Origin of the sequence: Kitasatospora aureofaciens, from assembly GCF_019192735.1 — a bacterium.
GTDB classification, from domain to species: Bacteria; Actinomycetota; Actinomycetes; order Streptomycetales; family Streptomycetaceae; genus Kitasatospora; species Kitasatospora aureofaciens_A.
In genome coordinates, this window is record NZ_JAHTKP010000015.1 from 1 (window position 1) to 167,538 (window position 167,538).

Genomic DNA, 167,538 nt, shown 5'->3' on the forward strand with positions numbered 1-167,538 from the left:
TCCTCGGCATGCCCACCGACGAGGCGTCCGTCAACATCACCCGCAGCCGCCTCGGACGCCTCACTCGCCAAGGCTTCCTCACCCAACCCGGACGAGGCCGCTACCAGAAACGGACTTAACGTCCACTCACGGGGCCTCGTACCCGGTCTGGGCCATCCAGGACCACAAGACCGGCGAACTGGTGAAGGCACTGCCGCCCCGCCCCGAACCGCTGCGGTTCTACTCCTACGACCGGGCAGAGCGATGGGTGAGCGCCAACGAGCCCCGTCCGGGCCCCGAGGATGCCTGATGACCGTCGGACTGTCCCGCGACCCGGCCGAAACGACGCCCCTACTCGGACCCCAGCCTGGCACTGCCAGGGATAGGCAGGCCGGGGGTAGGCACAGCCGGGTTCTGGCTGATCAACATCGGCCGCACCAGGCTGGGACCATGACAACCGATACGGCCGTCGCCCCGGCCCAGTCCTCCCCCGTTCGTATGACCGGCCGCCAGCTGACCGTCCTGGTGGTCCTGCTCGCCTCCCAATTCATGATGGCGGCCGACTTCTCGATCCTGAACGTCACCCTGCCCAAGGTCGGTGTGGACCTCGGGTTCACGGCCGGCAACCTGCAGTGGATCACCACGATGTTCGCGCTCTGCGCGGCCGGCTGCACCCTGGTCTTCGGCCGGGTCGGCGACTACCTCGGCCGGCGGCGGATCTTCGTCGCCGGCATGCTGGTGCTCTCGGTCGCCTCGGTGATCGGCGGCATCGCGACCTCCCCGACGCTGCTGCTGGTGGCCCGCACCCTGCAGGGGCTGGCCACCGCGGCCATCACCCCGGCCGCGATGGCGCTGCTGACCACCGCGTTCACCGAGCCCGCGCTGCGCACCAAGGCGCTCGGGCTCAACGGGGTCATGATGAGCTCCGGCTTCACCGTCGGCTCGATCCTCGGCGGGGTGCTCACCGAGCTGCTCTCATGGCGCTGGGCGTTCTTCATCAACATCCCGGTCGCCGTGGCCGCCGTGATCGTGGTGCCGATCGTGGTCGAGGAGAGCCGCGCCGAGAGCCGCAACCGGCTCGACCTGCCGGGCGCCCTGCTGATCACCGCCGGCCTGTTCTCCGGGATCTACGGCATCACCCGGGCCGCCGAGTCCGGCCTGGACGCCCCGGCCGTCGGCACGCTGCTGGCCGCCGTCGTGCTGCTCGCCGTGTTCTGGGTGGTGGAGAGCCGCACCGAGGACGCGCTGGTGCCGGTGCGGATCCTGCGCCTGCCCGACATCGCGCTCAGCAACCTCGGCGCGCTGTTCATCTTCGGCGGCGAGACCGCGATGATCTTCTTCACCGGCCTGTACGTCCAGAACGTGCTGGACTACTCCTCGCTGGCCGCCGGCCTGGCCCTGCTCGGGGTCGGCGCCGGCCAGATCCTCGGCGGCACCATCGGCCCGAAGATCGTCGGCAAGGTCTCGCCGCGCGTGCTGCTGGGCGCCGCGCTGGCCGGGCAGGGGCTGTTCATGCTGCCCATGGTGTGGATGACGGACGCTCCGGTCTGGCTCGTGCCCGTGGTCGCTGCGCAGTTCGTCAACGGCGTCTTCTCGATGCTGGCGATGCTCTCCTTCATGGTGATCGCCACCTCGGCCGTGGACACCTCGATGCAGGGCATGGCCACCGGCATGGCCACCCAGGCGCAGCAGGTCGGCATCGCGATCGGTATCCCGCTGCTGAGCGCGGTGTTCGCCGCGAGCATCGGCGACGGGGGCGGGGCCGCCGACGAGTTGTCCGGCATTCACCTCGCGCTGACCGTCGACGCCGGGCTGCTCGTCGTGGCCGGGGCGCTCCTCTGGGCGGCGCTGCGCCGTCGTGGCGCGACCACCGACTGAGGTGGCGCGACGCCCGTCCGACGTCATGCAACGGCCGTCCGACCTGCCACGACGGCCTTCTGATCCCCGTTCGGCCCCGTGTGACACTAGGAGTGTGGACAAACCAGTGAACACCGATCTGGGTAGCTACCTCAAGCGGATGCGTGAGCGGATCCAGCCGGAGGAAATCGGGCTGGCGGTGCGCGGTGCCCGTCGGGTGCCCGGCCTGCGGCGCGAGGAGGTGGCGGCGCTCGCCGGGGTGAGCCCCACGTACTACACCCGGCTGGAACAGTCGCAGACCGCGCACGCCTCGCCGGCCATCCTGATGGCCATCGCCCGCGCCCTGGACCTCAGCCCGGACGAGGAGGAGTACCTGCTGAAGGTGGGTACCCCGGTGACCGAGCGGGAGACGCCGGCCCGGCGGCCGGAGCAGATCAGCCCGTACACGCGGATGCTGGTCAACTCCCTCGGCAATGCGGCCGTGGCGGTGCTCAACTACCGCTGCGACATCCTTGGTTGGAACTCGCTCTACCACCGGCTGTTCGCCCCGCACCTGGACTTCGACGCGCCGCAGAGCGCGACGGTGCGGCCGAACGTCATCCGGCTGAACTTCCTGGACGACAACGTCCGCGGGCTGTACGTGGACTGGCCGCTGGAGGCCCGGTCGAACGTGTCCTACCTGCGGTACATCGCCGGAGACCACCGACACGACCCGCAGTTGGCCGAGCTGATCGGCGAACTGAGCATCCGGAGCGAGGAGTTCGCCCAACTCTGGATCAGCCACCGGGTGGCAAACTGCACGGTGGGGACGAAGACCTTCGACCACCCGAGCGTCGGGGAGTTCGCGCTGATGTACCAGTCGGCCGATCTGGGCGACGGAAACATCCTGAAGTTCTACCACGCCGAGCCGGACACCCCGAACGACGCGGCCCTGCGGCTGCTCGCAGTGGACCTGAATCCCGCGCACCGGTTCTGACGGAAGGTCAAGAAGCATCAAGAAGCCGCCCGGCAGCCACAGTTGGCTGCCGGGCGGCTTCGGTACGAGGGGCTCAGACCACCTGGATGGCGGTGACGCCCCAGGTGAAGCCGGAGCCGGCGGTGGCGAGCAGCACGAGGTCGCCCGGCTTCAGGCGCTCCGCCCGCTCCAGGTCCTCCAGGGCGAGCAGCGGGTCGGCCCCGCCGAGGTGGCCCTCGACCTCGTAGTTGAAGACGCTGCGCTCGTGCGGCAGGCCGAGGGTGTCCAGGAGCTGTCGCTGGGTGTTCTGGTTGCCGTGGGTGACCAGCAAGTACGCCACGTCGTCCAGGCTCCGGCCGACGGCGGCAAGAACCTGGTGCGTGAGCACGGTGAAGTTCGTGATGAATGCCTCGCCGAGGCCTTCGCCGCCGTCCCGGCGGAAGACCTTCACCTCGTTGTCCCGGATCTCCCCGTAGTACAGGTCGACGAAGGCCGGGTCGGTCCGGTTGGCCGAACCGAGCAGCTCGTAGCGGGGGTTCTCGGCCGAGACCAGGACGGCGGCGGCGCCGTCGGCGAAGTTGAAGAGCTCGACCAGGCCGCCCGGCCGGTCGACGAGCTGGCTGAGCCGGTCGGCGACGATGACGAGGGCATAGCGGCAGGCGCCGGTCCTGACCTGCTCGTCGGCGATCCGGAAGGCGGTGGGGGCGGCGTTGCAGAAGTTGGACACCTCGTAGCAGTGCGCGTGGTGCACACCGAGCTCCAGGGCGATCTTCGCAGCCGGCGACCAGAACGGGGTGCCCCATTCGCTGGAGCCCGCGTAGATGACCAGGCCGACGTCGTCGGGCGACACGCCGTTGCGGGCGAGGACCTTGGCGGCGGCGTCCCGGCCGAGACTCCACGAGCTCTCCCCCGGACCGAGCGCCGAGAGCCGGCCCGCGGGCAGGATCTCGGTCAACTTGCCGAGGTCGCAGCCGGATTCACGGGCGAGGTCGTCGACGGTGACCTTGGCGCTGCCGGTGGTGAGGGCGAAGTCGGTGATGCCCATGGTTGTCTCCGATTCGGTGTGGTGCCGTGCGCGGTGCGGGCAGGGAGGTGCCCCGGAGGCCCGGCCGACGGGGGTGCGGCCGAGCCTCCGGAGGTCAGGGGGAGCGGTCAGACGTATTCGACGACCGCGTGCGGGACGTACGGCGCTTCCAACCGGGCGAGTTCGGCCTCATCGAGTTCGACGTCCAACGCGGCCACCGCGTCCCGCAGATGGTGCGGCGCGGTCGCGCCGATCACCGGCGCGGTGACGGCCGGCTGCCGGAGCAGCCAGGCCAGCGCGATCTGGGCACGCGGGAGCCCGCGTTCGGCGGCGATCTCCGCAACGGCCTGGGCGACGCGGCGGTCAGCAGCCTCGGTCGGGCCGTAGAACCGCTCCTGGATGGGGTCGCCCGCGGTCCGGGCGGACAGCGCGTCCCAGTCCCTGGTCAGCCGGCCGCGGGCCAGCGGGGACCACGGGGTGACGCCGACCCCCTCCGCGAGGCAGTACGGGATCATCTCCCGCTCCTCCTCGCGGTTGATCAGGTTGTAGTGGTTCTGCATGCTGACGAACCTCGTCCAGCCGTGGAGGTCCGCCGTGTACTGGGCCTTGACGAACTGCCAGGTGTGCATGGACGACGCGCTTAGGTAGCGGACCTTGCCCGCGGTGACGGCGTCATGCAGGGCCGCCATGGTCTCCTCGACGGGCGTGTCGTAGTCCCAGCGGTGGATGATGTACAGGTCGATGTAGTCGGTGCCGAGCCGGCGCAGGCTGGCGTCCAGTTCGCGCATGATGGCGCCGCGGGACAGGCCCCCGGACAGCGGCCCCGGGCCCATGGCCTCGTAGACCTTGGTGGCGATGACGACGTCCTCGCGCCGCGCCAGCTTCTTCAGCGCCCGGCCCAGGTACTCCTCGCTGGTGCCCAGCGAGTAGATGTTGGCCGTGTCGAAGAAGTTGACGCCGAGATCGAGGGCCTGGGCGACGAACGGCAGGCTCTCCTCCTCGGGCAGCGACCAGGGATGGGTGCCCTGGCCGGGCTCGCCGTAGCTCATGCACCCGAGCGCCAGCCGGGACACCTTGAGGCCGGACGAGCCCAGCCGTGCGTACTTCACCGTGCTTCCCTTCGCTGGTGGCGGCCGGTCACTTGACCTCGGTCAGCCGGCCCCAGGAGGCGATGTCCTGGTCGAGCGGGATGTCCAGGCTGGCCAGGAACATCGCGGTCATCGCGCTGTGGCCGGCCAGGTGGGTCACCTCGGCGACCTCGTTCTGCGAGTAGTGCTCCCGCAGGCCCCAGAAGGCGTCGTGGCCGGCCTTGTGGTGCAGGATGCAGTCGTCGACGTAGCGGACCAGGGCGGCCCGGGAGGCCGGCATCCCGTCGAACCGGCCCTCCTCGATGGCCTCGATCTCGGCGTCGGTGAGCCCGGCCTTGACGGCCAGCGGGTAGTGCAGCAGGCGCTCGAACTCGCTGTCCCGCAGCTTGGCCACGCGCAGCACGATGACCTCGCGGTCCAGCAGGCTCAGCAGGCCGACGGTGAAGGAACCGCCCAGGGCGAGATGCGGCGCGGCGGAGCCCTTGGTGAGCAGCAGGGCTCGGGTCAGGTTGGACTGGAACTTCCCGTAGACCTCGCGCTGCTCGGGGGTCATGTCGGCGACCTCAGTCAGGGTCACGCGCTGGGTCTTCTCGGTGTTCTCGGTCATCTCGGTTCTCTCCTCGGTGAGTTGGTTCTGACAGTGGTGTGGTTCAGGCTGCTGACGGTTGCTCAGGTGGTGGCAGTGGGTTCAGGTGGTGACGAGGGTGTCGGCGGTCCGGACCGGTCCGGCCAGGTGGCTGCCCAGGGCCCGCTCGACCGCGTGGACGGCCGCCTCGGGCCGGCGGTCGTCGAGGTCCACGACGGTGTCCAGGTGGCCGTCCGGGCGGACCAGCAGGGCGGCGGGTGCCGGGCCGAGCTTGGCCAGCAGCGGGCCGGGCGGGCGGCCACCGAGGTCGGTGACGGCGGCGCGGTCGATCTCCGTGCGCAGCCGCTCGACCAAGCGGACCCAGCGGTCGTACTGGTATTCCAGGCCGGGCCAGAGCAGCACGGTGAAGCGGTCGACGGCGAGGACCGGCGCGGCGGCGGACGCGCGCCAGCCGAGCGGCAACCGTTCCCCGGGGACCACGCCGCGGCGCTTCGGCCGGGGGCCGTAGTGGGTGTCTATCTGGGCGAGCCTCGGTGCCAGGACGCGTTCGAGGACCTGCGTGGCCGAGCCGAGCCGGTAGAGGACGTCCCGCCCGAGGATCTGGTGCGGCTTGGTGTACAGGCCGATCCGGGCGAGGCGGGTGGAGAGCCCGGCGACGGTCTCGACGGCGGGGCGGCGCTCGCGGTCGTAACTGGCCAGCACACCGGGCCGGTAGTCGCCGCGGAGCACGCCGGCGAGCTTCCAGCCGAGATTGACGGCGTCCTGGATGCCGGTGTTGACGCCCTGGGCACCGGAGGGGCTCATGGCGTGGGCGGCGTCCCCGACCAGGAAGACCCGGCCGTGCCGGTAGCTGCTCGCCGAGCGGACGTGTGCGGTGAAGATGCCGCTGAACTTCATCTCGCCGAGCCGCCGTTCGCCGGGGACCCGCTCGCGCAGCAGCTGCTCGAAGAACTCCCGGTCCGGTTCTCCCCGGTAGCGGTCCGGCACGCTGGCTCCCACCCGGAAGATGCCGCCGCCGAGCGGGGCGAGCACCATGTTGCCGGTGCGGGTCAGGTAGTAGGCGGCTTCGCTGCTGGTGGTCTCGCCGACCAGCTCGGCGTCGGTGATGGCGAGCCGGGTGCGCATGGTGCGGCCGGCGAACTCGAAGCCGAAGGCGGGGCGGACGGTGCTGTTGTAGCCGTCGGCGCCGACCACGTAGTCGTACGAGCGGACGGTCGGCTCACCGTCGGGACCGTGCAGGCGGCACTGGACGGCGTCGGCGGTCTGGGTGCCGTCGACGAACGTGTGGTCGTAGCGGATCGTGCCGCCGAGGGTCGCGAGGTGCTCCTCCAGGATCGCCTCGGTGCGCCACTGCGGGATGGTGATGGCGAAGGGGTAGCCGACGCCGCGCAGCCGGTCGAGACGGACCAGGCCGACCATCTTCTTGTTGGAGTAGTAGTTCATCTGGTCGAAGTAGTGGCCTGCCGCGACCAGCTTCTCCCCCACGCCCACCCGGTCGAGCAGCTCCAGGATCCGCGGCCACAGGATGGTGGCGCGCGAATGCGGGCTTTCCCGGCGGGCGTTGGAGATCACCTCGACCTGGACGCCGTGCCGCAGCAGCTCGCAGGCGAGCACCATGCCGACCGGCCCGGCGCCCACCACGAGCACGCGCGGCTGTCCGTACTCCTCGGCCATGCCTCAGCCGCCGATCTCGACCAGTCGGTGCACCCGGGCCGCGGCACGGAAGGCGCCGTCAACCTTGGCGAGGAACGCCGCGGTGTACTCCTCCTTCATGTGGAGGTCGATGGCGTGCTGGTCGGCCCAGTCCTCGACCAGGACGACGGTGTGCTCCTCGGCCTGCGAGCGGAAGACGTCGAAGCGCAGGGCGCCCTCTTCCCGGCGGGTGTGCGCGGCCAGCTCCTGAAAGGCGGCCAGGGTGGGCTCCAGGCGCTCGGGGAGGACATCGAAGGTGACGACGATCTGGATGGTCATGGCGGGGGCCTTTCGTTGGGGGGCAGCAGGGGCTGCGGTGGTCAGCAGGGGCTGCAACGGTCAACAGGGAACGGGCGGTCAACAAGGGTGGGGCGGCAGCCCGTCCTGGCATGCGTGCGGGGCGACGTCCCAGCGCCACTGCTCGACGCGCAGGTCGCCGTCGGGCGCACGGACGGCGTCCACCACGACCGCACGGCAGTTGCCCACCATCGGGCCGTCCGGGCAGCCGGGCAGGTACGGACGCAGCAGGTTCAGCACGCCGCCGTGCGTCATCACCAGGATCGGCCCACCGCGATCGGCCCCCGCAAGCTGGGCCAGCGCGGCGACGAAGCGGCGGCGGGCGTCCGTCCCGGTCTCGCCGCCGGGCGGGGCGTAGCCGGGGTCGGTGAGCAGCCGGCGCAGCTCGTCCGGGTGTTCGGCGGCGTAGCGGGCCCGGTCGAGGCCGTCGACCTCGCCCAGGTGCCGTTCGCGCAGCCCGTCGAGGGTCTGCTGCGGCAGGCGCAGCCGGTCGGCGGCGGGCCGGGCGGTGTCGACGGCCCGGGCCAGCGGGGAGGAGTGAACGGCGGCCCACCGGCCCGGTGTCAGCCGCTCGGCCATCTCCTGCGCCTGCCGCCGTCCTTCGGCGTTGAGCGGGATGTCGGCCTGGGCCTGGAAGCGGTTCCGGGCGTTGAGATCGGTCTGGCCGTGACGCAGCAGGACGAGGCGCACGGTGGGCGGCCTCAGGCGGCGGCGCCGAGCGAGCTGATCGTCTCGGCGGCCTCTCCGACGGTCTGGCCGGCGTCGAGGACGCCTTCCTGGATGGAGACGCCGAGGCGCTTCTCCAGGATCAGCGACATCTCCAGCAGGGTGAGCGAGTCCACGGAGAGCTCCTCGAAGACGACCTCGGAGGAGAGCTCCTCGGCGGGTACCTCGTACTTGGTGGTCAGGATCTCGATGATCATCTCGGTGACGGTCTGGGTCATCTCTGGTCTCCTCGTGCGAAAGGGTGTGGCCGGCTCGCGTGAAGGGTGTCGGTCGGCTCGTGCGAAAGATGCGAAAGATGCGAAAGGGTGTCGGCCGGCTCAGCCGACCATGACGTCGGGCCAGGTGAGGGTCGCCGCGCCCCAGGTGGCGCCGCCGCCGAAGGCGGTCAGGAGCACCCGGTCGCCCGGGGTGAGCCGCCCGTCGGCGGCGCCGTCGGCGAGGGCGAGCGGGATGGAGGCGGCGGAGGTGTTGCCGACCCGGTCGATGTTGATGACGGCCCGGTCGGCGGGGATGCCGAGCTGTTCGGCGACGGCGTGGATGATCCGGACGTTGGCCTGGTGGGCGACCACCCGGTCGACGTCGGTCACCTGCCAGCCGGTCCGTTCCAGGACGGTCCGGGACGACTCGGCCATGCGCCGCACCGCGGTGAAGAACACCGACTTGCCGGCCATCCGGAAGTAAGCGTCCTCCGGAAGCGGCGGCCGGCCGCCGGAGCGCTCCTCGGCGCCTCCGCCGCGGACGGTGATCAGGTCGGCCATGCTGCCGTCACTGCCGAGCTGGACGTGCCGGACAGCTCCCGGTTCGTCCGGCTGCCCGGCCCGCAGGACGACCGCGCCGGCGCCGTCGCCGAAGATGGCCGCGGTGGAGCGGTCCGCCGGATCGAGGATGGTGCTGAAGGTCTCGGCGCCGATGACCAGCACGCGCTCGGCGTGGCCGGCGGCGATGGCGTCCGCGCCGACCTGCAGGGCGTAGAGGAAGCCGGAGCAGACAGCGGCGACGTCGAAGGCCGGGACGCCGACCAGGCCGATCCGGGTGGCGACGGAGGGTGCGGTGGCCGGGCAGGGCCGGTCGGGGGTGGTGGTGGCGAGCACGACCAGGTCGACGGTGGTCGTCCCGGCGCTCTTGAGGGCGCGCTGCCCGGCCTCGACGGCGAGGTCGCCGGTGGTCATGCCGGGGTCGATGACGTGGCGCTGCACGATGCCGGTGCGGGTGCGGATCCACTCGTCGGAGGTGTCCAGGCGCCGGGCCAGTTCGTCGTTGGTGACGACGCGCGGGGGCACGGTGGCTCCGACGCCAGCGAGGACGGCCGCGCGGGTCATCGCGTCACCGCCCCGGGCTCGGCCGTCAGCGAGTGGTCCGCGGGCAGCCGGTGGGTGACGGCGGAGCGCAGCTCGATGCCGGCCATCTCGGCGGCCACGGTCATGGTGCGCCAGGTGTCGCCGTTCAGCCGGAGCAGGTCGGGCTCGGCGAGGGCGGTCGTCACCGGGACTCCCCCGTCGAAGGGGCGGTGCGCGGTGGCCGCGGACAGCACGGTCTGGCGCATCCAGAGGGTGTCGCTGTCCTGGCGGCGGACCCCGTCCATCTCGTAGAGCATCACCTGGGCGAGCTGGAGGGCGGTCACGAAGGTGTCGACCATGGTGACGGACGGACCGTAGGCGGTCTCCAGGCCGCGCGGGGTCGGGCTGGCCGGTTCCTCCTGCTCGATGCCGAGCCGGGCGGTGGCGGTGAGCGCGGCCTGATCCACCGTGACGTCGCGGACGAGCTGGCGGCGCGTGGTGAACCCGTGGTCGTAGTAGCGGTCGGCGGCGGGCCCGAGGACCTCGGCCGGATTCGCGTACTGCCACCGGCCCTGGCGGGGGCTGCCGCTCGGGTGGACCAGCTCGCAGCGCACCCGCATGGTGCCGATGCTGCAGTCGATCACCGAGACCGACCAGCCGGGGGCACCGTCGAGCGGCTCCTGCCGGCGGCAGGTGGCGATCGCCTCCAGCCGGTCGAGGTCCTCCTGCGGACGGTTGCCGGCGGTGATCCGCACCTTGCGCAGCCATGCCTCGCGCAGGTCGTCGCCGCGCCGGTCGGTGAGGCAGAGTTCGGCGAGCTGGGCGGCGAGCACGAGCCCGTCGACGGTGCTGAAGTGCGGGCGGAGGTCGCCGACGGCCTTGCGGGACCAGTCGGACGGGTAGCGGACCCGGACCACAGCCCGGGCGCCGGCCACGCCGTCCGGGGTGCGGGCGACCCGGATGTGGCTCAGGTCGTACTGGACCCGCCGGAAGCCCCGGCCGAAGAAGCGCCGGTCGCCGGGGCCGAGGTAGTCGTCGACCGAGGCCAGTACGGTGTGCGCGACCTGGGTGGTCATCAGTGCTCCGTCCGTCGGGAGTCGTCCTGGGGGTGGCCGGCCCGGCGCCGGGTGGCGCCGCGCCGGATGACGCAGGTGAGCAACGCGGTACAGGTCCGCTGCCCGGACCCGTCGGTGATGGCGATCTGATACGAGGCCACCGACTCCCGCTCGTACAGCGGTCGGCACTCGCCGGTCAGCGTGCCGGAGGAGACCCAGCGGTGGTGGGTGCAGGAGAGGTCGAGGCCGACCGCGTTGCCGTCCGGTCCGGCGTACATCAGCGCGGCCAGCGAGCCGAGGGTCTCGGCGAACACCGCGTTGGCACCGCCGTGCAGGATGCCGGTGGGCTGGCGGTTGCCGGTGACCGGCATCGTGCCGGTCACCAGGCCGGGTTCGCAGCGGCGGATTTCGATTCCCATGCGGTGTGTGAGCTGTTCGAGTTCGTAATCGGCATTGACGGGAATGGGCCCGAGCGTCATACGGGTCATCACGGCCTCCATCCGCCCGCGGACGCGGGCACAGGAATGGCTGGAATAGGTGGCTGGGCTGAATTTGACAGGTCTGGGGAATTCCGCGGCGCTACGCGGTCGGCGCGGTTCGGCGAGGGCGACGCTGCCCGCGAACCCGTTGTCCGGACCGGCGGTGCGGAATTGAACGAGTCCGAGTCAAACATGATCACCGGGCCGGGACAAGCACGTGGCCCATAGCGGCCACGATCCGCTCCAGGCCTTGTCGAGGAGTCCCAAGCCGCCGGTCGACCTCGGGGTTTCGGGTAGGTGACGGAGCGTCAGTGCTGGTTTGGTGAACAGCCTTCGACTGTGGTTGTCTGCTGGCGTCGGGAATCCGCGGGGCTGCCGACACGCCCCCGCCGCACTGTCGTCATCCGTTGACGAAAGGTTGGTTCTCTTTCCATGCAACGCATTTCCCTGGGCACGCTCGAAGTTTCGTGCATCGGCCTCGGCGCGATGTCGATGTCGGACTACTACACGGGCGCCGGAAGCGACGACCATGAATCCGTCAGGGCCATCCGGTGCGCCCTCGACCTCGGGGTGAATTTCCTGGACACCGCCGAGATCTACGGTCCGTTCACGAATGAGGAACTGGTCGGCCGGGCGATCGCGGGGCGGCGCGACGAGGTGGTGCTGGCCACCAAGTTCGGCCTCGTCGCACACGGCGGCGCCGGCCCGAACACGCTCGACAGCTCGCCCGCCAACATCCGCACCGCGGTCGAGGGTTCGCTCAAGCGGCTGGGCACCGACCGGATCGACCTGTACTACCAGCACCGGGTCGACCCGGGCACGCCGATCGAGGAGACGGTGGGCACGCTGGCCGAGCTGGTCCGGGAGGGCAAGGTGCGGCACATCGGCCTGTCCGAGGCCGGCCCGGAGACCATCCGGCGCGCCCACGCAGTCCACCCGGTGACGGCGGTGCAGACCGAGTACTCGCTGTGGACGAGGGACCCGGAGCAGGCCCTGCTGCCACTGCTGCGCGAGCTCGGCATCGGGCTGGTCGCGTACTCGCCGCTCGGGCGCGGCTTCCTCACCGGGTCGATTCGCTCTACGGACCAACTCGACGCCGGCGACTTCCGGTTGACGACCCCGCGGTTCGCCGGGGCGAACTTCGGGGCCAATCTGCGGATCGTCGAGGAGGTGCAGCAGGTGGCCGCCGAGGCCGGGGCGACCGCGGCCCAGATCGCGCTCGCCTGGCTGCTCTCCCGGGGCACGGACATCGCACCGATCCCCGGGACCAGGCGCAGCACCCGCGTCGAGGAGAACGCGGCGGCCGCCTCCGTGGCGCTGACCCCGGCCCAGCTGGCGCGGCTCGACGCGATCGCGCCGGCCGTGGGGGCGCGCTACGCCGAGCAGGACCTCGCGCGCACCGGGCTCTGAGCGGTCGCGGCCGGGGCGCGCGGGCTGCCCGTTCCGCCCCGGCCGCGACCCCGTGTGCGGCTCCCGCACCTGGAAGATTCGTCAGATCCACCGTCGCCGGGCTGCCTCGGCGCCGGCCTGAAAGCGGCTGCGGGCGCCGAGTTTGGCCATCAGGTCAGCGATGGTCCGGCGGTTGGTGCGCACCGAGAGCCCTGTCCGCGCGGCGATGCCACTGTCGGTGAGCCCATCGGCCAGCAGCCGCAGGATCTCGCTCTCCCGACGGTCCGGCGAGTGGGCGGAAACCGGCTCGCTTGGTTCGCCCAACTCGGCTCCCTGCAACCAGAGTTGTTCGAAGAGCAGGCGGCAGGCCGCCACCGGGGCCACCCCGCGCAGGAAGACCCAGCCGGCCTGTTCGACGGCCGGGTCCGCCGGAACGATCGCGGCGTCCCCGTCCGCGACCGCCATCCACAGCGGCAGTCGCGGGAGGGTCAGGATCTCCACGCCCAGGCCCGCCATCCGGCCGGTGCTCTCCAGGTACGCGGGGTCGTCCAGGCTCTCCGGGCCGAGCGCGCGGATCCGCACCCCGCGGCCGATCAGCTCCGCGCCCAGCAGTTCGAAGCGGGCCCGCAGGCGCGGGTCGAGCGGCACTCTCGGCAGGACCACCAGAACCTCGCGCGCAGCCCGCCCAGCCAGCACACCGAGGCCGTCGAGCAGCCCGGCCGCGCCGGTGAGCCACTGCGAAGGCCCGCCCGGAGCAGCGGGCCGGAACGGGACAGTCGGGCGACTCTGGTTCGGCCCCATCTGGGCACCCGCCGCCGGTCCGCCCGGGCGGCCGGTCCGCTCACGCGGACCGGCCCCGCGAAGCGCGTCGATCGACTCAGCCAGTGCCTGAGCCTTGGGCGTACTCATTGCTCCCCCTGTCACCATCCGAGTGGCCGATTGGAGAAGACATGGCACCCCGGTTTCCCGGTAGTGACGCTCCCCCACCCGCCGTCCGGTCCGACTCCGCGAGCGACAATACAGAACGTTCTCTTTGTTTTTGTGTGATGGCGCTCACACCTTGTCAAGGTGAAAAAGCCCAGATCAGGACCGTCCCAACGCCTCCCGGTACCAGGCGGCCGCGGACGCGAGGCGAGCCAGCGGGCCCGGGCCGGGCGGGCAGGCGGCGAGCTGCCAGATCTCCTCGCTCCGGTACCAGTGGTCCCGTGCGACCAGCGCGAACTGGCGCTCCGAGACCCGGCCGGGGTTCGCCGCCAGCAGGCGCAGGCATTCGGGCCACGGCAGGCCCGGCTCCTCCGGCGCGGGCAGGACGCCGTGCCGCGCCAGGGCGGCCAGCAGGTCTCCGGCCCGCACCGGCTCGGGGTGGCTGGCGTGGTACACGCCCGACGGGACCGCGCGCTCCCCGGTCGCCAGGGCGGCCACCAGCCGGGCGAGGTCGTCCCGGTCCACCATGGACAGCCGCGCCGACCCGCCGTCCCAGAGCACCGGGACTCGGCGGAGCAGTTCGTCCAGCGCGGGCACCACCCAGCGGTCGCCGGCCCCGGTCACCAGGCCGGGCCGCAGCACGACGGCGCCCGCGTCCAGCGCGAAGCGCTCCCCGAGGAGCCTGGTCCGGCTGGCCTCCGACACCGGTACGGCGGGCACGCCGCCCACCTCGATGCCCGAGTGCGGCCCCTCGCCATACACGGCGGCGGTGGACAGGTGGACGATCCGGCCGACGCCGGCCCGCGCGGCCGCGGCCATCAGCGCCTCGGTGCCGCGGACGTTGACCGCCTCGCACTCCTCGGTGCTGCCGCTCACCCGGGACGCGAGGTGGACCAGTACCTCGGCGCCGTCGCAGAGCGCGGCCGACGCCGCCGGGTCGGTGAGGTCGCCGGCCACCCACTCGGCCGGTCCGGCGTCCTCCGGCACCCGGCGGGCCAGGGCGCGCACCCGCGCACCGCCGTCGACCAGGGCCCGGAGCGCGGCGGAGCCGATGAACCCCGTCGCCCCGGTGAGCGCGACCCGGGTCAGCACGCCCACTCCCGGCCGCGCTGCGGGTCCAGCACCAGCCGCTCGCCCATGTCGGCGGCGGCGATGCCGGGCATCAGGCACCGCCAGAGCCGGGTGATCCGGTCCGGCAGGTCCGCCCGGCCGCTGGCGATCTGCGACATCACCTGGGAGCCGGTGAACCCGGCCACCAGGACGGCGGCGAAGGCGTCCTCGTCCGCCTCGGGCCGCAGTTCGCCCTGCGCCCGGGCGACGGACAGCTCGGCCCGGAAGCACTCGATCCACTCCTGGTAGATCGAGTACTCGGCGAGCCCGGACTCGCTCTGCTCGACCGCCAGCCGCACACCGGCCCGGAGCACCACGTTCCGCTGGAGCTCGTGGGCCAGGTAGAAGGTGAGGTCGATCAGCTGCTGCAGACCGCGGGCCTCCTGCGGCATCCCGTACAGGCGGGCCGCCTGGTACATGATCACCGCCCGCGCCAGGTCCTCCTTGGACTTGAAGTGGAAGTAGATCGCGCCCTGCGTCGTCTCGGCGCGTTCCATGATCCTCATGATCGACGCCCCGGCATAGCCGGATTCGTCGAAGACCTCCGCCGCCGCCTCCAGGATCATCTCCCGGGTACGAACCGCCCGCTCCTGCCTGACCGCCACTGCCACCTCACCCGTCCCCTGCCAAAAAGAAACCGGCCCGGACACCGGTCCGAAACCGCCTTCGCTATATGCTGCACCGTCCGCCGTTCCGGACGCATGGCCGAGACCAGCACCGAAAGAAGGAAAGCACACCGTTATGTCCGGTATTGAGATCATCACCGAACCGGCTACCGGCTCCGCCATTGCGCAAAAGCTCGTCCACAAGTCGGACGCGGACGAGGTCTTCCTCACATTCTGGCGCCGGACCGGGCCCGACTCGTTCTCGGTGACCGCACACTGGCCTTCAGACCGGCCATTCTACCGAGCGGCGGACGGCGGCTTCGAGCCGCTGCTGGTGACCGAGACAGTTCGTCAACTCTTCCCGCTGATCTGCCATGTTGGGTACGACACGCCCTTCGACCACCATCTGGTGTGGGAGAGCTACCGGTACGAGCTGGATCCGGCGGTGCTGCGGTGCGACGGCGGACCGATCGAACTCGAACTGCGGGTGGTCTGTTCCGAGCTGGTCCACCGGAGATCCCAGCTGGCCGGCATGACGATGGACGTGGACCTCCTGCGGGACGGGAATCGACTCGCCTCGGCCTGTTCCCGGTTCACCGTCCAGGCCCACGGGATCTATGTGCGGCTGCGCGGGGGGAATTCGGACAGCATACAGGCGATGGCGGCCGCACCGGCGGCCCCCGAGGGAATTTCCGCCGAATACGCCGGGCGGCCGGACCGGGCCGACGTGGTGCTTTCCGATATCCCACCCGGCGGGAGGCCGGAGGCAATATCGGGGGCAATACCGGAGCCAATACCGGAGGCAATGGCCGACGGAATGCCCGAGGCCGCGGCGGGAAATCTGCGCGCCTGGTGGCTGCGGGTGGACACCGCGCACCGGAAGTTCTTCGACCACCCCGTCGACCACGCCCCCGGCATGCTGCTGCTGGAGGCCGCCCGCCAGGCCGCGCGGGCCGCGCTGCACCCGCTCCCGGCCCTCCCGGTGGCCATGTCCGCCGCCTTCCACCGGTACGTGGACCTGGATGCCCCCTGTCGGATCACGGCCCGGGTCGAGTCGCCCGCGCTGGTCCGGGTCACCGCCGAACAGCACGGCCGGCTCTGCTTCACCGCGGACGTCGGCGCAGCGTGAGTCGGTGGGCCGGCCCGCCTGCGCCGGTGGACCTGCCCGAGGGCCGCACCTCCACCCGTACGGAGGGGGTGGGGGCAAGGCACCGGGTAAGGCCCGCCTAGGCTGTATGCCAAGCAAACCGGGCGAACCGGACCCACTCCAGGGGCCACAAAGACGGAAAGCAGGACCCGCCGATGGGCGACGGAATGTCAGGAATGCACCACCACGGCGGGATGACCCACCTAGGCCCGTTCACCCTCTCCAACGTCTGGACCTGGTCCCCCGACTGGGTGTTCCTGATCGGCAGCCTGATCGCCCTGGCGCTCTACGCGGCCGGCGTGGTCCGGCTCCACCGGCGCGGCGACCGCTGGCCGATCGGCCGGACGGTCGGCTGGGCGGCCGGCGTCGGCACGGTGATCCTGGTCACCTGCACCGGGCTGAACGACTACGGCATGGCGCTGTTCAGCGCGCACATGATCCAGCACATGGTGCTCTCCATGCTGTCGCCGATCCTGCTGCTGCTCGGCGCCCCGATCACGCTGGCGCTGCGCGCACTGCGTCCGGCCGGCAAGGGGCGTCCGCGCGGGCCGCGCGAGCTGCTGGTGGCGCTGCTGCACAGCCGCTATGTCAAGGTGATCTCGCACCCGGCGTTCACCATCCCGCTGTTCATCGCGAGCCTGTACGGGGTCTACTTCACCCCGCTGTTCGACTTCCTGATGCAGTACCGCGCCGGGCACATCTTCATGATGGTGCACTTCCTGGCCACCGGTCTGGCGTTCTTCTGGCCGATCATGGGCGTGGACCCGGGCCCGAACCGCCCCGGCCACGTGATGCGGATCATCGAGCTGTTCATGGGCATGCCGTTCCACGCCTTCTTCGGCGTGGCGGTGATGATGGCCAACCACCAGCTGGTCAGCACGTTCACGGCGGCGGGCGCACCGCCCGGCACCGACCTGCTGGCGGACCAGAAGCTGGCCGGCGGCATCACGTGGGCGTTCGGCGAGATCCCGACCGCGATCGTGCTGATCGCGCTGGTGTACCAGTGGATGCGCTCCGAGCAGCGCCAGGCCCGCCGCGCCGACCGTGCCGAGGAGCGCAGCGGCGACGCCGAGCTGGAGGCGTACAACGCCTACCTGGCGTCGCTCGACAAGCGCGGCCGGCGCCCGGCGGCCGACGCGAGCTGAGCATCCGTCCTTCCAGCCCTGGAACCCCCGTCCCGGAACGCCCCGGAACGGGGGTTCCGCCGTAGGCGTTCGGAAGGTATGCACGTCCTCCTGATCGTCGCCGTCCTGCTCGGCGGGTACGCCCTGCTGTGGCTGCTCGGCTTCCTCGGCCGGGCGCTGCACCACCACCGGCGGCCCGTCCCGGCCGGTGCCGACTACCTGGTCGTGCTGGGCGCCGGGCTGGACGGCTGCGAGCCCGCGGCGCCGCTGGCGGCCCGGCTGGACGCGGCGCTGGAACGTTTCGCCGCCGAGGAGGCCGCGGGGTACGAGCCGCTGCTCCTCGTCACGGGCGGGAAGGGCGCGCACGAGGAGTGCACCGAGGCCGCCGCGATGGCCCGCTACCTGGCCGCCCGGGGCGTCCCCGCAGGGCGGATCCGGCGCGAGGAGCGGGCGGTGAACACGGCCGAGAACTTGCGGTTCAGCGCGGCGCTGATGGCCGCCGAGCGGCCCGGCTACCGGTGCACCGTCGTCACCAGCGGCTTCCACGTCGTCCGCTCCGCGCTCGCCGCCCGCCGGGCGGGCGTCCCCGGCCGGGTGGCCGGCGCGGACGGTCTGCTCGCGCACGGGCCGTACGCGCTGCTGCGGGAGGCGGTCGGGACGGCGCTGGCGTACCCGAGGGCCAATGCCGCCGCCGTCGTGCTGTTGGCCGCGGCCGGGGTGACCGTCGGCCTCTCCCGATAGCCCACGACAGCCGACGGCACAAACGCGGGGCGGCCCCCGGGTCCGCGAGGGACCCGGGGACCGCCCGGTGCGTCAACTCCGCCGAGGTCAGCCGAGGTTGGCCAGCGCCTCGTTGAAGGTCTTGGACGGACGCATGACGGCCGCGGCCTTGGCCGGGTCCGGCTGGTAGTAGCCACCGAGGTCGACCGGCGAGCCCTGCACCGCGATGAGCTCCTCGACGATGGTCTGCTCCTGCTCGGTCAGCGCCTTGGCGAGACCCTCGAACGCCTGGGCCAGCTCGGCGTCGGCGGTCTGCTTGGCCAGCTCCTGGGCCCAGTACATGGCCAGGTAGAAGTGGCTGCCGCGGTTGTCGATGCCACCGAGGCGGCGGCTCGGCGACTTGTCCTCGTTGAGGAAGGTGCCGGTGGCGCGGTCCAGGGTGTCGGCCAGCACCTGGGCGCGGGCGTTGCCGGCGCTGGTGGCCAGGTGCTCGAAGCTGGCGGCCAGCGCGAAGAACTCGCCCAGGCTGTCCCAGCGCAGGTAGTTCTCCTTGACCAGCTGCTGGACGTGCTTCGGGGCGGAGCCGCCGGCGCCGGTCTCGAACAGGCCGCCGCCCGCCATCAGCGGGACGACCGACAGCATCTTGGCGCTGGTGCCCAGCTCCAGGATCGGGAACAGGTCGGTCAGGTAGTCGCGCAGCACGTTGCCGGTCACCGAGATGGTGTTCTCGCCGCGGCGGATGCGCTCCAGCGAGAACTTGGTGGCCTCGACCGGGGACTTGATCTCGATCTGCAGGCCGGTGGTGTCGTGCTCCGGCAGGTACTTGTTGACCTTCTCGATCAGGACGGCGTCGTGGGCGCGCTCGGCGTCCAGCCAGAACACGGCCGGGTCGCCGGTGGCGCGGGCGCGGGAGACGGCCAGCTTGACCCAGTCCTGGATCGGCAGGTCCTTGGTCTGGCAGGCGCGGAAGATGTCGCCCGGCTGGACGGCCTGCTCCAGCACGGTGTTGCCCTCGGCGTCGACCAGGCGGACGGTGCCGGCCGCGGCGATCTCGAAGGTCTTGTCGTGGCTGCCGTACTCCTCGGCCGCCTGGGCCATCAGGCCGACGTTCGGCACCGAGCCGATGGTGGCCGGGTCCAGGGCGCCGTTGGCGCGGCAGTCCTCGATGACGGCCTGGTACACGCCGGCGTAGCTGTGGTCCGGCAGTACGGCGAGGGTGTCGGCCTCCTGGCCGTCCGGGCCCCACATGTGGCCGGAGGTGCGGATCATGGCCGGCATCGAGGCGTCGACGATGACGTCGCTCGGGACGTGCAGGTTGGTGATGCCCTTGTCCGAGTCGACCATGGCGAGGGCCGGGCCCTCGGCCAGCTCGGCCTCGAACGAGGCCTTGATCTCGGCGCCGTTCGCCAGCGCGTCGAGGCCGGCGAGGATGCCGCCGAGGCCGTTGTTCGGGTTCAGACCGGCGGAGACCAGCACCTCGCCGTACTTGGCGAAGGTGTTCGGGAAGAAGGCGCGCACGACGTGGCCGAAGATGATCGGGTCGGAGACCTTCATCATGGTGGCCTTGAGGTGCACCGAGAACAGGACGCCCTCGGCCTTGGCGCGGGCCACTTGGGCGGCCAGGAACTCGTTCAGGGCGGCGGCGCGCATCACCGAGGCGTCGACGACCTCGCCGGCCAGCACCGGGACCTTCTCGCGCAGCACGGTGGCGGTGCCGTCCTCGGCGACCAGCTCGATGCGCAGGGCACCGTCGGCGGCGATCACGGCCGACTTCTCGGTGCTCGCGAAGTCGTTCTCGCCCATGGTGGCGACGTTGGTCTTGGAGTCGGCCGTCCAGGCGCCCATCCGGTGCGGGTGGGTCTTGGCGTAGTTCTTGACCGACAGCGGGGCGCGGCGGTCCGAGTTGCCCTCGCGCAGGACCGGGTTGACCGCGCTGCCCTTGACCTTGTCGTAGCGGGCGCGGACGTCCTTGTCCTCGTCGGTCTGCGGGTCGTCCGGGTAGTCCGGCAGGGCGTAGCCCTGGGCCTGCAGCTCGGCGATGGCGGCCTTCAGCTGCGGCATGGAGGCCGAGACGTTCGGCAGCTTGATGATGTTGGCGGCCGGGGTCTTGGCCAGCTCACCCAGCTCGGCGAGGGCGTTCTCGATCCGCTGGCCCTCGGCGAGACGCTCCGGGAAGCTCGCGATGATCCGCCCGGCCAGGGAGATGTCGCGGGTCTCCACGCGCACACCCGCCGTCGAGGCGTAGGCCTGGACCACCGGCAGGAACGAGTAGGTCGCCAGGGCCGGAGCCTCGTCGGTGTGCGTATAGATGATGGTCGAGTCAGTCATCGGTACTCCGCTTCACGTCTCCAACGTCTTGACGTCAAGATATCTCGTCATGGGCCCCTCGCTCCACCTCCCCCCGCCCCGGAGCGTGCGCCGGGCACCCCGGGGGCGCGGCGGCGGTCGGTTCCACGGTGGTCCCGGGGCGGGCCGGAGGCAAGCGGAGGGGCGTCACCGGCCGGTCAGCGGAGGGGCGTCAGCGGCCGGTCAGCCGGGCCTCCAGCTCGGCCTCGTCGGCGAGGAACCAGAGCTGCGTGCCGCGGTTGCTCTCCCGGACGAAGTCGCGCAGGGCGTCGCTCGCGGCCACGTGGTCGGCGATGTCCCCGAGGACGACGAGGCCCGTGCGGTAGTTGACGAACTTCTGGACGATGCCGCCGGCGACGCGCGTCCGGAGGACGAAGAAGTCCGGGTGCAGCCGGGCGGTGGGGACGACCACCCAGGACGCGCCGTGGCCGAAGGCGTCGCCGATCACGTCCATCGCGTCCTGCTCGGTGCGGATCGGGGCGCCGTCGGCGGGCAGCCGCAGGATCGCCTCGGCGGGCAGCCGCGGAATCGTCGGGTCCGGCATGTCACATCTCCCTGGTCAGCGTGTTGACGATGGCGAGCAACGCGGCGGTGTCGCCCGGGTCGCCGAGGATGATCAACCGCAGGGTCTCGCGCTCCTCGTCGTGGACGGTCTCGACGTGCAGCGGCCGGCCGCCCTCGCGCGGGCCGGCGATCGCGGCGAGGACGGTGGTGGTCAGCCGGTCCGCCGTCGCCCGGTCGATCTCCTCGATCCGTACGACGGACGACACCTCGGCACGCTGCCGGCCGGTGGGCGGCGCGGCGACCGGGCCGCCCGTGAGGGCCTCCAGGTCCGCGCGGGCGATCCGGTACTGCTTGCCGATCCTGGTCGCGGCGAGACGCCCGTCGCGGATGTAGCCGCGGACGGTGCGCACGTGCAGGCCGAGCAGTTCGGCCACCTGTTCCACCGAGTAGTACTGCACCACCTGCGCCCGTCCTCTCCGACTTCCCTATCGTTACGCAAACTATCATCAGAAAGGGATATTTAAGGAAGGATGCGGAGTGGTGTAGTCCAATCGAGTGAGTCGCCCGTCAGGAGTGCGTCAACGCACCACCTCATTCGGTCAACGCTGCGTCAGGACCGGCGACGGTTGGCCGATCCCGGCCTAGCTTCGAAGAAGCAGTTCCGGCAGGCACCACCACCCATTGGGGAGCACCCGCATGGCCCGCGTCGTCTGGCACGTTCCGGTCACCGTCAACTCGTCCGTTCACGGCACCGGAAGCACCAACGCACTCCGTCTCTTCCGCCTGCGCGACGGCCGCCGCTGCGCCGTCGGATTCTCCACCCCCGAGTCCCTCGCCGCCCTCCTCGGGCCGGACCAGGCCTACACCGAACTCGGCGAGCCCGCCCTGCGCGAGCTGACCGCGCCGCTCGGCGTCGACACCCTCGTCCTGGACCCGCGCCTGGTCGCCCCGCCCGTCACCGCCCCCACCGCCCCGCCCACCCAGGCCCCGACCCCGACCCCGACCGCACAACTCCAGCACCGGTGACCGCCCTCCAACTGGTCCCGGGCGACGAGGAGCCCGAAGCAGGACGGCCCGAACCGGCCCGGGCGCTGCACGCGCTCGCCCGGGTCAGCTTCGGGCCCGTCCCCCTCGACTTCGACCGCCTCGCGGCCGAGTACCCGGCCGTCCAGAGCGGCCTCGCCCTCGCCGGCGACGCCGACCTGGAACTCCGCCTCGCCTGCACCGGCCCGGACGAGCTCCGCGCCGTCGCCGCCGCCCTCCAACGGGCCGGCGCCGCCCGCGTCCGGATCGACCTTGTCTTGCGCGCCCTCACCCCGGGGCCGCCGGCCCTGCGGTCGGTGCCGTGAGCGTGGAACGGTCAATTCCGTTGCCTGGATTGATAGTTGGGTGAATATCCAGTAGCGGTCAGGACCGGGCGGCACGTAGCGTGCGCGTGGAACCGGCCGACCGGGCCGGATCCACGGCACGCTCCGGCGCGACCGGTTGCTCCGAAGCCCGCCGTCGGTCCGGAGCCGGTCGCTCGTCCTAGGAACAGGTGATCGGACTTGTCTCGCTCCGCGCTGCGCCCGGCCCTGGGCACGGCGGCCGCCCTGGCCGCCCTGATCCTGGCGGCGCCCTCGGCGCTCGCCGCCTCCGCACCGGCCCCGGACCCGGGCGGCGACGACGCCGCGGTCTCGGTCGCGGTCTTCGGTGACGAGAGCCTGGTCGACGGGCAGGAACTCACCGTCGCCGACCTGGCCCGCGACCACGGCGTCGACGCCGGTCTCCTCCAGGCGTACGGCCAGGGCACCGTGCCGGACGACTCCGCCCCGCAGGGCGACCCCGAGGCCCCGGACGTCGAGGCCCCGGACGTCCAGGCCCCGGACGCTGCCGCGCCGTCCGTCCAGGCCGCCGGCGACCCGGCGTACGCCCTGGTGACCAGCTGGACCTCCAGCGACCACCGCACGGTCAACCTCCGGCGGGGCAACGCCTCCTGGGGCCTGACCAAGATCGAGCAGAAGCACAACCTCAACGTGGCCGCCGTCCGGACCACCACCCGCTACCCCGCGCCCGGCTGGCCGAAGAAGCAGGCCAACCCGGACAGTTGGAACTACGTCACCAGGGTCGATCACGTGCGCTGCTCGGGGTGGCTCTGGTGGCGGACCTGCAAGGTCGTCGAGTTCACCAACGTGACGGTGACGGTGAACTACGGCAACGCCAAGGGCGTCATCACCGCGTACTGCCTGGGCGTCGCCGGCCGCTGCCCGGACTGGGTGAAGAACGCCGCCAACGCCGCCTGACCCGCGGTCACGCGATACGCGCCTCCCCCGGCTCCGGATGATCCCGGGCACGGGCGATCCCGGGCACGGGCGATCCCGGGCACGGGCGATCCCGGGCACGGGCGATCCCGGGCACGGGCGATCCCGGGCACGGGCGGTCCCGGGCCGGGGGAGGCACAATCGGTCCCTGACCACCTGGAAGCCCCGGGAAAGGCGAGCCGGACCATGGCGTCGGACCAACAGCAGCTGCAGCGCGGGTACTTCCTGCGCGAGGCCGCCGCACTTCAGCGGACCAACACGGACGGCTCCCGCCGCCTGAGCCGGATCGCCTTCCCCACCGCCGAGGGCCCGGCGGACGCTCCCCTCGCTCTCGTCACGACGGCCGGCCCGGGTACCTCCGGGCCGGCGCTACGCCTGGCGACCACCGCGACCCGGGACGACCTGTACGCCGCCCTCGCCGGCGAGGGCGGCTGGGCCCCGCCGGACCCGGCCCCGCTGACCCGGCTCCCGCTCACCGCCCCGGCACCGCCGCTGCTGGTCTACGCCGACCTGCTCGACGACCTCGGCGACCTCCTCTTCACCCTCACCGGCTACCCCGCCGACGTCGGCCACCCGGAGATCGCCGCCCGCCTCGACGCCGTCGGCCTCACCGGCGCGACGACCGCCGTGGTCGAGCTGACCGCCCTCGGCGCCACCCGCCGGGTCCGCATCCCGCTGGACTCCGGTGTCCCGCTGGTGGCCGTCCCGCTCGAAATCGCCGAGCATCTGCTGAGCGTCCGACGCTCCGCCGCCGACGAGGAACCCGAGACCGAGTGGGACTACCCCGTCGGCGGATAGGGCCCGTCGTCAAACTCCCGCCTGCGCGCCGAGGTCCGGGCGGACGACGGGAGTTCGACGCCGGGAAGCCCTCTTACTCCCGGGCGAGGGCCGCGATCGCGGCGAGCAGCAGCGCCGAGCCGGCGGCCAGGCCCGCGGTGAGCGGCTCGCCGAGGAAGGCCACGCCGATCACGGCCGCCGTCGCCGGTTCGAGCAGGACCAGGACGGCGGCCGTGGTGCCCGGGACGGCCGTCAGGCCGCTGAAGTACCAGCGGTAGGCGAACAGGGTCGGCACCGTCCCGAGGAACAGCAGCGCTCCGCCGGTCAGCGCCGGGTCGCCCTCCGTCGGCAGGACGCCCTGGGCCGCCGCGAGCGGCAGCAGGCAGAGCAGGCCGGTCGCGAACGCGCCCCAGGCGACGGCGGCGGCCGAGATGGACAGCATTCCGTGCCGGAACGGCACGGCGGCATGCGAAGTCATGCGTCGTTTCTCCACGATGAGGTGCCGGTCGATGTCCGCTGGTCGAGCGGGCGGCAGCCATCGCCCCGGCGGCATCAGCGCCACCGGGCCGGATTCTGTGGAGTACGCCGCCCGCTAGCGGACGGGCGGCGGGAGGATCACGAAACGCACCGGGGCCACCCTACGCCTCGGGGAAGTCGCCCAGGTCGGCCCGCAGTTGGGCGGTCCGCCCCTGGTCGACTCTTCCGGGTCGTGCCTGGTCTCTGCCATGATCGTTTGAGGCCGGCCCACGGGCGCCGGCCGACACTTCTCGGGGGGAGAACCGGCATGGCCGAGGCCATCAGCGACAGCGTCGCCAGACCGGCACGGGCGAAGCCCGACGTCGACAAGGACACCAGGATGGTCGTCTCCGGCGGGGTACTGGGCGCCCTGTTCGCGACGCTCGGGCTGGGCGCGCTCCTCGGGGGGCGGTACGGCTACGGCGGGGACAGCGTCGGGACGATGGGCCTGATCGCCATCCTCGGCCTGATGGTCTGCGGCGCCGGCCTGCTCTACGCCCTGTTCCACCCGCGCCTCGGCCTGCCCTCGGCCGCCGTCGGCGCGCTGCTCGGCCTGGGCGTCTTCGTGCTCTTCGCCGGCCAGGGCCTCAACGACGCCTGGACCGCCCCGCTCGACCGGCCCTCGGACGTCCGCGCCGTCGGCAGCTGGACCAGCGGCGACCTGGTGGTCCGGGCCCGCCCCGACCAGGTGGTGGCCTACCGCGCCGCCACCGGCGAGGTGGCCTGGCGCTGGACCCCGCCCGCCGAGGACTCCGTCTGCGCCATGAGCCGCGAGACCGGTCATGGCATCGGCCTGCTCGGCCACGGCGGCCACGACCGCCCGTGCGCCGGCGTGGTCGCGCTCGACCTGCCGAGCGGCGCCGCCCGCTGGACGGCCCAACTGGACGCGCCCGTCCGGATCGGGGACGCGGCCGCGCCCGGGCCACTCGCGATCGCCGGCGATCGCGCCGTCCTCCAGGACAACGGCGGCTGGCGCGCGCTCAACCTCGCCGACGGCAGCACGGTCTGGCGCAGCGTCCCGGACACCGGCTGCTCGCCGCTGAGCGTCGCAGGCGGGCCGGACTCCGTCGTGACGGTCGCGCAGTGCACCTCGGCCGCCCCGGCGCTGCGGACCCTGGCGCCGCAGGACGGCAGGGAGCAGCTGCGCGACGTCCTGCCGCTCGCCAACGGGCTGAAGGACGTGGCCGTGCTCTCCACCAACCCGCTCACCGTCTGGGCCGACGAGCAGGGCGACCGCGGCACGCACGCCGTGCTGAGCTTCGACCGGAGCGGCCACGTCCGCTCCACGATCCCGGTCTCCGGCGACGAGTACGACCTGGACGTCCTGCTGGGCGGCGCCACTCCCTGGCACTCGTTCACCGCCCGCCCGCTGTACGGCGCGGTGGTTGTGGGCGATCTGCTGGTCGTACCGGCCGAGAAGCCGGGTGACGTCACGATCGGCGCCGGCAAGAACCGCACCCGCAGCGCCACCGGCCGTCTGGTCGCCTACTCGCTCGCCGACGGCAGCAAGCGGTGGACGTCTGGGCTGGACGACCAGGTGACCAGCCTGGTGGTGGACGGCGCCTACGTCTGGACGATGACCCGGAACACCCTGACCCGGATAGACGCCGCCACCGGCCACCAAGGCACCAGCTTCGCCATCAACGGCACGGAGTCGGACTACCCGGTGGACCTGTCGGTCTCGGGCACCGACCGGTTCACCGTCGTCGCCGAGGACGGCACCAGCGGCGAACCTCCGGTCCGCGGCCTGCACTGAGGGCGCCCGGCACGCGTGGGCGCGAGCGCGAGGTAGGTCAGCACCGCGCCGAGCGCGGACAGCACGGCGAGCAGCAGGCCCAGCGTGTGGAAGGCGCCGGTGAAGCCCTCCGCCACGGCGGCGTGCTGCGCCGCGGACACCTGGCCCTGGACGGCCTCGCCCGCGAGGCGCGCCGCTTCGTCCGACGGGACGCCGCTCAGCCGGGTGGCGGTCAGCGTGGTCAGGAGGGCGGCGGCTCCGGAGACGGCCACGGACTCCCCGGTGATGCGCATCGTGTTGAAGATGCCCGCCGCCGCCCCGGCGTTCTCGACGGGGACGGTGCTGACGGCCGCGTTGTCCATCACCCCGAACGCCAGGCCGACGCCGGCCCCGAACGGCACCAGCGGCAGCGCCAGCCACGATCCGTCGCTGCGCACGGTCACCAGCAGCAGGGCGCCGACCACGATCAGCGCGGAGGCCCCGGTCAGCACCGCCCGGACGGACGTCGCGGCAGCGAGGCGGCCCGCCGCGAGCGGCAGGAGCAGGACGGGCGCCGTCATCGGCAGCAGGAGCAGCCCACTCTCCAGCACGCTCCTGCCGCCCACGCCCTGGAGGTACGCCGGGAGGTACACCAGCAGCACGACGAAGCCGAGCGTGACCGTGAACGGCTGGCACACCACCGCCAGGAACTCGGGCCTGCGGAACAGCCGGACGTCGAACATCGCGCGCTCGGCCCGGCGCACCTCCACCACGGCGAACAGGACGACCAGCAGCACCGCCCCGCCGAACGGCAGCAGCGTGCCCGGCGCCGTCCAGCCGGCCGTCGTGGCCCGGACGAGCGCGAACGACAGCGCGGCGAGTCCGGCCGTGAAGCAGACCAGCCCGGCCAGGTCGAAGCGGTGACGCTCGGGGCCCGTCTTCAAACTCCCGCCTGCGCGCCGACGTCTGGGCACGCACCTCGCCGCGTTGTCGTCGGTCGCCGATGTCCCCCAGCCTGGCGGCCGGGAGGTGCCCCCACCGCATGGACTCCCTCCTCCGCCTTGCGATGCACGCACCCAGACGCCGCCCCGCCCGCCCTCCGGTCGGACGACGGGAGTTTGAAGACGGGCCCCAGGGCTGCGGGATTCCGGAGCCCGCGTCGCGCACAGCCACGCCGGGACGGACATGGCCGCGACGAGGACGAAGACCGCCCGCCAGCCGGCCGCCTCCACCAACGCGCCCGCGGCCAACGGCCCGATCGCCAGCCCCGTACCGAACGACGTCCCCAGGATGCCGAACGCCAGCTGCCGTCGCCGCCCGGAGGTGGAGTGCGCCAGCACCGCCGCGCCCGAGGCCAGAACGGCCGCAGCCCCGCCGCCCTGGACCGCCCGGGCGGCGTCGGCCACGGCCATCGAGGGCGCGAGCGCGACCAGCAGCGAGAGGGCGCCGACCAGCGCGATCCCGGTCAGCAGCACGCGACGCCGGCCGAGCCGGTCGGCGAGGCTGCCGGCCGCGAGCGGCAGGGCGGCGAAGGTGATGTTGAAGGCGTTCAGCATCCACTGGGCGGCGCCGACCGACGCGCCCAGATGCACCGTCATGCTGGGCAGGGCGACGGCGGCTCCGGTCACCGAGAACGGCAGCATCATGCTGGCGCAGCCGACCGCGCCGACCGTGGCCCAGTAGCCGTCCGCACGGCGGGGTGCGGTGAGGTCGAGGGGAGGGGAGGTGGTCATGCCCCGATCGTTCGCGGGTGCCGGCGGCGGATGAAGAGAAGCCCGTTCCCTGGGTATGACAGGTCCTCGGTATGACAGGTCCTTGGTATGACAGACCCTGGATATGCCAGACCCTGGGTCCGGCAGGGCCACCCTCCCGGCCCCTCACCCACCCCCGCGGCACCCATACTGGACCGCATGGCCGACCCGACCACGATCGCCGGCAGCCTCGGCGACTACCTCCGCACCCGCCGGGCCCTGGTGTCCCCCGCCGACGCGGGACTGCCGCCGACCAGCCGCCGCCGGGTGCCGGGCCTGCGCCGAGAGGAGGTCGCGGAACTGGTCGGCCTCAGCACCGACTACTACGTACGCCTGGAGCAGGGGCGCGCCGACCGCCCGTCCGACGAGGTCCTCGACGCGCTCGCCCGCGCGCTGCGGCTCGGTCCCGCCGAACGCGCCCACCTGTACGACCTGGCCCGCCCGCCCCGCCGTACCGCCACCCCGCGGAACGACGGGCTGCGCCCCGCGCTGCGACAGGTCGTGGAGGCCATGCCGGCCACCCCCGCCGTGATCATGAACGACCGCAACGACGTCCTGGCCTGGAACCGCCTGGCGGCCGCCCTGATCGCGGACTTCCCCAACCTCGCGCCGCCCGAGCGGAACATGGCCCGCCAGATCTTCCTGGACCCGGACGCGCGCGAGGTCCACCTCGACTGGGAGGACGCCGCGCGCACCACCGTCGGCATCCTGCGCATGGCCGCCGGGCGACGGCCGCACGACCCGGAACTCGTCCGCCTCGTCGGCGAACTCTCGCTCGGCAGCGCCACGTTCCGCACATTGTGGGCCGGCCACCACGTGCACGAGAAGACGCACGGGCCGAAACGCTTCCGGCATCCGGTCGTCGGCGACGTGACCCTCGGCTACGAGACCTTCCAGGTGCCCGGCGCCGCACACCACCTCCTGGTCGTCTACACGGCCGCGCCGGGGAGCCCGGCCGAGGAGGCGCTGCACTTCCTCAGCAGCTTCACGACCGCCGACACTTAGCGAGCGCCGGCGGTCAGCGAGTGCTGGGGACGGCAACGGTCTGCGGCAGGGCCGGTTCCGGCAGTCCGCGGACCAGCAGCCACGCTACGGCGGGCAGCACGATCAGCGGAGTCAGCGCCGTCCGGAGCGAGGTGGCGTCCGCGAGCGCGCCCAGCACGGGGCTGACGAGGCCGCCGACGCTCACGGTCAGGCCGAGCGTGACGCCGCTGGCGGTGCCGACCCGGCTGGGCAAGTAGTCCTGGCCGAGCGTCACTTGGAGCGAGAACGGGACGTAGAGGCCGGCCGATGCCAGGGCCACGAACAGGTAGAAGGCCGGGCCTGGCACGTACACGATGCCCGCGACGGCGACGACGCTCAGCAGGTACGAGCGGCGCACGACGGTGACGCGGTCCCACCGGCCGGCCAGGTTGCCGCCGAGCACCGTGCCCACCGCACCGCCGACGTAGAGCACGAACAGGGCCGCGGTGCCGGCCGCCGTGCCGCCGCCCGTCCGCTCGCGGGCGTAGAACGTGATGAAGGTGCTCAGGCCGATGAAGACGACGGACCGGCAGATCACCGCCAGCGACAGGTTCACGAAGGACGCCACGTCGTCCGTCCGCCCGGTGTCGCGCGCGGCGCCGCCACCCGCCGGTGCCACCGCGGCCACCGCGCGCAGCGCGGGGACGCACAGCACGCTGCCCACCAGGGCCGGCACGACGAGGAACGGCGTGGCCCGCAGGCCCCCGGTGGCGATCACGGCGGAGACCAGCACGGGCGCCAGGGCGAACCCGATGTTCCCGCCGACGGAGAACCAGCTCATCGCCGTGTGGCTCCCCCGCCCGGCCCGCCGCGCGACGCGCGCCGACTCGGGGTGGTAGGCGGCGACACCGAGCCCGGAGACGGCGACGAACGCCAGCGTGAGCGCGTAGTTGCCGCCGAGCCCGCTCAACGCGATCCCCAGCCCGGCGAGGAACGTACTCACCGGGAGCAACCAGGGCATCGGACGGCGGTCGGTGAGCGCGCCGAACAGCGGCTGCGCCACGGAGGACAGGAGGGACGCGGCGAGCACGATGCCGGAGCCGGCGGCGTAGCTGTACTCACGCTCGGCGACGAAGAACGGGACGAGCGCGGTCACGGCCCCCTGATAGACGTCGACGCAGGCATGCCCGACGGAGAGGAGTGGAATGATCTTTTTCGCTGGCACGCCTTTCGCTGGCACGCCTTTCGCTGGCACGCCTTTCGCTGGCAGGCATTTCACTGGCAGGCATTTCACTGGCACGGCTTTCGCTGACACGTCCCTCATGCTCACGCCGCGACCGGGTGTCGGACTTCCGATAATCTGCCAATCAATGATGGAAATCCGCCACACACCGGTCGCCCCGACCAGCACCCGCTGGCTGGCCCCCGGGACCGGCATCGACGACCACCGCCACGACGACCACCAGATCGCCTACGCGGGCCGCGGCGCACTGGCCGTCACCACCCACGCGGGCACCTGGGTGGCGCCCGCCAACAGCGCCGTCTGGGTCCCGGCAGGCACGGTCCACGCCCACCAGGCCCACGGCGCACTCGAACTGCACCTGGTCGGCCTGCCCGCCGACACCAACCCGCTCGGCCTGGACGAACCGACGGTCCTCACCGTCAACTCCCTGCTGCGGGAGCTGATCCTCGCCCACACACGGTCACCGGAGGACGCGGAGGACACCGACAGCGCCCGGCGGGCACGCCTACGGGCCGTCCTGCTCGACGAGTTGAGCGTCTCCCCGCAGCAACCCCTGCACCTGCCGGCCCCCACGACCCCCACCCTCAAAGCGCTGTGCGCCATCCTGCAGGCCGACCCCACCGACAACCGCACCCTGGCCGCCCTCGGCAGGGAGGTCGGGGCGAGCGACCGCACCCTCTCCCGACTCTTCCGGGCCGACCTCGGCATGACCTTCCCCCAGTGGCGCACCCACCTGCGCCTCTGCCACGCCCTCGCCCTCCTCGCCGACCACACCCCGGTCACCACCGTGGCCCACCTGTGCGGCTGGTCCTCCGCCAGCGCGTTCATCGACACCTTCCGCCGCGCCTTCGGCCACACCCCGGGCACCCACCGCCCGAGTTGAGCCCGCGTCCCCGATCCCCACCGCCCCTCTACAAGATCCGCCCCCTTACCCCCCTTACCCCTGGGGGCCACAACGGCGGCTCCACCGGAGGCCACGACGGCGGCTCGACGGGCGGGCACGAGAATCCGGTCAACGAACATCCCCTGGGTACTCCCGAGAACCCGCACTCGGTCACCGAAGCCCAGCAGGCCGCCTTCATGAAGACCCGGAGCGAACTGGAGGGGCTCAGTAGGAAGAAGCAAATCGACCTGGTCGGCCGTGGCATTGAGGTCAACGGTATGAAATACAAGCCGGAAGCACCCCTGCTCAAGGGGGCCAAACACGGAATCGACTGGACCGAAGGGCCGTCGCGCGCGAGTAAGGAAGCCAAACCGCAAGGGCGGTTCGGGACGCCGGCAGACGTCCAGTACGCTACGGAACGCGCTGCCGATCTGAGGCCCGGAAAGAGTGGATTCTTCAAGCTTCCTGAGGGGGCACAGCTGCATCGAGTACCTGCCTGACGGTACGACGCGAACGCCCAATGCCCTCTTCGTCGAGGTGTACCCCAACGGCAAGGTGCACGCTTACCCGACCACGCGATAGGAACGACGATGAGCTTCTCGATCCAGGCAGGCTGTCCGGCCGTCCGGAAGTGCGAATCCGCCGCCGACATGGCCGACGCGGTCGGTGAGATGTACTCCTCCGAGGCCGAGGATGCCTTCCTCGTCTGGAACCTGGTGCCGGTCCGGCTGGCATACGGCTATGACCTCGCCGCCCTTCTCGACGACCTGGTGCCCCTTCTCGAGGAAATTCAACGGCCGGAATTCTCGGAGACCGAGGTCTTCTGGGGATCCGACACGTTCTCGGCCGAATGGCGAGTGGTCCGCGAGGGCGATTCGCTGAGGATTCAGGCACGCTGGCACAGCACGCTCGGGAACTACGAGTCGCTGCTGACCGAGCGGGGTGATTCGGTGGTCCGTACACAAGAATTCGTCAGCGAGTGGGCGAAGCTCCTGCAGCGGATCGTGACCGATATCGAGGCGGAGTCCGTGGAGTTGGACGACGACGACATCTTCCTCCGCGTCAAGGCCCTGCTCGCGGCCTGAGTCGACGAAGCAGGTGTTCGCCGTCCTCCCGGAGCCGGGTGTGCAGAGCATCCGGCCCCGGGGAGCGGGGACGGCAGGACGCGCGGCCTGAGGCCCGCCTCATCCGGTTCGACTGGGCCGCCAGCCACTCATACGCCCTCGGTGCGTACCGGGCCTCCTCACACGAGTCGGAGGACGCCGTCGGGAGAGGCGAGCGCTGCCTCGGCGAAGTCCTCGAAGTCCAGGTTCGCGATCGACAGGTTCGCGTGCACGTCGTGCACAGCGGCCGGAGTGGCGCGGAACTCGCGGGCCTGCGGAGAGTCGATCAGTTCCTGGTCGTACATCGGGTCGAGGTCTTCGTCCTCTGCTGCGATGTCCAGGGCGAGAAGGGCGTGGTGGGCGGACTGCATCGTGGCACCATCGGCGACGAAGACCACGCAGAGTTCCTCGTCCCGTCTCACCGTGGCGAGGACCGCCTCGGGCGTCGCCCCGGCCCAGACCGGATCATCGACCACGTGAACGTAGGTCTCGAACTCGCCGTCGGGCCCCCATGGTTGAGCAACCTCCGCCACCACCGCCCGCCATGCCGCCTCGTCGTCGTAGTCGGTCCTGATGATCAGAGCAGCGAAGTCATCACGTCCGACGATCTCCGGCAGCACGTTCATGGTGCTCCCTTCCTCGTCCCCTGGGCTTGGACCTGACTGTTTCACGGGGCGCTGACACCGGGCCACGTCACGCCCGCCGCGATCACAGCTCGGCGAGTGCGCCCAGCCCCAGCGTGCTCAGCGTGTGGTTGGCCATGTGCAGGTGGCCGACCGCGTTGGGGTGTGCGGGGTCGTCGAGCCACGCGATCGGGGCCGTGTCCGGGAACTCGGCGCGCCAGTACGCCTCGTGGTCGACGAGCAGGGCGCTGGTGTCCGCGGCGATCTCGCGGACGGCCTGGCAGTAGGCGGGCAGTTCGGCGCGCGCGGGGCGGCCGTCGTGGCTGACCAGGAGCGGCGTGTGCAGCACGATCTGCGCGCCGGAGCTGCGGGCGATGATCTCGCGCATGGCGTCGTGGAACTCCGGGAGCCCGTCCAGTCCGGCGCGGGCGTCGTTGGTGCCCAGCGAGATCGACAGCACGTCCGGCTCGAACCGCCCGATGACGTAGTCGTACGCGCCGAGCACGTCCGTCGCACGCCAGGCGGACACGCCGGTGTTGACCACGATGTCCGTCAGCCGGTCGAGCTGCCAGCAGACGCGTTCCTGCACGTGCTCCACCCACCCGCGGGCCCCGTGGGTGTGCAGGACCGCCTGGGTGATGCTGTCCCCGGCCATCACCCAGGTCATCGGGCTGTCGGAGAGTTCGACCATGTGATCATCCCCCTGGATTGTTCGCGGTTGCGCTTCGCACGCCCTGCGGGAAGTTGATCATATGTGTGCGGCGGCCGTCAGCGCGGTGGCCCTTCCACCGGGAAGTGGATCGGGCTCAGCAGGTGCTGTGTGCGCTCGGGGGTGGGCCGGTTGGCGAGCCTGGGGACGATGGCCGCGCGGAGGTCGGCGATCAGGTCGTCCAGCTCCGCAGGGCTGAGCCAGAGGGCGTGCTGGCGGTAGCCCACCTGATCGGCCACGGGGTCGGGGTCGCGGTCGAGGTAGGCGTTGAACTCGGCCAGCAGGGCGGTCATCGCGGTGGCGAAGGTCTGCCGGTGGTCCTCGGGGGTGAGCGAGCGGACCACGTCGGGGCCGATCACGGCCCGGTCCTGGCGCAGCCGGTAGTGCCGCTGCACCGCGCCGCGCACCTTCCGTTCCTCGGCCACCTCCAGGATCCCGCCGCCCACGAGCAGGTCGATGTGCCGGTAGACGGTGGCCTTGGAGGCCTCGGGGATGCGTGCGCTGAGCTGAGCGGTGGTCATCTGCCGTCCACCGCCCATCGCATGAACGATCCGCAGCCGGATGGGGTGGGCAAGCAGTTCCAGGGAGTCCATGTCCAAACCTTCTCATGACTGCTACCGTTCTCAAGTATGCGAATGGATGAGGCAAGGACGCGGGAGGTCGCGCGAGGCTTCGCCGCGCTGCTGCGGGCGGAGGCTTTCGCCGAGATCGTCGAGTTGTTCGCGCCGCCGCTGCGCGCCGTCGTCAACACCGAGGCGCTGCGGCTCGCGTGGACGGCCGAGGCCGCGGGACGGGGCGGGGTCACGGAGGTCGGGGAGCCGGTGAGCGAGCCCGGCGAGGCCGGCCTCGTCCGCATCCGCATCCCGGTGAGCTGCGCGAACGGCGGCTTCACCGTGGTCAGTTCGGTGGGCGGCGACGGCCTGCTGCACGGCCTGCGGCTCGCCGGCCCGGACGACGGCACCGCGTGGCAGCCGCCGCACTACGCTGCCCCGGCCCGGTTCACCGAGCGCGAAGTCCGGCTCGGCACCGGGGAGTTCACCGTGCCCGGCACGCTGAGCCTGCCCGTCGGCCCCGGGCCCTGGCCGGCCGTGGTGCTGCTCAGCGGCGGCGGCGCGTTCGACCGGGACGAGACCAGCGGCCCGAACAAGCCCCTCAAGGACCTCGCTTGGGGGCTCGCCTCCCGGCAGGTGGCCGTGCTGCGCTTCGACAAGCGGAGTTTCACGCGTCCGGACGGTCCGGCCCTCACGATGACCGACGAGTACCTGCCGCACACCCTCGCCGCCGTCGAACTCCTCCGGCAGCAGCCCGAGGTGGACGCAACCCGGATCCATCTCGTCGGCCACAGCATGGGCGGCAAGGTGGCACCCCGGATCGCCGTCGCCTCGCCCGAGATCGCGGGGCTGGTCCTGCTCGCGGCGGACGCGCAGCCGATGCACGAGGCCGCGGTCCGGGTGGCCCGCTATCTCGCGGCGCTCACCCCCGGGCCTGGCGCCGACGAGGCGGTGGCGGCGCTGGTCCGGCAGGCCGCGCTGGTGGCGGGCCCCGACCTCACGCCCGACACGCCGTCGGAGCTGCTTCCGTTCGGCTTCTCCGCCGCCTTCTGGCTCGACCAGCGCGGCTACGACCCCGTGGCCACGGCGGCCGAACTGGCCCTCCCGATCCTGATCCTGCAGGGCGGACGGGACTACCAGGTGACCGTCGCCGACGACCTGACCCGCTGGCGGGACGCCCTCGCGAACCGGCCCGACGTGACGATCCGGATCCACGACGACGCCAACCACCTCTTCATCCCCGGCACCGGCCCCGCCACCCCGGCCGAGTACGCGAGGCCGGGGCATGTCGAGCCGGCGGTGGTGGACGGGATCGCGGCCTTCCTGGCGCAGCGGTAGCACCGGATCCCCGGTGGGCCGGGGGAACCGGATCCGCCCAAGTACCGTCCCCCAGGCGATGGTTGATACGTTCGACGGGCAGATCCGCGGGGGGGTGGGCATGCCGGAGGACGGCAATGTCGTCGGGTACTTCTTCGGCGTCATCGGGCTGCTGGTCATGGCTGTGGGGCCGGCATTCCCGATCGCCGCGGTGCACAAGGCCCGGCTGCGGGCGCGGACCCTGGCCCACGGGCTGACGGCGGAGGCCCGCTGCCTGGAGACGTACGTGGCAGAAGGGCGGGTGGGGACGGACCCGTCCGACCGGCGCACCCGCAGTGTGCGGCACGTGATCCTCGGGTTCCGCATCCCGGACGGCCGGGACATCCGGTTCCGGGACACCTCGGGTGTGCCGCGCGTCATGGGCGACCACGTGCCGGTGCGGCACCTGCCCGATCAGCCGCACCGGGCGGTGGCCGCCGACCGGGCCCCATCGGGGACCGCGGCCGGAATCGCCGCGTCGGTGTTCGTCGGCCTGTTCGTCGCCGGCATCGGGCCGGTCTTCGCCGTCATGGGCTTCGGGACCGCGTCCGGCGGCATGGGCGGCGACACCAGTCCCAGCGCGAAGGCCCTGACGTCCGCGTCCGGCAGCTCCTCGACCACGGCGTGCACACGCAGCCACCACGCGCCGCATCGGTATGCAGCGATCACCATTTCCATGACGCAAGGTGCCGTCTATATTGCACAACAACCAGCCGATGCTCAATTCCGGCTCAAATAGTGAACCTACTCGCCGGTCACGTAATACACCGGAAAGCACACCACCCCCTACCAGCGAGAATGTCGGGAGAAGTAAGTAAACATTCAGTAACGAGCTCTGTGCATAGGCCTATGAATAGCCCTACTGTGTGGCAACTCTCCGCGCTCCGACTGCCGGGGCCCCCACACACAGAGAGATTGCCAATGGTTTCCCTTAACCAGGTCTCGCCTCCGGGTCAGAGCACCGGTTCCGACTCCGGAACCACCCACCGGTCGCTCCGCCGCCACGTCGGCCTCATCGGGCTCATGTGGGCCTCGGTCGGCTCGATCATCGGCTCCGGCTGGCTGTTCGGCGCCAAGAACGCCGTAGTCGCCGCCGGCCCAGCCGCGGTCATCTCCTGGGGCATCGGCGCCGTCGCGATCGTGCTCCTCGCCCTCGTGCACGCCGAACTCGGCGGGCTCTTCCCGGTCTCGGGCGGCACCGCACGGTACCCGCACTACGCCTTCGGCGGCCTGGCGGGCATGTCCTTCGGCTGGTTCTCCTGGCTCCAGGCCGCGACCGTCGCACCGATCGAGGTCGAGGCGATGATCGGCTACGCCAAGCACTGGCCGTTTGCCGAAGGACTGCTCAACGCCAGCAACAACACCCTCACCACCAGCGGTTTCGTCGTCGCCACCCTGCTCATGGCGGTGTTCGTCGCGGTCAACTTCCTCGGCGTACGGATCCTTGCGCGTACGAACAGCATCGCCACCTGGCTGAAGATCTTCGTCCCGCTGTTCACGATCTTCGTCCTGGCCGTGTCCAACTTCCACGGCTCCAACTTCACCTCGCACGGCTTCGCCCCGTTCGGCAGCAAGGGCGTGCTCGCCGCGATCAGCACCAGCGGCATCATCTTCGCTCTGCTCGGCTTCGAGCAGGCCATCCAGATCGCCGGTGAGAGCCGCAACCCCAAGCGCGACATCCCGCGCGCCGTCCTCGGCTCGGTCGCCATCGGCACCCTGATCTACACCCTGCTGCAGGTCGTCTTCATCGGCGCGCTGCCGGTGAGCTCCTTCGCCAACGGCTGGGACAAGCTCGACTTCCCCGGCATCGACGGCCCGTTCGCGGGCCTGGCCACCGTGGTCGGCCTCGGCTGGCTGGCCTGGGTGCTGTACGCCGACGCGGTCATCTCCCCCGGCGGCACCGGCCTGATCTACACCACCTCCACCTCGCGCATCTCCTACGGCCTGAGCCGCAACGGCTACGCGCCGCAGATGTTCGAGCGCCTCGACAAGCGCGGCGTGCCGTGGTTCGGCCTGATCATCTCCTTCGTCACCGGCGTGATCTGCTTCCTGCCCTTCCCGAGCTGGCAGGAGCTGGTCGGCTTCATCACCTCCGCGAGCGTGCTGATGTACGCGGGCGCCCCGCTGGCCTTCGGCGCGCTGCGCCGCCGGCTGCCCCAGCGCGAGCGCTCCTACCGCCTGCCGCTCGGCGGCGTGATCTCGCCGGCCGCGTTCGCGGTCTCCAGCCTGATCATCTACTGGTCCGGCTGGCACATCCTCTCCCGCCTGGGCATCGCGATCGTGCTCGGCTACGTCCTGCTCGGCAGCTACGCGGCGTACGCGATCCGCAAGGGCCTGCCGAACGCGCCGCGGCTGAACTGGAAGGCCGCGCAGTGGCTGCCGGTCTACCTGCTCGGCCTCGGCCTGATCTCCTGGCAGGGCGGCTTCGGCGACGGCACCGGCCGGATCCCGATGTGGTACGACATGGGCATCGTGGCGCTCTTCTCGCTCGGCATCTACTACTGGGCGATCCACGTGGCGCTGCCGGCCGAGGCGATCGAGCAGGAGGTCGCGGACGTCGAGGTGGTCGACGCGGGCGGCCACTGATCGCAGTCAGCAGTCACAGGACGGGCCCGCCGGTCGAGCAGCGACCGGCGGGCCCTCCGCATGTCCGCACCCACCCGCGCCCGACACGCCCAACACACGCCTACAGGCTCAGCACCGCCCGCAGCGCCTCCGCCATCGCGCCCTCCGGGTCCTCCGCCGCGCCGGCCGAGCGCCAGGCGACGAAGCCGTCGGGCCGGACCAGCACCGCGCCGTCCGGGCCGATGCCGTGCAGGGCGGCGAAGTCCGCACCCGGCTCCGGCGCCAGGTCGTCCTCCGCGCCGTCGCCGATCCGGTACGCGTCCAGCGGGACGGCCAGCCGGTCCGCGGCGCGGCGCGCGCCCGTGTGCCAGGCGTCGCCGTCGGGGCCGGGGCCGGTGAGCAGCACCATCGCCTGCTCGTACAGGTCCAGCGTGGAGAGCTTCACCCCCGCCCGCAGCAGCCACTGGTGCGGCGCCCGGCTGCCCGGCTCGCCGGCCGACTCGAACGTCTCGGGCACCACGGCGCCCGCCGGGTCCGCTCCGGCGACCGCGCCCTCGGGGTAGCGGTAGCCGAGCGCCACCGCCAGCACCCCGGCCTGCCGGCCGGCGCCCGGCACCACCAGGTACCCGGGGTGGCTGTGCTCGGCCGAGCGGGCCGAGGCGCGCTCGCCGGTCACCTGCGCGACCGGGCGGCGCTCGCGCCCGTACGTCTCCAGCAGGCCCGGGCCCGCCCAGCCGCACAGCACGGCGGCCAGCTTCCACGCGAGGTTGTGCGCGTCCTGGATGCCGGTGTTGGAGCCGAACGCGCCGGTCGGCGACATCTCGTGCGCGGAGTCGCCGGCGAGGAAGACCCGCCCGGCGCCGTACCGCTCGGCCACCCGTTCGGCGGCGTGCCAGGGCGCCTTGCCGGTCACCTCGACGTCGAGGTTCGGCATGCCGACGGCGGTGCGGATGTGCCGTTCGCAGCGCTCGTCGGTGAACGAGTCCAGCGGCTCGCCGTGCTCGGGGTGCCAGGGCGCGTGGAAGACCCACTCCTCCTGGTTGTCCACCGGCAGGAGCGCGCCGTCCGCCTCCGGGTTGGTGAGGTAGCAGGCGATGAAGTGCCGGTCGCCGACCACGTCCGCCAGCCGCTTGGCCCGGAAGGTGATGCTGACGTTGTGGAACAGCTCGCCCTTGCCGCTCTGGCCGATGCCGAGGCGCTCGCGGACCGGGCTGCGCGGGCCGTCCGCCGCCACCAGGTACTGCGAGCGCACCCACCGCTCCTCGCCGGTCTCCCGGCTGCGCAGGAGTGAGGTGACGCCCTCGGCGTCCTGCTCGAAGGTGACCAGCTCGGTGCTGAACCGGATGTCCCCGCCGAGCTCACGGGCCGAGCGCAGCAGCACCGGCTCCAGGTCGTTCTGGCTGCACAGGCACCAGGAGCTGGGGCTGAACCGGGCCAGCCGCCCGCCCGGGTCGATCTCCCGGAACAGCCACTCCTGCTCGGCCCCGGTCAGCGAGGGGGCCTGCAGGATGCCGTGGTTCTGGGCGAGCACCGAGGCCGCCTCGCGGATCGCCGGCTCGATCCCGGCCACCCGGTACAGCTCCATCGTGCGGATGTTGTTGCCTCGGCCACGCGGGTGATGCGAGGTGTCGGCGTGCTTCTCGACCAGCAGGTGTCTGACACCCAGACGGCCGAGGAAGAGCGAGGCCGACAGCCCGACCAGGGAGCCGCCCACGATCAGGACCGGCACCCGGTCGTCAACCTTCGGATTCATCAGTTGCTCCGCCCTGTACGGGGATTCCGCGGCCCGGCGAATCGGCTCGGCGCCGCCCTCGACGGGGCCCGCAGTGGCGGCGGCCCCGCTCTTCCATCCCCCACCCAGGCCCCCTTGTGCCGGATCTTCGCCCGGATGGCCCGCAAATCTCGCGCACCCCCGTACGCGCCGCGCACGATCGACCTCAGGCCTGGCGCCGACTGCCCGGGCCGACCGCCGTCGCACCGCCCGCCCCCAGGGAGCCCCCCGCCGGACGCGGCCGGAAACGGCCCGCAGCGTGCGGCCCAGAGCAGAAAGTGGATCATGACGACTCTGTCCGAACCGCAGGCGAAGCAGCACGCCGAGTCCGACACCCGCCTCCGGGTGGTACTGATGCTGGAGATCCAGGACGGCGCGCAGCAGCGCTTCCTGGACGTCTACGAGCAGCTGCGCCACGCGGTGGCCGCGGTCCCCGGCCATGTCAGCGACCAGCTCTGCCAGTCGATCAACGACCCGCGGCAGTGGCTGATCACCAGCGAGTGGGAGGACCAGGAGACCTTCCTGGAGTGGGTGGACAGCGATGCCCACCGCGAGATGGTCAAGCCCATGCACGGCTGCGTCAGCGACAACTTCCGCTCGATGCGCTACGCCGTCCTGCGCCAGACCTCCGCGGCCGGCGCCACCGGCACCCGGGCGCCGAGAGAGGTCCCGCCCGGCCTGCCGCGCACCGAGTCGGCCGGGCACGTCGGCCCGCCGAAGGCCGAGCCCGGCCCGGACGGCGTGGTCCGGCACGCCCTCACCTTCACCGTCAAGCCCGGCAGCGAGCCCGAGGTGGCCCGGATCCTGGCCGGCTACACCTCCCCGAAGGCCGAGGTGGACGAGTTCACCCGGCTGCACCGCACCTCGCTGTTCATGCACGGCAACCGGGTGGTCCGGGCCGTCGAGGTGACCGGCAGCCTGGGCGACGCGCTGCGCCACGTGGCGATGCAGCCCGAGGTGCGGGCCGTCGAGGAGGCGATCAACCCGTACCTGGAGGAGGCCCGCCGGCTCGGCGACCCGCAGTCCGCGCGTGTGTTCTTCGCGAAGGCGGCGCTGCCCGCCAAGCACCAGGCGATCGCCAGCTCTCCCGCCTCCGGCCGTCTGCACCGGCACGCCGTGCTCTACCCGGTCCGCCCGGGCGACGGACGCGCCGTCGCCGAGCTGCTGGCCGACCACGACAACCTCGCCACCGCCGACCCGACCGGACCGGTCGCCGCGAGCACCGTGTTCCGGCGGGAGGACGTGGTCGTCCGCCTGGTGGACCTGCGGGTGCCGGCCGAGGCCGACCCGGCGGCGGCCCTCGGCGTGGCCGGCGACGCGGAGGCCGCGGAGCTCGCCCGGCTGCTCGATCTCGGCCCGCAGTGCGACCTGCGGACGGCGGCCGGGCTCGGCGCGTTCCTCGCCGCGCGCGCCATGAACCCGGTCACCGACCGCAGTTCGCAGGTCAACTGACATCCCGTCACATTCCCCGGAGGAAACCCCCATGTCCACGCAGTACCCACGGATCATGAACGTCGACGAGGCACCCGAGAACCGCCGGCGCGGCGGCGACCTGCGCGCCATGCTCACCCCCACCACCTGCGGGGCCACCAGCGGCTTCATGGGCCTGGCGATCGTGCAGCCCGGCGAGCGGATCGGCGAGCACTACCACCCGTACTCCGAGGAGTTCGTGTTCGTGGTGAGCGGCGACCTGGAGGTGGACCTGGACGGGGAGACCCGCCCGATCAAACCCAACCAGGGCCTGATGATCCCGATCAACATGCGCCACCGCTTCCGCAACGTCGGCGACACCGAGGCCCGGATGGTCTTCCACCTCGGCCCGCTCGCCCCACGCCCCGAACTCGGCCACGTCGACACCGAGGAGACCGCCGCCTCCGGCCCGCCGGAACACGCCAAGGTGGCCTCGTGACCCGGCGCGTCGCCGTCACCGGGATCGGCGTGGTCGCGCCCGGAGGGGTCGGGGTCCCGGCGTTCTGGGACCTCCTCACCTCCGGCCGCACCGCCACCCGGGGCATCACGCTCTTCGACCCCACCGGGTTCCGCTCCCGGATAGCCGCCGAGTGCGACTTCGACCCGGCGGCCCACGGGCTGGGACCGGAGGAAGTCCAACGGGCCGACCGCTACGTGCAGTTCGCGATGGTCGCGGCCGACGAGGCGATTGCCGACGCCGGCCTGGACCTGGCCGCCGAGGACCCGTGGCGGATAGCCGTCTCGCTCGGCACCGCCGTCGGCGGCACCACCCGGCTGGAACACGACTACGCCCTGGTCAGCGCCGCCGGCGCGCGCTGGGACGTCGACCACCGCCGGGCCGAACCGCAGCTGCACCGGGCCTTCGCGCCCAGCACGCTGGCCTCCGCCGTCGCCGAACGCACCGGCGCGCACGGCCCGGTGCAGACCGTCTCCACCGGCTGCACCTCCGGCCTCGACGCGATCGGCTACGGCTTCCAGGCCGTCGAGGAGGGACGCGCCGACATCTGCATCGCCGGCGCCTCCGACTCCCCGATCTCGCCGATCACCGTCGCCTGCTTCGACGCCATCAAGGCCACCAGCGAGCGCAACGACGACCCGCAGCACGCCTCCCGCCCCTTCGACGCCCACCGGGACGGCTTCGTCCTCGGCGAGGGCGGCGCCGTCCTGGTGCTGGAGGAACTGGAGCACGCCCGCCGCCGCGGCGCCCGGATCTACGGCGAGCTCGGCGGCTTCGCCACCTTCGGCAACGCCTACCACATGACCGGCCTCACCCAGGAGGGGCTGGAGATGTCCCGGGCGATCGACGACGCGCTCGCCCACGCCCGGGTGGACCGCACCGACGTCGACTACGTCAACGCGCACGGCTCGGGCACCAAGCAGAACGACCGGCACGAGACCGCCGCCGTCAAGCGCTCGCTCGGCGGGCACGCCTACCGGACGCCGATGAGCTCGATCAAGTCGATGGTCGGTCACTCGCTCGGCGCGATCGGCGCCATCGAGGTCGTCGCCTGCACCCTGGCGCTCGCCCACGGCGTCGTGCCGCCGACCGCCAACTACGAGACTCCCGACCCGGAGTGCGACCTCGACTACGTGCCGCGCACCGCGCGCGAGCTGCCGCTGAGCCACATCCTCTCGGTCGGCAGCGGATTCGGTGGATTCCAGTCCGCCGTCGTGCTCAACAGAACGGGGTGAGATCCATGACGTCACGTCAGCAGGGCCGCCGGGCGGTGGTCACCGGCCTCGGCGTGGTGGCGCCGAACGGCGTCGGGGCCGACGCCTTCTGGAAGGCCACCAGGCAGGGCGTGAGCGTCCTCGACCGGATATCCCGCGACGGCTGCACCGAGCTGCCGCTGCGCATAGCCGGCCAGGTACGGGACTTCGACCCGCAGGCCGTGATCGACAGCCGCTACCTGGTGCAGACCGACCGCTTCACGCACTACGCGATGGCCGCCGCCGACCTCGCCGTCGCGGACGCCGGCTTCCATCCGGACGCCGAACAGCCCTACGCCGTCGGCGTGGTGACCGCGGCCGGCTCCGGCGGCGGCGAGTTCGGCCAGCGCGAGCTCCAGCAACTCTGGGGCCAGGGACCGCAGTTCGTCGGCCCCTACCAGTCCATCGCATGGTTCTACGCGGCCAGCACCGGCCAGATCTCGATCCGCGGCGGCTACAAGGGCCCCTGCGGCGTCGTCGCCAGCGACGAGGCCGGCGGCCTGGACGCGCTCGCCCACGCCGCCCGCGCGATCCAGCGCGGCACCGACGCGGTTGTGGCCGGCGCCGCCGAGGCCCCGCTCGCGCCGTACTCGATGGTCTGCCAGCTCGGCTACCCCGAGCTCAGCCTCGCCGACCGGCCCGACCGGGCCTACCTGCCGTTCACCGCGCAGGCCTGCGGCTTCGCCCCCGCCGAGGGCGGCGCCATGCTGCTGCTGGAGGACGAACAGGCGGCCCGGCGGCGCGGCGCCCCCGTCCGCGCCCACCTGGCCGGGCACGGCGCCACCTTCACCGGGGCCTCCCGGTGGGAGGAGTCCCGCGAGGGCCTGGCCGCCGCCATCCGGATTGCGCTGGCCGACGCCCGGACCGCGGCCGAGGACATCGACGTGGTCTTCGCGGACGCGCTCGGTGTGCCGGCCGCCGACCGGGCCGAGGCGTTCGCCCTCGCCGACGCCCTCGGCCCGTACGCCGAACGCGTCCCGGTCACCGCGCCCAAGACCGGCATCGGCCGGGCCTACTGCGGCGCCCCGCTGCTGGACGTCGCCGCCGCCGTACTGGCCATGGAGGACGGCGTGCTGCCGCCCACCCCCAACGTCACCGAGGCCTGCCACGACATCGCCCTGGTGACCGGCCGCGCCCGACCGGCCGAGCTGCGCACCGCCCTGGTGCTCAGCCGCGGGCTGATGGGCTCCAACGCCGCGCTGGTGCTCCGGCGCGGGGAGGGGTCCTGATCCACCCCGTCATTCCTTTGAAGGGACATCCTGTGAGAAACACCCTCAGTTACCCCGAACTGGCCGCCCTGATCCAGGCCCGGGCGGGCGTCACCGTCGACCCGGTCGACCTGGAGCGCCCGGGCTCGGACTTCGACGAGTTCGGGGTCGACTCGCTCGGCCTGCTCGGCGTGGTCGGCGAGCTGGAGAACCGGCACGGCTTCAAGGTCACCGCGGGCGCCGAGTCCGCCAAGACCCCGGCCGAGTTCCTGGAGCTGGTCAACACCTCCCTCACGAAGGCCGGTGCCTGACATGCCCGGACACACGGACAACGAGATCGTCATCGCCGCGCCGCTCGACCTGGTCTGGGAGATCACCAACGACCTGGAGAACTGGCCGGACCTGTTCAGCGAATACGCCTCCGTCGAGGTGCTGGAGCGCGACGGCGACAGCGTCCGCTTCCGGCTCACCATGCACCCGGACGAGAACGGCAAGGTCTGGAGCTGGGTCTCCGAGCGCACCACCGACAAGGCCTCGCTCGCGGTCCGCGCCCGCCGGGTCGAGCCCGGCCCGTTCGAGTTCATGGACATCCGCTGGGAGTACGCCGAGGTCCCGGCCGGCACCAGGATGCGCTGGATCCAGGACTTCGCGATGAAGCCCACCGCGCCGGTCGACGACGAGGGCATGGTCAACCACATCAACAAGAACTCCCGGATCCAGATGCAGCTGATCCGCGAGAAGGTCGAGAAGCGGGCGGACGAAAAGTGACCGGCATGCACCGCGCCCTCATCGTCGCCCGGATGAAGCCGGAGGCCGCCCCGGACATCGCCGAGGTGTTCGCCGACTCCGACCGGGGCGAACTGCCGCACCTGATCGGCGTCACCGGCCGCAGCCTGTTCCAGTTCGGCGACGTCTACCTGCACCTGATCGAGGCCGACCGACCGCCGGGCCCGGCCGTCGCCAAGGTCGTCGGCCACCCCGAGTTCCGGGCCGTCAGCGACCGCCTGACGGCCTACGTCCAGGCCTACGACCCCGCCACCTGGCGCGAACCCAAGGACGCGATGGCCCGCGAGTTCTACCGCTGGGACCGCTAGACCGTCCTCACTTCTGGGCCCGCCCCCGGCCACCCGCCGGGGGCGGGCCCACGCGCGTCCGGATCCCCTTCGCGGGCGCATTGATCGTGGGCACATCAACCCCGATTCACCCGGATCCTCCGGGCACTCGGGTGAACACACCCGCGAGTCCACCCGAAGGGCGGACGGGCCGCGCGGGCGCTCCACTCCTCCGGTGGCAGGCGGCGGCACGGTGGTTGACGGTGGATCAGGCGCACTAATTCCGCGAGTCCCCTTGACCGGCACGGTGCCGGCGGTCGCGGTCCACGCGCCGGAAGGATCATCCTCATGCGTTCTGCACGCACGCTGCTCGCCGGGGCGGCCGTCGCCGCCGTCCTGACCGTCGGCTCCCCCATGGCCTTCGCCGACGGGTCCTCGGACCAGGCCAAGAACCTCACCTGGCAGGAGAAGCACGACAATAACCACGACGAAGGCCGTGGCAACGAAGGCCGGGGTAACGAAGGCCGGGGCAACGAAGGCCGGGGCAACGAAGGCCGGGGCAACGAAGGCCGGGGCAACGAAGGCCGGGGCAACGAAGGCCGGGGCAACGAAGGCCGGGGCAACGAAGGCCGGGGCAACGAAGGCCGTGGCAACGAAGGCCGTGGCAACGAAGGCCGTGGCAACGAAGGCCGTGGCAACGAAGGCCGTGGCGAGGAGCACAAGTCCCCGCACGGCGGCGTGCACACCGGCGGCGGCGGCTCGGCGCTGTCCGGCGGCGGCCTGGCCTCGGGTGCGGTGCTGCTGCTCGGCGGGCTCGGGGCCGGCGCGTTCGCGCTGCGCCGCGGCCGGCGGACGACCGGCGCCGCTGTCTGACCCCCGCCGCCGCCCCTGGGCGCCTCCCGTCACGGCGGGGGGCGTGCAGGGGTGGCGCACCGTTGTACACGTCGTCTTGGAAAGGTGAGCCATGGTCGGTCCCGTCCCCGGTACGGCCCGGCTGCTGCGCGCGGGCATGGGCGCGGCGGCGGTGGGTCTGCTGCTGATCTACAACTCCCCGGACACCACGCCGACGGCGGGGGCACCGGCCGGTCCGGCCGCTCCCCCGGCGGCGATCGCGCCGGTCGCGCCGGTCGCACCGGTCGTCCCCGGGGCGGCCAAGCCCGGCCCGGCCCCCGCCGCCGCGGCGGGGGCACCGACGTTGAAACAGTCCACGCCGACGCGGCTGCGGATCCCGCAGATCGCCGTCGACGCCCCGTTCACCGAGCTGACGCTCAACGCGACGGGCCAGCTCAACGCCCCTCCGCCGAACGACACGAACCTGGTCGGCTGGTACAAGGACGGCGTGACCCCCGGCGAGCGCGGCAACGCCGTGGTGGTCGGGCACGTCGACACCACCACGGGCCCCGCGGTGTTCCTGCTGCTGAGCATGCTGCGGCCGGGCAACAAGGTCGAGGTGGCGCGCGCGGACGGTACGGTCGCGGTGTTCTCGGTGGACTCCGTCGAGACCTTCGCCAAGAACGCCATCCCCGACCAGAAGGTGTACGGGGAGACCCCGGACGCCCAGCTGCGGCTGATCACCTGCGGCGGCATGTACGACAAGCAGAAGCGGGACTACCTGGACAACGTGGTGGTGTTCGCGCACCTGGAGTCGTCGAAGAAGGCGTGACGGCCCGAATGTGACGTCCCGAACGTGACATCTCGAACATGACGCCTTGAACATGACGCCTTGAACATGAACGAAAGAACGACCGCCGTTCCCCTGGGAGTTGGGGAACGGCGGTCGTTCGCGCGGGAGAGGCTCAGCCGCGGACGGTGGCCTCGAAGGCGTGCAGGTAGGGGTTGACCGGGCGGACCTCGGCGACGTCCAGGCCGGCGTCCTCCATCAGCCGGACCAGGCTGTCCTTGGAGTGCTTCGCGCCGCCGACGTTGAGCAGCAGCATCAGGTCCATCGCGGTGGTGAAGCGCATCGACGGGCTGTCGTCGACCAGGTTCTCGACGACCACGACGCGCGCGCCGGGACGGGCCGCGGCGACCACGTTGGCGAGGGTGCGGCGGGTGCTCTCGTCGTCCCACTCCAGGATGTTCTTGATGATGTACAGGTCGGCGCGGACCGGGATGTCCGCCCGGCAGTCGCCGGGCACCAGCCGGGCGCGGGCGGAGAACGCGCCGCCGTCCTGCAGCCGCGGGTCGGCGCCGGCGACGACCTTGGGCAGGTCGAGCAGGGTGCCGTGCAGCGCCGGGTGCTTCTCCAGCAGGCTGGCCAGCACGTGGCCCTGGCCACCGCCGATGTCCACCACCGAGTCGACGCCGGTGAGGTCCAGGTACTCGGCGAAGTCCCAGGCGGACTGGCGGCTGGAGGCGGTCATCGCCTTGTCGAAGACCTTCGCCGAGTCGCCCGCGTCACTGTGCAGGTACTCGAAGAAGTCCTTGCCGAACAGCTCGGGGAAGACGTTGCGGCCGGAGCGCACCGCCTCGTCCAGCTTCGGCCAGGCCTCCCAGGTCCACGGCTCGGTGCACCACAGGGAGATGTAGCGCAGCGAGTTGGGGGCGTCCTCGCGCAGCAGGCGGGACATTTCGGTGTGCTCGAAGCGGTCGTCGGTGGTCTCGGCGAAGATGCCGTAGCAGGTGAGCGCACGCATCAGGCGGCGCAGCGGGCGGGGCTCGGTGTCGAGGGCGTCGGCGAGCTCGGTGACGCTGGTCGGGGTGTCGCCGAGCGCGTCGGCCACGCCGAGCCGGGCGGCCGCCCGGACGGCGGCGGCGCAGGCGGCGCCGAAGACGAGCTCGCGCAGGCGCATCGCGGCCTGGGTGCTGGAGGCGGGTGCGGTGGTCATGGGCGGTTCCTCACGGAAGGGGGTTCGGCGGTGGCTCGGCACGGAAGGTGAACGCCGGTGGCTCGGGTTCGGCGGTGGCTCGGCAGTGGCCAGTGGTGGTTCAGCAGTGGCCGGACGGCTGGGAGACCGAGCACTCGTTCCGGGCGAAGGCGTTGCCGGTGCCCGTGTCGCGGTCGGCGATGTCGGCCGGGCTGTTGCCGCTCAGGCGGTTGCCGGTGATGGTGTTCCGGGCGTTGGGGACGCCGACGACGCTCTTGAAGAGGACGATGCCGCCGGAGAAGTCCGAGGTGCCGGCGTGCTCCAGGATGTCGTTGTCCGTCACCCGGGCCGCCTCGACGCCGGTGAGGACGATGCCCGCACCCTGGATCGCGCCGAGCCGCGGGGTGGGCGCGCAGTGCTTGTTGTTGGCGGCGACCGTGTTGTGGGCGACGTCGAGGTCGCCGGCCCGGGGGACGGTCTCGTCGCCGACGATGAACACGCCACCGCAGTTGCCGCGGATGTCGTTCTCGTTGACGCTCAGGCCGCGCAGCCGGCGGACGGTGACGCCGATCCGGTTGTCGGTGAGCCGGTTGCCGGTCACCACGGTGCCGATGGCGGGGGCTCCCGCCTTGCGGTCCACGTAGTTGGCGAGGAAGACGCCGGACTGGCCGTTGCCGTGGACGTCGTTGCCGACGATCGCGGCGCGGGTGGAGACCTCCTGGCTGATGCCCTGCTCGCCGTTGTCGTGGACGAAGTTGGCGCGCACGGTCATGCCGGTGGTGCCGGTGATGTCAATGCCGTTCTTGCGGAATCCGCTGACGGAGATCGCCTCGATGGTGAGGCCCGGCAGCGGGGCGGTCTCGGGGCCGACGACGCAGACGCCGTGCCCGGCGGCGGCGCAGGCGTTCTCGGCGCCGGTCCCAGGGGTGATCACGCTGTTCGGGCCGGTGCCGCGCAGGGTGAGGCCGGGGGTGGTGATGCGGACGCTGCCGGGGTAGGTGCCGGGGAGCACCTGGACGGTGTCGCCGGGGCGGGCCGCGTCGACGGCCCGCTGAATCGATTCGCCCGGGTGGACGAGGTGCAGCGAGCCGGCGGCCGCGTGGACCGGGGCGGTGGCGGCCAGAGTGGCGAGGGCGGTGGTCAGGGCAGTGGCGGCGGCGGTGGCCGCGGCGAGGTGGTGGATCCGTCGCGTGGGCATGAGTGGTGACCTGTCTTTCGGACGCGCAAGAGTTCGGCAGGCTTCTCAAGGTTCACGGCATGAACTCATACGCAGTGTGTGCGGGCGATGACGGCTGGTGGGTACGGCCGACTCGACGCTATGGGCGCCCGGGTGGGCCCGCCACCAGGGCTGGGCTGCGGGACTGAGGAGCGTCGGCCGGGCGCGGTACGGCTCGGCGCGGCGTGCGGGGCGTGCGGTGGCTTGCGGGGCCCGTCGAGCACGCGCCGAGGCCGGCCGAGGCCGTTTCGGGACACGCCCGGGCGCGTGGCATGCTCGGGGCCGTGAACAGCGCACTCGTACCGCCCGTCAGCACCGCCCGCAACCCGATCGGCGCCCACGTGCCGGTCGCTGCCCGGGGGCTGGCAGGGACGGGCCTGGCGTACGCCCGGCGGGTCGGCGCCGAGACGGTGCAGGTGTTCGTGGCCAACCCGCGCGGCTGGGCCACTCCCCCGGGCAACCCCGCGCAGGACGAGGAGTTCCGGGCAGCCTGCGCGGAGCAGGGCATCCCGGCGTGGGTGCACGCCCCGTACCTGATCAACTTCGGCTCCGACAACCCGGCGACCCGGGAGCGCTCCGCCGTCTCGCTGCGCCACTCCCTGCTGCGCGGCCACGCCATCGGCGCGCTCGGCGTGGTGCTGCACACCGGCTCCGCCGTCGGCACCGCACCCGGCGGCGGCTCCCGCCGCGCCGAGGCGATGGCGCAGGTGCGGGCGGACGTCCGCCCGCTGCTGGACGAGCTGGACGCGCTCGGCGACGGCGCCCCCTGGCTGCTGCTGGAGCCGACGGCCGGCCAGGGCAGCTCGCTCTGCTCCCGGATGGAGGAGCTCGCCGAGTACGTGGAGGCGCTGGAGGGGCACCCGAAGGTCGGCGTCTGCCTGGACACCTGCCACGCCTTCGCGGCCGGGCACGACCTCGCCGCGCCCGGCGGCGTCACCGCGGCGCTGGACACCCTGGTGGCCGCGGCCGGTCCCGGCCGGCTCCGGCTGATCCACGCCAACGACTCCGAGGACGTCGTCGGCGCGCGCAAGGACCGGCACGCCAACATCGGCGCCGGGATGATCGGCGCGGAGCCGTTCCGCGAGCTGTTCGAACACCCGGCGACGGCCGGCGTCCCGCTGGTCGTCGAGACCCCCGACCGCAAGCACGGCGGGGACGGCACCGGGCACGCGATGGACATCACCGCGCTGAAGGAGCTGCGCGAGCGGGCGGCCGTACCTGCGTAAGGCCGGGCGGCCGGCTCGGGGTCCCCGCAGGGCCGGGCCACCTCTCCCGCCGAACCGCCCTGCTGCAGCCCGAGTTGAGCAGACAGCCGTGAGCCCGGGGATCGCGGTCGCGATCCCCGGGCTCGGGCCCTAGGCCTGGGCCGATCAGCCCTCGCTGTGATCGTGGATGTTGAGCCAGCTGGCGTGCGGGCCGAACATGCCGACGCCGGCCGAACCCGACTCCAGGGACTGGCTGGACGACGGCACCGGCGCGTGACCCCACGCCATCGCCGAGGTCGGCGCCGCGACAGCGGCGGCCCCCGTCAGGGCCACGATCACGGCGAGCTTGCGGATCTTTCCACGAAGCGACATCAGGTGTCCTTTTAGGTCGTCTCTGATCATGAACGAGCACCCGGAGCCGGCCACAACCACACCCGGCCGCCCCGCAGGCACCAGCACACGTTTGCACACGACCCGCACGAACCCGCCCGCGCCGCAACCCGGCTGAGACAACCGGGTGACCGATCTCCCTCGTTCGGGCGAAGCCGCGCGCTCCCGCCCGCCGTCTGCCCGGCGATTCCGGGTCAGCCCCGGCCGGTCAGGACATGACCTGTTACACCGTCACCTCCCATAGCCGCGGAACCGGCTGCTCCGGGCCGCCGCGCCGCTCGCACGAACGGGTCTTCTGACGGGCAGGAGAAGGACGTTGCGGTTACGGTGCGGTGCGAGGGGGTTACCCGAAGCGAGAGGTGTCGACAGGCATGGCTGGCAAGTTCGAGCTGTACACCGACGAGACCGGGATGCACCGGTTCCGGCTCAAGGCGAGCAATGGGACGATCGTCGTGACGGGCGATCCGCAGGAGAGCCGGGACGACTGCATCAGGAGCATCGAATCGATCCGCAAGCTCGCGCCGTACGCGGAGCTGAAGGAGGCGACCGCCGGGTCGATGTGATCACAGCCGGGTCGGTGTGATCACGGCCGGAATGCGGGAGCGCGGGTCGGCGGTGCAAATCGCCGACCCGCGTTCGTTTGTATGACAGATCCCTTTGGCCGAATACACGCCGCGCGCGGTCACAACGATGACATGCGCGTCGTCATCGTCACCGAGTCGTTCCCGCCCGAGGTCAATGGAGTCGCCCACAGCGTGCTGCGGACGGCCGAGCATCTGGTCCGCCGGGGCCACCAACCCCTTGTCGTCACTCCCGCCCCCGCACGCGGTGCCCAGTGCCCGCCGCACACGTTCGGCGCCGGCGCGGATGCGGCGGAGCTGCCGGTGGTGCGGATTCCGTCCGTGCCGCTGCCGGGGTATCCGCAGGTGCGGATCGCGCTGCCGAGTCGGCAGCTGACGGCCGCCATGGCCGCCCACCGGCCCGACATCGTGCATCTGGCCAGCCCGTTCGTGCTGGGCGCGCGCGGGATGCAGATCGCGGCTCGGCTCGGCGTGCCGGCCGTCGCCGTCTACCAGACCGACCTGGCCGGGTACGCGCACGCCTACCGGGCGGGGCGGGGGCTCGGGGAGGCCGCCGCCTGGCACCGGATCCGCGCGGTGCACCGGGCCGCCGCCCGGACGCTGGCGCCGTCGACGCCCGCCGCGCAGGACCTGACCGCGCACGGGGTTCCCCGGGTTCAGCTGTGGCCGCGCGGCGTGGACTCGGTGCGGTTCCATCCGCGGCACCGGGACGAGGCGCTGCACCGGGCGCTGGCGCCGGGCGGGGAGGTGCTGGTCGGGTACGTCGGACGGCTGGCGCCGGAGAAGCGGGTGGACCTGCTGGCCGCCACGTCGGCCCTGCCCGGGGTGCGGGTCGTCGTCATCGGGGACGGACCGTCGGCGCCCGGGCTGAAGGCCTCGATGCCCGGCGCGGTGTTCCTCGGCCGCCGCACGGGTGAGGAGCTGGCGCGCTGTTTCGCGACGCTGGACGTGTTCGTGCACACCGGCCCGCTGGAGACCTTCTGCCAGACCATCCAGGAGGCGATGGCGAGCGGCGTGCCGGTGATCGGCCCGGCCGCCGGGGGCCCGCTGGACCTGATCGCGCACCACCGGACCGGCCTGCTGGTGCCACCCCGGGACGGCGCGGCGGTGGCCCGGGCAGTGGAGTCGCTGGCCGCCGACGCCGAGCTGCGGGCCGCGTACGGGCGGGCCGGACGGGCCGAGGTGACCGCCCGGACCTGGGAGGCGGTCGGGGACCTGTTGCTCCGGCACTACGCGGAGGTGCTCGCGGAGCACCACGGGGTCGCGGTGCCGCCGGCCGCCACTCCCCCGGCGCCGGTCGGGCCGGTCGGGCCGGTCGCCGTCGCGGAGGAGCTGCCGGCATGAACGGGCGCACTCGCGAGTCGCTGCGGATCGTGCGGCTCGCGAACTTCGTCACCCCGGTGTCGGGCGGCCTGCGGACCGCGTTGCGGCACCTCGGCGCCGGGTACCTGGCGGCCGGGCACCGCCCGGTGCTGGTCGTGCCCGGCGAGCGCCGCTCCGAGCAGGAGACCGAACAGGGCCTGGTCGTCACCCTGCCCGGGCCGGTGCTGCCCGGCAGCGGCGGCTACCGGCTGCTCACCGACCGGCGGGCGGTGGTGGCCGAGCTGACCCGGCTGTCGCCGGACCGGCTGGAGGTGTCCGACCGCACCACCCTGCGCTGGACCGGCGGCTGGGCGCGGCGGCACGGCGTCCGGTCGGTGATGGTGTCGCACGAGAGCGCCGCCGGGGTGCTCGGCACCTGGGGCCTGCCCGGCCCGCCGGCCACGTTCGCCGCCGACCGGCTCAACAGGGCGACGGCCCGGGCGTACGACACCGTGGTCTGCACGACCGACTGGGCCGCGGCCGAGTTCCGGCGCCTCGGCGTGCCCAACCTGGCGCGGGCGCCGCTCGGCGTGGACCTCGACGCCCTGCGCCCCCTGCCGGCGCCCGCGCGGGCGTACGAGCGGGCGCGGTACGCCGAACCGGGGCAGGTGCTGCTCGTCCTCTGCTCCCGGCTCTCGGCGGAGAAGCGGCCCGAGCGGGCGATCGACGCGCTGGCCGACCTGCGGGCGCGGCGGCTGCCGGCGGTGCTGGTGGTCGCCGGCACCGGGCCGCTGCGGGACCGGCTCGCGGCCCGGGCCGAACGGCTGCGGCTGCCGGTGCGCTTCCTCGGGCACGTGAGCCGGCGGGAGGCGCTGGCCCGGCTGCTGGGCTGCGCGGACGTGGTCCTTGCACCCGGACCGGTGGAGACCTTCGGGCTGGCGGCCATGGAGGCGCTCGCCTGCGGGACGCCGGTGGCGGTGAGCCGGTCCTCGGCGCTGCCGGGGCTGATCGGCCTCGCCGGGGTGGCCGCCGCCGACACCCGTGGCGGATTCGCCGCGGCGGTACGGGAGTTGCTGGCGCGGCCGGAGGAGGCACGGCGGGCCGCCGCCCGGGCGCAGGCCGAACGATACGGGTGGCCGGCGGCGGTGGCGGCGTTCCTGGCGGCGCACGGAGCTTCGAACTCTTCGCGGATGGAGGAGGGTTGCGATGAGCATGCTCGACACCGGGCGTGAGCGGGGCCCGGACGACCGGGAGGCGGGTGATCGGGCTGCGGATGATCCGGCCGGGGGCGTTCGGGAGGCGGACGGCCGGGACTCGGACGGCCGGGCTGCGGACGGCCTGGACGCGGTGGGCGAGCCGGTGCGGTTCGTGGCGCTCGGCGACTCGCTCACGGAGGGGGTCGGCGATCCGGTCGCGGACGGCTGGCGCGGCTGGGCCGCCGTCCTGGCCCGGTCGCTGGCGCCCGAGGGGACGGGCGTCGAGTTCACCAATCTGGCGCGAAGCGGCGCCCTGACGGTTGATCTGACGACAAGTCAGCTTCCGGCCGCGCTGGCGCAGCGGCCGCAGCTGGCGGCGGTGGTGGTCGGCGGCAACGACACGCTGCGGGCCGGGTTCGACATCCGCCGCACCACCCTGGAGTTGGACGCCACGCTCGGCGAACTGTCCGCCCACGGCTCCCAGTTGCTGACCGCCTGCCTGCCCGATCCCGGCACCCTGCTGCGGCTGCCGGCACCGCTCGCCCGCCCGCTGGCGCGGCGGATGCGGGCGGTGAACACCGTCGTGCACGCGCTCACCGCGCGCCACCGGGCGGTGCACCTGCACGTCGCCGAGCTGCCGTGGTGCGAGGAGCGGCGGCTGCTCAGCGTCGACCGGCTGCACCCCAGCGCCGAGGGCCACCGCCTGATCGCCCGCCACTTCCACGAGCTGCTGGCCGCCGGCGGCCGCCCACTCGGCCCCGCCCCCGGCGCCGAACCGGCCGAGCGCCCCCCGGGCCGCGCCACCGACCTGTGGTGGATGGCCACCCAGGGCACCCGCTGGGTGGCCGCCCGCAGCACGGACCTCCTGCCGGGCCTGCTGGCACTCGCGGCAGCGGAGGGCGTCGCCCGCCTGCGCGGCGCGAGCGGGCGCCACGACGAGCACATGGCCCGGGCGGCGGCGCAGGCGCTGGCGTCGCTGGCGTAGCCGTCGGGGGCCTCCCCGGCGTGGGACTGGATGCTGTCCTGCGGATCCGTCCCCGATGAATGTGGCGTGCGGACGGAACCTCGGGGGTATCCCTCGGTGTCGTCCGAGGGGACGTGATCACGGGGGCCGGACTGGAGGGAGTACCGAGTGGAGGCGACACCGACGAGCGGGCGGGAGCTGCTGGCGGCGGCCGGGGTGCTGTTCCCGGACGAGCAGGGGCGGGTGCTGGTGGTGCGGCTGCCGTACGACCGGAAGCATCCGGTGGCGATCCCGGGCGGCGGCTGGGAGCCGGCGGACCTCTCGCCGCGGGAGACCGCGTTGCGGGAGATCGCGGAGGAGCTGGGGTTCACTCCGACACTCGGGCCTCTGGCCTGCGTCGACTGGTCGCTGGCCTACTCCCGCCCGCCGATCGCCGCGCACCTGTACTGGGCGGAGCCGATCGGCGCGGAGCAGGCGGCGGCGATCCGGGCGGACGCGGAGGAGGTCGGCGGCTGGGCATGGCTGACGCCGGAGGAGGCGGGCCACGCGCTGCCGCCGCGGCTGTCCCGGCGGGTCACCGCGTGCCTGCGGGCGCCGCGGGCGGCCGGTCCGCTGGAGCTGGAGGACAGTTGGCCGGTCGGGCACACGCTCGACCACCTGGCCGTCGAGCCGACGCCCGAGTACACCGGGCTGGCCGGGGTGTCGTCGCTGGGAAGCAGCCGTACGGCTGCACCGGAGCCGCCACTGGACCGGGCCACCTACCTCGCCACCCGGCCGCGGATCCGGGCCAAGGCGCGGACGGTGTTCACCGACGCCGCCGGGCGGGTGCTGCTCGTCCGGCTGCGGCCGTGGGACGGGCCGCGCGGCCTGGTGCCGTACTGGACCCTGCCGGGCGGCAGCATCGAGGCGGACCGCGAGCAGCCCCGGGCGGCGGCCCGGCGCGAGGTCCGCGAGGAGCTGGGGTGGGAGGTCGAGCCGGGCCGGCTGCTCGCCCTGGACTGGCTGCCGTCGGCCGCGGCCGACCCGGCGCGCGAGCGGGACACCGCCGTGCTGGTCTACGTCTTCGACGGCGGGACGGTGACGGACGGGATGCTCGCCACGATCGCGCTGGCCGAGGACGAGTTGGTGGACTGGCGCCTCTGCGACCCGGCCGAGGCGCGGGCGCTGCTGTCCGCGCGGTCCTGGGGCCGGACGGCCTGCGCGCTCGCCGCCCGGGAGCGCGCAGGCGGTCCGGTCGAACTCGTGGACGGGGAGCCGGTGGGACAACAGCCGGTGGGATGGAAGCCGGTGGGGTAACAGCCGGCGGGATAGCAGCCGGACGGCGGTGTGATCCAGACTGGGGGCATGCAGAACGGGATCACCCATGGGATCACGGAGGTACTGGCCGGCCGCCGGGTGGAGTCGGTCAGCGGCGGCGGCCGGCTCGACCTCACGCTCGACGGGCCGGTGACCGTCCGGGTGGCGCACGAGTTCCGGTTCGCGGCGCCGTCCTTCGCCGCGCCGGCCGAGGTCGAGCACTTCTTCCCCGCGCTGACCTTCCGCCCGACGGCCACCCTCCTCGCGCTCGTCGGACGGACCGTCGACTCGGCCCGCGTCACCCTGGCCGGCGGGCTGGAGCTGGGTTTCGCCGGGGGCGGCGCGCTGTCCGTCCCGCCGCACGCGCAGCTCGCGCCGTGGAGCGTGGTCACAGCCGACGGCGCGGTGTGCGCGGGGCTGCCGGGCGGCGAGGTCAGCTGGAGGGGGCCCGGGGGCGACTGAGCCCGCCGGGCCCGGGGCTGGTCGAGGGGCCTGGGGGTGTGAGCCCCCGGGGGCCGGGGATTGACGAGGGGCCTCAGACCTCCAGGTCGGCCTCGATCCGGGTGAGCTGGTGGCGGGCCATCGCCAGGTTGGCCCGGCCCTTGTCCAGCGCGAGGTAGAGGAAGAGGCCCTTGCCGGTGCGCCCGGTGAGCGGGCGGATCAGGTGGTACTGGCTGCTGAGGGTGATCAGGATGTCCTCGATGCCGTCCTGCAGGCCCAGCATGTCCATGGTGCGCATCTTGGCGCGGACCACGTCGGTGTTCCCGGCGGCGGCCACGTTGAGGTCCAGCCCGCCGGGGCCGTCCAGGGTGGCGAGCGCCATGCCGCTGTTGTAGTCCACGAGCGCGGCGCCGATGGCGCCCTCAATGGTGGTCATGGTCTGCTTGAGGGCGCCGGCTGCGTCGGTCATGTCGGTAACTCCAGTTCCGTGGATGATGGTTGGTCGAACAGTGGGTCAAGGGGCTTTGGGGTCAGCCGGCGTCCCTCGGGTCCTTGGGCACGAGGGTGTCGGTGAGCAGCGCGGCGATCCGCTGGGCGGAGCGGCGGGCCTCCAGGTGCAGCCGGCCGACGTTGACGTCCGGGTGCGCCAGCAGCGTGAGCACGCAGCTGGCGCCGGCCGCGTAGGTGGCGATGTAGCCGTGTTCGCCGCGCACCAGGGACTCCCGGAAGTCGCCCTGGCCGGTGGTGTCGGCGAGCCGCTGGGCCAGGGAGAGCGAGGCCGCCGTCATCGCGGCCAGACCCGAGGGCTCGGCCCCGTGGGTGTCGTGCGCGATCAGCAGGCCGTCGACGCTGGCCACCAGGCCGCCCGCGAGGTGCGGGATGCGGTGCTTGACGGCGCGGAGCTCGGCGAGCAGCTCGGTCTCCAAGGCGATCAGTTGTCTCCTTCCGACACGCTGCTTGAGCGCCCGCCTCATCGCCGGGACAGCGGGGTCGCGGGTGGAGAGTGGTTCAAAGTCGGGCCTCCAGGAGGGTTCGGACCCGGGTCAGCAGTGCGATGTCCGGGTCGGGGACGGTCAGCGGGTGGGCCGCTGCCGGGGTCGGCGGGTGGGCGGAGCGGGTGGGGCCGGGTGCCGCGGCGCCGGTGAGGGTGGCGCCGGGAACCCGGCGGTGCAGGCCGCCGGTGCGCCGGGCGGGCGTGGGGGCAGGTTCGGGGTCGCGGGCTTGGCCGGGGGCGGGCGTCGGGGCCGGTGTGGGCGCGGCCGCCGCCGGGGCGTCGAGCAGCCCGGCGGCGGCGAGCCGGCGGACGTCCGCCGTGACGCCGAACCCCGACCGGCCGAGCAGGCGGGCCAGTTCGGCCGGCGTTCTTCGCCCGTCCGCATGGTCGAGCAGCTCTCGCCGGCGGCGACCGGGCGGCCTGCGCGACGGTCGTCGGGCCGCCTCTGACGGGCGTACGGGCGCGGTGTCGAGCTGCGGCCACGGCCAGATGCCGTCCAGCAGCCGCTGCCGGCGTCCGGTCTCCCGGCAGAGCCGTTCGGCGTCGACCGCCGTCACCGGGCCGAGCCAGTGCCGGGCCCCGGTCTCGAACCGCCAGAGGCCGCCGCCGACGTCGGCGAGGACGAAGAACGCGGCGTCGAACAGCGTGCCCAGATGGCCGAGTTCGAGCTCGCCGCGACTGAGCCCGCCCTGTGCGAGGAGCGCCGCCCCGACCCGGGCGTGCGGGCCGTGGACGCGGACGAGGTCCCGCCACTCCTCGGGCGCGATCCGGCCGCAGCCGGTGAGCAGGTCGGCCAGGTCGGGCGCGCGGTCGGACTCGGCGTGGGTCACCAGGCCGTCGGCGAGGTAGAGGCTGCCGAGCGGGCCGCGCAGCGCGCCGGTGGCCCCGCGGGCGGCGAGCAGACCGACGGCCTCGCCCGGGGTGCGCGGAACCGCCGGCGGCAGGACGGCCGTCGGTGCGGCGTGCACGCTCACCCGAGCACCAGTTCCTCGGCCAGCGCCTGGAGCCGGTAGCGGGCGGCGGCGAGGTTGCCCTCCGCCCGGTCCAGCCAGAGGTGCAGGACGAGCCGGCTGTCGAAGACGGTGTCGATGAAGCAGATCAGGTGGTAACTGCGGCCCGCGGTGACGATGATGTCCTGCAGCGGCGAGCGCCGGTCCTCCGCCCCGGTGAAGGTCTGGCTCTCAACGGCCACCCGTACCAGGTCGGTTGTCTCGGCCGCCGCGGTCTCGTGCTCGTCGGCCGGGCTCTCCCCGAGGCTGCCGAGCGCGAGTCCGCTGCTCCAGTCGACCAGGCTCGCGGAGCGGGCGCCGGCGATCGCCATCACTCCGGAGAGGCATTCGTCGATACCCGGCACACCGGCTCCTTTGCGGGGGGGGAGTCTGGGCAGCCGGGCACAGCGCGGCACCGGCCGGACCGCCACCACGAGTGGTGGGTTCGACACGGAAGGCTACTGCCGGATTCCGTATGACGAACATTCCAATGGCATATTCACACCGGTGACGGCCAGTTTCGGCCAAGGTATGACGATGCGTCACATCCAGTGACCCCATGAACCCGCTGGCCCGGACGCCGCTCCCGACGGCCTTCCGCCGGTCACCTGGAACGGGACCTTGGCCGAGAGTCGGCTGAGACGGAGAGTTTCGGCCACCGCGTGCGATAAAGACATGAAGTGGAGGCCATCGGCTCCGGAAACGACGAAGGGGCCCGTTCCGCTGGACGGAACGAGCCCCTTCGGGTGGAGCGCCAGGCCCGGGTTGCACGGACTCTCCCCACTGAAAGTGGGACGTGCTCTGGTAGCACCGCTGACGCCTGAACGAGAGATCATCTTCTCTCGACAGGAAGAACACTAGCAGGTCATCGCACCTGCTCAGAAACCGAGCGGTCAGCGACCGAGCGGAAGGGACGGGGACATGGACCTGGCGGAGCTTCAACGGCTCGCGATGCGGGTGCACGACCGATACGACGAGCTGAATCTGCGGGAGCGGGGGCGGGCGTGGACCCGGGAGGAGTTCATGCTCGGCTTCACGGGCGACGTCGGCGACCTCGCCAAGCTCGTCATGGCACAGGAGGGCGCCCGGGACATGCCCGGCGGGCGCGCCGCCCTGGAGCACGAACTGGCCGACTGCCTCTGGTCGGTGCTGGTACTGGCGGCCCGCTACGAGGTGGACCTCGGGGCGGCGTTCGTCCGGACGATGGCGGAGCTGGAGGCAGGGATCTCCAGCCGGCTGGGCAACGACACCGCGCCGAGTTGCAAGGGCCGGGCCGACAGCGCCCGCAGCAAGGGCAGTAACGCCATGTAGCCCGCGACAGGTTCCCCCTTCAGGACAGGCCGACCGCCTCGGCGAGCAGCCGGTAGGACTCCGTCATCGCCGTCCGGTCGTAGGTGCTCGTGGTGACCAGGTACTCGTCGGCCCCGCTGCGCGCCATCAGCGCGGCGAGGTCGGCGGCGGCCTGCTCCGGGATCCCGGCGATGTGGCCCGCCAGCGACTGCTCGTACGCGGCACGCTCGCGCGCGGTCATCGGCCGGGCGAGGACCTCGGCGGCCGGGGCCAGTGGCGGGAACTCCCCATGCGTCCGCGCGTACGCGCCCGCCCAGGCCTCGGGGACGAGCAGCTCCCGCGCCCGCTCGGCGGTCTCGGCCACCGCGACCGTGCCCGAGAGGACCACGTACGGTTCGGCGGCCTGCGCGGAGGGGCGGAACCGGGTCCGGTAGCGGTCTATGGCCGCGAGCATCCGGTCCTCCCCGCGCGCGGCGGCGATCACCAGTGGCAGCCCGGCGTCGGCCGCCAGGTCGGCGCCCGCGCCGGTGGCCAGCACGAACGCCGGCACGCGCAGGCCCTCGGCCGGGCGGGCGTGGACTCCGCGGTGGGTCTGCTGGGAGCCGTCGAACCAGCCGAGCAACTCGGCCAGCTGGGCGCCGAAGTCGTCCGCTGCGTCCTTCTCCCGGCCCAGCGCCCGCCGCACGCCGTCGGTGAATCCCACCGACCGCCCGAGGCCCATGTCGATCCGCCCCGGGAAGAGGGAGGCCAGCACCCCGAACTGCTCGGCCACCACCATCGGCTGGTGGTTGGGCAGCATGACCCCACCCGTCCCGACCCGGATCCGCGTCGTGGCCGCCGCCACCGCCGCCGCGAGCACCGTCGGCGCCGACCCGGCCACCCCCGGCACCCCATGGTGCTCCGAGACCCAGAACCGGTGGTACCCGAACCGCTCCGCGTCCCGCGCGAACGCCACCGTGTCCCGCAGCGCCTGCGCCGGCTCCTCCCCCTGCCTGGTCCGGGAACGATCCAGCACGGAGAGTCTGAGCGCGGGCTGTGCGGTGGTCACGTCCAGGGACAACACCCGCCCCCGACGCGGGCATTCCCGTCACGCCCGCGCCCCGCGTATTCGCTGTCGCTCCGACCGGCGCCCCCAGGGCAACGCCGGCCAGCTCACCGACGCGACCACGTGCACGACAACCAGCCGCTTGCGCGCCGCCGGCGACAACCGCCGCCCGGCCGGGGACTCGACGGACGAGCGCATCCCCTACCTCCTTCGGTGGATGACCACGAGAGCGCGACCAGACTCCCCTGGTCGCGCCTGCTCGGGCATCTGCCGACGGAAGTAACTACGCCTACGCCCGGGCGAGTACGAACAGCCCCGCCGAAGCAGCCCGGGCACTCCCCTGGCAGTACGTCAGATGCCTTCCCACGTGGGACGACAGAGGTGGTCCGCTCCGGAGAGAGTGATGGCCACCGGGAACGGGGCCGCTGGACCCCGTCCCCAGTCGTCCGACGAAGGGGGCACCACCATGACGACAACCACAGCCACCGCGGTGGCGAACCGCTCAGCCCGTGACGGTGAAGTCGTGGGCCGCGCCGAGGCGCTGGAGGGAGTCGTGGCCGGGGATGCCGTCGGCGTCGGCGGCGGAGTAGCCGCAGCGGCGCTGCCAGGCGGCGTAGGCGGTCACGGTGCTGCTGCCGAACGAGCCGTCCACCCAGCGCTGTTCGAGCAGGCCCTCGTCGGCCAGGGCCTGCTCGACGAGCACGACCTCTGCGCCGTACGTGCGATGGCCCTGCGCGGCGCCGGGGTCGGTCCGGGCGGCCTCGACGACGTGGGCCAGCGCGACCGTGCGCGGGCCGGGGAGGTAGCCGAGCAGCCGGCGGAGCGAGGTCTCCCCCGGGACACCGTCCGCCGCCGGACCGGAGTAGCCCAGACTCCGCTGGTAGTCCGCGTAGTTCTCGGTGTCCGCGTCGGTCCAGTCCGGGCCCGGGCCCGACTGGTAGTGACCGCCGAAGCCGTGCGCCACCAGCGCCTGCCCGACGACGGTGACCTGGTAGCCGTGGGCGCCGTAGCCGTAGTGGAGACCGTTGATGGTCACCTGGTAGCGGGCCGGGGTCGACTCCGGCGGGGACGACGGGGTGCCCGCGAAGTCCGGCCAGGAGCCCGGGTCGGTGTGGTCGTTGTCGGGGACGTGCGCGTGCGCGTACCAGCCGCCACGGGTCTCCCACACCTGTTCGTCGCGGTGGCTGCCGAAGTCGGTGGGCCGGCCCATCGGCCAGACGTCGGGCACGCCCCAGGAGGCGATCCAGGCGTGCAGCCGGTCCCAGCCGACGCACGGGGTGTCGACGAGCCGGGGGTAGACGGTCCCCCAGTGGCGGCAGTACGGGAAGAAGACCGCCTCGATCTGGATGACCACCCGCCCGGCCCGGTTGGTGTGGGTCGGACTCTCGGGCGGGCTCAGCAGGCTCTTGGAGCGCGAGTCGGCCGGGAACAGCTGCGCTATGCGTCCGCTGAACGGGTCCCAGATGAGGTGCGGTGCGTCGCCGGCGCCGCTGGTGGTGAAGTAGTTCACCAGGTCGTCGAACGTGCACCAGTCCTGCGGGGCGGCGGCGGTGGCGTTGCGGTCCCAGGTGATGTGCGCGATCGCCTTCGGCGGGTACTGCTGGTCGGTGGGGGCGTGGTCGCCGAGGTCGTGGATCTCGGCGCCGGGCAGCCACAGCTCTGGCATGCGGTCTCCTCCGAACGGAGTACGGACGTCGCTGCCCTTATCGGCAGGTCCACGCCCAAAGATGACCCCTACGGGGGCATGCGAAACGTCGAACCGCCCACGCCCGCCTACCCGTTCGATCCGGAGACGGGTATTCGTCCGTCCGTACGGCCCACACGCCCCTCTGGGCGCACGCCAGGCCGCACTGCGCCCTGCCCGCACACGGATCGACGACCCTCAGCAGGGCCGTGCGGACGGCGAACAGCCCCAGCCCCGCCCCCAGCCCCGGACCCGTCCGTCCGTCCGTCCGTGCGACAGTCAGCCGAGCCAGCGGCCGTCGCGCATGAGGTCGCGTCCCCGCAGCTCGTTCGCCTCCCGCCAGGCCTGGATGCGCTGCGGCCGGATCCGGAAGTACTGGTAGGGCTCGTCGAGTTCGCGCGGGTCGAACCCGGTCCTGGCCGCGAACGCGTCGCCCGTCTGCCGGCCGAGGTCGGCGGTGTCCACCGGCTCGGCGGTGCCGTCGACGATGACGACGTCGCGCGTCGGGCCGAGGCTGAGGCGCACCCGGCCGTCCGCCAGCAGGTTGCGGCCGGTGGCCGAGGCGCGCGGCGTCGAGACGAGGAAGGCGGTCCCGTCCCAGAGGTACGAGAGCGGGATGAGGTGGACGCCGCCCGGGGCGCCCGACGTCCCGACCCAGAGGTCGACGTCGCCCTCCAGTCTCGCGCGAGTGTCCCGCCGCCTCTCCTCAAGCCCACGCGGCGGCGCGCTCGTCATGCTTCCTCCAGCCGGTTCGTGCAGTCGGTCGGTCATCGGTCGGTGAGGCGGGCAGCGGTCGCGCATCAGGGCGTGGGCACCGGCGCCGCGGCCTCCCAGGCGAACCCGTCCGGGTCGGTGAACGGCCCGGCGGCGCCGGTGATCGCGAGCCGGTGCGAGCCGGTGCCGTCGGGAGCGACCCCGGCGTCCTTGGCCAGGGCACGGCGCCGGTACAGCGCCAGCTTGACGGGGCTCGACCCGGCCTCGAACTCGACGTACATGCGGCCGAAGCTCTTCGCCACGGTGAGGCCTCGGTCGAGGTAGAACCGCTTGCTCGCCGCCACGTCCTCGACTCCCAGCAGGAGCACGATGTCGTCGATCTGCCGGGTGGCCGGGCCGGTGTCCTTCTTCGCCGAGGTCGCGATCTTCCAGATCGCGCCGTCCGGGGCCTGGACGACGCCGCCGTAGCCCCAGAGCGACTTCGCGACGGGCTTCAGCGTCGTGGCGCCGGCTTCGAGGGCAGCGTCGATGAGGCCGTTGACGGTGGCCGGCTGGGACACCGTGAGCGACAGCGTGTACCCGCGGAAGCCGGTCGTCGGTTCCTGCGAGGCCCGCAGGCGCAGCTGCGTGTCCAGACCGAAGGCGGTGGTGTAGAAGCGGTCGGCGGCCGTGGGATCGGCCACGTCGAGGGTGATGGATTCGATGGAGTTCATGGCCATCACGCTATTTGCAGCTGGGTGACCGGTGCTTCTTGAATCCTGATCGGTCTGGCCGCCTGTTGCGCCGCAGCGCCCGAAGTGCAACCCCGGTAGGCGCCGGGCGGCATGCCGACCAGTTCGGTGAAGCGGGCACTGAAGATGCCCAGCGTTGGACAGCCGACCGCGAAGCAGACCTCGGCGACGCCGAGGTCGCCACGACGCAGGAATGCCGTCGCGCGCTCGATGCGACGCGCCATCAGGTACGCGTACGGCGACTGGCCGTAGGCGAGCCGGAACTCGCGACTGAGGTGCCCGGCCGCCATGTTCACACCGTGGGCGAGCGCCTCGATGTCCAGCGGCTGTGCGTACTCCCGGTCGATCCGGTCGCGCACGCGGCGCAGCCGCGCGAGGTCGTTCAGGCGCTGCGCCGCGGCACGTGCGCGCGCCCACGCGGGGTGACACATGAGAGAACTCCTGTCATCGATGTACGCGAGCACCTGGATCACACGCCGAGCGGGCGGCAAGACAGGCGGCAGGACAGGCGGCAGGACAGGCGGCAACGTGCTCGCCGGCGAGGGTGGACCAGACGGCTGGTCGAGCAAACGGCTGGTCGAGCAGACGGCTGCGGCCCGATCACGACCGGACGGTTCAGCGAACCTCCTGGATGCGGACCATGTTGCCCGCGGGATCGCGGAAGGCGCAGTCGCGGACACCGTACGGCTGCTGCATCGGCTCCTGGACGACCTCGGCGTTCTTGGCCTGCACCTTCTCGAAGGTGCCGTCGAGGTCCCGGGTGGCCAGCAGGATCCAGCCGTAGGTGCCCTTGGCCATCATCTCGGCGATGGTGCGGCGCTCGTCCTCGGTGATCACGGGGTCGGCGGCCGGCGGCGCCAGGAGGATGGACGTGCCGGGCTGGCCGGCGGGCCCGACCGTGATCCAGCGCATCTTGCCGTGCCCGACGTCGCTGCGGACCTCGAAGCCGAGGACGTCACGGTAGAAGGCCAGGGACGCGTCCGGGTCCTCATGCGGGAGGACGGTCGTGTGAATGGTGATATCCATGGCGGTCATGCTAGGTGCGGCGCCGTGACCGCGCTTCTCGATTCCTGACCCGGTTCATGCCGGTTCACGCCAGTTCATGCCGGTTCATGCCGGTTCACGCCGGTTCACGGAAGCGGACGCCCGCGAGCGCCACTCCCCGCCGTGATCAACATATAACGCACTGGGGGCCTTGCGGCAAGGCCCTGGTGGTGGCGCAGAATCGTCGGCCGAGGCCGGAACTCAGGCCGGAACTTACGGAAACGGGGATGCGCAAAGTGCGTGTGTTGTTGTCGACGTATGGCTCGCGCGGGGACGTCGAACCGCTGGTGGAACTCGCGGTGCAGTTGCAGGCACTCGGCGCGGAGGTGCGGGTGTGCGCGCCGCCGGACGAGGACTTCGTGGAGCTGCTTGCCCGTGTCGGCCTGCCGGTGGTGCCGATCGGCCGGCCGATGCGAACGATGGTGCGGCCGTCGTCGGCGGCCGAAGCGGGGCGGCGCGTGGCCGAGTTCGCCGCGCAGTTCGACGCGGTGGCCGCGGCGGCCGAGGGGTGCGACGCGCTCCTGGCGTCCGGCCTCGCGCACTTCGCCTCGCGGTCGGTGGCGGAGAAGCTGGGCATCCCCTACATGTACGTGACCTTCTGTCCGTTCATGCTGCCGTCGCCCCACCACGCGCCGCCGCCGGCGCTGTTGCCGGGCCAGTCGGTCCCGCCGGAGGGGACCGACAACCGGGTGCTGTGGGACCTGAACGCCCAGATGTTCAACACGCTGCACGGCGAGGCGCTCAACGCCCACCGGGCGTCGGTGGGCCTGCCACCGGTGGACAGCGTCCGCGACTTCATCTTCACCGACCGGCCGTGGCTGGCCACGGACCCGGTCCTGGGCCCGTGGCAGGAGACCCCGGACCTCGACGTCGTCCACACCGGCGCGTGGATCCTGCCGGACGAACGCCCGCTGCCGGCCGACCTGGTGGCGTTCCTGGACGCCGGCGCGCCACCGGTGTACGTCGGCCTCGGCAGCACGCGCCACGTCTCGGAGAACGCCGCCCGGGTGGCCATCGAGGCGGTCCGCGCGCAGGGCCACCGCGTCGTCGTCGGGCGCGGCTGGGCGGACCTGGCCCTGATCGACGACCGGGACGACTGCTTCGCCGTCGGCGAGGTCAACCAGCAGGCACTGTTCGCCCGGGTGGCCGCCGTCGTGCACCACGGCGGCGCGGGCACGACGACGACGGCCGCCCGGGCCGGCGCTCCCCAGGTGGTGGTGCCCCAGGGAGCCGACCAGCCGTACTGGGCCGACCGGGTGGCCGACCTGGGCATCGGCGCGGCCCACGACGGTTCGGCCGCGACCACCGAGTCCCTGTCGGCCGCGCTCAGGACGGCCCTGGCCCCCGAGACGCGCGCACGGGCAACCGCCGTGGCCGGCACGATCCGCACCGACGGCGCGGCCGTGGCCGCGAAGCTGCTGCTCGACTCGGTCAGCCGCGAAACGGCGGAGGCGGACCCGGACAACGCGGCCTGACCGGTGGGCGCGGTGACCGGAGCCCTGTCCGGTCACCGCGCGCTCGGCGCTCAGGCGCGCATCGCCGCGCGCTCGAACCACACGGTGAGCAGGGTCGGCACCAGCGCCACCCAGAACAGCACCTGGGGGACGCTCCGTTCGGACCACGGCACGGTCACGATGACGACGCCGGTGAAGGTGCACCACGCCGACTGCCCGACGACCAGCCGCGCCCAGCCGACCCGCCGCACCAGCGACCACAGGCCCTGCTTCACCCCGCTCCGCATCCGCCGGTAGCGGCGCCAGGCGCCGAAGCCCCAGACGGCGGCCATCAGGGCGAGCGCGTAGAGCCGGGTGCCGAGCGGGCCGGGCAGGGCGGTGGGGTCGTCGCCGGTCGGGAAGAGCCGAGCGGCGAGGGCCGCGATCACCAGGCAGACCAGCGCGAGCCAGCGGGTGCCGCGCAGCATCCGGAACACCGCCGCGTCCAGGCCCTTGCGCAGCCCGTCGGCCTGCGGGTCGGCGGCGAGCGCGGTGGCGTACGCCTCGGCGGCGGCCGGGAGCTTGGCGCCCGCGCCGGTCAGCGGCGGCGCGGCGGCGGCCCACGCGGCGTCGTCGGCCCGGTCCTTGAGGGCCCAGGCGTTCTGGGGGTCGATGCGGAGGGCCTCGCGTACCGCCTGCCGCCGCACGTCGACACGGCCGTTCAGCAACGCGGCCTTCCACAGCGCGTAGTGCGCACCGACCGAGTCCGGGCCGAGCCGGACGGCGGTCGCCGCCGCGTCGAACGCCTCGGGCCAGCGCGGCTGCCAGGCGCCCAGGGCCTCCGAGAGAGCCGCGTAGCCCTGCCAGCGCTGCGGCTCGATCCGGATCGCCTCGTGGGCCTCGGCCAGCGCCTCGTCCGGCCGGAGGAGGCGACGCATCCCGTACGCGCGCAGCCAGTGGGCATCGAAGTGCTCCGGGTCGAGGGCCAGCGCCTCGCCGGTGGCGGTGAGCAGGTCCTCGTGGTCCCCGAGCGACCAGTGGCAGCTGGCGAGGTGCACCCAGCCCTGGACATCGGTCGGGTCCTCGGCGAGCCGCCGGGCGAGCAGCGCGCGGGCGTCGTCGTAGCGGCCGAGGTCCATCAGGGCGGACGCCTGCACGACGAGCGGGTGCGGTGCGGTCACGGTTTCCGGGCCTTCTTCAGGTGGGCGGGCAACTCGTCGTACGTGCCGCCCTCGTTGGCGACCACCCTACGAATCGCCCGTGAGCCCCCGTCAACCAGGTCCCCGTCCGCGCTCGTCCCGTGGGCGTCCGAAAGGTGTCGCAGTTCCGTTCCCGTTTTCGTCGGTGGGGCTCCGAAATGGTGGAGATTCCGGGATGGTGGTGTCAACGACTCGTGCGGTGGGGGGAGTTGGCATGGGGGACGGTCAGGAACTGGTGACTGCCGTGGTCGAGGCTCTGGTCCGGGCGCCGGGAACGGTGGTGGCGGAGCTCGTGCGGACGCGGTTGCGGGCGGTGCCCGGGGGCGGGGAGGCGGTGGACGCGATCGAGGCGAGGCCGGCGGATCCGCAGACGCGGGCCGGGTTGGCCGCCGTCGTCGGGCAACTGCTCGCCGAGGACCCGGCGTTCGCCCGGTATCTGCTCACCGAGCTCGGCCGGCCCAAGGACCCTCCGACGGTCCACCTGCGCGTCACCCTGCCCGCCGCCACCCGCCGGAGCACCGGCGGCATCCTGGTGACGCTCGCCCTGGTGGTGGTCGCCGCGCTGGTCGCGCTCGGGATCAATCTCGGCAACCGGCCGCTCCTCCAGCCCGGTGTGCACGGCTTCGCCCACGCCGTGACGGCGTTGCGCGAACCCGCCCAGGCGCAGGGCGTCCTGCCCGATATCCAGGCGATGCCGGGCGGCTGGCAGATCGAGACCGGGCCGCACGCCGGGACCAGTACGTCGGACGACGTCCCGTGCTTCGTCCGGGACGCCTGCGACCAGCAACTCGCCTACGCCACCGTGAACTTCCGCGCGGGCTCGCGGCACAGCGTGGAGTTCACCGTGGTCACCTTCGCCTCCCCCGGGACCGCCGGGCGGGCCTTCGACACGATGCTCGGCAGCGTGGGCGGCGCCGACGCCACCGCCGCCGTCCCGCTGCCCCCGATCGGCGACCAGAGCGCCGCCCGCACCCACGGTTCGCAGGGCGCGGAGGCCCTGGTCCGGGTCGGCACCACGCTGCTCTACGTCCGGGACTCCGGCCCGGGCGCCTCCGCCGCCGCCGCCGATGTCCCCGTCCTGGCGGTGTTCGCCCAGCTCCTGGCCACCCGCTCCCAGCAGGCCCAGGACGGCCAGGTCCCCGACGCCGCAGCCCCGGGCACGATCACCTGATCAAAGCACGTCGGGTCACCGCTTCGGGAAGCTGAAGGCGTACCCGTTGTCCTTGAGCCAGGGAAGGAGCTGTTCGAGGGCGTCGAGGGTCTGGCTGCGGTTCCCGCCGCCATTGTGCAGGAGGACCGTCGGGCCGCGGCGCAACTGGGCCTTCGCGGTCTCGACGATCCGCTCGACCCCGGGGCGTTCGAAGTCGCGGGTGTCGACGTTCCAGCCGAGCAGCCGCATGCCGTGGGCGGCGGCGATCTGGCGGCTCTCGGGCGTGAACGCGCCGCCGGGGGCGCGGCAGTACGGCACCGGGGCGCCGCCGGTGGCGTCCTTCCAGTGACCCCGGGCTCGGGTCCACCACCGTCTGCCGTGCACGTGCGGGGCCTGTGAGCTGCGCATGAGCGTTTCGCAACGGTGTTTGAGCGTTTCGCAACGAACCCGCCGCCCACCCCGTGCCTGGCCGATCCCGGCTCCGGCGGCCCGGATACTGGCAGGCATGTCACGAGTACTACTGATCGAGGACGACGCCTCGGTGCGCGACGCACTCGCCCTGGGCCTGCGCCGCCAGGGCCACGAGGTGCGTACCGCCGCGTCGGGCGAGGCGGGGCTGGAGCAGGCCCGCCGCGAGCCGCCGGAGATCGTGGTGCTCGACCTGATGCTGCCGGGCATCGACGGCTTCGAGGTGTGCCGCCGCCTGCGCCGGGACCGGCCGACCCCGGTGATCATGCTGACCGCCCGCGGGGACGACGTCGACACCGTGCTCGGCCTGGAGGCCGGGGCCGACGACTACGTGATCAAGCCCGCGCAGTCCCGCGTGCTGGACGCCCGGATCCGGGCGGTGCTGCGCCGCACCGACGCCCCCGGCCCCGAGCCGGTCCGGGAGGTGCACGGCGACCTGGTTCTGGACCGGGCTGCGCTGACCGTCACCAAAAACGGCGCCCCGCTCCCCCTGGCACCGGGCGACCTGCGGCTGCTGCTTGAACTGGCCACCGCGCCCGGCCGCGTGTTCAGCCGCGAGCAGCTCCTGGAGTCGGTGTGGGGGCTCGGCCGCCGGGACGACATCCGCCTCGTGGACGCCGGGGTGAACCGGCTGCGCACCAATATCGAGGACAGCCCGGCCGCGCCACGCTACATCCAGGCGGTCCGCGGCTTCGGCTACCGCTTCGGACCGCTGTGAACACCCCACCGTCGGCCGCGGAGCAGCCCGCCGACCCGTCCGGACCGGCCAATCCGTCCACGCCGTCCGACCCCTCCAGACCCGACACTCCCGGCAAGCACCGGCTGCTCCGCCTGCGCCGCGCCGTCGCCGGGCTGCGGCCCCGCATGCTCGCCGCGTTCGTCGCCGTCGCCGCCATCAGCGCACTCGCCACCGCCACCCTCACCTACCGGGCCGCGACCAACTCCACCCTCGACCTCACCCAGGACACCACCCTGGACGAGCTGCGCCGGCGCATCGACGTCCTCGCCCCCGCCCTGCCCTTCCCGCCGACCCAGGCTGAACTCAACCGCCTCGCAGGACAGTTGTCCGGCACCGGCGGGTTCCGCGACTGGCGCGTCCTGGCCGCGTACGGGACGACCCACTCCGAGTGGACCCAGCCCGTCACCGTCCCACCCACCCTGCAGAGCACCGTCGGCGCCGGCCACGCCGCGTTCCAGCGCTTCACCGCCGACGGCCACCCCTGGCTCGCCGCCGGCGTCCCGGTCACCAACGCGACCACCGGACCGATCGGATCGGGCACCCCCTCCGGACTGACCGTCTACGCGATCCTCCCCCTCGACCGTGAACAGGGCGCCGCCAACGAGGTGCTCGCCGGAGCCGCCGGAGCCGGCGTGTTCGCCGCCGTCCTCGCCGCCGGTCTCGCCCTGCTCGCCGCCCGGCAGGTGCTGCGCCCGGTCCGCGCCCTCGGCGACGCCGCCCGCGCCCTCGCCCAGGGCCGGCTCGACACCCGCCTGACCGTCACCGGCCACGACGAACTCGCCCAGCTCTCCAAGACGTTCAACCACACCGCCCGCACCCTCCAGGGCACCATCGAGGAACTGCGCGCCGTCGAGAGCCAGGGCCGGCAGTTCGCCGCCGACGTCTCCCACGAGCTGCGCACCCCGCTCGCCGCGATGCTCGCCGTCACCGACATCCTCGACGAGGACGCCGAACACCTCCCCGCCGACACCGCCACCGCCCTGCGCATGATCAGCAACGAGACCATCCGCCTCACCCGGCTCGTCAACGACCTCATCGAGATCTCCCGCCTCGACGCCGGCGCCGCCCCGCTGCGCACCGAGGCCATCGACGCGGCGGCCGCCGTCCGCGAGACCCTCGACCTGCGTGGCTGGAGCGACCGGGTCGACGTCGACCTGCCCGCCACCCTGCCCACCCGGCTCGACCCACGGCGCTTCGACGTCATCGTCGCCAACCTCGTCGGCAACGCGCTGCGCCACGGCCGCCCGCCCGTCCGGCTGCACCTGACCACCCACGGGGACGACACCGACGGCGACCTCGTGCTCACCGTCACCGACCGCGGACCCGGCATCCCGCCCACCGAACTCCCGCACCTCTTCGACCGGTTCTACAAGGCCGACAAGGCCCGCACCCGCTCCGAGGGCAGCGGGCTCGGGCTCGCCATCGCCCAGGAGAACGCCCGCCTGCACGGCGGCATCATCGAAGCCGCCAACTCCCCTGCGGGCGGTGCGGTGTTCACCCTCGTCCTGCCCCGCGGAACCGCCTCGGAGGACCAGTGACCGTCCACCAACCAGTGACCGTCCGCCGCCTCGCCGCCTCGGCGGCCCTCCTCCTGCTGACCTGCGGCTGCTCGATCCCGAGCACAGGACCGGTCCGCAGCGGCCTGGCCGCCACCGGCATCCAGCCCGGCACCCGCCTCTACTTCCCCGGCCAGCAGGGCATCCGCCTGGCCATCCGCCCCGGCACCCGGCGCGAGGACCTCCAGCAGACCCTCGACACCCTGCTCGCCGGCCCCGACCGGGCCGAGCAACGCACCGGCCTCTACAGCGAGTTGCCCATCACCGGCCGCATCCAGGCCACCGCCGCCCCCGGCACCGTCACTCTCCGCCTGTCCTGGCCCGCCGCCTCCCTCAGCACCACCGCCATCCAGCAACTCGTCTGCACGACCGAGGACGCTCCCGCCGCCGGTCCACCGCCCCGCGTGGCCATCGTCAGCAGTGACGCCCCCGGCGCGATCCAGCAACAATGCGATCTTCACCGCGACGGCTGACCCCAAACCGCCGACCGGTCCGACTTCACTCCTTCCGGTGAAGGAAAGCCCGGCATCCCCCACAACTCGACTGTCGTCACGAATAGTTGGTGAACCCACTGGGCAGGGTGCCCAGTTGGGGCCCACACCTCCTGGGCACCGCACACGTATCGGGCTGTCGGACGTCATGGAAGGGAGCCAGGTGAAGCCGGTCATCGGACTCGCCGTCGGCCGAGGAACCGGGGCGGAACTCGCCACCGTCTTCCAGCAAGTCCTCGGCAGGATCGCGAAGTTACACCGCACCGACATCGAAATCGTACGGTCGCCGCGGACGTACCACTCGTACGTGTCCCTGAAGGCCGAGGAGGGGGACGTCGAGCGGATCGGCCGGCTCACGCACGAAGACGCCACCCACTACGAGGAGTTCTGCCGCGAGCAGGCGCGACTGGGCACCGCGGCCGTGTTCCGCACGGCGATCAACGCGCAGTCGCTCTACCTGGTGCGGCAGCGGCTCCAGGCGGTCAAGGTCGAGCCGATCGCCGCCGGGGACGCGTCGCTGCTGCTGGTCCGGGACGAGGCGCAGGGCTTCTACACCGGGGAGAACCGCCACTCCCCCGGACTGGTCACCCGCACCATGGAGTTCAGCCGGGAGATCACCGAGAAGATCCTGGACTTCGCCGTCCGCCGCGCCCGGCAGGAGTGGCCCGGCCACGGACCCGAGCGGGTCGTCATGGCCTACAAGTTCCACCTCCTCGACGGCGCCCTCGACGACTGGGTGGCCGAGAGCTCGGCCCGGCACGGCACGCCCGTCCGGCTCTTCCAGCCGGACACCGTGAACCGCAACCTGATCACGCACGGCCTGGCGGACCGCACCGTCATCGTCGCGAGCAACGAGTGGGCCGACATCATGCACGTGGTGCTGCTCGACCGGTTCGGCGAGGAGCGCCAGGAGAACCGCTGCACCCAGAACGTGTACCTCCACCCGGCGTTGAACGGGCTGGTCGAGTACCAGACCGTGCACGGCTCCGCCGACGACCTGGAGGGGACCGGCCGCGTCAACCCGACCGCGACCGTACGGGCCGCCGCGCAGATCGCCGAACTGCACGGAGGCTGTCCGGGCGCGGTCCGGGCCACCGAACGCGCGCTGGCCGCCGTCCTCGACCAGGGGATCAGCACCCCCGACCTCGGCGGGCGGCACTCCACGGGCGCGATGGTCGACGCCGTGCTCGACGCGCTCGACGCGGAGGAGCCGGACCCCACCGACGCGTTGGCCACCCGGTCATGACCGCCGGGACCGGGAACGGCACCGCGCTGGTCGTCGTCGACCTGCAACACGACTTCTGCACCGGACCGGTCGCCGCCGCCCGCTACCCCGGCGACCCCACCCGCCTGGAGACGGTGGCGGCCAACACCGCGCGTGCCGTCGACGCGGCACGGGCGCACGGCACCGAGGTCGTGTTCGTCCGCTTCCTCGGCGACGTCCATCACCAGCGGGCGGCCTGGCGGCTCCGGGACTCCGTCCAGGGCAAGCGACCCAAGTGCCTCGACGGTACGCGGGGCGCGGAGTTCCACCGGGTGGCGCCCGCGCCCGGGGAGGCGGTGTTCACCAAGCACGCCTGCTTCGACGCGTTCCTCGACGACGGGTTCGAGCGGCACCTCGTCGAGCGCGGCACCGAGCACCTCGCGTTCACCGGCCTCTTCACCGACGTCTGCGTCGACTCCACGGCCCGCACCGCCTTCCAGAAGGGCTTCCACATCACCGTCCTGCGGGACTGCACCGCGGCACTCCACCTGCCGGACGAAACGACTCTGCAGTTCATGAGCCGCTTCTACGGCGCCCGCGTCACCACCCACGACCAGGTCGCCACGTGGTCGCGGACCCCCGAGGAGAACGGCACACGGGAGAACAGCACACAGGAGGACGGCACAGGGGAGGACGGCTCGTGACCGGGCCGGCCACGAGCGGTGTCGAAGCGGGCGTGGGACTCACCGCGCTGATGGTCGCGGCGGCCCGGGCGATCGAGACCCACCGCCCCGACGCCCTGGCCACCGATGTCCACGCCGAGCACTTCGTGCGCGCCGCCCGCGCGTCCGCGCAGTGGCCCGTCCACCCCCGACAGGTCCCGAACGGCGACGCCGACCCCCTCTGGGGTCGGCTCGGCCGCTACTTCGGCCTGCGGACCCGGGTCCTGGACGACCACCTCCTCGCGTCCGCACGCACCGGCACCCGCCAGGTCGTCCTGCTCGGCGCCGGGCTGGACACCCGCGCGTTCCGGCTGGACTGGCCGCCGGGCCACACCGTCTTCGAGCTCGACCGGCCGGACGTCCTCGCCTTCAAACAGCAGGTCCTCGACCGGCTCGGCGCCACCCCGACCGCATCCCGCGCCCTCGTACCGGCCGACCTGCGCGACGACTGGGCCGAAGCCCTGATCACCGCGGGCTTCCGGCCCGAGGCCCCCACCGCCTGGCTGGCCGAGGGCCTGCTGCTCTACCTCCCACCTGCCGCCGAACGGGCCCTCGTCGACACCGTCGACCGGCTCAGCGCCGACGGCAGCACCCTGGCCTACGAGGCCAAGCTGGGCCTGGAGTCGTCCGCCGTCCGCTCGAACCCGGTCTACCTGGCGGCCCGCGACCGGATCGGCGTCGACCTCCTCGCCCTGTTCGACGCCGAACCCCGCCCCGACACCGCCGCCGACCTCGCCGAACGGGGCTGGTCCAGCACGATCCGCACCCCGTTCGACTTCAGCCACCACCACGGCCGCGGCCCCCTCCCCGAACCGAACGACACCCTCGCCGCCAACCGCTGGGTCTTCGCGGAGAAGGCCCGACGACCGTCCCGACTGTTCGAGCACATGTTCGAATGAGCGCGTACGCTGAAGCCATGCACAGCACCGTCCACCTCCAGCCCTCGCTGTTCGACGACCTCGGCGAGGACGGCGTCCGCCTCGGTCCGCTCGGCGGAATACGGCGGCTGGTGCTCGGCGACGGCGCGTGGCTGGACGTGCTGCCCGGGTGGCTGCGCGGGGCGGACCGGGTGTTCGAACAGCTGGCGGCCGACGTGCCGTGGCGGGCGGAGCGGCGGGAGATGTACGAGCGGACGGTCGACGTGCCGCGGCTGCTCGCCTCGTACGGGGAGGGCGCCGAGCCGCCGCATCCGGTGCTCGGGGAGGCGCGGGACGCGCTGAGTGCGCACTACGCGGAGGAACTGGGCGAGCCGTTCCGGACGCTGGGGCTCTGCTACTACCGGGACGGGCGGGACAGCGTCGCCTGGCACGGGGACCGGATCGGACGCGGGGCCCGGGAAGACACCATGGTGGCGATCCTGTCCGTCGGCGAGCCGCGCGCGCTGCTGCTGCGGCCCCGGCACGGGGGCGGGACGGTGGTGCGGCAGCCGGTCGGACACGGGGATCTGGTGGTGATGGGCGGCTCGTGCCAGCGGACCTGGGAGCACGCGATCCCGAAGACGGCACGGCCGGTGGGGCCGCGGATCAGCATCCAGTTCCGGCCGCGCGGCGTGACCTGAGGCGCCGGGCGCGGCCTGAGGCCGCCCGGCATGGCGTGAAGCCCCGGATTGCCGCCCCGGCACCAAGGGCGGACGCTGGCCTGTGGGGGCGAGCGCAGGAGGCGGCATGCCGAAGGCGGGCAGGTACCGCGAGGGCGTCCCGTGCTGGGTGGCGCTCGCGGTGCCGGACGTCGAGCAGGCCCGGCGCTTCTACGGCGGGCTGTTCGGCTGGGAGTTCGTCGCGACCGGCCCGGCCGAGCTGATCGCCACGCTCTACGGAGCTCAGGTCGCCGCCGTCGGACCGCCGGACACGCCGGCCGCGTGGCTCACCCGCCTCGCCACCCCGGACGTCCACCGCACCGCCGCCGCGATCCAGGCGGCGGGCGGGCGCCTCGTCCGCGAGCCGTACGAGGTGCCCGACCAGGGCCGGGCCGCGCTGGCCGCCGACCCGCTGGGCGCGGTGTTCGGGCTCTGGCAGGGCGGTCCCGTCCCGGGCGCGGGACTGGTCAACGAGCCCGGCACGTTCACCTGGAACGAGCACCTCTCCCCCGCCCCGGACGCCGCGCGCGACTTCTACCGGCAGGTGTTCGACTACACCTACGACCGGCCGCGGGACGGCTACACCGTCTTCCGCGCCGACGGCCTCCCTGCGGGCGGCATCGGCCCCGTCGACCCGCCCGGCCCGGCGGCCTGGCTGACCTCCTTCGCGACCGCCGACGCCGACCGCGCCACCGCACACCTGCGCGCGCTCGGCGGCACCGTGCTCGCCGGACCGGAGCCGACGCCCTTCGGCCGCTCGGCGCTCGTCCGCGACGACAGCGGGGCGGTGTTCACCCTGATCGCCGTCCCACCCGACGAATCGGCGGAGGCAGCCTGAGATGACCCGCAGAATCCCCGACCCCGAGGACCGATTCGCCTCCCTCGTCGAGGAGTTGGCCGCCCTGGACGGCGTCGCACTGCCAAGTGCGGGGCGCCGATTCGGGTCCGACGCACTCAAGGCGGACGGCCACATCTTCGCGATGCTCTCGGCCGGCCGCCTCGTCCTCAAGCTCCCCCGCACCCGCGTCGACGAACTGGTCGCCGCCGGCGAGGGCGCGCACTTCGACGCGGGCAAGGGCAAGCCGATGCGCGAATGGCTCGCCCTCGACCCCGCCTCCACCCTCCCCTGGCCCCAACTCGCCTGCGAGGCCTACGCATTCGTCCGCCACTGAACCCGATCGCAAGTGACCGGGGACGCGTCTCCGGCCTGACCTCCCGCATGACCGCCGCCCACGTCCGCGCCCTCGGCCCGGTCGTCGCCCAGGCCGGCCTGCGGATCTCCCGCGAACTCGGCTCCGACCGCCAGCCGTCCTGACCCCGTGCCGGTGTCCGCAGGGCAAACGCAGAAGAGGCCCGGCACCCAGGCGGGTACCGGACCTCGTCCGACGGTAGAGCGCCAGGCCCGGGTTGCACGGACTCTCCCTACTGAAAGTAGGACGTGCTCTGGTAGCACCGCTGACGCCTGACGAGAGATCATCTCCCTCGCAACGAGAAGAACATTAGCAGGTCAGCACCCCTGCGCCGAACCAGGCCGGCAGACCCCGAAACACAGAAAAGGCCCGGCACCCAGGCGGGTACCGGACCTCGTCCGACAGTGGAGCGCCAGGCCCGGGTTGCACGGACTCTCCCTACTGAAAGTAGGACGTGCTCTGGTAGCACCGCTGACGCCTGACGAGAGATCATCTCCCTCGCAACGAGAAGTACAGTACCAGGTCAGTGGCCGTACACCGAACGGGAGGGGAACCCCGCATGACAAGCGCTCGACCCGAGACCCCGGCGACCCCCGAGGCCCCCGAGGCCGCGGAGGTCGTCCACTACGCCGACGGGCGGCCGATGGACGTCCACCGCCCGCCGGCCGGGACCGCCGGGCCGGTACCCGTCGTGCTGCTGTGGCACGGGCGGGGGCCCGACGAGCGGGACGTGCTGCGCCCGCTGGCCCAGGAGGCGGCCGGGCGCGGGCTGCTGGTGCTCGTGCCGGACTGGCGCTCCGACCGGGCCGACGCCGGTCGCGCCGAGCTCCTCGCCTCCCTCGCCCACGCCCGCCGGGCCGCGCCCGCGCTCGGCGGCGACCCGGACCGGCTCGTCCTGGCCGGCTGGTCGCTGGGCGGCCGGGAGGCCGTCGCCGTGGCTGTCTCCCCCGCCACCCCCGCCGAGCTGCGGCCCGCAGCGGCGGTCGGCATCTCGTCCAGCTACTCCCGCCCGGCGGCCACCACCGGCGAGGTGCCGCTCGACGTCCTGGCCGAGCGCCCCTCCCCCGTCCCGCTCTGGCTGGTGCACGGCACGGCCGACGAGGTGGTCGGGCCCGAGCACACCCGGAAGCTGAGCGAGGTGGCCACCACGGCCCGACTCCACGAACTCCCCACCGACCACGCGGGCGTGGTGATGACCGAGTACGACCCCGCGGCCAACCGCTGCCTCCCGGCGACCACCGCCGGCACCCTGGACGCCGGCCGCCGGACCGCCGCCATCCTCGCCCAGGCGGCCGGCCTGTCGTAGGTTCATGACACGCTCGCCGCCATGGACGACGACGCGTTGATCGAGCGGGTGCGGCAGCGGGCGATCGCAGACGGCACGCCGCCGGCCGCGCCGGCGAGCGCGGAGGAGGTTGCGGCGGCCGAGGCGGCACTCGGCCTCGCCCTCCCCCCGCTGCTGATCCGGCTCTACCGCGAGGTGGGAGACGGCGGCTACGGCCCCGACCGTTTCCTGCTCTGGCCGTTGAGCCGGATCACGGCCTCCTACCCGCGCGGTGCGGGCTGGCCCGCCGGGGTGCTGCCGGTGCTGGACTGGGGCTGCGGGATGTCGGGCGCGGTGGACTGCCTGCGCCCGGGCGCGCCCGTCCTCCTCCACGAGCCGAACGCGGAGCGGGACGACCCGGCGCAGACCTGGTTCGAGGACTCCCCCTCACTCTCGCAGTGGCTGGCGGACTGGCTCGACGGCCGCGCCTGGTGGGAGGAGCACGTGATGGAGGAGCAGGACTACGAGATGCTCCCGGCCTGGCCGGACGCCGCCGCCCGGATCGCCTCCTCCGGCTGATCCACCCGCGTCCTCGGAAGGCCGTTGGCGAGCAAGCCGGCCCGCTACTGCCCCGCCGGCACGAAGCTCACGCCGTGGCTGCGCTCCAGCGCCTCCAGTTCGCGCTGGAGCGGCGGCTTGGGGACGGCCAGCACCGGGCAGGTTGCGTGCCGGACGCAGTAGGCGGTGACGGACGGGCGCAGCACGCGGGCGAGCCGTCCGCGGCTGCCGGCGCCGAGGACGAGCAGGTCGCCGGGGCGGTCGGCGCAGCGGACCAGGGTGTGGCCGGTGTCGCCGCGGACCGCCTGGCAGCGCAGCCGGACGCCGGCGAAGCCGCCGCCGAAGGCCTCGCCGAGGGCCTGGCGGAGGCGGGCGACGGCCGCGTCGCGGCTCGCGGTGATCAGCGGCGGGCAGGGGGTGCGGCGGTAGCCGGACTCGCCGCCGGTCGGGGTCCAGCAGAGGACGGCCAGGACTTCGGCGTCGGTGCGGCGGGCTTCGGCGACGGCGTGGTGGAGGGCTGCGAGGCTGCCGAGGGAGCCGCTGACGCCGACGACGATCCGGCCGCGGCCGTCGTCGGGTACGCCCGCCGCCTCGGGTGTGCCGCTGTCCGCCATGGTCCGTCCCGTCCTTCCGCTCGTGTCGTCCGAGCTCGTGTCGTCCCAGCAAAGCGGGAGGGCACGGGCGGAGGGCCCGCATTGACGGGGTTCTGACGCGCGGGCGGGTGATCCGTACGCACTCCTGATACGTGGAACGTCCCTCCCCCGTACCGGAGTTCGGCGGCTCATGTGCAGGGCGACTTGCGTGCCGGGCGGCTCATGCGCTGGGCGGCTCGGCCTCCCAGAGGTCGGCGAACATCCGGTCGAGGTGTTCCTCGCCGATCGGCGGGACGGGCAGCGGGTGGGCGGCGCGGGCGCGGAAGCCGTCGAGGAGGAGGGCGAGGTAGCGGCGCCAGAGGTCGGGGCGCAGTTCGGTGGTGGCGGGCAGGGCCCGGCAGAGCGGGCCGAGCATGAACAGCAGGTCCATGGTGACGACGTCGCGGCGCATGGTGCCCTGCTCCTGGGCGCGGGCGATGAGGGCGCCGACGGTGGCGGCGTGCTGCCGGCTGATCTCGATCATGCCGGGGATGGTGGGGATGGCCTGGGTGACGAGGTCGTTGATGCCGCGGTCGGCGGCGACGAGTTCGAAGATCCGCTCGAAGTAGCGCTCGATGGCGGTCCAGGCGTCGGCGGCGGCCAGGGCCTCCTCGCCCGCGCCGACGAGCGTGGCACCGGCGTCGGCGAAGACCTCGGCGATGAGCGCGTCCCGGGTCGGGAAGTGCCGGTAGAGGGTGGCGTTGCCGACGCCGGCCTCTTTGGCGATCTGGTCCAGCGGGACGTCCAGGCCGTGCCGGGAGAACATGTCGCGGGCGGCGGCGAGCAGCAGGTCGCGGTTTCGCTGGGCGTCGCGCCGGAGCCGTCCCGGGGGGTTCGCGCTGCTCGGTGCCATGCCCCGAACCCTAGCAACCGGCGGGCGAGGAGCCCGCGGACGACGGCGCGGGCGGTCAACTACCCTCACGGGAAACGGGGAGGGACGGGGAGATCATGGCCGCCGTGGTGGAGTTGCGGTACTACCCGATCAAGGGATGCGCCGGCATCTCGGCCGAGCGGGCGGAGCTGGCCCCGGCCGGGCTGGCCCACGACCGGGCGTTCATGGTCGTGGACGAGCAGGGCGTCTTCCGCTCCCAGCGCCGGGACCGCCTCCTCGCCACCGTCCGCCCGTCCGTCGGCGAGGACGGCCGTCGGCTCACCCTGGAGGCGCCGGGCGCCGGGCCCGTCACCGTCCCGGTGGACACCGAGGGGCCGCGCCGCAAGGTCGAGCTGTTCGGCGCGCCGTTCTTCGGCATCGACCAGGGCGAGGCCGTTGCCGACTGGCTGTCCGAGGTGCTCGGCGTCCGCAGCCGGCTGGTCCGCGTCCCGCCCGAGCACGACCGGGTCACCGACGGCCTGATCCCGGGCACCTCCGGGTACGCCGACAGCTGCGCCGTCCACCTGCTGTCCCGCGCCACGCTGGACGACTTCAACGCGCGCACCGGCGAACTCCCGCTGCCGGTGGACCGGTTCCGCCCGAACATCGTGGTGGACGGCTGGGACGAGCCGCACACCGAGGACCTGGCGCGCCACATCGCCGTCGGCGACGCCGAGTCGGGCGCCGAGTTGGGCTACGCCAAGCTCGCGGTCCGCTGCGCCGTGACCCTGGTCGACCAGACGACCGGTGCCAAGGCCGGCCCCGAGCCGCTGCGCACCCTGGCCCGCTACCGCCGGGCCGCAGCCGGCGGGGTCGCGTTCGGCAGCAAGTTCGCCGTGCTGCGCCCCGGCACCCTGCGCGTCGGCGACGGGCTGACGGTGAGCACCTGGGGGCCGTCCGAGCTCTGAACTCCCTCGCGCGGCACAGCCGGTAGCCCCGGCAGCGCAAAGCCCCGGCGAGTGGATCGCCGGGGCCGGGAGCGAATGGAGGACGGACTCAGCAGGTCTGGTCGATCAGCGAGAACGTGGCGTAGTGGTCGCCGGTGTAGTAGTCCTCCTGGCTGGCCTGGCCGGTGATGATCCGGCGGGCACCGCGGGTCGGGGCGCCCGGCGTGATGACGGTGTACTCGTGGTAGTAGCCGTAGGACTGACTCGGGAGCACCTGCTCTCTGTTCTGGAACACCACGCCGTCCTGGGAGTACGGGAACGGCCCGTCGGTGGCGATCAGGTTGAGGGTGTCGGTGGCCTCCGGCGGCAGGGCGGAGAGACAGACCGTACCGCTCACGTCGGCGTGCGCCTCGGTGGCGACGGCGACGGGCGCGAGGGTCATCAGGGCGACGGCGGTGATGGCGGCAGCGCGGGTCTTCCACGCGCGTAGAGTGCGGGTCATGTCAAACAGTGTGGCGAGCCTCCGGCCCCTCCGGAAGCCCCGCGGAAACTATTTACCAACAGGTAACTTGCTTGCCCAGCAGCCGACTTGACGTGTATTCCGCTCCGCCCGGCAACCACTCCGGCACCCTCCGCGAGGCCGTTCACGAACCACCCCGGCCCCACACGCACCGTGCGTCCCCGGCGAAGCTGTCGACCGGCTCACACCTTCACGACGCTCCCGCCCCACCCCGGCCGGGCCGCATAGAGTGTCGATCGCTTCGGGCCGGGACGATCACTTGACGGGGTGGGCATGGGTACGGGGACTTCGCTGACGGCACACCAGCTCATCGGGCTGCTCGCCGACCCCGGCAGCTTCCACAGCTGGGACGAGCCCGCTTCCGCTGCACCCTCCGACACCGAACCCGCCGACCCGGGCTACCGCGCCTCGCTCGCCCGCGCGCGGGAGCGGACCGGCCTCGACGAGGCGGTCGTCACCGGCGCCGTCCTGATCGGCGGACGGCCGGTGGCCCTGGTCGCGTCCGAGTTCGGCTTCCTCGGCGGCTCGATCGGCGTCGCCACCGCCGAGCGGATCACCCGGGCCGTCGAGCGCGCCACCGCCGAACGGCTGCCGCTGCTCGCCCTGCCGGTCTCCGGCGGGACGCGCATGCAGGAGGGCTCGGCGGCCTTCCTCTGCATGCTGCGCATCACCGCCGCCGTCCAGGCGCACCGGGCGGCGGGCCTCCCCTATCTCACCTATCTCCGGAACCCGACGATGGGCGGCGTCTTCGCCTCCTGGGGCACGCTCGGTCACCTGGTGTTCGCCGAGCCGGACGCCCGGCTGGGCTTCCTCGGCCCGCGTGTGTACGAGGAGCTGCGCGGCGTGGAGCTGCCCGCTGACGTCCAGCGCGCGGAGACGCTGGCCGAGCGCGGCCTGGTGGACGCCGTCGTCCCGCCGCAGGAGCTGCGCGAGGTGGTCCGGCGGTCGCTGGCCGTCCTGACGGCGGTGCCCAGGCCGGCTCCCCTCAGTACGGCGGGACTCTTTAATACAGAGGAGCTCCGTACCAACGAACGCCCCGACGCCTGGGACTCCGTCCACCGCACCCGGCGTCCCGACCGCCCCGGTACGCGCGAGCTGCTGCGCCGTACCGCCGAGGAGCTGGTGCTGCTTGACGCGCCCGGCGGGCGGGACGGCGCACTGGTCCGCGCGCTCGCCGTCCTCGGCGGGCGGCCCGTGCTCGTGGTCGGCCAGCAGCGGCAGACCCCCGACCACGAGCGTCCCTTCACCGCGGCCGACCTGCGGGCAGTCCGGCGCAGCGCCCGGCTGGCCGAGCAGCTGGGCCTGCCGCTGGTCACGGTGGTGGACACGGCCGGGGCCGAGCTGTCCGCGCAGGCCGAGCTGGACGGGGTCGCGATCGAGATCGCGCATTGCCTGACCACCCTGCTCGCCCTGCGCACCCCCGTGCTGGCGGTGCTGCTCGGCCAGGGCTCGGGCGGCGGGGCGCTGGCGCTGCTCGCGGCCGACCGGGTGATCGCCGCCGGCCACGCCTGGCTCGCGCCGCTGCCGCCCGAGGGCGCGTCCGCGATCGTCCACCGGGACGGCGCGCACGCGGCCGAGCTGGCCCGCGCGCAGGGCATCGGCGCGCACGACCTGGCGGAGGTCGGCCTGGTGGACGAGGTGGTCCCGGAGCTGCCGGACGCCGCCGACGAGCCGGCCGCGTTCTGTGAGCGCCTCGGACGGGCGGTCGGCGCGGCCCTCGGCACGCTGGCGGCGGCTACGGAGGCGGAGCGCCTCGCGGCGCGGGCGGCGCGGCACCGCCGGCTGGGCGACCCGCACACGAAGTAGGTCCGCACCCCCAAGAAGGGGGGCCAAGGAGTGTGGCGGCAGTCTCACTCGACAGGAGATCCTCTGCACCCAAAGTGCTTGCGGTGAGCCGTCGAGTGACGACCCCGAGGACCTGAGCAGTGAGTGCGCTCACACGGAAAACCGCTCCACGACGGGCGATAGTGGTGACGCCGCGACCACCGTCGGCGTGCATCAATCGGGCATTCGGGACATTTTGGCAGGTCAGAACGGTTGGCACAGTCCGCGCAGCCGCCCCTCCGAATCCAACGCGGTCACCGCGCGTACGACCTTGGGTCGTAACAAGGGGGTCTTGGCGGGAGCCGATCCGGTCTGCCAACAATTGCTCTCGTCGTCAGCTGCACCGGCTCCTGTCCCGCCGGCCAGCGGCTTACTGCCGAGTCACGCCCCGCGACCTTCGGCCCCTGTCCGGCCATGGTCCAGGACGGGGCGAGACTCGGCCCAACCCGATTGAGGTCCTGCTCTACATGCCCACTTTCAAGCCCCGTATGCGTACCTCTGCCGCGATTCTTGCCGGCGCCGCCGGTCTGACCGCCCTGGGTGCCGCCGTGGTCCCCGCCACCGCCTCCGCCGCGACCGCCTCCCCGAAGGCCATCGCCGCCCAGATCGTCCCGGCCAACCAGCTGGCCTCGTTCAGCCAGATCATCTCCCACGAGTCCGGCTGGAACGTGACGGCGACCAACCCGAGCTCGGGCTCGTACGGACTGGGCCAGGCGCTGCCAGCCTCCAAGATGGCCTCCGCCGGCGCCGACTGGAGGACCAACCCGCGCACCCAGATCAAGTGGGCGCTGGACTACATGAACTCCCGCTACGGCAGCCCGAACGCCGCCTGGGTGTTCTGGCAGACCCACCACTGGTACTAAGCCGACCCTCGGCACACAGCGACTTACACCCGCCTCCTGACCACTCTCCCCCTCACCCCGGGGTCGGACAGGGACCACCGGGGTGACCCGGAAGGGCCCGCGCCCGCGCGATCCGCGTGGCGCGGGCCCTTCCGCGGTTCGTCCGGCCGTGGCTCGTCCGGTCGTGGTTTGTCCGGCCGCGGCCTGTCCGGCCGCGGTCCCCGCGCTCGGTCAGAGCTCCCCGGTGAGCCCCAGCAGCTCCCGCATCCGCGTGTACTTGGCGCTCAGCCGCGCCGCCGTCGCCTCGTCCAGCACGGCGAGCCGGGCCGGGTCGGAGTTGTGGGCCAGATCGGCGCGCTTGACCAGCAGCGCGCCGGGCGTGGCCAGGATCCGGGCGGTGTACTCCTCGACCGGCTCGTCCGGCCGCCGGGTGAGCGCGTCCACGATCGCCTTGGTCTCCTCCGGCAGCGCGGCCTCCGCCAGCCACTCCCGGCTCAGCCGGTCGTCCTCGACGGTGTCGTGCAGCCAGCCCGCCGCGATCTGCGCCTCGCTGCCGCCGCGCGCCGCCGTCCCGCGGGCCACCGCCGCGATGTGCTCGCTGTAGGGGTGGCCGTTCTTGTCGACCTGCCCCTCGTGCGCGCGGCGTGCGATCGTCTCCACCTCGGCCAGGCTCAGATAGTCCATCGGCACATCGTAGGGCCGCCCGACGCTCCGGACCTGGTCCAGGATCCGCCTCTTGACGCCAGTGCTTGACTCCGCTGCTTGACGCCACTGGTTTACTGCCTCGGGCGGGCGGCCCCCGCCGCATCAGGCGCACCGTCCGAGCGATCCGAGGAACCATGCCCACCCTGCACCCGCTGCTGTCCGGATTCGCCCCGATCTGGGCACTCACCGGGGTCGGCTACCTCGTCGGCCGGTCCGGGCTGCTCGGCCCGCAGGCGGAGGCGGTGCTCAGCCGGTTCGTCTTTCACGTGGCGATGCCCGCCGCGCTCTTCCTGATGATCGCCCGCACCCCGCTGGAACGTTTCGCCAACGCCTCGATGCTCGCCTTCGCCGCCGGCACCGCCGTCGCGATGGGCCTCGGGCTACTCGCCGGCCACCTGCTGTTCCGGCGCAAGCCCGGCGAACTGGCGGTCGGCGGCATGGCCGCCGGATACGTCAACTCGGCCAACCTCGGCATCCCGGTGGCGATGCAGGTCCTCGGCGACGCCTCGTTCGTCGCGGCAGTGGTGCTGTTCCAGATCCTGCTGGTCACCCCCGCCGTCCTGGCCGTCCTCGACGGTCGCACGGCCGGGCGCCGCGCCCTGCTCACCCTCCCGCTGCGCAACCCGATCCTGCTCGCGACCGCGCTCGGCGCCGTCGTCTCGGCCACCGGCGTCCACCTGCCCGCCGAGCTGAATCGTTCCTGCGAGCTGCTCGGCGGCGCGGGCGTACCGACCGCCCTCGTCGCCCTCGGCCTCTCGCTGCACAACCGCCCGCCCGCCACCGGCGGTTCGCGCTACGCCGAGGTCGGGCTGGCCGTCGCGGTCAAGACCCTCATACAGCCGCTGGCGGCGTACGCCGTCGCCGCCTTCGTCCTCCACCTGCCCGCACACCAGTTGCTCACCGTGGTGCTCTTCTCCGCCCTGCCCACCGCGCAGAACGTGTACGTGTACGCCCGCGAGTACGGGCAGGGTACGGCGCTCGCCCGGGACGCGGTGCTGTGGTCGACGCTCGTCTCGATGGGGACGCTGTCAGTGGTCAGCTGGTCCCTCGGGTCCGCCTGATCCCACGGCTTCCACTGCTTCCACCACTTCCGCCCGCCTCCACCGTAATCGCACAGGTGTCCACCACCCGTACACGGCACGACAGTTGTCCTCCGGGACCCGTACAGAACGGTGGAATCGCCGCCCGCGCCCGGCCCCCGGTGGAATGCTGGCGGTCATGAGCCACCCGGACTCCCTCCCCGCCCCGCACCTCGCCGACCTCCCCCGCTGTCGGGCCGTCGTCACCCTTCCGCAGGCCGACGTGGACTACTTCAACCACATCCCGCGCGCCGCCTTCGTGATGGAACCGCGCCTGCGCTGCGAACTCACCGCCGACCACGACGGCACCCACTCGGCGCTCCTCCAGGGCGTCGGCTACGACCTGCACTGGGTGTCCTGGCCGGAGTACGCCGTCGAGGTGGCCCCGCGCTGCCCCGAGGCCGCCCCCTACGACGACCCGGAACCGCCGCGCGAGCCCGACGTCTGCCTGCTCCGCGAGGGCCACCACGGGCCGCACTACTGCGACACCTGGTTCTGATCGCTGTTCTGCTCGTTGCTCTGGTCGCCCGCTCGCGCCGTCCGCTCACACCCGCCGTCCGCTCACTCGCGCCGGGCGGCGGCCACCACCTCCGTCATCGCGCGCAGGAAACGTCCGGCCGTCGCCAGCTCCGCCGCGTCGAACCGCCCCATCGCGCCCACCAGATCGCCGATCAGCCCGCCGAAGAAGCCCTGCCCGAGCTCCATCGCCCGGTCCTCGACCACCAGCCGGACCTTCCGCCGGTCCTCCGGATCCCGCTCGCGCCGGATCAGCCCGAGCCGCTCCAGCCGATCCACCAGCCCGGTGGTGCCCGCCGAGTTCAGCCGCAGCGCCTCGCCGAGCCGGCCCGGGGTGACCACCTCCCCGGCCCGGCCGGCGTCCAGCAGGTGGATCAGCGCCCGCAGATCGGTCGGGTGCAGCCCGTTGCGGGCGGCGAACTCGGCTCCGAACAGGTCGAGTTCGACGGTCAGCCCGCGCAGCAGGTGGATCAGCCGCATCGGGTCCTCGGCCTGCGGGTTCTCGACCTGCGGGTTCTCGACTTCGGACACCCTCTTGTCCTTTCCTGGCACGGCATGTGGAACTATTCTCTCGCTCGACGAGATACTTGTGCAGCGAGATACTTGTACAGCGAGTGATTCCATCATCCCAGCGGAGGCCCCGCATGTCCGCACGCACCCCGTCCGCACACCCTCAGTCCGAACGCACCGCCCCCTTCTTCGCCGCCTACGACGCGCTCCTCGCCCGCTGGCCCGCCCCCGCCGAGGCGCTCACCGTCCGTACCGCCCACGGCACCACCCGGGTCAACGCCTGCGGCCCGCGCGACGGCCGCCCCCTCGTCCTGCTCCACGGCGGCGGCGCCACCTCCACCACATGGTTCGCCAACGTCGGCGCCTGGGCCGCCGCCGGACACCGCGTCCTCGCCGTCGACCTCATCGGCGACCCGGGCCGCAGCGTCCACGACGGCCGTCCCCTCGGCGGCGTCCCCGGGCTGATGGGGTGGCTCGACGCCGTCCTCGACGAGTTGGGCATCCAGGAGGCCGACCTCTGCGGCCACTCCTACGGGGGCTGGATCGCCCTCGAATACGCGCTGCACGCCCCCGGGCGGGTCGGCCGGCTCGCCCTGCTCGACCCCACCCAGTGCTTCGCCGGGTTCCGCCCCGGCTACCTCCTGCGCGTCCTGCCGCTCTTCCTCCCCCGCCGTACCGCCGCCCGTGCCCGCTCCTACGTCGACTGGGAGACCGCCGGCACCCCGCCCCTCGACCCCGGCTGGCGCGAGGTGTACGCGCTCGGCTACGCCGACTTCCCCGCCTCGCGCGTCGTCACCGGCCCCCGGCCGACCCCCGACCGTCTGCGCACGCTCACGGCGCCCACGCTCGTCCTGTTCGCCGAGCACAGCCGCACCCACGACGCCCACCACGTCGCCCAGGCCGCCCGAAGCGCCCTCCCCGACGCCACCGTGGTCGTCCTGCCCGGGGTCGCCCACAACAACCTGCCGACCGCCGGAGCGGACGAGGTCAACCGGCGGCTGACGGACTTCCTCGCCGCCACAAGGGGGTGACCGGCGCTCAGGGGCGAGCGCAGTCGTCGGCCGGCGCCGGGTCAGGCCGAGGCCCCCGCGGCGACGGGGAGTTCGGCCAGGCGCCACTCCAGCATGCCGTCGTCGAGGCGGATCGCGCGCCGCCCCTCGGCGCTCAGCAGCCGGACGGCGTCGTAGGCCAGCACGCAGTACTCGCCGCGGCAGTAAACGACGACCTCGACGCCCTCCGGCAACTCGCCGATGCGGTCGGCGAGTTCGTCGGCGGGGATGGAGAGCGCGCCGGGAATGTGGCCGGCCAGGTACTCCTCGACCGGCCGGACGTCGAGCACGACGATGTCCCCGTCCGCCACTCGGGCACACAGTTCCTCGCTGGTGACCTCCGTCGCGTCGTCCTCGCCGAGGTAGGCGTCCAGGGCGGCGGGCACGGCGGCCTGGTGCCGCTCGGCGACCTTGCGCAGCAGCGCCAGCAGCTGCCCGACATCCTCGCCGGAAAGGCGGTAGTGGATGCGCACGCCCTCGCGGCGGGTGGCGACGAGCCCGGCCTGCTTGAGCGCCTGGAGGTGCGCCGAGGCGGTCGTCAGGTTCAGCCCGGCCGTCCTCGCGAGCGCGTCCACGGTGCGCTCGCCCTGGGCGAGCAGGTCGAGCAGCTCCAGGCGCTTCCCGCTGGCCAGGGCCTTCCCGCTGGCCGCGAACGCCTCGTACAGCCGCGCCTTCGCACCGGTCTGGGGCATGACATCCTCCGCACACTAATCCATCAATCCATGGAACATGGTACGCCGCACTCGACCCGCCCGACCGGCTCTTCCGGGAGCATTATCCATAGATCCATGGAACAGTGAAAGCAGAGCACGTGCTGCATCCGACGCAGACCGCACCGGCACCGCAGGGAGGACCGCGATGGGCTTCGCCGACGAACACCTGACACCGCTGACCGACGAGGGACTGGGCAACAGCGCCTACCTCGTCGACCTGGGCAACGGCTGCGCCCTGGCCATGGACGCGAGCCGGGACCTGCGCGCCCTGCGGGCCGCCGCCGAGCGGCGCGGCCTGACGGTCGCCTTCGCCGCCGACACCCACCTGCACGCCGACTTCCTCTCCGGCGCGGTCCAGCTCGGCCACGACGACGGGGCCACCGTCCTGGCCTCGGCGGCCGGCCACCGCGCCTTCGCCCACACCGCACTCGCGGACGGCGACGAGGTCGATCTGGGCGGGCTGACCCTGCGGGCGCTGGCCACCCCCGGCCACACCGACGAGCACCTGTCCTTCCTCCTCCTCGACGGAGCCGTCGAGCTCGGCGTGTTCACCGGCGGCTCCCTGATCGTCGGCTCCGCCGCCCGTACCGACCTGCTCGGCTCGGACCGCGCCGAGGAGCTGGCCCGCGCCCAGTACCGTTCCCTGCGACGGCTCGCCACCCTGCCCGACCACCTCCCGGTGTGGCCCACCCACGGCGCCGGCTCCTTCTGCTCCGTCCCGGCCGGCGCCGCCCGCACCACCACCATCGGCGCGCAGAAGCAGTCCAACCCCCTCCTGGCGGCACCCACCGAGGACGCCTTCGTGGCCGAATTGCTGGCCGGCCTCGGCACCTACCCCGCGTACTTCGCACGGCTCGGCGAGCTCAACCGCACCGGACCGCGCGTGCTCGACGGCTCCCCGCTGCTCCCCCTGCTGAACGCCGCCCAGGTCCGGCAGCTCCTCGCGGACGGCGGGCACGTCGTCGACGTGCGCCCGGCCGCCGAGTTCGCCACCGGCCACATCCCCGGCGCCCTGTCCATCCCGCTGCGCGGCCAGTTCGCGACCTGGCTCGGCTGGCTCCTGCCCGACACCACCCCGCTCGCCTTCGTCACCGGCAACGGCCAGGACCTGGACGAACTCGTCTGGCAGGCCTACAAGATCGGCTACGAGCGCCTCGCCGGACGGCTGGCCGGCGGTATGCAGGCCTGGCGCGACGCCCAGGGCCCGGTCACCGCAACCGCGTTCGTCACCGCCGACCGGACCGGCGACCGTCCGTACCTCGACGTCCGCCAGACCGTGGAGTTCGCCGCCGGCCACGTTCCCGGGGCCGTCCACATCGAACTCGGCGACCTGGCCGGCCGCACCGCCGAGGCCCCGGCCGGCCCGATCGTCGCCTGTGGCCACGGGGAGCGAGCCATGACCGCCGCCAGCCTCCTCGAACGCGCCGGGCACACGGACCTGGCCGTCCTGGCCGGCGGACCCGGCGACTACGCCACCGCCCACGGCCGGCCCCTGGTCGACGGCACGGAGGCCGCGCACGGATGAGCACCACGTTCTCCGTCCGGCCGGCGTCGCCGCACCGGCCGGTCCGGCTCGGCCTGCGGGAGAACTGGCTGCAGTTCACCCTGCTGGTCGTCGTCAACGCCTGTGTGGGCGGCCTGGTCGGGCTGGAGCGCACCACCGTCCCGCTCATCGGCGCCGAAACGTTCCACCTGACCAGCGACCTGGCCGTCTTCTCCTTCATCATCGCCTTCGGCGTGACCAAGGCCCTCACCAACCTGGCCGCCGGAGCCCTGACCGCCCGCTTCCGCCGCAAGCAACTCCTCGTCGCGGGCTGGCTCGTCGGCATCCCCGTCCCCTTCGCCCTGGCCTGGGCCCCGGCCTGGGAATGGATCGTCGCGGCCAACGTCCTGCTCGGCATCAACCAGGGCTTGACCTGGTCGATGACCGTCAACATGAAGATCGACCTCGTCGGCCCCGCCCGCCGCGGCCTCGCCACCGGCCTCAACGAGGCCGCCGGATACGCCTCCCTCGGCGCGACCGCACTGCTCACCGGCTACCTCGCCACCGCCTACGGCCTGCGCCCCGCCCCCGAACTCATCGGCGTCGTCTTCGTCGTCACCGGGCTCGCGCTCTCCCTCGTCGTCCGCGACACCGCCGCCCACGTCGCCCTCGAACTCGCCCAGCACCCTGCAGGCAAGGAACAGAGCCCCGGCCCGTGGCCGACCTTCGTCCGCACCAGCCGGCGCAACCGCTCCCTGCGCGGCGCCAGCCAGGCCGGGCTGATCAACAACCTCAACGACGGCCTCACCTGGGGCGTCTTCCCCCTCCTCTTCACCCAGCACGGCCTCGGACTCGCCGCCATCGGCCTGATCAAGGGCCTCTACCCGCTGCTGCGGGGCTTCGGCCAGATCCCCACCGGCCACCTCGTCGACCGCATCGGCCGCAAACCGCTCATCGCCACCGGCATGCTCGTCCAGTCCGCCGGCTTCGTCCTCGCCCTCGCCCTGCTCGACCGGCCGCTGCTCGCCGGCATCGCCTCCGCCGTCCTCCTCGGCCTCGGCACCGCGACGGTCTACCCCGCACTGATCGCCTCGGTCTCCGACCAGGCCCACCCCGCCTGGCGCGCCAACGCCCTCGGCACCTACCGCTTCTGGCGCGACCTCGGCTACGCCGCCGGCGCCGTCGTCGCCGGCATCCTCGCCGACGCCCTCGGGCTGAACGCCACCATCGTCGCCGCGGCCGCGCTCACCGCGGTCTCGGGTATCGCGGCGGCCCGCCTGATCACGGACAGGACCGCGCACTGACCCGGGAACTCGCGCGCTGTCGGCGGGGATTGCCGCGCCTCCTGATTGACCTGAACGCGCCACATCCCACAAGGCTGGTATGCCGACAATCGTGCACGTCGGCTACGACGGCCTCAGCAACCCCTACCTCGGCGACACCGACCCCGACACCCAGCTCCCTGTCCTCTGCCTCCGCCAGGACAACCGCCCCGCCCCACGCCGGCATCCCCGCCACCGGCTTCCACAGCTGGGCCCGCGGCGAAGTCCGCGCCACCGCCCCCACCGCCGGCACCGACCTGACCAGCCCCGCCACCGCCGACGCCATCTGCGCCACCACCTTCGGCCCCCAGTGGCGCACGGCCGAGTTCCACGACGGCGAAGGCTGGTCCTTCTGGGCCTCCGGCGTCCGTGCGCTTCGAGGAGTCGGCGGAGCAGCCGGGCGGCCGGGTCGGCGCCGGGGACGTCCACCGGGAGGCCGGCGGCGATCTCCTCCCGCACCCTCGCCGCCCTCGCGGCCGCTGTCCTGCTCGGCCTCGCCTTCCTCGGCCGGGAGGCCCGCTACGCGTCCGCACCGATCGTGCGGCTCGGCGTCCTACGAGTGCGGACGGCGTGGGTCGCGAGCCTGATCGTCACGCTGCTCGGACCGGCGATGCTGGTCGGCTTCTACTTCTGCTCGCTCCACCTGCAGAACGTCCTGCACTACGGGCCGCTCGCGGCCGGCGCCGCCTTCCTGCCGTGCTGCGCCGGGACGATGGCAGGCAGCATGGTGTCCAGCCGGCTCACCGCGCGGTTCGGCGGGCGGGCGACGCTCGCCGCCGGGCTGGTGCTGGCCGGCCTCGGGATGCTCTGGTTCAGCGGGCTCGGTGTCTCGTCCGGTTATCTGACCGCGTTCGTCGGACCGTCCTTGGTCACGAGCATGGGGGTCGGGATCTGCATGGTCGCCAACACCGCGATGGGCACCTCGGGCGTCGGCCCGCGCGAGGCCGGGCTGGTCAGCGGACTGCTGAACGCCGAGCGCCAGTGCGGCGGCAGCATCGGCCTCGCCGTGCTCTCCACCCTCGCGGTCGCGGCCACGCGGCACGCCACGGAGGCGGGCGACGCCGCGCCGGCGGCGCTCGCGGCGGGGTACGACCGGAGCGTTCGTCGCGGACGGCGAGGGCGCGCGTTCAGCTCCGGGCGGGGCGGTTGTGGCCACCACATTGCGGCGGCCACAACCCTCCTGCGCCCTGCTCAAGTTCGGCCGGACGATCGCCCACTCGGACGATCAGAGTTCGGTCAGGCGATCAGTAGATCAGGTACCCCGGGCGGTGCCCCTCGTCCTCGATCTCCCCGGTGGCCTGGGCCCGCAGCTTGCGGGACAGTTCCTCCAGGGCGCGCGAGGCCGCGACCTCCTCGCCGATTCTGGCGAGCGGACGGTCGTCCGCGCTCTTCACGGACTCCCCGTGGGCGCTGAGGCCCGGCGCCCGTGCGCCGGTCAGCCTCGCGTCGCACGCCGTGTGCACGCCGTCTTCCTCGAAGCTCAGCTCCACGTCCCACTGGTTGTGCATGCCACACCTCCTGGCACCGGCCCCCTCCGTGCCTGTCCGGACCGGCACGGACGGTGACCCGTGGCGGCCGCTCACACCAGCGTGCGCCCGCCGCACCCGCCCCGGCAAGCGCTGCGGCCGCACGCCGAACGGCCCCGGCGCCGCCCCGGCGGTACGCTGACGGAAAGCGCCGCGACCGCCGCCCGACCCCGGACCGCCGACGCGACGCGGGCAGCGATCGACCGACGGCTATCAACCAGCCGACAGCGATCAACCAGCAGCGATCAACCGACGGCGACTAACCGAAGTCGGGGCAGCGACACACCAGGTGGTCCCTCCGTGGCGGTCTTCTTCCTCGCGCTGAGCGCCGCGTGCTGCCTTGGCCTCGGGTTCGTCCTCCAGCAGCACGCCGCACAGCGGGCGCCACGTGCCGACCTCCTGCACTGGCGGCTCCTGCTGGACCTGATGCGGATGCCCGAGTGGCTGCTCGGGACCGGGTTCATGGTCAGCGGCCTGATCCTCTCCGCGCTCGCTCTCAACAAGGGCGAGGTGTCCCTGGTCGAGCCGCTGCTCGCGACCAACCTCCTCTTCGCCATGGCCCTCTCGCGGGTGCTGACCCGTCAGACCCTCGGGCGCTCGGGCTGGGCCGGGGTGCTGCTGCTGGGCCTCGGGGTGACGGCCTTCATCGTGGCCGGACGGCCCACCGGCGGCGGAGCGCCCGCCGGGGAACTGCGGCACTGGCTGGTGGTCGGCATTGTGGTCGGGCTGACCCTGCTGCTGGTGTCGCTGGCCCGGCGGCTGCCGCTGTTCGAGGAGGCAACCCTGCTGGCGCTCGCCGCCGGCCTGCTCTACGGGCTCCAGGACGCGCTGACCCGCACGACCACCCAACGCCTCGACCACAGCGGCCTCGACGCCGTGCTGCGCAGCTGGCAGCCGTACGCGGTGATCGCGGCGGGCGTGGTCGGACTGCTCCTGGTGCAGAGCGCCTTCGAGGCCGCGCCGCTGCGGATGTCCCTGCCCGCACTGACCGCCGCGCAGCCGCTCTCCGGGATCGCCTGCGCGGTCGGCTTCCTGGGCGACCGGCTGCGGGTGACCCCGGGCGCGCTGGCCTGGGAGGCGGCGGGGCTGCTCGCCATCGTGATCGGGGTGATCGTGATCGGACGCCACCCGGCGATGCCCGGCAGCGTCCGCGACACCCTGGAGAGCATCGGTGCGCCTCCGGACGACCGGCCCGAGGAGGAGGACCGCCTGAACGGGAACGACAACGGGACCGGGCCCGGCGGGTAGGCGGACGGATGTGCTGGAGCGCGCAGGCGAATGCGGTGGCCGGCGGGGTGGTCGCGGGCATCGGCGTGCTCTACGTGGCCCGCGCCCACCGATCCGGCCGCCCCGAGCGGCTGCCGCTCGGCGCGCTACCGCTGGTCCTGGGCGCGCACCAGCTGATCGAGGCGCTGGTCTGGCTCGGTACGGACGGCAAGCTGCCCGCCGCCCTCGCCGCCTCGGCCCGGACCGCCTGGGCGGCGATCGCGTTGAAGCTGCTGCCGGTGCTGGTCCCGGCCGCCGTCTGGTGTGCGAGCACCGAACCGGGGCACCCGGCCTCGCCGGCCCGCCGCCGCGTGCTCGCGGGCCTCACCCTGGCTGGGCACGGCCGTGGCGGCGTGGCTCGCGGTGGCCGTGGCCACCCACCCGGCGAGGGCCACCGAGCACGGCCACACGCTCACGTACGACATCGGCGTCCCGCACGCGGCCGTCCTCCTGGCCGGCTACCTCCTCGCCACCGTCGGCTCCCTCTTCACGATCGGCGACCCCACACTGCGCCGGACCGGCCTGCTGACCGGCACGGGCGCCGCCGTCTGCGCAGTACTGTGGCGGCTCGCCCTCCTCTCCACCTGGTGCGCTCTGGCAGCACTGGTCAGCGCGCTGCTGCTCCGCTGGGTAGGGCGTCCGCCCTACGCCCCCGCGCGGGGGTGATGCGCGGGCCTCCGTCCCCGGCCGGCGGCAGTCGAGCAACGGCGGCTCGAAGCACCAGCGCACCGGGACTCCATGACGGGCCCGGGCCTACGACTCGGGCTCACTCAACAGCTGATCCGCGGGGCTCCAGGAGAGCGGTTCGAGCGCGTGTGCGTGGCTTGCCTACCGGTGTGCCGGCGCCGGTACCGGGACCGGCGCAGCCTCCGGCCGATCGTGGCCGCGCAGGCGGTCCATCTCCCGCCACTCCCGGCGAAGGCCGGCCAGGCCCGTGGTCACGAAGTACAGGGCGCCGGAGGCGACCAGGACGGGTATCAGCCCGACGAGGGCGACCGCTGCGCCTGCCAGCAGGCCGCCGAGGGGGACGCCGGCCCAGGCCAGGGAGTCGCCGAGGGCGTGGACGCGGCCGAGCAGGGGTCGGGGGACGCGTTCGAAGAGCACGGCGCCGAGGATCGGGTTGAGGAAGCCCGAGCCGAAGCCGGCCACGGCGAACACCGTGACCACCGCCCACATCGGGGCGTCGGAGGCGAGCACCAGGTAGCGCGGTGCGCCGGCGAGCAGGCAGCCCGCGAAGAACACCGTCCGGCGCGGCAGCCGGTGGGCGACACCGGCCGCGATCAGGCTGCCCGCGACGGCGGTGATCCCCGCCGCGCTGGCGGTCAGGCCGATCGCGGCCGGGCCGTTGCCGGACTCCCGGGCCCAGACCGGGACCAGGACCGTCGCGAACCCGGTGTCGAGCAGGTTGGTGATGCCGACCATCACGATCAGGGCGAGCAGCAGCGGCTCGGCGCGCAGGAAAGTGAAGCCCTCCCGGAACATCGGCCAGTAGCCCCCGCCCTGTTCGGCCGTCTCCGAGCCCGAGTCCGTCTCCGAGCCCGAGGCAGCCGCCGGGGCCGCCGACCGCCCCATGCCGCGCGGCAGCGCGAACGCGATGACGAGCGACCCCAGAGCGAAGGAGGCCGCGTTGACCGCCAGGCCGGCCATCGGGCCGGTCACCGCGACCAGCGCGCCGCCGACCGCCGGGCCGACCGTGGAGGCCAGCCGCTCGGTGACGCCGGAGAGCCCGGTGGCGCGCTCCAGCGGCACCTGCGCCCGGTCCGCCGCCTCGGGCACCATGACCGACTTGGCCAGATCCCCCGGGCCGCGCATCGCGCCGATCACCGCGACCATCGCCAGCAGCAGCCCGAAAGGCAGCATCCCGAGCGCGTGCAGTAACGGGATCAGCCCGGCCGTGACGGCGCTCACCGCGTCCGTCGTCCAGGAGACGACGCGCGGGCCCAGCCGGTCGACCAGTGGTCCGGTCAGCGCCTTGACCAGCACGTACGGCGTCATCTCGGCGAAGGCCACCAGGCCGGTCAGGGTCGCGCTGCCGGTGGTGGCGAGGACGAACCAGGGCAGCGCGATGGCCGAGACCCTCGTCCCGGTCAGCGAGACGACCGTGGCCGCGAGCACCCCGGCCAGTGGCCGGACGCTGCGCGCAGGCGTGACGGCGACGGTGGTCATGGGCTTTCCTCCCCCTCGGTGGTGGCCTTCGGCTCGGGCAGCACGTGGACGACCACGGCCACCGGCTCGGCGCCCTCCGGTACCGGGCCCTCGGCGTCCACGCGCCGGTAGCGGCCGACCACAGCGGCCAGGTCGTCGGCCAGTTGCTCGGCCTCCTCGGGGGTGAGCCGCAGCACCAGGTCGCTGAGGTTGACCGCCTTGCGCCACTCCCGCGGCATCGTCTCGAAGGCGTTGAGCGCACGCTGGGCGGTCAGCGTGTGGGCGGCCAGGACCGTTCGCAGATACGGGACGACGGCCTCCGGCTCCTCGTCGGCCTGGTCGTCCCCCGACCAGACGGTGAGCGTGTGCACCGAACGCCACCACCGCTCGCGGGCGTTGCCGCGCTCCGGGTCCTCCTCGACGAAGCCCGCGGCGGCGAGCTGGCGCAGGTGGTAGCTGGTCGCCCCGGAGTTCAGCCCCAGCTGCTCGGCGAGCCTGGTCGCGGTGGACGGGCCGTGCTGGCGCAGCAGCCCGACCAGCTGCATGCGGACGGGGTGGGCCATCGCGCGCATGCCCTTGGCGGTGAGTACGGCGTGCGGGTCGTCACTGTGCATCCAGCCACGGTCATCGGTCATGGCAGGAGCGTAGAACCGCACGCATTCCTTTGCAAAGGAATTTTGCGAAGAAGTCTTTGCGGTTTCCCAAGGCCCTCAGAACCCCCGACCCCCGAAACCCCCGGAATCGCCGAAACCCCCGAAAGCCGCCCGCACCCCGCGTCAGTCGTACGCGACCGCCAGGATCACCACCACCGTCAGCCCGCCCCCCGGCGTCGCCTCCACCGCCAGCCGCCCGCCCGCCGCGAGGACCAGGCTGTGCAGGGCCGGTCCGACCGGCGCGCCGGCCCGGACACCGGCGAGCAGCCACTCCCGCGCCTCCGGGAGCTCGTACGACCCGCGGTCCGCCACCCGGATCTCCACCCGGCCGCGCTGCCGCCCGAAGGCAGCGGCACCGATCCCCAGCCCGGGCAGAGCCGGCGCCGCGACCGCGTCGGCGCACACCAACACCCGCGCGCCGAGCGGACTGCGCCGGATCGCGTGGTCCACCAGGCCGCCGAGCGCCGCCTCCAGCCGCCGGGCATCCCCGGCCACCACCGGCAGCCCGGGCGCCAGCCGGACCGTCGCGGACGCCGCCCGCCCGCCGCCGCGCACCACCCGGCGCACCACGTCCGCGACCTGGACGTGCCGCGCCTGCGGCTCGCACCCTGCCTGCCGACCCGTCCAGCGCAGCCGCTCCAGCTCCGGCCGCGACAGCATCCGCGGTCCGGCCATCGCCCCCGGGTGGAACGGCCGGGCGGCCTCGTCCGCAGGATCCGCTCCAGCCCGTCCGGAGCCACCCGCCCGTCCGGAGCCGTCCGCCCCGCCGAAGGCACCCAGCGCCCGGGCCCCCGACGCGACGTAGCCCCAGAGCTTCCCGCGTCCCATCGCCCTGCCCCTCGTGCGTCACCGGCGGCCGTCGTCAACACCGCGGCCGGCCGGAGCGGGCCGCTTCCCAGGCCCTCCTGCCAGCCTGCGCCTCCTCCGCACGGGTGACAATCCGGCCAGGGGGCGCGAACCGTGCGCAATCCCCCCGCCGAGCGGCCGGTCGCACACCCGCCGACCGGCGGGGCACCCGCCACAGCGGCAGCAACGCCATCTCCGGCGAAGCACCCCCGCCGAACCTAGACTGGCCCCATGCCCCGGCTCAACGACCAGGTGCGCGAACTCCTCCAGGAGTACGCCGACCTGATCAACATCACCGGCGGGGACGCCTTCCGGGCCCGCGCCTACGAGAAGGCCGCCCGCGCGGTGGGCGGTCACCCCGAGGACGTCGCCGGCCTGGACGTCAAGGGCCTCCAGCAGATCCCCGGCGTCGGCAAGTCCACCGCCGAGAAGGTCGCCGAGTACCTCACCACCGGACAGATCACCGCCCTGGAGACGCTGCGCGCCAAAATCCCGTCCGGCGTACGGGAGATGATGGCCGTGCCCAGCGTCGGCCCGAAGCGCGCCCTCGCCCTCTACCGCGACCTCGGGATCGCCTCCGTCGGCGAGCTCGCCGAGGCGATCCGCACCGAGAAGCTCACCGACGTGGCCGGGTTCGGAGAACGCAGCGGCGAGAAGATCCTGCACGGCATCGAGCTGATGCGGCAGTCCGGCGGGCGCACCCTGCTCGACGCCGCGACCGAACTGGCCGAGCAGATCGTCGCCGCCCTTTCGGACGTCCCCGGTTGCACCCGTTGCGCGTACGCGGGTTCACTACGCCGGATGCGCGAGACCGTCGGCGACATCGACGTCCTCGCGACCGCCGCCGACTCCGCGCCGCTGATGGCCGCGCTCACCGAACTCCCGTACGTGGCCGAGGTGATCGCGAGCGGACCGACCAAGACCTCGGTGCGCACCGCCCAGGGCGTACAGGTGGACCTGCGCGTGGTCCCCGAGGAGGACTGGGGAGCGGCGCTCGTCTACTTCACCGGCTCGAAGGCGCACAACATCAAGCTGCGCACGATGGCCGTGCGGGCCGGGTTGAAGCTCTCCGAGTACGGGCTTTTCGAGGTCGAAGGCGACGCGAAGAACGGCGGCGCGACGGGCGGTGGCGGGAAGGCCGGCGGCGCGAAGGCCGGCGGCGCCAAGGTCGTGTCGGCGACCGAGGAGGAGGTGTACGCGGCACTCGGCCTGCCGTGGATCGCGCCCCCGCTGCGCGAGGACCGGGGCGAGATCGAGGCCGCCCTGCGCGGCGAACTCCCGGACCTGGTCCAGGAATCGGACCTGCGCGGCGACCTCCACACGCACACCGACCTGACCGATGGCCTCGCCACCCTGGAGGAGATGATCGACACGGCCGCGGCCCGCGGCTACTCCTACTACGCCGTCACCGACCACGCGCCCGACCTCGTCATGCAGCGGATGACGGACGAGAAGATGCTCGCCCAGCGCGAGCAGCTGCGCCAACTCGCCGACCGGCACAAGAAGTTGCGCCTGCTGCACGGCACCGAGCTGAACATCGGCCCGGATGGCGACGTGGACTGGCCGCCCGAGTTCCTGGCCGGCTTCGACGTCTGCGTGGCCTCGGTGCACTCGCACTTCGGCGCCGACCGCGCGGCCCAGACCCGTCGCCTGATCCGCGCCTGCGAGAACCCGTACGTGCACGTCATCGGCCACCTCACCACCCGGCGGATCGGTCGCCGCGGCCCGATCGACGTCGACCTGGACGCGGTGTTCGCCGCCGCCGCGCGCACCGGCACCGCGATCGAGATCAACAGCTCCCCGCAGCGCCTCGACCTGCGCGACGAGGACATCCTGCGCGCCAAGCGCCACGGCGTCCGCTTCTCGATCGACAGCGACGCCCACGCCACCCCGCACCTGGCCTACCCGCGGTTCGGCGTCGGCACGGCGCAGCGTGCCTGGCTCACCGCGGAGGACGTGATCAACACCTGGCCGTGGCAACGCCTGAAGCGCTTCCTCCGCAAGGACGCACTGCGCTGAACGACCTGGCCGGCCCCTCCGCACAGGGGCCGACCACGCACCTCACAGGGCCTCGCATTCACAGCCCCTCGCACTCACAGGGCCCCGCACTCACCGATCGCCGAACGAAGCCCCCGGCGAGGCGAGCACGCGCGCCGCGCTCCGGTGGCCGAGCCCGGCCGCCAGGTGCAGGTCACCCGTCTCCAGGAACCCGGCGAGGAACCCCGCCGCGAACGCGTCCCCGGCGCCCGTCAGGTCGCGCACCTCGCTCACCGGCGGCACCGGCACCGCGAACAGCGGCTCCCCCGGGACGTCGACGGTGGTCGCCTCGGCGCCCGACTTGGTGACGACCGTGGTGGCCGCCAGCCGAGCCCGCTCCGGCCCGGGCCGCCCGTCCACCAGCAGCCCGAGGAACTCGGACTCGGACCGGTTGGCGAACACGAAGGTCGGCGCCAACTCGGCCAGCAGGGCGAGGAATCGCTCCCGTCCGAACTGCTCCAGCATGCCCGTCGAGGAGGCGTCCACCGAGGTGGTGCCGCCCGCCTGCCGGACCCGGGCGAGCGCGTCGACGGCCGAGCGGCCGGTCGGCTCCCCGTCGAAGGAGTAGGCGGGCACGTGCAGGTGGGTCAGGCCGGCCAGCCACGCGTCCGGCACCCGGTCCAGCAGTTTGGCCGCGCCCCGGTCGGGCAGCATGGTCCGCTCGCCCGCCTGGTCGATGAGCACGACGATGCTGCCGGTCTGGCCCCGCCGGGCCACCCGTACGTCCACGCCGTGGCCGGCCAGTTCGGCGACGATGCCGTCACCGACCGGGTCGTCGCCGACGCAGCCGATGAAGCGGGCCGGGCACTGCCCCGCCGCGAAGCTGGCGACGTTGGCCGCACTGCCGCCGCGCCGCCGGAACACCTGGGCGCTGGAGTCGGTGCCGTGGCGCAGCGGGCCGTCGACCCAGACGACGATGTCCTCGACGAGATCGCCGAGCACCCCCAGCACGATCAGGCCCCGCTACGAGCGGCAGCCGCGGCCAGCGCGGTCGCGATCTCGCCGCCGAGTCGGACGTTGCCCCGGTACACCTCGACGTTGACCTCCAGGCTGCGGCCCTGGGTGTCGCGCTGGATGTAGTCGAGCAGGAACGGCGTCGAGGCGTTGCCGGTGATGCCCTGCCGGTCGGCCTCGGCCCAGGCGCGGGCGAGGATGCCGTCCAGCTCCTCCGGCGGCAGCTGCTTGGCCGGGTCCACCGGGTTGGCGATCAGGACGGCCTGCGGGAGGTCGAGGCCGTCGCGGGCGTCGATGACCCGGGCCGCCTCCTCCGGCGACTCGACGCTGTAGGCGATCTCGTGGCCGGAGTCGGTCACGTAGAAGCCGGGGTACTTGCGGGTGCGGTAGCCGATCACCGGGATGTTGAAGGTCTCGAAGCGCTCCAGGGTGGCCCGGATGTCGAGGATCGACTTCACGCCGGCGCTGATCACGGTGACCGGCGTGGCGGCCAGCGTGGTCATGTCGGCGGACTCGTCGAAGCTCTCGGACGCGCCGAAGTGCACGCCGCCGAGGCCGCCGGTGGAGAACACCCGGATGCCCGCGCGGTGCGCGAGGAAGGCGGTGGCGGCGACCGTCGTGCCGCCGTGGCGGCCGAGCGCGGCGACCACCGGCAGGTCGCGCAGGCTGACCTTGTCGAGGCCGTCGGTCGCGGACAGTTCGGTGATCTGCTCGGTGCTCAGACCCACCGTCGGCACCCCGGCGTGCACGCCGATGGTGGCCGGGACGACGCCCGCGTCCCGCAGCTGCTGCTCCGCCTCCAGCGCCACGGCCAGGTTGCGGGGCCGCGGCAGGCCGTGGGTGAAGATGGTCGATTCGAGGGCGACGACGGGCCTGCCCTCGGCGACCGCCCGGGCGACCTCGTCGGAGACCCGGATGGCCTGGGGGCTGGGGGTGGTGAGTCCGGTCATGATGGGTGCTCTCTGTAGACATGCCACTGCGGCGGGGCAAGGTTTCGCCCAGCCTAGGGACGGCTCGCATCGGAATCCAGAATGAGAACCGGCCCTTCCCATAGCCTTCTGACTATGGGTTTCACCTTGCGTCAACTTGAGGTCTTCCTCGCCGTCGCCGACACGCTGCACTTCGGCCGGGCCGCCGAGCGGCTGCACATCTCCCAGCCGACGGTCAGTCAGGAGGTCGCCCGCCTGGAGCGAGCCGTCGGCGTCGAGCTGTTCGACCGCAGCCGCCGGTCGGTCGGCCTCACCGAGGCCGGCGAGGTGATGGCCGCCGAGAGCGCCCGGCTGCTCGAACAGGCCGAATCGCTGCTGGCCCGGGTACGGCTGCACGAGGAGTCCCGGCTCGGGACGGCCCGCATCGTCGCCTCGCCGAGCGTGGTGAACCGGCTGCTGCCGGCCGTCGTCAGCCGGGCCGAGCAGGAGCTGCCCGCGCTGGAGACGGCCGAACTCGCCGTCGACACCGGGCAGGTGTCCACGACCCTGGCCGCCGAACTCGCCGACATCGGCCTCGGCCGCTTCCTCGACGAGGTGCCCGGCTACCGCCTGGAGCGGATCGCCGACGAGCCCGTCCGCGTGGCGCTCGGCCGCGAACACCCGCTCGCGGCACGCCACAGCGTCCGGCTCACCGAGCTGCGCGACCTGCCGTTGCTGCTGTGGCCGCGCGAACAGCACCCGCGCTACTACGACCACGTGCTCGCCCTCTGCGCGGACCACGGCGTCGACCCGCCGGTCCTGGTCAGCCCGCCGCGGATCGTCGGGTCCCGGCTCTACCTGCTCGCCCGCAACCGGGCGTTCTCGCTCGTGCCCGGCTCGATGACCGGCCACCTCACCGGGGACGTGGCCACCGTCCGGCTGGAGGGGCGGGCCACCCTGCCGCTGGAGATGCAGTGGCGGCTCGACGACCGCCGGCCGCGGCTCGCCACCCTGCGCGACCTGATCCGGCAGGAGGCGGCGGAGTTGGAGGCGGAGTGACGTGTTTCGGCGCCTTGACGCCGGCGGCGGAGTGACGGGCGGCGACTGAGACCGGGTGACGCGTTCCGACTCCTTGACGGTCACATGCCACCGCCGGAAGGATGCCCGGATCGTCCACCCGGTCCGCGGAACCACCCGCCGACCGCCCGACACGAGGGGCACCCCTTGGCCGTCCGCCCGCTGCTCCGCCGCGCCGCCCGCTTACTCGGCGCCACCGTCCTCACCGTCACCGGAGCCCTCGCCGGCACGCTCAGCGCCGCCGGCCCCGCCCACGCCGACTTCGGCACCGGCTACCACGACCCGTACACCGCCACCAAGCCGCTCACCCGCCCCGACACCCGCTCCTGCACCGTCGAGGTCATGCACGACCGCGAGTTCCGCAACGGCTACGGCAACCCGCCCGACACCCCGTACACCGCCACCCTCACCCCGCCCGCCGACTGCGCCGGGCCCTGGTCGGCGGTCGTGCTCGACCTCCACGGCCAGGTCGCCGGGCGGCAGTTCGACCGGATATTCAGCGTCCGGATCGGCGGCGTCCAGGTCCTCCTGTCCTCAACCCCCGAGCCGTCCAAGGACGGCATCGCGTGGAACGTCGAGCGCGACGTCACCCGCTACGCCCCGCTCCTCGCCGGCGGCTCGCAGCCGTTCTCCTTCGACCTCGCCAACGTCACCGACGCCACCTACACCGGTGTCTACAAGATCTCGGCGAGCCTCACCTTCTACACGACCTCCGACCGCTGGCCGGCCGCCCGCACCGCCGACCAACTCCTCACCACCGGCCCGTTCTCGCTCACCCAGGCCGCCCCCACCGCCAGCCACGACCTCACCTTCCCGCAGAACCTCGAACGCCTCACCGCCGAGGTCTACACCCGCGGCGGCGGCGCCTGCGAGGAGTTCGCCTACGCCTCCGCACCCGACGCCTTCGTCAGCGCCAACCCGGGCCTCGGCGCCTGCGGCAAGGGCCCGTTCCGCGAACTGCGGCTCACCGTGGACGGCCGGGTCGCCGGCGCCGTCTGGCCGTACCCGGTGATCTACACCGGCGGCTGGGACCCGCTGCTGTGGCGGCCCGTCCCCGGCATCTTCGCCTTCGACCTGCCCGCGTACCGGCTCGACCTCACGCCGTACGTCGGGCTGCTGCTCGACGGCCGCCCGCACAGCGTCGGCATCACCGTCAACGCCACCGAGGCACAGAGCAACGACGTCTGGACCGGCCAGATCAACCTCTTCGCCGACACCGACCACGGCGCCGCCCGCACCACCGGCCGGCTCACCGAGTACCGCGTCGCCCCCGAGGCCGCCGTCGCCACCGACCTCGCCGACCACGGCGGCGGCAGCGGCGACTGGACCGTCACCGCCGCCCGGCACGACCTCGCCCGCGGCTGGGTGCAGACCTCGCACGGGCGCGTCACCACGGAGGTCCGCGACGACCTCGCCTTCCGCTCCGCCCAGCAACTGCGCGACGGCGGCAACGACGTGACCCTCCACAACGCCACCGACCTCACCCGCTCCACCGCCACCTGGGGCGGCGGCCCGCACCGCACGGCCACCGTCCACGAGGGCGAACCGCTCGACGTCACCTACCGCGTCACCCACGACACGGCCGGCAACACCGACCAGCAGACGGCCATGGACCTCGGCTACCACCGCGAGGCCACCGGCGCGATCGGCGCCCATGTCACCGAGCGTTCCACCATCGACCACACGCTGCACCCGACCGCCCACCGCCACGACGGCGACCGCCCCGTCCGCAGCGGCACCAGCACCGAGGACTACCGCAGCACCGGCCCCGACGGGCCGTACCACCGCACGATCAGCACCGTCGACGGCTGGCCTACGCCCTAGCCGACGCCGTAGCCGCCTCCGTGGCCGCCCCCGGGGCCCAAATTTCCCCGATTATCCCATTTCGGGCGGTTGGCCCCTGGTGCACAGCGCGTGGGAAGCGCATCATAGGAGTTGGACCTGCGAGGTAGACGAGGAAGTTCGACCGCAGGAGGCAGTGGCGACAGATCGAGACGGATCAGGGTCTGCCGCTGGCACTACCTCGGTCGACGATCGAACTACCGCGGCCGGAGGACGTAAAAGTCCGGAGGCCACCTCCGCCTCGCAGGTTCCGCGCGTGTCCACGGAGCGACCCCTCGGCTCCGTGGACCGCTCTCTTCTCGCCCGTATCTAGGGCACCGGATACCCCATCTCCCAGGCGTACACAGCGATGCCGACGCGGTTCTGCACACCCAACTTGCGCTGGATGCTCGCGACGTGCGTCTTCACCGTCCCCGCCGAGATGAACAGCTCCGCCGCGATGTCCGCGTTCGTCCGCCCCGCCGCGACCTGCCCGGCGATCTCCACCTCCCGCTCGGTCAGCGGCACCACCGGCTCCGGCCGGCCCGGACGGCCCGGACGGCCCGCCCGGCGCGGCTCCGTCACGTGCTTCAGCAGCCGCACCGTGACCGACGGACTGATCCCCGGCCGCCGCCCGCACCGCCTCCGCGAGCAGCGCCGGCCCCGACCGCTTCAGCAGAAACCCCGACGCGCCGTGCTGCAACGCCGGATACACGTACTCGTCCAGGTCGAACGTGGTGAGCACGACCACCCGCACCGACCCCGCCAGCCGCCGGGTCACTTCCAACCCGTCCATCCGCGGCATCCGGATGTCCACCAGCGCCACGTCCGGCCGCACCTGCGCCGCCAGCTCCAACGCCGCGACCCCGTCCGCCGCCTCCCCCACCACCTCGATGTCCGGCTGCGCATCCAGAATCCGCCGCACCCCCCGCCGGACCGCCTCCTGATCATCCGCAATCAGCGTCCGGATGACCCGCTCCCCCACAACCCCGTCCGCCCACGTCACACCGCGCAGTCTCCCACGCCCACCCGGACCGCCCCGCCCGCCCACGGAAGGGCAGCTCTCCGACGCGTACGCGCTGCAGCACCCCGGCTGTTCGCATAGCCGGGGTGCTGCGGCGGTCTCGGGCCGCATCCGGGAGCGGGGTGCCGGGGCCCGTGGCGCGGTTGCCGTGTCTGATCCGCGGGCCCGGGCGGTCAATCGTGCTGTGTGTCGCGGTTGCCCAGGACGGCTATCAGTGCCGCGCGCCGGGGAGTTGTTGGGGCAGCGCGGCGAGGGCGAGCAGGGCGATGGCGGTGGCGGTCGTGGCCAGGGCAGTGCCGAGGCGAAGGTGTCGCAGGGGGCCGCCGGCGGTGCGTTCGGGTTCGCCGAACGGGTTGCGGAGGGAGACGGCGACAGTGGTGGCGGCGACCATCTCGATGATCAACGGCATCCTGCACCGGAGCAGGCCACTTGGGTGGAATTGGACCGGGACGCAGCGGGTCCCGGTGGCTATCCTCGCCTCCACAGTCGATCTACGGAGACCGCCCATGCACCCCGAACTCGCCGCCGACCTGCACCAGTTGCCCGCCCTGTTGGAGGAGACCCGGCAGCACGCCGTCACCTTCCTGGACGGCCTCGACGAGCGGCCCGTCATCCCTCAAGCGGACCCGCTGGCGCCGACGGCGCTCGGCGAGAACGGCGGCGGGTTGCGGGCGGCCCTGGCGGAGTTCGCCGAGCGCTGGCAGCCGAGGCTCTCGGCCGGCGCCGGGCCGCGCTACTTCGGGTTCGTCACCGGCGGCGCGACCCCGGCGGCGCTGGCCGGCGACTGGCTGACCGCCGCCGCCGACCAGAACTCCAACTCCTCCCTGGACCCGGCCGGTCAGCAGCTGGAGCGGGAGACGATCGGCTGGCTGCGCGACCTGTTCGGGCTCTCGGCCGCGCACAGCGGCACCTTCGTGAGCGGCGCGACCATGTCCAACACGGTCGGGCTGGCGATCGCCCGGGAGTGGCTGGGCGAGCGGCTCGGCGTCGACGTGGCCGAGGACGGGGTCGGCGCGCTGGGGCGGGTCCGGGTGCTGTCGGGGAGCGCGCACTCCAGTGTGGCCAAGGCGCTGTCGGTCCTGGGGCTGGGGCGCGCGGCGCTGACCGCGGTGCCCGCGCTGCCGGGCCGGGAGGCGGTGGACGTGGCCGCGCTGGAGCGGTCGCTGGCCGAAGCGGACGGTCCGTGCGTGGTCGTGGCCAACGCGGGCACGGTGAACACGGTCGACTTCGACGATCTGCGGGCGCTCGCCGACCTGCGCGACCGGTACGGATTCTGGCTGCACGTGGACGCGGCGTTCGGTGCCTTCGCGGCGCTGACGCCGGCGCACGCGGAGCTGGTCGCCGGGCTGGACCTGGCCGACTCGGTCTGCGTGGACCTGCACAAGTGGCTCAACGTGCCGTACGACAGCGCGGTGCAGTTCACCCGCCGCCCCGACCTGCAGGCCCGGGTCTTCCGGAACGCGGCCGCCTACCTCGGCCCCCTCGGCGAGCACCCCGACCTGGTGCACCTCACGCCGGAGAACTCGCACCGGCTGCGCGCGCTCGCCGCCTGGTTCACGCTGCGCGCGTACGGGCGGGCCGGCCACCAGGAGATCGTCGAGCGCTGCGTGGCGGGCGCCCGGGCGCTGGGGGAAGCGGTGACGGGGATCGAGGGCCTGCGGCTGCTCGCGCCGGTACGGCTGAACGTCGTCTGCTTCACGCTGGCCACGGACCCCACCGCCGAGCGGCTCGCCGCGCTCGCCGCGGAGCTGGCCGGGGAGGCGTTCGTCACGCCGACCCGGTACGCGGGCGTACCTGCGCTGCGGGCGGCGTTCAGCAACTGGCGGACCACCGAGGCGGACGTCCGGCGAACTGCGGCGGCACTGGCGCAGGCCGTGGAGAAGCTGGGAGCGTGACAGGCCTACGGCGCGCCTGGGGGAACGGGACTCGCCGCCTCGCGCGCCGCCTGGATCGTGGTCTGCATGCACCAGGTCGTCATCTCCACCGCCGACAAGTTCAACGGCGCCGACCTCGGCATCCGCGAGACCTGGGTGCCGCTGTTCGACAAGTACGGCGTCGACCTGGTGGTCTGCGGCCACGAGCACCACTACGAGCGCTCGCACCCGATCCGCGGCCAGCAGCCGACCGACACCCGCATCCCCATCCCGGTCGCCACCGACACCGACACCATCGACACCACGCAAGGCACCGTCCACATGGTCATCGGCGGCGGCGGTACCTCCGCCCCCTCCAACCACCTCTTCTTCAGCCCCGCCAAGGCCCGCGTCATCGCCGGCGTCGGCGCCGTCGACCCGGCCACCGGCAAGCGCCCCCCGCTCTACGTGATCGAGGACGCCCCCTGGTCCGCCTTCCGCGACGCCGACAACCCGTACGGCTTCGCCGCCTTCGAGGTCGACCCGGGCGAACGCGGCGGCAACAGGCAACACCACCATCGACGTCACCTACTACTCCGTCAGCGGGCCCTACGGCGACCTCGTCCGCGTCGACCGCTTCACCCTCACCCGCCCCCGCGGCACCAGGGGCGGCGGCCGCGAGCTCTGACGCATCGCACGCGCGGAACGCGGCCACCGGGCCCTACCGCCCCGGCAGGGTGCACACGGTGCGCCAGCCCGACGGGGGGTGGGGGCCGGCCCTCAGGGTCCCGCCGTGGGCGGCAGCCCGGGCCGTCAGGCCGGCCAGGCCGGTGCCGCCCGAGCCGGGGCGGCGCAGCAGGAGCCTGCGGGCTCGGCGGTGGGAGCCGCCGTCGTTCGTGACGGAGATCTCAACGTCCGCTCCCGGCGCCGCAGTTACCCGGACGGTTACCTCGCACGCGCCCGGAGCGTGCCGACGGACGTTCGTCAGCGCCTCCAGCACGACGACGTACGCGGTGGCCTCCGCCTCGGGCGGGAGCAGGGCGCCCGGGTCGGACGGCAGGTCGACGGTGGCGCGGGTGGCGCCCGACGCGTCGAAGCGGGCGACCAGGCCAGGCAGGTCGGCCAGCCCGTAGCGGCGCGCCTCCCGGAGGGCCTCGTCGGACTGCGGGTCGCGCAGCGCGCCGACCATCTCGTCCATCGAGTCCAGTGCCCGCAGGCCCGCTTCCTCCAGCCGCCGCAGCAGGGCGGCGCTCTCCTCCCGGTCCTGCGGCCCCAGTTGGCCCGCCTGGGCCTCCAGCACGATGCCGGTGATCTCGTGGGCGACGAAGTCGTGCAGTCCGCGGGCGACCTCGAGCCGCTGCTCGCGGCGGGCGCGGGCGACCGCGCGTTCCCGTCGCGCGTCCAGCACCCGCAGGTAGAGGGCGGCCCCGGCGACGCCGAGGGTGGGGAGCAGGGACAGGACGGCGGCGATCAGCGAGCCCGCCCAACCGCCGTGCGGCATCCGCAGGGTGAAGCGCAGCGGCACCGCGAGCGACGCGAGCCCGACCACCGCACCGACCGGCCCGACCCACCGTCCGGGCACCCGCCGGACGACCCGGAACAGCACCCCGAGCAGCGCGAGCCACTCGAAGGGCAGCCAGAACGCGGGCAGCCGGTACGGCCCGGAGTAGCAGACGTCGAGCAGCAGCGACACGACCCCCGCCGCCCCGGCACCGGCCGCGAGCGCGACACGCCCTACGGGCCACGGCAGCAACGCGACCACCGCCACCAGCGCAGCCACCGCAGCGACGAGCAGCGCCGCACCGCGCTCACTCGGGTGCGCCAGCACCACGGGCGCCGGCAGGACGAGCGCGGCCAGCGAGGCGAGCGGCCGACGGAACCGGCCGACGCCGGACGGAAGATCAGTACGCACTCACCCGAGCCTACGGGCAGCTCTCCCAGAGGAGGCGCCATCCTGTCGCTGCGCCGGCGCCGCACCTCCTGCTGCGGAGGGAGCGGCCCCGAGACGGAGCGGGATCGGATCAGGTCGTGCGGCGTCGGATCCAGAAGAAGCAGAAGCCCGAGAGTGCCGCGGCCATGGCGGTGTAGAGCGCCGCCTCGATCAGCTGGAAGGGCCAGTAGCGCGTGTTCGGCTGGTAGGTGGCGGTCACGTGGAGGTCCTGCTCAGCCAGGCAGTCGACCGTCCGGTCGAACTGGCCGGGCGCCAGGCAATTGTTGAGCTTCTCCGTGTTGGGCGGCTGTCCGGCCGGGTCGACCGCGTGGCCGGCGGAGACGACCCAGGCGTCAGGAAGCGAGATGCCGCCAATCATGAGTGAGGAGCCGCTCAGGACGATGCCGTCGGCGTGGCTCAGCGTCGTCGTGTCGAGCCGGATGTCCGCAGTGCGGGGTGGGAGGTAGTTCGACCGGAGGGCCGTCGGCACGACGAACTGCACGGCCGCGAACACGGCCAGCGTCAGGCCCGTCGCAGCGATCGGGCGGCGCAGGAGCAGACCGGTGGCTGCTCCCAGGGTGAAGGCGAAGGCGGCGTACGAGAACGGCACGATGCCGCGCGCCCCGAAGACCAGCGACGAGAACCGGGCGGCCTTGACCGTGTCGTGCTGGTGCACTCCCCAGGCCATCAGCAGGTCGAGCAGTCCCGTGCCGATCACCGCGGTCAGGCCGACGACCAGCAGCTTCACCGTCAGCCACCGGGTTCGAGTCACGCTCTGCTGCCAGGCCAGCCGGTGCGTTCCGGAGGCCAGCTCCCCGCCGATCAACGGCGCCCCCCAGAAGGCGCCCAGCAGGCCGGGCACCGCCATCAGGGCCAGGTCCGTGAGCATGACGACGGTGGAGTACTTGTCCTCGAAGCCAGAGACGAGGCCGGGCGCGCAGCCCTTGGCGATGCACGCCGCCAGGCTGCCGTCGTAGTCGGCGTGGATGTTCAGGCCGAGTACCAGGAGGTAGATCGCGGCGGCGGCGAGAGCGAGTGCGCCGACGATCGCCTGGGTACGGAACTGACGCCAGGTCATCCAGATCACTGCGGACCCTCCAGGTCGTGCGAGTCGTGCGCGTCGTGCGCGTCGTAGGAGTCGTGCGAGCGCGTGTCACGGACCAGGTACGCGAGGACCAGGTCTTCGAGGTCGAGGCGCTCGACGCGCCAGTCCCCCTTGGGCAACGGCGCGGCGGTCCTGACGATGAACGCGCTCCGGTGGTCGATGTGGTTCTCCTGGACGACCGCCATGCCCGCGGGGAGCGCGGAGGCCGCACGGCGCGGACCGACGATCCGGTAATGCTCGGCGATCAACTCCTCGCACGGCCCGGCCAACCGCACCCGGGACCCGGAGATCAGGAGCAGGTAGTCGCAGACCCGTTCGAGATCGGTGATCACGTGTGAGGACAGGACGATGGTCCTCCCTTCCCGCTCTCCCGCGAACTCCGTCAGGCTGTGCAGGAACGAGCGCCGGGCCAGCGGATCGAGGGCGGCCACCGGCTCGTCGAGCAGCAGCAGTTCGGGCTGCTTCGCGGCGGCAAGGGTCAGCGCCAGTTGCGCACGCTGGCCGCCGGAGAGCCTGCCGGCCTTCTGCCGCGGGTCGAGGCCGAGCTGTTCGATCCGGCGGTACGCGGCCTCATGGTCCCAGGCGGGGTTCGTCCGAGCGCCGAAGCGCAGGTGGTCGGCGACCGACAAGCCGGCGTACACCGGGGTGTCCTGGGCGACGAATCCGACCCTGGCCAGCTGACCGGGGCCGTCGCCGGGCCGGTGGCCGAGGACGCGGATTGTTCCGGCGGTGGGGTGCAGCTGGCCGCAGGCCAGGTTCAGCAGCGTGGATTTGCCGGCTCCGTTGGGGCCGACCAGCCCCACCACACGTCCTGCCGGGATCGACAGCGTGCACTCCGTCAGGGCCCATCGGCCCCGATACCGCTTGCCCAACCCGTGGGCCTCGATGACGGCGGTCATGATCCTCCTTGTTCCTGAGTAACCGTGAGCAGCCCTGGCGCGGTGCGCCGCGGCGGCGGTTTCCACAGTGCCGTTGGAGGGCACGAGCGGCGTCGGGCCCCAGGGCAGACCTTGGTGTGGCCGGTTGGCCTCAGGTACACCTCGCCGCATCAGCCCCCGGTCCGACGCGGGACATCGCACCGGGCGGCTACATTGCGATCATGGAGTCGCCGCAACCACCCCTGTTCAAGCGCCTGAGCACGGGGCACTGGGTCGTCATCGACTGCGCCGCCGCGGTGCTCGTGATGGTCCTGTCCACCCTGCTCTGGCAGGGAACGGCCCACGCGGGCGAGCCGAAGCCGGCGGACGTCGCCACCGCCGTGCTCTCGGTGCTCGCGGTGGCGTTCCGGCGGCGCTGGCCCCGTGCCGTGCTCGCGCTGGTCGCGACCGCCGGAGCCGCCGCCACGTTCGTGCGCGGGGGGCCTGTGCCGCTGGTCGCGGTCGCCTTCGTGATGTACGTGATCCCGCAGCGGTCACCACGGCGCGAGGCGCTGTGGTCGCTCGCGGCCACCTTGGCGGTGATGGTGCCGGCCGCCGGGCACACCGGGTTCCTCGACCTGCCCTTCGGCCCGCCCGCCCGGCACAGTGCGGCGTTGCTCATGGAGAGCGCGCTGCTCGTCGCGATCGCGTGGACGATCGGCTACGCGGTGCAACAGCAACGGCTGTACGCCGCCAGCCTGCACGCGCAGGCGAAGCAGCGGGCGCAGGAGCAGGTGGCCGAGGCCCGTCGCGCGGCGAGTGAGGAACGCCTGCGGATCGCAAGGGAGTTGCATGATGTGGTGGCCCACACGATGAGTGTGATCGCGGTGCAGGCGGGCGTGGCGAACCACGTTGCCGCCGAGCGTCCGGACGAAGCGCGGCGCGCGCTGTCGTCCATCGAGGAGACCAGCCGCAGCGCGCTGCGCGAGATGCGGGCCATGCTCGGGGTCCTCAGGGACGAGGAGCACAACTCGCGGCCCGGGCAGGGCGGTGCCGGGCCCGCCCCCGCACCGGGACTGGCGGATCTGGGCGCCCTGGCGGAGCGAACGGCCGAGGCGGGCGTCCGGGTGGACCTCGAGTTCAGCGGCGAGCGGCCGGATCTGTCCCCCGGCCTGGACCTGGCCGCCTACCGCGTCGTCCAGGAGGCGGTCACCAACGTGATCAAGCACGCGGCCGTGGATCGGTGCCGGGTGGCCGTCGCGTACCACCCCGACGCGGTGACGGTGGAGGTCACGGACCACGGCAACGGCACCGCACGGGACGCCGGAGCGGGCGCCGCACGGCCGGTGGCCGGTCACGGCATCGTCGGCATGCGCGAGCGGGTCGGCATGTACGGCGGCGAGTTCCGGGCCGGTCCGCTGCCGGAGCAGGGCTTCCAGGTCAGCGCCCGATTCCCGTCCGACACGGCCGGGGTCTCGCTGTGATCCGCGTACTGGTCGCCGACGACCAAGCCCTGGTGCGTGGCAGCTTCCGCGTCCTCGTGGACACCGCACCCGATCTGACCGCTGTCGGCGAGGCCGCGACGGGTGACGAGGCGGTCGAACTCGCCGGGTGCGAGAAGCCCGACGTCGTCCTCATGGACATCAGGATGCCCGGTCTGGACGGGATCGAGGCGACCCGGCGGATCACGTCCGGGCCGGCGACCTCGGGCGTCAAGGTCCTGATCCTGACCACCTTCGACATCGACGAGTACGTCTTCGCGGCCCTCCACGCGGGCGCGAGCGGCTTCCTCCTCAAGGACACCCGGCCGACCGACCTGCTGACCGCGATCCGCGTCGTCGCGGCCGGTGACGCCCTCCTCGCCCCCGGTGTCACCCGGCGCCTCATCGAGGAGTTCACCCGCCGCCCCGAAGCCGGCACGCGGCCCTCCGCCGCGTTGGCGGAGGCGACCGAGCGGGAGCGGGAAGTCCTGACCCTCGTCGGCCTCGGCCTGTCGAACACCGAGATCGCCGACCACCTGCACGTCAGCCTCTCCACCGCCAAGACGCACGTCGGGCGCCTGCTCATGAAGCTCGGCGCTCGCGACCGGGCCCAACTCGTCATCGCCGCCTACGACGCCGGCCTGGTCCGTCCGGCATCCGCAGCTGAAACGCAGCCCACGGGCGAGAAACGACTCCGCCACGCACCGCCCGACCGGCACGCGGGGTTCACCGGCCGCGCAGGGGGTACCCGGTGAGCCCCGCGCCCGACCCCGCCCCCGACTACCGCCAACTTGCCGATGTCGGCCCGTACTTCGCGCTCGACACCGCCGCCTCGCTCGCCGACGCCCCGCCCCCGGACTACCGGCCGCTGCGCGAGCTGTACGAGGGCGGGGCGGAGGGGCCACTGGCCGCGCGGATGCACGTCGTGGCGCAGCGGCTCGGCACCGACGAACTCCGGGTCGCCGCATCGATCCTGCACCTGGGCCTGGCCGCTCGCTTCTGGTCGGTGGGCGTGGGCTCGGCCGTCCTCCTGGGGGCGGTGCCGTCGCTGGAGCGGGCCTGGCTGCGCATCCCCGACCAGGGGCCGATCGACCTGTGGACGCCGCCGGACCCGCCCGCCACCGGGCCGCTCGCCGATCAGCTCCACGAGGCCGTTCTGGTCGGACAGTTGGAGCCCCTGGCGGAGGCCGTCCGGTCGATCGTCCCGCTTTCCGGGCGGCTGCTCCTCGGCAACTCCGCCTCCGCCCTCGCCGGCACGTTGCGCGTTCTGGACGTGCACGCGCCGGACGCCGCCCGCGCGCTGGTCGCCGAGGTGCTGGACCGCCCGCCCCTCGCCGGGACCGGCACCCTGCACGCCGGCCCGCACGGCACCGCGTTCCGGCGCACCAGCTGCTGCCTGTACTACCGCGTCGGCCCGAGCGCCGGCGTCTGCGGCGACTGCTGCTTCACCCGGCCGCCCGAACGACCCCGGCAGGCGCGTCGGGCGCGACAGCCTTAATACCTTCACAAGTGAAGTTCATATCCCCGCCACCTCGGCACCCGGCTGTCCTCCTCACCCGCCGTCCGCCAACTGCAGATGCCCCCGCACCAGATGGTGCACGCACGCGACGATGTGCGCCTCGGCAGCCGCCCGCGCTCCAGCAGCGTCGCCCGCGACGACCGCCACCAGGATCTCCCGGTGCTGTTCGGCGAGCCGCTCCTGGTCCGGCGCGTAGGGGGCGGGCAGCCAGAGCAGCGGGCCGAGCTCGGCCTGGAGCCGGACGGCGAGCCGGGTGAGGCGCACCGACTGGGCGGCGACGGCGAGTTCGATGTGGAAGCGGGCGTCCGCGCGGCGCCGGTCGGCGGGGCCGGCGGCGTCGCGCAGGTCGTGGGCTCTACCTGCTCCTCGCCCGCCCACATCCGAACAGCGACGCCCCGTCCGGCGACGCGACCACCGCTCCTGCGAGCGACCCCCGATGAGCCAGGCGCCGACGATCACCCGCGCGTGAGAACGCGCAAACCGGCCCGCGTCCGGCTTGTCCAGGGCCGGGCGCGGGCCGTCGATCCCCCACCCGGTGCCGATGCCCTGGCACCGGGTGAAGCCTCTCATCCGTCGGTGGTCAGACCGCGACCGCCTCCTCCATCTCCTCCTCGGCCTCCACCGAAGCCTTCACCGGACGGCGCCCGCGCCGCTCGTACAGCGCCGCGGCCCCCACGGCCGCTCCGCCGAGCAGCAGCCACACCACCAGGGTCAGGACGTGCCCGCCGAGGCCGGCGCCGCCGTCGAAATAGAGGATGCTGCGCGCACCCTCCAGGAAGCCGGCGCCGGTCCAGAAGCCGTGCAGGGCGCCGAAGAATCCGTTCTGCAGCTCGGGCCGGTAGATGCCGCCGGAGGTGGTGAAGTTCAGCATCACGAACAGCACCATCAGGGCGAGCGTGGTCCACCTCTTCAGGAAGGTGTGCAGACCGATGCCGACGAAGATCACCCCGGCCGAGTAGAGCCAGCCGAGCGCCCAGATCGCCGCGACGTCATGGTCCACGACGTGGAAGACCGGACCGGCGGTGACGATCCCGATCACGCTCACGACGAGCGAGACCGCGAGGCCGACCAACGCCCGGACCCGCATGCGCAGCCCGGCACCGGCCGCGCCGATCGCGGCGACACTCGCGTAGGAGCCGATGCTCAGCGCGACCAGCAGGAAGAACAGGCCCTGACCGGTCGGGTCGCCCTCGGCGAGCGGGGTGAGGTCGGTGACGTGCAGCGGGACGCCCTGCTTGTCGGTGACGTTGGTGAACACCGCCGTGGCGACCACCACCGAGGTGTCCGAGTTGCCCTTGGCGACGAGCAGTTCGGGGCTCTTGGCGTCGGGGACGAACGCGCCGACCAGGTCGCGGTCTCGCAACTGCTGCTCGGCGGCGGTCCGGTCGGGCAGGGTGCGGACGTCGAGCGCGTTCCCGGCCTTGGCCTGGATGGCCTGCGCCAGGCCCTGGGCCTGCGGGGTGGTGCCGACGAGGGCGACCTTGAGGTGGTGCGGCTCGGGCTGGTGGAACGCGCCCTGGTAGGCGAGCGCCATGCCGAGGCACATCAGCAGCGGCGTGATCAGGTGGACGGCGAGGTGCTTGAGCGAGTGCCCCAGGGTGGGCGCTGCGGCGGGGGTCCGGGGTGTGCTGCTCATGGGGTTCGTACCGTCCTCCGGTGACGTCGACTACGCACAGATGGCAAATACAACCAATGCAGGTGGTAAATGCAACCATCCGTGGATGTAGCTTACAACTATCGAATGTCACCCGGAAGCCGACCCCAGAACCGGTGCCTCACCGCAGCTCGAACACCCCGTACCCGAACCCGTCCGCCCGCAGCTCCCCGTCCGTCACGCGCACGCCCTGTACGTCCAGCGGCCGGACCGCGACCCCGGACCCGAGGTGCACCACCCCCGGCTCGCGCCGCGGGTTGACGGCCACCAGGTACCGCCCGGCCCGGGTGTACACCAGCGGGTACCCGGCGTGCCGGACCTCCACCCCGCCCGACGCCCCCAGCCCGGGGTGCGCCCGGCGCAGCGCGATCAGCCGCCGGACGGTGTGCAGCAGGGAGGTCGGATCGGCGCGCTGGCTGAGCACGTCCGGCCGGTGCGAGTCCGGGTCGACGGGCAGGTAGAGACGCTCGGGCGGGGCGCTGGAGAAGCCCGCGGTCGGGCCGGGCCGCCACTGCATCGGGGTGCGCGAGCCGGCCCGGTTGTAGCGGGGGCCGAGCACGCTGCCCTCGGTGTCGGGCAGCCCGGGCACGTACCGCATGCCGATCTCGTCGCCGTAGTAGATGGCGGGCAAGGTGGGCCAGGTGAGCTGGAACGCGAAGGCGGCCGGGAGCTGTTCGGCGGTGCGCGGGCCGGTGGCCAGCCGGGAGAAGTCGTGGTTGGCGGTCGGCAGCGCGATGTGGCCGCTGTCCTCGGTGAGTTCGGCGGCGGAGCGCCAGGCGTCGAGGAAGATCTGCGGGGTGCCGCGGCCCTCGGCCTCGAAGTAGCACGGGCCCTGCTGCCAGAACTCCTCCACCGTGCCCGCGTTGTTGTTCCACAGCGAGCGCAGTGGCAGGCCGCGATCCGCGCCGCCGAAGTGGAGGAAGAAGTCGGCGTGGAAGCCGGCGGCGAGGGCGGCGGCCGGGTCGCCCCACTCGGCGAACAGGGCGGCCTGCGGGTGGGCACGGTCGAGCCAGTCGCGCAGTTCGGTCCAGAGCTTGGCGGTCTCGGCCCGGCCCGGGTCGTCCTTGACCAGCGAGTAGGCCATGTCCACCCGGAAGCCGGCCAGGCCGAGGCCGAGCCAGTGCGCCATGATCTCGCGCAGCGCCACGCGGTTGGCTCGCGGGCCCTCGGCGTCCACCGGCTGGCGCCAGGGCTCGTCGGAACTACCCCGCGCGTAGCCGAAGTTGAGGGCGGGCTGACAGTCGAAGAAGTTCGGCCGGTAGAAGCCGGGACGACTGCCGGGCGAGGCGACGAAGCCGTCCACCTGCCGGTCGGACCAGATGTAGCGGTGGTCGGCCGGGTCCTCGACGGCTGCGAGGAACCAGGGGTGACGGTCGGAGGTGTGCCCGGCGACCAGGTCGAGCAGGATCCGGATGCCCTTGCGGCGGGCGGCCTCGACCAGGGCCACCAGGTCTTCGGTGCGGCCGTAGCGCGGAGCGGGGACGAGATAGTCGGTGACGTCGTAGCCGGCGTCGCGGAACGGCGAGGCGAAGCAGGGGTTGAGCCAGACCGTGTCGACGCCGAGCCAAGAGAGGTGGTCGAGGTGCTCGGCGATGCCCGCGAAGTCCCCGATGCCGTCACCGTCGGAGTCGGCGAAGGTCTGCGGGTAGATCTGGTACAGGACGGCGCCGGCCAGCCAGTCGGGGCCGGGGCGGGTCGAGGTCATGGGCTGGGTCCTCCTGCCGGGTCCGGGGGCCGATCCCCTGATTCTCGCCGAATCCCGGCCGTCCCGACAGTCCGCCTCGCTTCCCGAACCCAGGCCCGCAGTCCGGCGCGTCAGGGCCCGAAGTCCGCCGTGCCGCCCGGATCAGCGTCCGCAGGCCGCCGTGAACGCCCGGGCCCGGCGGGTGATCTCCGCCCAGTCCCCCGCCGCGACGACGTCCGGCGGCACCACGTCGGTGCCCGCGCAGACCGCGAGCGCGCCGTGCGCCAGGAAGTCGGCGGCGTTGCCCGCGTTCACCCCGCCGGAGGCCACCAGCGGGACGTCCGGGTAGGGGCCGCGCAGGTCCTTGAAGTAGCCGGGGCCGAAGGCCCGGGCCGGGAAGATCTTGACGGCGGCGGCACCCAGGTCCACCGCCTGCGCGACCTCGGTCGGGGTGAGCGCACCGAGCACGACCGGCACCCCGGCGTCGCGCGCGGCGGCCGCCACCTCGGGCCGGCAGCCTGGGGTCACCAGGAACGAGGCCCCGGCCGCGACCCCGAGCTCGACCTGCTCGGCGGTCAGCACTGTCCCGATCCCCACCCGCCACCCGGCCGCCGAGGAAGCTCTCAGTTGGTCCGTCACATTCGGTGTGGTGTACGTGAATTCGGTCCAGGTGATGCCACCCTCGGCGAGCGCGGCGCACAGCGCGGCGGCGTCCGGAATCCGCGGCGCGCGGACCACGGCGATCACCGGGTGGGCGGACAGGGCGGTGGCGAGAGGCGTCATACGGCTCGGGCTCCTCGATCGGTGCGGCGCAGGGCCCGCCCGGGCCGGGCGCCCGTGGTGCGGCCCTGCCGGACGACGGCAGTGCCGTTGACATACACGTGCTCGATGCCCTCGGCGGGCAGCCGGGGTTGCTCGAAGGTGGCGGCGTCCCGGACCCATTGCGGGTCGAAGAGCACCAGGTCGGCGTGGCACCCGGGGGCGATCCGGCCGCGCCGGTGCAGCCCGAGCCGGGCAGCGGGCCGCCCGGTCATCCGGGCCACCGCCTCCTCCAGCGTAAGAACGCCCAACTCCCTGCTGTAACGGCCGAGATAGCGCGGGAACGTCCCCCAGGCGCGCGGGTGCGGGCGGGCGCCGACGAGTAGACCGTCGCTGCCCGCCGTGTGCGCCGGGTGGCGCATGATCGCCCGGACGTTCTCCTCATGCCCGACGTGCTGAAGGATCGTCGTGGCCAACTCGTCCTGTCGCAGCAGGTCGAGGAAGACCTCCGTACCGCTGCGCCCCTGCTCGGCGGCGAGTTCGGCGACGGTCCGGCCGACGGCGTCCGCCAGGGCCGGCGACCGGACGCCCGACAGCTGGATCGTCGCCCAGTCGGTGACCACGCCGTGGCAGCCGTCGCTGCCCGACTCCTCCACCGCGTACCGGATCCGCTCGCACGCGGCCGGGTCGGCGAGCCGCGCGAGTGTGGCCGCCGGGCCGCCCTCGGTGGCCCAACTCGGCAGCAGGGCAGCCAGGGTGGTGGATCCGGGCAGGTAGGGGTAGCTGTCCAGGGTGAGGTCCACGCCGTCGGCGAGTGCTTCGTCGACGAGGTCCAGCAGTTCGCCGGCCCGGCCCCGGTTGACGCCGAAGTTCATGGTGGCGTGGGTCAGGTGCAGCGCGCAGCCGCTCCGCCGCGCGATCTCCACCATCTCCGTGTATCCCTCCAACGCCCCTGCTCCGTACGAACGTTGGTGCGGGGCGTGGAAACCGCCGTAGGCCGCGACCACCGTGCACAGCTCGACCAGCTCGGCGGTGTCCGCGTACATCCCGGGGGTGTAGCTGAGGCCGCTGGACATGCCGACCGCACCGTCCAGCAGGCTCCGTGCCAACACCTGCCGCATCCGGTCGAGTTCGGCCGGGGTCGGCGGGCGGTCGGCCCAGCCCATGGCGAGCATCCGAAGCGAGCCGTGCGGGACCAGGTAGCAGGTGTTGACGGCGACGCCGGTGCGGTCGAGGCGGTCGAGGTAGCCGGCGACGTCGCGCCAGTCCCAGTCGAAGTCCGCCGGGTCGCCGTTCCAGCCCGCCAGTTGGCGGCGCAGCGCGGGCAGCGTGGTGTCGTCCACCGGCGCGTAGGACAGGCCGTCCTGGCCGAGGACCTCGCAGGTGACGCCCTGGGTGACCTTGGCCGGGTGCTCGGGTTCGAGCAGCAGGGCGAGGTCGGAGTGGGCGTGCATGTCGATGAAGCCAGGGGCGAGGACCAGCCCGTCGGCGTCCACCTCCCTGGCGCCGGGCAGGCCGTCGCCGATCCCGCTGGTCACGCCGGCGGCGATCTCGGTGATCAGCCCGTCGGCGATCCGGACGTCCGCCCGGTACCGGGACGCGCCGGTACCGTCGATGACCGTCGCATCCCGGAAGACAGTGGAGCCCCGGAAGACGACACCCCGGGAGACGTCACCCCCGCCGCCCACCATCAGAAGAACGTCCTGACCAGCCCGGTGACCCTGGGCTCGGGGGCGTCCGCGGAGTCCAGCACCGGGATCATCGTCCACTTGTCGAAGGCGGTGCACGGGTGCGAGACACCGAGCCGCAGCACCGCGCCGACGGGCGCGAGGTCGCCCGCGTCCCGCAGGAAGGCGTGCTGGTCGTTGAGCGCGGTGATCCGGGCCGCCGTCCCGGTCAACTCGGCGCCGCCGCGCACGCGTTGCGGCTCCGGCAGACCTTCGTCGAACGGCAGGTCGCGCTTTCCGGCGTCCAACAGGGCGAGTTGGGGCTCGGGCCGGGACACCACCCGGGCCCAGCCGTGCAGGGCGCTGCGGAAGGGGGCGTCGCCTGCGCCCCGGACGAGCGGCGAGATCCCGCGGTAGAAGCCGTCGTCGTGCGCGAGGTAGGCGCCCGAGCGCAGCACCGTGAAGGTGTCCGGGAGACCGGCCAACTCCTCGACCACCAGGTCGAAGTAGGCGCTGCCGCCGGCCGAGACGATCGGCGGCGCGTCGTCGGGGTAGGCGCGCGTGAGGCGCCCGTGCAGCTCGGCGAGCGCCTTCAGGTAACCGCGGACGGTGGCCAGCCCGTCGGCCGTGGCGTCGTGCGCGAGCGCGCCCTCGTACCCGCCGACGCCGGCGAGGCGCAGGGCCGGGGCGCGCAGCACGGCGGCGGCGATCTCGACGGCCGCGTCAACGCCGCGGGCGCCGGTCCGCCCGCCGGGGCCGCCGAGTTCGACCAGCACCTCGACCGGCCGCTCGGCCCCGGCGGCGCGCAGCGCCTCGTCCATCAGCCGGACGCTTTCGGTGGAGTCCACCCAGGAGACGAAGGCGAACTCCGGGTCGGCGGCGAGCTCGGCGGCGAGCCAGCCGAGACCGGCCGGGTCGAGCAGGGTGTTGGCGAGCAGGATCCGCCGGACCCCGAAGGCGCGGGCGACCCGGACCTGCGGCAGGTTGGCGAGGGTGATGCCGTGGCTGCCGGCGTCCAGCTGCGCCTGCCAGAGGGCGGGCGCCATGGTGGTCTTGCCGTGCGGGGCGAGGGCGACGCCGGCCTTGGCGCACCAGTCGGCCATGGTCCGCAGGTTGTGGTCGAGCGCGGCGGCGTCGAGGGTGAGCAGCGGGGTGCCGAGGCCGCCGAGGGTGGGCCCGGTGGCCAGCCACTCGCGGACGGTACGCCCCCAGGCGTCCGCCGGGAGCGCCTTGAACCGCCAGTCGAGCGGCTCGTCGGCGAGGGCCGCCACCGCGGCGCCGTCGATGCCCGGCCCGGTGCCGCTGCGTACGAAGGTCTGCTCCACCGTCTTCCTCCATCAGCCAAGTTGCAACATGCGCAACGATGGTTGCACATGCTGGCATCTCGGTTCTAGCATCGGCGCCGGACCACGGTCAACGGAACCGCAGCACGGCCGCCGCACGACGCCGACCCACCGGCGGCTGCACACCCCCCGATGCCTGACGCCAACCCACCGGCCGCCGCACGACGCCGACGCACCGGCCGACCACCGCCCGCCGCACCGGCCGCCGCAGACGAGGAGCCCTGCAGATGCCGCGACAGGACACACCGGACCCGGCGCGCCTCGGCCCGCCGACCGCCGTGTGCGTGGGCGAGTCGATGGCGGTGCTGCTGCCGGACCGCCCGGGCCCGCTGGAGGCGGTGGAGAACTTCCGGCTCTCGGTCGGCGGCGCGGAGTCCAACGTGGCCGGCGCGCTCACCGCACTCGGCGTCCCGACCGCCTGGATCAGCCGGGTCGGCGACGACGGCTTCGGCCGCCGCCTGCTCGCCGAGGTCGCCGCCCGCGGGGTGGACGTCTCGGCGGTCTCCGTCGACCCGCACCGCCCGACCGGCCTCTACCTCAAGGAAGTCGGCGGCTCCACCGGCCACCGCCACGACCTCGGCCCCGGCCGCAGCCGCCTGCACTACCACCGCCGCGGCTCGGCCGCCGCAGCGCTCTCCCCCGCCCTGCTGGACGACCCCGCCGCCGCCCGACTCCTGGCCGACGCCCGGCTGCTGCACCTGTCCGGGATCACCGCCGCGCTGTCCGACGACTGCCTCGCCCTCCTGCGCACCCTGCTGGCCGACCGCCGCCCGGACCGCCTGGTCAGCTTCGACCTGAACTGGCGCCCCGCGCTCTGGCACGACCGCGACCCGGCCGTCCTGCCGCCCCTGCTCGACGCCGCCGGCGTCCTGCTGCTCGGCGCCGACGAGGCCGAGGCCGCGTTCGGCACGGGCGACCCGGCCGCGCTGCGCCGCCGCTTCCCCACCCCCGCCACCGTCGTCGTCAAGGACGCCGCCCGGACGGTCACCGCGCTGGAACGGGACGGTACGGCGATCGCCGAACCCGCCCTCGCCGTCGAGGTGGTCGAGGCGACCGGCGCCGGCGACGCCTTCGCGGCCGGCTACCTGGCCGGCGCCCTCCGCGGCCTCGACCAGCGCCGCCGCCTGCGGCTCGGCCACCTGAGCGCCGCGTGCGCCCTCACCGCCCACGGCGACCAGGCCGAACTGCCGCCCTCCCCCGTCGCGACCGCCCTGCTCAACGCCTCCCCCGCCGACTGGGCCGCCACCCGCGTCACCGCGGACGGGATCACCGGGCCCGCCCTCCCCGCGAGAATGGCCCCGACCGGCCAGAGCGGCACCGACCCGACCCCGACCAGCCCCAGCCCCAGCCCCAGCACGAGCCCGAGCCCGAGCCCGAGCAGAACGAGCGGAGCACGATGAGCCAGACCGTCACCCGCGCCCTGCGCATCCTCGCCGAGCTCGGCGAGGGCGAGCGCTCCCTCGACCAGCTGGCCGAGGTGCTCGGCGTACACAAGACCACCGCGCTGCGTCTGCTCCAGAGCCTCGAAGCGGAACGATTCGTCTACCGCGACGCCGGCTACCGCTACCACCTGGGCGCCGGCCTGTTCGCCCTCTCCGGCCTCGCCCTGGAGCAGCGCGGCATCCGCCGGATCGCCGCCCCCCACCTGGCCGAGCTCAACGCCGCCACCGGCCAGACCGTGCACCTGGCCGCGTACGAGGGCGGCGAGGTCGTCTACATCGACAAGTTCGACTCCCGTCACCCGGTCCGGATGTACTCCCGGATCGGCCTGCGCGCCGCGCTGCACAGCGCCGCCGTCTCCAAGGTGCTGCTCGCCGACCTGCCGCTGCCCGAGCGGCGCCGGGTGGTGGCCGGCATCGACTTCACCCCGCACACCGCGCACACCCTCACCACGCCCGAGGCGCTGCTCGCCGAGCTGGAGAAGGTGGCCGCGCAGGGCTGGGCGCAGGACCACGCCGAGCACGAGGCGTTCATCAACTGCGTGGCCGCGCCGGTCCGGGACGCCAGCGGCCGGGTCGTCGCCGCCGCGTCGATCTCGGTACCGGACGTCGTCCTCCCCTACGAGCAAGTGCTGGAACTCCTCCCGCAGTTGCTCGCCACCACCCGCGCCATCTCGGCCGACTGCGGTCGTCCGGAACACAACTGACGAGCCGTCAAAGGAACCACATGACCGACAAGACCGAGATCCGCACCGACGGCGCCCCCGCCCCGGCCTGGATGTTCTCCCAGGGCGTCCGCAAGGGCCCGATCCTCCAGGTCTCCGGCCAGGGCCCGCAGGACCCGGCCACCGGCGAGTACCTCCACCACGGCGACGTGAAGGCGCAGACCCGGCGGACGCTGGAGAACGTCAAGGCGATCGTCGAGGCCGGCGGCGCGACCGTCGAGGACGTCGTGATGTTCCGCGTCTACCTCACCAAGCGCGCCGACTTCCCGCTGATGAACGAGGTCTACGCCGAGTTCATCGAGGAGAACATCAAGCCGGGCGGCGTGAAGCCCTGCCGCACCACGATCTTCGTCGAGCTGCCGCAGGAGCCGATGCTGGTCGAGATCGACGCCCAGGCCGTCGTCGCCTGAGCACGCAGAGGGGCCCGGACGACCAGGCGTCCGGGCCTTTCGCGTCACCGCCCCGCAGTGACGCCCTCCTCCACCGCAGCACCCCCGCGCGCCACAACCCGACCGGCCGACGCGCCGTCCCTCCGCTCCAACCCCGCCGACAGCAGCGTCACCCCGAGCGCGACGGCGGTGAGCAGCCCGCCCACCCAGTTCGGCGCGTCGTAGCCGAGCCCGGCCGAGATGACCACGCCGCCGAGCCAGGCCGCCAGCGCGTTGCCCAGGTTGAACGCGGCGATGTTGGCGGCCGAGGCGAGCGTCGGCGCACCGGCCGCCTGGTCCATCACCCGCTTCTGCAGCGGCGCGACGGTCGCGAAGCCGAACAGCCCGATCAGCGGGATGGTGACGATCGCACCCACCTTGCTGTGCGCGGCGAGGGTGAACGCGAAGAGCAGCACCGCGAGCACCGCGAGGATGACGGAGAGACTGCGCATCAGCGCCCGGTCGGCGAACCAGCCGCCCAGCAGGTTGCCGACGAACAGGCCGACGCCGAACAGGAACAGCAGCCCGGTGACGCTGCCCGGGGCGAACCCGGCCAGCTCGGTCATCATCGGCGTGATGTACGTGAACATCGCGAAGATACCGCCCCAGCCGAGCACCGTCATGGTCAGCGCGAGCCAGATCTGCGGCGTCCGGAAGACCGCCAACTCCGCGCCCAGGCGGGCGCCTTCGGGGCGCGGCTGGACGGGCACCAGCGTGGCGATCCCGATCAGACCGAGCACGCCGAGCCCGGCGACGGCGTAGAACGTCGAGCGCCAGCCGAGGTGCTGGCCGAGCAGGGTGCCCATCGGCACGCCGAGTACGTTGGCGGCGGTGAGGCCGGTGAACATCAGGGCGATGGCGCCGGCCCGCTTGTGCGGGGCGACCAGGTCGGCCGCGACGACCGCGCCGATGCCGAAGAACGCGCCGTGCGCGAAGGCGCTGACGATCCGGCCGACCATCAGCAGCCCGAAGGCGGGCGCGACGGCCGCGACCAGGTTCCCGGCGACGAACAGGCCCATCAGCGTCAGCAGCATCCCCTTGCGGGGTGCCCGGGTGCCGAGGACGGTGAGCAGCGGGCCGCCGACCACGACACCGAGGGCGTAGCCGGAGATGAGCAGGCCGGCGGTGGGGATGGACACCGAGAAGTCGCCGGCGACCTCGGGCAGCAGGCCCATGATCACGAACTCGGTGGTACCGATGCCGAAGGCACTGATCGCCAGCGCCAGGAGCGCGAGGGGCATGAGGGATCGCTTTCCGGGAGGAATCGTTTTCCGGGGAGGATTCTTTGCGCGTGCAACTACCGGCGTCGACAATACGGACGTCCACGAATACTTGCAAGCGCCGTCTATCCCCACCCACACAGACCAACCCGACACTTGCCATCACACTCCGCCATCATTAGGTTAGGCTCACCTAACTACGAGGAGGTCCGCCATGGGCAAGCACCGCACCGACGCCGAGGTGCCCGAACCCACCACCGCCGAACGGGTCCACAGCCTGCTCGCCGCCACCTCGTCGCTCACGGTCCGCGCCCTCGGCGAGCACCACGCCCTCGACAGCCCGGTCTCCGTCCACGGCTCCCGGCTCCGGCTGCGCGCCCCCATCGACGCCCCGCTCACCCTCGCCGCCGCCCGCGCCACCGACGGACTCGCCGTCGTCCTCGACGTCACCGACGTCGCCCCCGTCGCCGTCCGCGACCGCGTCCGCGCCCGCCTCACCCTGGCCGGCCGGCTCCGCCTCGCCCACCTCGCCGACGACGGCGTCAGCGTCCACCTGCGCGTGGACGTCGCCCACGCCGTCCTCTCCACCCCTTACGGCACCGGCGCGATCACCGCCGCCGACCTCGCCCTCGCCCACCCCGACCCGCTCGCCCGCCCCGAGGCCGGCCTGCTCACCCACCTCGCCGACGACCACGCCGACGCGCTCGCCGTCCTCACCCGGCTGCTCGACCCCGCCCTCCTCGCGGACCGGCCCGACGTCCGCCCGCTCGCCCTCGACCGCTACGGCCTGGTGCTGCGCCTGGACCACCCGCACGGCCACCGCGACGTCCGCCTGGTCTTCCCCGAACCCGCCGCCGACACCGAGGACTTCGGGCACCGCATGCACGACCTGCTGGCTGCCGCCCGCAGCGCCCTTCCCGCCCACCAGATCTGACTGTCAATCAATTACGTTCCGCCGCTGCATCCTCCAGGACGATCCGCCCCGTCCGCGCATACAGCTCCGGCCGCCGCCTCCGCACGACCAGCGCCAGCACGATCCCGCCCACGAAGGCGCCGATCACCAGGTACGGAATCAGCCGGAACAGCAGCGTGTCCGCCGCTGCCCCCGCCGCGGCGCCCCCGTCGGCCTGCCCCCCGAGCGCGTCCCCGCTCTGGACGGTCATCCGGCCTCCTCCATGGCTGTGCCGCCCGCCGGACACAGCCCGGCCGGGCGCTGACTGCCCGACAGCATCGGCGCGCAGCGGAAGCCGCCGCAAGATGCACATCGACGGGCAACCGGCCACGAAGTTGACGCCCTGCCCGAGCAAGGCCCCCGAAACGACAGCGGCCGGCCCGGCTCACGAGGAAGGTCTCGTGAGCCGGGCCGGCCTGGGCGTGTCCCGCGCCCATGTCCACCGATACGGCGATCACCCGGTCGAGCGGTCACCCGACATGACCATCCCGGATGGTCGATTCGCCCCGCATCAGCGGTGGTCGTTCACCCCGTGCAGGGGTCAGAGCGCGACGCCGTGCGCCCGCAGGTAGGCGACCGGGTTGATGTCCGAGCCGTACTCCGGTCCGGTGCGGATCTCGAAGTGCAGGTGCGGACCGGTCACGTTGCCGGTCGCACCGGACAGGCCGATCTGCTGGCCGACGGTGACGGTCTGACCGATCGACACGCCGATCGAGGACAGGTGCGCGTACTGGGCGTACTTGCCGTCGGCGAGCTTGATCTCGACCTCGTTGCCGTAGGCACCGCCGTTGCCGGCCTTCACCACGACACCGTTGGCGACGGCGCGCAGCGGGGTGCCGGTGGAGGCGATGAAGTCCTGGCCGGTGTGGTGGCCGGAGGCCCACATCGAACCGGCCACACCGTACGCCTCACCCAGCACCGGGTGGGCGAGCGGGGCCACGTAGCCGGAGGTGCTGGCGGCGACCGGGGCGGCGGTCACGGCCTGGGCGGGCTGGGCGACGGCGGCCTGGACCTGCACCTGGGCCGGGGCGGCCGGCTTGGCGACCTCGATCTGGACCTGGAGCTGGCCCTGCGGGGCCGGCGCGGCCTGCGGCGTCACGGCCGGAGCAGCGGGCGCGGCCGGAGCAGCCGGAGCGGCCGGAGCAGCCGGAGCGGCGGGCTGCTGAGCCGGTGCCACCGGAGCGGCCGGAGCAGCGGCGTGACCGGCGATCGCGAGCTTCTGCCCCGGGAAGATCAGGTCCGGGTTGCCACCGACGACCGAGCGGTTCTGCTCGTACAGCGCCTGCCAGCCGCCCTCGACGTTCTTGTCGCCGGCGATCCTGGACAGGGAGTCGCCGCTGACGACGCGGTAGCTCTCCTCGGCCCGGCCGGCAGCGGCCGGCTTGGCGTCGACGCTGCCGGCGCCGGTCCAGGTGGAGTTCTGCGAGACCGGGGCGGCCGGGGTGGTGTGGGCCTGGGCGCCCATCGTGGTCACGAGCGGGAGGACGAAGGAGACGCCGGTCACGGCGGTGGCGATGCCGATGCGGGCGGCGCGGGGCAGGGTGATACGACGGGCCTGAGCAGGCATGGAAGGATTCCTCTCCGACGCCTGCGAGGTGAGCTGTCGGGTTCGGGCTGGAGTTGCCCGGCCGCACGCGCGGCTTCACCCCAAGCCGGTCCTGGACGTCCGCGCAAAGAGCGCGAACTCCGGTCCGGCGACTTACCTGTGGGTCCCCCGCTCCTGCCGTACAGATTTCGGATCGAGCCACCGGGCAGCGGCAGGACTCGGCGTTCCACCCGGTGGATCCGTCCGGGCTGGCCGGGCGGTCGCTGAACTAAAACTCATCCGTCCGGGTGAAGCAATGTTGATCTCTTGAACCGGCAACAACTCCGCGGGACGCGGTGACGATCCGGATGATCCACTGCACCGTACGTGCACAATTCATTCACCGGGCGCCACTGATCCGCGACGCTGCGCCGATGTCGCCACCGCTCCGCATCCGCCCGCTCACGCACCGCCGTCCACGAACACACCGCTGGTGACCCTTGTCACGTCGGCCCCATCGGGCGGAGGATCGGGCCGTGGCCACTACCAAGGCCGGCACCCTGCGCCTGGGCACCGCGCGGGGACGCTGGGTACTCCTGGCGACGGTGCTCGGCTCGAGCATGGCGCTGCTCGACGGCACCGTGGTGAACGTCGCCCTGCCCCGGATCGGTGCCGATCTCGGCGCCTCCCTGGCGTCCCTGCAGTGGACGCTCAACTCCTATCTGCTCACCCTGGCCGGGCTGATCCTGCTCGGCGGCGCGCTCGGCGACCGGTACGGCCGGCGCCGGGTGTTCCTGCTCGGCGTCGTCTGGTTCGCCGCCGCCTCCGCGGCCTGCGCCGCCGCGCCGAACATCCAGGTGCTGATCGCCGCGCGGGCCGTCCAGGGCATCGGCGGAGCGCTGCTGACGCCCGGTTCGCTCGCCATGCTCCAGGCGGTCTTCCATCCGGACGACCGCTCGGCGGCGGTCGGCCTCTGGTCGGGCCTCGGCGGGGTGTCGGCGGCGATCGGCCCGTTCGTCGGCGGCTGGCTGGTGGACGGGCCCGGCTGGCGGTGGATCTTCCTGCTGAACCTGCCGATGGCCGCCGCCGTCGTCACCGTCACCTCCCGGTACGTCCCCGAGAGCCGGGACGAGAGCGCGTCCGGCCGCTTCGACGTGCTCGGCGCGCTGCTCGCCGCCCTCGCCCTCGGCTCGCTCACCTACGCGCTGACCTCCGCCGGCGAGGGCCTCTCCCCCGCCGTCTGGTTCACCGGCGCGATCGGGCTGATCCTCGGCGCGGCCTTCATCACGGTGGAGCGCCGCACCCCCGAGCCGATGCTGCCGCTCGGACTGTTCTCCTCCCGGCTGTTCACCGCCGTGAACCTGGTCACCCTCTGCGTCTACGCGGCGTTCAGCGGCGTGTTCTTCCTGCTGGTCGTGCAGCTGCAGATCGTCGCCGGCTTCTCCCCGCTGGTCTCCGGCCTGGCGCTGGTCCCGATCACCGTGCTGATGCTGGCGCTGTCCTCGCGCGCCGCACGGCTCGGCAAGCGGATCGGCCCGCGGATCCCGCTGACCGTCGGCCCGCTGCTGTGCGCGGCCGGGGTGCTGCTGATGCTGCGGGCCGGCCCGGGCTCCTCCTACTGGGCGGACGTGCTGCCCGCCGTCACCGTGATGGGCTGCGGGATGACGCTGCTGGTCGCTCCGCTGACGGCCACCGTGCTGGCGGCCGTCGAGGTCCGGCACGCGGGCATCGCCAGCGGCGTCAACAACGCCGCTGCCCGCGCGGCCAGCCTGCTCGCGGTCGCCGCCCTCCCGGCGCTTGCGGGCCTGAGCGGCGAGGCGTACCGGGTGCCGTCCGCGGTGAACGACGCCTTCCACACCGCGATGCTCGCCTGCGCCGGCCTGCTGACCGCCGGCGCGCTCACCGCCTTCGCCACCATCCGCGGCAACGTCCTGACACCCGAGGACCACCCCGTCGCCGAGCCGGACACCGAGTGGTGCTGCGGCACCACCCCGCCGCTCGACCCCGGCCACGTCCACACGCACGAGGGCCCCGCCACCGGAACGGCGGCAGGGCCCTCGCCAAACTGACTGACCGATCGTCAGAGAATACTCCCGTCAGAGGATATCGGCCGGAGCGTACTTGGCCGCCTCCGGGTAGGAAGCCGCGACGGCCTCCACCTGGCGGACCACCTCGGCGACCTGGGCCCCGGCCGCACCGGTGAACGACAGCCGGTCGGCCAGCAGCGCGTCCAGCGCGGCCCGGTCCAGCGGCATCCGCTCGTCGGCGGCCAGGCGGTCCAGCAGCGCGTTCTCCCGGGCGCCCGCGCGCATCGCCAGCGCGGAGGCGACGGCGTGCTCCTTGATGACCTCGTGCCCGGTCTCCCGGCCGACGCCCGCGCGCACCGCGCCCATCAGCACCTTGGTGGTGGCGAGGAACGGCAGGTAACGGTCCAGCTCGGCCTCGACCACGGCCGGGAAGGCGCCGAACTCGTCGAGGACGGTAAGGAAGGTCTCCAGCAGGCCGTCGAAGGCGAAGAAGGCGTCCGGCAGCGCGACCCGACGCACCACGGAGCAGGAGACGTCACCCTCGTTCCACTGGTCGCCGGCCAGCTCGCCGGTCATCGACGCGTAGCCGCGCAGGATGACGGCCAGGCCGTTGACGCGCTCGCAGGAGCGGGTGTTCATCTTGTGCGGCATCGCGGAGGAGCCGACCTGGCCCTCCTTGAAGCCCTCGGTGACCAGCTCGTGGCCGGCCATCAGGCGGATCGTCTTGGCCAGGCTGGACGGCGCGGCAGCCAGCTGGACGAGGGCGGTGAGCACCTCGAAGTCGAGCGAGCGCGGGTAGACCTGGCCGACGCTGGTGAGCACGTTCTCGAAGCCGAGGTGGCCGGCCACCCGGCGCTCCAGCTCGGCGAGCTTGGCAATTCCCTGACTGTCCCCACCGAGCAGGTCCAGCATGTCCTGCGCCGTACCGACCGGGCCCTTGATCCCGCGCAGCGGGTAACGGGCGATCAGCTCCTCCAGGCGGCGGAAGGCGACCAGCAGCTCGTCGGCGATCGACGCGAAGCGCTTGCCCAGGGTGGTCGCCTGCGCGGCCACGTTGTGCGAGCGGCCGGCCATGACCAGCTCCGAGTGCTGCGCCGCCAGGCGGGCCAGGCGCACCAGCACGGCCACCGTACGGTCGCGCACGTGCTCCAGCGACTGGCGGATCTGCAGTTGCTCGACGTTCTCGGTCAGATCCCGCGAGGTCATGCCCTTGTGGATCTGCTCGTGGCCGGCGAGCTCGCTGAACTCCTCGATCCGGGCCTTCACGTCGTGGCGGGTGATCCGCTCACGGGCGGCGATCGAGCCGAGGTCGACCTGGTCGATCACCCGCTCGTAGTCGGCGACGGCGGTCGCGGGCACCTCGACACCGAGGTCCTGCTGGGCCTTCAGGACGGCGAGCCACAGGTGGCGCTCAAGGACCACCTTGTGCTCGGGGGACCACAGCTGGGCCAGGGTCGCCGAGGCGTACCGGGAGGCCAGGACATTGGGGATCTGGGGCTTCGCGCTCACGCTTCGCAAGCCTAACAGCCGAGGTCAGCCGAAACGTCGCCGAGCCCTCCGCCCGGCCGGCCGGGCGGGCGAGCGGGCGGTACTACTGCGCGCCGCCCGTCCGGCCGGTCAGCACCGGCAGGACCTGCGCGCAGATCGAGTGCAGGGCGACGCGCTGTTCGTCCGTCATCGCCCCGAAGGCCTGGTGGGTCCGCGCCATCTCGCCGCGGATGCGGGACAGGGCCTCCCGGCCCGCGTCCGTGATCACGACGATCTTCACCCGCCGGTCGCCCGCCGCCGCCTCGCGGTGGGCCAGCCCCAGCGACTCCAGCCGGTCGACGATCCCGGTCACGTTGGAGGCGTCACAGCCCAGCCGCCCGGCCAGGGCCCGCATCGGCACCGGCTCCTGCACGGCGCCGAGCGCCTTGGCCTGCGAGGAGGAGAGCCCGTGCCGGGCCGCGGCCGCCGCGAAGTCCTGGAAATACGCGGCGCCGACGGCGGCCAACGCCTCCATCAGCTCGGCGTTGGTCGGTACGGTCGTCGTCGCTGTCGAACCCATGGGGCCAGCGTACGGCCGAGTGCTTCAGCAACTCAAGCTTTGACCACGGCAACCGTCAGCGGATCCACCTCACGGCGCCACGCGTCACACCCGCAGGTCACAGCACCAGCTGGTCGAACAGCCGCCGCAGCTCCGCCTCCGGGTCCGCGGTCAGCCCGGTGTGCACCGGCCCCGGCTGGACGATCGCACTGCGCGGCGCCGTCAGCCAGCGGAACCGCTGCCCGGGGCTGTCCGCCGCCGCCGGACCGGCCTGCGGGCCGCCCGCACACACCGCCTCGATCCCGTGCAGCGCCCGCCGCACCCCGTGCACGTCCGCCACCGGGTCCAGCGCCAGCAGCCGCGCCTGGTCCAGGTGCGTCCGCGCGGCCAGGTGCGCGGCCTGCCGGCAGTACAGCAGCACGCCGACGTTGACGCACTCGCCGCGCTCGACCCGCGGCACCGCGCGGATCACGGCGTACTCGTAGTCGTGCAGCTCGACGGTGGCCGGCAGCGCGGGCGGCATCGGCTCGGTCATGCGGGCACCTCCGGCAGCCAGTCGCGCGGACCGGCCAGTCGCTCGGTCAGCTGGGTCCGGTACGCGGCGCGCACCGCGTCCGGCGAGTCGAAGCCCGGCTCGTCCGCCAGCCAGACGTCCGGGATCCGCGCCACCGCCTCCCCGATCGCCGCCTCGGCGAGCGGCGCGAGCGCCTTGTCCGCGGCCGCCAGGTCCGGCTCGGCGCTCAGCAACGCGTGGTCGGAGGCGTCGTACGGGCGGCGGATCCAGGCGGCGGCGCCCGCCCAGTTGTGGTGGAAGATCAGGCTCGCGCCGTGGTCGATCAGCCGCAGCCCGCCGGTGGCCACCAGCAGGTTGGGGTTGCGCCAGGAGCGGTCGACGTTGCCGATCAGCGCGTCGAACCAGAGCACCTGCCCGGCCAGCCCGGCGTCCACCTCGAAGCAGAGCGGATCGAAGTTGAGCGCCCCGCTGACAAACGCCATCCCGAGGTTCAGACCGCCACTGGCCCGCATCTGATCCTGGATCTGCGGGTCCGGCTCACTGCGCGCCAGCACCGGGTCCAGGTCCACCGTCACCAGCTCCGGCACCGGCAGCCCGAGCCGCCGCCCCAACTCCCCGGCCAGCACCTCCGCCACCAGCGCCTTGCGCCCCTGCGCGGCACCGACCCACTTCAGCGCGTACAGCCGCCGATCGTCGGCCTCGACCAGGCCCGGCATCGAGCCGCCTTCTCGCAGGGGCGTCACGTACCGGATCGCCGTCACCTCAGGAAGCACGCTCACACCCTATCGGTGCCCGGGCCGGTCGGGTCCGCGGTAGGGCAGTGTCCGGCTGTACACGACGCTGGTGGTGGTGCTGCCGAAGCCGGCCAGCTCGTCCACGAGGGTCTCCAGGTGCTCCATGGAGGTCGCGGCCACCTTGAGGGTGTAGCAGTCGTCGCCGGTGGTGCGCAGGCACTCCAGGATCTCCCGCCGCTCGGCGAGCAGCCGGCGCAGCGGCTCGTGGCGGTTGCCCGGGTACTTGAGGCGGACGACGGCGAGGACGGGGTAGCCGACCTCGGCCAGGTCCACCACGGCGTGGTAGCCGGTGATGACGCCCAGCGCCTCCAGGTTCCGCACCCGTTCCGTGGTGGCCGAGGAGCTGAGCTTCACCCGGCGCCCCAGCTCGCTGAGGGAGATGCGGGCCTCCTGCTGCAACTGCTCGATGATCGCCCAGTCGACGTCATCAAGATTCACGGCCATAGGGCGATTCTACCGGCAGAAGCCCTGCAGAAGGCCACCACAACCGGGAGGATCCCGTTCCGCTTCCCATGATCACAGGGATAGCCTCGATCCATGCAACTAGGCGTCAACGTACCGAACTTCGGGCCCGGAACCGACCCCGGTGTGCTGCGCGAGTGGGCACACGTCGTGGAGGGGCTCGGGTACGACCTCCTCATGGTGTCGGACCACGTGGCCGTCACCCCCGACGTGTCCGCGCGCTACCCGGAACCGTTCTACGAGCCGTTCACCACGCTCTCCTGGCTGGCCGGCATAACGACCCGGGTACGGCTGGGCACGACCGTGCTGATCCTCCCGTACCGGCATCCGCTGCTGGTCGCGCGTATGGCCACCAACCTCCACCGGCTCAGCGGCGGCCGGCTCGTCCTCGGTGTGGGCGTCGGCTGGGCGCGGCAGGAGTTCGACGCGCTCGGCGTGCCGTTCACCGCCCGCGGCCGGCTCACCGACGAGTACCTGGCCACCCTGCGGGAGGTCCTGAGCGATCCGGTCCCCATCTGGGTCGGCGGCCACAGCGAGGCGGCACTCCGTCGCGCCACCCGGTTCGGCGACGCCTGGCACCCGCTGCGCCTCACCGTTCCCCGGATGCGCTCGATCCTGGCGAGCCACACACTGCCGGCGTTCGCGCCGCGCATCGCCCTGCGGCTGACCACCGCACCGGTCACCGACCCCGAACGCCCCGCCGGCGTCGGCACGATCGAGCAGATCCTGGACGACCTCCGGCAGCTCCGCGCGCTCAACGCCGACACCGTCCTGCTCGACCCCTACAACGGCGACCCGGAGGCGACCCGCCGGCCGGAGGAGGCCTGGCAGGCACTCACCACCGTCGCCACCCACTGGAGGACAGCATCGTGATCACCACCGCCGACGAGAAGCTCCTGCGCCGCGCGATCGCCATCGCCGCCCACGCCGTCACCCTCGGCGACGCACCCTACGGCTCCCTCCTGGCCGCCCCGGACGGCACGATCCTCGCCGAGGCCCACAACACGGTCCGACGCGACGACGACATCACCGCCCACCCGGAGTTGAAGCTCGCCCGCTGGGCCGCCCGCGAACTCGACGCCGAAACGGCCGCCCGGACCACGATGTACACCAGCTGCCAGCCCTGCACCATGTGCTCCGGCGCCCTCGTCCGCTCCGGCCTGGGCCGCGTCGTCTACGCCCTCTCCACCGACCAACTCATCGCCCTCAACCCCGCCTCCGGCACCTGGCCCTCAGTGCCCCAGGACGGCCCCGCCCTCTTCGCCGAGGCCTGCACCCCCATCGACACCTACTACCGCCCCTGACCTCTCCACCCCAACCCCGCGCAACGGCCCCCCATCCGCCCCGCCCCGGTGGCAGCCCTCGCTGCTCCGTGCGAGTGTGGCGGACAGTAACGGGGACCCTCACGGTACGACCTGCACGGTAAAGGGATGAGCGATGGAACGACCTCGGATCCTGATCGTGGGCGGTGGCTTCGCCGGCCTGGAGTGCGCCCGCCGCCTCGAACACAAGCTCGCGCCCTCGGAGGCCGAGATCTCGCTGGTCACGCCGTTCAGCTATCAGCTCTACCTGCCGCTGCTGCCGCACGTCGCGGCCGGCGTGCTGACCCCGCAGTCGGTGGCCGTCTCGCTGCGCCGTTCGCTCCGCCGTACCCACATCCTCCCCGGCGGCGCGATCGGCGTGGACCCGCTCTCCAAGGTCTGCGTGGTCCGGAAGATCACCGACGAGGTGGTGGCGCAGAGGTACGACGTCCTCGTGCTCGCCCCCGGCAGCGTCACCCGCACGTTCGACATCCCCGGTCTCACCGACTACGCCCGGGGCATGAAGACGCTCGCCGAGGCGGTCTACGTCCGCGACCACGTGATCGCCCAACTCGACCTTGCCTCGGCCACCTTGGACCAGCGGGAGCGCGAGTCCCGGCTGCAGTTCGTGGTGGTCGGCGGCGGCTACGCGGGCACCGAGACGGCGGCCTGCCTGCAGCGTCTGACCACGGCCGCCGCCCTCCGCTACCCGCGCCTGGACGCGCGGCAGATCAAGTGGCACCTGATCGACATCGCCCCGAAGCTGATGCCGGAGCTGGGCGACGCGCTCGGCACGGCCGCCCTGGAGGTGCTGCGGGAGCGCGGTATCGAGGTGTCGCTGGGGGTCTCGGTGGCCGAAGTCGGCGCCGAGTCAGTCAAGTTCACCGACGGCCGGGTGCTTCCCTGCCGCACGCTGATCTGGACGGCCGGGGTCGCCGCGAGCCCGCTGATCGGCACGCTGGACGCGGAGACGGTCCGCGGCCGGATCGCGGTGACGGCGGAGATGCGGGTGCCGCAGTTCGAGGGGGTGTTCGCGCTCGGCGACGCCGCGGCCGTCCCGGACCTCGCGAAGGGCGACGGTGCGGTGTGCCCGCCGACCGCCCAGCACTCGGCCCGGCAGGGCCGCGCGGTGGCGAACAACGTGATCGCCTCGCTCCGCCATCAGCCGCTGGAGCCTTACTACCACAAGGACTTGGGCCTGGTGGTGGACCTGGGCGGCAAGGACGCGGTGTCCAAGCCGATCGGCGTGGAGCTGCGCGGGGTGCCGGCGCAGCTGGTTGCCCGCGGTTACCACCTGATGGCGATGCGCACCAATGCGGCCAAGTTCCGGGTCGGCGCCAACTGGCTGCTGAACGCGACCGCCGGGGACGACTTCGTGCGCACCGGTTTCCTCGCCCGCCAGCCCGCCCGGCTGCACGACTTCCAGTACACCGACGCGTACTTGACGAAGGATCAGGTCCGCGCCCATGCCCAGGCGTTGCTCGCCAAGGGCTGACCACCACCGCGCAGGTGCAGCCCCTTGCCCGGCCGGGCAAGGGGCTGCACACGGTCACTCCGCGGTCAGGTACATCCCGCTCGCGTCCTGCCCGGCCGTGTTGCGGCACGCGTAGTTACCGCTGCTCCGCCCCCACAGCTGGGTCAGGCAGCTGCCGAGCGCCTGCTGCCCGTAGTAGTTGGGGTGCATCGACTCCTGCAGCGCGCCCTGGGTGGTGTTGAGCCCACCGTCCAGGAAGCGCGCCCATTCGCTGGTGGTCGCGGACGGCCCTGCGCTCGCGGTCGGCTGCTGCGCCGACGTGGAGCAGACCTCGCGCCCCTGGAGCATGTCGGACAGGTCCAGGAACTGCGCGCCCTTGCTCGCCGCAACTCCCGCCAGTGCCTTGGAGATCTGCGGCACCATCGAGTCCCGCGCCCAGTCGGCGTCGGCGTCCCAGAACGGGCAGCCGCCGGTGTTCGACCGGGTCCAGCCGCCCTCGGGGTAGCGCATCTCGGCGCTGCGCGGGATCGGCGACGGGTAGGACTGCAGCACCAGGCGGTAATCTCCTTGCGCGTAGCCCGCGTTGGACATCACGGCGCGGATCTCGTCGATGGCCTTGCCGACCCCGGCCATCGCCGTCGGCAGCTTCGAGTCGATCGCCGACTGCTGCGAGCCATGGCAGTAGCTGTACCAAACCAGGTAGTCCTGGACGCAGTTCGAGATGACGTTGGAGAACCCGAGGTCATTGCCGCCGATCGACAGCGTGATCAGCTTGACGTTGTTCTGCGCGGCCACGGTGGCGAGTTGGTCGGCCTGCGGGGCCTCGCCCTTGAACGCCTGGCCGCCGTTCGCCGCGCGGAAGATGTTGGCGGTGACGGCGCCGGAGCAGGCCAGGTTGATCTGCTTCTGCGCGACGGTCGAGGCGCCGAGCACCTCGGCGACGTCCGAGCGGTCGCACCCGCTGGCGGCCGTCGCGCCGTAGACGCTGCTCGGGTCGTACGAACTGCCGTTCCAGGCACGGTCGGTGCCGGTCCGGCTGCCGCTTCCGTCGGCGGAGTTGCCCATCCACCGGCCGGCCTCGCCGGAGATGTAGCTGTCGCCCAGCGTCACGCTGGCGGTCGGCCCGGTCGACGCCGAGGCAGCCGAGGCAGCGGACGCGGCCGAGGCAGGCGCCGCGGCGATCAGTCCGCCGGCCACGAGGCCGCCGGAGGCGAGCGGGAGGGCGAGGGCTGCACTGAGCAGCCGCTTGCCGAGTCGAGAGGTGCTGCGGGTGATGCGCGAACCGTTTTCGGGCACGGCGGAACTCCTGCGGCTCGGTCTCCCCGTGGTGTGGGGACGGGAAGACGCGTGTGAGGGTAGGCCGCCGGCCGGTGGCGCGATGAAGATGGCATGACAGCACTGGTTACCGCTAGGTATCTGCAGCAGGTTTCCCGCTTTGTTACCCGCGGGTTCAGACCAGCCCCCACCCGTTCAGCCCCCGTGCGTCCGGATCATCCCCACCCGTTCAGCCCCGCTCGTCCGGGCCGGCCCCGCCCGTTCAGACCAGCCGCGAGCCGACCCCGCCCGCACCCAGCACCGCCGCCAGGTCCTCCGCCAACTGCCGTGCGTCCGCCGGTTCCAGGCCTGCCGTGGTGATCCGGATCCCGGGCGGCGACTGGATCCGGTAGCGCGCGCCGGGGGCCGCGACCCAGCCGCGCTGCACCAGCGCGGCAAGCGCGGAGGTCTCGTCCGGCACCGGCACCCAGACGTTGAGCCCGCTCTCGCCGTGCGCCTCGATGCCGCGCGCGGCCAGTTCGCCGAGCAGCGCGTCCCGGCGGGCCCGGTAGACGGCGGCCACCCGGGCGACGGGCGCCGCGTCGGTGCGCCACAGTTCGGCGACGGTGCGCTGGAGCAGGTGGCTCACCCAGCCGGCGCCGAGCCGCAGCCGTCCGGAGACCCGCCCGATGGTGTCCTCGTCGCCGACCGCGACGGACAGCCGCAGGTCCGGCCCGTACGCCTTGGCCGCCGAGCGCACCACGGCCCAGTGCCGCGAACCGGCGCCGGCCAGTGGGTGGTAGGGCTGGTCGACCATGCCGTGCCCGTGGTCGTCCTCGATCAGCAGCACGCCGGGGTGCTCGGCCAGCACGGCCCGGAGCGCCTCGGCGCGAGCGGCGGTGAGCGCGGCGCCGGTGGGATTCTGCGCCCGGCTGGTCACGACGACCGCGCGGGCGCCCTCGGCGAGGGCTGCGGCGAGCGAGTCGGGCAGCGGGCCCTCGTCGTCGAGCCGGACGGGCGCGGGGCGCAGGCCCACGGCGGGCAGCAGGTCGAGCAGGCTGCCCCAACCCGGGTCCTCGACGGCCACGGCGTCGCCGGGGCGCAGCCGGGTCCCGAGGATGCGTTCGATGGTGTCGAGCGAGCCGGAGGCGATGGCGATCGGCCCGCCGGGCAGGCCGTCGGCCTCGAAGGAGGCGCGGGCGAGGGCGAGCAGTCCGGGGTCGACGGCCGGGTGCCCGTAGAGGACGGGTTCGGCGCGGGCTGCCTCGGCGAGCGCCGGGGCGAGGTCGGGCAGGAGGGCCGGGTCAGGGTTGCCGGCGGACAGGTCGCGGGCGTGCGGGGGAACTGGGACGCGGATCTGGTCACGGGGGGTGAGGGCGGGCCGGGGCAGGATGCGGCTGCCCTTGCGGCCTGCGGTCTCGATCACGCCGCGGTCGCGGAGCAGCCGGTAGGCGGCGGCGACGGTGTTGGGATTGACGCCGAGCTCGGTGGCGAGGTCGCGCAGCGGGGGCAGCGCGGTTCCGGGCGCGAGCTGCCCGCTGCTGACGCCCTGTTCGATGTGGGCCGCGATTTCGCTGGCGCGTCGCCCTTTCAGCGGATAGTCTCCTAGCACAAAGAAGATTATGCACTAGTACATAGAGGTTTGTCATGTCGGCCCCTGCAGACGGCACCGCCACCGAGCGCGAGACCCCCGCCTACGCCCGCACCCCCCGCACCACCCCCACCCGCTACAAGGACCGCGCCACCTGGGAGCAGGAGGCGATCCACGCCATCCTCGACAGCACCTACCTCTGCCACCTCGGCTTCGTCGCCGACGGCGCCCCGGTCGTCCTGCCGACCATCTACGCCCGGGTCGGCAGCCGCCTCTACATCCACGGCTCCACCGGCAGCCGCCCGCTGCGCGACGCCCGGGGCGACCAGGGCATGCCGGTGTGCGTCACCGTCACCCTGGTCGACGCGCTGGTCCTCACCAAGTCCGCGTTCAACCACTCCGTCAACTTCCGCTCGGTGGTCGCCCACGGCACCGCCCACCAGGTCACCGACCCGGAGGAGCTGAACGTCGCGCTGGACGCGCTGGTCGACCAGACCGTCCCCGGCCGCTCCGCCGAGGTCCGCCCGGCCAACGCCAAGGAGCTCGCCGCCACCGCCGTGATTCGGCTGGAGCTGGACGAGGTCTCGGCGAAGACCCGCGACGACGGCGCCAACGACGACCCGGACGACCTCGACCTGCCGTACTGGGCCGGCGTCATACCGGTCACCAGCGGCTACGGCACCCCCGCCCCGGCCGCCTCCACGACCGTCCCGCTCCCCGCGCACGTGCGCGACCTGACCCGCTGACGGGGCCGCCCGATGCTGATCAGGTCATGGGACCGCGGCGACGAGGCCGAGTGGCGCGCCTGGCTGGCCGAGGGCCGGGACTTCGGCCTGCTCGCCGCCAACGGCGCGCCGGGCGAGGGCCCGGTGCTCGTCCCGACGCACTTCCTGCTGGACGCCGACGCCGGCGAGATCCTGCTCCACCTCGCCACGCCCAACCCGCTGCTGGCCGCCGTCCGGGCCGACCCGCAGGTCACCCTCGCGGTCACCGACGGCTACGCCTTCGCGCCCGGCCACTGGCGCGGCGAGCCCGGCACGCCCACCAGCTACTACGCGTCAGTCCACTTCCACTGCACCGCCGAGATCGTCGAGTCGGCCGCGGGCAAGGCGGAGATCCTCAACCGCCAGCTGGCCCACTTCCAGCCGGAGACGCCGGACACCCGGGTCGTCCCCGGCGAGGGCGAGTTCTCCCGGCTGCTGCCGGGTCTGCGCGGGCTGCGTCTGACGGTCCGCGAGGTGCGCGCCAAGTTCAAGTACGACGACAAGAAGCCGGCCGACGCGCAGTACGCGATCGCCGACCGGCTCGCCGAGCGCGGACGCGGGCGCGGCCAGGACGCCCTGGCCCGCACCCAGCTGCTGCGCCGCAACGAACGACGCCAACAAGCGACGCCAGGAGCGACTCGCCGCAGACGGACAAGCTGACGCTGCATCACCCGATCGGCCCCCGAAACAGGGCAACCCGCCCCCTCCACTGCTCGAATGTGAGACGAATCCTGCCCGCTCGGCGGTCCGCCCGCCGGCACCACCGAGTGGGCCCGTCCACCTCGGGGAGCGCGCGTGTCCACACTGAACACCCGGTCGGCCACGGGCGAGGCGCACCTCGGGCACGTCGTGTTCATCTCCGCCGCCGCAGCGATGGGCGGCTTCCTGTTCGGCTACGACAGCGCGGTGATCAACGGCGCGGTGACCGGCATCCAGAAGCACTTCGCGGTGGGCCACGGCGAGACCGCCTTCGTCGTGGCCATCGCCCTGCTCGGCTCGGCGGCCGGCGCGGTGGCCGCCGGCCGGCTCGCCGACCACCTCGGCCGGGTGCGGACGATGCTGCTGGCCGCGGTCCTGTTCGCGATCAGCGGCCTCGGCTCGATGTTCCCGCCGAGCATCCAGGTCCTCGCCACCTGGCGCGTGGTGGGCGGTGTGGCGATCGGCATCGCCTCGGTGATCGCCCCCACCTACATCGCCGAGGTGGCGCCGACCGCCTACCGCGGCCGGCTCGCCTCGTTCCAGCAGATGGCGATCGTGCTCGGCATCACCGTCTCCCAGCTCGCCAACTGGGCGCTCAACCAGGCGGCCGGCGGCGAGTCCACCGGCCACCTCGGGGGCGTCCAGGCCTGGCAGTGGATGCTCGGCGTGGAGACCGTCCCGGCCCTGGTGTACGGGCTGATGGCGCTCGCCATCCCGGAGTCGCCGCGCTACCTGATCGCCGATCACCGCGAGGCGCAGGCCCGCAGGGTGCTGCTGGAGGTGGAGGGCGAGGGGGCGGACCTGGACGCCCGGGTCGCAGAGATCCGCGCGGTGCTGGAGTCCGCGCACAAGCCCCGGGCGAAGGACCTGCTCGGCGGCCGGCTCGGCCTGCTGCCGATCGTCTGGGTCGGCATCGGCGCCTCGGTGTTCCAGCAGTTCGTCGGCATCAACGTGATCTTCTACTACTCGTCCTTCCTGTGGCAGTCGGTCGGCATCAACGAGGCCAACTCGCTGCTCATCAGCCTCTCCACCTCGATCATCAACGTGCTCGGCACGGTGATCGCGATGGTGCTGGTGGACCGGATCGGCCGCAAACCGCTCGCCCTGACCGGCTCGGCCGGCATGGCGCTCGCGCTGGGCACCGCCGCCTGGGCGTTCTCCTACCGGCACGGCACCGGCGACACCGCCACCCTCGACAACACCCACGCCACCGTCGCCCTGGTCGCCGCGCACGTCTTCGTGCTCTGCTTCGCCTTCTCCTGGGGCGTGGTGGTCTGGGTGCTGCTCGGCGAGATGTTCCCCAACCGGATCCGGGCGATCGCGCTGTCCGTCGCCGCCTCGGCCCAGTGGATCGCCAACTGGGCGATCACCGTCAGCTTCCCGGACCTCGCCGACTGGAACCTCTCGGCGACGTACGTCATCTATGCGGCCTTCGCGCTGCTCTCCATCCCGTTCGTGGCCTTCTGCGTCAAGGAGACCAAGGGCCGCGCCCTTGAGGAGATGGGCTGACCCGCGGCCCCTGCCCGACCCCCTGCCCCTGCCCGACCCCCTACTCCTACCCGACCCCTCGCCGCACGCGGCCCGACCCACCGAGAGGTAGCCATGCCTGACCTGGGCGGCTCCCGGCAGAACGTCACCTTCCCGAACAACGGCCGTACCGCGCACGGATACCTGGCCCGCCCGCCACAGGGCATCGGCCCCGGCCTGGTGGTGGTGCAGGAGTGGTGGGGGCTCACCTCGCACATCGCCGACATGGCCGACCGCTTCGCCGCCGAGGGCTTCACCGTCCTCGCGCCCGACCTGTTCGGCGGCGCCACCACGCACGACAACGCCGAGGCGGCCCGGCTGAAACGCGAACTGCCCGTCGAACGGGCCGTCGAGGACCTCTCCGGCGCCGTCGACCACCTGCTCTCCCTGGACGGCGTGGTCGGCGACGCGGTCGGCGTGGTCGGCTTCTGCATGGGCGGCGGCTTCGCCCTGCTGCTGGCCGCCCGGGCGGGCGACAAGGTCGCGGCCGTCGTCCCGTTCTACGGCCTGCCGCCCGACCCGGACTTCGACTACCGCGGCCTGACCTCCCACGTCCTGGGCCACTTCGGCGAGCGCGACCGCTCGATCCCGATGACCGCCGTCGACGAGGCCGCGACCCGGATCGGCGAGGCCACCGACATCCGGCCCGAGATCCACTTCTACCCGGCCGGGCACGCCTTCATGAACGACGAGAACCTGCTCGGCACCTACGACCCGCTCCAGGCCCGGACGGCCTGGAGCCGCACCCTCAGCTTCCTCTGGGGCCACCTGGGTTAGCGCACGACCCACACCCCGGTCAGCTCTCACGCGCCAGTTGTGAAAACCGAATAGACACCTGTACGAACATGCGGCCATAGTCGCCAGGTGCAGAGCCGACCCCAGAGCCGACCCCAGAGCCAACCCCCGCCCCCGCACCCCCGCCGCTTCGCCTGGGCGAGCCGCAACTTCCGCATCCAGACCGCCGCCACCGTGATCAGCGGCCTCGGCAACGCCGGCGCCCCGATCGCCACCGCGTTCGCCGTGATCGGCAACGGCGGCTCCACCACCGAGGTCGGCTACGTCACCGCCGCCCGGCTGCTGCCCACCGTCCTGCTGCTGGTGATCGGCGGCGCCCTCGCCGACCGGCTGCCGCGCCACCACGTCATGGTCGCCGCCAACCTGTTCAGCGGCCTCTCCCAGGCCGTCCTCGCCGCCCTCGTGCTCGGCGGCCACGCCCAGCTCTGGCAGCTGCTCGTCCTCTCCGCCGCAGGCGGGGCCGGCTACGCGCTCTACGCCCCCGCCGCCGAGGGCATGATCCTGAAGAGCGTCCCGCAGGAGCACGCCGCCCGGGCCTTCTCGGTGTTCCGGATGGGCCAGAACGCCAGCCAGATCGGCGGCGCGGCCCTCGGCGGCGCCCTCACCGCCGCCGTCGGCCCCGGCTGGGTGCTCGCCCTCGACGCCGTCTGCTTCCTGATCGCCGCCGCGCTGCGCTTCTTCCTGGAGGCCGAGGCGGCCCCCGTCGCCGCCGGCACCTCCATGCTGCGCGAACTGCGCGAGGGCTGGCGGGAGTTCGCCTCCCGGCGCTGGCTCTGGGTGGTGGTCCTGCAGTTCTCCGTCCTGGTCGCCTGCGTCGGCGCGGTCGAGTCCGTCTACGGGCCGGTCGTCGCCAAGGAGCGGCTCGGCGGCGCCCGCGACTGGGGCCTGGCGATGGCCGCGTACGGGGTCGGGCTGGTGGTCACCGGCCTGCTGATGGTGCGCTGGCAGCCGCGCCGGATCCTGCTGGTCGGCAACTGGGGCGTGTTCCTGTTCGGCGTCCCCGCGCTCGCCCTGGCCATGGCGGCGCCACTGCCGGTGCTGGCGGCGGCGATGTTCCTGTCCGGCGTCGGCGTCACCGTCTTCGGGGTGAACTGGATGGTCGCGCTCCAGCAGGAGATCCCGGCCGAGATGTTCTCCCGGGTCTGCGCGTACGACCACCTCGGCTCGCTCTCGCTGGCCCCGCTCGGCATCGCGCTGGCCGGCCCGGCAGCCGACACGCTCGGCCTCTCCGGCGCGCTGTGGGCCTGCGCGCTGATCTCCCTGCTGCTCAGCGCCGCCGTCCTGCTCGAACCCGAGGTCCGCCGCCTCGCCCGCAGAACGGCCACCGACTCCCCAGCAGCGCCCGCCACCGAGCCCGCGCCCATCCCCTGAACGTCCCCAAACGTCCCTGAACGTCCCCGAACGCGCCCTGACCGCCCCCTGACCGTCCGCGAGCGCCCCCTGCACCCCGCGTGCGCCCGCCGCTGGGCAACCACCGGCGCGCGCCGCTCGTCCGACAGGTGAGTCATTCACCGCCACTTGGGGGGCCATTGGTGCCGAAGCCACTGCTGTTCCTGGACGTCGACGGCGTCCTCAACCCGGTCTGCCCCCATCCGGACGCCGGGTTCGACACCCACACCCTGCTCGGCTACTCGGTCCTGCTCTCCGCCCGCCACGGCGCATGGCTGCGCGAACTCTCCGCCACGTACGAGCTGGTCTGGGCCACCACCTGGGAGGAGCACGCCAACACCCACATCGCCCCGGCGATCGGCCTGCCCCCGCTCCCGTTCGTCCGCTTCACCGGCTACGTGCCACAGCCCGGCGACCCGCGCGTCCCGCTCATGCAGCTGTTCTCCGCCCGCAAGTGGGCCCCGCTGCTGCGCTACGCCGACGGCCGTCCGTTCGCATGGGTCGACGACGTCATCCCGTCCCGCCTGGTCCGCGGCTCGCTCTGGCGCCGCGACCGCCTGCCGATGCCGATCGACCCGGGCCAGGGCCTGGAGCGCCGGCACGTCGACCGCCTGCTGGCCCGCCCGCCGCGCGCCCTGGCCAGGTTCTCGACCAACTCGATCGACTCGGTCAAGGGGTCGGCAGCCAGCTGACGTGCCCGGCGAGCAGCGCGTACCCGACGAAGGCCACCGTGTCGATCAGCGCGTGCGCCACCACCAGCGGCATCACCCGCCCCCAGCGCCGGTACGCCAGGCAGAACACCGCCCCCATCACCATGTTCCCGACCAGCCCGCCGACCCCCTGGTACAGGTGGTACGAGCCGCGCAGCACCGAGCTCGCCGCCAGCGCCGCCGGCCACGACCACCCCAACTGCCCCAGCCGGCGCAGCAGATAGCCGAGGACGACGACCTCCTCCAGGATCGCGTTCTGCCACGCCGAGAAGACCAGCACCGGCACCCGCCACCACACGTCCGGCAGCCCGGACGGCGCCACCGTCAGGTTGTACCCGGCCGCCTGCGAGGCCAGGTACAGCACCAGCCCGGACCCACCGATCGCGGCGGCGACGGCCGCGCCCCGCCCGAGGTCGCGCAGCTTCTGCCCGAGGTCGAAGCCCAGCACCCGCAGCGCGGTGCCCTCGCGCACCAGCAGGTACCCGACCAGCACCACCGGCATCAGGCCGCGCCCGATGTAGTACAGCTGCCACACCAGGTCGAGCCACGGCCGCCCCGGCGCGCGCGACCCGTTCAGCGTCGCCACCTGCTGGCCGAGCGTGAGCGGCTCGGTGAGCGAGCCCGCGAAGCTGATCAGCGCGCCGATGCCGCTGGCCCCGAGCGAGAGGCCGAGGACGATCAGCAGCTCCGCGCCGAGCAGCCGGCGCGTGCGGGGCGCGGTCTCCGGTTCGGTCGGGACGGTGGTCAAGGGTGCTCCAGCGGACGGGCGGCGCTCCGGCCGTCGGCCGACCGCCGGAGCGCTCATCCTGACACAGGAGAAACGTCAGCCCCCGGCCGCCCCGGACCGGCTACCCCACCGGCCAGGTGTGCACCGGCTCGCCGCCGCGCATGTGCTCGATGTACCGGCGGGTCATCGCGGCGAGCGCGGCCGAGCGGTCCATCCCGTACTGCTCGCGCAGCCGGTGGAAGGTCGCGCTCTGCCAGACCGCGCCGTTGGTCCGGCGCAGACAGCGCTGCTCGATGATCCCGAGGTAGCGGTCCCGGTCGGCCGGCTCGACGCCCCACTCGTCCAGGCCCTGGTGGGCCATCGGCAGGAGCTCGTTCAGGACCAGGTCGACGGCGGACACCGTGGTCAGCCCGCCGCCGCGCCCCGCCCGGCCCGGCCGCGGCCACTGGAAGACGGCGTCGATGCCGTACCGGGCGGCCTGCCGGAAGTTCTCGTCCGCCCGCTCGAACGGCAGCCTGGTCCACACCGGCCGGGACTGCTCGGCCAGCACCCGGACCAGCCCGTAGTAGAAGGCGGCGTTGGCGAGCGTGTCGGCGACCGTCGGCCCGGCCGGCAGCGCCCGGTTCTCCACCCGCAGGTGCGGCACGCCGCCGCTCACGTCGTACACCGGCCGGTTCCAGCGGTAGATCGTCCCGTTGTGTAGCCGCATCTCGGCCAGCCGGGGCGCGCCGCCGGAGGCGAGCACCTTCAGCGGGTCCTCGTCGTCGCAGATCGGCAGCAGCGCGGGGAAGTACCGCAGGTTCTCCTCGAACAGGTCGTACGCCGAGTCCACCCAGCGCTCGCCGAACCAGGTGATCGGGCGCACGCCCTGCGCCTTGAGTTCCGCCGAACGGGTGTCACACGCCTGCTGGAACAGCACCGGCCGGGTCTCCCGCCACAGCTCCCGCCCGAACAGGAACGGCGAGTTGGCGCCGAGCGCGAGCTGCGGCCCGCAGAGCGCCTGGGCGGCGTTCCACACCGAGGAGAACCGTTGCGGCGTCACCTGGAGGTGCAGCTGGAGCGAGGTCGCCGCCGCCTCGGCCACCATGGTGATCGACTCCAGCTGGAGGTGCTCGACCCCCTCGATGTCCAGCGAGATGTCCTCGCCCCGGGCGGCCAGGATCTGGTCGCTGAGCAGGCTGTACCGCTGGTTGTGGGACATCGCGTCGAGCCCGGTGTGGTCGTGCTCCAGGGTCGGCAGGATGCCCACCATGACGATCCGGGCGCCCGCCTCGGCCGCCCGCCGGTCGGCGTAGCGCAGCCCGGTGTCGATCTCCTCGCGCAGCTCCTCGAACACGTGCCCGCACAGTCGGTGCGGCACGATGTTCACCTCGATGTTGAACCGGCCCAGCTCGGTCTGGAAGTCGCTGGAGCCGATCTCGCTCAGCACCTGCGCGTTGCGCATCACCGGCAGGCCCTGCTCGTCGGCCAGGTTGAGCTCGATCTCCAGGCCCATCACCGCCCGCGGCCGGTCGAACCGGTCCTCGCGCAGCATCCGCCCCAGTGCGTCCTGGCAGGCCTGGAGTTTGCGACGGTAGAGCTGCCGGTCCGCCAGATCCGCGCGTGTCGCCACGACCTTCTCGCCCATGGTCCCCTCCTCCTGAGCCACCGGCCGACCGACCGTGCAAGCATCATGCCCACCTCGAAGATCGATACCCGAAAGCGTGTACGGGCTTGCAATGCAAGGAAACTGACGGACTTTCAGAGCATCTGCCGACTTGCCCGACGCCACCGCCTGTGATAAACAGGTCACCCTGCGCGTCTGTTCGATAGAATTCGCACTGCGCTCCGGCCGGTCCGCTTTCTGCCCCGAGGCCCTCGTCGACGGCAGCGACCGCGCCGGCACCGCGATCCTGCACAACCGGACACGGCCAGGTCCCGTCACCGATGACACACCGCGCCACGCCGGTATGCCGCACTCGCACGCCGATCTCGCACGGAGAGGCGGACCCCGCCATGACTTTGCAGTCCCCCCAACCCCCGCCCAGTGCCCTGCGCGCGGTCCTCGCCGCGCTCGACTCGGAGACCGCGCTGCGCCAGCCCGCCGCCGCAGCGCTGCGCCACCCGGTCGGCCCACTGCTCCCCGCCCATCCGCTCGCGGTCCACGTCCTGGACGGCCCGCACCCCGAGCTCACCGCCGCCCGGCGGACGGGCTGGCGCTTCCTGATCAAGGACGGCGCCGAGGTGGCCGCGGCCGCGGAAGTGGCACTGGACATCGAGGGCCATACCTTCTCCCACTTCACCGCCGGCCCCTACCTGGACTCCACCGTCCGGGCACTGCGCCAGGCCTGGCAGCTCGCACAGGGCTCCCGGGTCCGCCGCCAGCCCCGGCTGCTGACCTTCCCCGGCCAGTACGCGACGGCGCTCTGGCTGCACAGCCCCGACACCGGCCCGGCCGCCGACCTGCTGATCCCGCTCGCCCCGGCCCCGCTCGGCGTCACCGCGCACCGCGCCTACCCGGCCGCCGAGCTCCTGCCGCTGCTCGCCCGCGCCCCGCTCGCCAAGCCGCTGCTCCTCGGGTCGCCCTGACAGGCAGCTGATCGACCCGGCCGGCCCACCTCGCCCGGACACCCGGACGGGTCATCGGCCATGGCCCCTTCGGGCCACTTCACAGCTGACCCGTCCGTGCGCGATTTTCGCTCCAGCCCACCTGAACGGGTGATCTCTGCCCGGGAGTTGTGGCGCATGTCACGAAATCGCTGCGCGCACGTCCGCAGACGCCGACACTGGGAACCAGCGTGGAAGGACCACCTGTCCTACCCACTTGAACGCCGGTCCACACCTGGCCGGCGTGCGGACAGGATCCGACTTCCGCGGCGGTTCCCGGCGGCTCGATCACCGGCAACCGCACCACGGGGAGGATCGCAGAGCGAAGCGAGGGTACGCGTATGTGCCAGCACCGTCCTGAGTGCCCGTCGGCCGAGTCCGAGGACCGCGAGGCGGCCGTACCGGTGGCCTGCCACCCGGAGCAGGGCTGGAGCCTGCTCTGCAACGGCGTCGTCATGTTCGAGGACACCGGAGAGCTACTGCCCGACGGCCGGGTGATCGCCCCGCACCGCCCCGTCGCCCACGCGGCCTGACCGCGCCGGTCCGGACGCACTGGCGGGGGCAGCCGCCGACTCGATCGAAACAACTCGACAGTACGGGCAGGGCCCCGGCGATGGGGCACCTCCCAGCCGAAGGCTGGGGGAGCTCCGCCGGGGCCCTGCCGCATGCCTGCCGAAACGGCTCAGACGCCGTACTCGTCCAGCGGCGGGCAGGAGCAGACCAGGTTCCGGTCGCCGTACGCGCCGTCGATCCGGCTGACCGGCGGCCAGTACTTGTCCGCCGGGTTCACGCCCGCCGGGAAGACGGCCTCCTGCCGCGAGTAGCCGTGCGCCCAGTCGCCGGCCAGCGCGGCGGCGGTGTGCGGGGCGTTGCGCAGCGGGTTGTCGTCGGCCACCCACTCGCCCGAGCCGACCTTGTCGATCTCGGCCCGGATCTCGATCATCGCGTCGCAGAACCGGTCGATCTCGTACAGGTCCTCGGACTCGGTCGGCTCGATCATCAGCGTGCCGGCCACCGGGAAGGACATCGTCGGCGCGTGGAAGCCGTAGTCGATCAGGCGCTTGGCGATGTCGTCCACCGTCACGCCCGTCTCCTTGGTGAGCGGACGCAGGTCGATGATGCACTCGTGCGCGACCAGCCCGCCCGGACCGGTGTAGAGCACTGGGAAGTGCGGCGCCAGCCGCTTGGCGATGTAGTTGGCGTTCAGCACCGCGACCTGGGTCGCGTGCTTGAGGCCCGCGCCGCCCATCAGCCGGACGTACGCCCAGGAGATCGGCAGGATCGCGGCCGAGCCCCACGGCGCGGCCGAGATCGGGCCGACCCCGGTGGCCGGGCCGGCCTCGGGCTGCAGCGGGTGGTTCGGCAGGTACGGCGCCAGGTGGGCGCGCACCGCGACCGGGCCGACGCCCGGGCCGCCGCCGCCGTGCGGGATGCAGAAGGTCTTGTGCAGGTTCAGGTGCGAGACGTCCGCCCCGAACTTGCCCGGCTTGGCGAGGCCGACCAGGGCGTTCAGGTTGGCGCCGTCCACGTACACCTGGCCGCCGGCCTCGTGCACCAGGGCGCAGATCTCGGTGATCTGGGTCTCGTACACGCCGTGGGTGGACGGGTAGGTGACCATCAGCACGGCGAGGTTGTCACGGTGCTGCTCGATCTTGGCCTTCAGGTCCTCGACGTCCACGTCGCCGTCGACCAGGGTCTTCACCACGACCACGCGCATGCCGGCCATCACGGCGGAGGCCGCGTTGGTGCCGTGCGCGGAGGACGGGATCAGGCAGATGTCGCGCTGGGTGTCGCCGTTGGCGTGGTGGTAGGCGCGGACGGCCAGCAGGCCGGCCAGCTCGCCCTGCGACCCGGCGTTCGGCTGGATCGAGACGGCGTCGTAGCCGGTCACCTCGACCAGCTGCTGCTCCAGCTGGCGGATCAGGGTGAGGAAGCCCTGGGCCTGCTCGATCGGCGCGAACGGGTGCAGCTGGCCGAACTCCGGCCAGGTCACCGGCTCCATCTCGGTGGTCGCGTTGAGCTTCATGGTGCAGGAGCCCAGCGGGATCATGCCGCGGTCCAGCGCGTAGTCCCGGTCCGACAGGCGGCGCAGGTAGCGCAGCATGGCGGTCTCCGAGCGGTGGCTGTGGAAGACCGGGTGGGTCAGGTACTCGTCCTCGCGCAGCAGCGCGGCGGGCAGCGCGTCGGCGGTCTCGGCGGCCTCGACGGCGGCCACGCCGAACGCGGCCCAGACGCCGGCCAGGTGCTCGCGGGTGGTGGTCTCGTCGGTGGAGACCGAGATCCGGTCCGCGCCGTCCTGGTACACGTTGATGCCGTTGGCGCGGGCGGCGGCGGCGATCTCGGCGGCGCGGCCCGGGACGACGGCGGTGACGGTGTCGAAGAACTCGCCGTGCAGCAGCTCGACGCCGCCGGCCCGCAGGCCCTCGGCGAGGGCGGCGGCGTAGCGGTGGGTGCGGCGGGCGATGTCGGCCAGGCCGTCCGGGCCGTGGTACACGGCGTACATCGAGGCCATGACCGCGAGCAGCACCTGGGCGGTGCAGATGTTGCTGGTGGCCTTCTCGCGGCGGATGTGCTGCTCGCGGGTCTGCAGCGCCAGGCGGTAGGCGCGGTTGCCGTCCGAGTCGACGGAGACGCCGACCAGGCGGCCTGGCAGCGAGCGGGCGTACTCGGCGCGCACCGACAGGTAGCCGGCGTGCGGGCCGCCGAAGCCCATCGGCACGCCGAAGCGCTGCGAGGTGCCGCAGGCGATGTCGGCGCCCAGCGAACCCGGCGACTTGAGCAGGGTCAGCGCCAGCAGGTCGGCGGCGACCGCGACGATCGCGCCGAGGCCGTGGGCCTGCTCGATGACCGGGGCGAGGTCGCGCACCACGCCGGTGGCGCCCGGGTACTGGAGCAGCACGCCGAAGACGCCGCGCTCGGCGACCTCGGCCGGGATGCCCTCGGACAGGTCCGCGACGACGACCTCGACACCGGTCGGCACCGCGCGGGTGTTGATCACCGCGACGGTCTGCGGCAGGGTCTCGGCGTCGACCAGGAAGACGCCGCCCTTCACCTTGGTGACGCGGCGGGCCAGCGCCATCGCCTCGGCGGCCGCGGTGCCCTCGTCGAGCAGCGAGGAGCCGGAGGTCGGCAGGCCGGTCAGGTCCGAGACCAGGGTCTGGAAGTTGAGCAGCGCCTCCAGGCGGCCCTGCGAGATCTCCGGCTGGTACGGGGTGTAGGCGGTGTACCAGGCCGGGTTCTCCAGGACGTTGCGCAGGATCACCGGCGGGGTGAAGGTGCCGTAGTAGCCCAGGCCGATCATCGGCTGGAGCACCTGGTTGCGGCCGGCCAGCTCGCGCAGCTCGGCGAGGACCTCGGCCTCGCTGCGGCCGGCGGGCAGGTCCAGGCCGGTGATGGAGCGGATCGCCTCGGGCACGGCGGTGGCGGCGAGCTCGTCCAGCGAGCCGTAGCCGACCTGGGCCAGCATCTTCTCCTGCGCGGCGGCGTCGGGGCCGATGTGGCGGTTCTCGAAGGGGCTGGCCTGCTCAAGCTCGGTGAGGGTCGCGGCGCGGCTCGGGCGTCCCGGGTTCGGCTGGGCGTTCATGGTGGTCGAGGCCTCCTGGTCACGGACCGGCGGGGGTACGCACGCCGTCCGGCCTTCGCCACTGCGGACAGCGGATGGGCCTAGGCGGGCGAACCCGACAGGCCTCCCCCTCTGTCATCGGGACCTGAGAGCTTCACCCGCGCGGTGCGCTGTGGGCGCCCCGCCGGCTTGCACCGTCGGTGAGGGTGGTGGCCGTCGGCTCCCTCGCCGGCGGTCCTGCCCTGCTTTCCAGAGTGACCTACCCCACACGGTACGGATGCCTGAGAGATTCCGGGGAGGAGTTGCTCCTTCGGCGCCCCGACCAGCGGTTTCCGCCGTCGAGGACTCTCCCGAGCGGGCTCGGCGGTCGCCGCCCAGGGTACCAGCGGAAGCCGGTTCGATCACGGGTGCGAAAGGTCACTCGGCCCGTTCGGGCGTGACCGCCGGATGACCCGGACGGTCCAGCCCGCAGCCCGTCCGGCCGCACCCCGCTCGCGGCCGTCCGGTTGGTGGCTTTTGGTGTGAAGTGGCGGACGGAATGGGTGCTCCGGCCGCCGTCCTGCGGGAGTTCCGCAGGCTCAGCGCACTGGAGGAAAGAGTGCAAACCGATATCGACCCCCGGGACCTCATCGGCCACAAGGCGGTCGACCGCAACGGAGACAAGATCGGCACGGTCGACGAGGTGTACCTGGACGACGCCACCGGCCGGCCCGAGTGGGCCGCCGTCCGCACCGGCATCTTCGGCCGGGACGCCTTCGTCCCGCTCACCACGAGCGAGTTCTCCGGCGACGAGCTCCGCGTGCCGTACGACAAGTCACTGGTCAAGGAGTCGCCGGACTTCGGCGTCGGCCAGCACCTGTCACCCGCCCAGGAACTCCAGCTCTACCGCTACTACGGCCTCGACACCCCGATGAACGGTCGGCCGAACGGTCGGCCGACGAACGGCAACGGCGGGATCCGCCCGCCCGACCTCGACTTCGGCACCACCCCGATGAACACCACGACCGCCGCCCCCCTCACCACTGCTCCCCTGACCACCGCTCCCGCCACGACCGACCCGGAGGCCACCATGCGGACCCCCAGCACCCCCGCGCCCACCGCCTCCCCCGCGGCGACCACCATCACCGCTCCGCCCGCCGCCTCCCCGACCGTCGAGCCGAAGCCCCGGACCGCCCCGGCACCCGCCGCCGGCCCGGCGCCCTCGGCCCCCAAGGGCCCGATCGAGATCACCTGCCGCGAGGAGCGGCTGGACATCACCACGGAGTGGCACGTCCTGGGCACCGTGAAGCTGCGCAAGTACGTGACGAGCGAGCAGGTGGAGCGCCGCGTCCCGGTGGTCCGCGAACGCGTCCGGCTGGAGCGGACGCCGCTCGGCGAGGCCGAGCGCGCCTCGCTCACCGAGAAGGACATCGCCGAGGTGGTGGAGGAGGTCACCCTGCGCGAGGAGCGCCCGGTGGTCCGCAAGTACCTCACCCAGATCGAGCGCGTGCGCCTGGTCGTCGAGCGCTACACCACGGAAGAGGTCGTCCACGACGAACTCCGCCGCGAACACGTCGAAGTCCGCGACAACACCCCCGCCCCGGACGACACCCCCGACAACACCCCGGACGACACCCCGGACGACACCCCCCACCCCGCCTCCATGAGGCCGCTCGCCTAACACACGCACCCCCGCGAGGACCCCGGCCCCCCAAAGCCGGGGTCCTCGCCATGCCCCGCCCCTCCCACCTCGCCCCCAGCCCGCCGCAGGCGCCCCAAACCCACCCGTCCACCCGCCCCGACTCTTCCCCTTTGCCAAAGCTTAACCGCTAGATATTTGACACTCTGAAGTATCTCCCTGCATGGTTATTTCAGTTCATTCACTATGTACGGGAGGAAGCAACCGTGAGTGAGGCACCCCAGCCCACCATCGCGGCCGAGAAGCAGAGCAGCGCCCGGGTCCTGCCGGCCCTCATCCTGGCGATGCTGTCGTTCAGTGTGGTGCAGACCGCGGTCGTCCCGATCCTGCCCTCGCTGGCCAAGGAGCTGAGCGTTTCCGCGTCCAGCATCACCTGGCTGATGACCGCCAACCTGCTCTCCGCCGCCGTGCTGACTCCCCTGCTGGGCCGCTTCGGCGACCTCCGGGGCCGCAAGCCGATGCTGCTGATCTCGCTGGCCGGTCTGGTCGCCGGTTCGGCACTGGCCGTCAGCACCCACTCCTTCACCTGGCTGGTCGTCGCCCGCGTCCTGCAGGGCGCCGGCGGTGGCGTGATGCCGCTGGCGATCAGCATCGTCCGCGACGAGCTGCCCAAGCAGAAGGTCACCGGCGGCGTGGCCGCCATCAGCGCCTCGATGGGCGTCGGCTCCGGCCTCGGCCTGGTCGCCACCGGTCTCCTGCTGGAGCACTGGAGCTACAAGTCGATCTTCTGGATGGGCCTGATCTTCGGCCTGATCGCGGTCGCCCTGGTCGCCTTCCGCGTCCCGTCCGACCCGGTCACCGACAAGGAGGGCGGCGCCGACCCGCTGGGCGCCATCACCCTCGCCGGCTGGCTCTCCGCGCTGCTGGTCGCGGTCAGCCAGGGCAACCACTGGGGCTGGACCTCCACCAAGACGCTCGGCCTGTTCGCCGTCGCGGCCGTGGTCGCCCTGGTCTGGGGGATCATCGAGACGAAGGTCCCGCACCCGCTGGTGGACATGAAGATGATGGCCCGCCCGGCCGTCGCGTTCACCAACCTGGCCGGCCTGATGATCGGCTTCGGCATGTACGGCTCGTTCATGGTGATCAGCAACTTCGCCCAGACCCCGGAGAAGTTCGCCCACTACGGCTTCACCGCCACCGTGCTGCACGCCGGTGTCATGCTCCTGCCGTCCGCGATCGGCTCGATGGTCGCGGCCCCGCTCGGCGCGCTGCTGATCGCCCGCCGCGGCCCCCGTCTGCCGCTGGTCCTCGGTGGTGTTCTCGGCGCCGTCGCCATGGCCTACCTCGCCCTGCGCCACAGCCACGAGGGCGACATCTACACCGCCTCCGCGATCTTCGGCCTGGGCGTCGGCCTGGCCTTCGCCGCGATGCCCGCCTACATCAACGGCGCCGTCCCGGTCGAGCAGAGCGGCATTGCCAACGGCATGAACTCCGTGCTCCGCACCGTCGGTGGCGCGATCGGCACCGCCGTAATGGCCGCCATCCTGACCGGCGACACCATGAAGCTCCCGATCAAGATCCCGGTGATGCTGCCCACCCTGGACGCGTACAAGCACGCGTTCTGGACCGCGGCCGTCGTCTGCATCGTCGCCGGCGTCGTCCCGTTCCTGATCCGCAGCATCAAGCCGACCGCGACGGTCACCGCCTCCGGTGACGCGGCCGTGCAGGACTCCGGCGCCACGCCGGTCAAGACCGGCGCCTGACGAGGCGTCCGCCCCGCGCTCAGGGACAGGGCGCGGGGCCCGGTCCTCGCTCGGTCGAGAGGGCATCACGACCGTCCGAGACCCGGCACGCGAAGCGGCCCCACCCGGTAACTCCCCTTCCGGGTGGGGCCGCTTCGCGTTTCTCAGCCCTCTCCGTCCCCTTCATCGGTATCCTCCCCACCACCCCAGTCCTCGCCCTCGCGCAGCGGCAGCGGCCGGGAGGGCTCCAGCGCCGGATCGTCCACCGCGAAGGTCCGGACCCGCCCGGGCTCGCTCCACGGCGTCTCGAACCGGACGGTGACCCGCCCGACGCCGCTCCCCTGAACCCATCCGGGCCCGTACTCCGCATGGCGGACGTCCTGCCCGGGCAGCCAGCGCCGCAGCACGGGCACGTCCGGCTCCTCCTCGGCCTCGTCGCCGTCCTCCCCCTCGTGCTCGGCGGCGGCCTCCTCCCGGACCGCCTGGGCGAACAGGTCCTCCTGCGTGTAGTCGGCGAGCTGCGAGACGCCGACGCCGAGCAGCCGCACCCCGCCGGTGATGTCCACCTGGGAGGCCAGCCGGCGCGCCGTCTCGGTGATCACCGTCTCGTCGTCCGTGGGCCCGCGCAGGGTCTCCGACCGGGTGAGTGTCGAGAAGTCGAATCGCCGGACCTTCAGCACCACTGTCCGGCCGGAGCGTCCGGCCGCCCGCAGCCGCCGTACGCACCGGGCGGCCAGCACCTCCACCTCCCGCAGGACGCGGTCCCGGTCGGCAAGGTCGACCTCGAAAGTGTCCTCCACCGACACCGACTTGGCATCCTGATCGGCCACCACGGGCCGGTCGTCCAGTCCTATCGACATCTGGTGGACCCCGGCGCCGTGCGCGCGCCCCAGCAGTTGCACGAGTTCGGCCTCCCCCGCGTCGGCGAGGTCGGCCACCGTGTTGAGCCCGGACCGCCGCAGCACCTGCTCGGTGGCCGGCCCGATCCCGGGCAGCGCCCGCACCGGCATCGGGCCGAGGACGGCCCGCTCCTCGCCGGGTTCGATCAGCACCAGCCCGTCCGGCTTCGCCTGCTCGGAGGCGATCTTCGCCATCAGCTTGGACCCGGCCGCCCCGACCGACCCGGTCAGCCCGGTGCGCCGCTGGATGTCGGCCCGCAGGTCCTCCGCGAGGGCCAGCACCAGGCGCTCCCCGGTCTCGTGGTCGGCCTCGGTCAGCGCCGGGCCGTACGGTCCGGCCTCCAGGTCGACGAAGGCCTCGTCCAGGCTGAGCGGCTGCACCAGCGGCGACAGCTCCCGCAGCAGGCCCATCACGATGTCGCTGACCTGCCGGTAGGCCTCGAACCGCCCGGCCAGGAAGGCCGCGTTCGGGCAGAGCCGGCGCGCCTGCGCCATCGGCATCGCCGAGTGCACCCCGAACTTGCGGGCCTCGTACGAGGCGGTGGAGACCACCCCGCGCCCGCCGAGCCCGCCGACGATCACCGGCTTGCCGCGCAGGCTCGGCTTGGCCGCCTGCTCCACACCCGCGAAGAAGGCGTCCATGTCGAGGTGGATGATGCTCGGCAGTGATCGCACCCGCCGATCATGCCGCACGGGTCCGACAGTCTGTCCGAACCCGGCCGCGGCCCGAAGGCCACCCCCCCTCCCCTACCGCCTGGCGGCCTCCGCCAGCGCCTTCGGGATGCTGTCCTCCTCGGGGCCGAGGAACACCGGGTCCGGCCGCAGCCAGGCGTTGATCGCCGCCTTGCCCGCCCCCGGGATCTCCCGCAGGCCTCCGTACAGCCACGTCGCGTCGTGCAGCTCCGGCACCCCCACCGCGTACGACCGGATGCCAGCCGCCTCGCACAGCGCCAGCGCCCGTCGGACGTGGAAGTCCTGGCTCACCAGCACCGCGCGGTCCACCCCGAAGACCCGCTTCGCCCGGGCGCAGGAGTCCCAGGTGGTGAAGCCCGCGTAGTCCCGGACCACCCGCCCCTCCGGCACCCCGTGCTCGGTCAGGTAGCGGAACATCGCGTCGGGCTCGCTGTACTCCACCCGCCCGTTGTCCCCGGTCACCAGGATCGCCTGGACCTTCCGCTCCCGGTACAGGTCCAGCGCCGCGACCAACCGGTGCTCCAGGTACGGCGTCGGCTTGCCCTGGTCCAGCCCTGCGCCGAAGACCACCGCCACCGGCGCCACCGGCGCGGACTCCACCGTGCCCACCCGGTCGCCCGCCGACAGCCACAGCCAGGACATCGGCGCCAACGCCACCGTGCAGCAGAGGACGGCCAGTTGGTAGATCCAGCGCTGGGTCCGCCGCTGCCGCAGCCGGACCCCCCACTGCACGGCCCGACGCCGTATCAGGCCCGATATCCCGGAGCCGAACCTCACGTGCCCTCCCTAGATCGCTTCACCAGGCACCACGACGAGGCCGCGGGCCCGGACGGTTCCCCGTCCGGGCCCGCGGCCTCGTCAGTTCGGTCCTCAGACCGCCCGGTTGCGGCGCTGCGCCAGCTCGTCCGACGGGTCGTGCCCAACCAGCGTCTCGCCGGTGTCGGTCCGCTCGGCGTGCAGCCGCCCGAGGGTGAGCTCCAGCTCCTGCCAGACCGCGCCCACCGCGATGCCGAACACGCCCTGACCGCCCTTCAGCAGGTCCACGACCTGCTGCGGCGTGGTGCACTCGTAGACCGTCGCACCGTCACACATGAGCGTCAGCCCGGTCAGGTCGGCCTGGTCGGCGGACTGCAGATGAGCGACGGCCACCCGGATGTTCTGCAGCGAGACGCCCGCGTCGAGCAGCCGCTTGACGATCTTGAGCAGCAGGATGTCGCGGAAGCTGTAGAGCCGCTGGCTGGTTGCCGGGTACGCCGATCGGACGCTGGGCTCCAGCAGTCCGGTGCGGGCCCAGTAGTCCAGCTGGCGGTACGTGATGCCGGCCGCCGCGCAGGCCGTCGGGCCGCGGTAGCCGATGAGTTCGGACGTCGGCGCCAGCCGCTCGATAGCCGGCTGGCCGGGCTGCACGGCCGGGAACCGGCCCATCCGGGGCAGGTCCGTCACGGTGCTGGCGGTGCGAGCGGTGCGCGGCATGTGCACGGCGCACAGGCCTCCCACGGCCGCGTCATCGCTGGTGCTGCTCATGCCTACCTCCGTCCACTCGTGCTGCGGGCAACCCAGACTGCGGGCGTCGAGCACCCGGGCAACCACTCCTGACGGTAGGCAGTCCCCTATGACCCGTCAACGATCGCCACGCCGAGCCGGACAAACCAGATCACCCAGGAGAGTGGTTTTTCGTGCCCCTAGTGTGGGTAGATGGACGGATTTTGGCAAAACGGCTACCCGGCCGGTACTCCGGCCCGCCCGCGCTACTGCGGACCGCTGCCCCCGAAGTCCTCGGGCGACACCTGGTCGAGGAACTCGCGGAACTTCTCGACCTCGTCCTCCTGCTCGTCGGGAATCGCGATCCCCGCCTCGGCGAGCACTTCCTCGCTCCCGTAGATCGGCGTGCCGGTGCGCAGGGCGAGCGCTATCGCGTCGGACGGCCTGGCACTCACCTCGACCCCGCCGGCGAAGACCAGCTCGGCGTAGAAGACACCCTCCCGCAGATCGGTGATGCGCACCTCGGTGAGCTGCTGGCCGAGCGCCTCCAGGACGTCCTTGAACAGGTCGTGCGTCAGCGGGCGCACCGGCGTCATGCCCTGCTGGGCGAAGGCGATCGCGGTCGCCTCGCCGGGGCCGATCCAGATCGGCAGGTACCGATCGCCCCCAACCTCCCGCAGCAGCACGATCGGCTGGTTGGAAGGCATCTCCACCCGGACACCCACGACGTCGAGCTCATTCACACAGGCAACCCTATGGCTCTGGACCCGGATATGAAAGCGCAGGGAGGACGCCGCTGGTCAGCGCGGTGGGAACGCTATGCGCGGGTCCGCAGACCGGCCTGGACCATGGCCGCATGCAGCCGGACGGACAGCGTCGCGAGCTCCCTGGCGGTGGCCTCCGCATGGGCCCTGGTCTGCGGGTTCCGGTGCCGGCGCAGCGGCGCCACCACCTGCTCGACGAGCGCGATCTCCCGGTCGGCGGCGGCCTTCATGGCCCGCAGGTGCCGCGGCTCCAGCCCGTACCGGCCGAGCTCCGCGACCAGCCGGGCCACCTGCAGCGCCTCGCCGTCGTACCCGCCGTCCGGCCCTGGCGCGACCAGCCCGTACGACTCCCACTCGGCCAGCTCGCGCTCCCCCGCCTCGGCGGCGGCCAGCAGCTCGGCCCGGCCCAGCCGGACCCCGGACGAGACCTCGGCCGAGGCGACCAGCTCCCGGTCCGCCTCCTCCAGCGGCCCGGGCCTGGCGTCGGCGGACGGCGGCAGCGCGGGCGGTGCCTCGCCGCGCTCGATCGCGTCCAGGTGCTCGCGGATCACCCGCAGTGGCAGGTAGTGGTCGCGCTGCATCCGCAGCACGTACGCCAGCCGCTCGACGTCGGCCGGACTGAACTTGCGGTACCCCGAGGGCGTGCGCTGCGGCTCGACCAGGCCCTCCGCCTCCAGGAACCGGATCTTGGAGATGGTGACCTCGGGGAAGTCGTCGCGCAGGAAGGCCAGCACCGCGCCGATGCTCAGCAGTTCGTCGCCGCCGCGCCGCCGCCCGCCCGGGCGCTCCGGCCGGACCGGCTGCCTGGGGCCCGCGACCACCCCGCGCCCGTTCCGGTCCGACTGCGGACCGGAGGACGCGGGGATGGCCGCCCCGAGAGGTGAAGGAATATTCGTACTCACTCGGGCTCCTGCCGACGTTGGGTTCAGTACCCCCGGTTGTGGCCGGCGAAGAAGACCAGCCGGTACTTCCCGATCTGCACCTCGTCGCCGTTGTTCAGCGGCACCTCGTCGATCCGCTCCCGGTTGACGTAGGTTCCGTTGAGGCTGCCCACGTCCGCGACGCTGAAGCCGGCCGGCGTACGGCGGAACTCCACGTGCCGCCGGGAGACCGTCACGTCGTCCAGGAAGATGTCGCCCTGCGGGTGGCGGCCCGCGGTGGTGACGTCCGCGTCCAGCAGGAACCGGCTGCCCGAGTTCGGACCGCGCTGCACGATCAGCAGGGCCGAGCCCGGCGGCAGTGCGTCGATCGCCGACAGCACCTCGGCCGACAGCGCCGGCGTGGCGCCGGTGCCGGTCGTGGTGTTCGGGTCGTACGACTCCAGACCGGAGATGGAGATGGTCGACGTGGTCTCCGCCGCCCCCTCGGGCAGCGCGCCACCGCGCAGCGCCGTACCGCAGTTGGAGCAGAAGCGGGCCGCGGCCGGGTTCTGGTTACCGCACCTGGGGCACGGAGTGGGGCCAGCCATGTTCACAGCCTCCTGGCGCGGCACACCCGATGGGTTGTGCCCGGCGTACGGGTCCGGGGCAAACCCTCCACCAGAGGTTGAGGGTCCTGACGGGAAACCTATGCGCGGGTCGCCGGAAGGGTCAACCGACGCGCCGTAGCCCGCCGGATTCCCCGCGTACTGGGCGCCGCCGTCCCGGAACAGCTGGCGTTCGGCATACTCCGCCCCCTCGGGAGCGGGGCGCATGCCCGGCACGGCGGGCTCGTCGTCGGACCGGCGATGGCGCGCGGTCGGCGCCTCGACGGCCGCGTCACGGCCCTTGTTACGACCGAACAACTTCGAGAAGAAACTCACGGGCGAATCCCCTTGCGTGTGACAGACCCGCCCGCGGGGCAGGGTGAGAACCTCGGACAGGCTGCGGGCCCGGTCACGGATCGGGCCGGCGGGAGTGGTACTCCGACGGGTGGTGCGGCGTTAGGTAGGGCGGACAGTGCTCCGATGCGTGCTGGTATGAACCAGTCTCGCCCACGCCACGACGGCGCCCCGCACCGGGTGCCGCCCGCACGTGACGGGCCGTTCGCCAGGCGCCCCGTCACTTCGGAGCCGGCTTGGCGTACTGCGGCGTCTTCAGATCGACGAGGGCGTCGACGACGACCTTCGGCGGGGAGGTGATCGTCGCCCGCGCCTGATGGCTCTCCAGGGTGCGGACCACACCTCCCGGGATGTTCAGCGCGGGCGTCAGGTCCTGCGGATTCCCCACGACGGTGAAGCGGTACGGCTGCGAGACCTTCTTGCCGTCGATCTGCACACCGCCGCCCGCCGCGTCCGTGAAGTAGGTGTTGACCACCACGCGCACATCGTTGATCTGAATCGCCTCCGCCCCCGCCGCTCGGAGTTCCTGCAGGGTGTCCAGCAGCATATCTGCCTTCACCTGCCCTTGGGGATCATCGACCGTGAGTACGATGCCCGGACCTGTGGCTTTGACGGTACCGGCGAGCACGCCGAGCTCCGTCGCCTTCTTCTTGGTCTGCTCCTGGGCCTCCTTGGCCTGGTTGGAGCTGTTCTCCAACTTGGCCAGGGACTGTTCCAGCTCCGCCTTCTCCTGTTGGAGACGCTGCTGACGGCTGTCCAGTTCGTCGAGGATCCGAACCAAATCCTCCTGGCGGGCCCCGCGCAGCTGGCTGTGGTGGTCGTTGGTCGAGCGCACCTGGATCGCCAGGGCCAAACCGAGCGAGAACAGCAGCAGCGCCACCACCAGCTGCCCGCGCGACAGCCGTGGCGGCCAGAGCGCGGCCTTCAGACGCCGCCGCCCGGCGTTCCGGCCCACGGCGGCTGGCTCGGGTTCCGACTCGGGTTCCGACTCGGATTCCGACTCGGGCTCAGGCTCCTGCTCGATCTCCTCCGCAGGCGCGGGCTCCTGCTCCGGCTCCGCCTCGGGCTCCGGCGCAGGCTCCTCGGCGGGCACCACCTCAAGCTCAGCCTTAGCGTCAGACTTCGCCTGCTGCTCCTCGTCCTCCGCCGGCCCGTCGACGCTCTCCTCGGCCTTCTCGCCGGTCTCCGCCTTCGGGGCCTCCGCGGCATTCTCGCCCGCCTCCGCCTCCTCGGGCATCCGGGCCTTCGCGACCGCTGCAGACTCCGGCTTCGTCTCCTCGGCCGCCTTCTCCGCGCCGTCCTCGCGCACGTTCTCTCCAGCCCGTCCGTCCGCCTTCTCCGCCGCCGTCCCGCGGCTCGACTCAGGCACGGAAGACATGGCGCCGGATCGCTGCCGCGTTGGAGAAGATGCGGATGCCGAGGACGACGACCACACCGGTGGACAGCTGCGAGCCGACGCCCAGCTGGTCACCGAGGAAGACGATCAGCGCCGCGACCACCACGTTCGACAGGAACGACACGATGAACACCTTGTCGTTGAAGATCCCGTCCAGCATCGCCCGGACACCGCCGAACACGGCGTCCAGCGCCGCCACCACCGCGATCGGCAGGTACGGCACGACGGCGTCCGGCACCTCGGGCTGGACGAAGAGCCCGACGACCACCCCGATCACGAGACCCAGTACGGCAATCACGGTCTAGCTGCTCCTGTCGCTGTCGTGGTCTTGGCAGATCGGCCCGGCCCCCGCGGTGCGGGGCTCGGACTGCCGCCGGTAGCGGACGGTGAAACGGACGCGCTCGGGCTCTCGGAGGTTCCGCCCGACGGGGTCGCCGAGGGCGTGGCCGACGGGGTCGCCGTCGGCGAGGGCTCGGGCGTCACCGGCTGCGCGGTCCGCAGCGTCACCCCCACCGCCGCCGGCAGCGTCAGCTTCTTCTGCGCGGAGAGCGTCGACTTGATGCCGTACTTCTCCTGGAGCAGCCGCAGATACTCCCCGGCCATGTCCTTCTCGAAGGCGGTGAGGAGCTTCGGCCCATCCCCAATCGCCTGGATGGTGTACGGCGGGACGAGCGGCCGGTTGTCCACCAGCACCGCCTCACCCGCGGCCCGGATTGCCGACAGCGCGGTCAGCCGCTGCCCGTTGATCGAGACGGCCTCCGCGCCGTTCCCCCAGAGTCCGTTCACCACCAGCTGGAGGTCCCGGTCCCGCAGCCGGCCGCTGTTGGAGAAGCCCTGCCCGGCCCGCGGGTCGACGTTCCCCCCGCCGCCGGTCCCCGCGGCGTCCTCCAGGACGAGCTTGAGGCCCGGCCCGGTGACCTCCCCCAGGCCCACTGCGCCGGTCAGCCCGTCCGACCCGTCGTCGCCCGAGGCGAGCGCCTGCCGCTGCGTGTTGTCGACCTTCTCCCGCAGGTCCTGGACCTGCTGCTGGAGGTGGTCGGCCGAGCCGTTGCTGTCGTTGATCCGGTGGATCAGCGCGTCCCGCTCCTGGGCGAGCGTCGGCTCCGCCTTGTGCGCGTTCACCGCGCCGACCGTCACCACGGCCCCCACCAGGGCCAGCCCGGCGCCCAGCGTGAGCAGGCCCTGGAGCGTCCCGGGTATCCGGCTGTCGCGACTATCGCCCCGCGCCGCGGCCGCCTCGGCGTAGCCCTCGTCCAGGCTGTGGTCCATCACGTTGGTCAGCAAGGACATCGAGGCGTCCGGACGGTTGTACCGTCCGTTCCTGGCACTCGGCGTCGGCGTCGCTGGCATGCGGACCATCGTCCCATGTCACCGAACGGCCCCGTGCACGCCCCCTGAGCTGCACACACGACAGAACGCAGCAGATCCTGCCGAACAGCGTGAAAACGGACAGCGGGGGCGTGCGAACCATGCCGCACGCCCCCGCTGCCGTCGCTACCGCGCCACCTACCTCCCGGCGCCGTCGACCACCGCCGCCCAGTCGTCCAGCAACGCCTCGGTCGCCTCGTCGTCCGGGCCCTCCGCCCACAGGTGGGTGATCGCCTCGGCCGGGTCCGGCAGGACCAGCGTCCAGCGCCCGTCCGCCTCGACGACCCGCACGCCGTCCGTGGTGTCCAGCCTCCGGCTGCCGGCCGCCTCGACCACCGAGCGCATCACCATGCCCTTGGCCGCCCACGGCGTCGCGATGTCCCGCCGCCGGATGTGCGCCTGCGGGATGCGCGCGTCGATCTGGCTCAGGGTGAGCTGCGTCCGCGCCACCAGGCCGACCAGCCGGACGAAGGCCGCGGCCCCGTCCAGCACCCCGCTGAACTCGGGCACGACGAACCCGCCGCGCCCGTCCCCGCCGAACACCGTGCCCTCGGCCGAAGCCGCCTTCGCGAGGTCGTCCGGCGTCGTCGTGGTCCAGATGACCTGGGTACCGTGGTACGCGGCCACCTGCTCGGCGATCCGGGTCGTGGTCACCGGCAGCGCCACCTGCCCGCTGCGCCGCTCGGCCGCGACCAGGTCCAGCAGCACCAGCAGCGCCCGGTCGTCGTCGATCACCCGGCCCAGTTCGTCGACGAACGCGACCCGCTCGCCGACCGGGTCGAAACGGACGCCGAAGGCCGCCCGGGACGACGCCACCAGCTCGCCGAGCCTGGCCAGCCCGGCCCGCCGCTCCTCCGCGTCCTCCGTCGGCCGCGCCTCGTCCAGCCCGCTGGAGACGGTCAGCGCCTCCACCCCGAGCCGCCCGAGGATGCTCGGCAGGACGAGCCCCGCGCTCCCGTGCGCGGTGTCCACGACCACCTTCAGCCCGGCCTCGCGGACCCCGGTGGTGTCGACGGTCCGCAGCAGGTTGCCCGCGTAGGAGTCGAAGACGCTGGACGGGAAGGTCAGGTCCCCGATCTCGCCGGGGAAGGCCCGCCGGTACTCCTGGCGCGCGTACACGCGGTCCAGCTTGCGCTGCCCGGCCTGCGAGAGGTCGGCCCCGCGCTCGTCGAAGAAGAGGATGTCCAGCGAGTCCGGCACCCCTGGCGTGGTGCGCAGGAAGATCCCGCCCGCACTCCCCCGCGCCGTGTGCTGCCGGGCCACCGGCATGGGCACGTTCTCCAGGTCGCGGACGTCGATCGCGGACGTCTGGAGCGCCGAGATCATCGCCCGTTTGAGCGCACGCGCACCACGCGAGTGATCACGCGCAATAGTGACGGTCGCCCCCTTCTTCAGCGTCGTCGCGTACGCGCCGGCCAGCCGGACGGCCAGCTCCGGGGTGATCTCGACGTTCAGGATGCCGGACACCCCGCGGACGCCGAACAGGTGCTCCTGGCCGCGGGACTCCCAGATCACCGAGGTGTTGACGACCGCGCCGGCCTCGATGGTCTTGAACGGGTAGACCCGGACGTTGGCCGCGATGATCGACTCCTCGCCGATCAGGCACTCGTCCCCGATCACTGCGCCGTCCTCGATCCGCGCGGCCCGCATCACGTCGGTGTTCTTGCCCACCACACAGCCGCGCAGGTTGCTCTGCGGGCCGATGTAGACGTTGTCGTGGACCACCGCCTTGTGCAGGAAGGCCCCACGCTTGACCACTACGTTGCTGCCGAGCACGGTGTGCTCACGGATCTCGACGCCGGCCTCGACCTTGGCGTAGTCCCCGATGTACAGCGGCCCGCGCAACACCGACTCCGGGTCCACCTCGGCGCCCTCGGCCACCCACACGCCCGGCGAGATCTCGAACCCGTCGATCTCGACGTCGACCTTGCCCTCCAGGACGTCCGCCTGGGCCTTGCCGTAGCTCTCGTGGGTGCCCACGTCCTCCCAGTAGCCCTCGGCGACGTAGCCGTAGACCCGCTTGCCCTCCTTCAACAACTGCGGGAACACGTCGCTCGACCAGTCGACGGACTCTCCCGCGGCGACGTAGTCGAAGACCTCGGGCTCCATCACGTAGATACCGGTGTTCACCGTGTCCGAGAAGACCTGCCCCCAGGTCGGCTTCTCCAGGAAGCGCTCGACCCGCCCGTCGTCATCGGTGATCGTGATCCCGAACTCCAGCGGATTCGGCACCCTGGTGAGGCAGACGGTGACCAGTGCGTTCTTACTGCGGTGAAACTCGATCAATTCCGAGAGATTGAAGTCGGTCAGCGCGTCACCGGAGATCACCAGAAAGGAATCGTCCCTCAACGCGTCCTCGGCGTTCTTGACACTCCCCGCAGTGCCGAGTGGCGTCTCCTCGTGGGCATAGGTGAGATGCATGCCCAGGTCCTCGCCGTCACCGAAGTAGTTCTTGACCAGTGACGCCAGGAACTGGACGGTAACGACGGTGTCGGAGAGGCCGTGCCGCTTCAGCAGCCGTAGCACGTGCTCCATGATCGGCCTATTGGCCACCGGAAGCAGTGGCTTCGGCATGCTGGAGGTCATCGGGCGGAGTCGGGTGCCTTCGCCCCCTGCCATTACAACGGCTTTCATTACGGGTGCGTCCTCCTTCGCGGTGGTGGACCTGCAGGTCCATCAAACCGTTCCAGGGGGATCTCTACCCGGAAGGTATCGTCCGACTCACCGAGGCACCGTGGGACTTCTCTCAGATCACGTCTCGGAGTGTGGACGTTCAGACAGTGGACGCGGACCCCGTCGAGCTCGCCCGGACGATCTGCCGCGCCTGAACCGCGTAAAGAATAGCGGCCCACCAGTACAGCGTGGTCCCCCACCAGATGAAGGCCCAGCTCACCACCTCGGCCGGCCGCGAGATCCAGCTGTGCCCGCTGCCGAGCAGGAGAAGCGGAAACGCGTACATCAGATTGAAGGTCGCGGCCTTGCCCAGAAAACTCACCTGCAACGGCCCATAACCGTGCCGGTTCAGAATGGGCAGCAGCGCGGCGATAAACACCTCACGGGCCAACAGAATCGCGGTGACCCACAGGGGCAGAATCTCACGCCACGTCAACCCGACCAGCGTGGACAGCACATAGAGGCGGTCGGCCAGCGGATCGAGCAGCTGCCCCACCCGGCTGATCTGCCCCCAGCGCCGGGCGAGCTTTCCGTCCAGGTAGTCGCTGACCCCGCTCAACGCCAGAATCAGCAGCGCCCAACCGTCGTTGTTGGGCCCGTCGAACACCGGCCAGAGAATCAGCCAGAGAAACAGCGGAACGCCCACCAGCCGGCCCATGCTCAGCAGGTTGGGGATGGTGAGGACGCGATCGGTCTGGACCCGCGTCTCCTGGACCTCCACCCGGGGGCCTCCTGTCCCGTGTGACGACAATGCACATTGACCTTACAACAGAAAAGCCCCCGCACGGTTCACCCGGCGGGGGCTTCTCTCGAAGAATTGTTCGGCGGCGTCCTACTCTCCCACAGGGTCCCCCCTGCAGTACCATCGGCGCTGTGAGGCTTAGCTTCCGGGTTCGGAATGTAACCGGGCGTTTCCCTCACGCTATGACCACCGAAACACTAT

Annotated in this window: 166 protein-coding genes, 1 rRNA gene, 5 pseudogenes and 2 riboswitches; of the genes and pseudogenes, 86 read left to right on the forward strand and 86 right to left on the reverse strand. The window is 72.9% G+C overall.

The annotated features are described in order from the left end of the window. Positions 1–429: 429 nt before the first annotated feature. Positions 430–1,857, forward strand: a complete 1,428-nt coding sequence (locus tag KV557_RS17465; protein ID WP_256177565.1) for an MFS transporter — start codon at positions 430–432, stop codon at positions 1,855–1,857. A gap of 94 nt (positions 1,858–1,951) precedes the next feature. After that, the gene (locus KV557_RS17470; protein WP_218201225.1) at positions 1,952–2,812 is read left to right on the forward strand and encodes a helix-turn-helix domain-containing protein; all 861 of its coding nucleotides are present in this window, start codon (positions 1,952–1,954) and stop codon (positions 2,810–2,812) included. Positions 2,813–2,885: 73 nt separating this feature from the next. On the opposite strand, the gene KV557_RS17475 is transcribed toward KV557_RS17470, so the two are convergent. The 10 genes from KV557_RS17475 to KV557_RS17520 form a co-directional block, all read right to left on the reverse strand. After that, entirely contained in the window at positions 2,886–3,836 is a 951-nt protein-coding gene (locus tag KV557_RS17475) for a 3-oxoacyl-ACP synthase III family protein (protein ID WP_218201227.1), read from the reverse strand. 107 nt (positions 3,837–3,943) lie between these two features. Beyond that, positions 3,944–4,924 carry an aldo/keto reductase gene (locus tag KV557_RS17480; RefSeq protein ID WP_218201229.1) on the reverse strand — a complete coding sequence of 327 codons (981 nt, stop codon included), beginning with the start codon at positions 4,922–4,924 and terminating at the stop codon, positions 3,944–3,946. Positions 4,925–4,952: 28 nt separating this feature from the next. Then, entirely contained in the window at positions 4,953–5,510 is a 558-nt protein-coding gene (locus KV557_RS17485; RefSeq protein WP_218201231.1) for a carboxymuconolactone decarboxylase family protein, read from the reverse strand. Positions 5,511–5,591: 81 nt separating this feature from the next. Further along, positions 5,592–7,163 carry an FAD-dependent monooxygenase gene (locus tag KV557_RS17490; protein ID WP_218201233.1) on the reverse strand — a complete coding sequence of 524 codons (1,572 nt, stop codon included), beginning with the start codon at positions 7,161–7,163 and terminating at the stop codon, positions 5,592–5,594. A 3-nt stretch (positions 7,164–7,166) separates the two neighbouring features. Beyond that, positions 7,167–7,460 (reverse strand): putative quinol monooxygenase, encoded by a 294-nt coding sequence (locus KV557_RS17495; protein ID WP_218201235.1) that lies wholly within the window; start codon positions 7,458–7,460, stop codon positions 7,167–7,169. Positions 7,461–7,538: 78 nt separating this feature from the next. Next, complete coding sequence (locus KV557_RS17500; protein ID WP_218201237.1) at positions 7,539–8,168, reverse strand: histidine phosphatase family protein; 630 nt, start codon at positions 8,166–8,168, stop codon at positions 7,539–7,541. An 11-nt stretch (positions 8,169–8,179) separates the two neighbouring features. Then, positions 8,180–8,422 (reverse strand): acyl carrier protein, encoded by a 243-nt coding sequence (locus KV557_RS17505; RefSeq protein ID WP_218201238.1) that lies wholly within the window; start codon positions 8,420–8,422, stop codon positions 8,180–8,182. Positions 8,423–8,521: 99 nt separating this feature from the next. Next, entirely contained in the window at positions 8,522–9,523 is a 1,002-nt protein-coding gene (locus tag KV557_RS17510; RefSeq protein ID WP_218201241.1) for a beta-ketoacyl-ACP synthase III, read from the reverse strand. Further along, positions 9,520–10,557 (reverse strand): AvrD family protein, encoded by a 1,038-nt coding sequence (locus KV557_RS17515; protein ID WP_218201243.1) that lies wholly within the window; start codon positions 10,555–10,557, stop codon positions 9,520–9,522. The genes KV557_RS17510 and KV557_RS17515 overlap by 4 nt, the downstream gene beginning before the upstream one ends. Further along, entirely contained in the window at positions 10,557–10,955 is a 399-nt protein-coding gene (locus tag KV557_RS17520; RefSeq protein WP_256177566.1) for a hotdog fold thioesterase, read from the reverse strand. Before KV557_RS17520 ends, KV557_RS17515 begins: the two co-directional genes overlap by 1 nt. Positions 10,956–11,447: 492 nt before the next feature. Here KV557_RS17520 and KV557_RS17525 point away from each other — a divergent pair, with 492 nt between their 5' ends. After that, positions 11,448–12,425 carry an aldo/keto reductase gene (locus KV557_RS17525; RefSeq protein WP_218201246.1) on the forward strand — a complete coding sequence of 326 codons (978 nt, stop codon included), beginning with the start codon at positions 11,448–11,450 and terminating at the stop codon, positions 12,423–12,425. Between the two features lie 81 nt (positions 12,426–12,506). On the opposite strand, the gene KV557_RS17530 is transcribed toward KV557_RS17525, so the two are convergent. The 3 genes from KV557_RS17530 to KV557_RS17540 form a co-directional block, all read right to left on the reverse strand. Continuing rightward, on the reverse strand, positions 12,507–13,313 hold the full coding sequence (locus KV557_RS17530) for a helix-turn-helix transcriptional regulator (protein ID WP_218201248.1): 807 nt from the start codon (positions 13,311–13,313) through the stop codon (positions 12,507–12,509). Between the two features lie 174 nt (positions 13,314–13,487). After that, the gene (locus tag KV557_RS17535; RefSeq protein ID WP_218201250.1) at positions 13,488–14,420 is read right to left on the reverse strand and encodes an NAD-dependent epimerase/dehydratase family protein; all 933 of its coding nucleotides are present in this window, start codon (positions 14,418–14,420) and stop codon (positions 13,488–13,490) included. Continuing rightward, the gene (locus KV557_RS17540) at positions 14,414–15,043 is read right to left on the reverse strand and encodes a ScbR family autoregulator-binding transcription factor (protein WP_308129944.1); all 630 of its coding nucleotides are present in this window, start codon (positions 15,041–15,043) and stop codon (positions 14,414–14,416) included. Before KV557_RS17540 ends, KV557_RS17535 begins: the two co-directional genes overlap by 7 nt. A 136-nt stretch (positions 15,044–15,179) precedes the next feature. Between KV557_RS17540 and KV557_RS17545 the strand changes: the two genes are divergently transcribed. The 3 genes from KV557_RS17545 to KV557_RS17555 all read left to right on the forward strand — a co-directional run bounded on the left by KV557_RS17545 (position 15,180) and on the right by KV557_RS17555 (position 18,055). Continuing rightward, the gene (locus KV557_RS17545) at positions 15,180–16,172 is read left to right on the forward strand and encodes an AfsA-related hotdog domain-containing protein (RefSeq protein WP_218201251.1); all 993 of its coding nucleotides are present in this window, start codon (positions 15,180–15,182) and stop codon (positions 16,170–16,172) included. A 194-nt stretch (positions 16,173–16,366) separates the two neighbouring features. Then, positions 16,367–17,335: a cytochrome c oxidase assembly protein gene (locus tag KV557_RS17550; protein WP_218201501.1), complete on the forward strand. Its 969-nt coding sequence runs from the start codon at positions 16,367–16,369 to the stop codon at positions 17,333–17,335. Between the two features lie 78 nt (positions 17,336–17,413). Then, a complete protein-coding gene (locus KV557_RS17555; protein ID WP_218201253.1) occupies positions 17,414–18,055 on the forward strand; it encodes a YdcF family protein in 642 nt (213 codons plus the stop codon). Positions 18,056–18,142: 87 nt separating this feature from the next. Here the strand turns inward: KV557_RS17555 and KV557_RS17560 are convergent, their stop codons facing one another. The 3 genes from KV557_RS17560 to KV557_RS17570 all read right to left on the reverse strand — a co-directional run bounded on the left by KV557_RS17560 (position 18,143) and on the right by KV557_RS17570 (position 21,345). Next, positions 18,143–20,362, reverse strand: a complete 2,220-nt coding sequence (locus KV557_RS17560) for an NADP-dependent isocitrate dehydrogenase (protein WP_218201256.1) — start codon at positions 20,360–20,362, stop codon at positions 18,143–18,145. Between the two features lie 190 nt (positions 20,363–20,552). Continuing rightward, positions 20,553–20,924 carry a DUF4180 domain-containing protein gene (locus KV557_RS17565; protein ID WP_218201258.1) on the reverse strand — a complete coding sequence of 124 codons (372 nt, stop codon included), beginning with the start codon at positions 20,922–20,924 and terminating at the stop codon, positions 20,553–20,555. 1 nt (position 20,925) lies between these two features. After that, positions 20,926–21,345, reverse strand: coding sequence for a helix-turn-helix domain-containing protein (locus KV557_RS17570; RefSeq protein ID WP_308129945.1), 420 nt, complete (start codon positions 21,343–21,345; stop codon positions 20,926–20,928). A 235-nt stretch (positions 21,346–21,580) separates the two neighbouring features. Here KV557_RS17570 and KV557_RS17575 point away from each other — a divergent pair, with 235 nt between their 5' ends. From KV557_RS17575 to KV557_RS17590, 4 genes are all read left to right on the forward strand, one after another. Then, positions 21,581–21,910: an SAV_915 family protein gene (locus KV557_RS17575; RefSeq protein WP_218201259.1), complete on the forward strand. Its 330-nt coding sequence runs from the start codon at positions 21,581–21,583 to the stop codon at positions 21,908–21,910. Next, the gene (locus tag KV557_RS17580) at positions 21,907–22,233 is read left to right on the forward strand and encodes a hypothetical protein (protein WP_218201261.1); all 327 of its coding nucleotides are present in this window, start codon (positions 21,907–21,909) and stop codon (positions 22,231–22,233) included. Before KV557_RS17575 ends, KV557_RS17580 begins: the two co-directional genes overlap by 4 nt. A gap of 198 nt (positions 22,234–22,431) precedes the next feature. After that, the gene (locus tag KV557_RS17585) at positions 22,432–23,166 is read left to right on the forward strand and encodes a hypothetical protein (protein ID WP_218201263.1); all 735 of its coding nucleotides are present in this window, start codon (positions 22,432–22,434) and stop codon (positions 23,164–23,166) included. Positions 23,167–23,370: 204 nt separating this feature from the next. Further along, the gene (locus tag KV557_RS17590) at positions 23,371–23,982 is read left to right on the forward strand and encodes a hypothetical protein (RefSeq protein WP_218201266.1); all 612 of its coding nucleotides are present in this window, start codon (positions 23,371–23,373) and stop codon (positions 23,980–23,982) included. 73 nt (positions 23,983–24,055) lie between these two features. On the opposite strand, the gene KV557_RS17595 is transcribed toward KV557_RS17590, so the two are convergent. Continuing rightward, the gene (locus KV557_RS17595) at positions 24,056–24,439 is read right to left on the reverse strand and encodes a DMT family transporter (protein ID WP_218201268.1); all 384 of its coding nucleotides are present in this window, start codon (positions 24,437–24,439) and stop codon (positions 24,056–24,058) included. Between the two features lie 306 nt (positions 24,440–24,745). Here KV557_RS17595 and KV557_RS17600 point away from each other — a divergent pair, with 306 nt between their 5' ends. Further along, complete coding sequence (locus KV557_RS17600) at positions 24,746–26,233, forward strand: outer membrane protein assembly factor BamB family protein (protein ID WP_218201270.1); 1,488 nt, start codon at positions 24,746–24,748, stop codon at positions 26,231–26,233. Here the strand turns inward: KV557_RS17600 and KV557_RS17605 are convergent. Then, positions 26,137–27,924, reverse strand: coding sequence for an MFS transporter (locus KV557_RS17605; RefSeq protein ID WP_256177567.1), 1,788 nt, complete (start codon positions 27,922–27,924; stop codon positions 26,137–26,139). The genes KV557_RS17600 and KV557_RS17605 overlap by 97 nt on opposite strands. A gap of 177 nt (positions 27,925–28,101) precedes the next feature. On the opposite strand from KV557_RS17605, the gene KV557_RS17610 reads away from it, so the two are divergent. After that, entirely contained in the window at positions 28,102–28,947 is an 846-nt protein-coding gene (locus KV557_RS17610; RefSeq protein ID WP_218201271.1) for a helix-turn-helix transcriptional regulator, read from the forward strand. A gap of 13 nt (positions 28,948–28,960) precedes the next feature. On the opposite strand, the gene KV557_RS17615 is transcribed toward KV557_RS17610, so the two are convergent. Next, positions 28,961–30,061 (reverse strand): MFS transporter, encoded by a 1,101-nt coding sequence (locus tag KV557_RS17615; RefSeq protein ID WP_374106640.1) that lies wholly within the window; start codon positions 30,059–30,061, stop codon positions 28,961–28,963. Positions 30,062–30,275: 214 nt separating this feature from the next. Between KV557_RS17615 and KV557_RS17620 the strand changes: the two genes are divergently transcribed. The 3 genes from KV557_RS17620 to KV557_RS17630 all read left to right on the forward strand — a co-directional run bounded on the left by KV557_RS17620 (position 30,276) and on the right by KV557_RS17630 (position 32,116). Continuing rightward, positions 30,276–31,031 carry a helix-turn-helix transcriptional regulator gene (locus KV557_RS17620; protein WP_218201273.1) on the forward strand — a complete coding sequence of 252 codons (756 nt, stop codon included), beginning with the start codon at positions 30,276–30,278 and terminating at the stop codon, positions 31,029–31,031. A 197-nt stretch (positions 31,032–31,228) separates the two neighbouring features. Next, positions 31,229–31,531, forward strand: coding sequence for a hypothetical protein (locus tag KV557_RS17625; RefSeq protein WP_218201275.1), 303 nt, complete (start codon positions 31,229–31,231; stop codon positions 31,529–31,531). 90 nt (positions 31,532–31,621) lie between these two features. After that, entirely contained in the window at positions 31,622–32,116 is a 495-nt protein-coding gene (locus tag KV557_RS17630) for a hypothetical protein (protein ID WP_218201277.1), read from the forward strand. A 158-nt stretch (positions 32,117–32,274) separates the two neighbouring features. On the opposite strand, the gene KV557_RS17635 is transcribed toward KV557_RS17630, so the two are convergent. The 3 genes from KV557_RS17635 to KV557_RS17645 all read right to left on the reverse strand — a co-directional run bounded on the left by KV557_RS17635 (position 32,275) and on the right by KV557_RS17645 (position 34,059). Further along, complete coding sequence (locus KV557_RS17635) at positions 32,275–32,760, reverse strand: DUF6924 domain-containing protein (protein WP_218201279.1); 486 nt, start codon at positions 32,758–32,760, stop codon at positions 32,275–32,277. An 82-nt stretch (positions 32,761–32,842) separates the two neighbouring features. After that, positions 32,843–33,448: an SGNH/GDSL hydrolase family protein gene (locus KV557_RS17640; protein WP_218201281.1), complete on the reverse strand. Its 606-nt coding sequence runs from the start codon at positions 33,446–33,448 to the stop codon at positions 32,843–32,845. A gap of 77 nt (positions 33,449–33,525) precedes the next feature. Next, a complete protein-coding gene (locus KV557_RS17645) occupies positions 33,526–34,059 on the reverse strand; it encodes a helix-turn-helix domain-containing protein (protein ID WP_218201282.1) in 534 nt (177 codons plus the stop codon). Positions 34,060–34,101: 42 nt separating this feature from the next. Here KV557_RS17645 and KV557_RS17650 point away from each other — a divergent pair, with 42 nt between their 5' ends. From KV557_RS17650 to KV557_RS17660, 3 genes are all read left to right on the forward strand, one after another. Continuing rightward, positions 34,102–35,355, forward strand: coding sequence for an alpha/beta hydrolase family protein (locus KV557_RS17650; protein WP_218201285.1), 1,254 nt, complete (start codon positions 34,102–34,104; stop codon positions 35,353–35,355). Between the two features lie 100 nt (positions 35,356–35,455). After that, positions 35,456–36,112: a DUF3592 domain-containing protein gene (locus tag KV557_RS17655; RefSeq protein WP_218201286.1), complete on the forward strand. Its 657-nt coding sequence runs from the start codon at positions 35,456–35,458 to the stop codon at positions 36,110–36,112. 182 nt (positions 36,113–36,294) lie between these two features. Then, positions 36,295–37,959, forward strand: coding sequence for an APC family permease (locus tag KV557_RS17660; RefSeq protein ID WP_218201287.1), 1,665 nt, complete (start codon positions 36,295–36,297; stop codon positions 37,957–37,959). 100 nt (positions 37,960–38,059) lie between these two features. Here KV557_RS17660 and KV557_RS17665 read toward each other — a convergent pair whose 3' ends face one another. Continuing rightward, positions 38,060–39,691: an FAD-dependent oxidoreductase gene (locus KV557_RS17665; RefSeq protein ID WP_218201288.1), complete on the reverse strand. Its 1,632-nt coding sequence runs from the start codon at positions 39,689–39,691 to the stop codon at positions 38,060–38,062. Positions 39,692–39,994: 303 nt separating this feature from the next. Between KV557_RS17665 and KV557_RS17670 the strand changes: the two genes are divergently transcribed. From KV557_RS17670 to KV557_RS17710, 9 genes are all read left to right on the forward strand, one after another. Beyond that, positions 39,995–41,161: a SchA/CurD-like domain-containing protein gene (locus tag KV557_RS17670; protein ID WP_218201289.1), complete on the forward strand. Its 1,167-nt coding sequence runs from the start codon at positions 39,995–39,997 to the stop codon at positions 41,159–41,161. A 31-nt stretch (positions 41,162–41,192) separates the two neighbouring features. Then, positions 41,193–41,618 (forward strand): cupin domain-containing protein, encoded by a 426-nt coding sequence (locus KV557_RS17675; protein WP_218201290.1) that lies wholly within the window; start codon positions 41,193–41,195, stop codon positions 41,616–41,618. Then, positions 41,615–42,871 (forward strand): beta-ketoacyl-[acyl-carrier-protein] synthase family protein, encoded by a 1,257-nt coding sequence (locus tag KV557_RS17680; RefSeq protein ID WP_218201292.1) that lies wholly within the window; start codon positions 41,615–41,617, stop codon positions 42,869–42,871. Before KV557_RS17675 ends, KV557_RS17680 begins: the two co-directional genes overlap by 4 nt. A gap of 5 nt (positions 42,872–42,876) precedes the next feature. Beyond that, on the forward strand, positions 42,877–44,118 hold the full coding sequence (locus tag KV557_RS17685; protein WP_218201294.1) for a beta-ketoacyl synthase N-terminal-like domain-containing protein: 1,242 nt from the start codon (positions 42,877–42,879) through the stop codon (positions 44,116–44,118). Between the two features lie 32 nt (positions 44,119–44,150). After that, positions 44,151–44,408 carry an acyl carrier protein gene (locus KV557_RS17690; RefSeq protein WP_218201297.1) on the forward strand — a complete coding sequence of 86 codons (258 nt, stop codon included), beginning with the start codon at positions 44,151–44,153 and terminating at the stop codon, positions 44,406–44,408. 1 nt (position 44,409) lies between these two features. After that, entirely contained in the window at positions 44,410–44,865 is a 456-nt protein-coding gene (locus KV557_RS17695; protein ID WP_218201299.1) for an SRPBCC family protein, read from the forward strand. 5 nt (positions 44,866–44,870) lie between these two features. Continuing rightward, the gene (locus KV557_RS17700) at positions 44,871–45,191 is read left to right on the forward strand and encodes a TcmI family type II polyketide cyclase (protein ID WP_218201301.1); all 321 of its coding nucleotides are present in this window, start codon (positions 44,871–44,873) and stop codon (positions 45,189–45,191) included. Positions 45,192–45,497: 306 nt separating this feature from the next. Next, entirely contained in the window at positions 45,498–46,022 is a 525-nt protein-coding gene (locus KV557_RS17705; protein ID WP_218201303.1) for a hypothetical protein, read from the forward strand. Between the two features lie 91 nt (positions 46,023–46,113). Then, entirely contained in the window at positions 46,114–46,812 is a 699-nt protein-coding gene (locus tag KV557_RS17710; protein ID WP_256177569.1) for a class F sortase, read from the forward strand. A gap of 133 nt (positions 46,813–46,945) precedes the next feature. Here KV557_RS17710 and KV557_RS17715 read toward each other — a convergent pair whose 3' ends face one another. Together KV557_RS17715 and KV557_RS17720 are read right to left on the reverse strand one after the other, a co-directional pair. After that, entirely contained in the window at positions 46,946–47,977 is a 1,032-nt protein-coding gene (locus KV557_RS17715; protein WP_218201305.1) for a methyltransferase, read from the reverse strand. A gap of 100 nt (positions 47,978–48,077) precedes the next feature. Then, positions 48,078–49,154, reverse strand: a complete 1,077-nt coding sequence (locus tag KV557_RS17720) for a right-handed parallel beta-helix repeat-containing protein (protein WP_218201306.1) — start codon at positions 49,152–49,154, stop codon at positions 48,078–48,080. A 290-nt stretch (positions 49,155–49,444) separates the two neighbouring features. On the opposite strand from KV557_RS17720, the gene KV557_RS17725 reads away from it, so the two are divergent. Next, positions 49,445–50,398, forward strand: coding sequence for a deoxyribonuclease IV (locus tag KV557_RS17725; RefSeq protein ID WP_218201308.1), 954 nt, complete (start codon positions 49,445–49,447; stop codon positions 50,396–50,398). Positions 50,399–50,542: 144 nt separating this feature from the next. Here the strand turns inward: KV557_RS17725 and KV557_RS17730 are convergent, their stop codons facing one another. Further along, a complete protein-coding gene (locus KV557_RS17730; protein WP_218201309.1) occupies positions 50,543–50,749 on the reverse strand; it encodes a hypothetical protein in 207 nt (68 codons plus the stop codon). 389 nt (positions 50,750–51,138) lie between these two features. Here KV557_RS17730 and KV557_RS17735 point away from each other — a divergent pair, with 389 nt between their 5' ends. The 6 genes from KV557_RS17735 (at position 51,139) to KV557_RS17760 (ending at position 56,568) form a co-directional block, all read left to right on the forward strand. After that, a complete protein-coding gene (locus KV557_RS17735) occupies positions 51,139–51,330 on the forward strand; it encodes a YegP family protein (protein ID WP_218201310.1) in 192 nt (63 codons plus the stop codon). Positions 51,331–51,462: 132 nt separating this feature from the next. Continuing rightward, the gene (locus tag KV557_RS17740; RefSeq protein WP_218201312.1) at positions 51,463–52,692 is read left to right on the forward strand and encodes a glycosyltransferase family 4 protein; all 1,230 of its coding nucleotides are present in this window, start codon (positions 51,463–51,465) and stop codon (positions 52,690–52,692) included. Further along, a complete protein-coding gene (locus KV557_RS17745) occupies positions 52,689–53,882 on the forward strand; it encodes a glycosyltransferase (RefSeq protein WP_218201314.1) in 1,194 nt (397 codons plus the stop codon). The genes KV557_RS17740 and KV557_RS17745 overlap by 4 nt, the downstream gene beginning before the upstream one ends. Continuing rightward, positions 53,857–54,831 (forward strand): SGNH/GDSL hydrolase family protein, encoded by a 975-nt coding sequence (locus tag KV557_RS17750; RefSeq protein ID WP_256177570.1) that lies wholly within the window; start codon positions 53,857–53,859, stop codon positions 54,829–54,831. Before KV557_RS17745 ends, KV557_RS17750 begins: the two co-directional genes overlap by 26 nt. A 147-nt stretch (positions 54,832–54,978) precedes the next feature. Next, the gene (locus tag KV557_RS17755) at positions 54,979–56,106 is read left to right on the forward strand and encodes an NUDIX hydrolase (RefSeq protein WP_218201316.1); all 1,128 of its coding nucleotides are present in this window, start codon (positions 54,979–54,981) and stop codon (positions 56,104–56,106) included. A gap of 48 nt (positions 56,107–56,154) precedes the next feature. Continuing rightward, positions 56,155–56,568, forward strand: a complete 414-nt coding sequence (locus KV557_RS17760; protein ID WP_218201318.1) for a DUF6188 family protein — start codon at positions 56,155–56,157, stop codon at positions 56,566–56,568. A gap of 73 nt (positions 56,569–56,641) precedes the next feature. Here the strand turns inward: KV557_RS17760 and KV557_RS17765 are convergent, their stop codons facing one another. From KV557_RS17765 to KV557_RS17780, 4 genes are all read right to left on the reverse strand, one after another. Beyond that, complete coding sequence (locus tag KV557_RS17765) at positions 56,642–57,016, reverse strand: hypothetical protein (protein ID WP_218201320.1); 375 nt, start codon at positions 57,014–57,016, stop codon at positions 56,642–56,644. A 61-nt stretch (positions 57,017–57,077) separates the two neighbouring features. Then, a complete protein-coding gene (locus tag KV557_RS17770; protein WP_308129948.1) occupies positions 57,078–57,473 on the reverse strand; it encodes a roadblock/LC7 domain-containing protein in 396 nt (131 codons plus the stop codon). An 82-nt stretch (positions 57,474–57,555) separates the two neighbouring features. Then, positions 57,556–58,515: a transcriptional regulator gene (locus tag KV557_RS17775; protein WP_308129949.1), complete on the reverse strand. Its 960-nt coding sequence runs from the start codon at positions 58,513–58,515 to the stop codon at positions 57,556–57,558. Beyond that, positions 58,512–58,895, reverse strand: coding sequence for a hypothetical protein (locus KV557_RS17780; RefSeq protein WP_218201325.1), 384 nt, complete (start codon positions 58,893–58,895; stop codon positions 58,512–58,514). The genes KV557_RS17775 and KV557_RS17780 overlap by 4 nt, the downstream gene beginning before the upstream one ends. A 556-nt stretch (positions 58,896–59,451) precedes the next feature. On the opposite strand from KV557_RS17780, the gene KV557_RS17785 reads away from it, so the two are divergent. Beyond that, positions 59,452–59,841: a MazG nucleotide pyrophosphohydrolase domain-containing protein gene (locus tag KV557_RS17785; RefSeq protein WP_218201328.1), complete on the forward strand. Its 390-nt coding sequence runs from the start codon at positions 59,452–59,454 to the stop codon at positions 59,839–59,841. Between the two features lie 19 nt (positions 59,842–59,860). On the opposite strand, the gene KV557_RS17790 is transcribed toward KV557_RS17785, so the two are convergent. From KV557_RS17790 to KV557_RS17815, 6 genes are all read right to left on the reverse strand, one after another. Then, a complete protein-coding gene (locus KV557_RS17790; RefSeq protein WP_218201330.1) occupies positions 59,861–60,868 on the reverse strand; it encodes an MsnO8 family LLM class oxidoreductase in 1,008 nt (335 codons plus the stop codon). Positions 60,869–61,367: 499 nt separating this feature from the next. After that, positions 61,368–62,531 carry a peptidoglycan-binding protein gene (locus tag KV557_RS17795; RefSeq protein ID WP_218201334.1) on the reverse strand — a complete coding sequence of 388 codons (1,164 nt, stop codon included), beginning with the start codon at positions 62,529–62,531 and terminating at the stop codon, positions 61,368–61,370. Between the two features lie 297 nt (positions 62,532–62,828). Beyond that, complete coding sequence (locus KV557_RS17800) at positions 62,829–63,284, reverse strand: pyridoxamine 5'-phosphate oxidase family protein (RefSeq protein ID WP_218201336.1); 456 nt, start codon at positions 63,282–63,284, stop codon at positions 62,829–62,831. A 65-nt stretch (positions 63,285–63,349) separates the two neighbouring features. Next, positions 63,350–63,976 carry a glyoxalase gene (locus tag KV557_RS17805; RefSeq protein WP_218201339.1) on the reverse strand — a complete coding sequence of 209 codons (627 nt, stop codon included), beginning with the start codon at positions 63,974–63,976 and terminating at the stop codon, positions 63,350–63,352. Positions 63,977–63,981: 5 nt separating this feature from the next. After that, entirely contained in the window at positions 63,982–64,425 is a 444-nt protein-coding gene (locus KV557_RS17810) for a helix-turn-helix transcriptional regulator (protein WP_218201512.1), read from the reverse strand. A gap of 184 nt (positions 64,426–64,609) precedes the next feature. After that, positions 64,610–65,020 carry a VOC family protein gene (locus KV557_RS17815; RefSeq protein WP_218201341.1) on the reverse strand — a complete coding sequence of 137 codons (411 nt, stop codon included), beginning with the start codon at positions 65,018–65,020 and terminating at the stop codon, positions 64,610–64,612. Positions 65,021–65,274: 254 nt separating this feature from the next. On the opposite strand from KV557_RS17815, the gene KV557_RS17820 reads away from it, so the two are divergent. Next, complete coding sequence (locus tag KV557_RS17820) at positions 65,275–66,513, forward strand: glycosyltransferase (protein ID WP_308129961.1); 1,239 nt, start codon at positions 65,275–65,277, stop codon at positions 66,511–66,513. 50 nt (positions 66,514–66,563) lie between these two features. On the opposite strand, the gene KV557_RS17825 is transcribed toward KV557_RS17820, so the two are convergent. Further along, on the reverse strand, positions 66,564–67,652 hold the full coding sequence (locus tag KV557_RS17825; RefSeq protein WP_308129950.1) for a tetratricopeptide repeat protein: 1,089 nt from the start codon (positions 67,650–67,652) through the stop codon (positions 66,564–66,566). A 232-nt stretch (positions 67,653–67,884) separates the two neighbouring features. Between KV557_RS17825 and KV557_RS17830 the strand changes: the two genes are divergently transcribed. Then, entirely contained in the window at positions 67,885–68,841 is a 957-nt protein-coding gene (locus KV557_RS17830; RefSeq protein ID WP_218201345.1) for a hypothetical protein, read from the forward strand. A 15-nt stretch (positions 68,842–68,856) separates the two neighbouring features. On the opposite strand, the pseudogene KV557_RS17835 reads toward KV557_RS17830, so the two are convergent. Continuing rightward, positions 68,857–69,156: pseudogene (locus KV557_RS17835) on the reverse strand (polysaccharide deacetylase family protein); the annotation flags it as partial. 169 nt (positions 69,157–69,325) lie between these two features. Between KV557_RS17835 and KV557_RS17840 the strand changes: the two are divergent. The 11 genes from KV557_RS17840 to KV557_RS17890 all read left to right on the forward strand — a co-directional run bounded on the left by KV557_RS17840 (position 69,326) and on the right by KV557_RS17890 (position 78,609). Then, positions 69,326–70,006, forward strand: a complete 681-nt coding sequence (locus KV557_RS17840) for a response regulator transcription factor (RefSeq protein ID WP_218201347.1) — start codon at positions 69,326–69,328, stop codon at positions 70,004–70,006. Beyond that, the gene (locus KV557_RS17845) at positions 70,003–71,565 is read left to right on the forward strand and encodes a sensor histidine kinase (RefSeq protein ID WP_308129951.1); all 1,563 of its coding nucleotides are present in this window, start codon (positions 70,003–70,005) and stop codon (positions 71,563–71,565) included. The genes KV557_RS17840 and KV557_RS17845 overlap by 4 nt, the downstream gene beginning before the upstream one ends. Further along, positions 71,562–72,056: a GerMN domain-containing protein gene (locus KV557_RS17850; RefSeq protein ID WP_218201349.1), complete on the forward strand. Its 495-nt coding sequence runs from the start codon at positions 71,562–71,564 to the stop codon at positions 72,054–72,056. The genes KV557_RS17845 and KV557_RS17850 overlap by 4 nt, the downstream gene beginning before the upstream one ends. A 181-nt stretch (positions 72,057–72,237) precedes the next feature. Then, positions 72,238–73,320, forward strand: a complete 1,083-nt coding sequence (locus tag KV557_RS17855; RefSeq protein ID WP_308129952.1) for an isocitrate/isopropylmalate family dehydrogenase — start codon at positions 72,238–72,240, stop codon at positions 73,318–73,320. Then, a complete protein-coding gene (locus tag KV557_RS17860; RefSeq protein ID WP_218201354.1) occupies positions 73,317–73,982 on the forward strand; it encodes a cysteine hydrolase family protein in 666 nt (221 codons plus the stop codon). Before KV557_RS17855 ends, KV557_RS17860 begins: the two co-directional genes overlap by 4 nt. Before the next feature lie 50 nt (positions 73,983–74,032). Then, positions 74,033–74,899: an SAM-dependent methyltransferase gene (locus KV557_RS17865; protein WP_218201519.1), complete on the forward strand. Its 867-nt coding sequence runs from the start codon at positions 74,033–74,035 to the stop codon at positions 74,897–74,899. 17 nt (positions 74,900–74,916) lie between these two features. After that, positions 74,917–75,558, forward strand: a complete 642-nt coding sequence (locus tag KV557_RS17870; protein ID WP_218201356.1) for an alpha-ketoglutarate-dependent dioxygenase AlkB — start codon at positions 74,917–74,919, stop codon at positions 75,556–75,558. A gap of 106 nt (positions 75,559–75,664) precedes the next feature. Further along, positions 75,665–76,414 (forward strand): VOC family protein, encoded by a 750-nt coding sequence (locus tag KV557_RS17875; protein WP_218201357.1) that lies wholly within the window; start codon positions 75,665–75,667, stop codon positions 76,412–76,414. 1 nt (position 76,415) lies between these two features. Further along, entirely contained in the window at positions 76,416–76,748 is a 333-nt protein-coding gene (locus KV557_RS17880) for a TfoX/Sxy family protein (RefSeq protein ID WP_218201359.1), read from the forward strand. 577 nt (positions 76,749–77,325) lie between these two features. After that, the gene (locus tag KV557_RS17885) at positions 77,326–78,072 is read left to right on the forward strand and encodes an alpha/beta hydrolase family protein (RefSeq protein WP_256177571.1); all 747 of its coding nucleotides are present in this window, start codon (positions 77,326–77,328) and stop codon (positions 78,070–78,072) included. Between the two features lie 21 nt (positions 78,073–78,093). After that, positions 78,094–78,609 carry an SMI1/KNR4 family protein gene (locus KV557_RS17890; RefSeq protein WP_218201361.1) on the forward strand — a complete coding sequence of 172 codons (516 nt, stop codon included), beginning with the start codon at positions 78,094–78,096 and terminating at the stop codon, positions 78,607–78,609. 44 nt (positions 78,610–78,653) lie between these two features. Here KV557_RS17890 and KV557_RS17895 read toward each other — a convergent pair whose 3' ends face one another. Both KV557_RS17895 and KV557_RS17900 read right to left on the reverse strand, forming a co-directional pair. Further along, positions 78,654–79,202: a universal stress protein gene (locus KV557_RS17895; protein ID WP_218201363.1), complete on the reverse strand. Its 549-nt coding sequence runs from the start codon at positions 79,200–79,202 to the stop codon at positions 78,654–78,656. Between the two features lie 199 nt (positions 79,203–79,401). Next, complete coding sequence (locus tag KV557_RS17900) at positions 79,402–80,073, reverse strand: TetR/AcrR family transcriptional regulator (RefSeq protein WP_218201365.1); 672 nt, start codon at positions 80,071–80,073, stop codon at positions 79,402–79,404. A 95-nt stretch (positions 80,074–80,168) separates the two neighbouring features. Here KV557_RS17900 and KV557_RS17905 point away from each other — a divergent pair, with 95 nt between their 5' ends. After that, on the forward strand, positions 80,169–80,999 hold the full coding sequence (locus KV557_RS17905; protein WP_218201367.1) for an MOSC domain-containing protein: 831 nt from the start codon (positions 80,169–80,171) through the stop codon (positions 80,997–80,999). A gap of 88 nt (positions 81,000–81,087) precedes the next feature. Here the strand turns inward: KV557_RS17905 and KV557_RS17910 are convergent, their stop codons facing one another. After that, positions 81,088–81,480 carry a ribonuclease gene (locus tag KV557_RS17910; RefSeq protein ID WP_218201369.1) on the reverse strand — a complete coding sequence of 131 codons (393 nt, stop codon included), beginning with the start codon at positions 81,478–81,480 and terminating at the stop codon, positions 81,088–81,090. Positions 81,481–81,771: 291 nt separating this feature from the next. Between KV557_RS17910 and KV557_RS17915 the strand changes: the two genes are divergently transcribed. Further along, positions 81,772–83,304: an acetyl-CoA carboxylase carboxyltransferase subunit alpha/beta gene (locus tag KV557_RS17915; protein ID WP_256177572.1), complete on the forward strand. Its 1,533-nt coding sequence runs from the start codon at positions 81,772–81,774 to the stop codon at positions 83,302–83,304. Positions 83,305–83,810: 506 nt separating this feature from the next. Next, on the forward strand, positions 83,811–84,185 hold the full coding sequence (locus tag KV557_RS17920; RefSeq protein WP_256177573.1) for a transglycosylase SLT domain-containing protein: 375 nt from the start codon (positions 83,811–83,813) through the stop codon (positions 84,183–84,185). A gap of 210 nt (positions 84,186–84,395) precedes the next feature. Here the strand turns inward: KV557_RS17920 and KV557_RS17925 are convergent, their stop codons facing one another. Next, entirely contained in the window at positions 84,396–84,848 is a 453-nt protein-coding gene (locus KV557_RS17925; RefSeq protein WP_218201372.1) for an HD domain-containing protein, read from the reverse strand. Between the two features lie 155 nt (positions 84,849–85,003). Here KV557_RS17925 and KV557_RS17930 point away from each other — a divergent pair, with 155 nt between their 5' ends. Next, positions 85,004–85,930 (forward strand): AEC family transporter, encoded by a 927-nt coding sequence (locus KV557_RS17930; protein ID WP_218201374.1) that lies wholly within the window; start codon positions 85,004–85,006, stop codon positions 85,928–85,930. Between the two features lie 157 nt (positions 85,931–86,087). Beyond that, a complete protein-coding gene (locus KV557_RS17935) occupies positions 86,088–86,447 on the forward strand; it encodes a hypothetical protein (protein WP_218201376.1) in 360 nt (119 codons plus the stop codon). 62 nt (positions 86,448–86,509) lie between these two features. On the opposite strand, the gene KV557_RS17940 is transcribed toward KV557_RS17935, so the two are convergent. Further along, a complete protein-coding gene (locus KV557_RS17940) occupies positions 86,510–86,944 on the reverse strand; it encodes a MarR family winged helix-turn-helix transcriptional regulator (protein WP_218201525.1) in 435 nt (144 codons plus the stop codon). Between the two features lie 164 nt (positions 86,945–87,108). Between KV557_RS17940 and KV557_RS17945 the strand changes: the two genes are divergently transcribed. Beyond that, complete coding sequence (locus tag KV557_RS17945; RefSeq protein WP_218201378.1) at positions 87,109–88,005, forward strand: alpha/beta fold hydrolase; 897 nt, start codon at positions 87,109–87,111, stop codon at positions 88,003–88,005. 41 nt (positions 88,006–88,046) lie between these two features. Here the strand turns inward: KV557_RS17945 and KV557_RS17950 are convergent, their stop codons facing one another. Further along, positions 88,047–88,715 carry an ArsR/SmtB family transcription factor gene (locus KV557_RS17950; RefSeq protein WP_218201380.1) on the reverse strand — a complete coding sequence of 223 codons (669 nt, stop codon included), beginning with the start codon at positions 88,713–88,715 and terminating at the stop codon, positions 88,047–88,049. A gap of 166 nt (positions 88,716–88,881) precedes the next feature. Here KV557_RS17950 and KV557_RS17955 point away from each other — a divergent pair, with 166 nt between their 5' ends. The 3 genes and pseudogenes from KV557_RS17955 to KV557_RS44875 all read left to right on the forward strand — a co-directional run. Continuing rightward, positions 88,882–90,261 (forward strand): MBL fold metallo-hydrolase, encoded by a 1,380-nt coding sequence (locus KV557_RS17955; RefSeq protein WP_218201382.1) that lies wholly within the window; start codon positions 88,882–88,884, stop codon positions 90,259–90,261. Then, on the forward strand, positions 90,258–91,523 hold the full coding sequence (locus KV557_RS17960; RefSeq protein ID WP_218201384.1) for an MFS transporter: 1,266 nt from the start codon (positions 90,258–90,260) through the stop codon (positions 91,521–91,523). The genes KV557_RS17955 and KV557_RS17960 overlap by 4 nt, the downstream gene beginning before the upstream one ends. A 79-nt stretch (positions 91,524–91,602) precedes the next feature. Beyond that, positions 91,603–92,529, forward strand: a pseudogene (locus tag KV557_RS44875) (MFS transporter); the annotation flags it as partial. A gap of 256 nt (positions 92,530–92,785) precedes the next feature. On the opposite strand, the gene KV557_RS17965 reads toward KV557_RS44875, so the two are convergent. Then, positions 92,786–93,049 carry a dsRBD fold-containing protein gene (locus KV557_RS17965; RefSeq protein ID WP_153464935.1) on the reverse strand — a complete coding sequence of 88 codons (264 nt, stop codon included), beginning with the start codon at positions 93,047–93,049 and terminating at the stop codon, positions 92,786–92,788. 318 nt (positions 93,050–93,367) lie between these two features. Between KV557_RS17965 and KV557_RS17970 the strand changes: the two genes are divergently transcribed. The 3 genes and pseudogenes from KV557_RS17970 to KV557_RS44475 all read left to right on the forward strand — a co-directional run bounded on the left by KV557_RS17970 (position 93,368) and on the right by KV557_RS44475 (position 94,999). After that, positions 93,368–94,315 (forward strand): DMT family transporter, encoded by a 948-nt coding sequence (locus KV557_RS17970; RefSeq protein ID WP_218201386.1) that lies wholly within the window; start codon positions 93,368–93,370, stop codon positions 94,313–94,315. Positions 94,316–94,323: 8 nt separating this feature from the next. After that, positions 94,324–94,593: pseudogene (locus KV557_RS44470) on the forward strand (DUF6629 family protein); the annotation flags it as partial. 85 nt (positions 94,594–94,678) lie between these two features. Then, positions 94,679–94,999, forward strand: coding sequence for a DUF6629 family protein (locus tag KV557_RS44475; RefSeq protein WP_308129953.1), 321 nt, complete (start codon positions 94,679–94,681; stop codon positions 94,997–94,999). Positions 95,000–95,161: 162 nt separating this feature from the next. Here the strand turns inward: KV557_RS44475 and KV557_RS17980 are convergent, their stop codons facing one another. The 3 genes from KV557_RS17980 to KV557_RS17990 all read right to left on the reverse strand — a co-directional run bounded on the left by KV557_RS17980 (position 95,162) and on the right by KV557_RS17990 (position 97,959). Further along, entirely contained in the window at positions 95,162–96,499 is a 1,338-nt protein-coding gene (locus tag KV557_RS17980) for an MFS transporter (RefSeq protein WP_218201388.1), read from the reverse strand. Further along, positions 96,496–97,113 carry a winged helix-turn-helix domain-containing protein gene (locus KV557_RS17985; RefSeq protein WP_218201390.1) on the reverse strand — a complete coding sequence of 206 codons (618 nt, stop codon included), beginning with the start codon at positions 97,111–97,113 and terminating at the stop codon, positions 96,496–96,498. The genes KV557_RS17980 and KV557_RS17985 overlap by 4 nt, the downstream gene beginning before the upstream one ends. 141 nt (positions 97,114–97,254) lie before the next feature. Then, positions 97,255–97,959 carry a hypothetical protein gene (locus KV557_RS17990; protein WP_218201392.1) on the reverse strand — a complete coding sequence of 235 codons (705 nt, stop codon included), beginning with the start codon at positions 97,957–97,959 and terminating at the stop codon, positions 97,255–97,257. Positions 97,960–98,208: 249 nt separating this feature from the next. Here KV557_RS17990 and KV557_RS17995 point away from each other — a divergent pair, with 249 nt between their 5' ends. Continuing rightward, positions 98,209–99,996 (forward strand): helix-hairpin-helix domain-containing protein, encoded by a 1,788-nt coding sequence (locus KV557_RS17995; protein ID WP_218201394.1) that lies wholly within the window; start codon positions 98,209–98,211, stop codon positions 99,994–99,996. Positions 99,997–100,086: 90 nt separating this feature from the next. Here the strand turns inward: KV557_RS17995 and KV557_RS18000 are convergent, their stop codons facing one another. Then, positions 100,087–100,956, reverse strand: coding sequence for a carbohydrate kinase family protein (locus KV557_RS18000; RefSeq protein ID WP_218201396.1), 870 nt, complete (start codon positions 100,954–100,956; stop codon positions 100,087–100,089). A gap of 11 nt (positions 100,957–100,967) precedes the next feature. Beyond that, positions 100,968–101,918 (reverse strand): pseudouridine-5'-phosphate glycosidase, encoded by a 951-nt coding sequence (locus KV557_RS18005; protein WP_218201398.1) that lies wholly within the window; start codon positions 101,916–101,918, stop codon positions 100,968–100,970. Positions 101,919–102,032: 114 nt separating this feature from the next. On the opposite strand from KV557_RS18005, the gene KV557_RS18010 reads away from it, so the two are divergent. Together KV557_RS18010 and KV557_RS18015 are read left to right on the forward strand one after the other, a co-directional pair. Beyond that, the gene (locus KV557_RS18010) at positions 102,033–102,935 is read left to right on the forward strand and encodes a LysR family transcriptional regulator (RefSeq protein WP_218201400.1); all 903 of its coding nucleotides are present in this window, start codon (positions 102,033–102,035) and stop codon (positions 102,933–102,935) included. Positions 102,936–103,100: 165 nt separating this feature from the next. Beyond that, positions 103,101–104,777, forward strand: coding sequence for a peptide-N4-asparagine amidase (locus tag KV557_RS18015; RefSeq protein ID WP_218201402.1), 1,677 nt, complete (start codon positions 103,101–103,103; stop codon positions 104,775–104,777). Between the two features lie 327 nt (positions 104,778–105,104). Here the strand turns inward: KV557_RS18015 and KV557_RS18020 are convergent. Both KV557_RS18020 and KV557_RS18025 read right to left on the reverse strand, forming a co-directional pair. Then, positions 105,105–105,744, reverse strand: a pseudogene (locus KV557_RS18020) (response regulator). Positions 105,745–106,009: 265 nt separating this feature from the next. Beyond that, positions 106,010–106,201: a hypothetical protein gene (locus tag KV557_RS18025; RefSeq protein WP_218201404.1), complete on the reverse strand. Its 192-nt coding sequence runs from the start codon at positions 106,199–106,201 to the stop codon at positions 106,010–106,012. A 103-nt stretch (positions 106,202–106,304) separates the two neighbouring features. Here KV557_RS18025 and KV557_RS18030 point away from each other — a divergent pair, with 103 nt between their 5' ends. Beyond that, positions 106,305–107,693, forward strand: a complete 1,389-nt coding sequence (locus tag KV557_RS18030) for a pyridoxal phosphate-dependent decarboxylase family protein (RefSeq protein WP_218201406.1) — start codon at positions 106,305–106,307, stop codon at positions 107,691–107,693. A gap of 679 nt (positions 107,694–108,372) precedes the next feature. Here KV557_RS18030 and KV557_RS18035 read toward each other — a convergent pair. The 3 genes from KV557_RS18035 to KV557_RS18045 all read right to left on the reverse strand — a co-directional run bounded on the left by KV557_RS18035 (position 108,373) and on the right by KV557_RS18045 (position 111,585). Continuing rightward, positions 108,373–109,563, reverse strand: a complete 1,191-nt coding sequence (locus KV557_RS18035; protein WP_308129954.1) for a sensor histidine kinase — start codon at positions 109,561–109,563, stop codon at positions 108,373–108,375. Between the two features lie 109 nt (positions 109,564–109,672). Then, on the reverse strand, positions 109,673–110,659 hold the full coding sequence (locus KV557_RS18040; protein WP_218201408.1) for an ABC transporter permease: 987 nt from the start codon (positions 110,657–110,659) through the stop codon (positions 109,673–109,675). Positions 110,660–110,664: 5 nt separating this feature from the next. Next, a complete protein-coding gene (locus KV557_RS18045; protein ID WP_218201410.1) occupies positions 110,665–111,585 on the reverse strand; it encodes an ABC transporter ATP-binding protein in 921 nt (306 codons plus the stop codon). Positions 111,586–111,785: 200 nt separating this feature from the next. Here KV557_RS18045 and KV557_RS18050 point away from each other — a divergent pair, with 200 nt between their 5' ends. Genes KV557_RS18050 through KV557_RS18060 form a run of 3 tightly spaced genes read left to right on the forward strand, consistent with a single transcriptional unit; the run spans position 111,786 to position 114,522 of the window. After that, positions 111,786–113,027, forward strand: coding sequence for a sensor histidine kinase (locus KV557_RS18050; protein ID WP_218201412.1), 1,242 nt, complete (start codon positions 111,786–111,788; stop codon positions 113,025–113,027). Then, positions 113,024–113,779: a response regulator gene (locus KV557_RS18055; RefSeq protein WP_218201414.1), complete on the forward strand. Its 756-nt coding sequence runs from the start codon at positions 113,024–113,026 to the stop codon at positions 113,777–113,779. The genes KV557_RS18050 and KV557_RS18055 overlap by 4 nt, the downstream gene beginning before the upstream one ends. Then, a complete protein-coding gene (locus KV557_RS18060; RefSeq protein WP_218201416.1) occupies positions 113,776–114,522 on the forward strand; it encodes a (2Fe-2S)-binding protein in 747 nt (248 codons plus the stop codon). The genes KV557_RS18055 and KV557_RS18060 overlap by 4 nt, the downstream gene beginning before the upstream one ends. 54 nt (positions 114,523–114,576) lie before the next feature. Here the strand turns inward: KV557_RS18060 and KV557_RS18065 are convergent, their stop codons facing one another. The 6 genes from KV557_RS18065 to KV557_RS18090 all read right to left on the reverse strand — a co-directional run bounded on the left by KV557_RS18065 (position 114,577) and on the right by KV557_RS18090 (position 121,632). Then, a complete protein-coding gene (locus KV557_RS18065; protein ID WP_218201418.1) occupies positions 114,577–115,113 on the reverse strand; it encodes an FCD domain-containing protein in 537 nt (178 codons plus the stop codon). Positions 115,114–115,123: 10 nt separating this feature from the next. Further along, entirely contained in the window at positions 115,124–116,179 is a 1,056-nt protein-coding gene (locus KV557_RS18070) for a hypothetical protein (RefSeq protein WP_218201419.1), read from the reverse strand. A 139-nt stretch (positions 116,180–116,318) separates the two neighbouring features. Then, a complete protein-coding gene (locus KV557_RS18075) occupies positions 116,319–117,902 on the reverse strand; it encodes an alpha-amylase family glycosyl hydrolase (RefSeq protein WP_218201422.1) in 1,584 nt (527 codons plus the stop codon). Positions 117,903–118,043: 141 nt separating this feature from the next. Beyond that, a complete protein-coding gene (locus tag KV557_RS18080; RefSeq protein ID WP_218201424.1) occupies positions 118,044–118,664 on the reverse strand; it encodes a bifunctional 4-hydroxy-2-oxoglutarate aldolase/2-dehydro-3-deoxy-phosphogluconate aldolase in 621 nt (206 codons plus the stop codon). Beyond that, the gene (locus tag KV557_RS18085; protein WP_218201426.1) at positions 118,661–120,331 is read right to left on the reverse strand and encodes an N-acyl-D-amino-acid deacylase family protein; all 1,671 of its coding nucleotides are present in this window, start codon (positions 120,329–120,331) and stop codon (positions 118,661–118,663) included. The genes KV557_RS18080 and KV557_RS18085 overlap by 4 nt, the downstream gene beginning before the upstream one ends. After that, on the reverse strand, positions 120,331–121,632 hold the full coding sequence (locus tag KV557_RS18090) for an alanine racemase (protein ID WP_308129955.1): 1,302 nt from the start codon (positions 121,630–121,632) through the stop codon (positions 120,331–120,333). Before KV557_RS18090 ends, KV557_RS18085 begins: the two co-directional genes overlap by 1 nt. 245 nt (positions 121,633–121,877) lie before the next feature. On the opposite strand from KV557_RS18090, the gene KV557_RS18095 reads away from it, so the two are divergent. Genes KV557_RS18095 through KV557_RS18105 form a run of 3 tightly spaced genes read left to right on the forward strand, consistent with a single transcriptional unit; the run spans position 121,878 to position 124,224 of the window. Further along, entirely contained in the window at positions 121,878–123,050 is a 1,173-nt protein-coding gene (locus KV557_RS18095) for a sugar kinase (protein WP_218201428.1), read from the forward strand. Further along, positions 123,047–123,796: an IclR family transcriptional regulator gene (locus KV557_RS18100; RefSeq protein ID WP_218201430.1), complete on the forward strand. Its 750-nt coding sequence runs from the start codon at positions 123,047–123,049 to the stop codon at positions 123,794–123,796. Before KV557_RS18095 ends, KV557_RS18100 begins: the two co-directional genes overlap by 4 nt. 20 nt (positions 123,797–123,816) lie before the next feature. Further along, on the forward strand, positions 123,817–124,224 hold the full coding sequence (locus tag KV557_RS18105) for a RidA family protein (protein WP_218201432.1): 408 nt from the start codon (positions 123,817–123,819) through the stop codon (positions 124,222–124,224). Between the two features lie 44 nt (positions 124,225–124,268). Here KV557_RS18105 and KV557_RS18110 read toward each other — a convergent pair whose 3' ends face one another. Continuing rightward, positions 124,269–125,483, reverse strand: a complete 1,215-nt coding sequence (locus tag KV557_RS18110; RefSeq protein WP_218201434.1) for an MFS transporter — start codon at positions 125,481–125,483, stop codon at positions 124,269–124,271. Positions 125,484–125,676: 193 nt separating this feature from the next. Between KV557_RS18110 and KV557_RS18115 the strand changes: the two genes are divergently transcribed. Next, positions 125,677–126,396, forward strand: a complete 720-nt coding sequence (locus KV557_RS18115) for a DUF2470 domain-containing protein (RefSeq protein ID WP_218201436.1) — start codon at positions 125,677–125,679, stop codon at positions 126,394–126,396. Between the two features lie 7 nt (positions 126,397–126,403). Here KV557_RS18115 and KV557_RS18120 read toward each other — a convergent pair whose 3' ends face one another. Both KV557_RS18120 and KV557_RS18125 read right to left on the reverse strand, forming a co-directional pair. Continuing rightward, complete coding sequence (locus KV557_RS18120) at positions 126,404–126,625, reverse strand: hypothetical protein (RefSeq protein WP_218201438.1); 222 nt, start codon at positions 126,623–126,625, stop codon at positions 126,404–126,406. 330 nt (positions 126,626–126,955) lie between these two features. Next, positions 126,956–127,981, reverse strand: a complete 1,026-nt coding sequence (locus KV557_RS18125; RefSeq protein WP_218201440.1) for a M23 family metallopeptidase — start codon at positions 127,979–127,981, stop codon at positions 126,956–126,958. 3 nt (positions 127,982–127,984) lie between these two features. Continuing rightward, positions 127,985–128,170, reverse strand: a riboswitch (cyclic di-AMP (ydaO/yuaA leader). A 305-nt stretch (positions 128,171–128,475) separates the two neighbouring features. Here KV557_RS18125 and KV557_RS18130 point away from each other — a divergent pair. Beyond that, positions 128,476–130,008, forward strand: a complete 1,533-nt coding sequence (locus KV557_RS18130) for an MFS transporter (RefSeq protein WP_308129956.1) — start codon at positions 128,476–128,478, stop codon at positions 130,006–130,008. A gap of 27 nt (positions 130,009–130,035) precedes the next feature. On the opposite strand, the gene purB is transcribed toward KV557_RS18130, so the two are convergent. The 5 genes from purB to KV557_RS18155 all read right to left on the reverse strand — a co-directional run bounded on the left by purB (position 130,036) and on the right by KV557_RS18155 (position 133,744). Further along, positions 130,036–131,475: an adenylosuccinate lyase gene (gene purB, locus KV557_RS18135; protein WP_218201442.1), complete on the reverse strand. Its 1,440-nt coding sequence runs from the start codon at positions 131,473–131,475 to the stop codon at positions 130,036–130,038. An 82-nt stretch (positions 131,476–131,557) separates the two neighbouring features. Next, positions 131,558–132,013 carry a MarR family winged helix-turn-helix transcriptional regulator gene (locus KV557_RS18140; protein WP_218201444.1) on the reverse strand — a complete coding sequence of 152 codons (456 nt, stop codon included), beginning with the start codon at positions 132,011–132,013 and terminating at the stop codon, positions 131,558–131,560. Between the two features lie 97 nt (positions 132,014–132,110). Next, positions 132,111–132,527: a DUF3037 domain-containing protein gene (locus KV557_RS18145; protein WP_256177576.1), complete on the reverse strand. Its 417-nt coding sequence runs from the start codon at positions 132,525–132,527 to the stop codon at positions 132,111–132,113. Further along, entirely contained in the window at positions 132,524–133,279 is a 756-nt protein-coding gene (locus KV557_RS18150; RefSeq protein WP_218201534.1) for a HipA family kinase, read from the reverse strand. The genes KV557_RS18145 and KV557_RS18150 overlap by 4 nt, the downstream gene beginning before the upstream one ends. A 9-nt stretch (positions 133,280–133,288) precedes the next feature. Next, the gene (locus KV557_RS18155; protein ID WP_218201447.1) at positions 133,289–133,744 is read right to left on the reverse strand and encodes an Lrp/AsnC family transcriptional regulator; all 456 of its coding nucleotides are present in this window, start codon (positions 133,742–133,744) and stop codon (positions 133,289–133,291) included. Between the two features lie 93 nt (positions 133,745–133,837). Here KV557_RS18155 and KV557_RS18160 point away from each other — a divergent pair, with 93 nt between their 5' ends. The 3 genes from KV557_RS18160 to KV557_RS18170 all read left to right on the forward strand — a co-directional run bounded on the left by KV557_RS18160 (position 133,838) and on the right by KV557_RS18170 (position 136,558). Continuing rightward, positions 133,838–134,635 (forward strand): LLM class flavin-dependent oxidoreductase, encoded by a 798-nt coding sequence (locus KV557_RS18160; RefSeq protein ID WP_218201448.1) that lies wholly within the window; start codon positions 133,838–133,840, stop codon positions 134,633–134,635. Beyond that, positions 134,632–135,066, forward strand: a complete 435-nt coding sequence (locus KV557_RS18165; RefSeq protein WP_218201450.1) for a nucleoside deaminase — start codon at positions 134,632–134,634, stop codon at positions 135,064–135,066. The genes KV557_RS18160 and KV557_RS18165 overlap by 4 nt, the downstream gene beginning before the upstream one ends. A 133-nt stretch (positions 135,067–135,199) precedes the next feature. Then, positions 135,200–136,558 carry an NAD(P)/FAD-dependent oxidoreductase gene (locus KV557_RS18170; protein WP_218201452.1) on the forward strand — a complete coding sequence of 453 codons (1,359 nt, stop codon included), beginning with the start codon at positions 135,200–135,202 and terminating at the stop codon, positions 136,556–136,558. Positions 136,559–136,612: 54 nt separating this feature from the next. On the opposite strand, the gene KV557_RS18175 is transcribed toward KV557_RS18170, so the two are convergent. Beyond that, positions 136,613–137,833: a GDSL-type esterase/lipase family protein gene (locus tag KV557_RS18175; protein WP_308129957.1), complete on the reverse strand. Its 1,221-nt coding sequence runs from the start codon at positions 137,831–137,833 to the stop codon at positions 136,613–136,615. Positions 137,834–138,074: 241 nt separating this feature from the next. Continuing rightward, positions 138,075–139,403 (reverse strand): aminotransferase class I/II-fold pyridoxal phosphate-dependent enzyme, encoded by a 1,329-nt coding sequence (locus KV557_RS18180; RefSeq protein WP_218201454.1) that lies wholly within the window; start codon positions 139,401–139,403, stop codon positions 138,075–138,077. A 35-nt stretch (positions 139,404–139,438) separates the two neighbouring features. On the opposite strand from KV557_RS18180, the gene KV557_RS18185 reads away from it, so the two are divergent. The 6 genes from KV557_RS18185 (at position 139,439) to KV557_RS18210 (ending at position 145,248) form a co-directional block, all read left to right on the forward strand. Further along, positions 139,439–140,128 (forward strand): pyridoxamine 5'-phosphate oxidase family protein, encoded by a 690-nt coding sequence (locus KV557_RS18185; protein WP_218201455.1) that lies wholly within the window; start codon positions 139,439–139,441, stop codon positions 140,126–140,128. Positions 140,129–140,140: 12 nt separating this feature from the next. Further along, positions 140,141–140,806: an FMN-binding negative transcriptional regulator gene (locus KV557_RS18190; protein ID WP_218201457.1), complete on the forward strand. Its 666-nt coding sequence runs from the start codon at positions 140,141–140,143 to the stop codon at positions 140,804–140,806. A gap of 135 nt (positions 140,807–140,941) precedes the next feature. Beyond that, positions 140,942–142,354 carry a sugar porter family MFS transporter gene (locus KV557_RS18195; protein ID WP_218201459.1) on the forward strand — a complete coding sequence of 471 codons (1,413 nt, stop codon included), beginning with the start codon at positions 140,942–140,944 and terminating at the stop codon, positions 142,352–142,354. Between the two features lie 93 nt (positions 142,355–142,447). Further along, the gene (locus KV557_RS18200; protein ID WP_218201461.1) at positions 142,448–143,149 is read left to right on the forward strand and encodes a dienelactone hydrolase family protein; all 702 of its coding nucleotides are present in this window, start codon (positions 142,448–142,450) and stop codon (positions 143,147–143,149) included. Positions 143,150–143,236: 87 nt separating this feature from the next. Continuing rightward, positions 143,237–144,538 (forward strand): MFS transporter, encoded by a 1,302-nt coding sequence (locus tag KV557_RS18205; RefSeq protein ID WP_218201463.1) that lies wholly within the window; start codon positions 143,237–143,239, stop codon positions 144,536–144,538. 161 nt (positions 144,539–144,699) lie between these two features. Beyond that, on the forward strand, positions 144,700–145,248 hold the full coding sequence (locus tag KV557_RS18210) for an HAD domain-containing protein (protein ID WP_218201465.1): 549 nt from the start codon (positions 144,700–144,702) through the stop codon (positions 145,246–145,248). Here the strand turns inward: KV557_RS18210 and KV557_RS18215 are convergent. Both KV557_RS18215 and KV557_RS18220 read right to left on the reverse strand, forming a co-directional pair. Then, positions 145,226–146,071, reverse strand: a complete 846-nt coding sequence (locus tag KV557_RS18215) for a CPBP family intramembrane glutamic endopeptidase (RefSeq protein ID WP_218201466.1) — start codon at positions 146,069–146,071, stop codon at positions 145,226–145,228. The two genes, KV557_RS18210 and KV557_RS18215, sit on opposite strands and share 23 nt — an antisense overlap. 43 nt (positions 146,072–146,114) lie before the next feature. After that, positions 146,115–147,620 carry a glutamate--cysteine ligase gene (locus KV557_RS18220; protein ID WP_218201468.1) on the reverse strand — a complete coding sequence of 502 codons (1,506 nt, stop codon included), beginning with the start codon at positions 147,618–147,620 and terminating at the stop codon, positions 146,115–146,117. A 368-nt stretch (positions 147,621–147,988) separates the two neighbouring features. Here KV557_RS18220 and KV557_RS18225 point away from each other — a divergent pair, with 368 nt between their 5' ends. Next, positions 147,989–148,561 carry a hypothetical protein gene (locus tag KV557_RS18225; protein ID WP_218201470.1) on the forward strand — a complete coding sequence of 191 codons (573 nt, stop codon included), beginning with the start codon at positions 147,989–147,991 and terminating at the stop codon, positions 148,559–148,561. 359 nt (positions 148,562–148,920) lie between these two features. Next, complete coding sequence (locus KV557_RS18230) at positions 148,921–149,112, forward strand: DUF5999 family protein (protein WP_218201472.1); 192 nt, start codon at positions 148,921–148,923, stop codon at positions 149,110–149,112. Positions 149,113–149,261: 149 nt separating this feature from the next. Here KV557_RS18230 and gcvP read toward each other — a convergent pair whose 3' ends face one another. Next, positions 149,262–152,162 carry an aminomethyl-transferring glycine dehydrogenase gene (gene gcvP, locus KV557_RS18235; protein WP_218201474.1) on the reverse strand — a complete coding sequence of 967 codons (2,901 nt, stop codon included), beginning with the start codon at positions 152,160–152,162 and terminating at the stop codon, positions 149,262–149,264. A gap of 238 nt (positions 152,163–152,400) precedes the next feature. Then, positions 152,401–152,504, reverse strand: a riboswitch (glycine riboswitch). A gap of 175 nt (positions 152,505–152,679) precedes the next feature. On the opposite strand from gcvP, the pseudogene KV557_RS44480 reads away from it, so the two are divergent. The 3 genes and pseudogenes from KV557_RS44480 to KV557_RS18245 all read left to right on the forward strand — a co-directional run. Beyond that, positions 152,680–153,123 (forward strand): annotated as a pseudogene (locus tag KV557_RS44480) (PRC-barrel domain-containing protein); the annotation flags it as partial. Continuing rightward, positions 153,097–153,801 carry a YsnF/AvaK domain-containing protein gene (locus KV557_RS44485; RefSeq protein WP_374106642.1) on the forward strand — a complete coding sequence of 235 codons (705 nt, stop codon included), beginning with the start codon at positions 153,097–153,099 and terminating at the stop codon, positions 153,799–153,801. The pseudogene KV557_RS44480 and the gene KV557_RS44485, both read left to right, overlap by 27 nt. Positions 153,802–154,025: 224 nt before the next feature. Then, on the forward strand, positions 154,026–155,522 hold the full coding sequence (locus KV557_RS18245; RefSeq protein ID WP_218201482.1) for an MFS transporter: 1,497 nt from the start codon (positions 154,026–154,028) through the stop codon (positions 155,520–155,522). Between the two features lie 143 nt (positions 155,523–155,665). Here the strand turns inward: KV557_RS18245 and KV557_RS18250 are convergent, their stop codons facing one another. The 12 genes from KV557_RS18250 to rrf all read right to left on the reverse strand — a co-directional run bounded on the left by KV557_RS18250 (position 155,666) and on the right by rrf (position 167,531). Continuing rightward, entirely contained in the window at positions 155,666–157,075 is a 1,410-nt protein-coding gene (locus tag KV557_RS18250) for a DNA polymerase IV (RefSeq protein ID WP_218201484.1), read from the reverse strand. Positions 157,076–157,147: 72 nt separating this feature from the next. Beyond that, the gene (locus tag KV557_RS18255; RefSeq protein ID WP_308129958.1) at positions 157,148–157,825 is read right to left on the reverse strand and encodes a SanA/YdcF family protein; all 678 of its coding nucleotides are present in this window, start codon (positions 157,823–157,825) and stop codon (positions 157,148–157,150) included. Between the two features lie 138 nt (positions 157,826–157,963). After that, positions 157,964–158,617 carry a MerR family transcriptional regulator gene (locus KV557_RS18260; RefSeq protein ID WP_218201486.1) on the reverse strand — a complete coding sequence of 218 codons (654 nt, stop codon included), beginning with the start codon at positions 158,615–158,617 and terminating at the stop codon, positions 157,964–157,966. Between the two features lie 224 nt (positions 158,618–158,841). Then, on the reverse strand, positions 158,842–159,318 hold the full coding sequence (locus KV557_RS18265) for a bifunctional nuclease family protein (RefSeq protein ID WP_030303568.1): 477 nt from the start codon (positions 159,316–159,318) through the stop codon (positions 158,842–158,844). A gap of 74 nt (positions 159,319–159,392) precedes the next feature. Next, entirely contained in the window at positions 159,393–160,088 is a 696-nt protein-coding gene (gene ftsR / locus KV557_RS18270; protein ID WP_218201539.1) for a transcriptional regulator FtsR, read from the reverse strand. Positions 160,089–160,264: 176 nt separating this feature from the next. Then, positions 160,265–160,807: an FHA domain-containing protein gene (locus tag KV557_RS18275; RefSeq protein WP_374106641.1), complete on the reverse strand. Its 543-nt coding sequence runs from the start codon at positions 160,805–160,807 to the stop codon at positions 160,265–160,267. Positions 160,808–161,378: 571 nt separating this feature from the next. Next, positions 161,379–162,395, reverse strand: coding sequence for a DUF881 domain-containing protein (locus KV557_RS18280; RefSeq protein ID WP_218201540.1), 1,017 nt, complete (start codon positions 162,393–162,395; stop codon positions 161,379–161,381). 124 nt (positions 162,396–162,519) lie between these two features. Then, on the reverse strand, positions 162,520–162,852 hold the full coding sequence (locus KV557_RS18285) for a small basic family protein (RefSeq protein WP_030062488.1): 333 nt from the start codon (positions 162,850–162,852) through the stop codon (positions 162,520–162,522). Further along, entirely contained in the window at positions 162,849–163,904 is a 1,056-nt protein-coding gene (locus KV557_RS18290; protein ID WP_308129960.1) for a DUF881 domain-containing protein, read from the reverse strand. Before KV557_RS18290 ends, KV557_RS18285 begins: the two co-directional genes overlap by 4 nt. A 156-nt stretch (positions 163,905–164,060) precedes the next feature. After that, positions 164,061–166,556, reverse strand: coding sequence for a mannose-1-phosphate guanyltransferase (locus tag KV557_RS18295; protein ID WP_218201492.1), 2,496 nt, complete (start codon positions 166,554–166,556; stop codon positions 164,061–164,063). A 139-nt stretch (positions 166,557–166,695) separates the two neighbouring features. Beyond that, positions 166,696–167,316: a CDP-alcohol phosphatidyltransferase family protein gene (locus KV557_RS18300; protein ID WP_218201494.1), complete on the reverse strand. Its 621-nt coding sequence runs from the start codon at positions 167,314–167,316 to the stop codon at positions 166,696–166,698. A gap of 98 nt (positions 167,317–167,414) precedes the next feature. Further along, positions 167,415–167,531: ribosomal RNA gene (rrf, locus tag KV557_RS18305) — 5S ribosomal RNA — on the reverse strand. Between the last annotated feature and the right edge of the window lie 7 nt (positions 167,532–167,538).

What these genes read in the sequence shown, in the direction of transcription:
- KV557_RS17465 (WP_256177565.1), top strand. Translation starts at nt 430, where the DNA reads ATGACAACCGATACGGCCGTCGCCCCGGCCCAGTCCTCCCCCGTTCGT.
- KV557_RS17475 (WP_218201227.1), bottom strand. Translation starts at nt 3,836, where the DNA reads ATGGGCATCACCGACTTCGCCCTCACCACCGGCAGCGCCAAGGTCACC.
- KV557_RS17485 (WP_218201231.1), bottom strand. Translation starts at nt 5,510, where the DNA reads ATGACCGAGAACACCGAGAAGACCCAGCGCGTGACCCTGACTGAGGTC.
- KV557_RS17490 (WP_218201233.1), bottom strand. Translation starts at nt 7,163, where the DNA reads ATGGCCGAGGAGTACGGACAGCCGCGCGTGCTCGTGGTGGGCGCCGGG.
- KV557_RS17495 (WP_218201235.1), bottom strand. Translation starts at nt 7,460, where the DNA reads ATGACCATCCAGATCGTCGTCACCTTCGATGTCCTCCCCGAGCGCCTG.
- KV557_RS17505 (WP_218201238.1), bottom strand. Translation starts at nt 8,422, where the DNA reads ATGACCCAGACCGTCACCGAGATGATCATCGAGATCCTGACCACCAAG.
- KV557_RS17510 (WP_218201241.1), bottom strand. Translation starts at nt 9,523, where the DNA reads ATGACCCGCGCGGCCGTCCTCGCTGGCGTCGGAGCCACCGTGCCCCCG.
- KV557_RS17515 (WP_218201243.1), bottom strand. Translation starts at nt 10,557, where the DNA reads ATGACCACCCAGGTCGCGCACACCGTACTGGCCTCGGTCGACGACTAC.
- KV557_RS17520 (WP_256177566.1), bottom strand. Translation starts at nt 10,955, where the DNA reads ATGGGAATCGAAATCCGCCGCTGCGAACCCGGCCTGGTGACCGGCACG.
- KV557_RS17525 (WP_218201246.1), top strand. Translation starts at nt 11,448, where the DNA reads ATGCAACGCATTTCCCTGGGCACGCTCGAAGTTTCGTGCATCGGCCTC.
- KV557_RS17530 (WP_218201248.1), bottom strand. Translation starts at nt 13,313, where the DNA reads ATGAGTACGCCCAAGGCTCAGGCACTGGCTGAGTCGATCGACGCGCTT.
- KV557_RS17545 (WP_218201251.1), top strand. Translation starts at nt 15,180, where the DNA reads ATGTCCGGTATTGAGATCATCACCGAACCGGCTACCGGCTCCGCCATT.
- KV557_RS17550 (WP_218201501.1), top strand. Translation starts at nt 16,367, where the DNA reads ATGCACCACCACGGCGGGATGACCCACCTAGGCCCGTTCACCCTCTCC.
- KV557_RS17555 (WP_218201253.1), top strand. Translation starts at nt 17,414, where the DNA reads ATGCACGTCCTCCTGATCGTCGCCGTCCTGCTCGGCGGGTACGCCCTG.
- KV557_RS17560 (WP_218201256.1), bottom strand. Translation starts at nt 20,362, where the DNA reads ATGACTGACTCGACCATCATCTATACGCACACCGACGAGGCTCCGGCC.
- KV557_RS17565 (WP_218201258.1), bottom strand. Translation starts at nt 20,924, where the DNA reads ATGCCGGACCCGACGATTCCGCGGCTGCCCGCCGAGGCGATCCTGCGG.
- KV557_RS17575 (WP_218201259.1), top strand. Translation starts at nt 21,581, where the DNA reads ATGGCCCGCGTCGTCTGGCACGTTCCGGTCACCGTCAACTCGTCCGTT.
- KV557_RS17590 (WP_218201266.1), top strand. Translation starts at nt 23,371, where the DNA reads ATGGCGTCGGACCAACAGCAGCTGCAGCGCGGGTACTTCCTGCGCGAG.
- KV557_RS17595 (WP_218201268.1), bottom strand. Translation starts at nt 24,439, where the DNA reads ATGACTTCGCATGCCGCCGTGCCGTTCCGGCACGGAATGCTGTCCATC.
- KV557_RS17600 (WP_218201270.1), top strand. Translation starts at nt 24,746, where the DNA reads ATGGCCGAGGCCATCAGCGACAGCGTCGCCAGACCGGCACGGGCGAAG.
- KV557_RS17605 (WP_256177567.1), bottom strand. Translation starts at nt 27,924, where the DNA reads ATGACCACCTCCCCTCCCCTCGACCTCACCGCACCCCGCCGTGCGGAC.
- KV557_RS17610 (WP_218201271.1), top strand. Translation starts at nt 28,102, where the DNA reads ATGGCCGACCCGACCACGATCGCCGGCAGCCTCGGCGACTACCTCCGC.
- KV557_RS17620 (WP_218201273.1), top strand. Translation starts at nt 30,276, where the DNA reads ATGATGGAAATCCGCCACACACCGGTCGCCCCGACCAGCACCCGCTGG.
- KV557_RS17625 (WP_218201275.1), top strand. Translation starts at nt 31,229, where the DNA reads ATGAAGACCCGGAGCGAACTGGAGGGGCTCAGTAGGAAGAAGCAAATC.
- KV557_RS17630 (WP_218201277.1), top strand. Translation starts at nt 31,622, where the DNA reads ATGAGCTTCTCGATCCAGGCAGGCTGTCCGGCCGTCCGGAAGTGCGAA.
- KV557_RS17635 (WP_218201279.1), bottom strand. Translation starts at nt 32,760, where the DNA reads ATGAACGTGCTGCCGGAGATCGTCGGACGTGATGACTTCGCTGCTCTG.
- KV557_RS17640 (WP_218201281.1), bottom strand. Translation starts at nt 33,448, where the DNA reads ATGGTCGAACTCTCCGACAGCCCGATGACCTGGGTGATGGCCGGGGAC.
- KV557_RS17645 (WP_218201282.1), bottom strand. Translation starts at nt 34,059, where the DNA reads ATGGACTCCCTGGAACTGCTTGCCCACCCCATCCGGCTGCGGATCGTT.
- KV557_RS17650 (WP_218201285.1), top strand. Translation starts at nt 34,102, where the DNA reads ATGGATGAGGCAAGGACGCGGGAGGTCGCGCGAGGCTTCGCCGCGCTG.
- KV557_RS17655 (WP_218201286.1), top strand. Translation starts at nt 35,456, where the DNA reads ATGCCGGAGGACGGCAATGTCGTCGGGTACTTCTTCGGCGTCATCGGG.
- KV557_RS17660 (WP_218201287.1), top strand. Translation starts at nt 36,295, where the DNA reads ATGGTTTCCCTTAACCAGGTCTCGCCTCCGGGTCAGAGCACCGGTTCC.
- KV557_RS17665 (WP_218201288.1), bottom strand. Translation starts at nt 39,691, where the DNA reads ATGAATCCGAAGGTTGACGACCGGGTGCCGGTCCTGATCGTGGGCGGC.
- KV557_RS17670 (WP_218201289.1), top strand. Translation starts at nt 39,995, where the DNA reads ATGACGACTCTGTCCGAACCGCAGGCGAAGCAGCACGCCGAGTCCGAC.
- KV557_RS17675 (WP_218201290.1), top strand. Translation starts at nt 41,193, where the DNA reads ATGTCCACGCAGTACCCACGGATCATGAACGTCGACGAGGCACCCGAG.
- KV557_RS17685 (WP_218201294.1), top strand. Translation starts at nt 42,877, where the DNA reads ATGACGTCACGTCAGCAGGGCCGCCGGGCGGTGGTCACCGGCCTCGGC.
- KV557_RS17695 (WP_218201299.1), top strand. Translation starts at nt 44,410, where the DNA reads ATGCCCGGACACACGGACAACGAGATCGTCATCGCCGCGCCGCTCGAC.
- KV557_RS17700 (WP_218201301.1), top strand. Translation starts at nt 44,871, where the DNA reads ATGCACCGCGCCCTCATCGTCGCCCGGATGAAGCCGGAGGCCGCCCCG.
- KV557_RS17705 (WP_218201303.1), top strand. Translation starts at nt 45,498, where the DNA reads ATGCGTTCTGCACGCACGCTGCTCGCCGGGGCGGCCGTCGCCGCCGTC.
- KV557_RS17710 (WP_256177569.1), top strand. Translation starts at nt 46,114, where the DNA reads ATGGTCGGTCCCGTCCCCGGTACGGCCCGGCTGCTGCGCGCGGGCATG.
- KV557_RS17715 (WP_218201305.1), bottom strand. Translation starts at nt 47,977, where the DNA reads ATGACCACCGCACCCGCCTCCAGCACCCAGGCCGCGATGCGCCTGCGC.
- KV557_RS17720 (WP_218201306.1), bottom strand. Translation starts at nt 49,154, where the DNA reads ATGCCCACGCGACGGATCCACCACCTCGCCGCGGCCACCGCCGCCGCC.
- KV557_RS17725 (WP_218201308.1), top strand. Translation starts at nt 49,445, where the DNA reads ATGCTCGGGGCCGTGAACAGCGCACTCGTACCGCCCGTCAGCACCGCC.
- KV557_RS17730 (WP_218201309.1), bottom strand. Translation starts at nt 50,749, where the DNA reads ATGTCGCTTCGTGGAAAGATCCGCAAGCTCGCCGTGATCGTGGCCCTG.
- KV557_RS17735 (WP_218201310.1), top strand. Translation starts at nt 51,139, where the DNA reads ATGGCTGGCAAGTTCGAGCTGTACACCGACGAGACCGGGATGCACCGG.
- KV557_RS17740 (WP_218201312.1), top strand. Translation starts at nt 51,463, where the DNA reads ATGCGCGTCGTCATCGTCACCGAGTCGTTCCCGCCCGAGGTCAATGGA.
- KV557_RS17745 (WP_218201314.1), top strand. Translation starts at nt 52,689, where the DNA reads ATGAACGGGCGCACTCGCGAGTCGCTGCGGATCGTGCGGCTCGCGAAC.
- KV557_RS17750 (WP_256177570.1), top strand. Translation starts at nt 53,857, where the DNA reads ATGAGCATGCTCGACACCGGGCGTGAGCGGGGCCCGGACGACCGGGAG.
- KV557_RS17760 (WP_218201318.1), top strand. Translation starts at nt 56,155, where the DNA reads ATGCAGAACGGGATCACCCATGGGATCACGGAGGTACTGGCCGGCCGC.
- KV557_RS17765 (WP_218201320.1), bottom strand. Translation starts at nt 57,016, where the DNA reads ATGACCGACGCAGCCGGCGCCCTCAAGCAGACCATGACCACCATTGAG.
- KV557_RS17785 (WP_218201328.1), top strand. Translation starts at nt 59,452, where the DNA reads ATGGACCTGGCGGAGCTTCAACGGCTCGCGATGCGGGTGCACGACCGA.
- KV557_RS17795 (WP_218201334.1), bottom strand. Translation starts at nt 62,531, where the DNA reads ATGCCAGAGCTGTGGCTGCCCGGCGCCGAGATCCACGACCTCGGCGAC.
- KV557_RS17800 (WP_218201336.1), bottom strand. Translation starts at nt 63,284, where the DNA reads ATGACGAGCGCGCCGCCGCGTGGGCTTGAGGAGAGGCGGCGGGACACT.
- KV557_RS17805 (WP_218201339.1), bottom strand. Translation starts at nt 63,976, where the DNA reads ATGAACTCCATCGAATCCATCACCCTCGACGTGGCCGATCCCACGGCC.
- KV557_RS17810 (WP_218201512.1), bottom strand. Translation starts at nt 64,425, where the DNA reads ATGTGTCACCCCGCGTGGGCGCGCGCACGTGCCGCGGCGCAGCGCCTG.
- KV557_RS17815 (WP_218201341.1), bottom strand. Translation starts at nt 65,020, where the DNA reads ATGGATATCACCATTCACACGACCGTCCTCCCGCATGAGGACCCGGAC.
- KV557_RS17830 (WP_218201345.1), top strand. Translation starts at nt 67,885, where the DNA reads ATGGGGGACGGTCAGGAACTGGTGACTGCCGTGGTCGAGGCTCTGGTC.
- KV557_RS17840 (WP_218201347.1), top strand. Translation starts at nt 69,326, where the DNA reads ATGTCACGAGTACTACTGATCGAGGACGACGCCTCGGTGCGCGACGCA.
- KV557_RS17860 (WP_218201354.1), top strand. Translation starts at nt 73,317, where the DNA reads ATGACCGCCGGGACCGGGAACGGCACCGCGCTGGTCGTCGTCGACCTG.
- KV557_RS17865 (WP_218201519.1), top strand. Translation starts at nt 74,033, where the DNA reads ATGGTCGCGGCGGCCCGGGCGATCGAGACCCACCGCCCCGACGCCCTG.
- KV557_RS17870 (WP_218201356.1), top strand. Translation starts at nt 74,917, where the DNA reads ATGCACAGCACCGTCCACCTCCAGCCCTCGCTGTTCGACGACCTCGGC.
- KV557_RS17875 (WP_218201357.1), top strand. Translation starts at nt 75,665, where the DNA reads ATGCCGAAGGCGGGCAGGTACCGCGAGGGCGTCCCGTGCTGGGTGGCG.
- KV557_RS17880 (WP_218201359.1), top strand. Translation starts at nt 76,416, where the DNA reads ATGACCCGCAGAATCCCCGACCCCGAGGACCGATTCGCCTCCCTCGTC.
- KV557_RS17885 (WP_256177571.1), top strand. Translation starts at nt 77,326, where the DNA reads ATGACAAGCGCTCGACCCGAGACCCCGGCGACCCCCGAGGCCCCCGAG.
- KV557_RS17890 (WP_218201361.1), top strand. Translation starts at nt 78,094, where the DNA reads ATGGACGACGACGCGTTGATCGAGCGGGTGCGGCAGCGGGCGATCGCA.
- KV557_RS17895 (WP_218201363.1), bottom strand. Translation starts at nt 79,202, where the DNA reads ATGGCGGACAGCGGCACACCCGAGGCGGCGGGCGTACCCGACGACGGC.
- KV557_RS17900 (WP_218201365.1), bottom strand. Translation starts at nt 80,073, where the DNA reads ATGGCACCGAGCAGCGCGAACCCCCCGGGACGGCTCCGGCGCGACGCC.
- KV557_RS17905 (WP_218201367.1), top strand. Translation starts at nt 80,169, where the DNA reads ATGGCCGCCGTGGTGGAGTTGCGGTACTACCCGATCAAGGGATGCGCC.
- KV557_RS17910 (WP_218201369.1), bottom strand. Translation starts at nt 81,480, where the DNA reads ATGACCCGCACTCTACGCGCGTGGAAGACCCGCGCTGCCGCCATCACC.
- KV557_RS17915 (WP_256177572.1), top strand. Translation starts at nt 81,772, where the DNA reads ATGGGTACGGGGACTTCGCTGACGGCACACCAGCTCATCGGGCTGCTC.
- KV557_RS17920 (WP_256177573.1), top strand. Translation starts at nt 83,811, where the DNA reads ATGCGTACCTCTGCCGCGATTCTTGCCGGCGCCGCCGGTCTGACCGCC.
- KV557_RS17925 (WP_218201372.1), bottom strand. Translation starts at nt 84,848, where the DNA reads ATGGACTATCTGAGCCTGGCCGAGGTGGAGACGATCGCACGCCGCGCG.
- KV557_RS17930 (WP_218201374.1), top strand. Translation starts at nt 85,004, where the DNA reads ATGCCCACCCTGCACCCGCTGCTGTCCGGATTCGCCCCGATCTGGGCA.
- KV557_RS17935 (WP_218201376.1), top strand. Translation starts at nt 86,088, where the DNA reads ATGAGCCACCCGGACTCCCTCCCCGCCCCGCACCTCGCCGACCTCCCC.
- KV557_RS17940 (WP_218201525.1), bottom strand. Translation starts at nt 86,944, where the DNA reads ATGCGGCTGATCCACCTGCTGCGCGGGCTGACCGTCGAACTCGACCTG.
- KV557_RS17945 (WP_218201378.1), top strand. Translation starts at nt 87,109, where the DNA reads ATGTCCGCACGCACCCCGTCCGCACACCCTCAGTCCGAACGCACCGCC.
- KV557_RS17950 (WP_218201380.1), bottom strand. Translation starts at nt 88,715, where the DNA reads ATGCCCCAGACCGGTGCGAAGGCGCGGCTGTACGAGGCGTTCGCGGCC.
- KV557_RS17955 (WP_218201382.1), top strand. Translation starts at nt 88,882, where the DNA reads ATGGGCTTCGCCGACGAACACCTGACACCGCTGACCGACGAGGGACTG.
- KV557_RS17960 (WP_218201384.1), top strand. Translation starts at nt 90,258, where the DNA reads ATGAGCACCACGTTCTCCGTCCGGCCGGCGTCGCCGCACCGGCCGGTC.
- KV557_RS17965 (WP_153464935.1), bottom strand. Translation starts at nt 93,049, where the DNA reads ATGCACAACCAGTGGGACGTGGAGCTGAGCTTCGAGGAAGACGGCGTG.
- KV557_RS17980 (WP_218201388.1), bottom strand. Translation starts at nt 96,499, where the DNA reads ATGACCACCGTCGCCGTCACGCCTGCGCGCAGCGTCCGGCCACTGGCC.
- KV557_RS17985 (WP_218201390.1), bottom strand. Translation starts at nt 97,113, where the DNA reads ATGACCGATGACCGTGGCTGGATGCACAGTGACGACCCGCACGCCGTA.
- KV557_RS17990 (WP_218201392.1), bottom strand. Translation starts at nt 97,959, where the DNA reads ATGGGACGCGGGAAGCTCTGGGGCTACGTCGCGTCGGGGGCCCGGGCG.
- KV557_RS17995 (WP_218201394.1), top strand. Translation starts at nt 98,209, where the DNA reads ATGCCCCGGCTCAACGACCAGGTGCGCGAACTCCTCCAGGAGTACGCC.
- KV557_RS18005 (WP_218201398.1), bottom strand. Translation starts at nt 101,918, where the DNA reads ATGACCGGACTCACCACCCCCAGCCCCCAGGCCATCCGGGTCTCCGAC.
- KV557_RS18010 (WP_218201400.1), top strand. Translation starts at nt 102,033, where the DNA reads ATGGGTTTCACCTTGCGTCAACTTGAGGTCTTCCTCGCCGTCGCCGAC.
- KV557_RS18030 (WP_218201406.1), top strand. Translation starts at nt 106,305, where the DNA reads ATGCACCCCGAACTCGCCGCCGACCTGCACCAGTTGCCCGCCCTGTTG.
- KV557_RS18040 (WP_218201408.1), bottom strand. Translation starts at nt 110,659, where the DNA reads ATGACCTGGCGTCAGTTCCGTACCCAGGCGATCGTCGGCGCACTCGCT.
- KV557_RS18045 (WP_218201410.1), bottom strand. Translation starts at nt 111,585, where the DNA reads ATGACCGCCGTCATCGAGGCCCACGGGTTGGGCAAGCGGTATCGGGGC.
- KV557_RS18050 (WP_218201412.1), top strand. Translation starts at nt 111,786, where the DNA reads ATGGAGTCGCCGCAACCACCCCTGTTCAAGCGCCTGAGCACGGGGCAC.
- KV557_RS18065 (WP_218201418.1), bottom strand. Translation starts at nt 115,113, where the DNA reads ATGAGAGGCTTCACCCGGTGCCAGGGCATCGGCACCGGGTGGGGGATC.
- KV557_RS18070 (WP_218201419.1), bottom strand. Translation starts at nt 116,179, where the DNA reads ATGAGCAGCACACCCCGGACCCCCGCCGCAGCGCCCACCCTGGGGCAC.
- KV557_RS18075 (WP_218201422.1), bottom strand. Translation starts at nt 117,902, where the DNA reads ATGACCTCGACCCGCCCCGGCCCCGACTGGCTGGCCGGCGCCGTCCTG.
- KV557_RS18080 (WP_218201424.1), bottom strand. Translation starts at nt 118,664, where the DNA reads ATGACGCCTCTCGCCACCGCCCTGTCCGCCCACCCGGTGATCGCCGTG.
- KV557_RS18085 (WP_218201426.1), bottom strand. Translation starts at nt 120,331, where the DNA reads ATGGTGGGCGGCGGGGGTGACGTCTCCCGGGGTGTCGTCTTCCGGGGC.
- KV557_RS18095 (WP_218201428.1), top strand. Translation starts at nt 121,878, where the DNA reads ATGCCGCGACAGGACACACCGGACCCGGCGCGCCTCGGCCCGCCGACC.
- KV557_RS18100 (WP_218201430.1), top strand. Translation starts at nt 123,047, where the DNA reads ATGAGCCAGACCGTCACCCGCGCCCTGCGCATCCTCGCCGAGCTCGGC.
- KV557_RS18105 (WP_218201432.1), top strand. Translation starts at nt 123,817, where the DNA reads ATGACCGACAAGACCGAGATCCGCACCGACGGCGCCCCCGCCCCGGCC.
- KV557_RS18110 (WP_218201434.1), bottom strand. Translation starts at nt 125,483, where the DNA reads ATGCCCCTCGCGCTCCTGGCGCTGGCGATCAGTGCCTTCGGCATCGGT.
- KV557_RS18115 (WP_218201436.1), top strand. Translation starts at nt 125,677, where the DNA reads ATGGGCAAGCACCGCACCGACGCCGAGGTGCCCGAACCCACCACCGCC.
- KV557_RS18120 (WP_218201438.1), bottom strand. Translation starts at nt 126,625, where the DNA reads ATGACCGTCCAGAGCGGGGACGCGCTCGGGGGGCAGGCCGACGGGGGC.
- KV557_RS18125 (WP_218201440.1), bottom strand. Translation starts at nt 127,981, where the DNA reads ATGCCTGCTCAGGCCCGTCGTATCACCCTGCCCCGCGCCGCCCGCATC.
- KV557_RS18140 (WP_218201444.1), bottom strand. Translation starts at nt 132,013, where the DNA reads ATGGGTTCGACAGCGACGACGACCGTACCGACCAACGCCGAGCTGATG.
- KV557_RS18145 (WP_256177576.1), bottom strand. Translation starts at nt 132,527, where the DNA reads ATGACCGAGCCGATGCCGCCCGCGCTGCCGGCCACCGTCGAGCTGCAC.
- KV557_RS18155 (WP_218201447.1), bottom strand. Translation starts at nt 133,744, where the DNA reads ATGGCCGTGAATCTTGATGACGTCGACTGGGCGATCATCGAGCAGTTG.
- KV557_RS18160 (WP_218201448.1), top strand. Translation starts at nt 133,838, where the DNA reads ATGCAACTAGGCGTCAACGTACCGAACTTCGGGCCCGGAACCGACCCC.
- KV557_RS18170 (WP_218201452.1), top strand. Translation starts at nt 135,200, where the DNA reads ATGGAACGACCTCGGATCCTGATCGTGGGCGGTGGCTTCGCCGGCCTG.
- KV557_RS18185 (WP_218201455.1), top strand. Translation starts at nt 139,439, where the DNA reads ATGTCGGCCCCTGCAGACGGCACCGCCACCGAGCGCGAGACCCCCGCC.
- KV557_RS18190 (WP_218201457.1), top strand. Translation starts at nt 140,141, where the DNA reads ATGCTGATCAGGTCATGGGACCGCGGCGACGAGGCCGAGTGGCGCGCC.
- KV557_RS18200 (WP_218201461.1), top strand. Translation starts at nt 142,448, where the DNA reads ATGCCTGACCTGGGCGGCTCCCGGCAGAACGTCACCTTCCCGAACAAC.
- KV557_RS18215 (WP_218201466.1), bottom strand. Translation starts at nt 146,071, where the DNA reads ATGAGCGCTCCGGCGGTCGGCCGACGGCCGGAGCGCCGCCCGTCCGCT.
- KV557_RS18220 (WP_218201468.1), bottom strand. Translation starts at nt 147,620, where the DNA reads ATGGGCGAGAAGGTCGTGGCGACACGCGCGGATCTGGCGGACCGGCAG.
- KV557_RS18225 (WP_218201470.1), top strand. Translation starts at nt 147,989, where the DNA reads ATGACTTTGCAGTCCCCCCAACCCCCGCCCAGTGCCCTGCGCGCGGTC.
- KV557_RS18230 (WP_218201472.1), top strand. Translation starts at nt 148,921, where the DNA reads ATGTGCCAGCACCGTCCTGAGTGCCCGTCGGCCGAGTCCGAGGACCGC.
- gcvP (WP_218201474.1), bottom strand. Translation starts at nt 152,162, where the DNA reads ATGAACGCCCAGCCGAACCCGGGACGCCCGAGCCGCGCCGCGACCCTC.
- KV557_RS18260 (WP_218201486.1), bottom strand. Translation starts at nt 158,617, where the DNA reads ATGAGCAGCACCAGCGATGACGCGGCCGTGGGAGGCCTGTGCGCCGTG.
- KV557_RS18275 (WP_374106641.1), bottom strand. Translation starts at nt 160,807, where the DNA reads ATGGCTGGCCCCACTCCGTGCCCCAGGTGCGGTAACCAGAACCCGGCC.
- KV557_RS18280 (WP_218201540.1), bottom strand. Translation starts at nt 162,395, where the DNA reads ATGCCCGAGGAGGCGGAGGCGGGCGAGAATGCCGCGGAGGCCCCGAAG.
- KV557_RS18290 (WP_308129960.1), bottom strand. Translation starts at nt 163,904, where the DNA reads ATGCCAGCGACGCCGACGCCGAGTGCCAGGAACGGACGGTACAACCGT.
- KV557_RS18295 (WP_218201492.1), bottom strand. Translation starts at nt 166,556, where the DNA reads ATGAAAGCCGTTGTAATGGCAGGGGGCGAAGGCACCCGACTCCGCCCG.